Raw genomic sequence first — 226650 nt, 5'->3', positions numbered from 1 at the left:
TGACTGGACGGAGATGGCGAACGTCACCCGTACCTGGCTGGAGCCGCTCGTCCGCTACACGCACCAGTTCACCTTCGAGCCGGTGCTGCTCGAGAGCTGGGACGTCAATGACGACGCCACCGAATACACATTGCATCTGCGCAAGGGCGTCACCTGGAACAACGGCGATGCCTTCAACGCCGATGACGTGGTCTTCAACCTGAACCGCTGGTGCGAGAAGGGGGCTTCCGGCAATTCCATGGCGGCCCGCGTCGGCGCGCTGGTCGACGCCAAGACCGGCAAGGCAAGGGATGGCGCAATCACCAAGGTCGATGACCTGACCGTCAAGCTGAAGCTCAACGAAGCCGATATCGCGATCATACCCGGCTTCACCGACTATCCGGCGCTCGTCGTGCATCGCGACTTCGACAAGGATGGCGCCGATCCGATCAAGAAGCCGATCGGTACCGGAGCTTTCGAGCTGGTATCCTACGACGTCGGCCAGAAGGCGGTCGTCAAGCGCCGCGAGAACGGCAAGTGGTGGGGTGGCGAAGCGCCGCTCGACGGGGTGGAGTTCATCGACTACGGCACCGACTTCAACGCCACGCTGAATGCCTTCGATTCCGGTGAGATCGACCTCGATTTCGAAACGCCGGCCGACTTCATCGACCCCCTCGACAAGATGGATCTGGTGAAATCGGAGGTCGCGACGGCAACCACGCTGGTTGCCCGCACCAACATCACCCACAAGCCCTATGACGATCAGCGGGTGCGCAACGCGCTGCAGATGGCCGTCGACAACAACCAAGTCATGCAGCTCGGCTACGCCGGGCGGGGCACGGTTGGTGAGAACCATCACGTCAGCCCGATCCATCCCGAGTACTACCCGCTGCCCAAGAAGACCCGCGATGCGGCCGGCGCCAAGAAGCTGATGGCGGAGGCAGGCCAAGCCGATTTCGAGCACGAGCTGATCACGGTCGAGGACGAATGGCAGAAGAACACCGGCGACGCGATCGCCGGCCAGCTGCGCGATGCCGGCATCAAGGTGAAGCGCACGGTGCTGCCGGGCTCGACCTTCTGGAACGACTGGACGAAATACCCCTATTCCATGACCATCTGGTACATGCGCCCGCTCGGCGTGCAGGTGCTGGCGCTGGGCTACCGCTCCGGCGAGGCCTGGAACGAGACCGCGTTCTCGAACCCTGACTTCGACGCCAAGCTCAAGGAGGCGCTGTCGCAGATCGACGTCGCCAAGCGCAAGGAGGTGATGAAGGACGTCGAGCAGATCCTGCAGGATTCCGGCGTCATCATCCAGCCGTTCTGGCAGAAGCTCTACTGCCACATGAACAAGAAGGTGAAGAACTACTCAATGCACCAGACCTACGAGATGGACTTCCAGAACGTCTGGCTTGAAGCCTGAGACGGCAGCGCAAGGACTTCATGCGCCGCGAAAAAGCCGATATGCAGGATGCGTGGTGGCGATCTCGCCACCGCGCCGCCGAACATCCGGAGATCCTGCATGAGACCGATAGTGCTGGCCGCCGCCATGTCGATCGCCTTGCCCGCCGCAGCACTTGCCGGGCCGGCCTCCAAAGCTGTGAAGTTCTTCTATGTGCCTGAAGTGAAGTTCGAGGCGGACGCGAAATACCGTGACCGCTTCACCGAGCCGGTGACAAAACTCTTCGAGCTCAACGACAAGGCACAGAAGGAGAAGCCCGACGAGGTATCCTGCATCGATTTCGACCCTGGCCTCGACGCCCAGGATTTCGACCAGAAGACCGTGTCGAAGACGCTGAAGCTTGCCGAGACCGTCAATGGCGATACCGCCGAGGTGACGGCAAGCTTCAATCTTTTCCCGGAAGGCGATGACTCCAAACGCGAAATGGTGTGGTCGCTGAAGAAAGTGGACGGCAAGTGGAAGATCGCCGACATCACCTCCAAGACCAGCGACTGGACGCTCAGCGCGCTGGGATGCGGCTCCTCGACGGAGTGATCCTATGCTTCGCCGCCTCGCTTTCGCGCTGGCAGGTGCATCGATGCTGGCCGCGGGTCTGAACGGCGGCGCTTGCGCGCAGGGGCTCTTCGGCTCGCCGCCGCCGAAAGCCTCTTCAGGCGGCGACACGTCGCCGCCCGCCGCCGCGCCGGAAACCAAGCCGGCCGAACCAGCGCCTGCCGCGCCCGTCCTGCCTGGTTCGCCGACGGCGGTGGTGAAGCCTTTTTACGAGCATCTCGGACTGGAGCTCGATCCGGCCCAGCGCAAGAATTTCATCGATCCGGCCAAGAGCGTCCTCGACAAGAGCGATGCGCTGCGCGCCTCGGGGCAGGGCGAATGCCTCGACCCCAACATGGCGTTCGACAATGCCGACTACGACAAGCTCGCCATCGACAAGAGCCTGCGCACCATCGAAGCCGTCAATGGCGGCGAGGCCAAGGTGGTCGTGGCCTTCGTCGTCGAAGGCCACCAGCATCGGCTCGAATGGAAGTTGAGGAAGGTCGGCGGCGCCTGGAAGATCGCCGACCTGTTGTCGGTCACCGGCGAATGGGCGCTCAGCCAATACCAGTGCGAATGATAGTGATTAAAGATCAGCGTCGGCGATCCTTCGCGCCCCCCTCTGTCCGGCAGGACAGAGGGGGGCGCTGTCCCGCCAGCGTCTCGCTGCGGAACTCAACCACGACCGCGATAGGGCGCCACGCCGGTGTCAGGCAGCCAGGCGTCCTTGGGTGGTGCGCCGGTCTGCCAGAAGACGTCGATCGGGATGCCGCCGCGCGGGAACCAGTAGCCGCCGACGCGCAGCCAGAGCGGCTTGGTCGCCTCCACGATGCGGCGGCCGATCATGACCGTGCATTCCTCGTGGAAGGCGCCGTGGTTGCGGAACGAGGTCATGAACAGCTTCAGCGACTTCGATTCCACCAGCGTCTCGTCGGGCGCGTAGTCGATGACGATGTGGGCGAAGTCCGGCTGGCCGGTGACCGGGCAGAGCGAGGTGAATTCCGGGCAGGTGAAGCGCACGATCGCCGGCGGTCCGTCGCCGCGCTGGAACGGTACGGTCTCCAGGACCGCCTGTTCCGGGCTCTGTGGCGTCTCGACGTGCTTGCCGAGCTGGGTGAGGTTCTTTGCATCAGTCATGGGGCGGAGCCTTCTTGGTTTTTGCCGCTCCTTAGCACCAGACCGAAAAATGTGCAGCGGTTTTTCGGGTGGTCCGATGCGTGAAACGGAAACAGGAGCCGCACGTTGCTCCCGCACAATTTGAAAACGGCAGGAAGACGATGACCAGCAACGACCCGCTTCTCCAACCGTACCAGCTCAAGCACCTGACGCTGAAGAACCGGGTGATGTCGACCAGCCATGAGCCGGCCTATTCCGAGGACGGCATGCCGAAGGAGCGCTACCGGCTCTACCATGCCGAGAAGGCCAAGGGCGGCATGGCGCTGACCATGACGGCGGGCTCCGCGATCGTGTCGCGCGACAGCCCGGCCGCCTTCGGCAATCTGCATGTCTACGACGACCGCATCGTGCCGTGGCTGGCGGAGCTGGCGGAGGCCTGCCATGAGCATGACTGCAAGGTGATGATCCAGATCACCCATCTCGGCCGCCGCACCGGCTGGAACAAGGCCGACTGGCTGCCGGTGCTTTCGGCCTCGCCGGTGCGCGAGCCGGCGCATCGCGCCTTTCCGAAAACCATCGAGGATTGGGACATCGAGCGCATCGTCGCCGACTATGCGGCGGCCGCTCAGCGCTGCCAGGCGGCCGGCCTCGACGGCATCGAGTTCGAAGCTTACGGCCATCTGATGGACGGCTTCTGGTCGCCAGCGACCAATCATCGCGATGACGAATTCGGCGGCTCGCTCGACAACCGGCTGCGCTTCACCGACATGGTCCTGGACGCGGTGCGCGCGGCGGTCGGCGAAAAATTCGTGGTCGGCATCCGCATGGTCGCCGACGAGGATTTCGAGAAGGGCCTGCCCAAGGAGGAGGGCGTCGAGATCGCCAGGCGGCTGGCCAAGTCTGGCAAAGTCGATTTCCTCAACATCATCCGCGGCTCGATCGAGACTGACGCGGCATTGACCAAAGTCATCCCGGTGACCGGCATGCGTTCCTCGCCGCATCTCGACTTCGCCGGCGAGGTGAGGGCGGCGACCAAGTTCCCGACCTTCCATGCGGCGCGCATCTCCGACGTCGCTACCGCGCGCCATGCGATCGCCACCGGCAAGCTCGACATGGTCGGCATGACGCGCGCCCACATTGCCGACCCCTATATCGTCAAGAAGGTGATGGAGGGCCGTGAGCACGAGATACGTCCTTGCGTTGGCGCAACCTACTGCCTCGACCGCATCTATGAAGGCGGCGAGGCGCTTTGCGTCCACAATGCCGCGACCGGCCGCGAAGCGACGATCCCGCATGTCATCGCGAAAAGCGAAGGAGCGAGGAAGCGGGTGGTGGTCGTTGGCGCCGGCGTCGGCGGCCTGGAAGCCGCGCGTGTCGCGGCCGAACGCGGCCATCGGGTGACGGTGCTCGAAGCGTCCAGCCAGGCAGGCGGCCAGGTGCGGCTCGCAACCCAGAACCCGCGCCGCAAGGAACTGATCGGGATCGTCGACTGGCGATTGGCAGAACTGGATCGCCTTGGCGTCGAGATCCGTTATGACACCTGGGCCGAGAAGGACGACGTTCTCGCGCTGTCGCCGGACGTGGTGATCGTCGCGACAGGCGGCCTGCCGCAGAATCCGCCGCTGACGGCGGGCGACAATCTCGTCACCTCGAGCTGGGACATCATGGCAGGTAGCGTCAAGCCGGCCGAGAATGTCCTGCTTTACGATGACAATGGCGGCCATCAGGGCATGGGCGCGGCGGAACTCATCGCCAACAGCGGCGCGAAGCTGGAGCTGGTCTCGCCCGAGCGTTTCTTCGCGCCGGAAATGGGCGGCCTGAACCATGTGCCCTATATCCGGGCCTTCCACGAGAAAGGCGTCACCGTCACCATCAACACCCGCTTGCGCTCCGTGCGCCGCGAGGGCAACCAGCTCATCGCCGAGCTGGCGTCCGACTTCGCCGATGGCTGGCGCGGCGAGCGGCGCGTCGACCAAGTGGTGGTCGAGCATGGCACGGCCCCCCTTGACGACCTCTATCTTTCGTTGAAGCCGCTGTCGAAGAATGGCGGCGCGGTCGACTACGAGCGGCTGGTCGGCGGCGGCGATATTTTTCCGCAGCGCAATCCCGAAGGCGGCTTCGTGTTGTTCCGCATCGGCGACGCGGTCGCCTCGCGCAACATCCACGCCGCCATCTATGACGGCATCAGGTTCGGGATCCGGATCTGAGTCTAAGCAGGCCAAGCGGGTCAGACTGGACTTGGCCACACTGCATTCAGCAAGACTGGACTCGGTTGGTTGTATCTGCAATTTTCTGGCGCCGATCCAGGGGAGGCACAACCTGTGCTGAACGGTCTGCACAGTCGGGGGCTTGCTTGACCGAACTATTCGTTCCGCGCCAGACCAACACGGCGCTTTATATGCAACTTTACGAAGCCGGGCATGCGGTGGACGATATCGTCCGCGTCCAAAAGGCCTACCGCGTGGGGTGTGCAATGTTCAACGGCCGCTACCGCAAGACGGGACGGCCTTTCATCTGCCATGCGGTGGGGGCAGCGTCATCGGTCGCGCATTTCGACAAGGACCTTGATCTTGTCATCGCGGCGATGTTTCACGCCGCCTATGACAGCGGCCAGTATCCGGACGGCAAGTCCAGCCGGCGCAGCGATGCGCACCGCAGGTGGCTGGAGCAAAAGATCGGAGCCACGGTGGAAGATCTCGTCGCGCGGGTCGATGCAATGAAGTTCGACACTGGAGATCCCGAGCGCCTTGTAGAGAAAGGTGTGCCGGCAGGTGACGAGGACGTCCTGTTTCTGCGTCTTGCCCACGAGATCGATGACTTGGCTGACGGAGGGCTGGCATTCGCGCCCAAATATGGCCGGTCGATAGGATCGCGGATCACGGCTTGCGCTATCCTCGCCAGACGCCTGGGTCGTGAGCGCTTGGCCGCGACCATAGAAACCTATGGCAGTCTGTACGAGACGCAGGCGTGGGCGGCCGCGTTGCACGAGCCCAAGCTTGAAGGTTTTCGCATCGCGCCGAACATGCGCGCCTACATAAAGCTGCGTCGGGAAAATCTGCGTGGCGGTTCGGTCGAGGTGATCTAGAGCAATTCCAGGAAAAGTGTGTAACGTTTAGGCTCGGCGACTTCGCCGTAGCCCTCCGCCCGGAATTGGGTAAAAACAAATACTCAAAGCGGTTCAGCGATTCTGTGAAACGCTCAACCGCTCTGACGCGCCGAAGGCCGGGGATTGGAGAAACGCACCGGACCTTCGCAAGGAGAGCCACCTGCCGCGTTGGTCCGGTGCGCCGCGCACGGTCGCTAGCCTGCGCCGGCGCCGTGCGATTTGGCCTTGGTTAGAACATCCTGGCGGTCGCCATGCAAAACACGGTGATGACCAGCAGCCCGCCGGCAATGCGTTCGCCTCTGGTCATCTTTGCGCGCAGCTGGGTTTGCTTTGCCGCATCGGCGCCGGCCAATTGCCGGCTGGCAGAGGCCACAAGGGCGCCTTGCACGCCCGTGGCGATCAGCGCCGCCGCAATGCCCAGCGCGAGCACGACCTCCATCGAGCCGAAAGCACCCTGGTGGAAGAAATACCAGAGTAGTAGGCCGGTCAGAAAAACCAGGCCGGAGGCACCGAGTTGCGGTCGGATGAAGTGCTCTGCCTTGATCTCCGAATCGCGGGCAACCGCGATGGTCGTGCCGGCCCAGAAAACGCCGGCCATAACGTGCAGGCCGATAACGACGATGTAGACATATTGCATACCGCATTCCTCTCGTTCGCCCGCCGCCGGCGTGCCGCTTTCGCTGTCAGTCGCTTTGGCAACACCATCAATAGGACAAAAGTTAGATATCTAATGGTTAGATGTCAATTCCTCATGCGGAGTTCCGCCGATCCGTTGCTTGTTCTAGTGTCCGGCCATGACGCCTTTTGATCGCCCGCCCGTCGGCATGAATCTCGCCCGCACCGCCAAGGTGGTGGCGCAAGCCTTCGACGCCGCCCTGGTGGAGGCCGGTGGCACGCTGCCGGTCTGGCTGACCTTGCTCTCGGTCAAGTCCAAGGAACTTGCCAACCAACGCGAGCTTGCCGGCATGATCGGCATCCAGGGTGCGACGCTGACGCATCATCTCAACGCCATGGAGGCGCAAGGGTTGCTGACGCGCCGCCGCGATCCGGACAACCGCAGGGTCCACCAGGTGGCGCTGACCGAGGCCGGCGAAGCCATGTTCGAGAGATTACGGATGGCAGCGATCGCCTTCGACAAGCGGCTGCGGGCGGGAATTGCCGATGAGAGGCTGGTCGAGTTCGCGGACGTGCTTGCAGCACTACGTGGGAATGTCGGGGACTAAACCGCCTCAATCATAGGTCTGGATGGCGCCGAAGGCGTAGTGGCGCAGCCTGAGCGCCGCAATCAGCGCCGTGAGCTTCGCCTTGCCGTCGAATGCGTCCTGGAACATCTCGTCATGCATCAGCAGGATCAGCTTGCCCGGCTTGACGAAATGGCCGTAGCCGAACAGATGGTCGATTTCGCTGACCAGGTGGTCGACGCTCTGCACCGGCTTGCCGCTGTCCTCATGCACCCACTCATGGTCCCAGCCATAGAGCCAGAAGCCTGACGCGGCGACGAACTCGTAGTCGGGATCCTCGCGTCCGGCCTGCGCCAGCCCGAGCGAGTTGTCGTCCTTCGACATCGACGGCAGCCGGAACACGTCGCGGCCGGGCAGCCGCGCGTGTACGGCGGGCTTTAGGCCAAGCACGGTATTCGCCCTCAGCATGTCGGCGACCACGCCTTCGGTGTCGCCGTAGAAATGCCGGTAGTGATTATAGGCGTGGCTGTAGCTGTGATTGCCGATCGTCACCAGCGGCATCGACTTCGCCCGCTGCACCAGCGCCCGATTGGTCGCGTTGGCCTCGGCATGCATGCCGACCATGAACAAAGTTGCCGGCACCTGCTCTGCCTGCAGCACGTCCAGAATGTTGGCGGTGCCGTTCAGCGGACCGTCGTCGAAGGTGAGATAAACGATGCGGTCGGCGGCCAGAACCGGCGATGCGACGAGCAGCAAGAATAACAGGACGAGACGAAACAGCATCCGCGAAATCCGGTTGCAATCACGGCGAGCCGCTATTTTCGCGCCGATCTTGTCAAGCATGGCTAGGTGCCGAGATGCGTTGAGATTCAGGTCAGGCCGAGTCGAAAATGGCGGATTCCGAGAACCGGCCTTCGCCGGCCGTAGCCTTCATAGAGAGGAGACACTTATGAGGGCTTCGGCCGGCGAAGGCCGGAGCGGAGCGTACTTAACTTACGTGAGCACCGGAAGCGCAGGAAGCCGCCATTTGTAGGCCGGCCTCACCTGAATATCGGCGCATCTCAGGCCAGGCTGCCCTGCAGCACCTTGAGCTTCGTCTTCTTCGGGCTGCGCGCCAGCAGCCATTCGCGCGCCTTGTCCTGCGGCATCGGGAAGGCGATCGAATAGCCCTGCACCTGGTCGCAGCCGATCGCCATCAGGGAATCGAGCTCGGCCTCGGTTTCGGCACCTTCGGCGACGATCGAGATGCCGAGACCCCGGGCAAGCTCGGTAATGGCGCGCACGATCTTGGTGTTGTCGCCGTTCTCGTTGATGTTCTGGACGAAGCGGCGATCGATCTTCAGCCGGTCGATCTCGTTCGGGTTGACGTGGCTTAGCGAAGCATAGCCGGTGCCGAAATCGTCGAGCTCGAGGTGCACGCCGGCGGCGCGGATATGCCTGAGCTTGGCGGCGATGCCGGTCTTTTCGTCGTCGAGGATGACGGATTCGACGATTTCCAGCGACAATTTCTGCGGCGCGAGCCCGGCCCGCTCCAGCGTTCCGAACAGGAACTGGTCGAAGTCCGGCTCGCGCAGCTCGGTGCCCGAGACGTTGACGGCGATGCGTCCGAAGTCGATGCCGGCGCGGTCCCACTCGGCGGCTTCGTTGATCGCCTTGGTGATCACGATGCGGCCGATATCCGGCATGAAGCCGCATTTCTCCGCCACAGGGATGAATTCGCCGGGCGAGATCATGCCCCGCGCGGCATGCTTCCAGCGCACCAGCGCCTCGATGCCGCTGATCTTGCCGCTGGTCAGCGACACCTGCGGCTGGAAATAGACCTCGAAGGTCTTTTCCGCGATCGCCGTGCGGATGTCCTGTTCGAGCTGCTTGCGGTAGTCGAGCTCGCGCCGAAGTTCTTCGGAGAAGAAGGAGAAGCTGCCGCCGCCGAGCTTCTTGGCGGAGTAGAGCGCGAGATCGGCATGGACGAGCAGGTCCTGCGCATTGTCGGCATCGATCGGGTAGACGGCGATGCCGGCGCTGGCGCCGGGCATGATGGTCGTGCCCTGGAAGATGATCGGCTCGTTGATTTCGCCGAGGATGCGCTTGGCCAGGGCATGGATGTCCTCGGTGGAGCCGGCGCCGTTGAGGATCATCACGAATTCGTCGCCGCCGAGCCGGGCGCAAAGATCCGACGCACGGCAGGAATCGCGCATGCGCTGGGCGGTGACGACAAGCACATAGTCGCCCGCTGCGTGCCCCAAAGTGTCGTTGATCTGCTTGAAGCGGTCGAGGTCGAACTGGATCACCGCCAGTCGCTCGCGGCGGCGCTGCGCGCCCTTGATCAGCGTGTCGAAGTGATCGGTGAGGAAGGTGCGGTTGTGCAGGCCGGTCAGCCCGTCATGCACGGCGATGAAGGCCATCGAATTGCGCGCGTCGACCAGCTCATGCGTCTTGCGCAGGATCGCCTTCGACATCGGCCGGAAGATGAACAGCGCCACCAGCACGATGACGCCGATGGTGGCGAAGAACAGCGTGCGGTGCAGGTCGAGCATCTCGTCAGACCGCTCGTTGGCAAAGGCGCTGATGCGCTGGCCGAGCGCGGCATAGCCGGACAGGGTCGCGTTGGCGACGGAGGCGTCGAGGCCAACGCGTTCACCGCCCCCTTTGTAGCCGTCGCTTTTCATGCCGAGCTGCGATTCGAAAGACGATACCAATCGATCGCCATTCGCGATCAGGCCGACCGAGAAATAGTCGAGGTGGAACGGTTTGCTGAACAGCACATACTCGATCGATTTCGGATCGTTGCGTGCCGGCGACAGCGGATCGGCGCCGGTCTCCTTGAGCAGCCGCTCGTAGTTGGTCTCGAATTCGGCCGTCGCCTGCTTGAGCGCGGTGACAAGCGCCGGCTGCTTGTCGCGCGAGGCAGCACCGGTGGCGCTGGCCAGAAAGACGACACGCTGCGACAGCGCCTTCTGCGTCGAGACGATATCGAGCAGCGCATCATTGTGCTGCTGCTGCGCCATCAATTGCTGCAGAAGGACGAAGGACGCCATCACCATGGCGGCGATGATCATGAGCGCCAGCCAGTAGCCGGTCTTGATGAGCAGAATCAGCTTGCGCGAAACGCTCTGCACTGGCTGCTGCGACATAACTTGGTGACCCCTCCGGTCGACGGAATCCTGCCGTGGATTCGTGGCGGGAAGACCCTTGACGTGAAAGGGTTAACAGCTCGGCAAGCAGGTGCGGCGCTCATCCCGACGGCGTGACAAAGCTGATAAGATGGTTATCGCGTCCTTTCGGGCGTAGTTGGCATTTGAGTGCATCGTCATCCCGCCCTGATCGCAAAGCTTTCGCGACGCCACCGAAGCGGTCGTTTTTGCGATGGATTTTTCTTGTCCGTGGCGCGACAGTCCGCGTCAAACGAACAGGGCCAGATCATGAGCGCAGTGTTTCTCTCCCATATCGACAACGAGCTTCAGGGGCTGAAATCGGCCGGACTCTACAAGTCCGAGCGGGTCATCTCCTCGATGCAGTCGGCCGAGATCGAGGTTGCCGGCCAGAAGGTGCTGAATTTCTGCGCCAACAATTATCTCGGCCTCGCCGACAGCCCCGAATTGCGCGAGGCGGCGAAACAGGCGCTCGACCGCTACGGCTACGGCATGGCCTCGGTGCGCTTCATCTGCGGCACGCAGGAGGAACACAAAGAGCTCGAGGCAACGATCTCGTCCTTCCTCGGCATGGAGGACACCATCCTCTACGGCTCCTGCTTCGACGCCAATGGCGGCCTGTTCGAGACGCTGCTCGGCGAGGAGGACGCCGTCATCTCGGACATGTTGAACCACGCCTCCATTATCGATGGCGTCCGGCTCTCCAAGGCAAAGCGCTTCCGCTACGCCAACAACGACATGGCCGATCTCGAAGCGCGGCTGAAGGAGGCGAAGGACTGCCGGTTCCGGCTGATCGCCACCGACGGCGTGTTCTCGATGGACGGCATTATCGCTAACCTCCAGGGGGTATGCGATCTCGCCGAGAAATACGATGCCATGGTCATGGTCGACGACAGCCATGCGGTCGGCTTTGTCGGCAAGAACGGCCGCGGCTCGGCCGAGCATTGCGGCGTCGAGGGCAGGGTGGACATCATCACCGGCACGCTCGGCAAGGCGCTGGGCGGCGCTTCCGGCGGCTATACGTCGGGGAAGAAACAGGTGGTCGACTGGCTGCGTCAGCGCTCGCGGCCCTACCTCTTCTCCAACACGCTGATGCCGGCGATCGCCGGCGCCTCGCTGAAAGTGTTCGAGCTGGTCCGCAATGGCGGCGCGCTGCGCGAGCGCCTATATGCCAATGCGCAACGTTTCCGGTCTGAGATGGGCAAGCTCGGCTTTACGCTTGCCGGCGCGGATCATCCGATCATCCCGGTGATGTTGGGCGACGCGGCCCTTGCGCAGGAGATGGCGCAACGCATGCTGAAGCGCGGCATCTACGTCATCGGCTTCTCCTTCCCGGTGGTGCCGAAAGGCCAGGCGCGCATCCGCACGCAGATGTCGGCGGCCCACTCCAGCGCCGATATCGACCGCGCCGTCGAGGCGTTTGGCGCGATCGGGCGTGAGCTCGGTGTAGTTGGATAATCGGAGTCCAGAATGTCGAACATGATGAAGGCGCTGGTGAAGGCCAAGGCCGAGCCGGGCATCTGGATGGAAGAGGTGCCGGTGCCTGAAATCGGCCCCAACGACGTGCTGATCAAGGTCAAGAAGACCGCGATCTGCGGCACCGACGTCCACATCTACAACTGGGACCAGTGGGCGCAGAAGACCGTGCCGGTGCCGATGGTGACGGGTCACGAATTCGTCGGCACGGTTGCCGACTACGGCGCGGCGGTCACCGAATACAAGGTCGGCCAGCGCGTTTCGGGCGAGGGCCATATCGTCTGCGGTCATTGCCGCAACTGCCGCGCTGGCAGGGGGCATTTGTGCCGCAACACGCTCGGCGTCGGCGTCAACCGTCCGGGCGCTTTTGGCGAATACATGGCGATCCCGCAGCATAATGTCGTGCCCATCCCCGACGACGTGCCCGACGAGATCGCCGCGATCTTCGATCCATTGGGCAATGCCGTCCACACGGCATTGTCCTTCGATCTGGTCGGCGAGGACGTGCTGGTCACCGGAGCCGGACCCATCGGCATTATGGGCGCGCTCGTGGCGCAATGCGTCGGCGCGCGCAAAGTCGTCATCACCGACATCAATCCGGTCAGGCTGGATCTGGCGCGCAAGCTCGGTGTCCAACACGTCGTCGACGCCTCGAAGGAGAAGCTGCGCGATGTGATGCCTTCGATCGGCATGACCGAAGGTTTTGACGTCGGGCTTGAGATGTCGGGCGCAGCCCCCGCCTTCCGCGACATGATCGACACCATGAACAATGGCGGCAAGATCGCCATCCTTGGCATCGCGCCAACCGGTTTCGAGATCGACTGGAACAAGGTCATCTTCAAGATGCTGCACCTGAAAGGCATTTACGGGCGTGAGATGTTCGAGACCTGGTACAAGATGATCGCCCTGGTGCAGGGCCCGCTCGATGTTTCGGGGCTCATTACGCATCGGATCGGCATCGACGATTTTCAGATTGGGTTCGACGCGATGCGGAGCGGGAGCTCGGGCAAGGTGGTGATGGATTGGTAGTTCATTAGAAATGCCGGCGGGACAGCACCCCCCTCTGGCCTGCCGGCCATCTCCCCCGCAAGGGGGGAGATTGTCTGTTTCAACGCCTCGCCATTTCTGCAACGGATGGGATTGGCGAAAGTCTTCGCGAAGTCCGATCTCCCCCCTTGCGGGGGAGATGTCCGGCAGGACAGAGGGGGGTGTGAAGGATCGCTACGCTGCGGATAACGCTCCCTCCAGCGCGGCCACTCCGCTAATAATCGCCGCCCGCTCCTCCACACTCAGCTTCTCCAGCAACTCCCTTTCGAACGCCTTCGCCAGCGGCACCATTTCGCGATAGGCGGCAAGCCCCGCCTTGGTCAGCGTCAGGTGCTCGACGCGGCGGTCCTTCTCGTCCGCCATCCGCGTCAACCATCGCCGCCGTTCGAGCTCGGCCACTGCCCGCGACACCTTGGTCTTGTGCATGGCCGACTGCTCGCCGAGCTCCGTCGCAGTCATCGTGCCGAGTTGGCCGAGGCCCGACAGCGTGCGCCATTCCGGCCGCGTCAGCCCGTGGCGCTCCCTGTAGATCTTCGAGAATTCGCGGCTCACGGTGTCGGCCAGCCGGTAGAGGCGGTAGGGCAGGAAGCTTTCCAACTCCAGGATTTCCGGTTCCATCAGGCCCACCATCGACAATCGTTCGCCGTTGATAGTTACATTTTCAATGGTTACAGATGAAACCAGTTTGGTCAACATCCGCGAAACCGTACGCTCTGGATGATGCGGCTGGCGGACAATCTGCGAGGAGGAAGCGATGGCCTTTTCCTACATGCCGGGCTTCGGCAACGATTTTGAGACCGAGACGCTGCCAGGCTCGCTGCCGCAGGGACGCAACTCGCCGCAGCGGCCGGCCTACGGCCTCTATGCCGAGCAGCTTTCGGGCTCGCCCTTCACCGCGCCGCGCGGTACCAATGAGCGCTCCTGGCTTTATCGCATCCGCCCGAGCGTCCGGCACACCGGCCGCTTCAACGGCGTGAGCTATCCCAGGTGGAAGACCGCCCCCAACATCGGCGATCATGAGCTGGCGCTCGGCCAGTATCGCTGGAATCCGGTGCCGATGCCCACCGAGCCGACCGACTTCATTTCCGGCATGCGCACCATGACCACGGCCGGCGACGCCGTCGGCCAGTCGGGCATGGCGGCGCATGTCTATGTCGCCAACCGCGATATGGTCGACGACCACTTCTTTAATGCCGACGGCGAGCTCATGATCGTGCCGCAGGTCGGCGCGCTGCGCTTCGTCACCGAGATGGGCGTCATCGAGCTCAGGCCCGGCGAGATCGCCGTGCTGCCGCGCGGCCTCGTCTTCAAGGTCGAGCTCGCGGACAAGGAGGCGCGCGGCTATGTCTGCGAGAACTATGGCGCGAAGTTCACCATGCCCGATCGTGGGCCTATCGGCGCCAATTGCCTCGCCAATCCGCGCGACTTCAAGACGCCCTGCGCCTGGTTCGAGGAAAAGGAAACGCCCTGCCGGCTGATCGTCAAATGGTGCGGCACTTTCCATGTCACCGAGCTCGGCCACTCGCCGCTGGACGTGGTCGCGTGGCATGGCAACTACGCGCCCTATAAATATGATCTGTCGACCTTTTCGCCGGTCGGCGCCATCCTCTTCGACCACCCCGACCCGTCGATCTTCACCGTGCTGACGGCGCCGAGCGGCGAGGCGGGCACCGCCAATGTCGACTTCGTCATCTTCCCGCCGCGCTGGCTGGTGGCGGAAAACACTTTCCGACCGCCCTGGTACCACCGCAACATCATGAGCGAGTTCATGGGCCTGATCCACGGCCAGTACGATGCCAAGGAGGAAGGGTTTGTTCCCGGCGGCATCAGCCTGCACAACCAGATGCTGGCGCATGGGCCTGATGCGTCCGGCTTCGAGAAAGCCACCCGCGCGGACCTGAAGCCGGTCAAGCTCGACAACACCATGGCTTTCATGTTCGAGACGCGTTTTCCCCAGATGCTGACGCGCTATGCCGCAGAGCTCGACACGCTGCAGGAAAACTACATCGACTGCTGGGCCGACCTGAAGAAGCGTTTCAACGGCACGCCGGAGGGCGACTGGACCTGACCCGCAGTATCAGTGTCAGGAAAACTTGAACGGGCGGCTTGACGATCGCCCGTAACAGCCTTGTTGTGGGGTCAGCGGCATATACCGCGTCAGGAGAGGAAACCGCATGAAGCTTGCCACATTGAAGAACGGGACGCGCGACGGAAAACTGGTCGTGGTCTCGCGCGATCTGACGCGGTTCACCGATGCTTCCTTCCTGGTGCCGACGCTGCAGGCGGCGCTCGACGACTGGCGGCGGATTGCGCCGCATCTCGCGGCGATGGCGGAGTCGCTGGAGACCAACGCCGTGCCCTCGGCGCGCTTCCACGAGCATGACGCGCATTCGCCGCTGCCGCGCGCCTATCAGTGGGCGGACGGCTCGGCCTACGTGAACCATGTCGAGCTGGTGCGCAAAGCGCGCGGCGCCGAGATGCCGGCAAGTTTCTGGACCGACCCGCTGATCTACCAGGGCGGCTCGGATTCCTTCATTGCGCCGCGCGATCCGATCCGCATGGCGGACGAGGCCTTCGGCATCGACATGGAGGCGGAAGTCGCCGTCGTCGTCGACGACTTGCCGATGGGCGCCGGTCTGGACGAGGCGAGGGAGGCGATCCGCCTCGTCATGCTGGTCAACGACGTGACGCTGCGCGCCATCACCGGCCCGGAACTCGCAAAAGGGTTTGGCTTCTTCCAGTCAAAACCGTCTTCGGCTTTCTCGCCGGTCGCGGTCACGCCCGACGAGCTGGGCGACGCCTGGGACGGCGGCAAGGTCAACCTTGCGCTGCTGGTCGACCTCAACGGCAAGCCGTTCGGACGGGCAAATGCCGGCGTCGACATGACTTTCGACTTCCCGGCGCTGATCGTGCACGCCGCAAAGACCCGGCCGCTCGCCGCCGGCACCATCATCGGTTCCGGCACCGTCTCCAACAAGCTCGACGGCGGGCCGGGCAAGCCGGTAGCCGCGGGCGGCGCCGGCTATTCCTGCATCGCCGAGCTGCGCATGATCGAGACCATCGAGGGCGGCGAGCCGAAGACGTCCTTCCTGCATTTCGGCGACACGGTGCGCATCGAAATGAAGGACAAGGCCGGCCATTCGATCTTCGGCGCCATCGAACAGAAGGTCGAGAAATACGAGGGGGAGAAAGGAACCTGAAAGGGTGACCCTGCGCGAGCATCTGCGCCGTATGGCGCGCAACAATTTATGGTCGAACGATCGGCTCTACCGCGCCGTACTGGCGCTCCAGCCCGGCGAGTTCGAGGCCAAGCGCACCAGCTTCTTCCCGTCGATCAAGGAGACGCTCAACCACATCATCGCGGTCGATCGTCTCTATCTCGATTTCCTGACGGATGGCGGACTAGGCACCGCGGCCTACGGCACCTTCGTGCCGTTCGATGATGTGGCAAGCCTGGCGGCGGCACAGGCCGATTTCGACCGTAAGCTCATGGCCTTTTGCGATGGCCTGTCGGAAGCCGATCTCGACCGGCGCGTCATCACCGACCGGCGCGAGGACGGCATGATCCCGGAAAGGATCGGTGACATCCTCGCCCATGTCTTCCTGCACGACATCCACCATCGCGGCCAGGTGCATGCCATGCTTTCCGGCACTTCCGTTCAGCCGCCGCAGCTCGATGAGTTCCTGCTCGATTACGACATCAAGCTGAGGAAAGCGGAGGTTGAGCGGCTGGGGCTGGATGATCAGATCAGCGGAACGTCGTAGGCTGAGAAATGCCGATCCGCGGTGACCATCGTCAGGCCCTCAATTTGAGCCTGCGCGATGAGCAGACGGTCGAATGGATCACGATGATGAAGCGGTAGATGCTCAAGCCTCGCTGCGTGCAATTCATTTATACCGAGGATCGGAATGCCGTTCGACTGCAAGATTTCGACGATGTTGCCTGTGAGCGAGACTTTGCCGAGCGATTTCTTGATGGCGATCTCTGCCACCGAGATGGCGCTGACGATCACTTCCTCGCCCGCGAGAAAAATGTCGCGATGGTGGTCAGAAAGGCGTGAATCCGCGTTGAGTACCCAGAGTAGAATATGGGTATCGACTAGATATTTGCAGCTCATTTAATGTACTCGTCCCATTCGGGACCGAGTTCATCAAAATCATCCGATATCCAGATTTTACCTTTCAGAGCTCCAAACAGGCCTTTGCTCCCGCCAGGCCGAGCAGGGGCGCTCAAGGTTGCCACAATTTCCCCATGCCGGGTCAGATTGATCTTTTCACCAGCTTGGGCACGCTTTACCAACTCTGAGAGCTGGGCCTTTGCTTTCGCCATTGGTATGTTCATTATCGGACCCTTTATGACCATAATTTAGGTCATAATTGGTCGAGTCGCAAGCAGGCCCGGCTTTACGCCGCCTTGCCGCCCACCTTCAGCACGCCGCGCTTGATCTGGTCCTGCTCGATGGATTCGAAAAGCGCGCGGAAATTGCCCTCGCCAAAACCTTCGTCGCCCTTCCTCTGGATGAATTCGAAGAAGATCGGCCCGATTACGGTCTTGGAGAATATCTGCAGCAGGATCTTGGTCGTGCCGCCATCGACGACGCCTTCGCCGTCGATGAGGATACCGTGCTTCTTCATCCGCTCGATCGGCTCGTCATGGCCGTGCACGCGCTCATGCGACATCTCGTAATAGGTGTCGGGCGGGCCGGGCATGAATTTCAGCCCGTTGGCGGCAAGCTTGTCGGTGGCTTCGTAGATCGCGTCGGTGCCGACCGCGATGTGCTGGATGCCTTCGCCATTGTACTTCTTGAGATATTCGGCGATCTGGCTGGTCTCGTCCTTGGACTCGTTCAGCGGAATGCGGATCTTGCCGCAGGGCGAGGTGATCGCGCGGCTGACGAGGCCGGTGATCTTGCCGTCGATGTCGAAGTAATGGATCTGCTTGAAGCCGAACAGGTCGCGATAGAAGTCCCACCACTTGTCCATGTTGCCGCGATAGACATTGTGGGTGAGGTGGTCGAGATAGTAGAAGCCGACGCCTTCCGGCTTCGGGTCGCGCTCGCCTAGCCACTCGAACTCGGCGTCGTAGGCCGAGCCCTTCTCGCCATAGGCTTCGATGAAATAGAGCAGCGACCCGCCGATGCCGACGATGGCCGGCACGTCGAGCGCCTTGTCGGTGCCTTCATAGGGCGTCGCGCCCTTCGATACGGCATGATCGAAGGCATGCTTGGCATCGACCACGCGCCATGCCATCGAGGCGGCACAGGGGCCGTGCTTTTCGACGAACTTCATCGCATGCGAACCGGGCTCGGCATTGACGACGTAGTTGATGTCGCCCTGGCGCCAGACGGTGATATCCTTGGCTCGGTGCTTCGCTACCGCGACATAGCCCATGCGGGTGAAGAGCTCGGCGAGTTTTGCCGGCTCCGAATGCGCGAACTCGACGAACTCGAAACCGTCGGTGCCGGCGGGATTCGTCTTGCTGATCTTGGCGGGCGGGGCGTCGTGCGGGAAGGGGCCCATGGCAGTTCCTCCAAAAACGGTTGAGGCCAAGCTTGGCCAGTTTTGTCGATGATAGCGCGGAGCGGCCGCACGGTGCTTGCATTCAACCGCTTGAAATGTTCTTGATGTGCGCGGACCGTGCATGATCGGAGGAAAATCCATGGAAGATGCGCGCCTCGATCAATTTGACCGCAAGATAATGGCGCTTTTGCAGGATGACGCGCGGCTCACCAACAACGACCTTTCGGAGCGGGTCAACCTGTCGGCATCGCAATGCTCGCGCCGCCGCCAGCGGCTGGAGGAGGATGGCTATATTAAAGGCTACCGCGCCGTGCTCGATCGCGACCGGCTGGGCTTCTCACTGGTCAATGTGATTTCGGTGACCTTGGCCACCCACAACCGCGACAATGCTCGCCGCTTCGGCGAGCTGGTGGCGCGCCTGCCCGAGGTGCAGGAGGCGCACGCGCTGACCGGCGAGATGGATTACATCCTGAAGGTGGTGACGCCCGACCTCAAATCATTGTCGGAGTTCGTCAACGGCGTGCTGTTGCCGCATGAATCCGTGCAGCATGTGAAAACGGCGATCGTGCTGGAGACGCTGAAGGAAACCGGCGCGCTGCCGATTTAATTCAGCGGACCTCGTCGGATATGTTGGAGGGACAGCACCCCTCTCTGGCCTGCCGGCCATCTCCCCCGCAAGGCAGGGCTGTCCGGGGAAAGTTTTTCGGTTGCGAACAGGGCCATGGAGGACTCGCATCGATTGCATTTTTCGAGCTTTGGACCCCAATCGGTGCTCCTTCTTCCGCACCTGCTGCGGCTGGCCGGCAAAAACAATGGACATCGCGCCCATCGAAGGTTGCGAAAGCGCGAGCAAAGACTCGTCTGCGTTGTGCAAAGATTTTCCCCGGACAGCCCTGCCCGCAAGGGGGGAGATTAGCTGTCGCTCGGCTTTCGCCAACCGCCAGCGTTGAATGTGGGAGCCGGCGGCCGACCGCTGATCTCCCCCCTTGCGGGGGAGATGGCCGGCAGGCCAGAGGGGGGTGTGACGGATCGCTAGACTGCGAGATTGGCTGTCAGTCAGACAGCTTCAACCCCTCTCCTGCTGGATCAGACCATAGAGGTTGGTGCAGCGCGCGCCGGAGCGGCAGTAGGCAAACACCGGCCCTTCAAGCTCGTCCAGCGCCTCTGCCTGGTCCTCGACATTGTCCATGGTGATCTGGCCGCTGATCACTGGAATGTAGCGGAAGGCAAGGCCGGCGGCTTCGGCTGCGGCCTTGACGCTGTCGGCCGGAGGCTGGCCCGGCTGCTCGTTGTCCGGCCGGTTGCAGATCACGCTTCTGAAGCCGGCATCCTTGATGGCGGCGATGTCCTCGGGCTGGATCTGGCCGGAGACCGAATAGTCGTCGCTGATCTGGCGGTATTCCATGATCTTATCCTCGCAATCTTCTTTGGCGGCAGTCATGCCACTCCGGGGCAGGGGCGGCAATGCGTGCCGTAGGATTTCTCTGCCAAATAGCGATGCCGGACCGGAAAATCCAACCGGGCCAATTGGCCCGGTTGGATCACGAACCGCTCAACTGCCGAGGATCGCGCCTTTTATCTGCGTGATGTTGTTGTGCATCATGTCGATATAGGTCGAGGCCGGACCGTCGGGCTGGGACAGCGCGTCCGAGTAGAGCGTGCCGCCAACCTTGATGCCGGTTTCGCCGGCGATCTGCTCGATCAGCCGCGGATTGGTGATGTTCTCGACGAAGATCGCCGCCGCCTTGTCCTGTTTCACCTGCTCGACCAGCTTGGCGACGTCGGCGGCCGAAGGCTCGGAATCCGTCGAGATGCCCTGCGGCGCCAGGAACGTCAGGCCATATTCGTGCTCGAAATAGCCGAAGGCGTCATGCGAGGTGATGACCACGCGCTTGGCCTCGGGGATCGACTGGATCGCCGCCCTCACTTCGCCTTCCAGCGCATCGAGCTTCGTGGTGTAGGCCGCGGCGTTGGCCTTGTAGCTCTCGCAGCCTTCGCTGTCCGCCGTGCAGAATGCGTCGGCAATATTCTTCACATAGATCTTGGCGTTGGCGATCGACTGGAAGGCATGCGGGTCGGTGACGGTCTTGCCGCCGGTGTCGGCGCCTTCGGCGGCGTCCGCATCGGCGAATTCCGGCTTGAAGTCGATCGGCGTGACACCCTTGGTCAAGGTGACGATCGAGGCCTTGGTGGCGCTGGCATCGACCAGACGCTGCAGAAAACCTTCGAAATGCAGGCCGTTGACCAGCACCACGTCGGCGCCAGCCATCGCCACCGCGTCGGCGGGGCTCGGCTCATAGACATGCGCGTCGCCGTCCGGCCCGACGATGGTGGTGATGTTGACGCGGTCGCCGCCGACATTTTTCGCAAAATCGGCAATGACGGTGAAGCTCGCCACCACCTTGAGCGGTGCCGCGAAGGCTGAAGACGTCGCGAAGGCGCTTAATGTTATAACGCTCATCGCCAGGGCGGCACGGATGGATTTCAGCATTGCGAAGGTCTCCTTGCTTGGGGATTGGGGTCAGGCGGTCCGGTGGCGGTGGTGCACGATGCGGGCGCGCAACGCGCCGCGCGAGCCGAACATGATCGAGACGAAATAGACGACGCCGGCCGAAAGGATGATCGCCGGGCCGGACGGCAGCGACGCGTGATAGGACAAAAGCAGCCCGGCGATGCAGGAGGCGAAACCGATCAGCACCGCCAGCACGCACATCGGCTCGACGCGCACCGTCCAGAAGCGGGCGGCGGCCGCGGGCAACATCATCAGCCCGACCGACAGCAGCGTGCCCAGTGCCTGGAAGCCGCCGACGAGATTGAGCACGACCAGCCCGAGAAAGATGAAATGCACCGGGCTGCCCATGCGGCTCACCGAGCGCAGGAAGAGCGGGTCGAGGCATTCGGCGACCAGCGCGCGCCAGAAGATGGCAAGGCTGGCCAAGGTCACCACCACGATGCCGCCGATAAGCGACAACGCCTCGTTGTTGAGCGCAAGCACGGTACCGAAGAGCACGTGCATCAGGTCGACGCTGGAGCCCCGGATCGATACCATCAGCACGCCCACCGCAAGCGAGATGAGATAGAAGGCCGCCATCGAGGCGTCCTCGCGTTGGATGGTGAAGCGCGAGACCGCACCGGCGCCGAGCGCGACAATGATGCCGGCAATCAGCCCGCCAATGGTCATCGGCAGGATTTCGAGCCCATAGAGCAGGAAGCCGGCCGCGGCGCCCGGCAGGATGGCATGCGCCATAGCGTCGCCCGAGAGGCTCATGCGCCTCAGCATCAGGAAGACGCCGACCGGGCAGGCGCCGAGCGACAGCATCAGCGAGCCGAACAGTGCCCGCTGCATGAAGGCGAAATCGGCAAAGGGCGCGATGAGCAGGCCGTAGAGGAAATCCATCATGCAGCCCTCGGCCCGGAGCCATGGTCGTGATGGTGGTCTTGCGTGCGCGCGTGATCATGATGGTCGTGATCATGCCCATCGCCATGGCTGTGGTCGTGCTCGCTGGGCTCGCACCAGGGTGCATTCTCCTCCCAGGCCTCGTGAAAACGCCGGGCCTTGAGCAGGTTTTCCGGCCGCAACGTCTCGCGCGTTTCGCCCCAGGCGACAGGCTGGCGGGCGAGCAGCAGCGTCTCTGGGAAATTCTGCCGCACGAGGTCGAGGTCGTGCACGACGACCATGATCGTGCGGTCCTCGCCATGCCAGCGTTTTATCAACTGGATGAGGTCGCCGACGGTCTTGGCGTCGACGGCGTTGAACGGCTCGTCGAGCAGGATGAGGTCGGCGTCCTGCAGCAGCACGCGAGCAAACAGCGTGCGCTGCAGCTGGCCGCCGGAAAGCGTGTCGATCGGCCGCGTCTCGAAGCCGCCGAGCCCGACCGCCATCAGGGCCTTGCTGACGGATTCGCGATCCTCCTTCGTATAACGGCCGAGCATGCCGCGCTTTGGCCAGAGACCCAGCGATACGAGGTCGACGACGCGCGCGGGGAAGCTGCGATCAAGCTCCGACTGCTGCGGCAAGTAAGCGGTGCGCACGCCCGGAGCGCGGACAACCGTGCCCTCCATCGGCTTCAGCACGCCGACAATGCCCTTCATCAGCGTCGACTTGCCCGAGCCGTTGGCGCCGACCACGGCGGTCAGCGAGCCCTTTCTGACGATGCCGTTGAGGTGATGGATGGCGGGATGGCTGTTGTAGCCGAGCGTCAGGTCGCGGAAGGTCAGGCAGGCATTGGTCATCGGACGATCCTGGCGGGCCGTGAAACTCAAGGGGTCTTGTCGATATGTGATGTTATTACATTAGTCAACATGTCGGTCGGGCGGAATTGGTCTCGGGCGGTCAACTCGCCGTGTATAAGCCGGGCCTGGAAGGGCGGTTGGCTCAAGCGGTTTCGCGTCTATCGACCTTGCCCGAAGCCGGCACGGACTCTAAACAGGCGCGACTCCATAACGAAGGAACCTCCCATGAGCATTCGTCGCATCGATGTCGGCCCGCGCATGAGCCAGATCGTCATCCACGGCAACACCGTCTATCTGGCTGGCCAGGTCGGCGAGCCGGGCGGCAATGTCGCCTCGCAGACCCGCGACATCCTGAAGGCCATCGACGAATTGCTGGCCAAGGCCGGCACCGACAAGACCAAGATCGTGCAGGCGATCATCTGGCTGGCCGACATGAGCACCTTCGCCGAAATGAACTCCGAATGGGACAAGTGGGTGCCGAAGGGCCACACGCCCGCCCGCGCCACCGGCGAAGCCAAGCTTGCCGGCCCGGAATATCTGGTCGAGATTATCATTACGGCGGCGATTTAGCGCCGGCCTCGCCTTCTCCCCTTGTGGGAGAAGGTGGCCGCGAAGCGGCCGGATGAGGGGTGTTGGACGGAGCGCGGCGTGGCAAGAGTAAGCGCTTGCGATTCTACGATTTTTTGATGTCGAGCTCCGTCGCGCACCCCTCATCCGTCTCGGCGCTGCGCGCCGATCCACCTTCTCCCACAAGGGGAGAAGGGATGTTGCGCTACCCCTGCGAGGGCGTGAACCGCGCCACCAGCGTGTGGCTTTCCGCCGGATAGATGAACCGCACATGCGTGACTGGATGCTCCGCGCTCCAGGTGCGACGCTCGACCACCAGGCAGGGCGCGCCGGGGTCGATGTCGAGCGCGTCGGCGATGGTGTCGTCTGCGGCCATGGCTCGGATGCGGTGCTCGGCTTCGCTCCACGGCACGCGGCCGATCAGCCAGGGGCCGGGCGCGATTTCGAGGAATTCTTCCCCGGCTGCCTCGGCTACGGCTGAAAGATTGATCAGCCGCTGCTCGAGCGCGAACGGCCGTTCGCCGGCGAAATGCAGGCTTTCCAGCCACAACACCGGACCCGGGACCGCAAGCCCGAGCAGCGACCGGTCCTCGGCGCTGCTGCGCCGTTTCAGCCGTTCCAGCCGCTCGTAGCGATAGGGCAGGCCTAGCGCCTCGACTTCGATCCTGATGTCGTGGAGTTCCAGCACCGCCGCCTGCGACTGCGGCTGGCGCACGAAGCTGCCCGAGCGGCGCCGGCGCTCGATCAGCCCAGCCTTGGCAAGCTGCGACAGCGCCTTGTTCACCGTCATGCGCGAGCATTTGTATTCGGCCGTCAACTCGTGCTCGAACGGAATGCGGTGGCCCGGCGCCCAGGCGCCGGACAGGATTTTCTCGCGGATGTCGGACAGGATGCGCCGATGCAGCGAAATGCTCTCGCCACCTTCCACGTCATCCGTTTCAACCAGGCTCATCGGGCTTTTCCTGCTCAGCCTTGGGAAAGGGCGGTCATCACCGCGCGGAACCGCTGGGCGATCGCTTCGCGCTTCGCGTGCCTGCCGCCGCTCACATGCTTTTTCCCGTGCACCCAGACGCAATCGACCTTGCTGCCATTGGCGAAGATCCAGGCGTCGAGAATCGCATCGCCGGCCTTGCTGGCAAGCGAGGGATGGCTGGCATCGAGCGAAACCAGGTCGGCCGGATTGCCGACAGTGATAGCTGACGGACCAGCGCCGAGCGCCACACTGCCGCCGTCAAGCGCCGCATCGAACAGCGCGCGGCCGGTCGAGCCGCCGGCGCGCGCCAGCACGTTGCGGGCGCGATGGGCAAGGCGCTGCGAATATTCGAGTTGCCTGAGCTCGTCCGGCAGGCCGATCAACACGTTGGAGTCGGAGCCGACGCCGAAGCGTCCGCCCAGTTCGATGAACTGTGGCGCGGCAAAGGTGCCGTCGCCGAGATTGGCCTCGGTGATCGGGCAGAGCCCGGCGATCGCGCCGCTCTTCGCCATAGCGATCGTCTCGGCCTCGGTCATATGCGTGGCGTGGATCAGGCACCAGCGCTGATCCACCTTGGCGTTGGACAGCAGGAATTCGACAGGCCGCGCGCCCGACCAGGCGACGCAATCCTCCACTTCCTTCACCTGCTCGGCGACATGGATGTGGATCGGACCGTCGGGCGCCATCGCCGCGACCGCATTGATTTCGTCCGGGGTCGCGGCGCGCAGGCTGTGCGGCGCGACGCCGACGACCGCTTGCTCCAGCCCAGAGACGCTTTCGAGGCTTTTCTCAAGCAAACGACCGAACGGCTTGACATCATTGATAAATCGCCGCTGTCCATCATTCGGCTCGGCGCCTCCGAAAGCGGAATGGGCGTAGAAGACCGGCAGCAGCGTCAGCCCGATGCCGGTCTCTCCGGCTGCGGCGGCGATCCGCTCCGCCATCTCGGCGATGTTGGCGTAAGGCTTCCCGTCGCGGTCGTGATGGAGATAGTGGAACTCGCCGACGCGCGAGAAGCCCGCCTCCAGCATCTCGACATAAAGCTGCGCCGCGACCGCCTCTACCTGGTCCGGCGTCATCGACAGCGCGAAACGGTACATCACCTCGCGCCAGCTCCAGAAGCTGTCGGCCGAAGGTCCGCGCAATTCGGCCAGCCCCGCCATGCCGCGCTGGAAGGCGTGGCTGTGGAGGTTGGGCATGCCCGGCAGGAGAATCGCGTGCCGGTCGTCGCCGGCCTGCGGCGAGGCGTCAGGCTCGACCTCAGCGATGCGGCCGGCAGCAAAAGCGATCCTCACATTGCCTTGCCAGCCCTCTGGCAGCAGCGCCTGTTCCGCAAAGATCGCCGTCACGTCCAAACTCCCCGAATCTGAATGCCCGAGCGACATTGCCACTTGCGTCGCGCCTCAATATGTATATACATAATCGTCATCCTTTCAAATGGAAAAGATGATGGGTGGAGATAACGGGAAGAGCGGCCTTCGTTTCTGGCGCAATGCGCGGCTGGCGACCATGACCGAGGGTGCGGCCGGTCTAGGCGTCGTTGAAAAAGGCGCGATCGCCGCGCGCGACGGGCTGATTGTCCATGCCGGTCCCGAGGAGGATTTGCCGGCGGCGCTGAGGCAGGGTGGTGAAGCCATCGATTGCGAGGGCCGCTGGATCACGCCCGGCCTGATCGACTGCCACACGCATCTTGTCTATGCCGGCAACCGGGCCAACGAATTCGAAATGCGGCTGGCCGGCGCCACTTATGAAGAAGTGGCCCGCGCTGGGGGCGGCATCGTCTCCTCCGTCAAGTCGCTGCGCGCCGCCAGCGAAGACGAGCTCGTTGCCCAGACGCTGCCACGCCTCGATGCGCTGATCGCCGAAGGTGTCACCACCGTCGAGGTCAAGTCGGGCTATGGCCTCGATGCCGACAATGAGAAGAAATCGCTGCGCGCCGCCCGCCGGCTTGACGGCGAGCGGCCGGTCACGGTTCGCACGACCTGTCTCGCCGCCCACGCGCTGCCGCCCGAGGCCAAGGGCGACAAGGACGCCTTCATCGATCTCGTCGCCGGCACGATCCTGCCTGCCATTGCCGCCGAAGACCTCGCCGATGCCGTCGACGGTTTTTGCGAGGGCATTGCCTTCTCACCGGAGCAGATCGCGCGCGTCTTCGACAAGGCGAAGGCCCTCGGCCTGCCGGTGAAACTCCACGCCGACCAGTTGTCGAACCTGCATGGCGCGGCACTTGCCGCGCGCTATGGCGCGCTGTCGGCCGACCATCTCGAATATACGGACGAGGAGGGCGCCGCGGCGATGGCCAAGGCCGGCACCGTGGCGACGATCCTGCCCGGCGCCTACTATTTCATCCGCGAGACGAAGAAGCCGCCGGTCGACCTGTTCCGCCGCCACGGCGTGAAAATGGCGGTCGCAACCGACAGCAATCCCGGCACCTCGCCGCTGACGTCGCTGCTGCTCACCATGAACATGGCCGCGACGCTCTTTGGCATGACCGTCGACGAATGCCTCGCCGGCGTCACCCGCGAGGCGGCCCGCGCGCTGGGTCTGCTCGACAAGACCGGCACGCTGGAAGCCGGCAAATCGGCCGACCTTGCCATCTGGGACATCGAGCGTCCGGCCGAACTCGTCTACCGCATGGGCTTCAACCCGCTCCATGCCCGCATCTGGAGAGGACAATGACCGAACTGATCCTGAAGCCCGGCAGCGCGACGCTTGCCGACTGGCGAGCCATCTATCGCGGCGCCGTGCCAAAGCTCGACGATGCCTGCCGGCCGAAGATCAAGGCCAGCGCGGAGGCGGTCGCGCGCATCCTCGCCAGGGGCGAGCCGGTCTATGGCATCAACACAGGCTTCGGCAAATTGGCTAGCGTCCGCATCCCGGCAAACGATCTCGAAACGCTCCAGCGCAACATCGTGCTCTCGCATGCCGCGGGCGTCGGCGAGCCGATGCCCGTCGCGGTGGTGCGGCTGATGATGGCGCTGAAGCTTGCCAGCCTCGCCCAGGGCGCGTCCGGTGTAAAGGCCGAGACCATCGATCTGCTTCAAGGGATGCTCGCCAACGACGTCATCCCGGTGGTGCCGGCGCAAGGCTCGGTCGGCGCTTCCGGCGATCTCGCGCCGCTCTCGCATATGACGGCGGTGATGATCGGCGTCGGCGAATGTTTTACGCCGCATGGCCGCTTCCCCGCCAAGGTCGCCTTCGTCTCGCACGGGCTGGAGCCGGTGACGCTCGGCGCCAAGGAGGGTCTCGCGCTGCTCAACGGCACGCAGTTTTCGGCCGCCTTCGCGCTGGCCGGCCTGTTCGAGGCCGAGACGCTTTACCAGTCGGCCCTGGTCGCCGGCGCGCTGTCGACCGACGCCGCCCGTGGCTCCGACGCCCCCTTCGATCCGCGCATTCATTTGCTGCGTAAGCATCGCGGCCAGATCGAGACGGCGGATGCGCTGCGCAACCTGATGGCCGGCAGCGCCATCCGTGAATCGCACCGGGTCGGCGACGAGCGCGTGCAGGACCCCTACTGCCTGCGCTGCCAGCCGCAGGTGATGGGTGCTGCCCTCGACGTGCTGCGCAAAGCGGCCGACACGCTCGAGACTGAAGCCAACGGCGTCACCGACAATCCGCTGATCTTCGCCGAGGACGACACCGCGCTTTCGGGCGGCAATTTCCACGCCGAACCGGTGGCCTTCGCCGCCGACATGATCGCGCTGGCCGTCTGCGAGATCGGCTCGCTGTCAGAGCGGCGCATCGCCATGCTGGTCGATCCGGCGCTCTCCGGCATGCCGGCCTTTTTGACGCCGAAGCCGGGCCTGAATTCCGGTTTCATGATCCCGCAGGTGACCGCGGCCGCCCTTGTTTCGGAAAACAAGCAGAAGGCCTATCCGGCAAGCGTCGATTCGATCCCGACCTCCGCCAACCAGGAAGACCATGTCTCGATGGCCGCGCATGGCGCGCGCCGGCTGCTCGGCATGATCGAGAACGCGACCGCCGTCATCGGCATCGAACTCCTGGCGGCGGCGCAAGGTTGCGATTTCCACGCGCCGCTTGCTTCGAGCGAGGCGCTCGAGTCGGTGCGCAAGCTGGTTCGGGCCGAGGTGCCGCATCTCGACAACGACCGGCATTTCCACCCGGACATGGAAAAGGCGATCGCCATGGTGCGCAGCGGCGCGGCGGTGAATGCGGCAAGTGGGGTGAAGCTGCCGGGAATTGCGTCGTGACATTGAATGCAGCCGTAGGCCGCGTTCTGTCGCGCCCCCCTCTGTCCTGCCGGACATCTCCCCCACCACCAGGGGGGAGATTGGCGGTTTCGGCGCCCCGCTCATTCCTGCGACGCTGGAGATTGGCGAAAGCCAAGGTGACGGCCAATCTCCCCCCAAGTGGGGGAGATGCCCGGCAGGGCAGAGGGGGGCGCCGTAGAGCTCCAGCGCAGGGAGATCTTTCATGACCTCGCCCAACTGGCTCACCATCACACGTGGCACAGCACCCCTGCTGGTCTCGATCCCGCACACCGGCATCGAGCTCGCCGGCCTCGAAGCCCGGCTGGTCTCGCCCTGGCTCGGCCGCCGCGATTGCGACTGGTGGATCGACAAGCTCTATGATTTCGCCACCGATCTTGGCGCCACGGTCGTCCACACCGCCATCTCGCGCACCGTCATCGACGTCAACCGTGACCCATCCGGCGTTTCGCTCTATCCCGGACAGGCGACGACTAGCCTGTGCCCGACGGATACCTTCGACGGCGATCCGCTCTATCGCATGGGCGAGGAGCCGACACCGTCCGAGATCGACAGGCGCCGCGAGGCCTATTTCAAACCCTACCACGCCGCCCTGCAGGCGGAGATCGACCGGCTGCGCGGCATGCACGAGAAGATTGTTCTCTACGACTGCCACTCGATCCGCTCGGTGCTGCCGCGCCTGTTCGAAGGCACGCTGCCGGTCTTCAACCTCGGCACCAATGACGGCAAGAGCAGCGATCCGGTGCTGCAGGAAAAGGTAGCGGCCATCCTTGCCGCGACCGGCGAGACCTGGGTGGTCAATGGCCGCTTCAAGGGCGGCTGGATCACGCGCCATTTCGGGCAACCCCAGAACGGTGTCCACGCGCTGCAGATGGAGCTTTCCAACCGCGGCTATATGCGCGAGCCCACGGAAAAGGGGGCGCCGGAGAACTGGCCGGTGCCTTACGACGCCACCTACGCCGCGCCGATCCGCGCCAGGCTGAAGAAGATCCTCGAAACCGCGATTGCCTGGGCAGCGCGCTGACGCGCCCGCCGCACCTCATCGAAAGGGAAGCGACCATATGACCGATCCACGCCACAACATCCGCGAAGTACGCGCGCCGCGAGGCGACAAGCTGAACGCCCGCTATTGGACGACCGAAGCGCCACTGCGCATGCTGATGAACAATCTCGATCCCGAAGTCGCCGAGAACCCGAACGAGCTGGTCGTCTATGGCGGCATCGGCCGGGCCGCGCGCACGTGGAATGATTTCGATCGCATCGCCGCTTCACTGAAGACGCTCGGCGAGGACGAGACGCTGCTGGTCCAGTCCGGCAAGCCGGTCGGCGTCTTTCGCACCCACAAAGATGCGCCGCGCGTGCTCATCGCCAACTCCAACATCGTGCCGCATTGGGCAACCTGGGAGAAGTTCAACGAGCTCGATAGGAAGGGCCTGATGATGTACGGCCAGATGACGGCCGGCTCCTGGATCTATATCGGCACGCAGGGCATCGTGCAGGGCACCTACGAGACCTTCGTCGAGGCCGGGCGCCAGCATTATGGCGGCAACCTCAAGGGCAAGTGGATCCTGACCGCTGGCCTTGGCGGCATGGGCGGCGCCCAGCCTCTGGCTGCCGTCATGGCCGGCGCGTGCTGCCTCGCCATCGAATGCAATCCGGACTCGATCGATTTCCGCCTGCGCACCCGCTATGTCGACGAGAAGGCCGAGACGCTCGAAGAGGCGATGGAAATGATCGAGCGCTGGACGAAGGCCGGCGAGGCGAAATCGGTTGGCCTGCTCGGCAATGCGGCCGAGATCGTGCCGGAGATGTTCAAGCGCGGCATCCGCCCCGATATCCTCACCGACCAGACGTCGGCGCACGACCCGATCAACGGCTATCTGCCGAAGGGCTGGACCATGGCCGAATGGCGCGAGAAGCGCGTCTCGGACCCCAAGGCAGTCGAGAAGGCCGCACGCGCCTCGATGCGCGAGCATGTCGAGGCGATGGTGGCGTTCTGGAATGCCGGCGTGCCGACGCTCGACTACGGCAACAACATCCGCCAGGTCGCCAAGGACGAAGGTTTTGAGAACGCCTTTGCCTTCCCCGGCTTCGTGCCGGCCTATATCCGTCCGCTGTTCTGCCGCGGCATCGGCCCGTTCCGCTGGGCAGCCCTATCCGGCGACCCGGAGGATATCTACAAGACCGACGCTAAGGTGCGCGAGCTCACCCCCGGCAACACGCACCTGCACAACTGGCTGGACATGGCCCGCGAGCGCATCTCTTTCCAGGGCCTGCCGGCGCGCATCTGCTGGGTCGGCCTCGGCGACCGCCATCGGCTCGGCCTCGCTTTCAACGAGATGGTGGCCAAGGGCGAGCTCAAGGCGCCGGTCGTCATCGGCCGCGATCATCTCGATTCCGGCTCGGTCGCCTCACCGAACCGCGAGACCGAAGCGATGAAGGATGGCTCCGACGCCATTTCCGACTGGCCGCTGCTCAACGCGCTGCTCAACACCGCCTCCGGAGCCACCTGGGTGTCGCTGCATCACGGCGGTGGCGTCGGCATGGGCTTCTCGCAGCATGCCGGCATGGTGATCGTCGCCGATGGCACGGCCGATGCGGCGAGGCGCCTGGAGCGCGTGCTTTGGAACGACCCGGCGACCGGCGTCATGCGCCATGCCGATGCCGGCTACGACATCGCCATCCAGTGCGCCAAAGAGCATCAGCTCAATCTCCCGGGCATTCTGGGCTGAAGCGATGCGTATCCTTCGTGCCGCCGGCTACCGCGTCATGCCGTGGAAGAATGGTGGCGGCACGACCACCGAGATCGCCGTCTCGCCGCACAGTGCCGGGCTCGACGATTTTGACTGGCGCATCTCGATGGCCCGCGTCGAGACGAGCGGGCCCTTCTCCAGCTTTGCCGGCATCGACCGTACTCTATCGGTGCTGGAAGGCGAGGGCATCGTGCTCGAGATTGCCGGCAGGTCGGCGTCGTGGCTGACCGCAGCCTCGGCGCCGCTGTCCTTTCCTGGCGACGTGCCGACCGGCGCCACCCTGATCGGCGGCGCGATCACCGACCTCAACGTCATGACTCGCCGGAGCCGGATGACCCACACGGTCGAGCGCCTGTCGCTCTCGGACGAAATGCGGGTTGAGCACAGCGTCGGCACGACTCTCGTTCTCCCGGTCGATGGCGGCGTGAAAGTCTTTGCCGACAGCGTATCGAGCCTCGGCCCGCTCGACGCGCTCATCCTCGACCGGGATAGCCCGGAACTGCGGCTGCAGCCCGAAGGGCAGGGGCATCTGTTCGTCGTCAGACTCTTAGATCTCGCCGTCAACGGTTAACGGCTGTTGCCAAACATGATCGCGGCAGGGGCGAATTATCGCCCGGCCCCTTGCATGTATCACGAAAAAGCCTGAATCCTTTCCCTGAACGGACCCGGGGCGGGAAGCGAGGGGCGTTCGCCCTTGAGTTGTCGAAAGGGGACGCCCCTATCGTGGAGCGCAACAAACTTTCGACCGGACCTGCCATGCAACCAATTGCATTTGAACCGGTTTTAGGGCCATTGCCGTGGCGGTCACGCCGCATCGCGCCCGCCTTACGGAATAATCGATGAACATTCAGACGAACCCCACCAAGATCGAACAGACAAGCGCTGGCTTCCCGATTGTCACGGAAGCGCCGGTACGCTCCAATTTCCTGCCAGAAGACCGGCTGCGCGCCCTGGGCGCCGCGCTCGCCGATGGCGAAGTCAGGGAATTGTTCGGGTTCTCGCCATTCGAGTTCCAGGCCCGCATCCGCGACAGCGCCAAGAAGATTCTCGAAGTCTACCGTTCGACCAATGCCGCGCAGGCCAAGGGCGAGACGATCACGCCCGCCGCGCAATGGCTGCTCGACAACAATTATTTGGTCGAGGAGACCATCTTCCAGGTCAAGCGCGACCTGCCGCGCCGCTTCTACCGTCAGTTGCCGACGCTCAAGCTTGCCGACGGCACCGTCCTGCCGCGCGCCTTTGCCGTCGCCTGGAGCTATGTCCAGCATTCCGACAGCGCGGTCTCGGCGACCATGTTCAAGGCCATCGTCGAGGGCTTCCAGTCGGTCGAGCCGCTGAAGATCGGCGAGCTCTGGGCGCTGCCGTCGCTGCTGCGATTCGTGCTGATCGAAAATCTCCGCCGCATCGCGGTGCGCGTCAACCGCACCAGGCAGATGCGTCAGATCGCCAATGAGGTCGCCGACCGCGTGCTCGCGACCGACGACAATGCCGACCGGACCAGGATCCTGTCGCACTATGCAACGCATGCGCAGGACACGACTTTCGCCACCCAGCTCCTCTACCGCCTGCGCGACGGCTCGCAGAATGCCGGCCGGGCGCTGGAATGGCTGGAGGGCGAGCTCGAGAAGACCGGCTCCGACGCCGAGGAGATCATCATCTCCGAGCATCAGACGCTGTCCAGCGGCAACGTCACCACCGGCAACATCATCCGCGGTCTGCGTCTCATCAACGACGTCGACTGGACGGTCTGGTTCGAGGGCGTCAGCCGCATCGACACCTTGCTGCGCCAGAAGACCGACTTCGCCGCGCTCGATTTCTTCTCGCGCGACCAGTACCGCACCGCGATCGAGCAGCTCGCACGCCGTTCCGAACTTTCCGAATACCGCGTCGCCGAAAAGGCGATCGAGCTTGCAGGCCACACGCCCGGGCTCACCGATGCGTCCGGCGTGCCCGAGACTGCCGATCCCTCCGTGCATACCGATGTCGGCTTCTTCCTGGTCGGGCCGCGTCGCCAGGAACTGGAGCAGGCGATCGGCTACCGGGCTCCCTTCTATGTCACCCTCAAGCGCGCCTTTGCCGCCACCGGCTGGCTGGGCATCGTCGTGCCGGTCTTCCTGCTGACGGTGCTGCTGCTTGTGCTGTCCGGCAATGCGCTTGCCCATCTCGGCCTCTCGGCGGAGTCGATCACGCTGATGCTGGCCCTGTTCGCGGTGCCTGCCAGCGAAGGCGCACTGGCCTTCTTCAACACCGTCGTGGCGCTCTTCCTCAAGCCGACGCGACTCGTCGGCTACGACTACAAGCACGGCATCCCTGCGGAGGCGCGCACCCTGGTCGTGGTGCCCTCGCTGATCGGCTCGCGCGACGACGTCGAGGAAAACATCCGCAACATCGAGGTGCATCATCTCGCCAACACGGCGGAAGAAATTCATTTCGCGCTGCTGTCCGACTGGCCGGATTCCAAGACCGAGATCGACGCCGCCGACATCGAGATCCTTCAATATGCCCGCGACGAGATCGCCAGGCTGAACGCCCGTTACCCGTCCGAAGGCGCGCCCCGCTTCTATCTCCTGCACCGCCGCCGGCTCTACAACCAGGCGCAGGGCTGCTGGATGGGCTGGGAGCGCAAGCGCGGCAAGCTGCACGAGCTCAATCTCCTGCTGCGCGGCGACAGCGACACCACCTTCCTGCCGCTCGATGTGCCGCTGCCGGAAAAAGTCACCTACGTCATGACGCTCGATGCCGACACGCGTACCACGCGCGACGCCGTCTCGACGCTGGTCGGCAAGCTCTCGCATCCGCTGAACCGTCCGCATTTCGACGCGGCGAAGCGTGTTGTCAGCGCCGGCTATACCATCCTGCAGCCGCGCATCACGGCATCGCTTACCAGCGGCGACGACGCCTCCTTCTTCCAGCGCGTCTTCTCGGCCAATCGCGGCCTCGACCCTTACGTCTTTGCCGTCTCCGACGTCTATCAGGACGTCTTCGGCGACGGTTCCTTCACCGGCAAGGGCCTCTACCATGTCGATGCCTTCGAAGCGGCGCTGAAGGGCCGCATCGAGGAAAACACCATCCTCAGCCACGATCTGCTCGAAGGCGCCCTGGCGCGCGCGGCGCTCGTCACCGACGTCGAGCTGGTCGAGGACTATCCGACCCGCTACTCCGTCGACGCCTCGCGTCATCATCGCTGGGCGCGCGGCGACTGGCAGTTGCTCGGCTTCATGTTCGACCCCCGCTCCGGCGTGCCGGCGCTGTCGCGCTGGAAGATGGTCGACAATCTGCGTCGCTCGCTGACCCCGATCTTCTGGGTGATGGCCTGTATCGCCGGCTGGACGCTGCTGCCTTTCACGCAGGCCGCGCAGTGGCAGGCGCTGTTGATCCTCAGCCTGTTCATGGCGCCGACCTTCGACATCGTGAATGGCATCTTGCCCAAGAGCGGGGACCAGACCCCGCGCGGCCATTTCTCGGCTTTAGCCCGCGATACCGTGTTCGGCACCGCGCTGGTGGCGTTGAAGGTGCTGTTGATGGCGCATCTCGCCTGGATGATGGGCGACGCTGTCGTCCGTACGCTCTACAGGCTCTTCGTCAGCCGCCAGAACCTTTTGGAGTGGCGCACCGCATCGCAGGCGCACAAGAGCGGCGGCAGCGATCTCGGCTCCTATTACAGCATGATGTACGGCGCCGTGATCATCGGCGTCGTTGGCCTTGCCGTTCCGGTGCTGGCCGATTCCACCGGCGCGTTCGTCGCCTTCTTCTTCGCGATTTTCTGGATCGGCTCGCCCGCCGTCGCCTGCTGGATCAGCCGCTCGGCCGAAACCGAGGACAGGTTGCGCATTTCGGCCTCCGACATCCATGCGCTGCGCACCGTGGCGCGCCGCACCTGGCATTATTTCGAAACCTTCGTGACGGCCGAGCATCACCATCTGCCGCCCGACAATTTCCAGGAAAGCCCGGCGCCGGTGGTGGCGCCGCGCACTTCGCCGACCAATATCGGCGTCTACCTGCTGTCGATCGTGTCGGCGCGCGATTTCGGCTGGGTCAGCCTGTCGGACGCCATCACCCGCATCGACGCCACGATGACCACCATCGAGAGCATGCCGCGCGACCGCGGGCATCTCTACAACTGGTACGACACGACGACGCTGAAGCCGCTCTATCCGCTCTATATTTCGGCGGTGGATAGCGGCAACCTTGCCGGCCACCTGGTCGCGGTCGCCGCCGCCTGCGCCGAATGGGCCGAGGCGCCTTCCGTCCATTTGCAGGGCGATTTCGAGGGCATCCTCGACACCGTCACCATCCTCGACGAAAGCCTGGAAGACCTGCCCGACGACCGCCGGCAGCTGCGGCCGCTGCGCCAGCGGCTTGCCGACCGCCTCGACGGCATGCGCCGCGCGGTGATGACCATCAAGGCGCAGCCCGAGATGGCCTCGATCCGCACCATCAACCTCGCGGTGCTTGCCGGCGAGATCCGCAAGCTCGCCACCGCCATCCACACCGAGGCGGCGTCGCCGAAGAGCGATGTCATCGCCGACTGGGCGGCGAGGCTGGAGGCGACGTGCGAGGCGCATGTGCACGATTCGCACAATGACGAAAGCGCGGTATCGGCGCTCCGCGCCAAGCTGCTCGCGCTGCGCGAGCGTTGCCGCCGCTATGCCTTCGAGATGGATTTCTCCTTCCTGATGCGGCAGGAGCGCAAGCTGCTGTCGATCGGCTACCGTGTCGAGGAGCACCAGCTTGACGAAAGCTGCTACGACCTGCTCGCCTCCGAGGCGCGGCTGACCAGCCTGTTCGCCATCGCCAAGGGCGACCTGCCGACGGAGCACTGGTTCCGGCTTGGCCGCCCGATCGTCGAGATCGGCTTCCGGGGCGCGCTGATGTCCTGGTCGGGCTCGATGTTCGAGTATCTGATGCCGCCGCTGGTGATGAAGGAGGCGCCGGGCTCGATCCTCAACCAGACCAGCAAGCTCATCATCAAGCGCCAGATCCAGTATGCGCGCTCGAAGAACGTGCCCTGGGGCATTTCTGAGGCGGCCTATAATGCCCGCGACCGCGAGCTCACCTATCAGTACACCAATTTCGGCGTGCCCGGCCTCGGCCTGAAGCGCGGCCTTGGCCAGAACACCGTGATCGCGCCTTACGCCACGATCCTAGCGGCGCAGTTCAACCCGCGCGAGGCGGTGCAGAATCTGATGCGGCTGCGCTCGATCGGCGCGCTCGGCCGCCACGGCTTTTACGACGCGGTCGATTTCACGCCGCAGCGCGTGCCGGAAGGCACCGACCACGCCGTGGTGCAGAACTACATGGCCCACCATTCCGGCATGTCGATCGCCGCCGTGGCGGATGCCATATTCGAGGGCCGGCTGCGCGAGCGCTTCCACAGCGATCCGGTGATCGAGTCGGCCGAATTGCTCCTGCAGGAGAAGGCGCCGCGCGACATCCCGGCCGCCACGGTCCGGACCGAGGCCGACGAGCGGTCGAAGGACGAAACCGAGACGGAGAGCCCCGACAGCCGCATCATCCTCGATCCGATAAAGGCGCTGCGCGCGACCAACGTCATGTCCAACGGCCGTTACTCGGTCATGGTCACCGCCACCGGCTCCGGCTACAGCCGCTTCGGCGAGCTGGCCGTCACCCGCTGGCAGCCGGACCCGAGCGTGGACCGCCTGGGCTCCTACATCTTCCTGCGCGACGCCGCGACCGGTGACTGGTGGTCGGCGACGGCCGAGCCGAAGCGCGCCGAGAACGAACGCGTGCAGACGCTGTTCGCCGACGACAAGGCGAGCTTCACCAAGTCGGTCGGCGCGCTGCGTTCGGAAGTCGAATGCATCGTGATTTCGGAAGGCAACGGCGAGGGCCGCCGCATCACGCTCTACAATGACGGCGCCACCGACCGGCATATCGAGGTGACCTCCTTCGCCGAGCTGGTGCTGGGCAACGAGGCCTCGGACAACGCCCATCCGGCGTTCTCGAAGATGTTCGTCGAGACCGAGATCGCCGCGAACAACGGCGCGATCTTCGCCACCAGGCGCAAGCGCGACAAGAACGAACCCGACCTCACCATGGTGCATTTCGTCACCGATCCGTCGGGCCCCTCGCGCGACGCCGAGGCCGAGACCGACCGGCGCGCCTTCATCGGCCGCGGCCGCACCATTGCGGATGCCGTGGCTTTCGATCCCGGCTTCAGGCTTGCCGGCAACCAGGGCTTCACGCTCGACCCGGTGGCGGCGCTCCGCCGCCAGGTGCGCGTGCCGGCGAACAAGAAGATCTCACTGACCTTCTGGACCGTCGTCGGTGCCAACCGCGGCGAACTCGACGAGGCGATCGGCCGCCTCGACCATCAGGAAAGCTTCGCCCGCCAGGCGATGCTCGCCTGGACGCGCAGCCAGGTGCAGACGCGTCATCTCGGCCTCAGCCTGACCGACGCCGCCAATGTGCAGAAGCTGGCGCGCTACCTGATCTATCCCGATCCGTTCCTGCGCCTGCCGGCTGAATCCATCGCGTCCGGTCTCGGCCGCCAGTCGAGCCTCTGGCCGACCAGCATCTCCGGCGATTTCCCGATCTTCCTGGTGCGCATCGGCGACGTCGCCGATCTCGAGATCGTCGCCCAGGCGTTGCGCTTCCAGGAGTATATGCGCGCCCGCGGCATGATGATCGACTTCGTCGTCGTCAACGAGCAGGCCTCCTCCTACGTGCAGGATCTGCAGCGCGCGGTGGAAACGCTGTGCGAGAACAGCCGCCTGCGTGGCCGCGAGCTTGGGCCCCGCCAGCACATCTTCGCCGTGCGCCGCGACCTGATGGACGAGCCGACCTACAAGACCTTGTTGTCGGTCGCGCGCGTCGCGCTCCACACCCGCAACGGCACCATCTTCGACCAGCTCGAGCGAGCGGAGACGGCGGCATTGCAGGCCCGCGACGCCCTGCAACAAGGGGAAGGCATTCCGGCCCGCCAGCCGTCGCCATCATTGCCTGAGCCGACGCCGGCAAGCCAGGGAGCCGATATCGCGGCCGACGGCGCCGGCCTCACCCTCTGGAACGGTTTCGGCGGCTTCGAGGGCGATGGCCGCCACTATGTGACGCGGCTGACCGGACGCCGCACGACGCCGCAGCCCTGGATCAACGTCATCTCCAATGCTTCCTTCGGTTTCCACGTTTCGGCCGAAGGCGCGGGCTTCACCTGGAGTCGCAATAGCCGCGACTATCAGCTGACGCCTTGGTCCAACGACCCGGTGTCGAACCAGCCTGGTGAGGGCTTCTATATTTACGATCAGTTGAGCGGCAAGGCGTTCTCACCCATGGCCGCCGTGGTGCGCGATCCCTCGATGACCTACGAGACCTGGCACGGACAGGGTTTTTCTACCTTCCGCTCGAAGCGCGGGCCGCTGTCGATGGACCTGACGCAGGTGGTCGACCCGGTGGATCCGGTCAAGATCACCCGGCTGCGCATCCAGAATGCCGGCCCGGCGCCGGCAAGGCTGCGCGTCTATGCCTATGCCGAATGGGTGCTCGGCGGCCATCGCTCGCGCACGGCGGCGACCATCGTGCCGTCGCGGGACGCCGCGACCGGCGCCATGCTGGCGCAGAACCCCTATGGGCTCGATTTCGGCGAGCGGGTGGCTTTCCTCGCCGCCACGGCTCCTGTCCATTCGGTGACCGCCGATCGCGCGGAGTTCATCGGCAGGCACGGCACGACCGAATATCCGCAGGCCGTGCTCGGCGGAGTCGCCCTGTCCGGCCGCGTCGAGGCCGGCGACGATCCCTGCGCGGTGATCGCCAGCGACGTCGACATTCCAGCCGGCGGCGACGTGACGCTGTTCTGGCTGCTCGGCGACGCGGCCACCACTGCCGAGGCGAGCGCCTTGGTGCAAGCCCATCGCGGCAAGGATTTCGACCATCGCCTGGCCGACAACGAACGCGTCTGGCGCGGCTTCCTCGACACCATCCAGGTCGAGACGCCGGACAAGGCGCTCAACGCCATGGTCAATCACTGGCTGCCTTACCAGAGCCTTGCCTGCCGCATCCGCGCCCGCTCGGCCTTCTACCAGGCGAGCGGCGCCTTTGGCTTCCGCGATCAGTTGCAGGACACGCTGGCCTTGCTGTCGCACGATCCGAAGCTGGCGCGCGATCAGATCCTCAACGCCGCCCGCCGGCAGTTCCAGGAAGGCGACGTGCAGCACTGGTGGCTGCCGCGCACCGATGCCGGCGTGCGCACCATGATCTCCGACGACGTGGTTTGGCTGGCGCACGCCACCGCCCGCTACGTCGAGGTGACGGGCGATGCCGCGATCCTCAAGGAGCAGATCCCCTTCATCGACGGGCAGGAACTCGGCGAGGGTGAGCACGACGCCTTCTTCACGCCCGAGATCACCAAGACCACTGCTTCGCTCTACGACCACTGCGCGCGGGCGCTCGACCTTGCCATCAAGCGCAGCAGCCCGGCCGGCTTGCCTCTGATCCTGGGCGGCGACTGGAACGACGGCATGAACCGTGTCGGCGAGGGCGGCAAGGGCGAGAGCGTGTGGCTGGGCTGGTTCCTCTTGAAGACGCTGGGCGACTTCGCCCCAGTCGCCAAGGGACAGAGCGATGCCAAGCGGGCGCAGGCCTGGGCGAAGCACGCGGAGGTGTTGAAGCGGGCGCTGGAGAGCACTGCCTGGGATGGTCAGTGGTACCGGCGCGGCAGCTTCGACGACGGCACGCCGCTCGGCTCGCGAAGCTCCGACGAGTGCAAGATCGACTCCATCGCCCAATCCTGGAGCGTGCTCTCTGGCGAGGGCGACCCGGCGCGCTCGACCACGGCCATGGAGCAGGCGACGAAAATGCTCGTCGACGACAAGCTCAAGATCGTCAAGCTGTTCACGCCGCCCTTCTCGAACAGCGAGCAGGACCCCGGCTACATCAAGAGCTACCCGCCCGGCGTGCGCGAGAATGGCGGCCAATACACCCATGCCGCGACCTGGTTTGTGATCGCGCTGGCCGAGATGGGTCGCACCGACGAGGCCTATCGTTGCTTCTCGATGCTGAACCCGGTCAACCACGCCTCGGACGAGGCCGCGGCCGAGCATTACCGCGTCGAGCCTTATGTGGTGGCGGCCGACATCTACGCCGGCGAAGGAAAAGGCGGGCGCGGCGGCTGGACCTGGTACACGGGCTCGGCAGGGTGGCTCTACCGGGCGGCTGTCGAGGGAATCCTGGGCATCGAGCGGCGCGGCAAGCAGATCACGTTTAGGCCGAAGCTGCCTGGACACTGGGACGGCTACGCGGCGACGCTCAAACTGCTCGACGGCGAAATCAAGGTCCGCGTCATCCGCGACAAAAAGACCAAGTCGATCTCGCTCGAAGTCAATGGTTCGAAGACAAAATCGGGATCTTTCGAGCCGAAGCCCGGCGAGAAGACCGAGGTGGTCGTCAAGATACCTGCGTAAAATCAACGATTTGGCTCAAAGGCCGCGCGTCCCCAAAGATGCGCGGCCAAGCTTGGCGTTTTACTTGGGCGCGACCCCGGACAGCGTCCTTCAAGCTCCTTTAGACCCGGCTAAGCAAGCGCCTGATGATTAAAAATGTGGCAGCGCGCGGCAAGTGCCATTATTTTGCCGCAAGGCTGACATTTCACCTTTTATCTCAAACCGTTAGGTGATCACGCCAGATTTCGCACCGTCGTCATCTTTTGTTCGCTAAATGGGAACGGAAGCGATAGACGGGCATTGTTTTGCGACGCGTTAACCGGTACGTGTCAATGAATGCTGCAGTGCACAATGCCGGAATTGAGCACACAAACAAGAGTTTGGCGGAGTAGCTGAAGTGTCACTTCTGCAAATCTACTGGCGAGCACTGGGTTATCTGGCGGCTGACAAGAAGCGCGTTGCGCTGATCTGCGTCGCCAACGTCGCGCTGGCTGCCATCGCAATCCTCGAGCCGATCCTGCTCGGCCGGGTGATCGGTGCCATCTCCGAAAAAGGTCCGGTGTTTTCGACGCTCGCCGTCTGGGCCGCTCTCGGTGCCTTCAATGTCGTCGCCTTCGTGCTGGTGGCACGCGGCGCCGATCGCTTCGCCCATGCCCGCCGCTCGGAGGTGCTGTGCCAGTCCTTCGAGCGCGTCATCACCATGCCGCTTGCCTGGCATCACCAGCGCGGCACCTCCAATTCGCTGCATACGCTGCTGCGCGCCGTCGAAACGCTGTTCAGCCTGTGGCTCGAATTCATGCGCGTGCATCTGTCGACGGCCATCGCGCTGGTGCTGCTGGTGCCGACCGCGCTCGCCATGGACATCCGCATGACCATCGTGCTGCTCGGCCTCGGCGTGCTCTACGTTGCCATCGGCCGTATCGTCATGCGCCGCACCAAGTCGGGGCAGACCGCCGTCGAGCGCCACTACCACACCGTCTTTGCCCATGTGTCCGACAGCGTCAGCAATGTCGCCGTGCTGCAGAGCTACAACCGCATCGGCCATGAGACCGCCACGTTGAGGCGTTACGTCAAAAACCTGCTCGACGCGCAGAACCCTGTGCTCGACTGGTGGGCGATCGCCAATGCGCTGAACCGCCTGTCGTCGACCATCTCGATGATGATCGTGCTGTCGATCGGCGCCTATCTCGTCACGCGTGGCCAGCTCCGCGTCGGCGATGTCGTCGCCTTCACCGGCTTTGCCGGAATGCTGATCGCCCGTCTCGACCAGATGTCGGCCTTCACCACCCAGATCTCCGAGGCGCGCGCCAAGCTCGAGGACTTCTATCGCCTCGAGGACTCGGCCGCCGAAACCGTCGAGCCCGATGGCCTGCGCGAGCTGACCAACGTCACCGGACATGTGCGGTTCGAGGACGTCAGCTTTGAGTTCGCCAACTCCGGCCACGGCATCGAGGACGTGTCATTCGAGGTGCCGGCCGGCAAGACCGTCGCCATCGTCGGCCCGACCGGCGCCGGCAAGACGACGCTCATCAACTTGCTGCAGCGCGTCTTCACGCCGTCCAGTGGCCGCATCCTGATCGACGGCATTGACACCCGCACGGTCACCCGCAAGTCGCTACGCCACTCGATCGCCACCGTCTTCCAGGACGCCGGCCTGCTCAACCGCTCGATCGAGGACAACATCCGCGTAGGTCGCGCCGATGCGAGCAATGACGAGGTTCACGCCGCGGCGGACGCCGCCGCCGCGCAGGACTTCATCCTGGCCAAGAGCAGCGGCTACGATACCGTCGTCGGCGAGCGCGGCGGCCAGCTGTCGGGTGGCGAGCGCCAGCGCATCGCCATTGCCCGCGCCGTGCTGAAGGATGCGCCGATCCTGGTGCTCGACGAGGCGACCAGCGCGCTAGACGTCGAGACCGAGGACCGCGTCAAGGAAGCGATCGACGAGCTGCGTCGCGACCGCACCACCTTCATCATCGCTCACCGCCTGACCACGGTCCGCGACGCCGACCTGGTGGTCTTCATGGACAAGGGCAAGGTGGTCGAATATGGCGGCTTCACCGAGCTGTCGCTGCGCAACGGCCGCTTCGCCGCCCTCTTGCGCGCCGGCGGCCTGCTCAACGACGAGGAAGTCCGCCGCCTCAGCCGCCCGGTCAACGAAGCGGCGTAAGCTCTTCCCTTCTCCCCTTGTGGGAGAAGGTGTCGCCGAAGGCGACGGATGAGGGGTGTTCCAGGGAACGCCAACGTCTCACTCCGCTGGAACACCCCTCATCCGTCTCGGCGCTGCGCGCCGATCCACCTTCTCCCACAAGGGGAGAAGGGAAGGCTGCGACAACCGTCCAATTGCCCCGGGCACATTGCCGGTCTATTTAGGTCGGCATGAGCGACACCACCTCACGCCTCTCAGGCTGGACCGATCTCGCCAACCCGACGCGCTTCGTCGGGCTGGCCGACAAGGTCATTCCGTGGCTGGCGGCGATTGCCGCCATCCTGCTCGGCGTCGGCCTCTATATGAGCTTCACCGCGCCGGAGGATTTCCAGCAGGGCATCACGGTGCGCATCATGTATATCCATGTGCCTTTCGCCTGGCTCGCCATGATGTGCTACACGATCATGGCGATCTCGGCGCTGGGCACGCTGGTCTGGCGCCATCCGCTGGCCGATGTGGCGCTGAAATCGGCCGCCCCGATCGGCGCCACCTTCACCGCGCTGGCGCTGATCACCGGCTCGATCTGGGGCAAGCCGATGTGGGGCACCTGGTGGGTGTGGGACGCGCGGCTGACCTCGGTCTTCGTGCTGTTTTTGATGTATCTCGGCATCATCGCGCTGACGCGCGCGCTGGATGACGCCGGCCGCGCCGCTTGGGCCGCCGCCATCATCACGCTAGTCGGCTTCATCAACATCCCGATCATCAAGTTCTCGGTCGACTGGTGGAACACGCTGCATCAGCCAGCCTCGGTCTTCCGCCTCGGCGGCCCGACCATCGACCCCTCGATGCTGTGGCCGCTTGCGGTGATGGCGCTCGGCTTCACCGTGCTGTTCTTCGCGCTGCACCTGATGGCGATACGTACGGAAATCTTCCGCCGACGCGTGACTGCGATGCGCAGGGTTGCGGCGAGGCAGGCGGAGAGGGCTCCCCCTTCTCCCCTTGTGGGGTGAGAAGCGGTCCGCGTAGCGGACGAAAAGCCAATTGCTTGGCTTTTCGAGCTTCGAACGCCCTGAGCCAGCGAAGGGCCGGGTAGTGTCGCCGAAGGCGACGGATGAGGGGTGTTCCAGGGAACGCCAACGCCTCACTCCGCTGGAACACCCATCGTCCGTCTCGGCGCTGCGCGCCGATCCACCTTCTCCCACAAGGGGAGAAGGGAAAGGCGCTTCTTCGTCACCCCATCCTGCCACGCGCCGCCACCGGCAGCGATTCCAGCACCTTGTCGCCGCCGATCAGATGCACCTGATCGAACAAATTCGTCACCACGCAGCAATGGTCGGGCACCACGCGCACACGCTCGCCGATGCGAAGCCTGGCGCCTTCCGCGAGCGTGACATTTCCATGCTCTTCACTGAGGCCCGTGACGCGGGCGCCGGGCATGCCGAGCAACTCGCCGAAATCGGGCAATCCCAGTGTATCGGAGGACAGCGCCTTGCTGCCGCTGTCTAGGATGGCGCGGGTCGGCGTCGGGTGGCTGACCACGGTTGCGAGCACCGTCAGCGCGCAGTCGTCGAGCGTGCCGACGCCTTTGGCGACCTGGTAGCGGTCAAGATAGATATAGGTGCCGGGCCGGTATTCGGTGACGACGCTGTCCTCGCCCGAGCGCCACATGTCCGGAGTGCCGCCGCTGGAGATGCGCCGGCATTCGAGCCCGGCCGCGGCGAGCGCGTCGCGCGCGCTTCTCAGCCAAGCCTCCGCTTCGGCGGCGCGGCCAGCCGCCGGATAGGTCATCAGCCCGCCGAAGGTCAGGCCCTTGGCCTGGTCGATCACTTTCGCCAACGCCAGCGCTTCGGCCGGGCTCTGCACGCCGCAACGGCCCATGCCGGTGTCGCACTCGACCAGCACCTGTAGCGGATGGCCGGCATCGGTGAAGATGGCGGCAAGCCCTTCCAGCGTCTCGTGGCTGTCCGCCGTCACCGAGAGCGTGACGCGGCCGTGCAGCGCCTTCAGGCGTTCCAGCTTGGCGCGGCCAAGAATGTTGTAGGGTAGAAAAATGTCGGTTAGTCCTGCATCGGCCATTACCTCGGCCTCGCCGATCTTCTGGCAGGTGATGCCGACGGCGCCGGCCGCGACCTGCTTCTTTGCCCAGTAAGGCAGCTTGTGCGTCTTGATGTGCGGCCGGAGCTTCAGCCCGTGGCGGTCGGCATGCGCCTGCGCCTTTTTGATATTGGCTTCGGCGCGGGCCGCATCGATCAAAATCGCCGGCGTGTCGAGGTCGTCTATGCTTGCCATGAAGATCACCGTTCAAAGCATGTCTCCCAAAAGTGGGAACCGGTTTCGGGACAAGGACATGCACAAAAAATCAAAAGACCGGTGGAGGTTATGGGCCTGATCCGGCCGGATGTCACCGGGCCAGAGCCGTCAGTTTGCGTCGACAGCGGAACGGCATTGGGCTATTCGGGTTGGCGGATTTCAGCAGGCAGCGGCCGGAAGGAAACAGGACCATGAAACGCTCCAAAATCAACGACATCATCCGTGACGCCGACGCCTTCATCCGCTCCTTCGGCTACATCATGCCGCCCTTCGCCTATTGGAGCCCGGAAGAGATGAAGGCGCACAAGGGCGACTCCGCGGCGATTTTCACCTCGCGCCTCGGCTGGGACATCACCGACTACGGCCAGGAGAAGTTCGACGAGCTCGGCCTCTTCCTGTTCACCGTCCGCAACGGCCGATACGAGGACATGAAGCTCGGCATGGGCATGCTTTACGCCGAGAAGATCATGATCTCGCGCAAGGACCAGCTGTCGCCGATGCACCGCCACAACATCAAGGCCGAGGACATCATCAACCGCGGCGGCGGCAAGCTGGTGCTGGAACTGTTCATGCACGACCGCGACGGCGGCATCGACCCGAAGGCCGAAGTATCGGTGCCGGTCGACGGCACCATGACCAGATTGCCGGCGGGCGGGCTCCTGAAGCTCGATCCGGGCCAGAGCGTCACGCTTTTGCCCGGCGTCTGGCACGCCTTTTGGGCCGAGGGCAAGGACGTGCTGATTGGCGAGGTCTCGACCGTCAATGACGACCTCACCGACAACGTCTTCCGCGAGCCGATCGGCCGCTTCTCCAACATCGACGAGGACGTCGCGCCGGTTCACCTCCTGGTGTCCGACTATGAGAAGTGGGTGGGATAGGCGAGGGCAGCCGCGTAGTGTCGGCCTTCTTGCGTAAGTAGGCGCCGCCCCTCATCCGCCTGCCGGCACCTTCTCCCCGTATAGTGACGGGGAGAAGGAGATGGGGCGGTCTCGCCGCCCTTCTTGCAGCGCTGGAGATTGGCGAAATCATCCGCGACAGCGTCTTTCTCCCCGTCACTATACGGGGAGAAATGCCCGGCAGGGCAATGAGGGGCGGCGCCGACGTTTTTCAGCTATCGCCAGGCTTCTGGCTCACCGCGCGTGCTTATCCGCCTTCCGGTTCCCGAGCAGCAGCTTGCGTTCCAGATGTGCCCTGAGCTCGCCGTAATAGGCGGTGAGGAAGGCTTTTGAATCGACCGGTTCGACCTTGGCGCCGATCTTGCGGCCGATGGTTTCCGCCACCGCTTTCATGGCGAAATAGTCGTCGCGGCGCAGCACTTCCTCCAGCTTGTGCAGCTCGGCAATGCCATAGGCGTCGAGCTGCGCGGCGCTGAACTGGAAGCGGGCCGCGACCGGATCCTTGCGCAGCGAAAGATCCTCGACCAGCGCCACCTTCGGCGCTTCGACCACCCAGGTTCCCGCAAGCAGGTCGCCGATCCTCAGCCGGTCCCGGTTGAAGAGCGGAAACAGCGAGAAGAGCAGCGCCCAAACCAGGCCGAAGATCGTCGACAGCGTGTCGGCGACGCCGGCGCTGCCGCGCGCGGCAAGGATCGACAGCGGCAGGAAGATCTCGATCTCGCGCATCAAATTGCGCGCGATGACCTGGTCGAGGGTGAGGCCAGCGCCGCTGCGCGAGGCGACCCGCACGCCGACCATCCGCTTGCCGGGCGTCGCCGCCCGCCGTCCGGCCTCGAAGGCGATGAAATAGACGTTGCGCAGCAGGAAGATGAAGATGATCCAGACGATGAAGAGCGGTTCTGCGTCCCTCGCGCCGAGGCCGCCCAGGCCGAAGATCGCGACGAGGCTGACTACGATCGCGGCGACGATGATGATCACCACATCGAGCAGGAATCCCGAAGCCCTTGTGCCGGCATCCGCCAGCTTCACGCGCAGGTCCACGCCCTCCGGCGTGACCAGCGGGCGCACGAGCGCGGCAGGGTTCCTAGCCGTTGCCATGCCGCACCGTCCGGAACAGGTAGAAATAACAGATCCACAGCGCCAGCATGCCGCCGCCGATCGAATAACGGGCAACGTCGCTGGTGATCGTCTGCCGGCCGATGCCTTCGAGCAGGCCGGCAAACAAGAGCATCACCGCTACGCCGACCATGGCGGTCGCCGCCACGCGCCCGGCTCGGGCTGCCGCTGCCATGCGCGTCAACTCGCCGGGAAAGGCGATGCTTGTGCCGATGCGCATGCCGGCAGCACCCGCGATCGCGATCGCGAAGAGCTCGGTGGTACCGTGGATCGACAGCCACCCGCCGAGCTGGAAGCCGAGCCCCTTGGCGGCATAGATCTGGAAGATGGCGCCGAGCATGCAGCCGTTCATCAGGATGATCAGCACGCTGGGCACCGCGAAGGCGAAGCCGAGCGCGAAGGCGAGGATCGACACCTGCGTGTTGTGGGTGAAGAGATAGGCGGCGAAGCCTGAGAGAAAATGGCCGCCGCCATCGCCATAAAGCACGCTGCGCAGCATCTCGGCCGACGAATCCGGATTGCGCCCGCCGGCCAGGCTCGGCGCGATGATGGCGTCGTACCAGCGCTTGTCGGAGGCGACCAGCCAATAGCCGGCGATGGCACCGATCACCGTGAGCGCGACCGACGTCCAGACTTCGCGCCACAGGTCGCGGATCGCCGCCGGCCAGTCGTGCAGGAAGAAGTCGCCGACGCGCGTTCTTATAGATCGCCGCGCGCCATAGAGGTAAAAATAGCCGCGCAGGCAAAGCGCTTCGAGATAGGCGATGAGCGCGCTGTCGAGCGAGGTCGCGCGCGCCACCGAAAGCGAGGACAGCGCCGAGCGGTAGAGCAGGGGCAGCGATAAGAGTTCGTCTTCCGACAGCGTGCGCGGCGCGCGTTTCTCGACGCGCGCAAGCAGCGCCTCGAACGCCTTCCAGTCGGCCTCGCGTTCCAGGCGGAAGCTCGCCAGCGACTGGCGCACCGCATCGGTCCCTGCAGGCAGCGTCATAAGAGGTTCTCCTCCTTGAGCTGGATATAGCGCTCGACCAGCGCAGGGCCGAGCCGCTGATGGTCGGCCTCGATAACATGCGCGCCGAGCAGCCTGAGCCTGCCGATCACCACCTGCCGCTCTCTGAGCAGGTCGCCGGCGGTGACGGCGCGAGCCACGTCTTCGGGCATCGCCGGCGCCATGTCGGCCAGCGTCTCCAGCTCGACGTCCTTCATCAGCATGAACAACACCAGATGCCGCTCGGTCAGCCGGCCGATGGTGCGCAGCATCAGTTCGGCGCTGATCGGATCGACGAAATCGGTGAAGATGATGACCAGCGAGCGCCGGTCGAGCTTTGCCGCAAGCGTGGTCAGCGCCAGCGTGAAATTGGTCTCCTCGGTCGAATAGTCGATCTCGGCGGCGCGCTTCTGGATCATGGTGAAGCTTGGCGAGCCGCGCACCGCGCCGCTGGAGACGCGGGGCCTGGCGTCGAAGGAGAACAGGCTGACGAGGTCGCCGCCTTTCAGCGCAATGAAGGCGGAAAGAAGCGCCGCCGTCACCGCGCGGTCGACCTTCGGCACGCCGTCGACCGGTTCGCACATCAGGCGGCCGCTATCGATGGCTAAAACGATGTTGTTGTTCTCCTCGATGCGGAACTCGCGCGCCAGAAGCTTGCCGTGGCGGGCGCTGCGCTTCCAGTCGATCATGCGCCGGCCCATGCCTGGCTGATAGTCCTTCAGCGCCTCGAACTCGCGGCCCTGGCCGGCGCGCTTTTGCGCATGGCCGTCGGCAAGGGCCGAGCGCTGCAAGAGCGTGATCGCCTCGTCGCGCGCGCGGCTGACATCGGGCAGCACCGCAACCTTGCGGTCCATCGGCAGCACGACCTGGTTCCAGACCAGCCCGAACGGCCCCTGCCAGCGCAGCCACAGCCGATCGAAGCTGGCAATACCGCGCCGGATGGCGTCGAATTCGAGGTCGAGCATGCCGCCATTGGCGGGCAGATCGCCGCCCGTGCCGTTGACCGGCGCCAGCCGCTGGTCATGCCCGACGCGCGCCTGCAGCCGGCGCGCCTTTGCGCCGAGACCGGCCGCGATGTGCAGCGTGAAACGCCCGCCGACACCGACCTGCGGCGGCGCGGTCAGCGTGGCGCTGAGCGAGGCGCGGCCGCGCCCTGCCGCCGCATCCACCGCCAGGAAGGCAAGCAGCACGCAGATCCACAACAGGCCGAGATACCAGACATGCGGTAGCGCGAGCGCGATCAGGAAGGCGGGAATCGCCCCCGCCGCCGCTGCCCACACCGCTCTGCCGCTCGGATAGATCAACGCGGCGCTTCCGTCTGGTCGACGAGGTCGGACACGATCTGCTCGACCAGCCGACCGTCGATCTGCGCTGCCGGCGAAAGGATGACGCGGTGGCGCAGTGCAGGTACCGCGAGCGCCTTGACGTCGTCGGGGATGACGTAGTTGCGGCCGTCGAGCGCGGCTCGGGCTCGCGCCGCCCTGGCCAGCATGGCGCCGGCGCGCGGGCTGGCGCCGACTTCAAGGTCCGGGCTTTCGCGCGTGCCGCGCACAAGCGCCGCGATGTAGCCGACCACGTCGTCGACCAGCGTGACGCCGCCCACCGTCGCCAGCGCCGCCTCGAGTGTCTTGCGATCGGTCCGCGCCGTGATGCCGTATTGCTCGATATTGTGCGAGGCCGAGCCGCCGCCGTGATGGACGATGATGGCGCGTTCTTCCTGCGCATCCGGGTAGCTCACACGGTGCTTGAACAGGAAACGGTCGAGCTGCGCCTCGGGCAGCGGATAGACGCCCTGATGCTCGATCGGGTTCTGTGTCGCCACCACCATGAAGTTCTTGCCGAGCGAGTGCGTCGTGCCGTCGAAGGTGACGGCGTGCTCCTGCATGGCTTCCAGCAGTGCGGCCTGCGTCTTCGGCGGCGTGCGGTTGATCTCGTCGGCGAGCAAGAGGTCGCAGAAGATCGGGCCGCGCGTCAGCGTGAACTGGCCGGTCTGGAAATTGTAAATGTTGGAGCCGACGATGTCGCCGGGCATCAGGTCGGGCGTGAACTGGATGCGCCCATAGGCGACGCCCAGCGCCTGCGCGAAGCAGCGCGCGGTCATCGTCTTGGCGGTGCCCGGCGGACCTTCGAGCAATATATGCCCGCCCGCGAACAGCGCCGTCAGCATCAGATCGACCGTGTCGCGCTGACCGGTGATCGCTTTCGCCACTTCTTCCCTGATCGCGGTCGCCAGGGCCTTCACTTCATCGACGTTCACCGAGCCTCCTTGCCGTCCAGTTATGCAGCTCTTCCGCTGCTTCATGCATTCCGGCCAAACTATTGGAATCGTTCGCAACCTTGAAGCGCGCTGTGAAGCCGTGCGCTTCGCTCTTGTCGCGGGAATCCAGCCAGCGGTCGAGCGCCTCGCCCTGCAGCCCGTGCGGCGCGCCGAGCAACGCGGCGGCGCGTTGGCGCATCAGCGCCGCGTAACGGTCGCCAAGTTCTTGCAGCCGGCCGGCACGCTTCAACAACATCGCCGTGGTGTCGACCAGCGCCCGCTTGCCGAAGGCAATGGCGCGGCCTTCGGTTCGCGGCGGGCCGAACCGGCCAAGCCCATGCAGGAACGCAAGGGCCGCCGCAGTCAGCACCGACAGCGTCAGCGCCAGGAAGGGCGGCTCGACCAAGAGCTTGGCGAGATCGTAATTCTGGCCGATGCCGTGCAGCGTCAGGTCGAACATCACCGCGCCCTTGGCGGGCTCGAGCATGGCGATCATGTCGAGCGCCGCGGCCGCTTTTTGTGGGTCCTTCAGCGCCGCGTTGTTGATGAGATCGGGATCGGTCAGGATGTAGAAGGGCTCGTTGTCGAGCTCGGCCAGAATGGCCTTGCCATCGCCCGCCGAGATCAGCGGATGCTCGTCGGCCACCCACTGCAGCTCATCGGGCACAGCGATCTTGCGGCCTTGAACGTCGATCCGATCGACCGTTGGCTTGCCTTCACCAAGCTTCGCCTTGGCGAGCCGGCCGAGCCAGTCGTTGACCACCGTGCTCGGCAGCCGCTCGACCTTTGTCTCCCAGCCGTCATGGCCCAGCAATGGCATGGTTTGCCATTTGGGCAGCACGAACAGCGTGTCCTTGCCCGAGCGCAGCTTGACGATGCGCTGGAGCGCCGCCGGGTCGCTTTCCGGCGCGATGGTGACGATCAGCAGGAAGGTGGACGCCAAAGCAGATTCCAGGTCCTTCTCGCCGCGCGCCATCGGCGGCGCCTGTCCGTTGGTCAGCTTCAGCCATTCGACAAGCCCGGCATAGCCGGTGCCGCCCTTGGAAAGCGGCGTGCTCCCGCCTTCGGGCTGGCGGAAATCCGGGGCGTAGGTCGAGAGGAGAAAGAATCCGGCGGCCGCCAGCAGGCTGGCGAAGATGCCCCAGAACAGCGTCCTGCGGCTGAACGGCGCCTCGGCTGCGTCTGTCGCCTCCGCGCTCATGCCCAGGCATCCCGGAAGGCGAAGCGCTCATAGGCGCCGCGCGCCTGCTGCCAGCCTTCGGCGCCGACTGGCCGGCGGGCGAACAGCGCGGCCTCGACGATGCGCGCGATCTCGCTGAAGGCCGTGCGGGGGCGGGTGGGGATCGAGCCCGCGGCGGCGATGTCGCGCGCGGTCAGCGATGGGCGCAGGAAATCGGGCAGGCGGGTGGCGATGTCGGCGACACTGCGGCGTAAAAGCAGGTGCACCGCCTCGTCATAGTCGCCGCGCGCGGCGAGCGTATCGGCCTCGGAGAGCAGGATCTGCGCAGCGCCTGCATCCGGGCGCCATTCTTCTTGCGCCTCCGCCTCCTTGCGGGCGCGCCGCCACGGCAGCCGCCAGGCGACACCCTTCGCTTCGAGCATGAGCAGGAACACGATGATCGCGACGCCCGTGATCACCGCGCCCCAGAACAGATAGATCATGTAAGGGCCGATCTTCGCCAAGGCTTCCAGCAAAGGCTTCAGCCATTCCGGCGGTTCCGGCCGCACCAGCCCCGGCAGGTCGAACTGGATCGAATCGTCCGCCAGCAGCTGCTTGTGCATCTTGGCCAGCCATTCGGCGTCGGCCGTGCCCGGCTCTGTCACCCGCGCGTTCCCCCTGCAACCTGCGGTTCGGCTCCGACACTGGCAATATGCCTAGACAATTGCAAGTGCACTGGACGCGGCCCGTCAATCTTGGCAAATTTACTTTGAAGTCGCCGAATTGGATGCGGCGGCTCGGGGGAAACTATCATGACCACTGCGACATTGGGACGACCCGGCAGATTCGAGATCGGCAGGGTATTCAACACTACTTTCGGTGTGATTACGCGCAACATCGGGCTTTGCGTTGGATTGGCCCTGCTCTTTTCGGGGCTGCCGACATTTCTTTTTCAGCTCTGGAATGAAGCTCGGATGAGTAAGTTGGCAGGCGTCGATTCGTCCAACCTCGCGCTGGCCGAGCCGAATGTGGTGATCCGGGATTCACTCTTCACCTTTGCCTTTGGTCTTGTTTATTTCCTTCTATCGCTACTGCTGCAGTCGGCCCTGGTCAGGGCAACGATCGAAGACCTGAACGGCAAGAAGCCCGGCTTCGGCGACAGCATTCAGATTGCCCTTCAGTGCCTTTTGCCCACGATCGGCATCGGAATTTTGGTCGCCCTCGGCACTGGCATCGCCTCCTTGGCGCTGCTGGTGCCCGGCATCATCTTGTGGCTTGGCTGGTCGGTATCCGTACCCGTTCTGGTGCAGGAGCGTCGCGGTGTTTTCGGCTCGATGTCGCGCAGTCGGGCGCTGGCCAAGGGCAACCGTTGGTCTCTCTTCGGCCTGTTCGTCATCCTTTTCATACTGGCAATGGTCATCCAGGCGGTTCTTGGCACCTTCGTTTATCTCTTTGGCGACGGCATTATCGGTTCCGTAGTCGGTGCCGTGGTTTCCGCGGTGATGTCGACGGTTATGTCCACGGCGACAGCCGTCAGCTATGTCGAACTGCGCCAGGTCAAGGAAGGCACCAGCGTCGACGAACTGGCGGAGATTTTCTCGTAGCGAAGCGATCACCGCCGTCCTCCGATGAGGGCGGCGGCCAGCTACGTCAGTGACAGCAGCCGTGCCTTGATCGCACGCTCGTGCGGCATAGGCAGGACGAGGTGATCGGCACATCCACCCTGCCAAGTGCTGTGGCAAGTTTCGCCTCGAGGCCGGGCAGTTCCTCGCTCTCGCCGCGCCGCTTCAGGCATTCGACCAGCCCGTGCAGCGCCCAGACCTTGTCCGGGTGCTCCGCGCAGCGCTGGACCGCGCCGCTGAGGCCAAGGTCGTCGCGACAGGCCTCCGCTGCGTGGCCCTGGTCGAGGAGAAGTGCGGCCAGCGCGCGGCGTGGCGCAAACGCTTCTCAGCTATCGAACCGTGCCGGACGAAACGGCTCGAGCAACAGACTGGGCGTGCCGCTGACGATCTCGCCGGCGAGCAATTCGCCCGCGACGAGGCCAAGCGTTGCGCCGCTGTGGCTGAAGACGACATGGTAGCCGGGAATGCCGGTCAGCTGCCCGATCACCGGCTCGCCGTCCGCCGGAATGGGCTTCGGCCCCATGTGATGACTTTCCAGCGCCAGCGTCGGGTTGCCTTCAAGCACTTTCGAGGCTTCCTCAAGCAGCCCAGCGATCGTTGACGGCTTTGCCTCGTAAGTGCGGTCGTCGTGCACGATGACTTCATCCTCGGACCAGGCCGAGTCGAGCGCGAAGGCGCCGTTCGGCGTCGGCCGGATGGCGACGCGCGGCGTGTTGAGCACGGCCCGCAGCGGATGCCGGACCGGTTTGCTGATGACGAGCAGCGCGCGCGTCGTGCCGTCGCCGATGCGCTTGCCCACCTTGGCCGCCATGCCGGGGACGGCCGGGCCCGTCGCGACGACAACGGCATCGGCATCGAGCATCTGACCCGAAGCCGTCCTCACGCCGCTGACCCGGCCATTGACGAGGGTGACGTCGGCGGCACCGGCGTCGGTGACAAGCTGGCCGCCGCTGTCGCGAAATTCCTTTAGCAACCGGCCGATGAGCGACGGCAGATCGACCCAGCCTTCGCCGGCATTGAAGATCGCACCCTGCGGTGACACGGCGCCGGCGTCGACACCCGGCGTGACGGCGGCGATTTCGCCCGGCGCGAGCAGTCGTGTCTCATAGCCGATCTCCTGTTCGTGACGGAAGATTTCCTTGATCTGGTTGGAAGCGTCGTCGGCGTCCCAGGTGAGCCCGCCATCGAGGCGCAGCCAGGCGCCGCAGTCGTGCTTTGTCGCAAATGCCCTGTGGCGCTCGATACCCTGCATGCGGAGCTTGTGGTAGGCCACCGACCGCTTTCGCGCCGAATTTAGCCAGGCGAGCGAGCGCGACGATGCGCCGTTGGCGACCGGGCCATCATTGACGATGGTCGTCTCCGCGCCCAGCCGGGCGAGATGGACGGCTGTGGAAACGCCGAAGATGCCGCCGCCGATGACGGCGACCTTGAGGGCGGATTTATAAGTCATGAATGCAGCTTTCGATGATCAGACAGTTGGTGTTCGGGATTATGCTCGGGTACGGCCGCGCGACGGCATCGTTCACAGCACCTCGGCGAGGAATTGCTTGAGCCGGGGACTCTTCGGCCTGTCGAAGATTTCCGCCGGCGGGCCGACCTCGACGATGCGGCCCTCGTCCATGAAGGCGACCTGATCCGCCACCTTGCGGGCAAAGGCCATCTCATGGGTGACGACGATCATCGTCATGCCGCGCCGGCCGAGATCGGCCATCAGGTTGAGCACGCCCTTGACGAGTTCGGGGTCGAGCGCGCTCGTCACCTCGTCGAACAGGATGACCTCGGGGTCCATGGCCAGCGCGCGGGCGATCGCCACGCGCTGCTGCTGGCCGCCCGACAGGCGGCTCGGCCGGTACTCCGCGCGCGCGGCAAGGCCCACCTCGGAGAGGCGCGCTTCGGCCAGGCGCCGTGCCTTGCTTCCCGCCATGCCCTTGATCTTGGTCAGCGCCAGCATGACGTTCTCGATCGCCGTATGGTTGGGGAACAGGTTGAAATGCTGGAAGACCATGCCGATGCGCCGGCGCAGCGTTTCCGGCTTCATCGCCAGGATGCTCTCGCCGTCGAGCAGCACGTCGCCGGCCTTGGGTTCGACGAGCCGGTTGAGGCAGCGCAGCAGCGTCGATTTGCCGGAGCCCGAAGGGCCGATGACGCAGGTGACGGTTCCCGGCTCGACCTTGAGCCGGATCTTTCTCAGCACCTGCAACTCGCCATAGGCCATGTCGAGATCGCGCACTTCGAGGCTGCCGGCCTTGACGGCGGGCCGTGCCACCTCGTGACGGGGCTTGCCCGCCGTGTCCTTCAACTCGCCGACCTCGACGAGACCGCTGACGACGCCGCCAGGCTTTTGCTTGCCGAGCCGCAGGCGGTTGTCGAGGTGGTTGACGACGTGGGTCAGCGGCACGGTGATGATGAGGTAGAACATGCCGGCCAGGAGCAGCGGTGACAGATTGCCGGTGACCACCGCCTGGTCCTGGCCGATGCGGAAGATCTCGCGCTCGGAGGCGAGCAGGCCGAGGAAGTAGACGAGACTGGAATCCTTGACGTTGCCGATGAACTGGTTGACCAGGGCAGGAAGCACGCGGCGCACGCCCTGCGGGATCACGATCAGCCGCATGCCCTGGCCGTAGCTCATGCTGAGCGCGCGGCAGGCTTCCATCTGGCCGCTTTCGACGCTCTGGATGCCGGAGCGGAAGATCTCGCCGATATAGGCGCCGGCAATCAGGCTGAGCGCCACGATCCCGAGCGGGTAAGGGGAGGGCCCGAAAATCTCGCGGCCGATGCGGGCGAAGCCTTGCCCGATCAGAAGAATGGTGAGGATCGCCGGCAGCCCGCGAAAAATGTCGGTGTAGATGCGCGCGGGGAGCCGCAGCCAGGCCGAGCGTGAGATGCCCATCACGGCAAGCACCATGCCGATGAAGATGCCGAGCACCGTCGATGCCGCGGCGAGGATCAGGGTGTTCTTCAGCCCGACCGCAAACAGCGCCGGCAGCACCGAGGCCATCGCATCCCAGTCGAAGAAACTGCGCTGAAGATTTTCTAACCAATCCATCCGTCAACCTGCCTTGCGCGGCGGCGCGACCACCGCGCGCGATCTCTCACGGCCTGCCGAAAGGGGCCGCCGGCATTCGCGCCGGCGGCCGAGCGCGGCTCAGTTCTTCTTGGGGAGATATTGCTCCGGCATCGGCGATCCGGGGAACCATTTCTGGTAGAGGTCGCGCCAGGTGCCGTCCTGCATGGCTTCGTGAATGCCCTTGTTGAGCGCTTCGCGGAAGGCGTCGTTGCCCTTGCGCACGACGAAGCCCGCGGGAGCGTCGAAAGACGGGATGTTGATCGCGATCTTCAGGGCCGGATAGCGTTCGCCATATTGTTTTGCCGCCTCATAGTCGAGGAAATGCCCGTCGACCGTGCCGTTGTTGAGCGCGGCTATGGCCGAGTTGTTGTCCGGGAACCTCACCAGGTCTGTGTTCTTGAAGTTCTTGCTGGCGTAGATCTCCTGCAGCGTGCCCTGGACGACGCCGAGGCGCTTGCCGGCCAAACCCTCCGGCGAGGTGATCTTGGGGTCGGACGTCAGCACCGACAGGTAGCCGGCGAGATAGCCGTCGGAGAAATCGACCGTCTTCTTGCGCTGCTCCGTCGTTCCTATTGCCGCGACCGCGACGTCGAAGCGCTGGTTGGCGACCGAGGGCATCAGCGCCGAGAATTCCTGGCCGGTGAAGGTCACCTGATCCGGCTTGAAGCCCATCCGGCCCACCACGTTCTGGAAGAATTCGAGGTCGAAGCCGGTAAACTTGCCGTCGGTGGTGGTGAAGGCATAGGGCTTGGCATCGCCCATCGTGCCGACGCTGATCGTCTTGGCATCGATAAGATTGTACGGGTTGTCCGCCGCCCAAGCCTCGGGCAGCGACAGGGCGGCAAGCGCGACTGCGAAGACGAAAGAGCCGATGCGCTGCCGCCGGCTCGATGTGAAAAGACCTCTGATGTTCATGGCTGTTCTCCACTCTGACGATCAGTTCGTGCGCGGGGCGTAGCGAACAATTTCGATACGGCCTGCGATCCGACGCTTCGGGCGTTCTTTTTCTTGTGAGACCGGTCTCAAGTTACGAGTGAGACCGGTCTCTTGACATTTGTAGGCACGGGAACGACGATCCGTCAAACGAATTTGAAAGCGACTTTTCCACAATGAAGCGCCCACCCAAGGCCCCCTCCGTCACCGTCAGCGACGTCGCACGCGAGGCGAAGGTTTCGAAGGCGACCGCCGCGCGGGTGCTTGGCGGCTATGGCCGGGTGAGCAAGACGGTCCGCGCTGCCGTGCTCGAAGCGGCGAAGGCGCTCGACTACCGGCCGAATGAGCTGGCGCGCAGCATGACCACCGGCCGTTCAGGCAGCATCGGCGTCGTCGTCGGCGACATCGAGAACCCGTTCTTCTCGCTTGCGGTGCGCGGCATAAGCGACGTCGCGCGCCTGTCGGGCATCAACGTCATCCTGGCCAATTCTGGCGAGGAGATCGAAGCCGAGAAGAGCGCGATACGCGTTCTGTTGGCAAAGCAGGTCGACGGCCTGATCGTGACGCCCGCCCAGTCCGGAGATATCGCCCACCTCAGGGAGATTGCTTGCCCGTTGGCACTGCTCGACCGGGCATTGCCGGAGCTCGATGTCGACACCGTCACCGTCGATGACCGCAATGCGGCCCTGCGGGCCACGCGCATGCTGACGCAGGCCGGGCACCGCAGGATCGCCTATGTGACCGCCGCTCTATTGTCCGGGGATTTTCGCGGCGCCGAGTCGAGGATCAACACCTCCACTGTGCGCGAGCGCATCCTGGGCTTCCTCGAAGCCTGCCGCGAAGCCGGCATAGAGGGGGCGGAGCGCAACATTCATTTCGGCAGCGGGCGATCGGACAGCGCGCACGCGGTGCTGCAACGTCTGCTCCGGGATGCCGGACGGCCGACGGCGATCCTTGCGTCCGACAGCGTCGTGGCGCTCGATCTGTTCAAGGCGATCCGCGAATGCGGGCTCAGCATTCCGAGCGACATATCGCTGATCACCTTCCACGACGCCGACTGGACGAGTGTGACGACGCCGCCGATCACCGTCATCGACCAGCCGGTTTATGCATTGGGGAAATCCGTGGCGGAGCTCTTGATCCGCCGCCTGAAGGGCGATGATCGGCCGCCCGAGTGGATCGTCCTGCCGACGACGATCATCGAACGGATGTCGGTAGGCAGTCGCCCGAGCCAATCGGGCGATCGATCCGACTCATGAAAGCAGGTGCAAACCGGCCGGCGCGGCTCTGCTGAGCCACGCCGGCCGAGCCAGTCCCTGGGAGGATCAGGACTCCAGCCAGACCTTTTCGAAATGCTGCTCGAGCGCCTGGTGCTGCTCGCAGCCGTTCACGCCCTTGCGATAGGTGCGGTAGACCGAGCGCCAGTAGGGCTGGATGATGACGCCGGAGTCGCGCAAATTCTGCTCGATCTTGGCCATGATCTCCTTTCGCGCCGCCGCGTCGGGCGTCGCCAGCGCCTTGTCGAGAAGTTCGTCGAACTCCTTGTTCGAATAGGCGCTTTCGTTCCAGGCGGCGCCCGATTTGTAGGCGAGCGCCAGCACTTGGACGCCGAGCGGACGGCCGAGCCATTCTGTGCAGGAATAGGGGAACTTGCTCCAGTCGTTCCAGAAGGTCGCGGCCGGCAGCACGGTGCGCTTGATCTTGAGGCCGGCCTCGCGGATCTGGGCGGCGATGGCGTCAGCGGTGCTCTTCTGCCATTCGACGTCGACCGAGATCAGCTCGTATTCGTGGTCGGCCTTGCCGGATTCGGAGAGCAGCTTCTTGGCTTGATCGACATCGCGCTTGGCCGGTCCGATATCGGCGAATTCCGGATGCATCGGTCCGACGTGGTGGTTGTCGGCCGGTTTGCCCCTGCCGTCGAGGCCGAGCTTCAGCACCGCCGCATTGTCGACGGCAAGCTGGGCGGCGCGGCGCACCTTGACGTCGTCATAGGGCGCATTGCCGACATTGAAGCGCGCGACGATGGTCGAGCCGGTGGCGATCTCGGAGTTCTGCAGGCCCATCTGCTCGGTCTGCGACACGGCGTCCGAAGCGGTCTCGTGGTCAGTGTCGATCTCGCCGGATTCGAAGGCCGACAGCATGGCGTTGGGGTCGGAGCCGTAATCGACCCATTTGATGCCGTCGAGATAGAAGTCGCCCTTCCACCACGGCTTGTCCTTGCGCTTCACCTCGGCGCCCGTCTCGGCGTCCCAACTCACCAACTCGCAGGGGCCCGTGGTGATGGCCAAAGCCTTCTTCGGGTCGGCGTCGCCCTCATAGGAGCGGTGCATGATCAGCGCCGGATAGTCTGCCATGCCGGCGATCAGCGAGATGTCGGGCTTGGGCAGGTTGAGCTTGACGGTGTAGTCGTCGACCTTCTGGATGCCGCCGTCGACCGGCTTCTTGGTGTCGGCGTTGACCAGCGCGCCCATGCGGGCGGCGACCGAATTGCCGGCGACCGAAGCATCGCACCAGCGGTTGAGGTTGTGGATCACGTCGTCGGCATTGAAAGTGTCGCCGTTCGACCAGGTGATGCCCTTGCGCACATTGAGCGTGATCGTCTTGGCGTCGTCGCTGGTCTCCCAGCTTTCGAGCAGCCAGGGCTCGAAGGTGAAGTCGGTTTTCCAGCGCACCAGATATTCGTTGCAGTGGCGCGCGACGTTCGACATCTCGACGCCGTCGAAAGTGCGCGGATCCTTGAATCCCTTGACGTTCATCGCCACGCGCAGTGTGCCGCCGCGCTTCGGCTCCTCGGCGCGGGCGGGCGAGGGGGTAAGTCCGCCCAGCGCCAGGGCGCCGGCGGCGCTGACGCCGAGGCCTGCCATAAGCGCCAGGTATTCGCGCCGACTGATCGCGCCTGTCTTGAAATCGTCGGCGGTCGGCTTCGCCCGCGGGTGCAGTTTTCTGTCGGTCAGCATGAATTTCATCGTCGTTCCCTCTTGGTTGGGCGCGCGGTGTCGCCAGGTACAGGGCGGATGCGACCGCCGGGGCGCCGTTGCCTGCCGAGGAATGATAGGTCCGCTTTCCGCAGCGAAATGTTTGGTTTTCCGCAGTTCTTGTGCGCTGTTCCGCAGCTGATCTCCCCCCTTGAAGGGGAGATGTCGACGAAGGCGACAGAGGGGGTCGCCGCGCGTGAAGCGCCGGCGCCTTTCGCTATGAGAGAGAAGGTCGGCGATTTATGCGAGACGACCCCCTCTGGCCTGCCGGCCATCTCCCCCTCAAGGAGGGAGACCGCAGCCTCATCGTCCGGCGCCAAGCGCCCCAATATTCGCAATAATCCTCATAAACGCTTCTGCCGCGCGCGGCACCGTCGGGCGAGCGCGCAAAAAGCTGTGCACTAGCCGTTTCTCCTCGCGCCACCAGGCGCGGCCGCCGGCGGCCAGAATGCGGTCGCGATACGCCTCGCCGTCGGAGGATAGTGGATCGCATTCGGCGGTGACGATGACCGTCGGCGGCAAGTGGGAGAAGTCGCGGTCGCGGACCGGCGAAAACGTCGGGTCGTCGAGTGACTGCCCGGGCGCCGAGCGGACGCGGCGGTAGAAGTCGATATCGGCGAGCGTCAGCAACGGCGCCTCGGCGTGTTCGATGTAGGATCGCCCGGTCTCGTCGCCGCCCAGACCGGGATAGATCAGCACCTGGCCGATGGCATGCCTTGGATGATGCCGTGTCGCCTGCGCCACGGCGGCGGCGAGGTTGCCGCCGGCGCTTTCGCCGCAAAGCACGATCGGCAGCGTACCTGTCGCGGCGACCCATTCGAACACCGCAAGCGCATCGTCGAAGGAAGCAGGATGCAAATGCTCCGGCGCCAGCCGGTAGTCGGTGGAGACCACCTCGAAGCCGGTGCCGGCGCAGATTTCGGCGCAGATGTCGTCATGGCTGTCGAGATCGCCGAGCACGAAGCCGCCGCCGTGATAGTAGACGACGACTGCCGCTGCCACCTTGTCTGCCATCTGATAGCGACGGATCGGGATCGCATGCGCCGCCGTTGCGACGAGACCGTCACGGGTCGCCACACCTTCCGGACGCCCTTGGTGAAATGCGGCGCACATCCGGTCATAGACCGCGCGCTGCTCCGCGATCGGGGCGGCGACGATCTCCGGCGGGTACCAGCTGTTGACCTTGTCGATATAGTCCCAGAGCTCCGGATCGAGCAGGGCGGCATATTTGCCGCGCCTTACCGGATCGGCTGGGTCGCTGCTCATCGCCGTCAGAGCTCGGCGTATAGCCGCGCCGCGTTCTCGAAGGTGAAGCGCAGTGGCACCGAGCCCTCGACTTGCCACACGCTCACCGTATCGCCGGCCATCAGCCGGCAGGCGTCGAGCGTGTTGGTGACGGCGCCGCCATAGAGCCGGTTGGCGAGGTTGAGGATGGCGGTCTGGTGCATGGCGGCACTCGCGCTGCCGCAGGCGTCCTTGACCAGCAGAACGCGAAAACCGCGCGCCACCGCGTCCTTCACCGTGGCGTCGATGCAGGCTTCGGTCCACACGCCGGCAATGACCAGCCATTCGATGCCGGATGCCTTGAGCTTGTCGGCGAAGTCGTTCTTGCCGAAGGCGCTGGCTTCCTGCTTGAACAGTATCGTTTCATCGTCTTGCGGCGCGACCTCATGGCAGATCGCTGTCAGCGGATCGTCCTTGTCGGAGAAAGCCGACTTGCCGCTCTCGTCAACGGGATGGAACGGCCGCGCTTCGGCCAGGTCGACGATATAGGCCCAATGGTGGAGCGGCACGAAATTGCGCCGCGCCGCGTCTTGCAGCCGCTGGACGTTGGCGAGGATGTCGGCAAACCCCTCGACCAGATAGCGCTTGTCCTTGCGATGCTCCTCCTGGAGATCGATGAACACCGCGGCCACCGTGCCGCGCCGGATGGAAATGGGCGTTTTCATGCGGAATGTGCTGTCGGTGCGTGGGTGCTACTTGTCAAGAAATTCGTCTTCATACGGGAAACGCGAGAGCAGCTCCGTCCCCGTCTCGGTAATGAGAATCTCGTCCTCCAGCTTGACGCCCTCGCGGCCGCCTTTCTCGCCGATATAGCTTTCGACGCTCACCACCATTCCTGGCACGATGATACCGTCGCGGCCGTAGGTCTCGTAATCCATCGAATGCGCGATGAACGGCGTCTCGCCATGCATGCCGACGCCGTGCATGACCGAGGTGTAGCGCTGGTCGACGAAGCGATCCGGGATCTTCCAAGCCTTCTCGGCGATCTCGCGGAACGCCATGCCGGGCTTCACGATCCCGATGTTGTGCTGAACCTGGTCGTGCGCCATGCGGTAGAGCGACTTCTGGTAAGGGGTCGGCTTGCCCGGGCCGCAGCGGAAGGTGCGCGAGAAATCGGAATAATAGCCGTAGCAGCCGATCGTGTCGGTATCGAGCGCGACCAGTTCGCCCGGCCTGATCTTGCGGCCGCTCGCCTCGTTGAACCATGGATTGGTGCGCTGTCCGGAGGTGAGCAGCCGGGTCTCGATGAACTCGCCGCCCTGGCGGATCACCTCGTGATACATGATGGCGAACAGCTCGTTTTCGGAAACGCCGGGCTTGATCGCCTCGCGCACGGCGGCCACCGCGGCTTCAGCGCCCGCCATCGAGGCCTGCAGGCACTTCACCTCCTCCGGCGTCTTCACCGCGCGCACCGCCAGGATCTCGCCCTGGCAGTCCTTCACCTCGCAGCCGCGCTTTTCCAGCGCCAGCGCCTGCAGGTGGCTGCAGCGGTCGAGGCCGAGCTTCATCGAGCCGCCGCCATGCTTCTTCAAAAGCTCGGTGATCTCGTCCGCGAACGGCCCGGCGGTCTCGTCGTCGCGGCCGGAGACGGATGACCAGACGAGCTTCGACGGCCGCGCCTCGTCGATCGTGTCGAGCACCATCGAGACATGATAGCTCTGCGGATATTCGAACAGCACGACCGGCCCTTCGGTCGGGATGAAGAAATAGCGGGTCGAGTTGCGCAGGAAATAGCCGAACATGTTGCGCGAGCCGGTGGCGTAGCGCTGGTTGTAGGGATCGAACAGCACGACCGCGCCATAGCCCGCCTCGCGCATCCATGCGCGTAGCTTGGCCAACCGCCCCTTGCGCAGCGCGTCGGCGTCGATGAAGGACGGCTCGGTATCGGAAAGCCACATGCCGCCGGCGGGATCGGCCGCCGCCGGATGGCGCATGCGGTCCTTGAAGTCCACATCCTCGGTGCTGTCGGGATCGAATACGACGATGCTCATGGGAGGCCTCCTGTTCTCGCGAACATAGCCGGGCCGTGGACGATCGCTATGCGGAATCCCGCAGATGTTGTGCTGAGTGCCGCACCAACTGCTTCGTCACCCAACGCTGGCGGGACAGCACCCCCCTCTGGCCTGCCGGCCATCTCCCCCGCAAGGGGGGAGATCAGCCATCACAGCCGCTTTCGCCAATCTCCAGCGTCGAAAAGGGAAAGCCGGCGCCGAAGCTGCCAATCTCCCCCCAAGTGGGGGAGATGTCCGGCAGGACAGAGGGGGGCGCTGTCCCGCCGACGTCTCACCACGACAGCGCGCACCACCTAATGCCGCCGCATCGCCTTCGGCGCCTGCCCATGCTCCTCGCGAAACGCCCTTGCAAAGCTCGACATCGAAGCAAATCCGCAGGCCAAAGCGACATCGCGCACCATCAGCGTCGAATGCGCCAACAGGTCTGCAGCGCGCTTCAGCCGCAGCCGCCGGTAGTAGCCATTGGGCGAGATATCCAGCTCGGCGCGGAAATTGCGCTCGAGCTTGTCGGACGACACGCCCAGACGCTCGGCGAGGTCGGCCATGCCGAGCCGCTCCTCGACCGCATCCTCCATGATGGCGATGGCCGATAGCACCAGCTCGTTCTGGACGCCTGTGCGCAGGCGAAGCGGCATCAGCTTGCGGTCGATGCTCGACCGCAACGGTGAATGCACGAACCATTCGGCGACGCCCGCCGCGAGCTCGGCGCCGTAGTCGCGGGTGATGATCTCCAGCATCATGTCGAGGCTGCCGACGCCGCCGGCCGAGGTGAAGCGCTTGCGGTCGATCACGAAGAGGTCGCGCCGAAGCTCGATGTCCGGAAAAGCCTCGGTGAAAGCAGCCTGGCTGGTCCAGTGCAAGGTGCAGGCGTGCCCGTCGAGGAGGCCCGCGCGGGCGAGGAAGAACGCCGCATCCGCCACTGCGCCGATATGCGCACCGCCGCGCAGGCTCTTCCTGATCCAGCCCATCGCCTCGTCGGCCACGACGTGGTCGGCGTCGCCGCCGGAACAGACGACGATGCGGTCGACCTTCGGCGCGTCCGCCGCGGAAAAGCCGGGCTGGATGACGACGCCATTGGAGGCTTCGACCGTGCCCGGTTCGGCGCCGACGATCACCCAGCGGTAGCAGTCGCGCCTGGCAAGAATGTTGGCGCAGCGCAGCGGCTCGATGACGGAAGAAAACGCCATCATCGGAAAGCCGGAGAAGACCAGCACGGCGAAGGTGAGAGGCGCTTCGCTCCCCGACGGTTTTGCCTGGTTCGGCGCAGTCATGACTGGCGGCCGTAGCGCGGCAGCACGATGTCGGCGGTGAGCGGCGCGAGCTCCATGCCGCTTGCCAGCTCCGGGCTCAGCCAGATCATTTCCTCGATCTCGGCTGCCGGCATCGGCTTGCCGGCAATTGCCAACTCGAAAAGCTCGGCCTCGACGCGGGCATCCGGTTCGTTGGCGGCGGGCGCCGAGAAGGAACCCAGATGCGAAGCGATCGTTGGGTCGACGACGATGCCCAATTCCTCCCGCAATTCGCGTGCAAGAGCGGCGGCTGGCGCCTCGCCCGGCTCGATCTTGCCGCCGGCCTGCATGAAGGTGCTGGTGCCGCGCTTGCGCACCAGAAGCAGCTTGCCGCTGTCGTCGCGGATCACGGCGGCGGCGATCCGAATCGTCCTGACCCCGACGGTCTTGGCATCGCTGGAAGTCACGATAGGCTGTTTCCTGACGGCGGCTTTGGTGGCAGAGAGGGCGGGACTGTAGCGGGCGCATCCGCGCCCTTGCAACGGAGAACAACCAGGATGTTTGCGGCAACCGCAATCGACACGAGCAACAAGCCGGCCTTCTACAATGAGTTGGCCGTGCAACTGAAAGCGCTGCTGGAAGGCGAGGGCGATTCCATCGCCAACGCCGCCAACACTTCGGCGCTGATCTACCAGATGGTGCCCGACCTCAACTGGGCCGGCTTCTATTTCCTGCAATCCGACGAAGAGCTGGTGCTGGGACCCTTCCAGGGCAAGCCCGCCTGCGTGCGCATCGCGGTCGGCAAGGGCGTCTGCGGCACGGCCGTCGATCTCGGCATGTCGATGCTGATCAAGGACGTGCACGATTTTCCCGGCCACATCGCCTGCGATGCCGATTCGCGCTCGGAACTGGTCGTGCTGCTGCGCGACGCGGACGGCGTGTTCGGCGTGCTCGACCTCGACAGCCCGCTCCCCGGCCGCTTCGACAGGCAAGACCAGGCCGGCATCGAGAAGCTGGCAGCGATCTATGTCGCTGCGAGTTCCCTTGAGGACTAGGCGAGCTTTACCAACGATAGGCTGAAGCCCGCGATGAAGATGAAGGCCGTGAAGGCCAGCATCAGCGGGCGCAGGCCGCGCGAGCGCAGCTCCGAGATGTCGGCCTGAAGGCCCATGGCGGCGAGCCCCATGGTCAGCATGATCTGTGCGGAAAGAGCAACCGCCGAATGAACTTGCGCCGGGATCGCCACCAGGCTGTTCAGCGCCACGACCGCGACGAAGGCCACGACGAACCACGGCATCGGCGGCTTGGCGGCGGAAGCGTCAGTGCTGCCGCGGCGCGCCATCAGGCCAAGCGCGATCACCATCGGCGCCAGCATGGCGACGCGTGTCAGCTTGGCGACGGTCGCGGTCTCGCCAGCTACAGCGCCGTTCTGGAAGCCGGCGCCGATCACCTGGGCCACCTCGTGGATCGAGGCTCCGGCCCACAGGCCGAACGTGTGCTGGCCGAGGCCGAACAGAGGCGCCAGCAGCGGGAAGCCGAGCATGGCGACGGTGCCGAACAGTGTGATCGCGGCGACGGCGTAGGTAACGTCTTCGTCGCGGGCATCGGTGACGATGTTGGTGGCGACGATCGCGGAGGCACCGCAGATCGACGTGCCGGCCGCAATCAGCTGCGCGAGCTTGGCATCGACGCCGATCAGCCGCCCCAGTGTCACGGTGAAGAAGAAGGTCGCGCCGAGCGTCGCCGCAACGATGCCGACGCCGCCGAAGCCGATGCCCGCCACCTGGCCGAGCGTAAGCTGGAAGCCGAGCAGCACGATGGCGAAGCGCAACAGCCGGCGCTGCGCAAAAGCGATCCCGGCCTTGGCGTGCACGGGCGTGCCGAGCACGTTGGAATAGACCATGCCGGCGACGACCGCGAGGATCATCGGGCTGAATAGGGTGAGCCCGGAGAGGTTGCGCGCCGAATAGGCGACGCTGGTGATCATCGCCACGAGCACGATACCGGGGACGATGCCGGCCCAAAGCGAGGCCAGGCTCCTGCCTACGGGTCTGGCCGAATTCAGGCCGTTTGGAAGATCGTTCGCGGTGGCGGGCAGGAAAGACAACTGAATTCTCCAGGCGAGTTCGCCGGGGAAATGGCATTCCAGAACCAATCTTTCCAACGAATTATTCGAGTTATAATGATCGAGTTTCCAGAACGATTTGGTCACGCAGACAGATCGCCAGGATGGAGCGATGCAATCGTCGTCGGCGAGGCTGGCTTGACAGCGCCCCGGCGCCCGGTCCAGCTTCGCGCCATGACCGCCTTTTTCGCAAATCCGCAGCGACGTCGCCGTTCGAAGGAGCGGCAAGCTGATTGCGTGAGGACAAAGGCCGGCTAGCAAGCCATCCGGTTCGTCCATCCCAGCCCCGCCCATCGCAACGATCGGCGGGTTTTTTGCATTTTGGAGTCTCTGAATGAACGTCGTTTCTTCCATCGAATTTCGGCCGGCCGCGCCGGCGGATGCCGCCGCCATCAAGATCATCGTGCGCGCGGCCTATGCCAAATGGGTGCCGGTGATCGGCCGCGAGCCTTTGCCGATGCGCGCCGACTACGACAAGGCGCTGGGCGAGCACCAGTTTGAGCTCGCCGTCGAGAACGGCCGCATCGTCGGCCTGATCGAAACCATGGCGCATGACGATCACATCTGGATCGAGAATGTCGCCGTGGCGCCGGAAGCGCAGGGCAGGGGGATCGGGCGGAAGCTGCTCGACAGCGCCGAGCACAAGGCTATCGAGGCCGGCTGCCGGGAACTCAGGCTACTGACCAATGGCGCCTTCCGAACCAATGTGCGGCTCTACCGCAGCCATGGCTACACGATCGATCGCGAAGAACCGTTCATGAACGGAACGACGGTCTATATGAGCAAGAGGTTGGCGCCTTAAGCCTTGTCCTCATGGATGTCGTTTTCCCGAAATCGCTGCACAGTTTCGGGCGGTATGCATCGGGAATTCAACGTGGCTCAGTCACCTGCGCTTGCGTTTGACAGGGCGGTTGCCGCATCGTTATTTCTGACGATATACGACGATTACCTCGCCACATCGAAGCGCGGCGGCCCACAGGGAGCGAAAGCATGTCACACGATCTGCAGTTCTATATCGACGGCGCCTGGGTCGACCCTGTGGTGCCGAACAATTTCGACGTCATCGACCCATCAACTGAGGACGCTTTCGCGCAGATTTCGCTCGGCACCAAACTCGACGTCGACAAGGCGGTGGCCGCCGCCAAGCGCGCCTTCGCTACGTTCGGCTTCACCGAGGTCGAGGAGCGGCTCGAGATCCTCAACCGCGTCATCGAAATCTATAAGAAGCGCAGCAAGGATCTCGCGCTCGCCGTCTCGCGCGAGATGGGCGCGCCGCGCCAGATGGCGCTGGACAGCCAGGTCGGCGTCGGCCAGGCGCATCTGGAAAAGATGGCTGAGGTGCTGAAGACGTTTCAGTTCCGCCATGTCAGAGGCTCGTCGCTGATCGTCAAGGAGCCGATCGGCGTCGTCGGCCTGATCACGCCGTGGAACTGGCCGCTCAACCAGATCACCTGCAAGGTGGGCCCGGCTCTCGCCGCCGGCTGCACCATGGTGCTGAAGCCGTCCGAGATCGCCCCGCTCGACGCCATCATCTTCGCCGAGATCATGGACGAGGCCGGCGTGCCTAAGGGTGTGTTCAATCTCGTCAACGGCGATGGCCCGACCGTCGGCCAGGCTTTGGCCAGCCACCCGGATGTCGACATGATGTCGTTTACGGGTTCGACCCGCGCGGGCATCCTGGTCGCCAAGGCGGCCGCCGACACGGTCAAGCGCGTGCATCAGGAGCTTGGCGGCAAGTCGGCCAACATCCTGTTCCCCGATGTCGATCTCGAAAGGGCGGTCACCAAGGGCGTCGCCGGCTGCTTCGGCAACAGCGGCCAGTCCTGCAACGCGCCGACCCGCATGTTCGTGCCGCACGACCGGCACGACGAGGCGGCCGGCTATGCCAGGAAGGCGGCGGAAAAATTCACCGTCGGGCCGGCCGATGCGCCGGGCGTGAAGCTCGGCCCGGTGGTCAGCCAACTGCAGTTCGACAAGATTCAAGGACTGATCCAGAGCGGCATCGACGAGGGCGCAACCCTGGTGGCCGGCGGCACCGGCCGCCCGGCAGAACTCAACCGCGGCTATTATGTGCGCCCGACCGTCTTCGCCAACGTCACGCACGACATGCGCATCGCCAAGGAAGAGATTTTTGGACCGGTGCTGTCGATCATGCCTTACGACACGGTCGAGCAGGCGATCGAGCAGGCCAACGACACCGTCTTCGGCCTTGCCTCCTACATCCAGGCCAAGGACATCGAGAAGGCGCGCCAGGCGGCCGCCCGCATGCGCTCCGGCAATGTCTACATCAACTATCCGACCTGGGACGCCGGCCTGCCCTTCGGCGGCTACAAGCAATCCGGCAACGGCCGCGAGTACGCCGAATACGGGCTGGAGGATTTCCTCGAGATCAAGGGCATCGCGGGGTATCAGGCGGCAGAGTAGGTTTGAGGCGGCGGCTCCGATGCGAACCGGAGGGCGCAGCTTGGCCGCGCTCTTCTCGTTTGGACCACCATCGACCCTCTGATTGCACAGGATGTCTGACTGGCGAACAGGAGGCAGAGTGAGATCTGCAAAGCGATCTGCTCACATATCGATCGCTGATGCTCCGCTGCCATGTGCAATGGATGTCATCGCCAAATCCGATTTATGTGGACAAAACTTTTCTCTGTGTAGCTAGCGACGTTCTCCCAAGTTGATTCAGACTATGCTCGTGAGAGTTTGGTTTCAGGGGCAGGGGTGGCAATGGATATTGTTCACGTATATCGGTCAGCACAGACTGCTTTTTCAAAAGTTACAATTGCTATGGCGGCAGGTATAATTCAAGCAGCTCGATCTGATATCGCTACTTTTCAAAAATGGAAGGAGAATTACATAAAGATTTTTGAGAGTATGCAATTCAGCGAGAGGCGTGTACTGTTAGAACTAAAACAGTACAATCTGCTCCTTTACGTATATGATAGGTTAAAGAGTAACATATATGTTTTACTAACGAACGATGATGTGCAAACAATTGCAAATGTTGAACAATTTTTAAACCAGTTTATTCGGTCTATAGGTCCGTATATCGATAACTACATAGCTTCAGCGGCAGAAAAAGTATCTGACGTGAAGCCAAAACTATCGATAGTTTTCCCGCTTGGGGTCAATAGAAGCACCACTGCCGATTTGATCGACGAGCAAGTTTGGTTTTTCAAAGTGTTTAATAGCGCCTACTCGGAGATGGACAAGTCAGCGGAGGGACTCCCGACGATAAGGCGGGTAGAGAATATCGATGTGTCCATAGCTGTTGAGGTCAATTGGCAATTTATGTTGGTCACTGCGGCCTTCTTGTATGCGGCTGTCGTGAAAATAAATAAGAAGAGGAAACACGAGAGCACTGTTGACGCACTTAGAGAGTTGGGGGTCGGCGATGATACTATAAGGCGAGTAGACGAAGAAATATCAAAAGTAGAAGACGAAGGATTTGAACAGGCGATTAATGAAATTTCGTCGGTGTACGAAGGAGTTAAGGACGGAAATATTGAGCCAGCGCTTAGAGCTTATTTTAACAGAATTCGCGAAGCAAAGGCAAAAGGCTACCAAATAGGCGTTGACTTGCCTGAGTCAAAACCGGGAACAAAGAAGCCTCTCCCGGAAGAGATAGCTAAGCACCCTGAATTGGAACACATTAGGCGTTTGATGGCCTATGACAGACAGCAGGATCAGCAAGTGGATTTGACACCAAAGGCGATAGAGGGGAGCTAGGTCGCCACTGTAAGTTGGTCAACTCTCGCGGCGAGCTATGCACCCGAACGCCGAACTCAAGCTCACGAATTCATCCGACGGGCAAAATGCTCATACGTCACACACCAGGGGTCGTTCTCGGCGGCTCTTTCCTCGCCGATCCAATGGAAGCTGTCGGCGGTGATCTCGGTGAACCGCCATCGCGCTTGCAGGCCGCGCGAGTCGTCGCCGATCTGGACAATGTCCTTGCCCTCGGCCCGCCCGATCTGGCGCGAGTAATCCTGATTGAGCGGATCGCTCCAGATGATGTGCCAGCCGTCGATCCCGGGATCGAAGACACGCAAAGTCGTGCCGTACATGGTGGACGGCGCAGGGCGCTTGGGCCTGATCCAGACGTCCTGTATAGCGCGGCCTTCGAGCACCCAGCCAAAATGGCATTCACCATCCGATTTCTCGATCGTGCCGTCGTCGCGGTAGTGGACCGTCTCCATTTCCCAGCTTCCGATTAGCCACCCATAGAGGTCCATGTCTTTCGCCCGGTCTGCAGGCTGACCTTCGGACCCGAGAGCAGCGAGAAAGGGGGAAATCGTCATGATTTTTCTCCAACGGATAGGCGAGCAACGACAAGACGCCGGAAGATCGCCGCCATAACGTCGCAGCGTTGTGGGTTCCGGGTCTTGGGAAAAATTGCTGTAATGCCGCTATGGTGAGGGCTGCTCGCGGGCAGACTCCATCCTTCCGATCCTGCTCTGCGACCTCAGCCCCGCTTGCAGGCGAAGGTGCTGGGAAGCGCGCTTACGGTTGAGCGCCGCCTTACTCGTGCCTTGCCTCGATGATCCCGACCATGGCGCGCGTAAATTCGACCATGCTGTTGGCCGTGATGGCTGCATTGTCGGGGCTCTGGCCGATATGTTCGGCTGCTCCGCAGCATGAACGGCGGATGCGATCGTAGTGCGGGTCTCTTTCATCGTCCGGCAAGCTTGCCAAATTCAGGGCTCGACGGTGAAGCATGCGCAACAGCTGCGCCAGCGCTGTTTCGACACTCATGCGTTTTGCTCCGCATCGGTCGAACGTCTCGGCACATAAGTGCCGGATCGTCGATCAGGGGGCAGTTTTCGTCCCCGATACGGAAAGGCTGCGCCCTAGCCGTTAATATATCGTTGCCTGCTAATATTCGTTGCAAATCCCCAGGCCAGGTAGCCCGCGCCGGTGGGAGACGAAAGCAAATCAAAGCCCGGCGCGAGGCAACCAAAGTCGATGGCGAGTTCGCTGGCATAGCGGCGCTCATTAGTATTTCGAAATTTAGCGATCGGTAAAATACACCAGCAACGATGCTTGGTAAGAGTTGATTCAACCATTGCTGGTAGTATACAAAGTGGCGGCTCCGACTAGGGGTAGGGTGCCTGAGCGCCGGAGCCGCCTGCGCGGGCGATGGGTGTAGAACCGCGCTGTCCCAGAATAGGACAGCGTGGTCTACGATTCGTTAATCGGATAAACGAAAATCGTGGACAGCGGACAGAGGGGCGGGGGCTAGCCCTCACCCCGCGGCGCTGTCGGCGATCCAGTCGGTCAGGCTCTTCGCGAAACTGCGCGGCACGATGAGGTCGCAGGCGGTTTCGGCTGTGCGGAGCAGAAGCACCGGTACGTGGTGAAAGGCGGTCTGCCAGGCGCGGCCGGGCGCCGCGGCGGGCGACGACCAGTCGACAGCGACGCATTTGGAAAGAATTTCGGGGAGGCGCGTCCCGTCCATCCTGAGGCGCAAGCGGCCTTCGCCAAGAGAGACCGAGCAGCCAAGTTCGGGATCGATGGTCAGCGGTTTTGCGCTGGCCTCGAAAATCAACCAGAGACGGCGCGGCGCAACCCGGACGATCAGGATATCGGCATGGCGGGCCGTTTCGCCAACCGCAGCGGGCAGGGGGGCGCCCAATGCCTGCGAGACGCTCGCCTCGAATTTTGCCAGCGTTGCGTCCCAGCCTTCGATCTGGACGATCGGGCAATCGGCCGCCGACAGGCTGAAGTCTTTCAACGACAGAGGCTCAACCATGCAGTCGCTCTCCCTTGGGGTCGAGGAATACAGACGACACGATCCTGGCGCGGACCGTCTCGGCCCGCATCGGATAGGCGGCGACGAGCTCGCTTCCCTCTGTCGCGACATTGCCGGCGAGCAGCGCCAGTCCGACATAGCGGCCGAGCTCGGGGCTGAAGGTGACGGACGTGATCCGGCCACGTCCGTGGCCGGCGACGGCATCGCCGGGCAGGAACAAGATCGCCCCGCCGCGCAGCCGGCTGCCGTCCTCGATGCATTCCAGTCCAACCAGTCGCTGGCGGTCGGGCGAAAGAAATGCCGGGCGATGCCGCAGGACTTCGCCGACGAAGCCGGTGCGCTTGCCGGCCATGCGGCCAAGGCCGAGATCGTCGAGCGTGGTGCGGCCATCGATCTCCGGCCCGGCGACGTGGCCCTTCTCGACGCGCAGCGCGCCCAGCGCCTCGACCCCGTAGGGTTTCAGGCCGAATGGCGCGCCAACTTCGATCAGGCGGCTCCAGAGCCGCTCGCCGCGGCTGGCACCGACATAGATCTCGTAGGCGCGCTCGCCGGAATAGCTGAGGCGGATGACGCGCAGCGCCCGTCCGTCGAACTCGGCCTCGATGAAGCCCATATGCGGCAGCGCCTCGTTCGAGACGTCGAGCCCCGGGAATGCGGCGGCCAGGATATCGCGGCTCTTCGGGCCGGCGACCGACATCGCCGCCCATTCGTCGCTGACCGAGGTGACGGCGACTCGCAGCTCCGGCCATGCGGTGTCGAGCAGGAATTCCAGCCGCGACAGCACATCGGCCGCCTTGGCGGTCGAGGTTGTCATGAAGAACTGGGTTTCCGAAAGCCGCGTGGTCGCGCCGTCGTCGAAGACGATGCCGTCGTCGCGCAGCATGATGCCGTAGCGCGCGCGGCCGACCGGCAGCTTGGCGAAGCCGTTGGCATAGACACGGTCGAGGAAGGCGGCGGCATCCGGCCCCTGCACGTCGATCTTGCCGAGGGTGGAGATGTCCATCAGTCCGGCTGCCTGGCGCACGGTGCGCATCTCGGCGACATAGGCTTCGTTCACGTCGCGTCCGGCGCCGCGGTAGAAATAGGGCCGCATCCAGAGCCCGACCTCGAGCATCTCGGCGCCGTTGCCCAAGTGCCAGTCATGCATCGGCGTGCGGCGGATCGGCTTGAAATGGTGGCCGACGGCACGACCGGCGAGCGCGCCGATGGCGACCGGCGCATAGGGCGGGCGAAAGGTCGTGGTCCCGGTTTGCGCGATCGTCGCCTGGCGCAGTGCCGCCATGGCCGAGAGCGCGGCGAAATTGCTGGTCTTGCCCTGGTCGGTGCCCATGCCGAGTGTGGTGTAGCGCTTCAGGTGCTCGACCGATTCATAGCCTTCGCGGTGGGCGAGCTCGATGTCCTTCGCGGTCACATCCATCTGGAAATCGACAAAGGCCTTGCCGCGCCCGGCGGACGGGATCGCTCGGAACGCATTGGCTGCGGATTCGCCGAGATCGAGCTTCAAAGGCGCCGGCACCGCTGCCGATTTTCCGCAGGACGATGCTGCTTCAATGCCGGCGCGGTGGCCGTCCTCAATGGCGTCGGCGGTCGAGAAGCGGCCCATGATGGCGCCAGCGCCGAACTGGCCCGCCGCAAAGCCGCCAGGAACGAAGCCATCGATCTCGCCGCGATAGACCGGCTTGACGCCGAGATGCGAGGTGAGATGCACGCTCGGCGACCAGCCGCCGGACAGGCAGACCAGGTCGCAGGCAATTTCCAGATTGCCGTCCGGTCCGGCAAGTCCCGCGGCCTTCACCGTATGGCCCCCGCGCAGGTCGGCGATCCGGCTGCCGGTTCGGATCGCTATGTTCAGGCGCCGGGCTTCCACCGCCGGCGCGGCGGCCGGCGCGCCGCGCTGATCAGCGACAATCACCTCGGCGCCGGCGGCGGCGAGGTCGAAAGCGGCGCGGTAGGCGCCGTCATTCGTGGTGGCGATGACGATCTTCTTGCCCGGCAGGACGGCGAAACGGTTGAGGTAGCTCCGGGCGGCGGACGCCAGCATGACGCCCGGCCGGTCATTGTTGGAAAAGATCAGCGGCCGCTCGATGGCCCCTGTAGCAAAGACGATCGAGCGGGCGTGAAGCATGGTGAAGACCTGGCGCGCGGCGCTTTCCGCTGCCGGACCGTCGCGCCGCTCGATCAGCCCCAGCGTATTGCCGTCGAAGGTACCGAACGCCATCGTCCTGCGCATCAGGGTGACGTCGTCGAGGCCCGCCAGTTCTGCCTCGACCGCGCTCAGCCAGGCGGCCGCATCTGCGTCCGGGCGCTCGGACAGCAGCTGGCCGCCGAGCAAAAAGTCCTGCTCGATGAGAGCGACGCTGGCGCCAGCGGCCGCAGCCGCGCGCGCCGCCGAGAGGCCGGCAGGGCCGCCGCCGACGACGGCGACGTCGGCAAAGGCGTGCCGTGCCTCGTAGCGGCCGGGATCCGGCTCGGTGCCGGCTCGACCCAGACCCGCCGCCTTGCGGATGAAATGCTCATAGAACATCCAGGCGCGCCGCGTCGGCCCCATGAACGTCTTGTAGTAGAAGCCGGCGGAGAGGAAGGGCGCAAACAGCCCGTTGATGCTCTGCATGTCGAAGGCGAGCGAGGGCCAGCGGTTCTGGCTTTCGGCAGTCATGCCGTCCGCCAGCTCGAGCGTCGTCGCCGGCAGGTTCGGCTCGCGCCGTCCGCCGGTGCCGAGCGTGACCAGCGCGTTCGGCTCCTCCGGACCGGCCGAAAATATGCCGCGCGGCCGGTGATATTTGAAGCTGCGGCCGGTCAGCGTGATGCCGTTGGCGAGCAGGGCGGAAGCGAGCGTGTCGCCTTGATAGCCGGTGAGCTCGCGGCCATCGAAGACAAAGCCCAGCGGCTGCGCGCGGTCGATGCGGCCGCCGGTGGCGAGGCGATTTCCGATCCTGTTCATGCGGGCATTTTCCTGGCCGTTTTCCGGGCGAAGCCGACCCATGCGATGACGTGGTTTCTGGTGTCGCGCTCGATGATCAGCCATTGCCGGCAGCCGGTCACGTGCTGCCAGAATTCGCGATGCGATCCGGCCGGATTGTCCCGCACATAGACATAGCGGTACCAGGCTTCCGGATCGGGATCGTCATGCGCCGGACGCGCCACCGAAGCGTCGCCGCCATAGCGGAACTCGTCATGGTCGCGCGGGCCGCAGCACGGGCATTCGATGCGAAGCATTTTCTCTTGCTCTCTATTGCAACCAGGCCGAGGGGCCGACACCGGCTTCGTCGAGCGTGCGGCCGGTGCGAAAACGGTCGAGGCGATAGGCGGCGATCAGCGGATGCGGCTTGCCGGTCGCCAGCGTGTGCGCAAAGCACCAACCCGAGGCGGGCGTGGCCTTGAAGCCGCCATAGCACCAGCCGCCATTGAGATAGAGCCCGTCGATCGGCGTCGGGCAGATGATCGGGCTGGCGTCGGGCGTCATGTCCATCACGCCGCCCCAATGGCGCAGCAGCCTCACGCGCGAGATGCAAGGCATCAGCGCGATTGCCGCCTCCGCCACCTCGCGCACGACGCCGAGATTGCCGCGCTGGGCGTAGGAATTGTAGCCGTCGAGATTGCCGCCGAAGACCAGCCCGCCCTTGTCGGACTGGCTGACATAGAAATGATCGGCGCCATAGGCCACGACATGGTCGACCAGCGGTTTCAGCGGCTCGGTGACGAAGGCCTGCAGCACGTGGCTTTCGATCGGCAGTTCCAGCCCGGCCTTCTGGCCGAGCACCGACGTATGGCCGGCGACCGCCAGGCCGACCTTGCCGGCGCCGATGCGGCCCTTGCTCGTCTCCACGCCGACGATCCTGTCGCCGTCGCGGACGAAACCGGTCACCTCGCAGTTCTGGATGATGTCGACGCCATGGCCGTCGGCGCCGCGCGCATAGCCCCAGGCGACGGCATCGTGGCGGGCGGTGCCGGCGCGGCCCTGAAGGATCGCGCCATGGATCGGAAATCGCGCCGTGTCGGAGAAATCGAGATAGGGCACCAGCCGCCGCACCTCCTCGCGGTCGAGGATATCGGCGTCGATGCCGTTCAGCCGCATGATGTTGGCGCGATGGCTGAACGTGTCGAGCTGATCGGCCGAATGGGCGGTGACGATCTGGCCGCGCTGCGAGAACATCACGTTGAAGTTCAGCGCCTGCGACAGTCCTTCCCACAGCTTGACCGAGAATTCGTAGAACTGGGTGTTGCCGTCGAGCAGGTAGTTGGAGCGGATGACGGTGGTGTTGCGGCCGACATTGCCGCCGCCGACATAGCCTTTCTCCAGCACCGCGACATTGCGGATGCCGTGGTTCTCGGCCAGGTAGAACGCCGTGGCGAGGCCATGCCCGCCGCCGCCGACAATGATCACGTCGTAGGCCGGCTTCGGCTCGGCGGCTCGCCAGGCGCGCTGCCAGTTCTTCTGGCCGGACAGGCCGTTGCGGAAAATCGAGAACGCCGAGTAGCGCATGGTCATCGTCTAGCGAACGATCGGGCCTGTCGGAGTGCGCGTCAGCACTTCGGCGCCGGTCTCTGTTAGAAGCACGGTGTTGGAGATGAAATCGTCGCCGCGGCCCGTGCCCATCAGCCAGGACAGGATATGGAAGCTCATGCCGGTCTCGATCTCGAGATCGGAATCGTGCCTCAGGCCCGTCACCGAATTGCCGCCCGTCCAGGACGGCGGCTGGCCGATGCCGACGAGATAGCCGCAATGATGGCGGCGATAGTGCGACAGGCCCGCCTCGTCGGCGACGCCCTGCCAGGCGGCGTAGACCTCGCGCGCCCTGACGCCTGGCCTGAGCGCCTTGACGACGGCATTGAACGCCTTGGCTGTCACCTCGGCCATGGCGGCGTCCTCGTCCTTGATGACGCCGATGCGGATCAGCCGGCCAAGCGGCGCATGGTAGCGCGAGACGCAGCCGGACAGTTCGGCGAAAACCGGCTCGCCGCGGCGATAGATGCCATCGCCCCAGGTCGTGTGCTCTTCGCCGAGCCGAGCGGCCGGGCGGATGAACGGGCCGAAGCCCGGCGCATGGCCGCCTGCGCGCGCCATTGCCGCCACGCATTCCGCGGCGACCTCCTGCTCGGCGGCGCCGTCGTGGATCGCCGCGATCGCGGCGCCCGCGGCGGCATCCGTGACCTTGGCGGCGCGGCGCATCAGCGCCTGTTCCTCGGCGCTCTTCACCAGCCGCATCCTGTCGACCAGGCCGGAGACGTCGCTCCACTTGGCGTCGGCCTGCGCCTCGAGCTTCAGCGCGAGGCCGTGGCTGAGGCCCGAGGTCCAGTGTTCGAGGCCGATGCGCTTACCTGTCAGGCCAAGTTCGGCAAGCACGCGCGCGGCGAGATCGGCGGCCGTCTCGCTGTCGGAATGGCCGCGGAATTGCGCTGCCTTCACCTGGTTCTCGATCGTCACCTTCTCCATCGACCGGGTGACCAGCACCGGCTGCCGGTCGACTGTGACGATCAGCAGATGCGGCGCGAAATAGCCCCAATGGTCGAGGCCGGTGAGATAGAAAATGTTCTCCGGCGAGGCGAAGACGGCGGCATCGAGCCCGCGCTCGGCCAACGCCTTGCGCACCTTCGAAAGGCGGCCGGCGATCTCGGCTTCCGTAAAGGGATTGCGGTCCATTCTAGATCCTCGAAAATGCCTGTTGCAGGGGTGGTCAGTTGATGACGATGAGATCGCGGGCCACGTCGCAGAGCCGCTCGCCGCCATGTTCGGCCACGACGAAGGACTCCGAAATGGCGACGCCGAAATCGTCGAGCCAGACGCCGGCCATGAAGTGGAAGCACATGCCGGGCTCGAGCTCGGTCTTATCGCCGGGCCTCAAGCTCGCGGTGCGTTCGCCCCAATCCGGCGGGTAGGCGAGGCCGACCGGGTAGCCGACCCGGCTTTCCTTCTTCAGTCCGTTCCGGCGCAGCACTGCCTGCCAGGCGGCTTCAACCTGTTCGGCGGTGTTGCCGGGCCGCGCCATTTCGAGCCCTGCATCGACGCCTTCGACGATCACCTTGGCCATGTCGGAGAGGGCGGCCGGCGGCTTGCCGAAATGCACCGTCCGGGTCAGCGCCGCATGGTAGCGCCGCCTAACACCGGCGATCTCGACGATGGCAAGCCCGCTGTCTGGAAGCGGCGCGTCCGACCAGGTCAGGTGCGGGGTGCTCGTGCCTTCGCCGACCGGCATCAACGGACAGATGGCGGCATAGTCGCCGCCGGCGCCAGCCACGCCCATGATCTGCGCGTGATAGATCTCGGCGATGACATGGTTTTGCGGCACGCCGGGCCGCATCTTTTCGAAGGCGCGGTTCATGGCGTTGCTGCAGATCGCGCCCGCCTCGCGGATCAGCGCCAGCTCGCCGTCCGATTTCACCAGGCGCGCCCAGTTGACCAGGTCGTGATTGTTGGCGAAGCGCGCCCCGGGCAGGCCATTAACGAGATGGGCGTGGCAGCGCGCGGTATAGTAATGCGCATCCATCTCGACGCCGATGCGCGCTCGGTCCCAGCCGCGCGCCCTGATCAGCCCGGCGAGCTCGTCATAGGGATGCTCGACCGGGTGCTGCACCAGCCGCTCTGAGAACGGGACGATGTTTTGTTCGGGCAGGCCTGTGGTCATGCGGGCGCTCTTGGCGTCCTGCGCCCTGCCGAACCAGATCGGGCGGTCTTCCTCCAGATGAACGAGCACGCATTGCGGCACGTAGAAGGACCAGCCGTCATAGCCGGTCAGCCAGCACATGTTGGCGGGGTCCTGGCAGATGATGAGATCGAATCCGGCCTTTTCCATGCGGTGCTTCACGTCGGTCAGGCGCCGCGCATATTCCGCCTTGGTGAACCCGCCGGACCCGCTCAAAACCGTCTCCTCCTATTGCCGCCGCCGAACGCGACTCGCAGCCCGCAATTTCAGGGAAATCGCCTGTAATTGTGCACAACTGTTCAATGTTTGGGCCGGTCGACGGTGCGACAGCGGCTATTTTTAGAGATTCGTACAGCGCATCTTGCGATATGTCCAGATGAGTTGTATACGTCTTATGAGCTGAGCGATGGAGGAGAAACGTCGTTCGAGCCAAGCAATCATTGAAAGCAAAGGGGAACGCATGTTCATGTCACAGATATCCCGCCGCGCGGTTGTGAAAGCCGCCGCCTGCCTTGCGCTCGCCGCGACCGCATTCACGTCGCTGCCGGCCAAGGCGGAGACGACCCTCGAGCGCGCCAAGAAGGACGGCTACATCCGCGTCGGCTTTGCCAACGAGGCACCGTTCGGTTTCGCGACGCCCGACGGCAAGCTGACCGGCGAAGCGCCCGAGGTCGCCAAGGCGGTGCTCGCCAAGATGGGCATCCAGCAGGTGGACGGCGTGCTGACCGAGTTCGGCTCGCTCATCCCGGGCCTCAAGGCCGGCCGCTTCGACATCATCGCCGCCGGCATGTTCATCAATCCGAAGCGTTGCGCCGAGATCAATTTCTCGGAGCCGTCCTACGGTATCGGCGAGGCAATGCTGGTGCCGAAGGGCAATCCGAAAGGCTTGAAGGACTATTCGAGCATCAAGGACAATCCTGATCTCAAGCTCGCCGTGATGGCAGGCGCCGTCGAGGGCGGCATTGCCAAGGACGCAGGCGTCGCCGACGCGCAGCTCGTCACCTTGCCCGACCAGTCCAGCCTGGTTGCCGCGGTCCAGTCTGGCCGCGCCGATGCGGCCACGCTGACGGCGCTCTCGATCGCCGAAATGGCCAAGAAGGCCGATGGCGTAGAATCGACAAAGCCGTTCGGCGAGGTTGCCGGCAAGTCGATCAAGGGCCATGGCGGCTTCGGCTTCCGCAAGGAAGACACCGATTTGCAGGAAGCGTTCAACGCCGAGCTGAAGAAGTTCATCGGATCGCCTGAGCATATCGCGCTGGTCGAGCCGCTCGGATTCGGCAAGGACTATCTGCCGAACAAGACCACCGCGCAGCTCTGCAAGGGCGAATAAGTTCCCAACTGCTGGCGGCGCGAAAGCGCCGCCCTCTTTTTTCCTGGAGGGCAGATGGGAATCCGCACGTTAGTTGCCATGCTGGTTGTCGCGCTCGCCGTGATCGGCGTGCTGGCGACGCAAGAATCCTATAGGCTGTTCCTGCCGGGTCTGCTGCAGGGCGCACTCCTGACGATCGAGATTGCCATCCTTGGCAGCCTGCTGGCGATCGTCATGGGCGTGCTTGCAGCGCTCGCGCGCATGTACGGAGCGGCGCCGCTCAGGTGGCTGGCGACCGTTTATGTCGAGATCTTCCGCGGCACCTCGGCGCTGGTGCAGTTGTTCTGGCTGTTTTTCGTGCTGCCGCAATTCGGCGTCACGCTCAACGCCTTCCTTGTCGCCGTGCTGGCGCTCGGCCTGAATGTCGGGGCTTACGGGTCGGAGGTCGTGCGCGGCGCCATCCAGTCGGTCGCGCGCGGCCAATGGGAAGCGGGAACGGCGCTCAACATGAGCCGGTCGCAGATGCTGCGCCGGATCATCCTGCCGCAGGCCTTCGTCGCCATGATCCCGCCCTGGGGCAATCTGTTCATCGAGCTTCTGAAAGCGACGGCGCTGGTCTCGCTGATCACGCTCACCGACCTTGCCTTCAAGGCGCAGCAGATGAACCAGACCACGTTCAAGACCATTCCCATCTTCACGCTGGTGCTGCTGATGTATCTCGCAATGTCGCTGGTCGTCTCCATCGGCATGCGGCTTCTTGAGAGGCGGGCTTCGCTCGGCCTGGCGCGGGGGAGGGCGGCATGATCTGGGATTGGAGTTTTACCTTGCAGATCCTGCCGGTGCTGGCCCACGCGGCAATCATCTCGATCGAGGCAACGCTGCTCGGCTTTGTCATCGCCGCCTCGCTCGGCCTTGTCCTGGCGGTGGTCCGCATCGCCGTGCCGTGGACCGGCTGGACGATCTCGGTGCTGGTCGAGCTGATCCGCTCGACGCCGCTGCTCATCCAGATATTCTTTATCTATTTCGTGTTTCCAAAATTCGGCCTCGTGATCGATGCGTTCACCGCTGGCGTTGTCGCCATCGGCGTCCATTACGCCGCCTATTGCTCGGAGGTCTACCGCGCCGGCTTCGACAATATCCACCGCGGCCAATGGGAAGCATCGATCGCTCTTAATCTCCCGCAATGGATAACTTTCCGCGATATCATCATCCCACAGGTCATCCCGCCGATCGTGCCGGCGCTCGGCAACTATCTGGTCGCGCTGTTCAAGGAAACGCCGCTGCTTTCGGCGATCGCGGTGCTGGAACTCATGCAGACCGCCAAGATCATCGGTTCCGAGACCTTCCGCTACACCGAGCCGATGACGCTGGTCGGCCTGTTCTTTCTGGCGATGAGCCTGGTATCGGCCGCGCTTATCCGTGCGCTTGAGCGCTTTCTCAACCGGAGGACCGTGCGATGACCGAACAACCGATGGTCCGTTTCGACAACGTCTCCAAACGCTACGGCGCGCTGACCGTTCTGGACGGATTGAGCCTGGACATCGCCCGTGGCGAGAAAGTCTCCATCATAGGCCCGTCCGGCTCCGGCAAGACCACCGTGCTGCGCATGCTGATGACGCTGGAAACCATCAATGACGGCGTCATCTGGGTGGAAGGCGAACCTCTCACGCATATGGAGAAGAACGGCAAGCTCGTGCCGGCCGATCTTGCCCATATCCGCCGCGTTCGCGCCAAGATCGGCATGGTCTTCCAGTCGTTCAACCTTTTCCCGCACATGACTGCGTTGCAGAACTGCATCGAGGCGCCGATAACGGTTCTCGGCATGAAGCGGAAGGATGCGGAGGAGCGCGCGGCCGAGTTGCTCAATATGGTCGGCCTGTCGGAGAAGAAGGACCACTATCCCTCGCAGCTCTCCGGAGGCCAGCAGCAGCGCGTAGCGATTGCCCGCGCCTGCGCCATGCGGCCGAAGATCATGCTGTTCGACGAGGTGACCTCGGCGCTCGATCCGGAGCTTGTCGGCGAAGTGCTGCAGGTGATAAGGCAGCTCGGCCGTGAGCATGACCTGACCATGCTGATGGTCACCCACCAGATGGGCTTCGCCAAGGAATTTTCAGACCGGGTCTGTTTCTTCTATCAGGGCAAGATCTGCGAACAGGGATCGCCGAGCCAGTTGTTCGGCGCACCGAAGAATGAGCGGACGCGGCAATTCCTGCACGCCGTCCTGGAGGCTGGATGACGCTCGAGACGGATGCCTCGGCCGCGACCGTGACCGCGTCGCCCCCGCGTCCGCTTTCGGCGCGAGAACGGTTCGAACGCATCTACCTGATCCTGCGCGACCGCATCTGCCTGCTCGACTACCCGCCGGGAAGCCGGCTTTCCGAGGAGGAGCTCGCCCAGGAATTCGAGATCAGCCGCACGCCGGTCCGGCGCGTCCTGGCGCGCCTCGAGTCCGAAGGCCTGGTTCAATCCGTCCATGGCGTCGGCACGATCGTCACCGACGTCGACATCGAGGAATTGCAGCAGGTCTATCACCTGCGCCTGGAACTGGCGCTGCTGGTCGGCAAGCTTTCGCCGATTCCACGCACGGCCGCCGACCTTGATCGGATCCGTGCGCTCATTGCGCGCTGCGATTCCGACATGCTCAATCCGGATCAGCGCGCCTTCCTGCAGCTCAACATGGATTTCTTCACCGAGCTGTCCGGCATGACCGGCAACCAGCCGCTGCGCGACATCAGCGAAAGGCTGTATTTCCAGGTAGCGCGCGTCGTCCTCAAGATGATGCCGCAACTGGGCCTCGTGGAGGAGTTCACCGCGTTCCGGCGCGAAATGGAGGAGGTCCTGGCCGCCGCCGAGATCGGCGACTGGGAATCGATCGGGCATATCAGGCGCGCCCACATCTCCATGAGCTTCCGTCGCATGATGCGCCACGCAGGGGCGGCTGGCGATTTAGAAGGCAACTAACCGCATCTTCGGAACGTCTCGCCTGGAATTTGCTGGCGCAGTTCCTGGCAAGAAAAGCGCAGGAGCAAGTCATTGGAATTGCCCTTCCCCATGGCAGAGCGGCTGAAGTTCATCGCCCGGCTGCTGGACGGCGAGAAGATGCGGTGCTTTGCCGGAGTTCGATATCTCGCGCAAGACGGGCTACAAGGTCCTCACACGCTACAACGACAATGGCTTGGAAGGGTTGACGGACCGGTCGCGCCGGCCATACCGCCACGCCAATCAGCTTCCACGCCTGCGGCATCGATCGGCGATCGGGTCTATGCCGTGCCGAGCCTTCCGTTGCCGCTTTACGTCTAGAGATTTGGACGGCTCTATCCCGCTGCTAGGGCTCTAGATCGCTCACTGGTCGAGCGGGTCGTGGAAGGCAATGGCGGGGGCTCTCCAGCCGCCCGGCATCTGCAAGGACGCAAAGCTGCGCTCGACGTCGGCGGTGTAGGCGTTGTCATTGGCAAAGTGGTCCCAAAGGATCAAACCAACAATCAGCGCGATCACGACCAAAGGCCATCGCATAGGACCCTCCCTCAGGGCTCCTCGCAACGCCATTATCTTCCTACTCTGTTTCGTTTACAAGCAATCGCTAATATAATTAAAAAACTCGCCGGGCGAGGCCCCCAACAACTGCCTCTAAGAGCCCGACGAGCTGCCGGGGATCAAACCGGCAACAGCTTCAGTGCAAGCCCGGTGCCAGCAATTCCCGTCCTGAAATGAGACATGTGAAGCAATCGCCAGCGCTCAGCTTGGTTCGTGCCCTCAGTCGTCAAGCGACACGACCCAGTTTCCGCCTTTGTCCTCGAAGTTGTAGGTGTAGCTGGCGGAAAAGGCGCAACCGGTGGACACCCCGTCCCTAGTCTTGGATCCGCGACGGTCGCTCATTCCTCAAGCGGAACATTAGCGCGCCCATAAGGTTTCTCTGAGGTAAGTCCAGCATACCCTGGTGGAAAATCATGGCCGAGTTGGCATTCGCTTTCGCATACTATTCAGGGCTGACCGGCTCTGACATGTTGGGCGCTGTCGTGTCTCTAATGGCGGGCCTGCTTCTCTACGGCGTTATGCGCCAGGACCGGCCGAACTGATCGTCTTGGCGGAGATTGAGTGCAAGCAGGCGCCAATGTAGCTTGCAGGTGGGAGGGGGCGTCGGGCTTGTCCGTGCTCATATGGGGTTAGTTCGTTGCTTCTAGGAATCCATCATATTGCAATCATCTGCAGTGACTACGAGCTGTCGAAGCAGTTCTACAACAAGCTCGATTTCGTCATCGTCGACGAAAATTGGCGAGCCGAAAAGCAATCTTGGAAGTGCGACTTGCGGCATGGTCCTGTCCAGATCGAATTGTTCAGTTTTCCCATGCCGCCCAGCCGGCCGACCAGGCCTGAGGCATGCGGACTACGACACGTAGCGTTCTCGGTGGACTCAGTAGAGGCGACAGCCCGGTTGCTTCGGGCACGAGGCATCGAAGTTGAGCCTATCCGCATAGACCCTCACACAGGACGTTCGTTTACTTTCGTGGCAGACCCCGACGGTCTCCCCATTGAGTTCTACGAGGATCGAGTTTGACAGTCGGGGCATTGCGACGAGAAGAATGCGGAGCTGCCGGCATCCGGCTGACGGTCGGAAAAGCGAAGTCGCGCCAGTTGTGCGCACTCCGCTAGAGCATGTCTCCCGAAAGTGGGAACCGGTTTCGGGACAAAGACATGCTTAAAGTCAAAAACCTAAAGCAGGTTGCGTGAATGCTTTTTCACGCGACCTGCTTTAGATGGTTTCAAGCCGGCTGAACCGAACCGGGATGAGTTTCCGAGTCTCGAGTTGCCCAGCAGCATCCTTGTCGATGATAGTCAGAAACTGTACTTCTTCAGACGCCAAAGGCAGAACAATGCGTCCCCCTGGCTTGAGCTGATTCAACAAAGCCGGCGGCGTCCGCTCAGCCGCCACGCTAACCAGGATCTTGTCGAATGGGGCGTGCTCGGGCCAGCCGCGAGACCCGTCTCCGACACGAATGGCGACATTCGAGAAGCCAAGGCCCTGCAGCAGAGCCTCGGCATGGCTTGCGAATTCCTCGATGATTTCGACACTCCAAACTTGTCCTGCGAGTTCCGCGAGGATCGCGGATTGATAGCCCAGGCCAGTCCCGATCTCGAGCACCGTTTCGTGCGGTTGGGGAGCTACGAGATCGGTCATCAGAGCGACAATGAAGGGCTGCGACACGGTCTTATCGAAGCCGATCGGCAGCGGCATGTCCTGGTAGGCATAAGGCGCGACCGCAGCTGGCACGAAGAGATGTCGCGGGACCCGCCGCATCGATGCCATCACCCGCTCATCGAGCGTTGCCTTGCCGAGTTCTTCGCTTGCAAGATCGGCATGGATGGCAATCATCTCGACCATGTGCCTGCGTAGAACCGCAAGATGCTTTTCGTTCATCGGTTTCACGACGGTGAGGCTTTCCTCGACCAGCTGCTGCCAAAAGCATTATATCCTGTTCGTCGCGTCACAGTAACCGACAAGGCCGATGCGCTGGCGGCTGCGGCGATCGAAGGGGCTTGTGGAACCAAGTTGTCCGCAGGGCATCCGGTTTGGCTGGGGTTCTTGGAAGCTTTTCGAACTTTCTGCCTAGCACCTCCAGCCGAATTGCCGGTGCTTATGAAAGAGATTGGCTATCGGAACACGCAGTGGGGCAGCATTGATCAATGCACTGGCTCAGGAAACAAAATGGTCCTTGGCAGCGTCATCGCAGTGAAATCCACTTAGGCGTTGCGTTCGTTCGCCTCGCTAGGCAGCTTGATGATGTAGTTAATATCGTCGAAATGTTCGATCGTATAATGCGCGTCGGCATCGTATTTTTCGCCATCCGCGTTGAATTCAACAGCGAAGAATTTGCGACCGCCGTCAAATGAAGCGATCACCGAATCAGCTAGGAAGGATACCGGCGATCTAGATAGCTTGTAGCCTACGGTCTCTCCTTCCATTATCTTTCCATCGGCGTCCTTGTAAGCTATCACCCAAATAAACCTTGGCATGAACTGAAGCTCAGAATAACTGGCGACGTCCGGCTCGATATAGCGCTGCTTGATAAATTCCTCAGCTTCCGGGGTAAGCGTGATGTTCCTTACTAGCTTCATTTCACACAAAGCCCCGTAGTCGAAGGAGTGCCAAACCTTGGACCGGCTGGATGACTTTCTTTCAGCGGCGGCCGCCGCCGCCATAGCTGCCGCCGATTCCTTTTGGCGCCGGCGCAGTCGGATCACAATTCCCGGAGCCACCCGACTTCGAGACTGTGAAGCTTCCCACCGGCGTCGAATAGTGGCAATCGGTCCCTAGTTTCCCATTGTCAACGCCTACAGTCACACCGGATTGCCATCGTCGTCCCTGCGCTCGGGGTCGAGCGCAAACAAGCCGGCGGCTATCTGGAGCGGGTTCCAGATACGATTGATGATGTTCTGGTGGTTGAGTGGCGTTCCTTCAGCCGAAGGAAATACGAGCCCATCAGGACCGTTGGGCGTAGTCAATGAAGTCAGGAGGTAGGCACCGGACGATATCGAGCCAAACATCGGATTCGGCCTGGCTCATGCCCTCCGGCGCTGGCGATATGGCGGAGGTGCCAGCTTATGGCGACTGACATCATCGCCAAGATGGCCGCTGAGGCAACCACCAAGGCTACGGCGAAGCTCGCCGAAATCGAGCTTGCTGCCAAATACGTGGCACACTTGATGGAAGCCCTGCACGGCGAGCGCTGCCGCATCGATATCAGCCATAAGCACGGCCATGTCCTTGTGGTGACGCGGCTCGGCTGATCAATTGTCCTTCGGACACTTGAAGGCCCGGCTGCTTCGGTGGCAGGGCTGTCAGTGACGGATGGCGGTCCAGATTAGAAATCCCGCCAAAATGACAGCCGACGCTACAATGTTGCGCACGACCCCGCGTCGTAGCGAGGCTTCCAGCCCAAATTGCTTTATCGCCCTTCGCGGATCGGAGCGGAAATCCTCTTCCATTTGGCGGCGGATTTTTTGCTGCAAATCGTCTTCTGACATCTAACCCTCACGGCTAAGCGGCTCCGGCGGTCTGGCCTTCATGTGTCTAGTGGCAGAAAAGTCACGCGGCTTTAATATGCGGGGCTTCAACTAGGGCGCGCTTATTATCCATCTTAGCGGGGCGTACCGTCCTGCCGGCGAGGGGTCACTGGAGCGCTCGCTGCGGCAACGTAGCGGGCGCTTCCGTTTCGGGCGATGGCAATCCAGGCTGTCGGGCTTCGGCTTCCGGGCCTTTTTCGTTAGCCCACTCTCCGGCAGGACCGCCAGCGCGCGGTCTCGATGTCGTCACGGGAAATCCCCATGTCGCTGAGCATGTCGTCCGGTGAGTCGCTCAGATCGTCCGGTGCCTTCAACAGCGCCTTCTGATCGGCTCGGCGGCCGAACCAATCGACAACGGGACCAGCTACGACAAGGGGAAGGTTCACAAGCATAGGAAGGTTCACAAGCATCGGGGTACTCCCTTCAACGCTGCACAAGCTAGGCCGATGCTCCGGTGCGTCTGTGACAGAACTCACAGACCCATTAGTGTCCGCTAATTCAAGAACGTGCCGAGAACGTCACGGCGATTCCGTGTTCCATCCGTGTTCCATGGAGTGAGCGGGAAGGTTTTGTAATGCGTGGAAAAACAACGGGTTAGGTGAAAACGTGTTGCAAAGGCGATGTAACACGGTCCGGAGACCATGTTTTCAGATAAAGCATTGTTCCTGCTTGATTATTTTAGTGGCTGGGGAACCTGGATTCGAACCAGGACTAACGGAGTCAGAGTCCGTGGGTCTACCGTTAACCTATTCCCCAGCAGGCGCGGTTTGTGCCGCGCGAAGCGGGCGGCTCAAGCGCCGCGAGCGCTGCCTTGTAGCCGCCGCCGGAAAATAGTCAACCCCGCGCGGCGTTTCAATCGCAGGCTTTTTTCTCGCTTGGTCGCCGAGCGCTTGGGAAGGCTCAGTTTTCGCCGCGGCTGTATTGCGAATGCTCGAAGAACAGCACCACGCAGAGCCCGATGAGCAGCGGGATGATGAGATAGAACAGGCGGAAGACCAGCAGCGCTGCCAGCACGCCGACCGGGTCCATGTCGGACAGCCCGGCGAGGAAGACGACCTCGAACACGCCGAGCCCGCCTGGCGCGTGCGAGAGCTGCGCCACCGAGAACGACATCACGAAGACGCCGAGCACGACGAAATAGCCGGGATTGCCTGCCGCGGGCAGGGCAAAGAAGATGATCGCGGCGGCCGCCAGCAATTCGATCGGGCCGATCAGCAACTGCCGCGCCACGATCGGCAGTGCTGGATAATGCAACTGGAAGCTGCCGATCTTGAGGGGCTTGAGATGCAGCCAGCTGCCGAAGACGTAGGCGCCGACCAGGATCAGCATGGCGAGGCCCGCGGCTATCGCCGGTCCGTGGTGCGGGGCGCCGGAGAAGCGGTCGACGATCTGCGGCTCCAGCACCAGCACGAGGCCGGCGGCGAGCAGGCTGGAGAGCACGAACGTGATCCAGCAGATCGCCACCAGCACGCCGACATCCTGGCCGGTGAGGCCTCTCGTGCCATAGGCGCGGTAGCGGATCACCGCGCCCGACAGCACCGAGCCGCCGATATTGTGCGACAGCGCATAGGTGGTGAAGGAGCACAGCGTGACGAACAGCCACGACACTTTTTTGCCGATATGGAGCAGCGCGATGTGGTCGTAGCCGGCGAGCGAGGCATAGGCGACGACCGAGCTCAGCGCCGCCAGTATCCAGCCGCGCGGCGGAATGGCGATGATACCGGCCCAGACGTCGTCGAGTGAAATGCCGCGCAGTTCGTGGATGAGCAGCCAGAGTGAGAACACCACGGCCGCTATGCCGATGACCGGCCAGAAATAACGCCTCCAGTTCATGGCAAGATCGTCATGCGTTGCTGCTCATGAGTTGCTGTTGCCCGGCCTCTCTATCCCTCGCTTGAGAAATGCCTGATCGAAGCCGGCTATTCAACCGGCATGAGATTGCCCCGGCGTGACGGTGCCAAAAATCGGACCATGCGCTCTTGGTGATTGCAGATAGCGCTGCTAGTCTGTTCTCAACTTGAAACAAATCGAGGTGCCTGCTGCGTCCTTCCCGGTTCGCGCGGCGCCGGAAGGAATTGAAGTGGAAGACCACGATACCGGCGCGGGCGCGTCGGCAGTGGGCATGTCCGGGGCATCGCCGGCGGAGCCGGCGGGCCCGTCCGCGGGACGGTTCAGCCGCCATGCGGGCGCGCATGCAAAACATGCCGACAATCAAGGCGAGAACCAGAAGGGCAAGACGCGCAAGCGCCGCAAGCGCAGGCGCGGCCGCAAGGTTTTCGCGCGCGATGAAAACGGCGCCATACCGCACGCGGCACCCGCCGCCAATTCCGCCAGCCGCATGCCCGAGCCTGCGCCGATCGTGCCGCAGCCGCGGCTGGCGGTTTCAAGCGTGCCGCGTCCGCCGCAGCACGAACTGCCGGTATTTGCCGCGCTCGATCTCGGCACCAACAACTGCCGGCTTCTGGTTGCGGTGCCGGGCCGGCACGGCCAGTTCCGCGTCATTGATGCCTTCTCGCGCATCGTCAGGCTGGGCGAGGGACTCTCCACCAGCGGCCGGCTCGGCCAGGCTGCCATGGACCGCGCCGTCGAGGCGCTCAAAGTCTGCGGCGAGAAGCTGCGCAACCGCAAGATCAGGAAGGCCAGGCTGATCGCCACCGAGGCCTGCCGCTCGGCTGCAAACGGCGTCGAGTTCCTCGAACGCGTCGAACGCGAGGCCGGGCTGAAGCTGGAGATTATCGATCGCCAGACCGAGGCCCGCCTTGCGGTTTCCGGCTGCGGCTCGCTGGTCGAGCGCGACACGCGCGGCGTGGTGCTGTTCGACATCGGCGGCGGCTCCTCCGAGATCGCGCTGATCGACCTCACGCGCGGCCAGCGCTCGCCGCGGCTCGCCAACCACATCGTCTCCTGGACGTCGCTGCCCGTGGGTGTCGTCTCGCTTGCCGAGCGTTTCGGCGGCCGCACGGTGACGCGCGAGACGTTCTCAGCGATGGTCGACGACGTCGCGATGCGGCTCAAGGCCTTCGATGGGCGCGACCGGCTCGCGCATGTGCTCGCCAGCCCCCAATTCCATCTGCTTGGCACGTCCGGCACGGTGACGACGCTGGCCGGCGTCCATCTCGATCTCGAACGCTATGACCGCCGCCGGGTCGACGGGCTCTGGATGGACCGCACAAGCGTCGATCGCATGGTGGAAAAACTGATCGGCTGGGATTTCCAGCAGCGCGTCGCCAATCCCTGCATCGGCGCCGATCGCGCCGACCTCGTGCTTGCCGGCTGCGCCATCCTGGAAGCGATCCGCGGCGTGTGGCCGTCCGAGCGCTTGCGCGTCGCCGACCGCGGCCTGCGCGAGGGCATATTGAGCGAGCTGATGGCCGACGACGGCGTCTGGCGCCATGACGGACGCCGCTAGACCAATTCCAGCAAAAGTGCGCAGCGGTTTTGCGTCCAGAATTGCGTAAACTGGGTGAGTATGATCCCAAAAAGTGGAATCCGGTTTTTGGAAAAGATCATGCGCAAAAGAGAACGTTTATGACAAAGAAGCCGGAAAAACCGGGCTCGGCCGGCATGCGCGTGCTGAAAACCAGGATCAAGAAGAAGAGCGGACTGAAGGAGTCCTCGCGCCGCTGGCTCGAGCGCCATATGAACGATCCCTATGTGCAGCGCTCCAAGGCCGACGGCTATCGCTCCCGCGCCGCCTACAAGCTGACCGAGATCGACGACAAACACCATCTCTTGAAGCCCGGCATGAAGGTGATCGATTTGGGCGCCGCTCCCGGCGGCTGGTGCCAGGTGGCGGCCGCGCGGACGAAGTCAACGGCGGAAAATCCGCATGTCGTCGGCATCGACTATCTCGAGATGGACGCGGTGCCGGGCGCCGTCATCCTGCAATTGGATTTCCTCGATCCGGACGCGCCGCAAAAATTGTCCGAAGCGCTCGGGGGCCAGCCCGACGTCGTGCTGTCGGACATGGCGGCCCCCACCACCGGGCACCGCCGCACCGACCATCTGCGCACCATGCATCTGTGCGAAGTGGCGGCCGATTTCGCGCTGCAGGTTTTGAAGCCCGGCGGACATTTCCTCGCCAAGACCTTTCAGGGCGGGGCAGAGAACGAGCTCTTGTCGCGGCTGAAGCAGAATTTTCGCTCGGTCCACCATGTGAAGCCGCCGGCTTCGCGCGATGAATCGGTGGAGCTGTATTTGCTGGCGAAGGAGTTCAAGGGTCCTGGCACTTCGTCATTCTAGGGCGGAGCAAGGAGCGAAGCGACGCGCGCAGACCCTAGAATCCATTCCGTTACCTTGGCCAAGGAATACCACGGTCCAGAATTCGTATCCGATATTCGCCAGAGCTGCTCCGAGTTCTGCACTGCAGCGGCATGGAAACATCACGGCATGGATTCTAGGGTCTACGCTTCGCTTCGCTGCGCTCCGCCCTAGAATGACGAAGTCACGCAGGGGCGGTACCGTGAGCTACTTCCCCGCAGTCCCCACCGTCTCCAGCGTCTTCGGCGTCGTCAATCTTCCGTGGCCCGAAACCGCGTTGCCGGCATCGGGCGCCAGCCGCATGAAGGTCACCGATGCGATCGCCGACACCGCTGCGACGATGAAGAAGGCGATGTGGAAGTCGCTCAGCGTCAGCGGCCCGCCATGGATCGAGGTCGACACTTCCAGGATGCCGCCGGCCAGCGCCACGCCGAGCGCTATCGACAGCTGCTGGAACACGGCAACGATCGGCGTCGCCTTGCTGGTGTCGCCGGTCGAGACTTCGGCATAGGAGAGCGCATTGACGCCGGTGAAGAACATCGAGCGGATGAAACCGCCGACCAGCAGTATCGCGAGCATCAGCGCATAGGGTGTTTCGGGCGTGAACAGGCCGTAGATCGCGATCGAGCTGGCGGCAATGAGCGAGCCCCAGATCAGCACCCGGCGGAACCCGGCGAGCCGGAACAGCAGCGCGGTGACGAACTTCATGCCGATGGCGCCGATCGCCGAGACGAAGGTGATCATGCCGGACTGGAACGGCGTCAGGCCGAAGCCGATCTGGAACATCAGCGGCAACAGGAAAGGCACCGCGCCGATGCCGATGCGGAACAGCGAGCCGCCGAGCACGGAGGAGCGGAACACCTGGTTGCGGAACAGTGTCAGCGCGAGCAGCGGGTTCTTGGCGCGCCGCGCGTGCAGGAGGTAAAGCGTGCCCGAAACCAGGCCGACGGCAACCGTGATGAAGCCGGCGATCGGCGGCAAAGCGGGCAGGCTGACCACCGAGAGGCCGAAGACAATGCCGGACGCGGCGAGGCCGCTGAGCACGAAGCCGGGGAAATCCAGCGGCGGCGTCTCTGTGGGCTCGGTTTCCGGCAAATAACGGGTGGCGAGCCAGATGCCGGCGAGCCCGATCGGCACGTTGATGAGAAAAATCCAGTGCCAGGTGAAATAGGTGGTGATGAAGCCGCCGATCGGCGGACCGACCAGCGGTCCGACCAGCGCCGGCACCGTCAGCCACGACATCGCCGCGACCAGCTCGTTCTTGGGCGTAGTGCGCACCAGCACCAGGCGCCCGACCGGGGTCATCATGGCGCCGCCCATGCCTTGCAGGAAGCGCGACACCACGAAGGCCGGCAGCGAGTTGGAGAAGGCGCAGGCGATCGAGCCGGCGATGAAGACGGCGATCGCGGCGCGGAACACGTTCTTGGCGCCGAACCGGTCCGCCATCCAGCCGCTGATCGGAATGAAGATCGCCAGTGACACCAGATAGGCCGTCAGCGCCAGCTTCAGCGCGATCGGGCTGGTGTGGATATCGATGGCGATCGCCGGCAGCGAGGTAGCGATCACGGTCGAATCCATGTTCTCCATGAAAAGAGCGACCGCCAGGATGAGCGGGATGATGCGGTTCAAGGGGAAGCGCCCTGATTTGACTTCGCGATTCTAGGCCTGGCTGGGGGCGGGCCGGCACGCCCGGGCGGTATCATGCATTCGCCCGGATGTCGCATTAATTTGCTGTCACTTTTGCGCGACCGCAACCATGGTGGTGGACTGTCATGGCTTGCCAAATGCGGATCCTGCCACTATTGTAGTGAAAATAACTACTACAGATCAGGTGCAGCCATGGACGAAACCGTTTCGGCAGCCGATGCCAATCGCAGATTCTCTCATATCTTACGTGAGGTGCGCGACGGCCACAGCTACGTCGTGACCAGCCACGGGCGCCCTGTGGCCCGGATCGTGTCTGCGGAGAAGCACGAAGGCGTTGCCTCCCGCTCGCACGCGGCATTGCTGTCACGCCTCGAACGGCAGCCGATCCTCAATGCCGGACGCTGGACCCGTGATGAACTTTATGAGGACGATCGGTGAAGGTCGCGATCGACACCAATGTCCTGGCCTATGCTGAGGGCGTTAACAACGCGGAGAAACGCGACGTCGTTCTCGAACTGCTACACAGTATTCCACGAGAGGCCGCAGTTATTCCGGTCCAGGTGCTGGGCGAACTGTTCAATGTTCTCGTCCGCAAGGCCGGAAGGTCCCCCCAGGAAGCTCGGGATAAGCTGCTTAGCTGGAGCGACGCGTTCCCGGTTGCCGGGACGACGTCGGAAGTGATGATGATGGCTGTCGATGTTGCGGCGGACCATCGTTTCGGCATCTGGGATGCCGTCATTCTTTCCACTGCTTCGCAAACGGGTTGCCGGCTACTCCTGTCGGAAGATCTGCAGGAGGGCTTCACGTGGGGCGGTGTAACCGTCGTCAATCCTTTTGCATCGCCGCGGCACGCTTTGCTGGATGCTCTTCTGGGTGCGGAATAGGAACCTGAAGCGTCTCGCAACGATCGGCTTTTCAACCGCGGCAGGACGTGTTACCAGCCAGCGCCAATCCTGAAAGGGAAGATGAGAGTCGGCGCTGGCCATTTCGGTCCAGCGCCTTTTCCGCATTCAAAAGGACTGGCCATGGCAAAAATCATCGAGACGTCCACCGGCGCGCTGGCGCTGACCTTCGACGACGTGCTGTTGCAGCCCGGCCATTCCGAGGTCATGCCCGGCCAGACCGACATCCGCACCCGCATCGCCGGCGACATCGATCTCAACGTGCCGATCCTGTCGGCCGCCATGGACACCGTCACCGAGGCGAGGCTCGCGATCGCCATGGCGCAGGCCGGCGGCATCGGCGTCATCCACCGCAATTTCTCGCCGGCCGAGCAGGCCGAGCAGGTCAGGCAGGTGAAGAAGTTCGAATCCGGCATGGTGGTGAATCCCGTCACCATAGGCCCTGACGCGACGCTCGCCGACGCGCTGGCGCTGATGCGCGCGCATGGCATTTCCGGCATTCCGGTGGTGGAAAACGGCGGCACCGGCGGCCACACGGTGGGCCGGCTGGTCGGCATCCTCACCAACCGCGACGTGCGTTTCGCTTCCGATCCGTCGCAGAAGGTTTACGAATTGATGACCCGTGAGAACCTGATCACGGTCAAAGAAAATGTCGACCAGGACGAGGCCAAGCGCCTCCTGCACAAGCACCGCATCGAGAAACTGGTCGTGGTCGACCGTAAGGGCAATTGTGTCGGCCTGATCACCGTCAAGGACATCGAGAAGTCGCAGCTCAACCCTCATGCCACCAAGGACGCGCAGGGGCGCTTGCGCGCCGCCGCCGCCACCAGCGTCGGCGATGACGGCTTCGAGCGCGCCGAACGCCTGATCGACGCCGGCGTCGATCTTTTGGTCATCGACACCGCGCACGGCCATTCGCAGCGCGTTCTGGATGCCGTGACGCGGGCAAAGAAGCTTTCGAATTCAGTGCGCATCCTGGCCGGCAACGTCGCCACTGCAGAAGGCACGCGGGCGCTGATCGATGCCGGCGCCGACGCCGTCAAGGTCGGCATCGGCCCGGGCTCCATTTGCACCACGCGCATCGTGGCCGGTGTCGGCGTGCCACAGCTCTCGGCGATCATGTCGGCGGTGGAGACGGCCGACAAGGCGGGCGTGACGGTGATTGCCGATGGCGGCATCAAATATTCGGGCGACCTCGCCAAGGCGCTCGCCGCGGGCGCCAGTGCCGCCATGATCGGCTCGCTGCTTGCCGGAACCGACGAGAGCCCGGGCGAGGTCTATCTGCATCAGGGCCGTTCCTTCAAGGCCTATCGCGGCATGGGCTCGGTCGGCGCCATGGCGCGCGGCTCGGCCGATCGCTACTTCCAGGCCGAGGTGCGCGACACCCTGAAACTGGTCCCGGAGGGCATTGAAGGGCAGGTTCCCTATAAAGGACCTGTGGCTGGCGTGCTGCACCAGCTTGCAGGCGGCCTGAAAGCCGCTATGGGTTATGTCGGTGGGCGCGATCTTGCCGAGTTCCGCGAGCGCGCCACCTTTGTGCGCATATCGAACGCCGGACTTCGTGAAAGCCACGCCCATGACGTCACGATCACCCGCGAGAGCCCGAACTATCCGGGCGGACTTTGATCAGGCTGGCGAACAGCCGGACCGTCTAAGCTTGTGGCGTGGCTTGACCGTGGCGGTGCTGCGCCTGTCGCGTCACGCGGCGGCGCTCTCCATCGCGTCCGCGACGGTCTTCATTGCAATGACGGCGCTGGAGTTTTTCTATTTCCGCCGCCTGAGCAGCGGGCTCCCCTCGCTCGACATGCGCGTCACGGGCTTCACGCCCGATCAGGGCATGGCATGGCTGACAGCGCTCGGCCGGCGCGGCGGCGAGATCATCATCGTCTGGCACTATCTGACTTTTGATCTTTTGTTCCCGGCGCTGCTGTCGCTCACCTTGCTTAGCTTGATCCTGGCCTTTGGCCGCCGGCTGAGGAACTTCCGCGCCTTGCCGGCGCAGTTGCAGGCGCTGTCGGCGTTGGTGCTGGTCTTGCCTTACACACTCGCCGATTACGCGCAGAACTTCGCAATCGCGCGGCTGCTGTCCGATTTCCAGTTGGCCAATCCCGATTCACTGTCCTTCGCCTCGTCGCTGACCGTGACCAAGTTCGCGCTTCTGGCCGTTCCCGTCGCGGTCGTCGCGGTATTCGCGCTGGCGGTACGACGGCGCTGAGTGGGCAGGGGATGAATCAGACCGCCATCTTCTGGCCCATGCTGGCGCATGTGCTTCTGGTCTACGTCGTCTATCTGGTGATGTTTAAACGTCGCTACTTCCCCGTGAAGTCCGGCGAGGCCAAGATCAGCCAGTACAAGGTCCGCTCGACCGAGCCGGCGTCGAGCGTCACCGTCGCCAACAATCTGATCAACCAGTTCGAGCTGCCGGTTCTCTTTCATGTGCTGTGCCTGGCGCTCTTCGTCACCAATGGCGTCAACTACCTGACGCTCGCGCTGATGTGGCTCTTCGTCGTCACGCGCTATGTCCACGCCTGGGTGCATCTCAGCAGAAACTACCTGCTGTACCGCAGCCGCGCCTTCTTCGTCGGCGCGGGCGTACTTCTTATCGCCTGGATCTGGTTCGCACTGCACCTGCTTGGCGCGGTGTGAGGCCCTTTCCTTCTCCCCTTGTGGGAGAAGGAGGGGTGCTAAAGATCGAACACCGCGATCCTGCGCTTGTCGAACTTGATGCCGATCTCGCCGCGCACCAGTCTCAGCGCCTGGTCGCCGAACACGGCACGCCGCCAGCCCTGCAGCGCCGGAACGTCGGCGGCGTCGCCCTCGGCGGCGATGCGGTCGATGTCGTCGCTGGAGGCGAGCACCTTGGAGGCGACGCCTTCCTTTTCGGCGACGATCCGGAGCAGCACCTTGAGCAGTTCCGCCGCCGCGCTCGAGCCCTCCGGCGGCTGGAATGTCTTCGGCAGTTTCGGCATCGCTTCCTTCGGCATGGCAAGCGCCGTATTGACCGCGCCGAGCAATGCTGTTGCGGTCGCGGATCGTTCCCAGCCCTTCGGCGTCGTGCGCAGCCGGCCGAGGGCTGTCGCATCGCGCGGCGCCTGTTGCGCGATCTCGTAGATCGCGTCGTCCTTGAGCACGCGGCCGCGCGGCACGTCGCGTTCGCGCGCCTCGCGCTCGCGCCAGGCGGCCACCGCCTGCACGATCGCCAGCTCCTGCGGCTTGCGCAGCCGCATCTTCAACCGCTTCCAGGCGTCCTCCGGATGCGGATCGTAGGTACCGCGCGAGGTGAGAACATCCATCTCCTCGTTCAGCCAATGGGCGCGGTCCTCCCGTTTCAGCTCGGCGCTGAGATGTTGGTAGACCTTGATCAGATGGGTGACGTCGGCGAGCGCGTATTCGAGCTGCTTGTCGGAGAGCGGCCGGTGCCGCCAGTCGGTGAAACGCGAGGATTTGTCGAGCCGGGCGCCGGTGATGCGCTGCACCAGCTGGTCGTAAGAGACGCTGTCGCCGAAGCCGCAGACCATGGCCGCCACCTGCGTGTCGAATACCGGATGCGGCACCAGGTCGCCCAGATGGACGATGATTTCGATGTCCTGGCGGGCGGCATGAAAAACCTTGACCACCGCTTCATTGGCCATCAGCCGGAAGAACGGTTTGAGATCGATGTCAGGCGACAGCGGATCGATCAGCGCCGTCACCCCGGGCGCGGCCATCTGGATCAGGCAGAGGATCGGCCAGAAGGTCGTTTCGCGGATGAATTCGGTGTCGACGGTGACGAATTCCGACTTTTCGAACGCCGCGATAGCGCTCTCGAGTTCTTTCTGGGTGGTGATGACGTGCATCAAATCGCTTTTGACATCATTTTTTAGGCCTCTTTCAATTTCAGTCGCGCGCGCTTTCGTCAAGCCGGCGCCACGTCATCATTCGTCGGCCGTGTCCGAATCGCCGCTTCTCCGCGCGAGCCGCGCGAATAGTGTCGAGGTGCGCAAAAGTGCCGTGAAGCGGCTGCGTTTGCCTGCCGGAACACCCGATCGCACCTGCATCCGGTAGAGGATCACGACAATGAGAATGGCGTAGACGGTGGCGCTGAATACAAACAGGGCGCCCGGTCCGAAATACTGCATCACCGCCGATGCCGCGAACGGGCCGCCAATGGCGCCGAAGGAATAGAACAGCATCAGCGCCGCGTTGATCAGCACGAACTCGCCCTTGTCGGCGCGGTCATTGGAGTGTGCAGCCGACAGCGAGTAGAGCGGCATGGCGAAGCAGCCGAAGATGAAGACGATGACGAAGTTGAGGAACGGATCGCCGTGCGCCACGAAAGCAAGCGTCAGCGCTGCGACCATGGCGCAACAGGTCGTGGTCAGCAGCACCGAGCGCCGGTCCCAGCGGTCGGAAAGGTAGCCCAGCGGATACTGGATCAGCGCCCCGCCGAAGATGCCGACGCTGACGAAGGTAACGACATCGGCCACCGACATGCCGATCTCCTCGGCATAGACCGGCGACAGCGTGCGGAAAGCGCTATTGGTGACGCCGACGGCTATGCAGCCGATCGAGCCAAGCGGCGAGATCCGCCAGACATGCGGCAGGTCGAGCTTGACCTCTTCGGGCGGCGCCGGGTTGGAGCGGTCGCCGAGCGAGACCGGCACAAGCGAGAAGGTGATCATCATCGACATGACGGCGAAAATAGCGAAGCCGCCTGCGCCGAAGACCGGGATCAGGAATTGCGCGCCAGTGACCGAGCCGATGTCGACCATGCGGTAGATTGCGAGCACCCGGGCCCGGTCCTTGTTGGTGACGCCGGAGTTCAGCCAGGCTTCCATCACGGTGAACAGGCCGGCGAAGCAAAAGCCGCCGGCAAAGCGTATCGCACACCACATCACCGGATCGATGACCAGCACCAGAAGCAGCGTGCCGACCGAGGCAATGGCGGCAAGCGCCGAAAAGGTCCTGACATGGCCGACGGCCTTGAGGATGCGGGTGATCGCCAGGCAGCCGAGCAGGAAGCCGGCAAAGTAGAACGTGCCCATCAGGCCGATCACCGTGGCGGAAAAGCCCTCCTGCGCGCCACGCAGCGCGATCAGCGTGCTTTGCAGCCCATTACCGCCAAGCAGGATGCCTGCGGCAATGAGGAGCGGGATCAGCGGACGAATGGAAGACATTCAGGGAAGGCAATCACGTTTCAGTGATCCTTCTTGGACCATCGAACCCGCCAATGCCAGTGGCAAATGCTTACATGAAGACGGGCCACGTTCCTGCATCCGGCCGAGGGACATGGGGCTATCAATCGGGCAGGAGCCCCTAAGCTTTGCCGGCTCGTATTTCCATCTCCTGCACGACCGTAGACGGCGCCTCGCCTGGAATCGCATTGATGGCCTCTGCGGCTGGCCGCCGGCCAAGCGAGCCCGCGGTCAGCAGGCTGAGCGCGATGAACGGGATGCCGATCCCGTAGGCCGAGCGGATGCCCCAATGGTCCGACACGAAGCCGAGCAGCGGCGGACCGAGCAGGAAGGCGATGAAGGAGATCTGCGAAAGCGCCGCGACATTGATCGCCGCGGGCCGGTCCGTCCGTTGCGCTGCGGCGGAGATCGCCAGCGGGAAGAGGGCGCTGCTGCCGATGCCCAACAGGGCAAAACCCAGCATCGAGACGAACGGCAGGGGCGAGAAGAAGACGATGAGCACACCCGCCGCCATCACTGCCAGCAGCACGCGCGCCACCCCGCTTGGCGAGTGGCGGTCGACAAAGGAGTCGGCGAAGAAGCGCGTGGTTGCCTGCGAGAAGGCAAACAGCGCCACCGTGAAGCCGGCGACGAAGGGGCCGGACTCGAACACGGTGCGCATATAGATCGCCGACCAGTCGATGCTGGCGCCTTCCAAGAGCATCGCCGAAAGCGTCACCGCCACGAGGACGAGGATCGGCAGCGTCGGCCGCGCGAACATCGGCGCCTTTTGGTCGGTCCCGGCGTGGCGGGCCGGCGCCGGGTCGAAGCCGCCGAGGAACAACGCCATCGAAGCTGCCACCATCGGCACCACCAGCGCCAGATGGAGCTGCGGCGAAAGACCCAGATGCGCCATCGCGCCGCCGAACAGCCCGGCGCCGAAGAAGCCCGCGCTCCAGAAGGAATGCGCCCGGTTCATGATGCGGCGCTTGAGCTGGAACTCCGTCCTGTCGGCCTCGACATTCAGGATGATCTCGACGCTGCCGATCATCAGGCCGACCGGCAGCAGCATCAGGAACAGGGCGACCGGTCCCGGCGCGTGCACGGCGATGGAATAGACGAGCGCGATCAGCGGCACGAGCCAAAGCAGCGCCCGGCGAAAGCCGACACGCTCCAGCACGGGCGTCGCCAGCGTCAGCGCGGTCAAGGTGCCGATCGGCGTTCCGATCAGGCTGAGCCCCAGCGTGCCGTCCTCGATTTCCATGGCGCGCTTGATATCCGGCAGGCGCGGGAAAATGTTGCCCATGGCGAAAGAGTAGATCGCGAAACCGGCATAGACGCGGTGCTGAGGGGCGAGTTTCAAGCCAAGGGTCATTACGGCACTTCCGATGGGAGGGTGGGACGGCATCGCCAGTCCATCACGCTATTTCTTGCATAAACATGCAGAACATGCAAGAATGTGCACAAAGAAATAGGATCGTGCATGCTGACCGAGGAACGACATCAATTCATTCGCGACCGGCTGGCGGCGGAGGGAAGGGTGCTGGCCGGCGAGCTCGCCAGCCGATTTGGGGTCTCGGAAGATACGGTTCGCCGCGATCTGCGCGAGCTGGCGAAAGCCGGGCAGTTGCGCCGTGTCTATGGCGGCGCGGTCGCGTCGGCGCCCTTTGCGGCGGCAACGATCAGCCAGCGCAGCAGCCATGCGGTCGAGGAGAAAATGCGCCTGGCGAAGGTAGCGGTGGGGGTGGTCGCCTCAGGGCAGACCCTGTTCATCGACGGCGGCACCACCAATGAGGCGATCGCCAGGGCAATCCCGCGCGATGTCGAGCTGACGGTGGCCACCAACTCGCTCGGCGTCGCATCGGCTCTCGCCGATCTGCCCCTGGTCGAGCTGATAATGCTCGGCGGCCGGTATGTCCGCGACCTCGGCACCTGCGTCGGCGGCGACACGCTTGCCGCCGTAGCGCAGCTCGGCGCGGATCTGTTCTTCCTCGGCTCCTGCGGGCTCGATGCCTCGCGCGGCGTCACGGCTTTCGATTCGGCCGAAGCCGAGGTGAAGCGGGCCATGGCCAGGAACAGCGCCGGCATTGTCATTGCCGCCACCAACGACAAGCTTGCCACCGCGGCTCCCTATCGCGTCGCGGCGCCCGATGCGATCTGCTATCTGGTGGTCGAAAGGACAGCCCCCGCCGCCATCCTCGCCGACTTCCAGCGACAGGGCGCTGAAGTCCGCTTCGCGTGAACGGCCGCAACCGCGAGCCTGTGTGACGGCTTGTCCTGTGTGACCGGTTGCCTTGACAAAGCCGGCCTCTCATGCGCTTTTCGCGCCAATTTTCAGGGCCGGGCTTTTGCCCGCAATTCCGGACTCCACCAATGACAATGCATCGTTACCGCAGCCATACCTGTGCCCAGTTGAGAAAGAGCGACGTCGGCAATTCCGTCCGCCTGTCGGGCTGGGTGCATCGCGTGCGCGACCATGGCGGGCTGCTCTTCATCGATCTGCGCGACCATTACGGCCTGACCCAGATCGTCGCCGATCCGGATTCACCGGCCTTCAAGACCGCCGAGACCCTGCGCGGCGAATGGGTGATCCGCGTCGACGGCGAGGTCAAGGCGCGCCTGCCGGAGACCGTCAACATCAATCTCCCGACCGGCGAGATCGAGATTTTCGCACGTGAGATCGAGGTGCTGTCGGCGGCCAAGGAACTGCCGCTGCCGGTGTTCGGCGAGCCGGACTATCCGGAAGACATCCGCCTGAAATACCGCTTCCTCGACCTGCGCCGCGAAACGCTGCACAAGAACATCGTGGCGCGCACCAGGATCATCGCCGAGATGCGCAGGCGCATGGGCGAGGTGGGCTTCACCGAATTCTCGACGCCGATCCTGACGGCATCCTCGCCGGAGGGCGCGCGCGACTTCCTGGTGCCCTCGCGCATCCATCCCGGCACCTTCTACGCGCTGCCGCAGGCGCCGCAGCAGTACAAGCAGCTGATCATGGTCTCCGGCTTCGACCGCTACTTCCAGATCGCGCCCTGCTTCCGCGACGAGGATCCGCGCGCCGACCGTTTGCCCGGCGAATTCTACCAGCTCGACCTCGAGATGAGCTTCGTCGAGCAGGACGACGTGCTCTCGACCATGGAACCGGTGCTTCGCGGCGTCTTCGAAACCTTCGCCGACGGCAAGCCGGTGAACCAGAAATTCCGCCGCATCCCCTATGACGAGGCGATGCGCACCTACGGCACCGACAAGCCGGACCTGCGCAACCCGATCGAGATGCAGGCGATCTCCGATCACTTCCGCGATTCAGGCTTCAAGGTCTTCGCCAACATCCTGGCAAACGATTCGAAGGCCGAGGTCTGGGCGATCCCGGCCAAGACCGGCGGCAGCCGCGCCTTCTGCGACCGCATGAACTCCTGGGCGCAAAGCGAAGGCCAGCCGGGCCTCGGCTACATCTTCTGGCGCAAGGAAGGCGACAAGCTCGAGGGTGCGGGACCGATCGCCAAGAACATCGGCGAGGAACGCACCGAAGCGGTACGCCAGCAACTCGGCCTCGCCGATGGCGACGCCGCCTTCTTCGTTGCCGGCGACCCGAAGAAGTTCGTCGCCTTCGCGGGTGCCGCGCGCACCCGCGCTGGCGAGGAGCTCAATCTTGTCGACCGCGATCGCTTCGAGCTTTGCTGGATCGTCGACTTCCCATTCTTCGAATGGAACGAGGACGAGAAGAAGATCGACTTCGCCCACAACCCGTTCTCGATGCCGCAGGGTGGCATCGATGCGCTCGGCGGCCAGGAGCCGCTCGGCATCAAGGCGTTCCAGTACGACATGGTCTGCAACGGTTTCGAGATCGCCTCCGGCGGCATCCGCAACCACCTGCCGGAAACCATGGTCAAAGCCTTCGAGATGGTTGGCTTCGATCGCGCGACGGTCGAGGAGCGCTTCGGCGGCCTCTACCGCGCCTTCCAGTATGGCGCGCCGCCGCATGGCGGCATGGCGGCGGGCATCGACCGCATCGTCATGCTTCTGGTCGGCGCCAAGAACCTGCGCGAGGTCACCATGTTCCCGATGAACCAGCAGGCCTACGACCTGTTGATGAACGCGCCTTCGGAAGCCACCCCGCAGCAGCTACGCGAGCTGTCGCTGCGCGTCGCGGTGGCGAAGAAGGAAGGTTAGGAACAGCGCCGAAGCGGTTGCTTCTGCTAAATGAATCGGTCTTGAACAAAAGAAGCCCGGCATCGCTGTCGGGCTTCTTTGCTTGAGCGTTCCGCTCGATCAGTCCTCGTTCGCCTTGACCTTGACACCCAGCGTCTTGGGCAGGTCGAGCGGGTTCGACATGGCGCCGGCCATGATCAGGGCGAACGGCACCGATGACGGCGGCTCGGCCGAGATTTCGAGGCTCTTCGGGTCGTCGAGGAACTTGTTGACCGCCGCAGAGACTTCGGCCGTCAGTTCGGGGTTGTTAAGCTGCGCCATGCCGAACGGCACGATCGCCTTGGCCTGGTTGGCGACATCCTTGCCGGACATGCCCTGCTGCTTGCCGACATAGTCGAGCACCTTGCCGGTCAGCGAATCGTCGTCGAAGCGAACCGAGGCGCCGTTGAACGACAATTGCTGCAAGAGGCCGAGCATGGCCATGCCTTGCGCGGAATTGTCGGCGCCCTCCGGCTGCGAGGCGAGCTGCTTCTGCATGGCCTGCATCGACTTGATGAAGTCGACCGTATAGCCGCCGAGGTTGAAGGTCATGCCGAGCGTGCCGGCTTTGTCGACCGATATGTCGTATTTCGACAGCTCCATCTTGCCGTCGCTGGGCTGCCAGGTGCCGGCCATCGAGACGGTGCCGGAGATGTTCTGGTAGCCGAGCGCCTCGATCGCTTCCTTCGACTTCGGGTCGTCGACCAGCGTCAGATCGGCATTGAACTTTTCGGTATTGGCGGTGAAATCCATCGCCTTGCCGTCGGCCGGCGGGGTGATCTGGACAGCGAGCCCGTCCATCGAGAAGGCGGTCTTGTCGCCGACCTTGACCGTCATGTTGGAGAGCTCGGCCGACTTGTACATCATCAGCGAGCCGAGCGGATCGGTGCTGCCTTCGGCCGGCACCTTCATGTCGTGGATGACGAAGGGGCTGAGATTGAGCGTCACGCCGTCCTTGGAGTGCTCCAGGGCGGAGGTCGAGACGGTCGCGATCTCGAAGCCGCCATTGGCTGCGGTGACGCCCTCCAGCTTCACGTCGCCGATCGGCAGCGCTTCCTTCTCGGCAGCCGGCTTGATGGAGACGCCCTGCAAGACGACATTCGAATCGTCACCCGTGGCCCCGGTCCAGGAAATGTCGACGCCCTGGGCGGCAAGCGTTGCCTTGACGCGCTCGGCCACGGCCGGGTCGGCGGCAAACGCGGCGTTGAGCGGCAGGGTCAGCAGAAAGGTTGAAAAAGCCAGTTTCTTGAACATTGAGCGTTGAATTGTCATGGCGAGTTCCCTGTCCTGAAAAGTGTTTTGAATTCCTGCACCGTCACCATTCCGTGACGAACGGGACGGGAAAAAGGCGATCCCCGGCCCATTTGTCGAAAACGGCGACGAAAAGCAAATGCGGGCCGGCACGCTTTGCACGGTGCGGTGAATTTGTCATGAAGACCGCGGCTCTCCTGCGCCCGTTTGCATGCCCAGATCGCATTGCATGCCCGGATAGAGGGCGCATGTAACAGATTGATGTTGGCCGGCGTCCCGCTTGCAGCCGATGCCTGTTGCAGATGGGCGGCAAACTGGAATGTTCGCCTTGCCGCTTCCGTGAAATCCTTCACATCACCCGCTACGGTCTTTGCTGGCGACTGCGCGCGACGAATCCGCCGACTTCCAACCCGGCGCTTGCCGCGAATCACCCGCTCGGCTAGTCCAAATCCATGGGAAAAAGGCATTTGCCGCCTGAAGACAATGACGGCGGCGACAACATCGAACCGGTCGACCTGAAGGAAGCGCTTGAGAAGCGTTACCTCGCCTATGCGCTGTCGACCATCATGCATCGGGCGCTGCCGGATGTGCGCGACGGGCTGAAGCCGGTCCATCGCCGCATCATGCATGCCATGCGGCTCTTGCGGCTCAACCCCGACCAGGGCTTCGCCAAATGCGCCCGCATCGTCGGCGAGGTGATGGGTAAGTTCCACCCGCATGGCGACCAGTCGATCTACGATGCGCTGGTGCGCCTCGCGCAGGAATTCTCGATGCGCTACCCGCTGGTCGACGGGCAGGGCAATTTCGGCAACATCGACGGCGATAACGCCGCCGCCATGCGCTACACCGAAGCGCGCATGACGGAAGTGGCGACCGAGCTGCTTGCCGGCATCACCGAGGACGCCGTCGACTACCGGCCGACCTACAACGAAGAGGACGAGGAGCCGGTCGTTCTGCCCGGCGCCTTCCCGAACCTGCTTGCCAACGGCTCGTCCGGTATCGCGGTCGGCATGGCAACCTCGATCCCGCCGCACAACGCCGCCGAGCTTTGCGACGCCGCGCTGCATCTGATCGAGCATCCGGACGCGCCGGTGGCCAAGCTGATGGATTTCGTCCAGGGGCCGGATTTCCCGACCGGCGGCATCATCGTCGACAGCCGCGCCTCGATCCTCGAAGCCTATGAGACGGGCCGCGGCGGTTTCCGTGTCCGCTCCAAATGGAGCCAGGAGGATCAGGGCAGGGGCACCTGGAGCATCGTCGTCACCGAGATCCCCTACGGCGTGCAGAAGGCCAGGCTGATCGAGAAGATCGCCGAGCTCCTGATGGCGCGCAAGCTGCCGCTGCTCGAAGACATCCGCGACGAGAGCGCCGAGGACATCCGCATCGTGCTGGTGCCGAAAAGCCGGACGGTCGACCCCGGCATCCTGATGGAATCGCTGTTCAAGCTCACCGAGCTCGAAAGCCGCTTCCCGCTCAACATGAATGTCCTGTCGCGCGGCAAGGTGCCGAACGTCCTGTCGCTGAAGGGCGTGCTCAAGGAATGGCTCGACCACCGCCGCGACGTGCTGATCCGCCGCTCGAAATATCGGCTGGGCGAGATCGAGAAGCGCCTGGAAATCCTCGCCGGCTACCTGATCGCCTATCTCAACATCGACGAGGTCATCAGGATCATCCGCGAGGAGGATGAGCCCAAGCAGGTGATGATGGCCCGCTGGTCGCTCACCGACAACCAGGCCGAAGCCATCCTCAACATGCGGCTGCGCGCTCTTCGAAAGCTCGAAGAGATCGAGATCCGCAAGGAATATGACGGCCTCACCGAGGAGAAGAAGCAGATCGAGGCCCTGCTGGCGTCGGACGTCAAGCAATGGGCGACGATCAAGTGGGAAGTCACCAAGATCCGCGACACGTTCGGCCCAGAGACCGAGCTCGGCAAGCGCCGCACCCAGTTCGCCGACGCGCCCGAGCATGACCTGACCGACATCGCCCATGCCATGATCGAGCGCGAGCCGGTCACTGTCGTGGTGTCGGAAAAGGGCTGGCTGCGCGCCATGAAGGGTCATCTGACCGATCATTCGCAGCTTGCCTTCAAGGAGGGCGACAGCCTGAAGCTCGCCTTCCATGCCCAGACCACCGACAAGATCCTGGTCTTCACCACCGGCGGCAAGTTCTACACCATCGGCGCCGACCGGCTGCCGGGCGGGCGCGGCCACGGCGAGCCGATCCGCATCATCGTCGACATGGAGAACGACCAGGACATCGTCACCGCCTTCGTCCACGATCCGAAGCGCAAGCTGCTGCTCGTCTCCTATGATGCCAATGGCTTTGTCGTCTCCGAGGACGAGGTCGTCGCCAACACCCGCAAGGGCAAGCAGGTGATGAACGTCAAGGCGCCGGACGAGGCCAAGCGCTGCATTCCGGTCGCGGGCGACCATCTCGCCATCGTCGGCGAGAACCGCAAGATGCTGGTCTTCCCGCTCGCCGAGATCCCGGAGATGGCGCGCGGCAAGGGCGTGCGCCTGCAAAAATACAAGGACGGCGGCGTGCTGGACCTGAAGACGTTCACGCTGGAAACGGGGCTCACCTGGCAGGATTCGGCCGACCGCACCTTCACCAAGTCGCGTGAGGAACTGGCCGAATGGATCGGCGCCCGCGCCGCCGCCGGCCGCATGGTGCCGAAGGGTTTCCCGAGGACGGGCAAGTTCGGGTAGCGGGGCCTTTCCTTCTCCCCTTGTGGGAGAAGGTGGACGAGCGAAGCTCGGCCGGATGAGGGGTGTTGGAAGGATCGCTACCTCTCGACGTAAGCGCTTCAAATCCTTGAATATCTTGACGTTGCATTCCTTCCAGCACCCCTCATCCGTCTCGGCGCTGCGCGCCGATCCACCTTCTCCCACAAGGGGAGAAGGTCAGGCGCAAACATTTGGACTATCGTCACGATTGCTGCACTATGATGGTGCATAAGCATCCAACGAATTGCCGGGCAGGGGAGAGACGCCGGGTTGAAGCGGGCTGAAATCCAGAAACCGGGGCAGCGCCTGTTCGGTCTGTCAACGCCGCTCAGGGCTGCCGTCATCCCGCCGCTGTCGGCGGCGCGCTGGCTCCTGGTGCTGATCGTCGCCGCCGGCGTCTATTTCTTCCACGGCTTCCTGTTCCCGGTGCTGGCCGCGCTCGTCATCGCCTTCGCCAGCTGGCCGCTCTACCGCAGGCTGCTCGCCGCCGTCGGCGGCAACCGCACCATCGGCGCGACGCTGGCCATCCTGTTCATCCTGACCTTCCTGGTGGTGCCGATAGCGCTTGCCGGGACCTATGCCATCAACGAGCTCCGCGAATGGGTGGTGTGGGCGATCGAGACCAACCGCCACGGTTCCGCCACGCCGCAATGGATCGCCACCATGCCGGTGATCGGCGAGTGGCTGAACCAGCAGTGGACTACCAATCTCGGCCATCCCGGCGGCATCGGCGAGCTGATCCAGATGGTGAGCGGCTCCAACATCGGCACCATCTACCGCGGCGCGCTGGCCGCCGGCGGCAGCGCCTTCGGCCTGCTGCTCACGCTGCTCTTCATGCTGATCGCGCTGTTCTTCGCCTATCGCGACGGCGAAGCTTTCGCGGCACAGGTCGATCGTCTCGGCGAGCGGATCCTGCCGACGCGTTGGGAGCGGATCTCGCGCGTCGTGCCGGCCACCATCTCATCGACCGTCACCGGCATGACCGTCATCGCCATCGGCGAAGGCCTCGTGCTGGGCGTCGCCTACTGGCTGGCCGGCGTGCCGTCGCCGGTGACGCTTGGCGCGCTCACCGGCATCATGGCGCTGATCCCGGGCGGCGCGCCGCTCTCCTTCACGCTTGTGTCGATCTATCTCGCCGCCAGCGGCAAGTTGTTTGCCGGCATGGCGCTGTTCATCTGGGGCGCGGTCGAGCTCTTCATCGTCGACAAGACGTTGCGTCCGAAGCTGGTCGGCGGGCCGATCAAGCTGCCGTTCCTGCCGACCTTTTTCGGCCTGATCGGCGGCGTCAAGACAATGGGCTTCCTTGGCCTCTTCATCGGCCCGGTGCTGATGGCGCTGCTCGTCGCCATCTGGCGCGAATGGCTGCGCGAGGTCGAGATGATGGACGAACAGGCGCCTGCCGGTGCCGACGAGAACGGACCGCCACGGATCGAGGCGGCGCCCGAAGCCAGGAAAATTCAGGCCGGGTAACCGACCGCAAGGGCGGCGCGGCGCTTGCGCCCTTCATGCAATTGCCACAGCGAATGCGCGACCAGCGTCACGATCAGGATCGTGCCGCCGATCAGGCTGTTGCGCGTCGGCGTCTCGGCAAAGATCAGCCACACCCAGACCGGCGCCAGCACCGTCTCCAGCACATAGAACATCGCCACCTCCGGCCCTGAGATGTATTTCGGTCCGTTGGCGAGGCAGAAGAACGAGATCGGCATGATCACGGCGCCGTTGAAGATGATCCACCATGGCTGGTTGACGTGAAAGCCTTCGCCCGAGACCATGAAGACGGCGACCGCCAGCGGCAGGATGACGCCGACGAGCGCGGTAAAGCCCATATCCTTGCCGCTGGCGCGCGAGATGGTGATGGCGATCGCCACGAACAGCGCCGAGCACAGCGCCATGAAATCTCCGAACAGATGCCCGGTGCCGACCGAGCCGCCGACGATGATCAGCACGCCGAAGATCATCGCCAGCATCGCGATCACCGTCCCGAGCCGCGGCTTCTCCCGGAGAAACAGCCATGACAACAGTGCGGCGAACACGGTGTTGAAGGCGAGGATAAAGACGAGGTCGGCGGTCGAGGTGTGATAGACGGCGGTGACGAAGGTGACGCCGGTGAGCCCGTAGCACAGAGCCACGGCAAGTCCCGACCAGCCCGGGATGAGTTGTGGCGCATTGCCGCGCAGCGCGCGCCAGACGGCCCAGATCACCAGCGCGGCGACGAGCGTGGTGCCGGTGCGCAGCATCATGATGGTCCATGGGCTGCCGTCGGCGAGCCGGATCAGCGGAATGTCGACGGTCAGCGTCAACCCGCCGATGGCGGTGATCAGCAGGCCCTTCTGGTGGTCATGGTGGGAAGACATGATAGGTCTCGCAATGGTTTGCAGACGGCTGGCTTGATGGCACACTCGTCCATCGAGTGGCGGAAACGCCAGCTTCCTGCCCCTTGAAACAGCCTAAGGTTGGGCTTTGGAAAAAATGGTCAGCGACTGACCGCTTCGTGGTCGTAGCGTTCCCAGCCTTTCGGGCCGAGATGCTCCTGCGGCATGAACCGCATCTTATAGCTCATCTTGCGCGAGCCGTTGACCCAGTAGCCGAGATAGACGTGGGGCAATCCCATCGCCTTGGCGCGGGCGATGTGGTCGAGGATCATGAAGGTGCCGAGCGAGCGGTCGTCGAAATCGGGATTGAAGTAGGAATAGACCATCGACAGCCCGTCGGCCATCTTGTCGGTCAGCGCCACCGCGATCAATTCTCCGTGGCCCTTGCCGGTGATGAAGGTATCCGGGCCGCGGCGCCGGTATTCGATGATCTTGGTATCGACATGCGTGTCCTCGACCATCATCGCATAGTCCAGCACCGTCATGTCGGACATGCCGCCGCGCCGGTGGCGGGCGTCGAGATAGGCGCGGAACAGCGAATATTGCTCGGTCGATGGCTGCGCGTCATGCATGGCGCCGATCAGGTCGGCATTGCGCTGGATGACGCGGCGCATGTTGCGGCTGGCGGTGAATTCCTGCGCCAGGATGCGCACCGACACGCAGGCCCGGCAGGACTCGCAGGCAGGCCGGTAGGCAATGTTCTGCGAGCGCCGGAAGCCGCCCTGGGTCAACAGGTCGTTCATCTCGGGCGCCTTGTCGCCGACAAGGTGCGTGAACACCTTGCGCTCGAACTGGCCCTCCAGATAGGGGCACGGCGACGGCGCGGTCAGGAAGAACTGCGGCGACTGGGTTGGATGCTGCGTCATCGATCCTTGGAAACGCTCCTGCGAATCGCCCTACCTTTGGCCCGGCCGGCGAAAAATTCAACAGGATTGTGCGGCCACGGCCGGCCCAGGCTGTTCATATTCTAGCACAACCGGCGCGGCGACAGCGCGCCGGCACCGTCAGACATCGGTGCGCGTGACGACCGTGCCGAGAAGCAGGTCGTGCAGCGTGCGCTTGCGATCGGAAAACAGCGTCACCAGCAGCACCAGCGGCGTCAGGATGACGTTGCCGGCCCAGAACAGCACCGAATGCACGACCGCGGTCAGTCCGTCGATGCGGGTACCGTCAAGTTTGTCGAGCCGGATGCCCATGATCTTCATGCCAGTGGTGGCCTGGTCGCGGCTGCCCAGCGTGTTCCAGATGTAGAGAATGGCAACCGCCGGCACCAGGATGGAGAACAGCGCCCAGCCTAGGCCGAAGGTCAAAAGCCCGAGCAGGGCGACCAATATGGCGAAGGGGATGGTGAGCACGGCAACGATGAAATAGTCGAGGATGAAGGCGAAGACGCGCCTCGTGCGCACGCCGCGATAGGCGCGCGTGTCCTCGAACTTCGTGGTGATGATCTCGCCGTCAAGCACGCGCGTGTTCATGTCATGACCTCGTAACAGGCCGGACATAGGTCTCGGCCATTCGCCACTGAAATGGTGAAAGCCGATGGCGGAATCAAGGTCGAAGGCTCGTGATGCATGCTCGGCAAGCCGTGGCGAAGCGCGGTTGCGGCGGTTGAATTCATGGCGCGGATCGCGTTAGCTTGCTGCGGCGCAACAAGACGCCGAGGGGAAGGGGAATATGGACTACGACATGCTTGTCATCGGCAGCGGCCCCTCTGGGCGCCGCGCCGCGGTGCAGTCGGCCAAGCTTGGCAAATCGGTACTGGTGGTCGATAGGGGCCGGCGTCTCGGCGGCGTCTCCGTGCACACCGGCACCATTCCGTCCAAGACGCTGCGCGAAACGGTGCTCAACCTCTCCGGTTGGCGCGAGCGTGGCTTCTACGGGCGCGGCTATCGGGTCAAGCAGGACATTTCCGTCAGCGACCTCGTCGAGCGCTTGCACAAGACGCTCGACCACGAGGTCGAGGTGCTGCAGCATCAATTCATGCGCAATGCGGTCAAAAGCGCGCGCGCCACGGCCAAATTCCTCGGCGCCAACAAGGTCAGTCTGACGACCGACAGTGGCGACTACAGCGAGGTCGGCTTCGCCAACGCGCTTATCGCCGTGGGCACCAGGCCGCACCGGCCGCGCGACGTGCCTTTCGACAAGACGCGCATTTTCGACAGCGACGAGATGCTGGAGCTCGACCGGCTGCCGCGCACGCTGACCGTCATCGGCGCCGGCGTCATCGGCGTCGAATACGCGACCATCTTTTCCGCGCTCGACGTGCCGGTGACGCTGGTCGAGCCGCGCAATACCATCCTCGATTTCGTCGACCGCGAGATCGTCGACGACTTCATCCACCAGATGCGCGACCGCGGCATGACCATTCGGCTCGGCAGCACGGTCAAGGAAATCGCCTCCAAGCCAGACTATGCCGAGGTGACGCTTGCCGACGGCCGCACTATCCGCTCCGAGATCGTGCTTTATGCCGCCGGCCGCAGCGGCAATCTCGGCAGCCTCGGTCTCGACGTGGTCGGCATCGAGGCGGACTCCAGGGGGCGCATAAAGGTCGATCCGAACACGTTCCAGACCAGCGTGTCCAACATCTACGCCACCGGTGACGTCATCGGCTTCCCGAGCCTGGCCTCGACCTCGATGGAGCAGGGCAGGGTGGCCGCCTGCCATGCCTTTGGCGTGGCGCTGCCGCCGCCGCCGGAAACTTTTCCGTATGGCATCTACGCTGTCCCGGAAATCTCCACCGTCGGCCAGTCGGAGGAGCAGGTGCGCGAGAGCGGGATCGCCTATGAGGTCGGCGTCGCGCGCTTCCGCGAAACCTCGCGCGGCCACATCATGGGCGTCAACTCGGGCTTCCTGAAGCTGCTCTTTTCGGTCGAGACGCGCCGACTGCTCGGCGCCCATATCGTCGGCGAGGGCGCGACCGAGCTCATCCATATCGGCCAGGCCGTGATCAATCTCGGCGGCACGGTCGACTTCTTCGTCAACAACACTTTCAACTACCCGACATTGGCCGAGGCCTACAAGATCGCCGGCCTGGATGCTTGGAACCGGATGGGGCAGGGGTAGGACGTGCCCGGCTGAGCTCCCAGCCGCTTCTGAGGGGTCGCGTTCCGATCGCAGCGGCTCCTAAATCGCGTCGCGCTGAAACGGATTCAGGCGACGCGCTTTAAGTCTTTGTTTTTATGCATGTCGTTTTCGCAAAACCGCTGCGCACTTTTGCGCGACATGCATTAAGCCGTCAGGCAGCCCGCGCAGGCCCTGCAAGCCACTGCCGGGCGATCGCGGCGTCCGCGTCGCCGAACTCGTGGCCCGCAGCGACGATGCGCGCATCGACCTCGGCGCCGCGCGCGCTCAGCAGCGTCACCAGCGACGGGGCGAAGGGGCCGTAGGTCTGGTCGGCCGCGCCGGCGATGACCAGCACCCGCGTTCCGGCGAGGTTGGTTGCCGGCGCGTCGTCGAGCACCGGCATCGCCCTGAGCAACGCCGCCTGCCTCACCAGCCCGGGGTGAAGCAGCATCAGCGTGGAAATCAGATTGGCGCCGTTGGAATAGCCGAGGAAGGTCGCGCGCCCGAGGTCGAGCCCGTGGCGTCGCGCGGCTTCGGTTGCGAATTGAGCGATAGCGGCCGTTTCCACGCGGATGCTGGACTGGTCGAAACTGGTCGGCGTGATTCGCTCGAACCAGCGGAAACCGTCCTCTTGGGCGATGCGGCCGCGCGCCGCGACGAGCACCGCGCGCGGCGCGATCTGACTCGCCAGCGGCACCAGCGTCGTTTCGTCCACGCCCGATCCGTGCAGCACGAAAAGGCATTCGCCGCTCGCATCTGCCGGTACGATCAAGCGATAGGGGAAAGGCAGATCATGGCGCAGCACGCTGTTTTTGTTGGCATGTTCGGACATGATCACATCCTTTTGATTTTACGGAGATTTCGCTGATTTGCCGGCTTCAAAACGGAATGTTTTCAAGTTCCGCGAAAGTTGATTGAACCGGGCGCATTTCAGACCGTTTCTGCGCCGATACACTCCCGACGGGAGGAATCGAAGCGGTGCGTCGGGGGTCGCATTGCTGGACATGAAACACCAGCTCTGAGGCCTTTTGTCGATGACCATCCCCGTTTCTCAGCGCGACCCGCGTATCAACGATCGCGACATGCGTATCGATCGCGACCCGCGTATCCATGATCGCGATACGCGTATCGACGTGCTGCGCGCGCTCGCGCTGCTCACCATTTTCGTCGACCATGTGCCGGGCACCGTCTTCGAAAACCTGACCTATAAGAATCTCGGCTTCTCCGATGCGGCCGAGGCCTTTGTGCTGATCTCCGGCATTTCGGTGGCGCTCGCCTATGGCAGCAAGTTCAAGCCGGGCGGCAGGCTGCTGGCGACGCTCAAGATGTGGCGGCGCGCTGGCGTGCTCTATGTCACCCACATCGTCATCACCATGGCGGTGATCGCGATGTTCTGTGCCGCGGCGGTGTTTGCCCACCGGCCGGAACTGTTGAAGATGATCAACATCGAGCCGCTGATGAAGAACACGCCGGAGGTGCTGCTCGGCATCGTCACGCTCGGCCATCAGCTCGGCTACAACAACATCCTGCCGGTTTATGCCGCGCTGCTTCTGGCGGCGCCGGCCTTTGTGCTGTTCGTCAGCTACAGGCCCGCGGCGGCGCTGACGGTGTCCGGCCTGCTGTGGCTGGTTGCCGGCATCTGGCAGATCGCGCCGCCGAACTATCCCGAGCCGGGTCTGTGGTTCTTGAATCCCCTGTCCTGGCAGTTCCTGTTCAACATCGGCCTCGCGACCATGCTGCACGTCAAGCGCGGCGGCGCCATTCCCGTAAACCGGTGGCTGGTGGGTTTCGCCGGCGTCTACGTGGTCGGCGCGGCGGTCTGGGTGCACAGCCCATTGTGGGGTCATATCACCTGGTTCGACCTGCCGGTGGTGATCGGTGGTTTCGACAAGACCTTCCTGTCGCTGCCGCGATTGCTGCATATCCTTTCGGTCAGCTACCTGGTCGTCGCCCTGCCGGCCGTGTCGAACCTCTTCCGTGCCAGGCCCGACAACCCGCTGGCGATCCTCGGCAAGCGCTCGCTGCCGGTGTTCGTCGCCGGAACGGTGATCGCCATGGCGGCCCAGGTGCTGAAGCTGATCAATCCGGGCGGCCTCGCCTATGACACGCTGCTGATCGCAGCCGGCATCGCCATGCAGTTCGCGCTGGCGCTGTATCTCGAATGGCTCGCCGGTCTCGGCCCGGCCCGCGCCAAGCCGGCGCGCGACGAGATTGCGCGCCCCACGTTTGGCGCGCAGCCTGTACCGGCGAGGGTTGGCGGCTACTGAGGGCTTGTCAGGTTCTCGGCGCCGGGCCGGTGGAGGCCCTGACGACCAGCTCGACGCCCATCGTCTCGCGCCGCACCGTGCCGTCGAAGTCGAGGATCATGTGGGCGGCCCGACGGCCGATCTCGGTGATCGGCTGCGCGATCGTGGTCAGCGGTGGGTCGCAGAGCGCGCCGTCCGGCACGCCGTCGAAGCCGACGATGGAAACCTCCTGCGGCACCTTGAGACCTCGCTCGGTCAGCCACTCGATGGCGATGAGGGCCATCCTGTCCGACATCGCCAGGATGGCGGTCGGCCGCTCGCCGCCGGCAAAGATCGCCTCGAGCCCGGCTCTCGTGCTCTTCTCCTCGTTCTCCGTCTCGTAGAACGGGATTTTCGCCGTATCGATGCCGAAACGGGAGAGTTCCTCAAAATAGCCGGCAAGGCGGTCACGCGTTCCGGTGTAGAGCGCGCTCCGCACGATTTCCGGTGTGGCGAAGCCGGTGCGACCGTCGGCAAAGGCCAGCGACAGCACCGCGAAACGGCGATGGCCGAGCTCGGCAAGGTGGCGCGCTGCGAGCCTGGCGCCGGCGACATTGTCGACGCCGATTGCCGAGACTGTTTCGTCCTCGAAGCCGAGCTCCAGCGCGACGAAAGGCAGCCTGCGCTCGCGCGTCAGGTCGACGAGGCGCGAGCCGCCCTCGATGCAAAACAGGATGAAGCCGTCGACGAGCGCGCTCTGGATGTTCCAGGCGAGCTTTTCCTGGTTGGCGGCCGAAACCAGGGCGATGCCGGCGCCGGTGGCGTCGCAGGCCTCGGAGATGCCGGCCATCATGACGCGGGCGAAGGGATCCTCGAAGAAATAGGAGAGCGGCTCGGTCGTGCCGACGCCGATGGCGTTGACCTTGCCGGCGCGCAGCAGGCGCCCCTTGGGGTCGGGGCCGGCATAGCCCATCGCCTCCGCCACCGCCTTGACCCGCTCGCGCACCTCGGCGCGCACGATCTCCGGGCGGCTGAAGACGTTGGAGGCCGTGCCATGCGAGACACCGGCCGCCTTGGCGATGTCCGCCAGCCGGATGGGTCGTGCTTGGCCTTCGATGGGTAATGCCATGTCGTTCCTCCGAATCCGGTCACACAGCGAACATGACCGCGGAATGCTTGCCGGTCATCTAACATTTTTCTTGGATCGATTCAAATTTTTGCTTGACTCCAATGGTGCGAGGCATAAGATTTGAATCGATCCAAGTTGCTTCGACGATTGGGAGCAAAGTTCGAGAAGGAGGGTGCCATGCATCCGGTCAACTATTTGTTTGAAGACGTCTACCGCAACGATTGGGGCATTGCCTCGGTCGCGCGGAGCGAGCGGCGCCGTGGCAGGGCAAGCCCGTGGAAGCGTGAGCCGCGCTTCATCGTGGAGCGCAAGAGCGCCTGAAAAATCAGCCTTTTTCGCATCGATCAATTGGATCGATTCAATTCAAGGAGCCAGTCATGCATCCGATCAGCCATCTTTTCCAGGACATCTATCGCAACTATTGGGGCATCTCGCCGGCGACCGACCGGCCGGAACGGCCGCGCGCGGCCGAGCCGGCGACGCGCAAGCGGAGACTGCGCCCGGGGCGCCGGTAATCCCGGCGCGTCCCCGTGCTCGACGGCCTCACCGATGGAAGAGATAGGTCTAGGACCGTGGACGCAACAGCGCCGAGACCGCGATCGCCAGCCAGCCGGCGATAAGTAGCGTGCCGCCGATCGGCGCCGACATCGGAAACAGCCGCGAACCCAGGAAATCCCGGGCGAGCAGGTCGCCCGAGAACAGCAGCAGGCCGACGAGCAGCGCTAGGCTTGCGATCCGGAGGCACCGGTTGCCGCCGATAAGGCCGATGGCGAGAAAGACCGGCGCATGCATCAACAGGAAGGATGCGGCCGTGCCGGTGAAGGCGCCGCCGCGATGCGCGGCCGCCGCTGACAGCGCCACGCCTGCCGCGCCGACAAGGCCGCCCGCCAGCACGAGGACAGGGCTGCCGCCGTTTGAGGATTGCCCCGCAAGGCTCATTTCGATGCTCCGTGTTCGGTGGCCCGCCAATCAGGATTCGCCGGCCCCGAGCAGCATATGCCGCGCCCGCCGCGACTGGACAATCCAGTTGTAGACCGCCCCGAGCGCCATCAGCACGGATGTGCCCAAAAACACCGCCGGCATCCCGAAATGGCCGCCGACGAAGCCGCCGGCGAGGGGGCCAGCGACCTGGCCGACATATTGCGCCGAGATCGACAATCCAAGCACGTTGCCGCCGACGCCGTCCGGGATGTTGTGGCGGATGACGCTAGTGATGCAGGGCAGCAAGCCGCCGAGCGCCAGGCCCATCAGGAAGCGCAGCCCGATCAGTTGCCAGCCGTTGGTGACGAAAGCCTGTGGAATGAGCAGCAGCGCCGAGACGGCGAGCGCGCCGACGACGACATTCCAATGGCCGACGCGGTCGGCGAGTTTGCCCAGCCACGACGAGGACAGGATGGTGCCGAGTGCTGCCGCCGACATCACCACGCCGGCGACCATTGTCACCTTGCTCTGGTCCTCGACGAGCTGCTGCACATACACGGTGATGATCGGCTCGATCGACATGGTGGCGAAGGCGAGCAGCATGCCGGTTGTTAGCATGGCGACGACCGGGCGCTTGTCGGGGATTTGCGACCAGCCGCTTTTCGGTTTCGCCGGCGAAGCGGCGTTGACCGCGGGTGGGCGCGGGTTTTCCTTGATCAGGAAAGTCGTGGCCAGGAAAGCGAGAAAGATCACGCCGCCGGATAGCAGGAATGTCGCGCGGATGCCGATCACCGGCGGCAGCGCGCCGCCTAGCAGTGGGCCGACCAGCGAGCCCGCCGTGATACCGGCCGAGAGCACGCCGAGCGCCCATCCGGAGCGGTCCTTCGGCGTCTGCATCGCCACCAATATCGTCGAGCCCGAGGAATAGCCGCCGGCAAAGCCGATAAGGAGCCTCAGCAACACCAATTGCCAGACGCTCTCGACCATGCCTGTCAGCGACATGCAGATCGCCATGCCGAACGAGGCGCGCACCAGCATCAGCTTGCGGCCATAGCGGTCGCCGAGCCGGCCCCACAGGGGGGCGACCAGCGCCGCGGCAAAGAAGGTGGCGCCATAGGCGATGCCCGACCATTGCACGATCGCCGCGTGCCCCTCGGCGCCCAGTTGTTCAACGTAGAGCGGCAGGAACGGCAACAGCAGCGTCATGGCAATCAGCGTGCTGAACGAGCCGGCGAAGCAGACCGCAAGATTGCGCTGCCAATGGATGTTGTAGCCGCTCTGTTCAGGAGTGTCGTTCGCCATGTCATGCCTGCAAGATCATCCGGGTTGTTCCGGATACCGTTTTGGGATACCAAGACGGTATCCGTCATGAACCTCAACCCAGCCGCTGTCAATGCGGCGCCGAAAAGCGGAACGACAATGTCGCAGATGCAGAATGTCGAAAGGCAGCTTCGCGAGATGATCCTCGGGCTGGAGATCGGGCCGGGCGAGCGGCTGACCGAGCGTTGGATCGAAAGCCGCTTCGGCGCCTCGCGCACTCCGGTCAGGGCCGCATTGCTGCGCCTCGAGACCGAAGGGCTGATCGGCCGCGACGGCCGCGGCTGGACGGTAGCGCCCATCAACCTCGCCGAGCTTGGTCAGATCGCCGTCTACCGCGAAGCGGTCGAGGTGGCGGCGGTGAGGTTGACGGCGGCGCTCGAGGATCGCGGTGGAGTCGAGGTGATCGCGGCGATGCTCGATTCCTGCGACGCCGATACGCCGCGCGAGGAATGGCACCGCGTCGGCATGGATTTTCACATCGAGCTGGCCAGGCTTTCCGGCAATGAATTTCTGCTCAGAGCCGTGCGCGACGCGATGACCAGGCTGTCGCGCGCCCGCTGGCTGGAAGTGCGCGACGAGGCGGCGCTCGGCCGTGCATGGGCCGAGCACCATGCGGTCCTGGCGGCCGTGCGAAAGGGTGATGCCGACGAGGCGGCGCGACTGCTCTCGGCGCATATCGCCGGCAGCCGCGACCGGCTGGTGACTTCGCTGCATGACGACCGGCGCGGCCTGCGCGCCAGGGGCTTTGCCGTTGTCGCTGCCTGACCCCGCAAACGTGGTCGAATACTGGACTCTCACAATTTCGTCCGGTTGTGCGGGCTTGCAAGATGTTCGGCACAATGCTGTAGGAGACGCGGGGAACAACTCCGCATCTTTGAAACGACGGACGCATGGCTTCGCCCTTACGCACCGCAGCGCGGGTATTTTATTTCGTACGCAACATCACGCGCGATGTGGTGCCGCAGGCTCTCTTTCGCCATTGCCTGGCCAGCCGGCTGCAGCAGGCGAGGCTCTCCGGCAAAACGGTCCGCGACCGCGTCAACTATTACAACAGGCTCGACCATAGCTTCGTGCCGAGCGCGGCGGCCGTGCCGGCCGGTCAAATACCCAAGTTCGGGAGCATGTACTATTACGATCTGAAGGAGTTCGCCCGCTACTTCGATCGCGACCTGCTCATCGATCTCGAGTTCGGCGATGTCGTCGACGTGCCCAAGATGCCGGCGATCGTGAAAGATCGGCCGATCCGTGACGACAACGGCAACGCCGTGATCATGAAGCTCGACAAGTTCCGCCATTTCCGCTTCCCTCGCGATCGGTTGTCTTTCGCCGACAAACGCCCGATGGCGGTCTGGCGTGGCGATCTCAACAATCCGATCCGCAAGCGGTTCGTCGACGCCGTGCGCGATCTGCCGGTTTGCGATGCGGGCTCGCCTAAGCCAAGCGCGCCGGAGAACTACCGCAAGCCTTATCTCACGCTCCCGCAGCATCTGCAGTTCCGCTACATCGTCTCGCTCGAAGGCAACGACGTGGCGACGAACCTGAAATGGATCATGAGCTCGAACTCGCTCTGCCTGATGCCGCCGCCGACCTACGAGACCTGGTTCGCCGAAGCTGAGGTCGAGGCCAATGTCCACTATGTGCCGCTTGCGCCGGATTTTTCGGATGTCGCCGACAAGATCGCCTATTTCGAAAGGCATCCGGCGGAGGCCCAGCGTATCATAACGGCGGCCAACGCCTATTGCCGCCGGTTCAGCAACGAAAAGGACGAGTGGGCCGTTTCCCTGCTGGTCCTCTACAAATATTTCGTGCTGAGCGGCCAGATCAAACCCGACGCGGAAGTCTGGCGCTACATCACAGGCTGACGGTTGTCAGATATCGCTGCGGTCGAGCACCAGGTCGGCCGGGCCGAACCGGTCCTTGGCGGTGAGCTGCTGGTGCCAGTAGGGATAAAGCACCGGCGGCCGGCTGACGGCGTCGAGGCGCAAGCGCTCGTCGAGCGACAGTGTCAGGCTTGCTGCGGCAAGGTTGTCCTTGAGCTGGGCTTCGTTGCGGGCGCCGATCACCAGCGAGCTGACGGCCGGGCGGCCGAGCAGCCAGGCAAGCGCCACCTGCGCCGCCGAAACGCCACGCGCCTTGCCTATCTCGGAGAGTACGTCGACGATCCGCCACAGCCTGTCCTCGTCGCGGATCGGCGGTTCCGACCAGCCGCCAAGTTGCCGCGCCGTCGGGCTGTCGCGGCGGTATTTGCCGGAAAGCAGGCCGCCGGCCAGCGGGCTCCACACCAGCACGCCTAGGCCCTGGTCGACCGAGATCGGCAGCAACTCGTACTCGGCCTCGCGCGCTTCCAGCGTGTAGTGGATCTGCTGCGTGACGAAGCGCGGCTGATGATGGCTGTCGCTGATCGAGAGCGCCTTCATCACCTGCCAGCCCGAGTAGTTGGAGCAGCCGACATAACGGATCTTGCCCTGGCCGACCAAGGTGTCGAGCGCTGCGATCGTCTCCTCCAGCGGCGTGACGCCATCCCATTCGTGCAGGAAGTAAATGTCGATGACATCGGTCTTCAGCCGCTTCAGGCTCATCTCGCATTCGCGGATCAGATGATGGCGCGACAGGCCTTCGTCGTTGGGGCCGTTGCCGATCCGCATGCGCGCCTTCGACGCGATCAGCACATCGTTCTTGCGCTTGCCGCCGAGCGCCTCGCCGACGATCTCCTCGGACAGACCGTTCGAATAGACATTGGCGGTGTCGATGAGGTTGATGCCGGCATCGATGCAGGTGTCGATGATGCGCTTGGCTTCGGAAAGATCGGAATTGCCGACGGCGGCGAACGGGCCCGTGCCGCCGAAGGTCATCGTGCCAAGCGTCAATGTCGAAACCTTCAGGCCGGAACGGCCAAGGGTGCGGTATTCCATGTCAGGTCCTCGCGATTTTTGTTTTTGCAGGGGCGCGCCGTGGCGGGCGCCGGAAAGAAGCGAGGGTATTTGTAGGACAATTCCGGCGGCTTGTCGCCCCGGCATCGATACGGGCCGATCACATAACAGCTAGTTCACTGGTTGCCGGGCGAGCTTGCAATAAAACCGTCATTGCAGGCCTGTATCTCAGTCGGCTTACGGAGTTGCGTTTGCGGCACGCCGGAACGCATCCGAAGACAGGGTGGCTGACAGGCAGGAGCAGCGCGATGAACGAATTCAAACCGAATTCCGGGCCGAATTCCGGAGCCAAGGACTGGCTGGAAGCCGAGCTCGAGGACACGCTCGACGAGGACTATGAGCTGGAGATTTCCGAGCCTGCGCTCTCGCTCGAGATCGCCAAAATCTACAAGAAGTCGCATCCGCCCTCCATCGAGCGGATGACCTATTTCCGCGAGCTGCTGAGGCTGCAGTCGGAATTGATCAAGCTGCAGTCCTGGGTCGCCTATCACAAGAAGAAGCTGGTGGTGATCTTCGAGGGCCGCGACTCCGCCGGCAAGGGCGGCGTCATCAAGCGCATCACGCAGCGCCTCAACCCGCGCATCGCCCGTGTCGTGGCGCTGCCCGCGCCGACCGAGCGCGAGAAGTCGCAATGGTACTTCCAGCGCTACGTGCCGCATCTCCCTGCCGGCGGCGAGATCGTGCTGTTTGATCGCTCCTGGTACAACCGCTCCGGCGTCGAGCGCGTCATGGGCTTTGCCAATGCCGAGCAGGTGGAAGAGTTCTTCCGCGACGTGCCGGAGTTCGAGCGCATGCTGGTGCGCTCCGGCATCACGCTGGTCAAATACTGGTTCTCGATCACCGACGAGGAGCAGCAGATGCGCTTTTTGATGCGCATCCACGACCCGATGAAGCAGTGGAAGCTGTCGCCCATGGATCTGCAGTCGCGCGTGCGCTGGGAGCAGTACACCAAGGCCAAGGAAGAGACCTTCGCCCGCACCAACATCAAGGAAGCGCCCTGGTTCATCGTCGAAGGCAACGACAAGAAGCGGGCGCGGCTGAACTGCATCGACCACCTCTTGCAGCAGATGCCTTACGAAGATGTGCCGCACGAGGAGATCACGCTGCCCGAGCGCGTCTTCAACCCGTCCTACGAGCGCCAGGTGCTGCCGCGCGAGCTCTACGTGCCGGCGAAGTATTGAGGCCCGCTATGCGGCTACGCGTTTCGGCATGACGGCAAATGGGCTGAGGCCGAGCCACGTCTGCATCTTGGCGGCGATGTCGAGGTTTCCGGTCAGCGCTACCTTCTCGCGCTCCTTGTGGACTGTCGTCAGTCCCATCCAGATCGAGGTCATGGTGCAGAGGTCGGTCGAGACATAGAGATCGACCTCAAATCCCGGATCGTACCAGCACAGATCGACATCACCGTACTTCTCGACGATCAGCCACCAGGAGCGTTTTGACGCCGGCAGGTCGTGATACAGGAATTGTATTACCGTGCGGCCGTCGGGCAGCGGGCTTGGGTTCAGGTTGCGTCGCATATCCCACATCAGCAGCGATGGATCGAGGTTCTTGAGCGACAGCCGGGCTTCGACCCATTTCTGGCCCCAGAAACCCATCGCCTCGACCACGGGGCGCAGATCCTTGCCGGCCTCGGTCAGCCTGTATTCGAAAACGCCTTTCTCGGATTTGAGCTCGACGCGCTCGACAATGCCTGCGACCTCCAGCTCTTTCAGTCTTTGCGACAGAAGTGTCGGCGACATTTTCGGAACGCCGCGACGCAGATCGTTGAAGCGGGTCGAGCCCGCCACCAGCTCGCGCAGCAGCACCATGGTCCAGCGTGTGCACAACAGCTCCGCCGCCATCGAGAGCGGGCAGAACTGCTTATATCCGGGTTGCGTCATCTGTTTGGCCTCCCACCGATTGAAGCCGAACCATAATCCTCAGGCGCCCCTTGCGGCCAGTACAGAAGCTGTACCGGCCAGTACAGATGGCAGACTGGAGCGTTTCGGCCTTGCCATGCGAGGCAGCGGTCACGTCACCGGGCGGTCCGGTGCCGACAACAAGAGGAGACTTTTGACCATGACCGTTTACGTGATCGCCGACATCAAGGTGACGGACGACAAGTGGGTGCCGGCCTATGCCGCTTCGGTGCACGAGCTGGTGCACAAGCATGGCGGCAGATATCTGGCGCGCAGCGGCAATGTGAAGACGCTTGAGGGCAACCCGCTGGACACCAGCCTGATCGCGCTGATGGCGTTTCCGACGGCGACGGCGGCGCAGGCCTTCGCCAGCGATCCGCAATACGCGCCGTATCTTGCCGCGCGTCAGGCCGGTAGCGAAAGCCGTTTCCAGCTGATCGACAACACCGATCTGGCGGGGACGATTTCCTATCTACCGAAGGGCTGAGGGCACGACCGGAACGCGGCCAGCTCGCGTTCCGGCATCTTGCGATCAGGAATTGCGTTTGATGACGACATGCGTCGCATCGGCCGTCGCGACCTGGCTGGTGCAGCGATAGCCGAGCTTCAGCATGTCGAGGCCGGCGAAGAGGTGCTCGCCGGAGCCGAGCAGCATCGGCGAGATGGCGAGGTGCATCTCGTCGATGAGCTTCTCCTTGAGATATTGCCGGACTGTCGAAACGCCACCGCCGACCCGAACGTCCTTGCCATTGGCTGCAGCTTTCGCCTGTTCCAATGCTGAATGGATGCCGTCGGTGACGAAATAAAAGGTTGTGCCGCCTTCCATGACGATCGGCGCGCGCTTGTGGTGGGTGAGCACGAAGACCGGCACGTGATAGGGCGGGTTGTCGCCCCACCAGCCTTTCCAGCTCTCGTCCGGCCATTCGCCGCGGACCGGCCCGAACATGTTGCGGCCGAGGATCCAGGCGCCGACATTCTCGAAGCTGCGTACGGTGAAGCGGTCATCGATGTCGGTGGTGCCGCCATCCTTGCCGACCATCTGGTGGAAGGAGCGGGTGCCGATCATCCATTTATGCAGATCTTCGCCGCCGACGCCGAGCGGGTTTTCGAGGGTCTGATCGGGACCGGCGCCGTAGCCGTCGAGCGACAAGGTGAAAGCGTTGACACGCAGCCTGGACATCATTGCCTCCTAAACTGGTTGTAATTTGAAAGCGGTTATGAGGTAGCTTAACTGATTGCGTAATGCAAGCGGTATTTGCTGGGCGCGCAAAATCACCCCACCCGAGTGGGCGCGCCCCGATAAATGCAGCAAGAAGGCGATAGGGAAGGGAGCTCAGCCCTTCAGCATCTCCGCCACCACCGGCGCGAAATAGGTGAGGATGCCGTCGCAGCCAGCGCGCTTGAGGGCGAGAAGCGATTCCAGCATCGCCTTCTCGCCGTCGATCCAGCCATTGGCGCTGGCCGCCTTGATCATCGAATATTCGCCCGACACCTGGTAAGCGAAGGTCGGCATCCGGAGCTCGTCCTTCAACCGGCGGATGATGTCGAGATAGGGCAGCCCCGGCTTCACCATCAGCATGTCGGCGCCTTCGGCGAGATCCTGCTCGGCCTCGCGCACCGCCTCGTCGGAATTGGCGTGGTCGATGTAATAGGTCTTCTTGTCGCCCTTCAGCAGGCCGGCGGTGCCGACGGCCTCGCGATAGGGCCCATAGAAGGCCGAGGCGAATTTCGTCGCATAGGACATGATCGCCACGTCCTGAAAACCGTTGGCGTCGAGCGCGTCGCGGATGGCGCCGATGCGGCCGTCCATCATGTCGGACGGCGCGATGATGTCCGCGCCCGCCGCCGCCTGGATAACCGCTGCTGCGGTAACCTGCTCGACGGTCTCGTCGTTGACGATGATGCCGTCGCGCAAAATGCCGTCATGGCCATGGCTGGTGAACGGATCGAGCGCGGCGTCGGTAATGATGCCGATCTCCGGCACCGCGTCCTTGATGGCGCGGGTAGTGCGGTTGATGATGTTTTCGGGGTCGAGGATGTGCGATCCGGTCTGGTCGCGCAGCGAAAGCTCGACATTGGGGAAGGTTGCGATCGCCGGGATGCCGAGCTTGGCCGCGCGTTCCGCCTCCTTGACCGCGAGGTCGACGGAAAGGCGATAGACGTCCGGCATGGCGGCGATCGGCTCGCGCACATTTTTGCCGTCGACGACGAAGATCGGCCAGATCAGGTCGTTCACCGAGAGCCGGTTCTCCTGCACCAGCCGGCGCGACCAGTCGGCCTTGCGCATGCGCCGCAGCCGCCGGCTGCCGGTGATCTCGTCGACGCTGCGCGCGCCGGCAGGCTTTGCGGGTGTGATTCTGTTCATCGCCAAAACTCTCTTGTCGTCCCGGCTTTTTACCACGCGCCCCGGCCGCTGACCAATGCGACACGATTGTGCCAGGAGCCGAGTGCAAGTTCCTCTCCCCCGCCGCAGGCGGGGGAGAGGTGTCCGCGTAGTGGACGGAGAGGGGGCCTTCGTAGGGCGCTCCCCGCCTTCGCCGAGCCACCTCTCCCCACTTCGTGGGGGCGAGGAACTGTGCCTCACGGCTGCCCATTCCCCGACAATATCTGCGCCGCACCCCGCACAGCCACGCGGAAAGCTTCGTCGAAGCTGACGCCGCGCACCTGCCATTGGTAGGTCTTGCCGCGCGCGGCCAGCCGCCAGTCGGCGATCCAACCAAGTTCCTTGTCGCTCCACACGATGCTGCCGGCGAGCGTTTTGCTGGCGCCCATTCCCTTGGCGAGCCGGTCGAGCTTTGCCATGTCGGCGGTGCGCAGCGTTTTGTCGTTGAGCCCGGCAAGCTGCATGGCCTTTGGGAAGGTGACGCGCATCAGCAGCGGGCCGGTGGCATTGGCGAAGGATTCGCGCATCGTCTCTCCGCGATCCTCGTCGGCCGTCAGCACGAAATGCCTCGCGCCTTGCTCGGTCGTGAGGAAGACGGCGAGCGTCGGTCGCTCGCCATGCCAGGGTCTGCTGCCGAGCTGCGCCAGGAGCTTGTCGACCACGGCGGGCTTGTAGAGGCACGTCAGGTCGTGCGGCCTGTCATGCGTGCCTTGCTCGTCATGGATCGGCACGCCTTCCAGCCGGTCGTGGTAGCGGAAGGATTGGACGAAGTCGGCTGCCTTGTCGCGCAGTGCCAGCATCTCCGATTTCTGCGTCAGCCGCTGGTCGCCGGAAACCCTGATTAGCACCTTCTCCAGGCAATCCTTGAAGCCGATCTCGCGGTTCGGCTCACCGGTGCCGGTGACGATGGTCTGCGCCTGGTAGAGTTCGTCGGTCGTCGCGGCAATGGCCGGCGGAGCTCCCAGCCAAAGGAGCCCTGCCAATCCAGCCACGAGACGAGGAAATCCAGCCATGTCGATTTGCTCGAAATCTGTCGGGCCGCGCGGGCGCAATCGTTTGCCGGTTTCGTAACATCTGGCGCGCCCAGCCGCCAGTGTGATGACCCGCTGGCATTGACGCATCCTTATGCCGCCTTTAGCACTTCAGTCCCCCGAAAGGGCGGAGACAAGGATTCTCTGGTGATGGATTTTGACGGAGGCGACGAGATTCGCTTCGAGCGTTTGGGCAAGGCGGGCGTCGTCACGCTGACGCGGCCGCGGGCGCTCAATGCCGTCACCCATCGCATGATCAAGGCGCTCGGCAAGGCGCTCGACGCCTGGGAGGGCGATGCCGGCGTCAGCGCCGTCGTCGTCAAGGCCGAGGGCAGGGCGTTTTCCGCCGGCGGCGACATCCTGCACATCTACGAGTCCGGCCGCGCCGGCAAGCCGCCGGTCGACTTCTTCGCCGACGAGTACCGGCTCAACGCCCGCATCGCGCGTTTCAGGAAACCCTATGTCGCGCTGATCGACGGCATCGTCATGGGCGGCGGCGTCGGCATTTCCTTCCACGGCTCGCATCGCGTGCTGACCGAGAACGCGCAGTTCGCCATGCCGGAAGTCGGCATCGGCTTCTTCCCCGATGTCGGCGCCAGCCATCTCTTGCCCGATCTCGGCGGCAGCTTCGGCATGTATCTGGGGCTGACGGGAAACCGTATCCGCTACGGCGATGCGCTGTGGTCGGGCCTGGCCACCCACACCATCAAGGCCGAGGACCAGGCGGGGCTGCTCGATGAGATCGCAGTTTCCGGCGATCCGGAGTCGGAGTTGCGCTCTTTCTTTACGCCTGCCAAGCGCGAGACGGAACGACAGGACCTGGAAGCGATCGCCCATCACTTTTCGCAAGCCTCGCTGGCCGACACCATCTCCAGCCTGGAGCGGGCCGCCGCCGAAGATGCTTTCGCAGCCAAGACGCTGGCGACGATCAGGATGCGCTCGCCGACCAGCCTCAACGTCGCCTGGCGCGAGATCAGCGCCGGACTGGCGCTGTCGATGGACGAGTGCATGAAGATGGAGTTCCGCATCCTCAACCGCATGCTGGCCGGCCACGACTTCTACGAAGGCATCCGCGCCGCCATCATCGACAAGGGCTCGAAGCCTGAGTGGCGGCCTACCAGTCTCGATGCGGTGAGCGCCGCCGATGTCGATGCCTATTTCGCGCCGCTCGGAGCCCGGGAGCTCGAGCTGTGAGCGAGGTCACTTCCAGGCGCGTGGTGCTGCAGCCCTCGACCACCGAGGTCATTTTCGCCTGGTTCCAGCGGGTCATTGCCGGCTATTGCCTGCTTTTCGGCGTCCTCTACTGGATCCGGCTGATCGGCATTTATCCCGGCGAGCTTTGGCGCTTCGACCTGATGCCGGTGCACTGGCAGGTGGCCGCGGCCACGCTTGCCGTCTTCTTTCCCTTTGCCGCCGCGGGCCTCTGGATGCTCGCCTCCTGGGGGCCCGTCATCTGGTTCATCTGCGCGGCGACCGAAACCGTCATGTATGCGGGCTTTCCCGGCCTCTTCGGGCACAGGCTGCTGATCGTCGTCTCGCATGCCTGCGCGGCGCTGCTCTATGTCGTCTTCCGGGTGACCATCTGGCTACAGAAGCGTCGGCTCCGGCAGTAGGTTGCCAAGCGGCTCCAGAGGCCTAGATTCGGCTCAGCGATTTGCCCAAAAGCCATTGGCTAAACCTTTAGGTTAATTGTTCTTGCTCGCGTGACCGTTCGTTAAGCCTCTTTCGAAACCTCTTACCGGTAAGCTCTTGTTAGCCTTGGCGTTTAAGTCGAATTTTATGAGTATTCGATAGTGTCGCGATCAAGGTGAAGAACAAAAAATCACCGGGCGACAAACGAGAGGCAAAGACAATGATCAATTCGCGTCCGGCGGCGAAGACCGCTAACGTATCCGACGACCGCCGCGAGGCGATCCGTTCGCTGTACATGGAATCGCTGCAGCTGGTGGAGCGTCTGCATCGCCGTCTGCTTGACGTGATCAAGGACGAGTTCGACCGCAACGGCCGCTCCGACATCAACGCCATCCAGGCGCTGCTGCTCTTCAACATCGGCAATTCGGAACTGACCGCCGGCGAGCTGCGCTCGCGTGGCTATTATCTCGGCTCGAACGTCTCCTATAACCTGAAGAAGCTGGTCGATCTCGGCTTCATCAACCATCAGCGCTCGCGCATCGACCGCCGCTCGGTCCGCGTCTCGCTGACGCCGAAGGGCAACGAGGTGGCCGACGTCGTCGCCGGCCTCTACGAGCGCCATGTCGGTTCGATCGAGGCGGTGGGTGGCATCAACACCGACGAGTTCAAGCAGATGAACCGCGCCCTGCAGCGGCTGGACCGCTTCTGGAACGACACCATCGCTTACCGGATGTAGGCGCTTTCGAAACCTGAGACATCAAAGCCGCGCCGAAGAAGTGCGGCCCGGGGGAAACAATAAGGGGACCGGTGCCGAAAGGTGCCGGTCTTTTTCTTGTTGCGAAGGGAAGGCCCTGGGGAGTTGACCAGGGGGCAGCGCGTGTGGAAGCTCTCCTGCCAACGGGGAGGGGTGTCGTGCGCTATTTCCTGCTTGTACTTTCCGCGTTGGCCCTGGCTTCACCGGCTGACGCCAAGACGCTCTACTATGGCGGCAGGGCGGGCATGGAGGTCACGATCGTCAAAAAGTCCGGCATCGGCACGTCGCATGCCAGCGTGTTGACGAAGCACACCAGGCAAAATGCAATCGGCTTTTGCCGTGACTATGTCGGCAAGGTGACCGAGGATTGCATTGCCAGGGAAATGAGAACGCCCCTGCATCTGGAGATCACCGCGGACTGCAAGACCGGCAAGTTCACCACCTTTTATGGCGCCAACATGCTGTTCCAGGGGCGCAGCCCCGCCGGAAGTGCGACGGACTATATGATTGCCGACACGGACGAGAACGTGGTGCTCGATGGTTCAGGCGCCTCTGGCTACGACTATACGCTGGAGCAATTCAAAGCTCTGTGCCCGAACCGGGTGAAGTAGGACAAGCCGAAAACTTACGAGGCATTCGCCGAACCGTCCGCGACCGGCGATGCCAAAATGCATCGGTCCCTTTCCCTTCATCTTCTCGCCTCAAGCAAATCGCGGACCAAGGCCACGTTGCCGCCATAATCGCGGTGAAAGCGAGAGTGCGGGTGATGCTGCGGGCTATGCCCTGCGCTCATTGGACCTGGCGCTGCGGCCGCGCGTTTCTGGCAGCCGGGCGATGCGGGACATGGTTGGCTAATTGTTAAGATTGCCGACCCTAGAGTGCGGGCAACCCGCCAGTAGAGCGAACTGAGCGAGATTTGATACAGCTAGAATGTCTGGAACGTCCATGAGAACCAGCCGCCGTTTCTTCCTTACCGGAGCCTCCGCGCTCGCCGCCGCCTTGGTCGCCGGCCATGCCAGCGCGCAGGACGTGATCGGGGATATCCTGAAATCCTCGGGCCGCGGCAATTGGGACGACCAGTTCGACGCCCGCGCCAGTCAGACCGGCAAGGTAGCCTCCACGCTGCCGATCTTCAGCCTGCAGACCGTCGCCTTCACCGAGCAGGCGGTGGCGCAGTACCAGAACATCGCCGGCCAGGGCGGCTGGGAGCAGGTTCCGGCGACCAAGAAATTGCAGCTCGGCGTCGACGATCCGGATGTCGTGCCGCTGCGCAAGCGGCTGATGATCTCGGGCGACCTGGCGCAGAGCGCCGGCATTTCGACGGCGTTCGATTCCTATGTCGACTCGGCGGTCAAGCGCTTCCAGCTTCGCCACGGCCTGCCGGCCGATGGCGCGATGGGCAAATACACCTATGCGGCGATGAACGTCTCGGCGCAGATCCGCCTCGGTCAGTTGCAGACCAACCTGCAGCGCCTGAAGGAAAAGGCCGGCACGTTGGGCAGCCGCTACGTATTGGTCGACATCCCAGGGGCGCAGATTGAAGCGGTCGAGAACGATCGCGTCGTGCTTCGCCACACCGCAATCGTCGGCAAGATCGACCGCCAGACGCCGATCGTGAATTCCAAGATCAACGAGATCATCGTCAATCCTTACTGGAACGCGCCGGTTTCGATCGTGCGCAAGGACATCATTCCGCTGATGCGGAAGGACCCGAACTACCTCAAGGACAGTCATATCCGCCTGTTCGCGCCGGACGGCAGCGAGGTCGATCCGATGACCGTCGACTGGTCGACGGACGATGCGGAGAAATACCGGTTCCGCCAGGATCCGGGCGCCGGCAACGCCATGGCTTCGGTCAAGATCAATTTCCCCAGCCCGGACGGCGTCTATATGCACGACACGCCGCAGCAGAGCCTGTTCGGCAAGCTGATGCGCTTCGACTCTTCCGGCTGCGTGCGCGTCCAGAACGTGCGCGACCTCGTCACCTGGATCCTGCGCGACACGCCGGGCTGGGACCGCCAGCATTTCGAGGCGACGATCAAGACCGGCGAGAACACCCCGGTGCAGGTCGTCAATCCGGTGCCGGTGCACTTCCTCTATCTGTCGGCATGGTCGACGGGCCCCGGCGTCGTGCAGTTCCGCGACGACATCTACGGCCTCGACGGCAACGAGCAGCTGCAGATCACTTCTTCGCTGTAAACAGCTGATATTTCAAACAAAAAGGCCGCTCCTGGAGCGGCCTTTTTGTTTGATCAGTGTCCACCAGCGCAGGCATTGGGGTGCACCCATCGTCTAAGTTGAATGTCGTCCCAAGCCGCGGCTGGACGCGAAGCCGGGAATTGCGCATGGTCGGCCTCAGAGCCGGAATCGCATCATGGAAGTCGCCGTCTTCATTCTCGTCGTGCTCGCTTTCGTGGCGCTTTCCGGCGCGCTGGTACGGCTGGTGCGCGTGCCTCTGCCCGTGCTGCAGATCGCGATCGGCGCCGCCCTTGCCTGGCCGGCGGGCGGCCTGCATGTCGAGATCGATCCGGAACTCTTTCTCCTGGTGTTCATTCCGCCGCTTCTGTTCGGTGACGCCTTCGCGGCGCCGAAGCGCGAGCTGATCGAGCTGCGCGGGCCGATCCTCGATCTTGCCATCGGACTGGTTTTCTTCACCATCGTCGGCTTCGGCTACGCCCTGCACTGGCTGGTGCCGAGCATCCCGCTGGTGGTCGCTTTCGCATTAGCCGCCGTGCTGTCGCCGACCGATGCGGTCGCCGTGTCCTCGATCGTCGACCGCAATGTCGTTCCGGCGCGGCTGATGCACATATTGGAAGGCGAATCCCTGCTCAACGACGCCTCCGGCCTGGTCATGTTCCGCTTCGCCGTGGCGGCCGCGCTGACTGGCAGCTTCTCCTTCGCCGCCGCCTCACTCACCTTCGTCTATGCCGTGGCGGCTGGCGTCCTCGCCGGCATCGCGGCGCTGTTCATCGCCGCCAAGGCGCTGCAAATCCTTCGCCGCATCGGCGGCACGCCGGCGGAGGCGCAGGTGCTGGTCATGACCCTGCTGCCCTTCGTGGCCTATCTCATCGCCGAGCATGCCGGCGCCTCCGGCATCCTGGCCGCGGTCACCGCCGGCCTGCTCACCGGAACTTCGGGCATTTTTCGCTTTTTGTCGGTGTCGGCGCGCATCCAGGCGATGTCGCTATGGTCGACGCTGACCTTCGTCTTCAACGGCGCTCTCTTCATCCTGCTCGGGCTGCAGCTACCCGACATCATCCGCAAGGTTCCGCCGGAGCTCACCAGCCGGCACTGGCTGTTCGAGCCGGCGCTGACCGTGCTCATTTTGACGCTCTGCCTGGTCGGCCTGCGCTTCCTCTGGATCTGGATCGGCGACATGGCGTCGGTGGTCGCCGCCCGGCTCGGCAAGCGCAAGGCCGAGCCCTTCGGTTTCCGTGTCAGGCTTGCCGGATCGGTAGCCGGAGTGCGCGGGGCAATCACGCTTGCCGGCATCCTGTCGCTGCCGCTCGCGCTGCAGGATGGCTCGCCCTTTCCGGCGCGGGACGTGGTGATCTTCCTCGCCGCCGGCGTCATTATCTGCTCGCTCATCATCGCCAGCCTCGCTTTGCCGGGAATCGCGCGCGGACTGGTCGAGCCGGGTGAGGACCCGGGTGCGGCCGAGGAGCGGCGGGCGCGTGTCGGCGCCGCCAATGCAGCGATCGCCAGGATCGAGAGCCTCGCCGGTGACGGAGGCGAGGAAGGCGAGGCGGCGGAAGCCCGGCTTGCGGTCGCCGACAGCATCGTCGCAAGCTACCGCCGCCGCATCGCGGCGTCCGACGAGGCCGAAGAGGCGCGCGCCGAGGCGCGCGAGGCCGGGCGGCTGGAGCTCGATCTGAGGCATGCCGGCATCGAGGCAGAGCGCGCCGCCGTGCGCGCCATGTTCCGCAGCCGCGAGATCAACGACCACACGATGCGGGCGCTGCTGTCCGAGATCACGCTGACCGAAGCCCTGTTCAAGAGCCGGCAGGACAGGAAATAACGTTTCAGCCGATCTGCTTGGCGCAATCCGGCCAGCAAATTTCGCGCCGCAAACGTGGCGGGCTCCAAACAACTGTGTTATTGGCGCGGCGACCTCGCAAGACCTCCGGCCCCAAGGGAAAGCAAGCCATGTCAAATGCCGCGGCAGCCTCCAGCAAATTCGAATCCTTCTTCGAGACCACGCTTGCCGATGCCGACCCGGAAATTTTCGGCGCCATCCGCAACGAGCTTGGCCGCCAGCGCCATGAGATCGAGCTGATCGCTTCGGAGAACATCGTTTCCCGCGCCGTGCTCGAGGCTCAAGGGTCGATCATGACCAACAAATATGCCGAGGGCTATCCGGGCAAGCGCTACTATGGCGGCTGCCAGTTCGTCGACGTGGCCGAGGAGCTTGCCATCGAGCGCGCAAAAAAACTGTTCGGCTGCAACTTCGCCAACGTCCAGCCGAATTCCGGCAGCCAGATGAACCAGGCCGTGTTCCTGGCGCTGCTGCAGCCCGGCGACACTTTCATGGGCCTCGACTTGAATTCCGGCGGCCATCTGACCCACGGCTCGCCGGTCAACATGAGCGGCAAGTGGTTCAAGGTCGTCTCCTACGGCGTTCGCAAGGACGATCACCTGCTCGACCTGGATGCGATCGAGAAGACCGCGCATGAGACCAAGCCGAAGCTGATCCTGGCCGGCGGCACCGCCTATTCGCGCGTCTGGGACTGGAAGCGTTTCCGCGAGATCGCCGATTCGATCGGCGCCTATCTGATGGTCGATATGGCGCATATCGCCGGCCTGGTCGCCGGCGGCATGCATCCGTCGCCGCTGCCCTATGCCCATGTCGTGACCACGACCACGCACAAGTCGCTGCGCGGACCGCGCGGCGGCATGATCCTGAGCAACGACGAGGAGATCGCCAAGAAGATGAACTCGGCGGTGTTCCCGGGCCTGCAGGGCGGCCCGCTGATGCATGTCATCGCCGCCAAGGCGGTGGCGCTCGGCGAGGCGCTCAAGCCGAGCTTCAAGGCCTATGCCGAAAGCATCGTCGCCAACGCCAAGGCGCTGGCTTCCAGCCTGCAGGAAACCGGCCTCGATATCGTCTCGGGCGGCACCGACAACCACCTGATGCTGGTCGACCTCAGGCCGAAGAATGCCACCGGCAAGCGTGCCGAAGCGGCCCTCGGCCGCGCCAACATCACCTGCAACAAGAACGGCATCCCCTTCGATCCGGAAAAGCCCTTCGTCACCTCCGGTGTCCGTCTCGGCACCCCCGCCGGCACCACGCGCGGCTTCGGCCAGGCCGAATTCCGCGAAATCGGCAAGCTGATCGCCGAGGTGCTGGACGGGCTGAAGGTGGCCAACTCCGATGAGGGCAATGCTGCTGTCGAGGCCGCGGTCAAGGCCAAGGTCACGGCTTTGACGGATCGGTTCCCGCTTTATCCCTATCTCGGTTGACCTCCTCTTTCGGTTGACCCTCTCTTGGTTGACGGGGCGTTGCGCGTCATCTTTTATCCTGCGCCGTGCGCCGCCTTGAACGGGCGGCGCGGCTTGTTGGAGACTTGATGATGCGCACTTTCCGTCTTGCCGCCCTGGCATTGCTTGGTTCGCTGGCCGGTTTCGCCGCGTCCGGCGCGGTTGCCCAGGAGCAGACGCAGCCGGATCCGAATTTGCCGGCCACCAGTACCTTCGGCAGGTGGACCACAATCATCGACACGCTCGATACCGGGCAGGATTCGCACAAGACCTGCGCAGCCTCCACGGCTTTCGTCGACGGCATCGGCAATGCGGGCACGCTGACACTGTCGATCTCGACAGGCGACGCCCTGCCGCCCGATGCCTATCCCGCCATCATGATCAGCGTCGACAACAAGGATCTGCCGACCGGCAAGAAGATCGCGGCGACCTTCGGCGATCCCGGCATAAAGGTTTCCGCGACGGTCTATTCCAATAATGGCGTCAATGGCCGACCCAGCTGGTTGGTCGACAACCAGGCCAAGACCAGTCTCGCCCTGCTGCGCGCGATGCGCAAAGTCACCTCGCTCGATGTCGTCTTCGGCAAGCAGACCGTCGCGAGCATCCCGATGGACGGCTTCACCAAGGCCTATCGCAATCTCGGCACATCCTGTGGTTTCGCGACCAAGGATGTTGCGCCCTGACACTGACGGCGGCTGGGGCAGGGCGCTGGCAATCTTGCTCGCGTCTCGCTATCTCTGAGGCACAAAAGGCTCTAAGCCTTTCGCCCACAGAATCGCGAACCCAAGGCTCTCCATGCGCTGTCCCTATTGCCAGTCCGAAGATACGCAGGTGAAGGATTCGCGCCCCGCCGAGGACGGCGCGGCGATCCGCAGGCGCCGCGTCTGTCCGGATTGCGGCGGCCGCTTCACCACCTTCGAGCGCGTGCAGTTGCGCGACCTCGTCGTCATCAAGAAGTCCGGCCGCAAGGTGCCGTTCGACCGCGACAAGCTCTTGCGCTCCGTCGAGATCGCGGTGCGCAAGCGCAATGTCGATCCCGAGCGCATCGACCGCGCGGTGACCGGCATCGTGCGCCAGCTCGAAAGCTCCGGCGAGACGGAAGTGGCCTCCGGCGAGGTCGGCCGTCTGGTGATGGAAGCGCTGAAATCGCTGGACGACGTCGCCTATGTCCGCTTCGCCTCCGTCTACCGCAATTTCCGCGAGGCCAAGGATTTCCATGAGCTGCTGGGCGAGCTGAAGGGCGACGAGGAAAAGACCGAAGAGGACGCCGGCTGACCATGGCGAAACCTCAATTGAGCGAGGCCGGGCAGGCGACCCTTGACCGCCGTTACATGGCCGCGGCCATCAGGCTCTCGCGCCGCAATGCCGGCCGCACCTCGACCAACCCCTCGGTCGGCACCATCGTCGTGCGCGACGACGGCGCCGGCCCGATGATCGTCGGCACCGGCGTGACGGCTGTCGGCGGCCGCCCGCACGCCGAGACCGAGGCGCTGGCCGAAGCCGGCGAGCTCGCGCGTGGTGCTACGGCTTACGTTACTCTCGAACCCTGCGCCCATCATGGCCGCACCCCGCCTTGCGCCAACGCGCTGGTCAATGCCGGCATTGCGCGCGTCGTTGGCGCGGCGAGCGATCCCGATCCGCGCGTCTCCGGCAAGGGCTACGCCATTCTGCGTGCCGCCGGCGTCGAGGTGGTGGAGAAGGTGCTTGCTGCCGAAGCCGCCGAGCAGATGGCCGGCTATTTGACTCGATCTTTGAAAAAACGCCCCGAAGTGACCCTGAAGCTTGCGCTTTCGAGCGACGGCAAGATCGGCCGGAAGGGCGCCGGACAGGTCGCGATAACCGGCGAGCTCGCGCGGCGTGAAGTCTATCTGATGCGTGCCGAAGCGGACGCCGTCCTGGTCGGTATCGGTACGGCGCTGGAGGACAACCCGGCGCTGACCGTGCGCCTGCCGGGACTCGAAAATCGTTCGCCGGCCCGCATCATCCTCGATCGCCAGATCCGGCTGCCGGAGACATCGAAGCTGGTGTCCGGCGTCGACCGCGTGCCACTCTATGTCGCCGCCTGCCTCGAAGCCGACCCGCATCGGCGCGCGACCCTCGAACGCGCCGGCGTGCGCTTCATCGGCACGGAAACCTATTCAGGCGAAGTGGCCCTGCCGGAATTGCTGGAGGATCTGGCCGCGCTCGGCATGGCGAGCGTGCTGGTCGAGGGTGGTGCCAAAGTAGCCAAGGCCTTCCTGGAAGAAGACCTGGTCGACCGCATCATCCTGTTCCAGGGGCCGGACGCGATCGGCGAGGACGGCATTGCATCGCCCATCGATGCCGCCCATATCCCGGCGGGATTTCGCGAATTGCGTCAGATGCGCTTCGGCGAGGACAGCTACGCCGAGTGGGTACGACCATGATCCCAAGAAGTGGGAACCGGTTTTTGGATAAGATCATGGTCAAACTGGAAGACACGATCTGATGTTTACTGGAATTGTGACTGATGTGGGTACCGTTGCCTCGCTGAAGCCGCTCAGCGAAGGCATCGGCATACGCATCGATACCGCCTACGATCCTGAAACGATCGCCATCGGCGCTTCGATTTCCTGCGGCGGTGTCTGCCTGACGGTAACCGCGCTGCCCGAACATGGCTCCAACGCCCGCTGGTTCGAGGTCGAGGCTTGGGAGGAAGCGCTCAGACTCACCTCCGCCTCGAGTTGGAAATCCGGCACCAGGGTCAATCTCGAACGCGCGCTGAAGATCGGCGACGAGCTCGGCGGCCACATCGTCTCCGGTCATGTCGACGGCACGGCCGAGATCGTCGAACGCAAGGAGGAGGGTGACGCCGTGCGCTTCACGCTGGAGGCGCCACGGCATCTGGCGAAATTCATCGCGCCGAAAGGCTCGGTCGCGCTCGACGGCACCTCGCTCACCGTGAACAAGGTCGAGGGCACCCGCTTCGACGTGCTTCTGATCCAGCACTCGCTGAGCGTCACCACCTGGGGCGAACGCCAAGCCGGCGACCGCGTCAACATCGAGATCGACACCATGGCCCGATACGCCGCGCGCCTGGCGGAAGCGGCGAAAGAAGGGCTTTGAGCACAGTTACGCGGTCCCGACGAGGCGGCGGCCCGGATTGCTGAAAATTCGGGCGTCGCGCTGGGGGCAATCCGCCTTTCGCCACGGCTTCCCGCTTGGCTTCTGGTCACACCCCACGTAAGCTTTCTCCTGGTCGGAGGGGAAAGCCCGTGAGCAGCCCGTCGCAGCAAGTCGTGAGGCTTGGTTTCGGATTTGCCGTGTCACAGGCGCTGCGCGTCGTTATCGAACTCGGCATTCCCGATCTTCTGGCCTCCGGCGGGCACTCGGTTGAAGACCTGGCAGCCGCCGCGAAGGTGGATGCGGAACCGCTCTACCGCGTGATGCGGCTTCTGGCGCCGGAGGGGGTGTTCACTGAAATTCGCCCTCGCCATTTCGGCTTGACCGAAGTTGGCGCAGCGCTTCGTTCCGATCGGCCTGGACCGCGTGACTTCATCCGGATGATCAACAGCGAGGCCTATCTTGCCTTCGAGCAGCTTCTGCATTCCGTCCGCACGGGAAAGCCGGCCTTCGACAAGGTGTTCGGAAGCCCGAGGTTCGATTGGCTTTCGGCCCACCCGGAACAGGCTGCCCTGTTCCAGCGAGCCATGGTCGCCTTAAGCCAAGGCGGCAACGAGGCGGTAGCCGATGCCTATGATTTCGGCCGATACACGCGGGTCGTCGATGTCGGCGGCGGGCATGGACAGCTTCTCTCGGCCATCCTTGCCCGCAATCCTCATTTGAGCGGCGTCCTGTTCGATCTGCCGTCCGGGGTGGCGGCGGCGCGACAGGGCGCAGGTGGCGATCTGCCGCGCACCGACTTCGTCGCAGGCGACTTCTTCGAGGGCGTCTCGGTCGGCGACATCTATGTGATCAAGAGGGTCATCCACGACTGGGACGATGAACGTGCGGAACTGATCCTGCGACGTTGCCGCGAGGCTATGCCAACGCATGGCAGGGTGCTCGTGGCCGAAACGCTCGTGCCTCCGGGCGACGAACCGGATCAGATCAAGACCCTCGATGTTGTCATGCTCGCGGTCACCGGAGGCCTCGAGCGGACTGAGGCACAGTACGCCAGGCTGTTCGCAGGCGCAGGACTGAAGCTCGAACGGGTAATCGGCACCCGGGCACCGATCTCGATCCTCGAGGCTTCGCCCGCCTAGCCAAAGAACGCTCCGAATGATCGCGCTGCGCGGCTTTTAGCGGGACCCGAATCCGTCGACAGATGCAGGCCGGTGTCGGTTCGGCAATCTTGTGCTTGCGATCAATCCGGCTTCGGCCTAAGTCACCGGCAATCCCCCGGAGACTTTTATGGCAGGCACATCCCAACACGGCAAAGCGTTCATTCGTCCGAAGGCGAAGGCGCATCTGCTTATTGTCGAGGCACGTTTCCACGACGACCTCGCCGACGCGCTGCTCGAAGGCGCGACCGGCGCGCTGGACGAAGCCGGCGCCACCTATGACGTCGTCACCGTTCCCGGCTCGCTCGAAATACCGGCCGTCATCACCTTCGCGCTGGATGGCGCCGCCGAAGGCGGCACGCATTATGACGGCTTCGTCGCGCTCGGCACCATCGTCCGCGGCGACACCTATCATTTTGACATCGTTGCCAATGAATCGAGCCGCGCCCTGATGGACCTCTCGGTGCAGGAAGCGATCGCGATCGGCAATGGCATCCTGACCACCGAGAACGATGCGCAGGCCTGGACGCGCGCCCGGCGCGCGGAAGGCGACAAGGGCGGTTTCGCCGCGCGCGCGGCGCTGACCATGATCGCGCTGAAAGAGAAATTCGGAGCCCAATCGTGAGCGAACCTGCTTCGACCGGCCAGCCACCTGTACGCCACGCCAACAAGCGGGGTGCCGCACGCCTTGCCGCCGTCCAGGCGCTCTACCAGATGGATGTCGCCGGCAGCGGTGTCTTCGAAACAACTGCCGAGTATGAGACTTTCCGCCTCGGCAAGGAAGTTGACGGCGCGCTCTACCGCGAAGCGGACGCGCAATGGTTCCGCGCCATCCTCACCGGCGTCGTCGAGAACCAGAAGATCATCGATCCGGTCATCCGCCAGGCGCTGACCGAGGATTGGCCGCTGTCGCGGCTGGACTCGACGCTGCGCGCCATCCTGCGCGCTGGCGTCTATGAATTGATGAAGCGGGACGACGTGCCGGTGGCGGTGATCGTGTCGGAATATGTCGACATCGCCAAGGCCTTCTACGAGGAAGACGAACCGAAGCTGGTCAACGCCGTTCTCGACCGTGTCTCGCGCCGGGTGCGCGGCGAGGGTCGCGGCAAGGACGCATCGTGACCGCCACGGCAGTTGTCGCTGGCGTTGGCAGGGAAGCGCGCCGCACGGCGGTGCTGCTCGCTGCGGCGCAGGCGATCGTCGGTTCCGCCGCGCCGATCGCCATTTCGCTCGGAGCGCTTGCCGGACAATATTTGCTCGGGCCCGACAAATCGCTGGCGACGGCGCCGGTCACCGGCTTCAATCTCGGCGTGGCGCTCGGCGCGCTGCCTGCGGCCGCCGTCATCCGCCGGCTTGGCCATCGCGGCGGCTTCATGACCGGCACGGTCATCACCGCGCTCGGCGGCCTGATCGCGACGCTGGCGCTCTATCAGGCGAGCTTCTGGCTGTTCGCCGTCGGCCTCGGCGTGATCGGCGTCGGCGGCGCCTTCGTCCAGCAGTTCCGCTTCGCCGCCGCCGACAACGCGCCGCCTGAATTCAAGGCGCGCGCCATTTCCTTCGTGCTGGCGGGCGGTATCGTCACCGCTATCCTCGGACCGCAGATCGTCATCTATACCCGCGAGCTTCTGGCGCCGGTGATGTTTGCCGGGTCTTTTGCTTCGATCCTCGTGCTAGCGGCAGTCGGCGCCGTCGTCCTGTCCTTCCTGCACGCGACTGTGCCGGCGGGCAGGGTCGCGACAACCGAGCAAGGCGATGCCCGTCCGCTGGCCGAGATCGCCACTCAGCCGCGCTTCGTCGCGGCGCTGTTCTGCGCCGTCGGCAGCTACGCGCTGATGAGCTTCGTCATGACCGGTGCGCCGCTCGCCATGGTCGGCTGCGGGCTCTCGACCGACGACGCGACGCTCGGCATTTCCTGGCACGTCATGGCGATGTTCGGGCCGAGCTTCTTCACCGGTTCGCTGATCCACCGCTTTGGGGCCGAGCGCATCGTCGCCGTCGGGCTGGTCCTGCTCATCGGCTGTGCGGTGGTGGCGCTTTCAGGCCTTGCGCTATGGCAATTCTGGACGGCGCTGATCCTGCTCGGCCTCGGCTGGAATTTCAGCTTCATCGGCGCCACCGCCATGGTCGCCGCCGGCTACCATCCATCCGAAAAAGGCAAGGTTCAGGGCTTCCACGACTTCGTCCTGTTCGGCTCCGTCGCCTTCGCTTCGCTGATGTCGGGCGCGGTCTACAACGCCTGGGGCTGGACCATGCTGAATTGGCTGGTGTTTCCGGTTGTCGTGCTCTGCTTCCTGGCACTCGGTGCCTTGAAGCTGCCGGGCTTGCGCGCCGCCAACTGACATCACGCTGTCGGGACCCGGCGCTGCGCGTCATTCGCGTCGGGAACAAAATTATTGCACGCATCCCGCTAGTTATGAAACCGTGTGCCCCGACGGCGCGTTAACGCCATGCTCATATGCCGCCTCCGACCCATCGGTTCACAGCAAGGGATTTTCATAATGTTTTCAATCGGAAAGCTCGCCGTAGCAGCGATCGCGCTCGGCATCACCGCAGCTTCGGCACATGCCCAGGTGGTCGTCTCTTCGAAGATCGACACCGAGGGTGGTGTGCTCGGCAACATCATCCAGCTGGTCTTGAACGCCAACAACATCAAGACCACCGACCGCATCCAGCTGGGCGCCACGCCCGTGGTGCGCAAGGCCATCGCCGCCGGCGAGATCGACATCTATCCCGAATATACCGGCAACGCCGCCTTCTTCTTCCAAAAGGCGGACGATCCGGTGTGGAAGGATGCCGCCAAGGCCTTCGAGACCGCCAAGAAGCTCGACTATGATGCCAACAAAATCGTCTGGCTGTCGCCGTCGCCGGCCAACAACACCTGGGCGATCGCGCTGCGCAAGGAGGTGGCCGACGAGAACAAGCTCACCACCCTGTCGGACTTCGGCAAGTATGTCTCGGGCGGCGGCAAAGTGGTGCTCGCCGCTTCGGCCGAGTTCGTCAATTCGGCGGCGGCCCTGCCGGCTTTCCAGACCACTTACGGCTTCAAGCTGAAGCCGGACCAGTTGATCACGCTCTCGGGTGGCGACACGGCCGCGACCATCGCCGCCGCCGCCAACCAGACCAACGGCGCCAACGCCGCCATGGTCTACGGCACCGACGGCGGCATCCAGCCCTCCGGCCTCGTAGTGCTCCAGGACGACAAGAATGTGCAGCCCGTCTACCAGCCGGCGCCGATCATTCGCGAGCATGTCTTGAAGGAACATCCGGAAATCGAGACGCTGCTGAAGCCCGTCTTCGCCAAGCTCGATCTCGCCACATTGCAGCAGCTCAACGGCCGCGTGCAACTGGGTGGCGAGCCCGCGAAGGCGGTGGCGGAGGACTTTTTGAAGACGAACGGGCTTTTGAAGTAGCAAGCCCGGCTAGCGCGATGCCGGTGCGAGGCACCCCCCTCTGTCCTGCCGGACATCTCCCCCTCAAGGGGAGAGATTGGCAGCTGCTGCGCCGTGCTTCTTTTTCCAGCATCCGGAATTGGCGAAAGCGTTCGCGACATCTGATCTCCCCCCTTGAGGGGGAGATGGCCGGCAGGCCAGAGGGGGGCGCCTCGCGCAACCGCTCTTCATGACCCTCCGCTTCGACAAGCTCGGCGTCGTCATCGCCGTGATCGTCACCTATGCCGCCTTCGCGGCGCCCTTCGCCACGTTCCGCGCCAACCGCATCGTGCCCGGACAGGCGCGCTCGATCCTCGAAGCGTTGCCGCCCACGCTTGGCGCGCTGCTGCTTGCGATTGTCATTGCCGGCGGCATTGTCGCGCTGCTGAGGACGTCGCTGATCCTGAGGCTGGTCGCCAGCATGATTGCGCTGGTTGCGCTCGCGATCCTGATCGGCACCGCCGGCGGTTTCCTGACGCCCGCCGGCAACACTTTCGCCCGCGTCGCGCCGGCCTCGGGCTTCTGGCTGCTGATCTTTGCCTTCACGCTGCTTCTGGCCGATGTGCTGACCAGGCTTAACCTTTCGCCCTTGGCGCGTGTCGGCGTCCTCATCGTCGCCGCGCTGGCGATCGGCGCGCTGCTGGTCTCGGGAAATTGGAACAGCCTTTCCATTCTCAAGGAATATGCCAGCCGCGCCGACAGTTTCTGGGCCGAAGGCTCCAAGCACATCACGCTGGCGCTCGGTTCGCTGGCGGCAGCGGTGGTCGCCGGAGTTCCGCTTGGCATCCTCTGCCACCGCGTCGAGCCGCTGCGGGCAGGGGTGCTGAATGTGCTCAACATCATCCAGACCATTCCGTCGATCGCGCTGTTCGGCCTGCTGATCGCGCCGCTCGGCTGGGTTGCCGCGCATGTGCCGGGCGCCGCGGCCGCCGGCATCAGAGGCATCGGCACCGCGCCGGCCTTCGTGGCGCTCTTTCTCTATTCGCTGCTGCCTGTCGTGGCCAACACGGTGGTCGGGCTTGCCGGCGTGCCGCGCGCCGCCAACGATGCCGCGCGAGGCATGGGCATGACCGATCGCCAGCGCCTGTTCGGTGTCGAGTTCCCGCTCGCCTTTCCGGTGATCCTGACCGGCATCCGCATCGTGCTGGTGCAGAACATCGGGCTGGCCACGATCGCGGCGCTGATCGGTGGCGGCGGTTTCGGCGTGTTCGTCTTTCAGGGCATCGGCCAGACGGCGATGGACCTTGTGCTGCTCGGCGCGGTGCCCACAGTGGCGTTGGCCTTTGCCGCGGCCATCATCCTCGACGCCGTCATCGAAATGACCTCCACCACGCGCAGGGCGGACCCCGCATGATCGAGATCGAAGGCATCACCAAGCGCTATAACGGAACGGCCGTCGTCGACGACGTGTCGATGGTCATCGAACCGCGCACCATCGCCGTCATTGTCGGCACTTCCGGCTCGGGCAAGACGACGCTGCTCCGGATGATCAACCGGCTGGTCGAGCCGACGTCCGGCGTGATCAGGCTCGACGGCGCCGACAACCGCTCGCTGCCCGGCTACCAGCTGCGCCGCAGCATCGGCTACGCCATCCAGGGCCATGGCCTGTTTCCGCATCGCACGGTGGCGCAGAACATCGCCACCGTGCCGCTGCTGCTCGGCTGGGACAAGGATCGCATCAAGGCACGCGTCGAAGAACTGATGATGCTCTACCAGCTCGACCCGCAGGCCTATGGTCCGCGCTATCCGCATGAGCTTTCCGGCGGCCAGCAGCAGCGCGTCGGTGTCGCGCGCGCGCTTGCCGCCGAGCCCAATGTGCTTCTGATGGACGAGCCCTTCGGCGCGCTCGACCCGATCATCCGCACCAAGGCGCAAGAAGATCTGCTGGCGATCCAGAAGCGCTTCGGCACAACCGTCATCCTCGTCACCCACGACATGGAGGAAGCGGTGCACATGGGCGACAAGATCGCCGTCATGGATGCCGGCAAGGTGCTGCAATACGCCAAACCGGCGGAGATCCTGGCGAGGCCCGCTAATGGCTTCGTCGAAACCCTGGTCGGCTCCAGCGAGCGGCCGTTCCGGCTCTTGTCGCTTGGCCGCGCGCGCGATGCCGTGGAGCCCGGCGGCGCCGAAGGCGAGGCGATTCCGGGCGACGCCAGCCAGCGCGACGCATTGGCCGAGCTTTTATGGACGGGCCGTCCGGCGCTGCCGGTGAAGGACGCCGACGGCAAGCCGCTCGGGCGCGTCACCGTGGAAGGGCTGGTGAAGCGCGCGAGGCCGGCATGAAGGCCTGGCTGCCCGCTCTGTTGAGGCTGGCGCTTCTGGTGCTGCTGGTGGTTTTCATCGCCAGTCCGGGCTGGTTCGAGCCGTTGCTCCGGCCGCTGACCGAGAACGGCGCGCCGGTGATCTACAACCAAGGCAGCCTGCTGACGCTGACATTGCTGCATCTGAGAACCGTGCTCGCCGCAACGGTGGGAGCGACGATCGTCGCCGTCGCGCTCGCCATCCTTGTCACCCGGCCGGCCGGCGCCGAATTCCTGCCGCTGTCGCGCAGCCTGGTCAATATCGGCCAGACCTTTCCGCCGGTCGCGGTGCTGGCGCTTGCCGTGCCGGCGGTCGGCTTCGGCGAGAAGCCGACGCTGATCGCGCTTTTCCTCTACGGGTTGCTGCCGATTTTCGAGAATGCGCTGACCGCGCTCACCACGCTGCCCGGCAACGTCATGGAGGCGGCGCGTGGCGCCGGCATGACCGGCTGGCAAACGCTGATGAAGGTCGAACTGCCGCTGAGCGCCCCGGTGATCCTCGGCGGTATAAGGCTTTCCGTGGTCATTAGCCTCGCCACAGCCACCATCGGCTCGACGGTGGCCGCCAAGACGCTGGGCGAAGTGATCATCGCCGGCCTGATCTCGAACAACCTTGCCTTCGTGCTGCAGGGCGGCCTGATCGTCGCGGCGCTTGCGGTGCTGATCTATGACGGCCTGTCGGCGATCGAGCGCTTCGCCGCGCGCCGCATGGGGCGAGAAGCAGAATAACCGGCGGTGGTCGCCGGGCGAGTGCATTCCCCATCGTCATTTCAATCGATCTAATCCGGGTCCCTTGCTGAGGCTAACATCACCGCCTTCGTCTTTTGGGCGAAAGCCGGGCAAAAACCGAACAATATCTTGACGTTCCGAGCCCTGTTTCGCATACACCGCAGCCAAGGGGTGGATTCCGTGCGCGGCGTTCATTCCCGTTCCAACGGCCCAGGGAGGGGTTCTTTTGGGCCATCAATCGAGGAAAATCCGGCAATGACCATCATTACCGCCGTCATCGCCTGCGGCTTGCTGTCAGTTCTATACGCCATCTGGGCGACACGTTCGGTCCTTGCGTCCGATCAGGGCAACCAGCGCATGCAGGAAATCTCCGCCGCCATCCGCGAAGGCGCCCAAGCCTATCTGGCGCGCCAATACACCACCATCGCCGTCGTCGGCATCGTCGTGCTTCTGCTTGCCTGGTGGCTGCTGTCCATCACATCCGCGATCGGCTTCCTGATCGGCGCCGTGCTCTCGGGCACTGCCGGCTTCATCGGCATGCATGTCTCGGTCCGCGCCAATGTGCGCACCGCGCAGGCCGCGTCGAACAGCCTCGCCGCCGGCCTCGACATCGCCTTCAAGTCCGGCGCCATCACCGGCCTGCTGGTCGCGGGCCTGGCGCTGCTCGGCGTCTCGATCTATTACTTCATTCTGACCGGCCCGATGGGCCTGCAGCCCAATGACCGCGTCGTCATCGACTCGCTGGTCTCGCTCGGCTTCGGCGCTTCGCTGATCTCGATCTTCGCCCGTCTCGGCGGCGGCATCTTCACCAAGGGCGCCGACGTCGGCGGCGATCTTGTCGGGAAGGTCGAAGCCGGCATTCCGGAAGACGATCCGCGCAACCCGGCCACCATTGCCGACAATGTCGGCGACAATGTCGGTGACTGCGCCGGCATGGCCGCCGACCTGTTCGAAACCTATGCGGTGACCGTCGTCGCCACCATGGTTTTGGCCTCCATCTTCTTCGGCGGCACTGCCGTTCTAGGTGCGGCGATGCTCTATCCGCTCGCCATCTGCGGTGCCTGCATCCTGACCTCCATCGTCGGCACCTTCTTCGTCAAGCTTGGGTCCAACGGCTCGATCATGGGCGCGCTCTACAAGGGCCTCATCGTCACCGGCCTGCTGTCCATCGTCGGCCTGGCCGCTGCCACTTCGGCGACGCTGGGTTGGGGTGAGATCGGCAATGTCGGCGGCATCGCCATCACCGGCAAGAACCTGTTCATCTGCGGCCTGATCGGCCTCTTGGTGACCGGACTCATTGTGGTGATCACCGAATACTACACCGGCACTAACAAGCGCCCGGTGAATTCGATCGCCCAGGCTTCGGTGACCGGCCACGGCACCAACGTCATCCAGGGCCTCGCGGTCTCGCTGGAATCGACGGCGCTTCCAGCGCTCGTCATCGTCGGCGGCATCATCGCCACCTATCAGCTCGGCGGCCTCTTCGGCACGGCGATCGCCGTCACCACCATGCTCGGCCTGGCCGGCATGATTGTGGCGCTCGACGCCTTCGGTCCGGTCACCGACAATGCCGGCGGCATCGCCGAAATGTCCGGTCTGCCCAAGGAAGTGCGGCATTCGACAGACGCGCTCGACGCCGTCGGCAACACCACCAAGGCGGTGACCAAGGGCTATGCCATCGGCTCCGCCGGCCTGGGCGCGCTGGTGCTGTTCGCGGCCTACTCGAACGATCTGAAGTTCTTTGCCGCAAATGGCGACAAATATCCCTACTTCCAGGGCATGGGCGAGGTCTCCTTCGACCTCTCCAATCCCTATGTCGTCGCTGGCCTGATCTTCGGCGGCCTGATCCCGTATCTGTTCGGCGGCATCGCCATGACCGCCGTCGGCCGCGCCGCCGGCTCGATCGTCGAGGAGGTTCGCAAGCAGTTCCGCGAAGACAAGGGCATCATGGCCGGTACGTCGAAGCCGAACTATGCGCGCGCCGTCGACCTTCTCACCAGGGCCGCGATCCGCGAGATGATCATTCCGTCGCTGCTGCCGGTGCTGGCGCCGCTGGTCGTCTATTTCGGCGTGTTCTTGATCTCGGGATCGAAAGCCTCGGCCTTCGCCGCGCTCGGCGCCTCGCTGCTCGGCGTCATCGTCAACGGCCTCTTCGTCGCTATCTCGATGACTTCCGGCGGCGGCGCTTGGGACAACGCCAAGAAGTCGTTCGAGGACGGCTTTACTGACAAGGGCGGCGTCAAGCATCTGAAGGGCTCCGAGGCGCACAAGGCATCGGTGACCGGCGACACCGTCGGCGATCCCTACAAGGACACCGCCGGCCCGGCCGTCAACCCGGCGATCAAGATCACCAACATCGTCGCTCTGCTGTTGCTTGCCGTGCTCGCGCACGGCTGAACACGGCACGCATCGCTCAAAAGGCAAAAACCCGCGGGATCGCTCCCGCGGGTTTTTCATTGCCTGAGATGTTGAAGCTTCCGAAGAGAACGCCGAAAGAAGATCAGGTGCCGGGCGTGCCGCCGCCCGGGATACCGGGCGCCAGCTTGCTGGCGCCGTTGATGATCTGGCTGAGGAAGTTCTGGTCCTTGCCGCCCGTCGGCGTCGTCCTCGAGATGAAGTCGAAGATCTTGCCGTCCTTCAGACCGTAATTGGCGATCTGGGTGACGCGGCCGTCGGCGCCGAAATAGACCGCCAGCACGTGCTGGTCGACCAGCCGCGGCTTGTCGAAAGCGACATAGCGCTTGCGTGTCTGCGATATGTAGTAAAACGCCTCGTTGTCGAAGGTCGCCGTCGTCGACGGCGTGCCCAGCGCCAGAAGCACCTGCTCGCGGCTTGAGCCGACCGGCACCGAGTCGATCGCCGCCTGGTCGATGACATAGCCCTGCGTCAGCGTCTCGCTCGGGCTGAGATCGCCGATCATCTTGGATGAATTGCAGGCAGAAAGTGCGGACACCGCCACCAGCAGAGAAGCTACGCCCGCCGGCAGGGGCGTAAGAAACGACTTGAATTTCAGCGCACCCAACAACAATTCTCCATCACATCCCCGCAACTTGCGCTGGGCCGCAAAACCGGTAAACCAGCTTGCATGCCGATGCAACAAGGCCAAATCAAACACAAGGTCCCCGGGAGACCACCCTCAATGTTCCAGCGCCTTTTTGGCCGCGAACGTCATGCCAACCGCGCCATCACCGAGGCGCTCTACGCACAAATCGTGGCGGCGGCGCGGCAAACCGTGTTTTATTCCGACTGGAATGTGCCGGATACGCCGCTCGGCCGCTTCGAGATGCTGGCGCTGCATATGTTCCTGTTCCAGCACCGGCTGCGCGGGGAGGGCGGTGCGGCAACTGAGATCGGGCAGGTGCTGATCGACGAGTTCTTCCTCGATGTCGACCATTCGCTGAGGGAACTCGGCATCAGCGACGTCGGCGTGCCGAAGCGCATGAAGAAGCTGGCAAAGATGTTTTATGGCCGCACCGCGGCTTATGACGACGCCTTGCGGGACGACGACCGCGCCGCCCTTAGCATGGCACTTGCCCGTAACGTCAGGCCCGATGCCGGCGAGTGGATCGAGGCGCCGCTGCTGGCGGGCTATGTTTCCTCAGCGTCCCGGCAGCTTGCCGCGCAGCCGACCGAATCGATCGCGGCCGGCACCGTGGCGTTTCCGGTCGCCGGAGCCGTGTGAAGGAGGCGAGAATGAAACACGCCGAACCGCAGAGCCCCGTATCTTTCGTCGCCAACGTCGCCCGCCTGCCGCAAAAGGGCCTGCCGGTTGTGATCGCGGCCGACGAACGCCAGCGCGCGGCCCTTGCCGCCGAATACGACCTGCTGTCGGTCGAGAGCTACCGCGCCGAACTCCTGGTGGCGTCCTGGAAACGCAACGGCGTCAAGGTCAGCGGTCGCGTCGAAGCCGACATCACCCAGGCCTGCATCGTCACCCTCGATCCGGTCGCGGCCCATATCGACGAGCCCGTCGAGGCGCTGTTCTTGCCGGAGCAGTCGAAGCTCGGGCGCGAAGGGTTCGAAAGCGGCGGCGAGATCGTTCTCGATGCCGACGGACCGGACAGTCCCGAAACTTTTTCCGGCGACACCATCGATGTCGGTGCGCTCGCCGAGCAATTTTTCGGCCTGGCGATCGATCCTTATCCGCGCAAGCCCGGAGCCTCGCTCGATGCCGAGGGCGACGATCAGCCTGAGGAAAGCGAATTCCAGAAAAAGCTGCGTTCGCTGCTCGGAAAATCCTGAAGGCGGCTGGGATTTTGGAAAAGTTGGTTGTGCGGCTGCCCAAAACCGCTATTTTCGCCGGACCTTCGCGAGCCCCCTTACCTCGGCAGGCGCACGCCGCCAGCCAGGCAAACCGTGAGAAAAACACCGCGTGATCAGGATTTCCATCGATGCCATGGGCGGCGATCACGGACCAGGCGTCGTCATCCCGGCGCTGATGACGGTCGCCATCCGCCGCCCTGACATCCGCTTCGTCATCTATGGCCGCGAGGACGCTGTGCGTCCCGAACTGGCCAAGTTTCCCAAACTGGCCGAGGTCAGCGAGTTCGTCCATTGCGAGATCGCGGTCCGGATGGACGACAAACCGAGCCAGGCGCTGCGCCACGGCCGCTGGAAGTCGTCGATGTGGAAGGCGGTCGAGGCGGTGAAGAACGGCGCCGCGCAGGCCTGCATCTCGGCCGGCAACACCGGCGCGCTGATGGCGATGTCGAAATTCTGCCTGCGCACCATGGCCACCATCGACCGCCCGGCGATCGCAGCGCTTTGGCCGACGACCCGCGGCGAGAGCGTGGTGCTCGACGTCGGCGCGACCATCGGCGCGGATGCGCATCAGCTCGTCGATTTCGCCATCCTCGGCACCGGCATGGCGCGTTCGGTGTTCGGCATCGAGCGGCCGAGCGTCGGCCTGCTCAATGTCGGCGTCGAGGAGATCAAGGGCCAGGAAGAGGTCAAGGACGCCGGGCGCATGCTGCGCGAGGCCAACATGGCCTCGATGAACTATCGCGGCTTCGTCGAGGGCGACGACATCGGCAAGGGCACGGTCGATGTGGTCGTCACCGAAGGCTTTGCCGGCAACATCGCGCTCAAGACCGCCGAGGGCACGGCAAAGCAGATCGCCGGCTATTTGCGCGCCGCCATGAGCCGCACGCTGATGGCCAAGATCGGTTATGTCTTCGCCAAGGGCGCTTTCGACCGGCTGCGCGAGAAGATGGATGTCGGCCGCTCCAATGGCGGCGTCTTCCTGGGCTTGAACGGCATCGTCGTGAAGAGCCACGGCGGCGCCGATTCGGACGGCTTCGCGGCGGCGATCGAGCTCGGCTACGACATGGTGCGCAACAATCTGCTTGACCGGATCGAGGCCGATCTCGATCTGTTCCATGCGCGCAACCCGAATGCCCAGGCAAACAGGAAATCCGGCGTCGCCGTCGACGCCGAGGAATAGGAACGAACCTTGATCAGATCAATCGTGCGCGGCAACGGTGCCGCGCTGCCCCGCCGCATCATGAAGAATGCCGACTTCGAAGGCATGGTCGAGACCTCCGACGAGTGGATCGTGCAGCGCACCGGCATTCGCCAGCGCCACGTCGCTGCCGATGACGAGACGACGGCCTCGCTGGGCGAGGCCGCGGGGCGCGCCGCGCTCGACAGCGCCGGTCTGACGCCTGCCGACATCGACCTGATCGTGCTGGCGACGTCGACGCCCAACAACACGTTTCCCGCGACCGCGGTGGATATCCAGAACCGGCTCGGCATGCATCATGGCTTTGCCTTCGACATGCAGGCCGTGTGTTCCGGCTTCGTCTACGCGGTTGCGACCGCCGACCTCTATATCCGCGGCGGCCTGGCAAAGCGCGTGCTGGTGATCGGCTCGGAAACCTTCTCGCGCATCCTCGACTGGAGCGACCGCTCGACTTGCGTGCTTTTCGGTGACGGCGCCGGGGCCGTTGTGCTCGAAGCAGCGCAGGGGACGGGCGGCATCGCCGATCGCGGCGTGCTGGCGGCCAGCTTGCGCTCGGATGGCGTCCACAAGGAGAAGCTCTTCGTCGACGGCGGCCCATCGACGACGGGCACGGTCGGCCATCTCAAGATGGAAGGCCGTGAGGTGTTCAAGCACGCGGTCGGCATGATCACCGACGTCATCGAGGCAACCTTTGCGCAGGCTGGCATCACGGCGCAAGACCTCGACTGGTTCGTGCCGCATCAGGCCAATAAACGGATTATTGACGCTTCCGCCAAGAAGCTCGGGATTGCCGAACAGAAAGTGGTGGTCACCGTCGATTTGCACGGTAACACCTCGGCTGCCTCCGTGCCGCTCGCTTTGTCGGTGGCCGTCGCCGATGGCCGCATCAAGAAGGGCGACCTGGTTCTGCTCGAGGCGATGGGCGGAGGTTTCACCTGGGGCGCGGTGTTGCTCCGCTGGTAAGTGCCGAACGCGCGGGTTCGGTCCTTGACCTTGCCGGATCAATTACTTAGGCTCTGCCGCTGGCTGTATCGATTTACGTTTTTTGAGCTGATGGGACGGTTGCATGGGGGGAAAGACACTTACGCGTGCCGACCTTGCCGAAGCCGTTTATCGCAAGGTTGGTTTGTCGCGAACTGAATCGGCCGAGCTCGTCGAGGCCGTGCTGGATGAAATTTGCGAGGCCATCGTTCGCGGTGAAACGGTGAAGCTGTCGTCCTTCGCAACCTTCCATGTCCGCTCCAAGAATGAGCGCATCGGTCGCAATCCGAAGACCGGCGAGGAAGTGCCGATCCTGCCGCGCCGGGTGATGACCTTCAAGTCGTCGAACGTGCTGAAGAACCGCATCCTGCGCTCGCACCAGAACAGCAAGGCCAAGGGCGGCAAATAGCGCACCGGCAAATACGGTTGAAAAACCGCCGTCAGCTTTGACGCCGGGCTTGAATATTGTTTCATAAATCGCTGAAATAAGACCCGATTCGGCATAAATGCCGGGTCGTCGTCCAGCGTGAGGATTCGTCCATGGACAAGAGCCCCGATGCCTTCCGCACCATCAGCGAAGTCGCGGAAGATCTTGACCTGCCGCAGCATGTGCTGCGTTTTTGGGAGACGCGCTTCAACCAGATCAAGCCGATGAAGCGTGGTGGCGGCCGCCGCTATTACCGGCCGCAGGATGTCGAACTGATCAAGGGCATCCGGCACATGCTCTACGATCAGGGCTACACGATCAAGGGCGTGCAGAAGCTGCTGCGCGAGAACGGCAACCATTTCCTGGTCGCCATCGGCAATGGCGACATGGCCGCGGTCGAGGCGATCGCGCAACGCCGGCAGGCCGATCAGGTGCCGCTGACCGCGGCCGCCCAGCCGCGCGGCGACGAGGATGCGCTTGTCGGCCAGCCCAAGGTGAAGCCCAGCCGCCGTTTCTTCGGCCTCGCCAAAAGCGACGACGAAGGTCCCGTGCAGCCGGACTCCTCGAAATTGTCGCGCGACAACCGGGCTTTGCTGCAGGAAGCGCTCTTTGACCTCCTGGAGTGCAAACGGCTGCTCGACCAGGTGCGTTGAGCTTCGGTCGCCGGCCCTGCGACCTGAGCGGTCAGCGTCTCTGAAGGTCGGAACTGCCATCGCGCCCACGCGTTAGGCCTTCTCTGCGAAGGAAGGATACCTGGCATGGCGTTGTTTGCGACCGATCGTGATCTGGACAAGCAGTTTGCGGCGCTCTCACGGCAGTTCGACGATCTCAGGAAAGCCCTCGCCAAACGCGGCGACGCCTATTACGAGGACGGCCGAGAGGCGGCGTCCGACTATTATTCGCGACTCGCCGAACGCCTCCATGAGACGCTGCCGGCAATCAGGCGCAGGGGCAGGGCGATCGAGCGCACCGCGCGCGATCATCCGGCCACCGCGGCAGCGGTAGGGTTGGTTGTGGTCGGGCTGCTTGCCAGCCTTCTCGTCAGCCGGCGCTGACTTTCACCCGACTGCGAAATAGAAATGGCGGCCGTTCGCGACGACCGCCATTTCCGCGCCACGAGAGCGGTTTCCCGTCCGGAATTGCATCTAAGCAAAGAGATACAGCCCATCCGCATTTCATCGAGGTGGAACAGGCTCCAGCCTCGATCAGTTGGCGAGCTTGAGCCGGGTCTTCGGGTCGACCTTCATGACCTGGCTGCACTTGCCGTAGACGGTGCCGTTCTTGTCGGTGGCGTCGGTGTAGGTGCCCTTGCAGTCGAGCTGCAGCACCAGACAGGAGCCCGAGCCCTTGCAGACCGCGCCGCCGTCGCCCGTCGGATGCGTGCCGGCGAAAGCTGGGGCCGAAACCGAGCCGAAAGCCGAGACGACGAGGGCGGCGGCGAGCGCGACACGCTTGAAGTTGGTCATTGAGCATTTCCTTCCATTGGTTGTTGGGATCGCCTTCCTGGCATCCCGGTGGGTTGAGGAGCGCCTTCATGGCGCCCATGACCGCTTGGTGCCGCGTCCAATGGGAAAGGTTCACATCCCATGCGATTTTTTCGCCGGGCAGATGTGCGCGTTGTTTTGGAAGGTGTCAGACGTCGGATTCGCTTGCAGCCCGGGCTGTGCTTCTGGCCAGCAGCGCCTCGGCGTAGAGGCACCCCGATGCCGCGGCGCGGCCGTCTGAGATAGGTGGATTGGTAGAGGCGCCGGTGATGCTCGATCGGCAGCATAAACCGCTGCGGACTCAAAGCCAGCCGGTCGCGCATACCGGTGCGGGCAAGAGGTCGAGATTGCAACGAAGAGGGTCGAACGCGACTGCGCGTTTGATGGGCAGTTGACGCCAAAGCTGGTGGGCTTGGCCTGCAAAGCGGAAATCCGATGGGAAGGCCGCGCCCGGTCAACATAGGCCGGCCTTCCCATCGGAGGAGAAAAGGATCAGGCCTTCTTCGCAACGACCTTGTGGTGGTGGCGATGATGATGGTGGCGGTGGTGGTGCCGGTGATGATGCTTGCGGTGATGATGGTGATGCTTCTTCATCGGAGCCGCGTCGGCGCTGGTCGTGCCGAGGATCGGCATCGTGAACGCCAGGGCCAGAGCCAGCCCGAGCGCGGACAGGAGGGACTTCTTCATGACTTCGTTTCCTTTTTACGCGGGCGTTCGGAGATTCACCGGACCAAATCGGTGACCCAAGCCTCGCGATCGGGACTATCCTCCTGGATTTTTTCGACAATTTTTCCCAACTGTAGATTCTTGTTTCTGGATTGTTTCCGGCTGAACTCCGACGGCGCCGCGCGTCCGAAGGGACGCGCAGCGGGCGTTGCGGCACCATGATCTTTTGAAACCTGCCGGCCGGTACGCCGGCCTCTTCGCTCACATCGGCGGGGCGATGCCATGATTGCCGACCACAACGCGGCGCGAGACGAGCTTGCCGTTGCTGCCGCGCTCGGCGCTGACGAACACCGTCATGCCCGGCTTGAGATCCGCCGGCTTGGCGGTCGCGAATTTCACGATCGGCGTCGATTGCGGGATGGCGATCTCTTTCTTCTGGCCATTGCTATAGGTGAGCGTCACGGTTCGTCCGTTGATCTCGGTCACGTCGGCGACGGTGCCGTTGGTCATCCGGCTGTTGGGCTGCAAATCCCAATCGCGATCGCCTTCTCCGGTGCCCTTCAATGCGGCGGGGAAGATCACGACTTCCAGCGCGCCGCTGCCGCCGTCGGCCTTGGATACCGATGCGATGCCGAGGAAATCGCCCTGCTTGATATCGGCGGCCGACGCCTTGGCGACGCCGGAGATCATCCAGTCGGGAGCAAGGGTGACCGTATCGGTCTTGCCGTCGTGGGCTTTTACCGTCAGCGCCGTTCCGGCGTGGTCGACCACCGTGCCCCGCACGCGCACGCTCTCGGCCTGCGCGGAAACGGCAAAACCTGAAATCGTGCCGAGCACGATCGCGAATAACTTCAGTTTCATGGCATCCGATCCTTCCAAAAGGGTTTGACGCCGCCCGCCGTCGACCAGTGACAGAGACTTAACGAACTGGAGCGGGCAAAATGCCGGCGGGTCCGGCCTTCAGCGCTTCAAAAGAACTTGATTGCGCGTCGCACCATCTTACATGTTGCTAGCCTGAGCCTCGGCCCCCGGGACCGGTTCACGATGGCGTGACGGCCGCAACGGTCCCTCTTGGCAAATCAATCGTTAACGGCCATTCTCCCGCCCGTCTCAGGCAACGCCACATTTCATCTGTCTTGTTTCATCCCAAGGAGTTGCCATGCCCAACACCGCACGAAACGCTGTTTCCAACAACATCATTGCCGCGAACGGCCTCAATCCGCTGAAGGCCGTGCGCGAAACGAGGGGATATACGATCGAGGAGCTTTCCTTGACCTGCGGCTTGGCCGTGGGCGAGATTGTCGACATCGAGGACGGCAAGGACGCCGATCCCGCCAAGCTCAGGCGTATCGCTTCCGCACTCCAGGTGCCGGAAGAGGAATTGATCATGGTGCCGACCGAAGAGAATCGGCCCACACAGCAATAGAGACGCAAGAAGCGTCCGCATGAAGAGCCCGCCACGGCTTCGCCTTGGCGGGCTTTTTTTCGCCTTCGACGCATGGTTCCTGGCTCTTGCCAAAAGCCGTGGCGCCATGTGCCAATCCCGGCCGGTGCCGCGATTCGACGGCACCAGCCAATACGTCTGACGAGGTTTCGCTCATGAGCCTGGAATCGGTCCGCGCCTTCTTTGCCGAATATGCGCCCGACATCGAGGTTCTGGTCACCGACGCGAGCTCTGCGACCGTGGCGCTGGCGGCGGAGGCTCATGGCGTGATGCCCGCGCAGATCGCCAAGACCATCTGCCTGCGCGTCGGCGATGAAACCATGCTGGTCGTGACCAGCGGCACCGCCAGGCTCGACAACCGCAAGTGCAAGGACAGGCTCGGCGGCAAGCCGCGCATGCTCGACGGGGAGCAGGTGCTTGCCGCGACCAGCCATCCGCCCGGCGGCGTCTGCCCCTTCGGCCTGCCGGCGCCGCTGCCGGTCTATTGCGACGTGACGCTGAGAGCGTTCGATGAGGTTGTTCCCGCCGCCGGCGCCACCAACGCCGCCGTGCGCATCGCGCCGCAACGAATGGCCGATCTGGTCGGTGCCGTATGGGTCGATGTCTGCCAGTAGGAGAACTGCGATCTCTCTCCTGGTCGCTCGTCACGGATCCAGAGAGCTTAGCGACTGCCGGTGATCACCCAGGAAGCGCTGCACCAAGAATGTTTCGTTGCAGGGCGGTGCTATATATCCCGTCATTCGCAAATCGATCCCACAGAGCGAAACAACTAGAGAGCGCGGCCATAGCTAGAATCATGCGCATCGAAACCTCCGCCACAAGCGCCTGAAAGCCGCGCAGGCTACGGCCGCCTCAAAATGCAAGCTATTGCTAATATAGTAGGTGAACGCGATTGGACTCCTCTTTGCGCCTACGGCAAATAGATGAGCCCGCGTCATCCAATCGATGATGAAGCCCCGTCACGGCCCGATGCTACTTAAGAGGCGGCAACCCGGTTTTGCGGCCCAAGAAGCCAGTGGCTTTAGGGGTTAGATATGAGCAAGACCACTCTCGTTGCTATCGCTATCCTCGCGATCAGCATCGGCTATGCCGAAGCCAAGGATCGTAAGGTCCCGCCGGTTTGCACCGCGTCAAGTTCACTCATCGAGGTCCTGGATGGCAGGTGTTTTCTCGTCAAAGGTTCGATGATCTATGGCGATATCGCCGATCTTTCGCAGATAATCCACTTGGGCTGGTAGCCAGGGGCACCTTGGCGCTTAGACGCTAATCTTCCTCAGCCTATGCCAGCACCGCCACCATTCTCGGGAATGAATTCCATACCGGCGGCCGAGGCGGGCACGTAGTTTCGGAGCCGCAAATGACCAGTGGATGGTCATATGATCTATTTGTCTGACCTCCCCGCGAGCCCCGGCGTTCTTGTCTCTGTGGCAGAAAAGTCACGCAACTCGAATATGCGGCGCTTCAACTGCTGCGCGCTTATTATCCAGCCAGGCGAGGCGTACCCTCGTCAGATGGGCAAGGGGACGCCCCTGGCCGCGCGCGTTCATTTCCTCCCGAACTAGCGCCCGCTGCGAAAACGTGGCGGGCGTTTTCTTATTCCGCGATGGCGAGCCCGATGCCGCAAATTCCCGGAGGCTTCGGGTTCCGGGTTTTTGTCACCCAGAACCTCCCCAGGGTGGATTTTTCAGCGATTTCGGGACGTCGGACTTTGGGGGTAAGTCCTTGATTTTATGATGGTCGGAGTGGCCGGATTCGAACCGACGACCCCTTGACCCCCAGTCAAGTGCGCTACCGGGCTGCGCTACACTCCGGACCGGGTGGCGATGTATCGTGATAACCCCGTGCCGGTCAACCGAATTCGGCGGCTATCTTGCCGATCATATTGCAGGGACAGCAACGGGCCGCGCCAGCCGCAATTCCTTCTGATGCCGGTACTCCAGCGCGATCGCGCCCCAGATCAGACCGAGCAGCAGGTAGAGATGGCGCCAGTGGTCGATGTCGATGAAGGTGCCAAGCCCGATATTGCCGAGATAGGCGACATAGGCGCAAAGCAGGTAGGGCTGCCAGGGCCGGTCGCGCAGGAGGATGCGGAAGCCGGCACCGATCGTCCATAGGGTCAGCGTCAGGAACGAGACGAAGCCCAGCCAGCCATAGTCCATCAGCGCCTTCAGCCAGATGTCGTGCGTGTCCTCGCCATAGATCGTGCCGAAAACCAGCGGGCCGATGCCGAACGGGTGCTCCAGCGCCAGCTGGAAGCCGATCGTGTAGCGGGCGAAGCGGCCTAACCGCGCCGTGTCGTAGCTCTGCTCGAGCTGCGCGCGCTGCGTGAACATGTCCGACACGCCGGGCAGCTGCAGGATGACGAGGATGGCGATGACCAGTAACGCCAACGCGGCGATCGTCATCACCACGACCCTCAGCCGGAACATGCCGCTGGCGCTCTGCAGGAAGAGGCAAGCGGTGAGCAGCACCGCCGACACCGCGAACATACCCCAGGCGCCGCGCGAGAAGGAGAAGAAGATGCCGGCGGTGATAATCAGCAGCGGCACCGCAAGCAGCGGCATGCGCGACACCGGGCCGGTGAGCAGCAGGTAGAGCAGGTAGGTGCCGGGCAATACCAGGAACGGCCCGAACACGTTCGGATCCTGGAAAGCGCCGGCGGCGCGGTCGTATTTGGTGAACATCTCCGCGCCCGGAAAGGCATGGAAATAGCCGGCGATGCCAAGCAGCGAGGTCGCGACGGCCGAGACCACATAGGCGACGAAGATCAGCCGGTAGAGGTCGGGCTGGACCGATGTCACCGAGGCGAAGAAAACCGCGCTGAAGGCGAGAAACAGCGAGACCGCAAGATAGAGCGGCGTGTTGGCGAGATCCGCCATTTGCGTCATTGCGATCATGCCGCCGATGTTCATCGCCACGAGCAGCAACAGCAGCGGCACTATCGCTCGCGATATTTTCAGTCCGAACAGCGCCCAGACGGCGATCAGCCCGGCCATGTAGAGCTCGTAAGGCGCGGGCTCGCTGATGACGAAGCCGGAAAGCAGGATGCCGACGGCGATCGCTGCCGACGAAATCAGCGCGATCAGCTTGGCGTTGACCGCCGACGCTGGCAGTTCATGTGCGACCGCGCTCAATAGGCGTTTTCCGTGTTGAGCAGGCGGACCGGCGTCAGGAAAAGGATGCGCAGGTCGAACAGCATCGACCAGTTCTCGATGTAATAGAGATCGTATTCGGTGCGCATGCGGATCTTTTCATTGGTGTCCATCTCGCCGCGCCAGCCATTGATCTGCGCCCAGCCGGTAACGCCGGGCTTGACCTTGTGGCGGGCGAAATAGCCGTCGACCACCTCGTTGTAGAGCAAATTGTGCGACTGCGCGGCGATCGCATGCGGGCGAGGCCCGACCAGCGACAGCGAACCGAACAGCGAGTTGAAGAACTGCGGCAGCTCGTCGATCGAGGTCTTGCGGATGAAGCGGCCGACGCGGGTGACGCGCGGATCGTTCTTGGTCACCGTCTGCTTGGCCGTCGGATCCGATTTGTCGGTATACATCGAGCGGAACTTGTAGACCTCGATGATCTCGTTGTTGAAGCCGTGCCGCTTCTGCTTGAACAGCACAGGGCCCTTGCTGTCGAGCTTGATGGCGAACGCGGTGGCGAGCATCACCGGCGAGAAGAGGACGATGCCGACGAGCGAGAAGATGATGTCGAAGCTGCGCTTGGCGACCGAATCCCAGTCGTTGATCGGCTTGTCGAAAATGTCGAGCATCGGCACGGAGCCGATATAGGAATAGGCGCGCGGCCGGAACTGCAGCGCGTTGGAATGCGCCGAGAGCCGGATGTCGACCGGCAGCACCCAGAGCTTCTTCAGAAGCTGCAGCACGCGCGATTCGGCCGTCAGCGGCAGCGACACGATCAGCATGTCGATGCGCGCTATGCGGGCGAATTCGATCAGTTCAGAGATCGTGCCGAGCTTCGGGTAGCCGGCAACGATCGGCGGCGAGCGCTTGTCGCCGCGGTCGTCGAAGATGCCGCAGATACGGATGTCATTGTAGGGCTGTTTTTCGACCGACCGGATCAGCATTTCGGCCGACTTGCCGCCGCCGACAATGACGGCGCGGCGCTCCATCCGGCCGTCGCGCGCCCAGCGCCTGATCAGCCTGGACATCACCAGTCTCAGGCCGAAGATGAGCACGAAGCCGACCACGAACCAGGTGCCGAACAGCAGGCGCGAATAGTCCTCCGAGGCCTTCATGGCGAAGGCCGTGAGCGCCATCAGCGCGAAGGTGCCGGCCCAGACGAGCAGTACGCGGCCGAAATTGGCGAGGGGGCGCATCAGCGCCGCGATCTGGTAGCTGTCGGTGACGTCGAGCAGCACCACCGCCAGGAACGAAGAAGCCGCGATGGTCAGCGGATATTGCCAGACGAGATAGTTGAAGAAGCCGACAAAATAGAAATAGAGGCCGAGTCCCGAAAGGAACAGCACCGCGAATTCGACCATGCGCAGCACGCCGCTGACCATGATCGGCGACATCGTATCGCGCCGATACTGGGAAGCGACCTGGCGCGCGACATCATTGATGCCGCTGGGCGCTTCGCCCTCGGCCGGGCCGTCGAATTTGCGCACCGCATCCATGGAAAAGCGGCGCGCGGGATCGATCTCGTTCATGGGATTGTCCGCAAGCTACGCAAAAGTGGATAGCAAAAGAGAGCTAAGAAAGCCTTGAAACAACCGGCGGTTTTGAATGCGTATTGTTGCCTGTGAGGACTGACGTTCTTCTCATGGCGCAAGAAAATTAGTAAATTCTAAAGTGTCAGCGCCGCGAAATAAGCCTTCTCGATCTCGGCTGCCATCACGTCGGCGCCGAATCGCGCCTTCAGCTCGCCGCCCTGCGGCATCAGCTTCCGGTAAGCGCCGAGATCGTTGAGAGCCGTTCTGAGCCTGTCGGCGAGCCGGCCGGCATCCGGCCATATCAGGGCAGGGGAGCCTTCGCCGAAGATTTCCGGAATGCCGCCGACGGCGGTCGCGATCATCGGCATGCCGGCGGCCAGCGCCTCGAGCACGATGTAAGGCATGGCCTCCGCGCGGGACGGGACGACGATCAGTTCGGCCAGCGCGAAGGCTTCTTTGGCCGGCATCGGTGGGAGGAAACGGACATGGCCGGCAAGCCCGAGCCGTTCCACCTGGGTGTGGTAGCGCGGCAGGTCATCGCCATCGCCGACCATCACCGCGCTCAGCGGGCGGCCAAGCTCGCTGCCGGCCAGCGCCAGCGCATCGATGAAGATGTCCGGACCTTTGAGGTCGCGCATCATGCCGATGTATAAGAGATCGGCGGCATCCGCCGCCGTCGCCACCGGTTCGAACTCGACAGCCCGCAGGCCGTTATAGACCAGCCTGTTGGGGATAGGCGGCTCGCCGACCTTCCGACGATAGGTTTTCCGTTCATAGTCGGAGACGAACAGCAGGCAATCTGTGAAGCGCGCCATAAAGCGCTCCAGCGCGAAGAACAGCTTTCCGGTAGCCGTCGTTTCGTCATAGTGGAGCGAGCCGCCATGCGGCGAATAAAGGCGGGCCACGCGAGACCTTGAAACCCGCAACAGTGAGCCGAACAGACGGGCATAGGCGCCACCCTTGGCGCCGTGCCCGTGCAGCACGTCCGGCCGCAATTCCTTGATGATTCCATAAGTGCGCCAGGCCGCCGCAAGATCGCCCGGCCCGATGTGACGCTGCATCGGCGTGCGATGGATGCCGAGCGCCAGGCTCTCCTTCATAGCCTCGAACAGCCGCTCCTCATAGTCGCCGCCCGTGGTCGAATCGCAGACGATGCCCACGGAATGGCCGGCGGCGACCTGCGCCTCGGCCAGGTCGCGCACGTGCCGGAAAATTCCCCCGACAGGTGAGCGGAAGCAGTGGACGATGCGCAGGTGTGCCGCCACGTCGGTTTTCAGAACAGCCGTTCGCGGACGTAGACGGTGTCGCCGGGCAGGAGCGGGTCGGAGGTCTGCACCCTGCCGGTCATGACCTTGCCGTTGATATCGCGGGTGATGTCGACGCTTTCCTGGTTGGCGCGCGGCGTGAAGCCTCCGGCGATCGCGATCGCCTTTTGCACGGTGAGGCCCGGTACATAGGAATACTGCCCCGCGGCGCCGACCTCGCCCATGACGAAGATCGGCCGGTAGCGATCGATCTCGACCGAGACGTCGGGATCGCGCAGGTAGCCCTGGCGCAATTTGTCGGCGATTTCCTTTTCCAGCTGCTGGGCGGTGTGGCCGCGCGCCGGCACGGCGCCGACGAGCGGGAAGGAGATGTAGCCGGACTGGTCGACGCTGTAGGTGTTGGTCAACCCGTCCTGCTCGAACACGGTGACGCGGATGCGATCGCCGGCGCCGAGTCTGTAAGGCTGGTCGAGCACTTCATGGAAGGCGGCGGGCGTCGGGCGGTAGCTGGAACAGCCGGTAAGCAGCGACAGGGCAAGCATGGCGCGAAAGAGATGAGCAGTGCTTTTCATGATCGGACACGAACCTTCGTCGCTCTCGCCGCCAGTGCTGCGGCCACCCCAGGAAGTGCGCCCGTTATCATCCTGTTAGGGTTAATGGCCGGTAAAGGGCTGCGCCCGAAAGCGATGACGGCCGGTAAAAAAACCAATTGTTCTATTGCTTTCAGCCGATGTTCTTTGAGTGCTGTCTAATAAGTGCGCATTCTGATCTTAACGGCTGAGTTACCATAGTTGTTTACGGTCCATCCTCGACTCAAAGTTCCGGAGCAGGATGCATGTCCGTTCAGTCCGCGGCCGCAGATGTCGATGTCGACCTGAGACAGCTCTTCGCCAGCCTGGCGAGGAACTGGCTGCGCATCGTTCTCGTCACGCTCGTGGTCACCGGGCTGGCGTTTGCATTCGCCTGGCTCGCCACGCCGCAATATAAAGCGGTGGCCAAGTTGGAGATAGGGCCGCGCGAATCGGTGTTCACGCGGCCGGCCGGCTCGACCAGCGACGACAAGCCTGCAACCGACGAGGAGGCGGTGGCCACCGAGGTCCAGATCATATCGTCCCCCGACATCCTCAAGAAGGTTGCGGCGGACCTCAATCTGGAGAAATTGCCCGAATTCGACGAGACGCTGAGGATGTCGGCGCTCAGCCGCGCCCTTGTCCTTGTCGGCCTGAAGAGCGATCCCTTCGACATTCCGCCGGAAGAGCGGGTGCTCAATGCAATGCACGATAAGCTCAACGTCTACGGCGTTGAAAAATCTCGTGTTATTGCCGTCGAGTTCTGTTCGAGGGATCCAAAGCTTGCCGCGCAGGTCGCGGACGCCATCGCCCAGGCCTACCTTGCCTCAAAGGGCAACGCGAAGAAGGAATCGAACACCGCCGCCACCGGCTTTCTCGGCCCGGAAATCACCGATCTGCAGAATCGGGTGAAGGAGGCCGAAGCCAAGGTCGCCGCCTACCGTGCGCAATCCGACCTTTTGATGGGTGGCAACAATTCGGTGCTCGCGACTCAGCAGCTCTCCGAACTGTCGACCGAGCTTTCGCGAGTGCGTGCCAATCGTGCCGCCGCCGAGGCGACCGCCGACAGCGTGCGCAAGGCGCTGCAGAATGGCGGCACGCTCGACAGCGTGCCGGAAGTTCTGTCTTCCGAATTGATCCAGCGCCTGCTCGAGCGACAGGTGGAACTGAGGACCAACATTGCCGACCTGTCGACGACCTTGCTCGACAACCATCCCCGCATCCGGGCGCTGAAGTCGCAGCTTGCCGATCTCGGCGGCCAGATCCGCAACGAGGCACAGAAGATCCTGAAGGGATTGACGACCCAGGCGCAGACGGCCAAGGCTCGCGAGGACCAGCTCGTCGAGGAGGTCAACCAGCTGAAGGCCGCCTCGGCCCGTGCCGGCGAACAGCAGGTGCAACTCGACGCGCTGCAGCGCGACGCCAATGCGCAACGCCAGCAGCTCGAATCCTATATGGCGAGCTACCGCGAGGCGGCCTCGCGCGCCGACCGCAACTATCTGCCGGTGGATGCCCGTCTGCTCTCGAAGGTGCAGGTGCCGACGGAACCCTATTTCCCGAAGATCGGCCCAATCACGGGCGCAGCAGCGGCTGCGTCGCTGCTGCTGATGGCGATCGGCACGCTTCTGAAGGAATTGTTCTCCGGCCGTGCCATGCGGCCGGCCGCAGGCGCCAGATTCGAACCGATCGAGCAGGTGGCGATGCCGGTGGCGCGGACCGAGCCGACAGGCGCCGAAGCCGAGGACGAAGACAGCGACGATTCGGTCGCCGAAGACCGGATCGGGCAGGGCGCCACGATGGTGGCGGCGCCTGGCGAGCCGGCAGAGGCGGAATCGCCTCAGCCGTGGCAGTCCAGGCTGGGCGAGATCGATGTCGACAAGGCGGCGGAAAAGCTGATCGCCTCGGGTGCCGCGCGCGCCATCTTCGTCTCCCCGGAAGGCGATGAGGCTGCCGCCACCGCCGTGCTGGTGGCGCGCGAGGTGTCGGATGCGGGCTTGCGCGTGCTCTTGCTCGATCTCACCGCCTCGGGCGCCGCCTCGCGCCCGATGCTGGAGAGCGGGCTTTTCCCCGGCATCACCAATCTGCTTGCCTCCGAAGCGCAGTTCAGCGACGTCATTCACCCCGATCTCTATTCCGACGCCCACGTCATTCCGGTCGGCACCGCCGATCCGGTCCGCGCGATGCGCGCCGCCGACCGCCTGCCGATCATCATGCAGTCGCTGACCACGGCTTACGACCTCGTCGTCGTCGAATGCGGTCCGGCCGACGCGCAAGGCATCAGCCGCCTCGTCGGCGACGGCACGGAAGTCTTCCTGTCGATGCTCGAAGCCGATGACGAGGTGACGCAGGCGGCGGTGAAGCTGATCGAGAACGGCTACCCGGATGTCACGCTGGTGACCCCGGCCGGTCACGAGCCGGGAAATCCATTGCCCGGACGTCGCTCGGCTGCATAAGGCTGAACGCCGACAGGGCCGTTCTGCATCGCCCTGCTAACGATTGCCCCGAGGTACCGGAGGAAAAGACCGAGACGAATCGAGCACGATTCAGTCGGTATCGGGCGCGACAGTCCTCAATGCATGTCGCGCAAAAGTGCGCAGCGGTTTTGCGAAAACGACATGCATAAAACAAAGACCTAAAACGCGTCGCCTGAATCCGTTTCAGCGCGACGCGCTTTAGGTGCGAGACCGGACCAAGCAGCTCCAGCACTTTACATCGGCGGCAGGGTACCTAGTTTTAACGTTTCGCGCCGCGCGCTTTCGTGCGTGGATGATCGAGAACGGGACTCGTGAGCTCTAGGCCGGTCCCTCAAAAACTCCCAAAAGGATGGCTGCTATGACACAGGCCAAGAATGGCGACACTGTACGCATCAACTATACTGGACGTCTGGTCGACGGCACTCAATTCGATTCCTCCGGCAGTGAACCGCTGCAATTTACACTGGGTGAAGGGCAGGTAATTCCCGGTCTCGAAACCCATGTCGAGGGCATGGAGGTTGGCGCCAAAAGTACCATCACCGTTCCCGCCGACGCCGCCTATGGTCCCCGTCGCCCCGAAGCCGTGGTGACCATCGACCGCGCCAGCGTGCCGGAAAACGTCAACGTCGATATTGGCACCCAATTGCAAGCCCGCACGCAGGAAGGGCGCCCCATGCAAGTAACGGTCGTCGGCGTGGACGACGCCAGCGTCAAGCTCGACGGCAATCATCCGTTGGCCGGAAAGGACCTGGTGTTCGACGTTGAACTGGTCGAGATCGTTCAGGCGGCGTAGTTAGACTTGAACCTTGCCAGCATACAGCGGCGCCCCGCACCACGATGAGCAGCGGCGCTGCGTCTCAAAAAGCACGCCCAAACAGCGCTTTACCAGGCCGCTCTCAACTAGCTGTCGTCTTCGACAACAGCAGGTGCGGCCTGTCCGGCAGTCTTCCGGCGCAGCATCTTGGTGAGCTTCCAGACCGTCGGATTGTTCTTGATGAACGCCTTTGCCCGCGCGCCTTGCCTAAGCCCCGTCGCCAGCGCCCGGCCCTTCAGCGTCAACGGCGCAAGCGCCTCGAAATGCTGGACCTCGATGTCGCACCAGAGCCGCTTGTAAGGCTCGTCGCCGACCGAGAAATCGTAGGCAGCGAAACCGAGCTCGCAAGCTTCCTGGATGTTGTCGAAGAACAGGAAGTCGCCGGGGCTGGTGAATGCGAGATCGTCCTCGGCGATCGCGCCGAACTCGCAGATCAGGCGTTTGCCCGAGCGGCTGGCGCCGGTAACGGCGCGAAGTTTGCCCGCTACATCCAGGCCATGCAGCAGGAAGGATGGCTTTTCCTCGGCAAGCGCATCGGCAAACAGCGCCCGGAAGAAGGCACGCACCTCTTCGTCGCCGAAGACGTTGGCGATTCCCATCTTGGCGAAGCGCACCTCCTTCATGTCGAAGAAGGCGTCGAGAAGCCTGTCGACCTCTTCGCGGCTTCGCGCCTCGATGCGGCGGAAGCTGCCGACGGCCTCGAATTTGCGTGTCTGCGAGCGATGCTTCTTGCGCTTGCGCTTGCCGCTCGCACGGGCGAGCAGCGCATCGAATCCTCCGTCGAGATCGACCGCGAGCGCAAGGTTCGGGCTCGGAAAATTCGGCAGCGCGGCGAGCGGATTGGCGAGGCCGTCGAGATCGGGCAGCAGCCGCTCCAGCGAAACGAGATCGATGCCCGGCCGCGCCTTGGCGATGGCCGAGAACAACGAGCGGATCGCCGGACCGTCGATGGCCGGCAAAAACCGCGGGTCGGCGGCGGGGAAATTGCCGTTGGCATGACGTCCGCCCGCGAACCGGGCGACGCGGAACGGGCCGGTTCGGACGACTTCCAGCGCCAGCGAAAGCGCCGGTCGGCTGTCGGTGTTCAGCGTGGCGATCACCATATCGGCCTTTGTCTCGGCCGCCCAGTTGCGCACCCAGGACGGGCTCTGCGCCGGGGCAAACAGCGCCGAGGCGCAGAACTCCGCATAGTCCGCTAGGCCGTCGCTCACCGATGCCGTCAACCGGCTCTGGCTCGAGGCAGGCGCACGCGCCGGCGCTTCGTTGGCCGCGACCCGATTGCCGTCAAATGAAGCGGCGGCGTCAACCATCCCTCAATCCTTAAGACGTATTGGTTGCAACCTGGGGTTCGCATAGGCGTCGTGCTTGGATGAGCCTAGGCGCAAAAGGTGAAGGAATGATCGACGGGGGCGAGGCGATCCGGAAACTGGCCTTGAACGTTGCCCGCTATACCGGCCTCGCCCCGCTCGCGAAGCCGTTGGTCGGCGGCATCGGCGCCATCTTGATGCTGCATCGTGTCACCGCGACGCCGGAGAAGCCGAACAGTGTCAATCGCCATCTGAACATCGCCCCTGCATTCCTTGACAAGCTGATCGCCGACATGAAGGCAAGGGGCTATGCCTTTGTTACCCTTGATGAAGCGATCGAGCGCATCAAGATTGGCGGCAAGGGCGGTCAGTTCGCCACAATCACCGCCGACGATGCCTATCGCGACAACATGACGGAGGCGCTTCCGGTGCTGGAAAAGCACGGCGCGCCTATCACCATCTATGTCGCGCCCGGCTTGATCGACGGCGCGGCCGACCTGTGGTGGGACCTGGTCGAGGATATCGTCGACACGAGCTCGCGGCTTACGCTGAAGACGGCGAGCGGGTCGACGGTCGTCGATTGCTCGACACCCGGCAGAAAGATTCAGGCCGTTGCCCGGCTGAATGCCTGGCTGACCCTCGAGGTGCGCGAGGAAGCGCAGGGGGCGGCGCTGCGCGAACTGGCGCGCTCCAACGGGATCGAACTGGACACCGGCCGTCCCGGCATCCTGATGAACTGGGACGAGATCCTGAGAATGACCGCGCATCCGCTGGTGACGATCGGCGCGCATACCATCAATCACCGCAACCTCAAGCGGCTTTCCGAGGCCGATGCGCGGCATGAAATCGGCGACGTGAAGCGCATCCTCAAGGAAAGGCTCGGGCAGGAGCCGCGCCATTTCGCCTACCCATACGGCTATGCCAGAGCGGTCGGCTGCCGCGAGGTGGGTTTGGTCCGCGACGCCGGCTATGTCTCGGCGGTGACGACCCGGCACGGGGTGCTCAGAGCCGAGCATGCCGGCTTCCTGCATGCGCTGCCGCGCATCTCGGTCAACGGCCGCTACCAGAGCGTCGCCCATATTCGCACGATGCTGTCGGGCGTGACGACGCCGCTCGCCAATGCCGGCAAGATGGTGGTGACGATCTGAGGCGCCTTAGCCCTTCCGAGGCGGCTCCAGGATCAGCCATTTGATAATGCCCATCGCCGGCAGCACCCACAGAAGGCCGCTGAGCAGGAAGAACAGGAAGTGCGCCATCGAACCATATTCCGCGAGCCTGGTCACCGCGATGGCCGAAGCGATCAGCGCGTAGATGATGACCAGCGCCACCAGCAGGATGGTTCCAATCAGCTTTTTCAGGCGAATGGGCATGTCGCGGTCCCGTTGAGCAGCTTCGCTTAGGCTGATTGGGCGGTGCGCGCAACTCTCGAGCTTCGGCGCGACGGCGTGCCGCGCTGTCCGGTCTTGCCACCGGGCCTGCCTTGGTCCACCAATCCCGCGATTTAAACTGCCGGGAAACGTCCCATGGCTGCCATCACCGCCACGGCTTCATACGCCGCCCGCGACCGCGATCTGCGTAACCGCGCGCTGGTGCGCGGCTGGCTGTATTTCGTGGTCATCGTGCTGTTTGCGCTGGTCCTGGTCGGAGGCTCCACCAGGCTCACCGGTTCCGGCCTCTCGATCACCGAATGGCAGCCGATCCACGGCGTGATCCCGCCGCTCAGCGATGCCGAATGGCAGGAAGAATTCCAGCGTTACCAGCAGATCCCGCAATACACCGAGCTCAACAAGGGCATGAGCATCGAGGCTTTCAAGTCGATCTTCTGGTGGGAGTGGGTGCACCGTATCCTTGCGCGCAGCGTCGGCGTCGTCTTCGCCTTGCCGCTGCTGTTCTTCTGGGCGACGCGCCGCATCGAACGCGGCCTCGGGCCGAAACTGGCCGGCATCCTTCTGCTTGGCGGCCTGCAGGGCGCCATCGGCTGGTGGATGGTGGCGTCGGGCCTGGTCGACCGCGTCTCGGTCAGCCAGTACCGGCTGGCGACGCACCTGACGATCGCCGCGCTGATCTTCACCGCGACCATGGTGGTCGCGCGGGGCCTTGCGCCGCATTCGGAGCCGGCCGCCGACCGCCCGACACAGCGGCTCGCCGGCTTCATCGTGCTTTTGGCGCTGATCCAGATCTATCTGGGCGGGCTGGTTGCCGGCCTCCATGCCGGCATGAGCTACAACACATGGCCGCTTATGGACGGCAAGGTGATCCCATCCGACCTGCTGCTGCTCGAACCGGCATGGCGGAACTTCTTCGAGAATCCGAAGACGGTGCAATTCGTGCACCGGGTCGGCGCCTATACGCTCTTTGTCGTGGCGCTCTGGCACATGATCGCCACATGGCGCCGCCAGCCCGGCACCACGCATGCCCGCCGCGCCACGCTGCTGTTTTTACTGGTGTTGGTCCAGGCCTCGATCGGCATCGGCACACTGCTCATGCAGGTGCCGCTGCACATGGCGTTGACCCATCAGGCGATCGCGCTGGTCTTGCTTGGCTTTGCCGCCGCGCACTGGCGCGGCACCAAGGGCGCTTATCCCTTGCCAACGCGGCCACCTATGAAACGCAGATATGCGCTACTCGTTGGCGTCGGCGTGGCATTAATTGCAAAGGGGCTGAGCCTGTCCTTCCCGCCGATGTAACACGGAGAGGTGGACCGATAGCTCGCTCAGTGCTTGATGCCGAGCATCAGGTCCAGGTTCTGCACGGCCGCACCCGAGGCACCCTTGCCGAGATTGTCATAGACCGCCAAGAGCAGGGCCTGCGCCCGATCGTCATTGGCGAACACATAGACCTTCATCCGGTTGGTTCCGTTATAGACCTCCGGATCGATCTCCGGCATGCGCTCCATATGCGTGTAGGGCGCGACCTCGACGACGCCGCCATCGATGGAGGCAAAGTGGTCGGCGATCGCCGCGTGGAGCTCGACGCCCGTCGGCACGCGGTCGAGGCCGCCGAGCTGCAGCGGCACCACCGTGATCATGCCTTGCGCGAAATTACCGACCGCCGGCTGCATGATCGGATCATGCGACAGCTTCGCATAGGTCCTGAGTTCCGGCACGTGCTTGTGCTGCAGCGTCAGGCCATAAGGCAGGAATTCGGGCGCATCCTCGCCCTTGCCGACATAGTCCTCGATCATCGGGCGGCCGCCGCCGGAATAGCCGGAAATGCCGTTGACGGTGACCGGGAAATCGGCGGGCAGCAGGCCGGCGGAAACCAGCGGGCGGAGCGTCGCGATCGGCCCCTGGGGCCAGCAGCCGGGGTTGGCGATGCGTTTCGCGCTGGCGATCTTCTTCGCCTGGTCTTTGTCCATTTCGGCGAAGCCGTATTCCCAGCCTTCGGCCACGCGGTGCGCGGTCGAAGCGTCGATGACTTTTGTCGTGTCGTTCTCGATCAGCGACACGCTTTCCTTGGCTGCGGCATCCGGCAGGCAAAGGATCGCGACATCGGCGGCGTTGAGGAATTCGGCCCGGGCAGCGGCTTCCTTGCGGCGGTCGGCGGGAATGGAGATGATCTCCAGGTCGTCGCGGTCGGCCAGCAGTGCCCTGATCTGTAGGCCTGTCGTGCCATGCTCGCCGTCAATGAAGATTTTCGGTTTCATCGGTTACCAAATTCCCTGCGATTCCAAAGCTATATGCCTTGAGCGTTATGCATCACGGCATGAGTGCCGTTGTTCAGGTCCTCGAGCCTCGCCTTCCGCTCCGCCACCAGGCCGAGATAGTGCATGGCGATGATCGATCCGGCGATCGCCGTAATATCGGCATGATCATAGGCCGGCGCAACCTCGACGACGTCGGCGCCGACGATATCGACCTGGCCGAGCTGGCGCAGCGTCGAGAGCATCTTGGCCGAGGACGGGCCGCCGGCCACCGGTGTGCCGGTACCGGGCGCGAAAGCCGGGTCGAGGCAATCGATGTCGAAGGTGAGATAGGTCTTCCTGCCGCCGGTGCGGTCGACGATCGCGTAGGCGATGTCGGAGGCCCGCATTTCCTCGACCTCATGGCCGTAGAGGATCTTGATGCCGAAGGTGTCCGGCGCATGCGTACGAATGCCGATCTGGATCGAGCGGTCGGGATCGATGATGCCCTCATTCACCGCCCGGGCGACGAAGGAGCCGTGGTCGATGCGCTTGCCGTCGTCCGGCCATGTGTCCTGATGCGCGTCGAACTGCACCAAGGCCAGCGGCCCGTGGATCGCGGCATGCGCCTTGAGCAGCGGCCAGGTGACGAAATGATCGCCGCCGAGCGTCAAAAGGAAAGCGCCTGACTTCAGGATCTTGACCGCCTCGCGCTCGATCGTGCCGGGGGTCTTCTGGTGGTTGCCGCTGTCGAGCAGGCAATCGCCATAGTCGACTACCGCGAGTTGCTCGAACAGGTCGCGCGAGAACGGGTATTGCGGATCGTTGTCGAGGATCGCCGAGGCGCGGCGGATCGCCTGTGGCCCGAAGCGGGCGCCCGGACGGTTGGTGACGGCGGCGTCGAAAGGAATGCCCCACACAACGGCGTCCGCGCCCTTCACGTCCTTCGTGTATTTGCGCCGCATGAACGACAGCGCGCCGGCATAGGTCGGCTCGAACGACGCGCCCGTCCTTGAACGGGCGGTGAAGGCGTGGTCGATCTCTTTATTCGCCATTACGGGTCCTCGGTTGTCATCGGGCAGCCACAACTACAGAACCGGCACGCAACATGCCAGTCACAGCTTGCGGAGACGGAATGGCGCTCGCCGAGTGCCATGGCAACACAGGATTTGTACCATTATGACCGAGGCTGCCTTGCTCAACCTCGCACCCCCGCCGGCGGCGATCCGCGCCGGCACGGTGGCTGGCGAGCGCTTCCTGGTGCTGGATTCCTGGCGCGGCATCTGTGCCCTTTTGGTGGCGCTGTTCCATTTTCCGACGACGTCGACGATCTCGCAGAGCGCCTTTGTCGGCGGCTCCTATCTGTTCGTCGACTTCTTCTTCGTGCTTTCCGGCTTCGTCATCGCCAGCTCCTACGGCAGCCGGCTGAGCGAGCCGGACGGGCTCGCCCGTTTCGCGCTGGCGCGCTTCGGCCGCATCTACCCGCTGCATCTTTTGATGCTTGCCGCTTTCGCTGGCTTCGAGGCGGTACGGCTTGTGCTCCCGGCCGTGCATGGAACCGGCGCCGCGCCCTTCACCGGCGGCTTCGATCTGAGAAGCCTCATTGCCAATCTCTTTCTGCTGCAGGGCATGGGGGTTGAGGGTCGTCTGAGCTGGAACGCGCCGAGCTGGAGCATCTCTGCCGAGTTCTTCACTTATCTGCTGTTTGCCGGCGCGGTGTTCGCGGCCGGCCGCCACGCCTGGATATGGTTCGTCGCCGCGGCTGTCACGGCGCCTTTCTTCCTGCTGGCCCTCTCGACCCGTCATATGGACGTGTCCTTCGATTTCGGCTTCATCCGCTGCCTGTACGGCTTCTCGCTTGGAGCGCTGCTTGCGTGGTTTCAGCATGATTCCATTGCAGAGGCGCGACAGGCACGTAGCGGCGGGGCAGGGCGCGTCGCCTGGACGCTGGCCGAGCTCGCCATGATCGTGGTGATCGGGCTATTCGTCTCCGCCGCCGGCACGAATGACGCCGGCATTGCAGCACCTGTCGTCTTCGCGCTGGCCCTCTACCTCTTCGCCCATGAGGGCGGCCTGATCAGCGCGCTGCTGCGCAGCCGCCCGATGCTGCTGCTCGGCTCGCTCTCCTACTCGATCTACATGGTCCAAATCTTCGTGCAGGCGCGTTTGATCAATGTCGGCGGCCTGATCGAGCGCAAGCTCGGGCTTGGCATTGTCGGCGACATGACGCTGCGCGGCGATCAGGTGGCCGGCTTCGGTGTCGGCTCGCCGTGGATCGGCCTCGCCGCGATCATAGCCATGTTGATCGCCGTCATCGTCGCATCCTGGTTCACCTGGCGCTTTGTCGAGATGCCGGCGCTGGCCTGGTTCCGTCGCCTTTCCAAGCGGATTTGACCAAACAGCTAGCCGGCTTCGTTCACCGCCCTGTCATGGGCATCGCCTAACCGGGTCACGACCCGGAACGGAGCGATTCCCTGATGCGAACACTCTGGCTGAGCCTTCTTCTGTCCACTACGCTTGCTGTCGCCACAAGCCAAAGTTTAGCCGGCGAGACACGCGCCAGCCAGATCCTCGACCGCTTCGAGCACGCCAACCAGTGGCGCGATCATGTGATGATCGCCGCGCACCGCGCCGGCAGCATGCAGGCCGGCAAGACGCTTTATGCCGAGAACTCGCTGGCCGCGGTCGAGGGCTCGATCGCGATCGGCGCCGAGATCGTCGAGGTTGACGTCAGGCGCTCGAAGGATGGTGCGTTCGTCATCATGCATGACAGCTGGCTGGACCGCACCACCACCTGCAAGGGCGAGGTGGTAAAATATACGCTGGCCGAGCTGAAGAAATGCCGGCTGGTGATCGAGGGCACCGGCACCGTCACCGACGAGCCGGTATCGACGCTGCGCGAAATGCTGGCGGAGACCAAGGACAGAATCCTGATCAACCTCGACAACAAGCTGGAGGTGACGGACCTGCCCGGCATGATCGCGATCGCCCGCGATCTCGGCATGGCCGATCAGGTGATCGTCAAGGAAAACCTGTGGAACCGCCAGCTGCGAAGGTGGCACTCGCCAAGGCCGGCGGCGGTTTCCAGTTCATGCCGATCCTTGCCGACGACGCCGTGCATGATGCTGCGTTTGCCGGTGAGGTCGACAAAGCGTTTGCGCCGCGTGCCATCGAGCTGATCGACTGGCGCAATGGCGCCGAGACGCTGACCGCGACCGGCGGGCCGCTGTTCAGCACCCGCATGCGGGCCTCTGCCGTGCGCGGAGACTGGCATCTTTGGGCCGACACCTACGCCATCGTCAACAAGCCGGGCGGCTTCCTCGCCGGCGGCCGCGGCGACGAACTGGCGGTCGCCGCCAGCCTGCCGCGCGAAGCCTGGGGTTTTTGGGCCGACCGCGGCGCCACCATCATCCAGACCGACGAGCCGAAGGCGGCGATCGAATGGCTCGCGGCTAATGGTTTTCGTGTGCCTTACACGACGGACATAAAGTCGGCTGAGCCTGCGCATACCGCCAGTATTAACTAGGAGTCGGGGCTGGAACTGCGATCTCCCCCCTTGAGGGGGAGATGGCCGGCAGGCCAGAAGGGGTCGCCTCGCGCAAAGCGCCAACCTCTATCTGCGGCGTCGAGTCCAGTCGAACCGACCCCCTCTGTCGCCTTTGGCGACATCTCCCCCTCAAAGCAGGGCTGTCCGGGGAAAATCTTTGCACAACGCAGACGAGTCTTTGCTCGCGCTTTCGCAACCTTCGATGGGCGCGACGTCCATTGTTTTTGCCGGCCAGCCGCAGCAGGTGCGGAAGAAAGAGCACCGATTGGGGTCCAAAGCTCGAAAAATGCAATCGATGCGAGTCCTCCATGGCCCTGTTCGCAACCGAAAAACTTTCCCCGGACAGCCCTGCCCTCAAAGGGGGAGATTAGCTCGCCGCCCTACGCCGCTTGCGCCACGCCATCCAGTTCCGTCAGCACCTCGTCCGACAGCTCCAGTTCCGCCGCCGCCAGATTCTCCCGCAGATGTCCCACCGACGACGTGCCCGGGATCAGCAAGATGTTCGGCGCCCGCTGCAACAGCCACGCCAGCGCAACCTGCATCGGCGTCACGCCGAGCCCTTCCGCGACGCCCGACAGGGTCGATGACTGCAGCGGGCTGAAGCCGCCGAGCGGGAAGAACGGCACATAGGCGATGCCGTCGCGGGCAAGCTCGTCGATCAGCGCGTCGTCTTGCCTGTGCGCCAGATTGTACTGGTTCTGCACGCAGACGATCTCGCAGATGCGGCGGCCTTCCTCGATCTGGGTGCGAGTGACATTGCTCAGGCCGATGTGGCGGACCAGGCCCTTGCGCTGAAGCTCGGCAAGCTTGGTGACTTGCGCCTCGATGGAGCCCTCCGCTGGACCATGCACCCCGAACATGATGCGCAGATTGACGACGTCCATCACCTCGAGGCCAAGATTGCGAAGGTTGTCGTGCACGGCCTGCTCGAGCTCATCGGCTGTGAAGGCCGGCAGCCAGGAGGCGTCTTCGCCGCGACGGGCGCCGATCTTGGTGACGATCGTGAGGTCGTCGGGGTAGGGCGCCAGCGCCTCGCGGATCAGCTTGTTGGTGACGTACGGCCCGTAATAATCGCTGGTGTCGATATGGTCCACGCCTTGCGCTACCGCTTCGCGCAGCACGGCGATGGCCGCGTCATGGTCCTTCGGCGGACCGAACACACCTTTGCCCGCAAGCTGCATGGCGCCGTAGCCGAGGCGGCGAACCGATCGGTCGCCAAGTTTGTAAGTACCGGATTTGTCTAGACTGGACATCGTGGTTCTCCTTCGCCGTCGGCGAGTGAGATAGGGCATAGCCGCTGTCCCGATAACCGGGTATAACCAGCACGACCTGTGCGGAACTAAGAACAATGGCGGCCGATCTCAACGATCTCCGGGCATTTATGGCCGTGGCACGCGCCGGCGGCTTTCGCGAAGCGGCCCGCGTGACGGCAGGCAGCGCGTCCGTGCTCAGTGAAGCCATTCGCCGTCTGGAAACCCAACTTGGTGTGCGGCTCTTCAATCGTACCACGCGCAGTGTCGCGCTGACCGAGGCAGGCGCTGGCCTGCTGGCACGTCTTGGCCCTGCGCTGGGTGAGGTGGAGGCCGCGCTCGACGTCGTGAACGGCTTTCGCGACAGGCCAGCCGGGACCTTGCGCCTCAATGTACCGATCAGCGCCTCGCGGCTAGTCCTGCCAAAAATCGTTCCGGGATTTCTCGCTGCCTATCCGGCTATCCGGCTGGAGGTGATCGCGGAGGAGAACTTTGTCGATCTGCTGGCGGCCAGCTGCGATGCCGGCATCCGCTACGACGAGCGGTTGGAGCAGGATATGATCGCCGTGCCGATCGGGCCACGCGTCCAGCGCTTCACCACCTCCGCCTCTCCGACCTATCTTGATCGGCACGGCCGGCCGCAACACCCGCGTGACCTGCTTGGCCACGCGTGCGTGCGCGGTCGCTTTCCCAGCGGGGTCATGACGCCTTGGGAATTCGAACGCAACGGCGAGGTGGTGCGGGTCGATACCACGGGGCCATTGGTCGTCAGCATCGGTGGAGGCGTCGATCTCGCCATTGATGCGGCGATCGCCGGCGTCGGCATTCTCTGGCTCTTCGAGGACTGGGTGCGCCCGCATTTCGAGAACGGCGTGCTGGAACCTGTGCTGGAGCCGTGGTGGCAGGAATTCTCTGGGCCGTTTCTGTACTATCCCGGCCGCCGTCTGGTGCCGGCGCCGCTGCGGGCCTTCATCGATTACATCAAAACGCCGGCAGGCCGGTGGTGATGAAAACAAAAGGCCGCCCGGAGGCGGCCTTTCGAGAAATCCGTAAGCCGTAAAGCTTAGCGCTTCGAGAACTGGAAGGAGCGGCGGGCCTTCGCCTTGCCGTACTTCTTACGCTCGACGACGCGGCTGTCGCGGGTGAGGAAGCCGCCCTTCTTGAGCACGGAGCGCAGCGCCGGCTCGTAATAGGTCAGCGCCTTGGAGATGCCGTGACGCACGGCGCCCGCCTGGCCGGAGAGGCCGCCGCCGATGACGGTGGCGACGATGTCGTACTGGCCGGCGCGGTTGGCGGCGACGATCGGCTGGTTGAGGATCATCTGCAGGACCGGACGCGCGAAATAGCTCGCGAATTCCTTGTCGTTGACGGTGATCTTGCCGGAGCCGGGCTTGACCCAGACGCGCGCGATGGCGTTCTTGCGCTTGCCGGTGGCGTAGGCGCGGCCCGACTTGTCGAGCTTCTGGACATGGACGGGCGCGGCCGGCTGCGCGGCGGCAGTGGCGGTCCCGAGTTCTGCGAGCGAGGAAAGCTCAGCCATTACGAGGCCCTCTTGTTCTTGGAATTTAGCTTGGCCACGTCGAGTGTGACGGGCTGCTGGGCGGCGTGCGGATGCTCAGTGCCTGCGTAGACGCGGAGATTCTTCATCTGGCGGCGGCCGAGCGGGCCGCGCGGGATCATGCGCTCGACGGCTTTTTCGACGACGCGCTCGGGGAAACGGCCCTCGAGCAGCTGGCGCGCGGTGCGCTCCTTGATGCCGCCGGGGTGACCGGTGTGCCAGTAGTAAACCTTGTCGGTGTACTTCTTGCCGGTGAACACCACCTTGTCGGCATTGATGACGATGACGTTGTCGCCGTCATCGACATGCGGGGTGAAGGTGGGCTTGTGCTTGCCGCGCAGATGGTTGGCGATGACAGTGGCGAGGCGGCCGACGACGAGACCTTCGGCGTCGATCAGCACCCACTTCTTCACCACATCCGCAGGCTTCTGCGAAAAGGTAGCCATGGTTTTGCTCTCAGGTTGACCTCCCTCATCCGCGAAAGACAAGGAAAGGCGTTTTTTGTTGCTTGAATTGACGCTAGGCCGGTAGGCCCGTCGCCAATAACAAAACGGCGGCCGCTGCGGGCCGCTGCTTCGCGAGGGCTTATAGGCGAGGGCGCCAAACGCGTCAAGGCGAACTAAAAGCCATCTGGCGCTGAAAATTAAGCAAAAACAATTGGATAGGAAAGCGGTATTATTTTACCGCATCACTGGTTCGCTTCGGGGTATCGAATAGGTGCCTGTCGCATGCGCCACAGTGTGCCTATCTGGACCCGCAACGATGTCGATGTCGAACACCATCAGGCTCTTTCCGAGCTTCAGGATCCGGCAATGGCCGTCGATCGGTCCGGCCTCTGCCTTGCGGACAAAATTGATGTTGAGGTTGACCGTTACCGAAAGCGCGTCCGGCCCGGCGTGGCTCAGCACGCAGACATAGCCGCCGATATCGGCCAGCGTGAACAGCGAGGGGCCGGACACGGTGCCTCCCGGGCGCAAATGCCGCTCGTCGGCGTTGAGCCGAACTGTGCAACCGCCCGGAAACACTTCTGTTGCTTCGTAGAAAGAGAACTGGTCGTTGAGCTGCGGATAGACGCTTGCCATCAGCGCGTTGACCTCCGCCGCGGTGAGCACCGGCTTCAGATTGCTTTGAGCGGCCATGCGCGACTCCTATATACGGGAAAGTTCCAGGCGCGGGCGCCTGGACCAAACGGTGCGACGGAGAAAACACGTCTCGCGGCTGTTCTTCAACCGGCAGCGTGCTAGTTCTGTTGCTCCATGAGCCGCGGACGCCGATCGAGAAAGGTTTTAGAAGTGGCTGAAGTTGTCGCCATCAAGCCCGCCGCCGCCGACGGCCCCGTTCTCGTCAGCCAGGAGAAGGCCGTGCTGCGCTTGACGCTCGCCAGCCCGCCGGCCAACGCGCTCTCCCTGGGAACGATGGCGGCGTTGCAGGCGGAATTCGACCGCGTAAAGGCCGACAAGTCCGTTCGCGTGATCATTCTGGCGGCGTCCGGAAAAGTGTTTTGCGCTGGCCACGACCTCAAGGAAATGACCGCGCACCGCGCCGATGCCGATCGCGGCAGAGCTTTCTTCGAAAAGACCTTTGCTGCTTGCGCTAGCCTGATGCAGACGATCGTGCGCCATCCGAAGCCGGTGATCGCCGAGGTCGATGGCCTGGCGACCGCCGCCGGCCTGCAACTGGTCGCGAGCTGCGATCTGGCAATAGCTTCGCATGAGGCGACCTTCTGCACGCCGGGCGTGAACATCGGCTTGTTCTGCTCGACGCCGATGGTGGCGCTGTCGCGCAACGTCTCACGCAAGCAGGCGATGGAAATGCTGCTTACCGGCGAGACGATCGATGCGGCGACGGCCAAGGAATTCGGTCTCGTCAACCGGATCGTGCCGCGCGAATATCTGAATCAGGTTGTCAACAAATACGCCCAAACCATTGCTTCCAAATCATCTTTGGTCGTCAAGACCGGCAAGGAAGCGTTTTATGCGCAGGCCGAGATGGGGCTGGCCGACGCCTATGCCTATGCCGGCCGCGTGATGGTGGAAAACATGCTGGCACGCGACGCCGAGGAAGGCATCGGCGCCTTTATCGGCAAGCGCAAGCCGGAATGGACAGACGAATAGCTGGTCCGGGATGCAGCTGCGCTTTTCCATCGTTGAAGGTCCGACGTGGCTGCCCGCAAGCAACTGACGCGGCTGAAGGCGCCCTATCTCAAGCGCATCCTGCTTGAGCCGTCGCGGGTCGCGGACTGGGAAAAATATCCCTGGAACCTGCCGATCTTCCAGGACCGCGAGTTCGAATTCGAATTCGCGTCGGCCATCACCATCATCGTCGGCGAAAACGGCACCGGCAAATCGACGCTGCTGGAGGCGATTGGTGCGCTGGCCGGTTATGACGAGGCCGGCGGCGGCAAAGGCTACCGGCCGGTTGATCATTCCATCGCCATCGACAAGAGCGGCGCGTCACTCGCCGGTACATTTCGGGCTCATTGGCTGCCGAAGGTGACGGCAGGTTGGTTCTTCCGCGCTGAATCCTTTTACTCCGTAGCCCGCTATCTCGATCGCTCGGCGCTGGATGTTGGCGCTGCACCACCGGATTTCCTGTCATGGTCGCATGGCGAAGGCTTCATCCGCTTCTTCGAGGAGCGCTGCCGCCGCCAGGGTATCTACATTCTCGACGAGCCCGAAAGTGCGCTGTCTCCGACGCGCCAGATCGAATTGTTGAAGCTGCTTCAGCGGATGGAGCGATCCGGCACCGCGCAGGTGATCATGGCGACGCATTCGCCGCTGCTGATGGCCTGTCCGAACGCGCGGCTATTCCGCATCAGCCGCTTCGGCCTCGACCCGGTCGACTTTCAGGACACCGATCATTTTCGCATGATGCGCGACTTCTGCAGCGACCCGGCTGCCTTTCTCGCCGAAGCGCTGTATGAGGACGAGCCATGATTCACGACGCCTACGACAACACCTACATCGCCGGCATCCTCAACTCGGTGAAGACGATCGCCATGGTCGGCGCTTCGCCCAACGACGTGCGGCCGAGCTATTTCGTGCTGAAATATCTGCTTGCCAAGGGCTTTTCGGTGTTTCCGATCAACCCGGGTCATGCCGGCAAGGAGATCCTGGGCCGCACCGTCTATGCCAGCCTTGCCGACCTGCCGCAGGCAGTCGACATGGTCGACATTTTTCGCGGTTCGGCAGCCATACCGGGCATCGTCGACCAGGTGCTGAAGCTCGATCCGCTGCCGAAGGTGGTCTGGATGCAGCTTGGCGTGCGCCATGATGAGGCGGCCGCGCGTGCCGAGGCAGCCGGCATCAAGGTCGTGATGAACCGCTGCCCGAAGATCGAATACGGCAAGCTGTCGGGCGAGATCGGCTGGACCGGCGTCAATTCCGGCGTGCTGTCGTCGAAGAAGCCTTTGATGCGGCAGGGCTTCCAGAGTTTCGGCGTGCGGCAGAAATAAGCCAGCCTTCGGCTGCGCAAATTTATTCCGGGAAGAATTGGATTTTCCCCGGCGTTCGTCGCAGATCGCAGGCCGAAAGGTATTTTCTTCTTTGCATTCATGGCCGCGCTTCGCCAAGAATGCCCGGCGATTTTCGAAAGATTTGGAGGGAGGTCTCGATGACCCGTATGCCCGGTTTCAACACGCTCGCCGTCCATGCCGGCGCCAAGCCCGATCCGGCGACGGGCGCACGCGCCACGCCGATCTACCAGACCACCTCCTACGTCTTCGACGACGCCGACCATGCCGCCTCGCTGTTCGGGCTGAAGGCATTCGGCAACATATACACCCGCATCATGAACCCGACGCAGGCGGTTCTCGAGGAGCGCATCGCCGCGCTCGAAGGCGGCACCGCAGCGCTTGCCGTCGCCTCGGGCCACGCCGCCCAGGTGCTCGTCTTCCACAATCTGATGCGGCCAGGCGACAATTTCGTATCCGCTACAAAGCTTTATGGCGGCTCGATCAACCAGTTCGGCCACGCCTTCAAGAATTTCGACTGGCAGGTGCGCTGGGCCGACACCAACGACATCTCGACTTTCGAGAGCCAGATCGACGACAGGACCAAGGCGATCTTCATCGAGAGCCTCGCCAATCCCGGCGGCATCTTCGTCGACATCGAGAAGATCGGCGACATCGCCCGCAGGCACGGCCTGCCGCTGATCGTCGACAACACCCTGGCCTCGCCCTATCTGGTGCGGCCGATCGAGCACGGTGCCGACATCGTGGTGCATTCGCTGACCAAGTTCATCGGCGGCCACGGCAATTCGATCGGCGGCGCCATCGTCGACGGCGGCACTTTCGACTGGTCCAAGTCCGGCAAATATCCGATGCTGTCGGAACCGCGCCCCGAATATGGCGGCCTCGTCCTGCACGAGACTTTTGGGAACTTCGCCTTTGCGATCGCCGCGCGCGTGCTCGGCCTGCGCGACATCGGCCCGGCGATCTCGCCTTTCAACGCGTTCCTGATCCTGACCGGCCTGGAAACCTTGCCGCTGCGCATGCAGCGCCATTGCGACAACGCGGTGAGCGTCGCGGCCTGGCTTTCGAACCATCCGAAAGTCGCGTGGGTGAACTATCCCGGACTGCCGAGCGACAAGAACAACGCGCTGCAGAAGAAATACTCGCCGCAGGGCGCGGGCGCGGTGTTCACCTTCGGCCTGAAGGGCGGCTACGAGGCCGGCGTCAAATTCGTCGAGGCGCTGGAACTGTTCTCGCACCTCGCCAATGTCGGCGACACCAAGTCGCTGGTCATCCACCCCGCCTCGACAACGCACCGCCAGCTTTCCGACGAGCAGAAGATCAAGGCCGGCGCCGGGCCGGACACGGTCCGCCTGTCGATCGGCATCGAGGACGTCAACGACATCGTCGCCGATCTGGAACAGGCGCTGAGCAAGGTCTGAGCGCGATGTCCGCCTTTCTCGCGGTCAATACCGAAGCCGTCGAGCCGGAGGCCGGCGCGCCGGCCCCGGATCGCGTGATCTCCGGCGATCCGAAATTCCGCACCTGGAATGTCGAGGAGCGCGATGGCGGCCTCTATGCCGGCATCTGGGAAGCGACGCCGGGCAAGTGGCGCATCGTCTATGACGAGTGGGAGTTTTGCCACATCCTGTCCGGCGTTTCGGTGATTGCCGAAGACGGCGGCGAGGCGCGCACCGTTAGGGCCGGCGACAGTTTCGTGCTCAGGCCCGGATTCAAGGGCACTTGGGAAGTGGTCGAGACGACGCGGAAGGAATACGTGATCCGGCTTTGAGGACACTTGAAAGCCGTCTCGCTCATCCCACGGGTGCACCGGAGTGTGACTTAGTCACACTAGGGTGTTAAGATATGGCCAGAAGGGTTGTGACCATGCGAACTACTCAACCACTGACCATCACCCTGCCGCGCGATCTCGCACAGATGGTGAAAGACAAGGTCTCTTCAGGCAAATATGCCAGTGAGAGCGAGGTCATCCGCGATGGCCTGCGCACCTTGGCGGCTCGCGATGCGGCCCTGGAGCGCTGGTTGTTGGAGGATGTGGTGCCAACTCTTGAGGATGCTCGCGCCCGTCCCGAACGCCTCTTGACTGCCGACGAGGTGCGCAAAAACCTCTCTGATCACGTCCGCGCCATAACCGCCAAACCCCGCTCTGGTGCATGAAATACCGAGTAAGGTTTCACGTAGCGGCGCAACAAGACATAGCGGAGCTGCTGACCGAACTCGCGCCAAAGGCTGGCGTTGATACCGCGCTGAAATTTTGTGGGGCGTATCATCGACTACTGCATGAGCTTTGAGACGTTCCCGGAACGAGGCACACGCCATGACGAGATTGCCCATGGCTTGCGGACAGTCGGCTGGCGACGCCGGGCAACTATTGCATTTGAGGTTGCCGGAGACACGGTGATCATACTGCGGGTGCTTTACGCCGGGCGCACGCTCAAGCTGCCCGACGAGGAGTGAGGCTCCCACTCATAAGGTCGCAGCCAGCCTCTCCAGCCCGTGGAAGTGATAGCTGTCACGGAAGCACGGCTCCACAGCCAACCGCAGTTCTGGCAGCCGTTCGAACAGCGTTTTCAGCGACACCTGCAGCTCGAGCCTTGCCAGCGGCGCGCCGATGCAGAAATGGATGCCGGCGCCGAAGGAGACGTTCTTCTGGTCCGTGCGCGCCGGGTTGAACATGGCGGGCGCGGCAAACACCAACGGGTCGTGATTGGCCATGCCGAGCAACAGCGCGATCATCTGGCCGGGTTTGACCGAAATACCCGGCGAGACTTCGATCTCCTCATAGGCATAGCGCAGGAACATATGCAGCGGCGCGTCATAGCGCAGGCATTCTTCGACCGTCGCGGCGTTTCTCTCCGGCGTTTCGAAGAAGCGGCGCGGATCACCGCCCTGCGCCAGGATCGAGCGCACCGCATTGCCAGTCTGGTGCACGGTCGCCTCGTGCCCGGCATTGAGCAAAAGGATCGCCGAGGAAACCAGCTCGTCCTCGGAAAGTTTTTGGCCGTTGTCCTGCGCCTCGATCAGCAGCGAAAGGAGATCGTCTCCAGGTTTCCTGCGCCGCTCCGCGACGTAGCCGCGCAGGAAGGCCGCGAAATCGCGCGCCGCACGGTTCGCCGTCTCCTCGGCCTCGCGGGTGCGGCCGTGCATGTACATGGCGACCATCCGGTGTGACCAGTCGAGCAGTTGCGGCCCCATCTCGACCGGAACACCGAGCATCTCGGCGATGATGGTGATCGGCAAAGGCGAGGCGTAGGCGGGCAGAAGATCGACGCTGCCCGGCTCGAAACGATCGATCAGCTCATTGGCCAGCACCTCGATGCGAGGCCGCAGCCGTTCGACCTGGCGCGAGACGAAAGCGCGATTGACCAGCGTCCTCAATCTGGTGTGTACGGGCGGCTCGAGTTCCAGCATCGAATTGGCTTCGATGCCGTCGAAAGCGGTGAGATGCGAGCGATCGTCGCCGACGCCGCGGCTGTCGGGAACGCCGGCTGGATTCTGGCGGCCGAAGCGGCGGTCGCGCAACAGGCGGTTGACGTCGTCGAAGCCGCCAAAACACCAGAAGCCGTAGTCTTCCCAGAAGAAGGCGTTCGAGACGCCGTGCAGGAAGGCATAGGCCTCATAGGGGTTTTGCACGAAGGCTGGCGTGTGCGGGCCGAGCCGCAGGCGGCGGCTGGCGGAATCGAAAGCGAGATAGTCTGGCATCATGCTAAACCATTAGCGCGCCTTGTCAGTCCGATGCCAGATCGTATGTTGGCGTCGATCAGCCGCAGCGATTGGTGACGGTGATATCGCAAGGGTTGAAGCGTTAGCGGAGGTGGCCCAGATGGGCGTTCCATGCCGAACATTTCAGCAGAAACCGTGCTGGTTGAGCTAAAACGGTCGTTCCCGTCCTCTTATGTTGATTTCCTCAATCGGCATGATGGAGGTGAATGGGAACACGGTGGCGACCTCGTCGTCACCTGGAGTGCCGACCAGTTGGTGCAGTTCAACAGCGAATATCGCGTTCAACGGCTAGCGCCCGGATTGTTTCTGTTCGGCTCGGACGGCAGTGCCGAAGCTTATGGATTTGACCTGCGCTCGCCCACCAAGCCTTTGGTGCGTGTCCCCTTCGTCGGCATGGGATGGGAATCCGCTATCCCCATCGCGGAAGATTTTGGTGATTGGTGCACGATGTTGACGCCGTGGCTGACGGTAGGCAGCGACCGCGTTGGAATGCAGCTCGCCGAAATCAAACCCGTCTTGCTCGGCGGAGACCCCGTGGATCCCGCCAACAGAACATGGCTGACGCGCAACCAGCATTTTGAGTATGTGCGATTCTGGAACGATGTGGTTACGCTCGCTAGGTCGAAGTCCACGCCGCAATAGCGCTAGTGTCCGGCCTTCAAGATGCCCGCCACCTTGGCAGCAATTGCCGCATCGAGCGCCTGCCAATTCCCGAGCAGCTCGCGCGGAAAACGGTAGGTGAGGCTGAGATCGTCGCCGACCTGGATGTCGCGCTCGCACGGCGCCAGCGATTCCTCGGCGCTCGGTCCGCTCAGGCAGCGGGCGACGAACGGGTCTTTGCCCGGCCGGTCGGCAACCGCCAGCACTTCGTTGAGATAGCCGGATTTCTCCGTGAAGCCGTAGAGCGTCGTCCCGCTCGGGCCGAGCGTGCCCGGCTTGACGATCAGGGCGCTGTAGATCGGCGCGAAGCGGCCGCTCATGTCGCGCGACATCATCCGCGGCTCGAACGACAGGAAGATGATCTTCTTGGTCGTGGCGTGGTTGAAGTCGTCGCGCGCGGCGGTGCTGTAGCCGTCCATCTCGGGATAGCGCAGATACAGGTCGAGGCGCGATGCGATACCATCGCGCCTGGCCTGGTCGAAGCGGATGAAGTTGGCCGGCACGCTGATCACATTGTTGCCCATGACGACCTGGCGGCCGGTGGTGTCGTCGGTATAGCCGGCCATGGCGATCGACCGGCCAAGCCATTTGCCGCCGGCGCTGATGGCCACCGAAAGCAGGGCCAGCGCCGCGAAGGCGTAAAAGACCCGCTTCATGAAGGTCGAGTCGACGACCTCGAAGTCCGGGCTGTCGGCGGCTGCCTCTCTCATCGCGATCCCCGATCCGCTCACCTGTCCTCAGGTGGCACAGCGCGCACGGCATGGCTCTTGCAGCGCGTCGGCACGACTGTGCGATTTCATGGTAAATGGTTGGTAAAGATGGATCCGATGTTGCTCCCTCTCTACGCTTTTGCGGTCGGCCTCACGGCCTGCGGCCTGGCTGGCTCGGCCATGGAAATCGTCTGCGGCCGCCGGCTGGCCTTTGCTGAGCCCTATGTGTCGCCCGCCCATATTGCGCGCTCGCTCGCGGCGACTGCTTGCGCCGGCCCGTTCATGCTCACCAATGATGCGCTGGCTGCCCGGCGCGAGGGGCGCATCGGCACGCTGGCGCTGCTTTCCTGCGGCTGCACGGCCGTGGCCTGGGCGCTGGCGCTCGGCATTGTGCTGATCACCGTTGCCTCCTGGGCGACCGGTCGTTAGGTCTTTGATTTTAAGCATGTCTTTGTCCCGAAACCGCTGCACACTTCCGGGAGACATGCTTTAGGTTCGGCTGATTTCCCGGCTTGAAACGAATCGGAGACGAAAATGCCAATCTACGCGATCGACGGGAAAGCGCCGAGATTCGACGATGTCGAGACGAATTGGATCGCGCCGGACGCCACGCTGATCGGCAATATCAGGATAGGCCGCAATGCCGGCTTCTGGTTCGGTGTCGTCATCCGCGGCGACGGGGAGCCGATTGCGATCGGCGCCGATACCAATGTCCAGGAACATACGATCATGCACACCGATCCGGGCTACCCGCTCACCATTGGGCAGGGCTGCACCATCGGTCATCGAGCGCTGCTGCATGGCTGCACGATCGGCGACAACAGCCTGATCGGCATGGGCGCCATCGTGCTCAACGGCGCCAGGATCGGCAACAATTCGCTGGTCGGCGCCGGCGCCCTGGTGACGGAAAACAAGGTTTTTCCGGACAATTCCCTGATCGTCGGTTCGCCCGCCAAGGTGATACGGGCGCTGGACGAGGCGGCGATCGAGAGGCTGCGCGTCTCGGCTGCGCATTATGTCGCCAACGGCAAACGCTTCAAGGCTGGATTGAAGCAGGCCTGAGAGCGAGACGGCCGGGGTTTCGCGTCACGGCTTGCCGTCGGTTAAACCGCGGCTTTGCCGTCGGCTAAACCGCGGCTTTGCCGTCGGCTCAGCCGCGCCGGGATATCGCATCGCGCAGGAGCGACGCGCCCGGTTCGAAACCGGCCTTGTCGGCGCCTTCCAGCGCGGTCTCATAGTCATCGATGCGGGTTCTGAGTGACGGGTCCGCGCCCGATGCCAAGAGCAGTCGGATCGCCTCGGCGTCGCGCAGCGACACCGCATAGTGCAGTGGCGTCCAATCGTTGACGCCGCGCATGTTCGGGTCGGCGCCATGTTCCAGCAGGAACCGGACGACTTCCAGCCTGTCCGGCCGTTCGGTCGATAGCGCCGCAATGATCGAAGGAAAGCCGGCCTGATCGTCGTAGTTCGGATTCGAGCCGGCATCGAGCAGCGTCGAGATGAAAGCCGTCGGACTCCAATAGATCGCGTATTCCAGTGGATGGCCAAGGCCGAGCTCGAACGGCATCCGCTCATCGAACCAGCGCGCCGAGCCGCCGAGCGCCTTGGCAAGGGCCTCGAAGTCGCCCGCCTTGAAGGCGTCGTCTATGGCCTTGAACAGTCGGTGGCGCTCGCAGCGATCCTCAGGGATTTCCAGCATCGCCTTCCATCCGAAATGAATGGCCATATTGCGCCTAACCACCGCAATCAGGAAGGCCTGTCGGCTGGTTCCCTCGATAGGCATCGCCAGAAATGGCGGAGCCGGCCCGGGGACAGGGCCGGCTCCTAAAACCCGGTCGTTGGGGACGGGGAGGGTGGGGACTCGACCGGGCTTTTTGGTTGCCCCTTAGCGGACGCTGGCGACGGCGTCCTCGCGGCCGTCGTTGATCGTTACCCAAACGCCGGAATTCTCGGTCGATTGACGTTTGAGGTAGGTGTAGACCGTGTCGTTCCAGGCGAGCACTTTCGGCTCGAGGTTGTCGAGGATGAATTCGCCAAGGCTGGTGCGCACCGTCAGCACCGCATGACCGTCGCCGTTCGGTTGGCGCACGACCGTCATCAACAGGTCGCCGGCGGGAACGCCTACGGCCATCAGTTCGCGGCGCTTCTCCAGCGCATAGTCCTCGCAGTCGCCAAGGCCGTTGCCGGGATAGGCCCAGTATTCCTCGACCCCGTAGATCTCCATATCGGTGCGCGGCTTGACGCGGGTGTTCACCGAATTGTTGACGTTGATGATCGTCGCCCACAGCTTGCGGGTCAGATCGACCGGAGACCCTTTCGGCGTCCGCTCGTTGCATTCGGCCGGAATACGCTGGCAGAATTCGTAGTGGCCGACCGGCTGGGTGGTGCGGCCCCCCGTATGCATGAATACCGGCCCTGCGCTTGCCGTGCCCCACGCGGAAAGCTGCATCGCCATTGCCAAGAGCAACAGCTTGCCCCTCTTCATTTTCATTATGGTAGTCTCCCCGTTTGAGAGAGACTGTGCCACGTTGGGATTTATTTGACGCAAAAACCCGAAGTAGATATTGAGTAAAACGCCCGTAGAATAAATATAAAATTTGAACTATCTCGATTTCGGATTGTTGAGGTTTCGCCGGGCGCGCGCCCTCTCGCTTCTCGGCGTTTCGACATGCCGCCCGCCTGTGAAAAGGAGCCGGTCTGGTCAACAAAAAACCGGCCGCGGCGGGCCGGTTTGGGGCTTGCGTGATTTGGTACCGGTCAGGACCGCGGCGCGTTGAATTCCGAATCCAAAGTTTCCGGCCGCTGAATGACGGCGAATTCGATGGCGACGCCATCCTCGAAATGACGCACCACCTGGCCGCGCATCGTCCCCAGCATGACCTGCACGCCGATCGCCGGCTTGACGTCGATCTCGATCGCCGCGCCCGAAAGCGACAGGTCGATGATGCGGCACTGATATTGGCGCCCGTCGGTAAGCTGCAGCACGCTCATCGGATTGCGCGGCGCGACGCGCTCATGGCGGCGGTCTTCCGGCAGGTCCAGCTCATGTTTGTTGGCGAGCCAGGTGAGCTGCGCGGCAAGCTTGTCCTTCTTGCGGTCGGAAGCGATGACGGTCATGGCGAAACCGTCCTGCGAGGTCCGTGTCACGATGCCTTCGATGCGACCGATATGGTCGATATAGGCAATGACCTTTTCGCCGGGCATGCCGACGCGATCGGTGCGCAAGGCGACATTGCCGGGCGACATGTCGATCACCTGGCACGCATGCTCTGTGCGGTCCTCCAGCATGAAGCGTCCGTATATCTTCACCCGGACGCGCTGGAAATTGCGCCGCTCTGCTCGGGACGGCGCGTATTCTACCGCCGCTGACCTCATGACTGCCTACACCCCGTTGGCATCCCACGCGACGTTGCGCGGAACTTCGCCGGAAAAAGTTACAGCAAGGCAGGTTAACAAAGGGGAAAAAGCCGGTCCTAAATGGCTTGGGATCGCACGTTCGCGAAAGGCAAAAAGCGAAGTCCGATCAGGGGCGAACAAGCTTCGAGATCCGCCTTACTCGTTGCGCCCGCCGTCGAAGACGACAAGGTGCCGGATCCGGCGCGCGCGGCCGAGCGCCGAGATGGTCTCGGGCGCGTCGAACTCAGTCGGAACGAGCGACGGAACGTCGATCGCGGGCCGGTTTTTCAGGAACATCGGCTCCTTGTCGGGATCGATGACCCTGATCGCGTCGATCAGCGCATCGGCGAGCGGGTCGGCACCCAGCCAGAACGGTCTTTCCGCGGCGCTGACGATGCCGAGACAGCGCGGGCTTTCGACGCCGCCGTCCAGCGGCAGCGCAAGCAGTTCGAACTTGTTGGAACGGCCGTTTCGGCTGAAACCTTCATAGGTCAAAAGCAGGACCGATTTCTGATCGAAAACGCCGTGAATGAGCCGCGACATCAGCCGCTGGTCTTTCTCGCGCCAAAGCGAGGGGAAGGAGAAGCCCTTGAGCTCGCGGCCGTAACAGGCGCAGAGCCTGGTGCCGGCCAGCCGGAACACGGCTTCGCCGCGTGTGTCGCGCTCCAGGATGAACGTGTCCGCCAAAAGCGACTTGATGTCCGCCGGCTCGACTTCCGAGCGCTTCGGGGCAGGGCGGCCATCACGGAGCTGGTTCCAATATTGGAACAGCGTGATTGATCCGTTCTGATTCATTCCATTCCGCTCCGAGCAATCTGTCTTTTTTGTTGTCCCATCGGCGAACAGACAGGGCGCCCTCCGATGACCTTCATGCGGTGCGGAGCAGGATGCGTGCCAGCATCGTTAACGTTTGTTCACGGGTCGAGGCCGTTAAGGTTAAGAAGTGGTTTACATTGCGCGGCGTCGGGGCCTGTGGCACACCAAAAATCACTCCAAAACGGTCGTTTCAGCAGCGATCGGCAGCACTTCAGTCAAAGGGTTTACGGGGAGCAGGGGACTCGACCGGCCGTTCAAGGGAAACCCTGGACGGCTTTCTTTTGATTCGCCCTCCTTCTGATTCGAGCCCATCTGATTCTGCTTGGGGCGATTCGCGGTTTGTGATTCGATCGGGCGTGAACTACATGCTCGCCCGACAATCGAGTCTCCAGCCAATTGCAAGGGGCGCATGAGCGAACCGGTAAACCCGACAGAACCCGAACCACAGCAGGACGAAGAGGCGCCGGAGCCGCGTCGCGAGCCGGTGTTCAACCTGCCGCCGATCGTGCTGGCGGTGATCGGGATCTGCGCGATCGTCTTCCTGCTGCAGCAATATGTGCTGAACGACACGCAGCAAATGACGCTGCTCTACGATGGAGCCTTCATTCCGGTGCTCTACACCGGCCAGTACGGCTTCGACTGGTTCCTGTTCACGCGCCCTTTCACCTATGCCTTCATGCACGGGGGTTTTGCCCATATTGCCATCAACATGATCTGGCTCGCCGCTTTCGGCTCGCCGCTTGCCAATCGTCTGGGCGCAACCCGCTTTGCAGTGTTCTACGCCGCGACCGGGCTGGCTTCGGTTGCGCTGTTCTGGGCAATGCACCCGTATGGCGAGATGCCGCTCGTCGGCGCCTCGGGTGCGATCTCGGGTATGATGGGGGCGGCGGCGCGCTATGGCTTCCGCATCGACCGCTCGTCCGGCCGGGCTGCCTTCGCCGGCCAGCCGCTGCCGATCGCAATCGTTTTGCGCTTGCGCGGCGTCATGACCTTCCTCGGCGTCTGGATGGCGATCAACCTCGCCACCGGCTTGCTCGGCTTCGCGCCGGGTATCGACGGCCAGATCGCCTGGGAGGCCCATATCGGTGGCTTTGTCGCCGGCTTCTTCGGCCTGCGCTTTTTCGACCGGCGCGAGCAGGTGGCGTGAGCCCCGCCGCACTTGAAATGCAACGAATCACGGCGCACGATGTTCACCGGAACGTGAATGCCGGTCAGGGCAGGAGCCGGCAGGCAAGGCATAGGAGGACGCCATGACTGTGAAGGCAATTCTCGAGCAAAAAGGCCATGATGTGTTCACGCTCGGGCCTAACGAAAAGCTGAGCGAAGCCATCCGGATGCTGACCGCAAACAGGATCGGCGCGCTTGTCATCACCAACGGCGACCGCAAGATCGTTGGTATTCTTTCCGAGCGCGACATCGTGCGGGTATTGGCCAGGGAGGGCGCGGCTGCGCTCGATATTCCGGTGCGTTCGGCCATGACGCCTAAGGTCAAGATCTGCAACGAGAACCACACGGTCAACGAGCTCATGGAGATCATGACGAAAGGTCGCTTCCGCCATCTGCCGGTGGAAAAGGACGGCATGCTCGACGGGATTGTGTCGATCGGCGACGTGGTCAAGCGTCGGATCGAGGATGTCGAGCGCGAGGCCGAGGAGATCAGGGCCTATATTGCGACGGCATAAAGTAACCAGGAGGTCCCGCCGACCGTCGCATTGGTCGGAGGGACTTGCTGTTTATCGGTCGTCGATTTCAGATGTGGCGAATTCAAGTGCGATGCATGTGATTGCTGGAAGCACGGCGCTTCTCACGGGTGGTTAACGGTCGCTAGCCAGGGGTGGGAAGCGAGTGGTCCGCCGGCGGGTTAAAGTGACGCAACCAACTCGGCAATAGCTGTTCGCTTCCAGACAATGCCGAGGTCAGACTGATCGTTGATACGTCCGCTGTAGATGCCGAGAAATGCTGATACAGGGCCACCAAACACTGCTTTGTTTCCGTTCGTAAGCGGCACCATCCCTCCGCTTCTGCTTGCAACGACCGGCGAGCCCGATTGTCCTGGGCGAGATCTGCAGTCAATCAAGAAAACGGGCCGGTTGTCGTAGTCGATGTCGAGTTCAGTGGCCAGAAAGCCTGTAGCCCAAATCGCAAATCGACCGCCGCCAGTTAGGCCGAAGGGGAAGCCAATCACGCTTACCGTATCGCCAGGGGTGACCAATATATCTACGTCCGGTGTTCCTGAGCTGTACGGGTATACCCTCGCCAAGGGATTCACGGTTAGCGGAAGTGCTACGATATCCGCCTGAGCACCAAGCTGAGGATGCTCCTGCCATGCAGGGTCGCCGTTAGGTCGATATATCGGATACGTCTCTCTGTGCCAATGTCCGAGCCCGTTTTGTGAATTTTGCCAAATAGAGATGCTGTCTGGGACTCCACCGTGCGCAGATAAAGGCTGGTCAGTCTGTTGATGGCGGCCAGTTAAGTTGTGGCGGTTGGTTATCAGTGCGGTGCCGTCCTTATAATTCATCAGAAATGCAGTTCCTGTACTTAGCATTATTCCTTGGAAGGTCATCTCAATTAGTAACGATTGCACCGATTGCTGCATTATCGGCATTGCGCTGTCCCCAAATATAAATAGATGAAAGACTAAATCACGTTGGGCATCAGACGGCAAGAAGACTGATGGTTGCGGGAACGGACGCTGGCAAGATCAAAGCCCGCCATGAGCGAGAGAGCGCCGACGGCGCAGGACGCCGTTCGTGGGAGTAGGGCCAAAAGGGAGTCACTCCCCATTGGGATGGACGTCCAACAGACGAAAGCGGGCGGAAAAGGCCAGCACGCGGCTTTGCGCTTGTCTCGCCGGGCGGTTTGCACTAGCGAAGTTGCACACCAAAATATGCGTCTCATGCATATACGAGAATTCTAAGTCTGTAGGCCTTTATGAGCATCATCGATACCCGCACGCCCGACCCGAAACGCCTGATCTCCGGCGCCACCGGCGACTGGGAGATCATCATCGGGCTAGAAGTGCATGCGCAAGTGACGTCCGAGGCAAAGCTCTTCTCCGGCGCTTCGACCTCCTTCGGCGCCGCGCCCAACGCCAATGTCAGCCTGGTCGACGCGGCGATGCCCGGCATGCTGCCGGTGATCAACGAGGAATGCGTCAAGCAGGCGATCCGCACAGGGCTGGGCTTGAAGGCCGAGATCAATCACAAGTCCGTCTTCGACCGGAAGAACTACTTTTATCCGGATCTGCCGCAGGGCTATCAGATCTCGCAGTACAAGCAGCCGATCGTCGGCGAGGGCAAGGTGATCGTCTCCGTCGGGCCCGATCGGCAGGGTGAGTTCGAGGATATCGAAGTCGGGATCGAGCGGCTGCATCTGGAGCAGGATGCGGGCAAGTCGATGCACGACCAGCATCCGACCATGTCCTATGTCGATCTCAACCGCTCCGGCGTGGCACTGATGGAGATCGTCTCCAAGCCCGATATGCGCTCCGCCGACGAGGCCAAGGCCTATGTCAGCAAGCTGCGCACCATCATGCGCTATCTCGGCACTTGCGACGGCAACATGGACGAAGGTTCGCTGCGCGCCGACGTCAACGTCTCGGTGCGCCGTCCCGGCGGCGCCTTCGGCACGCGTTGCGAGATCAAGAACGTCAATTCGATCCGCTTCATCGGCCAGGCCATCGAGTCCGAAGCCCGCCGGCAGGTCGCCATCCTGGAGGACGGCGGCGCGATCGAGCAGGAGACAAGGCTGTTCGATGCCAACAAGGGCGAGACGCGCTCGATGCGCTCCAAGGAGGAGGCGCATGACTACCGCTATTTCCCGGATCCCGACCTTCTGCCGCTGGAGTTCGACCAGGCCTATGTCGAGGCCTTGGCGCAGCATCTGCCGGAACTGCCCGACGACAAAAAGGCGCGCCTGATCGGGTCGCTCGGCCTCTCGACCTACGACGCATCGGTGCTGGTGTCGGAGAAGCCGGTCGCCGACTATTTTGAGAAGGTGGCGGCCGGGCGCGATGGCAAGCTTGCCGCCAACTGGGTTATCAACGACCTGTTGGGTGCTCTCAACAAGGCCGGAAAAGATATTGAAAACGCCCCGGTTTCGCCTGAGCAGCTTGGTGCCGTCATCGACCTGATCAAGGAAGGCACGATCTCCGGCAAGATCGCCAAGGACCTGTTCGAAATCGTCTGGAACGAAGGCGGCGATCCGCGTCAGCTGGTCGAAAGCCGCGGCATGAAGCAGGTGACCGATACCGGCGCCATCGAGAAGGCGGTCGACGAGGTCGTCGCCGCCAATCCGGACAAGGCCGAGCAGGCGCGCGCCAAGCCGACCATGGCGGGCTGGTTCGTCGGCCAGGTTATGAAGGCGACCGGAGGCAAGGCGAACCCGCAGGCGGTCAACGAATTGGTCAAGGCCAAGCTCGGCATCGCCGACCAGTAAACCCCCGATCAGGCGGGGGAAATCTCGATATTGTCGATCAGCCTGGTCGTCCCGAGCCAGACCGCGGCGAGCAGGCGTCCGCCGCGATCCTGCCGCCGGGGGCCGAGCGTCACGGCTTCGCGTGCGGCGACGTAATCGACCTTTCGAAAGCCCGCCCGGACGAGCGCTTCCGCGGCCTCGCCCACAGCACTTGCCTCATCCCCGCCGGAGGCCAGTTTCGCAGCGGTTTGACGCAAGACCAAGTTGAGATTGCGCGCGACGCCAAGTTCGACCTCGCTGAGATAGGCGTTGCGCGACGACATGGCGAGACCGTGCGGGTCGCGCACGGTCGGCGCGCCGATGATCTCGACCGGCAGATCGAGATCTCGGCAAAGCTGCCTGACGACGCAAAGCTGCTGATAATCCTTCTCGCCGAACACGGCGCAATCGGGTGCCGCCTGCAGGAAAAGCTTGGTCACCACCGTGGCGACGCCGTCGAAGAAGGTCGGCCTGAAATCCGTTTCCAGGCCGGAAGAGGGGCCGCCCACCGAGATTTTGGTGGCAAAGCCCGCCGGATACATTTCCGTCACGCCTGGTGTGAAGGCGAGATGCGCGCCCGCTTCCCGCAACCGGTCGAGATCGCGGACGAGCTGGCGTGGATACTTGTCCAGGTCCTCTGTCGGCGCGAACTGGGTCGGATTGACGAAGATCGAGACGACGCAGCGCTCGGCCTTTTCGAGCGCGATCCTGATCAAAGAGATGTGGCCGTCATGCAGGGCGCCCATGGTTGGCACCATGGCGATCGTCTGACCGTCTTGGCGCCAGTCCCGGATTTGCGCGCGAAGTGCTGCGACGCTGTCGACAACGATTGGCCCACTCATACCTTGTCCTTGCCCGATGTCGCCGAAAAGACGTGGTCCGGTCCCGGAAATGCGCGGCCGCGCACTTCGGCGGCGTAACGCGCCGCCGCATCCGAAATTGTATCGCGCAGGTTTGCGTATTCCTTGACGAATTTCGGCACGCGGTCGACGGTCATGCCGATCATGTCGTCGATGACCAGGATCTGGCCGTCGCAGTCGCCGCTGGCGCCTATGCCGATGGTCGGGATGGCGATATGGCGGGTGATGTCCGAGGCCACTGCCTCCACCGTGCCTTCGATGACGACCGAGAAGGCGCCGGCCTTTTCGACCGCTTCGGCGTCACGAAACAGAGCGGCGATGTTTTCCTCGGTCCGGCCCTTGATCTTGTAGCCTCCGTCTTTTTCCACGGATTGCGGCTGCAGGCCGATATGGCCCATGACCGGGATGCCTCCGGCGACGATGGCCGCGATCTGTTCGGCCATGTCGACGCCGCCCTCGAGTTTCACCGCCTGGCAGCCGGTTTCCTCGACAATTCGTCGAGCCGAGGCAACGGCCTCCGCCGCCGAGCTCTCGTAGCTGCCCGCCGGCATATCGACTACGACACAGGCTTTTGTCGAGCCGCGCATTACCGCTTGTCCGTGCGCGATCATCATCTCCAGCGAGGCGCCGAGCGTCGTGGGATGGCCATGCAGCACCATGGCGACGCTGTCGCCGACCAAAAGCAGGTCGACATGCGCATCGAGCATGCGGGCTACCGGATAGGTATAGGCCGTGAGACAGACGATCGGCACGCCACCCTTGCGGCGACGAATGTCTTCGGCGCCGATCCGGTTGCCGGTGGATCGTTCTGGGGCCAATCGTCACCTCCTCGACCGGCGCGGGCCGGATGCCCGCTTAATGGGCGCGTGCGAGCTTTAGAAACCCAGGCAACGCTTGGCAAGCCGAGGTGGCGACATCTCCGCGCGTGTATCGATTTAATGCATGTCGCGCAAAAGTGTGCAGCGGTTTTGCGAAACGACATGCATAAGAACAAAACTAAAGCGCGCCGCCTGAATCGATTTCAGCGCGACGCGCTTTAGCGCACGAAGCATTTACATCGTGCGGCGCGGCAAAACTCTTGCCTTCGCGATGGCCTGACGCCATAAGCAGGAAACAGCGCGGCCGCTGCCGCCACGAGGATCTGGATGAAGACTTTCCTGCTGCAATTTTTCACCTGGTGGAACAGCCAGACGCTGGGCACGCGCTTCCACACCTGGCGATTCGGCAAGAAGGTCGGCGAGGACGAGACCGGCAACGTCTACTATGAAGGCGGCGTCGATTCGGAAGGCCGCACCCGCCGCTGGGTCATCTATCGCGACTATTCCGAAGCTTCGAAGATCCCTCCGGGTTGGCATGGTTGGATCCATCATCGGGTCGACACGCCTCCGCCGAGCGAGAGCTATAAGGCCCGTGAGTGGCAGAAGCCGCATCGGCCGAACCTGACCGGAACGCCCGGCGCCTATCGCCCGCAGGGTTCCATCCTGACCAACCAGCACCGCCCGCAGGTGACTGGCGACTACGACGCTTGGACGCCCGGTTCGTAAACGCGTTTCTCGGTCCTTTGTCGCCACAATTGGCGTTTAGCTGCTTGCTGATATCGCAGCCATGACTAGCCTTGGGCGATTGACAGAATCACCCGGGCGCAACCACCGGTATCCTTGCATGAGCATTTTCGAGCAATTCCAGGAAAAGTGCGTAGCGGTTTTCCGTCCGGAATTGCGGGCAAAGATTGCAAGCCGTATCTCGACGGGATTGTTCGCGGCAGCTTCGGTTCTGATAGCCTCGACTGCCGTGTTCGCCGCCGCGCAAGCGCCTGCGCCGCCGCCGGCCTCCGACCGCGTCACCAATCCGGTGGCCGAATTCGCCGGCATCGATAAGATCACCGGTCGCATCATCACCTTCGACGTCTATATCGACGAGACGGTGCAGTTCGGTGCCCTGCAGGTGACGCCGCGCGTCTGCTACTCGCGGCCGGAGACGGAGCAGCCGAAGACCGATTCCTTCGTCGAGGTCGACGAGATCACGCTCGACCGCAAGATCCGCCGCATCTTCACCGGCTGGATGTTCGCCGAAAGCCCCGGCCTCAACGCCGTCGAGCATGCCGTCTATGACGTCTGGCTGAAGGCCTGCAAGCAGAAGTCTGACGTGCCGCCGCCAACCGCCGCCAAGGCCGATACGGGCAAGCCGAGCGAAGCCGCAAATCCCAAGGCTCCGGCGCAAGAGCAGCCCGCCGGGGCAGCACCTGAGCCGACGGATGCCGCGCCCGCGCTGGACGGCACCGACTCCACCGACGCGAACTGACCTCGGAACCCTCTTTTTCGCAATCCGTTGGATAAACGGCGATAGCGACGGGAGGTTTCCATGGCAAAGATCAGGCCGATCACTGCCAGCAAGAAAGAGCTTCTCGATATCGAGAAAGGGTTCTGGACCGGCAGTTCCACCTACTTCGCGGCCCATGCCGATGTGGAGTGCCTTGTCGCCTTTCCAGAGATGGCGAAAGCGATGACCAACGCCGATCTGGCCAAGACTGCCGCGAAGCCCAATCGCTGGCGCGATCTCGACATTCGGCTGAAAGGCATGGTCGAGCCGGGTAGTGATATCGTGATGCTCACCTACGAGGCACGCGCGACACGGGAAAACGGCGAGCCCTATGCCGCTCTTGTCAGCACCGGCTATGTCCATCGCGCCGACGGCTGGAAGATGATGTTCCATGCGCAGACACCGATCGATGCAGGAGCTGAGGCTCAGGGATAAAACGTCGCCTCGCCCTTCAAGGCCTCGGCCAGCATCTTCTCATAGCGGCTGCGCGGCACGTCGATGGCGCCGAAGCGCTTGAGGTGCTCGGTGGTGAACTGCGTGTCCAAGAGCGCGAAGCGGCGCTCGTTCAACCGCTCGACGAGATAATAGAGGCAGGTCTTCGAGGCGTCGGTTTCCCGGGCGAACATGCTCTCGCCGAAGAATACGCGCCCGAGCGACACTCCATAGAGGCCGCCGACCAGCCGGCCCGCGCGCCACGCCTCGACAGAATGGCAATGGCCCAACCGGTAGAGATCGATATAGGCTTCGCGGATCGGGGCATTGATCCAGGTCGAGCGCCGCTCGTCGCGCTTTTCGGCGCAGCCGTCGATCGTCGCCTCGAAGTCGAAATCGTAGCGGATGTCGAAAGGGTGCCTGCGGATCGTCTTCTTCAGGCTGCGCGGCGTGTGGAAGCCGTCTAGCGGGATGATGCCGCGCGTTTCCGGCCGCACCCAGAACACTTCCGGGTCGTTCGCGCTCTCAGCCATCGGGAATACGCCCGAAGCATAGGCTTTCAGCAGCAGGTCGGTCGGGATGCGGTAGCCGGGCGCGTAGGGACGAGTCATTGCGCCATTATAACCGCAACACCACAACGCATGTCGCTCAAAAGTGCGCAGCGGTTTTGGGAGAACGACACGCATCAAAACAACATTTGAAGCGCGTCGCCTGAATCTGTTTCAGAGCGATGCGCTTTTAACGCACGTGAGTACCGGCCTACGCCGGCCGTAGCCTTAATTAACTGCTACGCTACTCATGAGCGCTTCGGCCGGCGAAGGCCGGAAGCGCAGGAAGCCGCTATTTGCAGGCCGGCATCACCTGAATATCGATAGACTCTAATCGGCCTTGGCCAAATATTCCTCCAGCCAGTGGATGTCGTAGTCGCCATTGGCGATGTCCGGATTGCCGACCAGGTCGCGGAACAGCGGCAGCGTCGTCTTGATGCCGTCGACGACGAACTCGTCGAGCGCGCGTCGCAGCCGCATCATGCATTCGACCCGGTTGCGCCCATGCACGATCAGCTTGCCGATCAGGCTGTCGTAATAGGGCGGGATCCTGTAGCCGGAATAGACTCCCGAATCGACACGGATGCCGAGGCCGCCCGGCGTGTGGAAATGCGTGATCGTGCCGGGTGAAGGCGTGAAGGTGCGCGGGTCCTCGGCATTGATGCGGCACTCGATGGCGTGGCCGTTGAACTTGATGTCTTCCTGCCTGACCGACAGCCCGCCGCCGGAGGCGACGCGGATCTGCTCGTGCACTAGATCGATGCCGGTGATCGCTTCCGTCACCGGATGCTCGACCTGCAGGCGGGTGTTCATCTCGATGAAATAGAACTCGCCGTTCTCGTAGAGGAATTCGATGGTGCCGGCGCCGGAATAGCCGAGATCGGCGATCGCCTTGGCGCAGATGCCGCCGATTCGGGCTCGCTCCTCGGCATTGAGAGCGGGGGAGTTGGCTTCTTCCCAGACCTTCTGGTGGCGGCGCTGCAGCGAACAGTCGCGCTCGCCGAAATGCACGCCGCGGCCGGCGCCGTCGCCGAACACCTGCAATTCGATATGGCGCGGCTTTTCCAGATATTTCTCGATGTAGACGGCGTCGTCGCCGAAGGCGGCGCCGGCTTCCGACTTTGCCGTCTGCAGCGCCACCTCGAGATCGGCCTCCGTGCGCGCCACCTTCATGCCGCGGCCGCCGCCGCCGGCCGAAGCCTTGATGATCACCGGATAGCCGATCTCGGCGGCGACGCGCTTTGCTTCCTTCTCGTCGCTGATCGCGCCATCGGAACCAGGCACGACCGGGATGCCGAGGCGCTTTGCCGTGCGCTTGGCCTCGATCTTGTCGCCCATGATGCGGATATGATCGCCCGAGGGGCCGATGAAGGTGATGTTGTGGGCGGCGAGGATGTCGGCGAACTTGGCGTTTTCCGACAGGAAGCCGTAACCTGGATGCACGGCGTCGGCGCCGGTGATCTCGCAGGCGGCGACGATCTGGTGGATGTTGAGGTAGCTTTCGCGCGAGGGGGGCGGGCCGATGCAGACGCTCTCGTCGGCAAGCCGCACATGCATGGCGTCGGAATCGGCCGTCGAATGGACCACCACCGTCTGGATGCCGAGCTCCTTGCAGGCGCGCAACACCCGAAGGGCGATTTCGCCGCGATTGGCGATGAGGATCTTCTGGAACATCTGCCGCTGTTCCCGGCTCTACTCGATGACCACGAGCGGCATGCCGTATTCGACCGGTTGGGCGTCCTCGATCAGGATCGCCGTTACCGTTCCGCCACGCGGCGACGGGATCTGGTTCATCGTCTTCATCGCTTCGATGATGAGCAGCGTCTGGCCTTCCTTCACCTTCTGGCCGATCTCGACGAACGGCTTGGCGTCGGGCGAGGGCGCCAGATAGGCAGTGCCGACCATCGGCGAGGGCACCGCGTTCTTGGAAGGGTCTGCTACCGCCCCAGCCACTGCCGATTGGGCCGGCGCGGCAACCGCCGTCGCGGCCGGGATAGGAAGCGGCGCGGCAACCGCATGGACGGCCTGCGACTGGCGCGACACGCGCACCTTCAGGTCGCCGAGCTCGACCTCGATCTCGGTCAGGTTGGTGTCGTTCAGTATGCCCGCCAGATCTCGGATCAGCTGCTGGTCAACACCGTTCTTCTTTATCGACATGTTCGAGCCTTCTGTTTGGGAGCCGGTCACAGGCGTGCCGCCAGTGCCTGCAGCGCAAGCGTATAGCCGAGCGGCCCGAACCCGCAGATCATGCCGACGGCGACCGGCGCGACCATGGAGACGTGGCGGAAAGGCTCCCGCGCGTGGATGTTGGAAAGATGGACTTCAGCGACAGGCAGCGGCGCGATCGCCCGGATGGCGTCGTGGATCGCAATCGAGGTGTGGCTGTAGGCGCCGGGATTGATGACGATGCCAGCGGCCTTGTCGCCGGCTTCCTGGATCCAGTCGACGAGATCGCCCTCGTGATTGGACTGGCGAAAATCGATCGCGAGCCCAAGCGCCTTGCCTGCGGCCTTGCAGTCCTCGGCTATGGCGGCAAGCGTCTTGCCGCCATAGATGCCCGGCTCGCGCTTGCCGAGTGCATTGAGATTGGGACCGTTCAGGACGAAAATCGTTTTCAAATATGCCGACCTCTTCGGCGCCGGCCTCAAGCCGGCGCGCCGGACCTCTATAATGGGCATAGCCGCCCGCGAAAAGAGCGCAAGTGCGTTCTTTCGCTGTCCACAACAGGCGGAAAACCGCCTGCCGGCGCGGCCTGCAGCTACTTAGAGCGCGCTCTTTGCCTGCTCGATCTTTTCCGCCAGAACCTGTTGTCCGAGCGCGCCGAACACCACCTCGTTGCCGACCACATAGGACGGCGTGCCGGTGATCGACAGCTTGGTGGCGAGGTCGTAGGTCCGGGAGAGCGCTTCGTTGATGCTCGGATCCTTCATCTTCTCACGCAGCTTCGCCTCGTCGGCGCCGAGCGAAAGCGCGACCTTCATGGCGGTCGCTTCGGTGGCGCGGCCCTGGCCGCCGAGGAGGGCGGTGTGGAATTCGCCGTACTTCTCCGGCATCATCAGGTGGAAGGCCATCGACACCACGCTCGCTTTTTGCGAATCCGGGCTGAGGATTGGGAATTCCTTGAGCACGAAGCGCAGGTCCGGATCGGCCTTGGTCAGCGCCTTCATATCCTCGATGGCGCGTTTGCAGAAGCCGCAATTGTAGTCGTAGAACTCGACGATGGTGACCTTGCCCTGCGGGTTGCCGACGACGCCGTCGAAGGTGGAGTTGAAGATCTCGTCCTTCGCATCCTTGATGACGCCGAGCGCCGCGAGCCGCTGCTCTTCCTTCTGCTTGGCCTCGAGCGCGTCCTGGACCTCGAGCAGGACCTCCGGGTTCTTCAACAGATAGTCGCGGATGATGCCTTCGACCTCCTTGCGGTCGACCTTGGTGTCGGCGGAAGCCACCTGGATTGCTTGCGTCGTATCGGCCTTCGCCGCCTGCGGGCTTCCTGCCACGAAGCCGAATGCCAGCATGCCGAGCGCTACCGCCACGCCGGCGCTGCCGAGCAGGATTGCCTTGTTCATGATCATTTCCTTCTGCCTGTCCCGGTCCATTTTAGTCGCCGCGCACGGCCGGGACGTTCATTTGAGTTTGTTGGATGGCGTGTAGTTTATGATATCCTGCGCACGAAGCCAGCCGGGCTCGCCGCGCTTCAGCTTCTGTTGAGCGCGCATGGCGAAGATTTTCGCGTTCTTGTAGTCGGCCGAATAGAAATGGCCTTCGGCGGTGGCGAGATCGGCGGCTGGGATTTGTCCCAATTCGCCATAGGCCTGCGCCAGATAGCGATAGGCTTCCGCATTTTCCTTGTCGCGCCCGACCGCGTTGTTGAGTTGGGTCACCGCCTTCTTCGCTGAATCGGGCGTGCCGACCGCCATCAGCGCCTGGCCGAGCGAAACCAAGAGCAATCCGGACCGCGCCGGATCCAGGCTCACGGCCTTGGCATAGGCATCCGCGGCGTCCTTGGGCTTGTTGACCTTCATCAGGATGTCGCCGCGCAGTTCCTGGAAATAGGGGTTCTTCGGCTGTTCCTTGATCAGCGCCGCCGTCTTGGTCAGCGCAGCGCCCGGATTGCCGTAGAGATAGGTCTGCTGCGCGTCGCCGTAGCGCGAGGCGAGGCTGGTAGGGTTCTTGCGCATCAGCCGAGCCACGGCCGCCTGGCCCTGCATATAGGCGGCGATCTTGATGCGCATCATGTCGTGCCGCTGCTGCAGCGCCGGCGAGTCGACATTGTTGACGTATGGGCTCGCCTTGACCAGAACCTCGAGATTGGCGATGCGCTCCTGCGGCATCGGATGGCTGATCCGGTAGGGGTCGAGCTGGGTGCCCGACAGCGACAGCGCGCTCTGGAAGCGGCCGAAGGTCTTCAGCATGCCCATGCCGGACTGGCCGGTGGCGTTGAGATAGGTGATCGCCGAGCGGTCGGCGGTGATTTCCTCGCCGCGCTGATAGGCTAGGATGCTGCGTTGCGCCATCTCGCCGCCGCCGGCGGCGACGCCCATGCCGGCGCCGGCAAGGCCGCGGCTGTTGGTCGTGGCGCCCGCGACCATCGCGCCCGCGCCGAGCAGCGTGGCGATGATGGCCATGGTCTTGGCGCGGTCGAGCTGGTCGCGCAATTTCTGCTGGTGCCCGCCGGCAATATGGCCGGCCTCGTGCGCGATGACGCCGATGATCTCGTTCGGCGTTTCGGCCGTCACCAGCGCACCGGTGTTGATGAACAGGCGGCGGCCGGTGACGAAGGCGTTGAAGCTTTGATCGTTGACGAGAACGATGTCGATGCCGTCATTGGCGAGGCCCGCCGCCTTGAAGATCGGCCGGGCATAGTCGCGCACCAGCGCCTCGATCTCGGCGTCACGCACCACCGGCACGCCCTGCGCGAAAGCGTTCACCGAAGTCGATACCGCGACGGCGGCGGCAAGCAGGAATGTTGCGAAGCCGCGCGCGGTTCGCCCTATTTTCGATCTGGCAATCATAGTTCGGGTCGGCTCAACATGACTGGTCCACTGGTAGACGAGCGGGCGAAGGATGAAAAGTCGGCGCCGATAACTTCCTGCGCGCTTGTGATCCCCACATCAATCGGGCATTTGTGCGGCGCTGCCGTCGAACCGCGGCAGCTCGCGGGCAGGCCTGAGATGGTTTCCGTCCGGAATTTCGCCGGATAAAGGCAGTTGGAAGAGGTCAAATGGTCGTTTCGCTTTCGCGCCGGGGGGAAGTCGAGCCATTCCACGCCATGGACATCCTGGCCGAAGCCAACCGGCTGAAGGCTGCCGGCGTTCCCGTGATTTCGATGGCGGTCGGCCAGCCGTCGGATCCGGCGCCGGCCGGTGTCCGGGAAGCCGCGGCTCTGGCGCTCAAGCACGGCCGCATCGGCTACACCGACGCTTTGGGGCTGGCTGAGCTGCGCAAGGCGATCGCCGCGCACTATGGCGAGCATTACGGGATCGATGTCGCGCCGGCCCGAATCGCCGTCACCACCGGCTCGTCCGCCGCCTTCAATCTCGCTTTCCTGGCTATGTTCGACCCGGGCGACCGCGTCGCCATCGCCGCGCCCGGCTATCCGGCCTACCGCAACATCATGGCCGCGCTCGGCATCGAGATCGTCGAGATCGAGCTCGGTTCGGATGCCTATCTGCATGCCGATCACTTGAAGAGCGCGCATCGCGAGAAGCCGTTGAAAGGAGTGCTGTTCGCGAGCCCCGCCAACCCGACCGGCGCGGTCATTCCAGCGGATGAGCTTGCCGCGCTGGTGAAAACGGCGGAGGAACTTGGCATCGCGGTGATATCGGACGAAATCTACCACCGGCTGGCCTATGCCGCGCCGGACGTCAGCGCGCTGACCTATGGCGCCGGCGTGACGGTGATCAACTCCTTCTCCAAATACTACTGCATGACCGGCTGGCGCATCGGCTGGATGGTGCTGCCGGAGGAATCGGTGCGGCCGGTCGAGCGCATTGCCCAGAGCCTTTACATCTCGCCGCCGGAACTGTCTCAGATCGCCGCGATCGAGGCCTTCAAGGCCACGCAAGAACTTGAAGCGGTGAAGGCACGCTATGCCTGGAACCGCGACCTTTTGATGAAGCGCCTGCCGGAACTCGGCTTCGCGCTCGCCGCACCCATGGACGGCGCCTTCTATGCCTTCTGCGACGTCACCAGGCACACCAACGACAGCATGGCCTTCGCGCGCAAGATGCTGGCCGAGGCGCATGTGGCCGCGACGCCCGGCCGTGACTTCGATCCGCTCCAGGGCCACCGCACCATGCGGTTTTCCTATGCCGGCAGCCATGACGACATGGTCGAGGCGCTGGCGCGCATCGAACGCTGGCTGAAATAGACGCCATGCCGGAACTCGAGCAAGCGCTGACCGAAGTGGCCGCCGAAATGGCGGAGCGCACCGATCGCGGCGATGTCGCCACCTATATCCCGCAGCTCGGCAAAGTCGATCCGAAGAGATTCGGCATTGCCGCCGTGACCAATGACGGCCGCGTCATCCTCGCCGGCGACGCCGATCAGCCGTTTTCGATCCAGAGCGTCTCGAAAGTGTTCACCTTGACACTGGCGTTGGGCAAGGTCGGCGATGCGCTTTGGCACCGTGTCGGCCGTGAGCCCTCCGGCAATCCGTTCAACTCGATCGTCCAGCTCGAGCATGAGAACGGCATTCCGCGCAACCCATTCATCAATGCCGGCGCCATCGTCATCTCCGACATCCTGCTTGCCGGCCATCAGCCGCGCGAGGCGATCGGCGAGATTCTGCGCTTCGTCCAGTTTCTCGCCGACGACGATACGATCATCATCGACCGCGAGGTCGCAGCCTCCGAACGCGCGACGGGCTACCGCAATTTCGCGCTGGCCAACTACATGAAATCCTTCGGCAACCTCCATCACGAGCCGGAGCTGGCGCTGGGCGTCTACTTCCATCATTGCGCCATTGCCATGAGCTGCCGGCAACTGGCCATGGCCGGCCGCTTCCTCGCCAATGGCGGCCGGAATCCGGCGACCGGGCATTCGGTGGTGTCGACCGAGCGGGCGCGCCGCATCGGCGCGCTGATGCTGACCTGCGGCCACTACGACGGCTCCGGCGATTTCGCCTTCCATGTCGGCATTCCGGGAAAAAGCGGCGTCGGCGGCGGCATTCTTGGCATCGTGCCGGGCGTGGCCTCGCTCGCCGTCTGGTCGCCCGGCCTCAACGAGAACGGCAATTCCAAGCTCGGCTCGATCGCGCTGGAGAAGCTCGCCAGGATGATGAACTGGTCGATCTTCGCGCCTTGAGCGGCGGGTTCGGAAAAGAAAAGTCCCGCGCTGGGCAGCGCGGGACTTTTTGCTAACAGATCGTCTTAACAGGCTGAAATGGCTTAGAAAAAGCCCTTTCTCTGCCACCAGCCGGCGCGCTTCGGCTTTTCTTCGGCCTTGGCTTCATCGGTGACGTTGGATGAAACGACGGGGACGGCCGGCGCGTCGCTCGACTGGGGCCTGCGCCGCGTCGGGTGCGCATTGACCGACGCCTCGGCCTCGGCTGACGGCGCCGGTTCGGCGACCGCAGGCGCGGCGGCAAGCTCCGCGACCGGCTCGGGCGCGGTCTCGGTCACTGTTTGCTCGGCAGTCTTCTTGGCCCGCGATGCACGACGCGGCTTCTTCGGCTTCTCCGCGGCTGTAGCATCGTCATTGGCGGGCGAGGGCGCCGCCTGCCCTTCGGCTGCTGCTACCGGCGGCGCGCCTTCGGGAGCTTCTTTTTCCGCTTCCTCGCCTTCGATGCCATCGGCCGCCTCGCTGGCGGCATCGGCGGCGATTTCGCCGTCTTCGCGGCGATTGCGCTTGCCGCCACGCTTGCCGCGACGACGCTTCTTGCCGGGACCGTCCTCCGACGACTCCACGGTGTCTTCCGTGTCGGCCGGCGCGTCGGCCTTCAACTCGGCTGTCGCTTCGCCTTCCTGTGCGGCGGCATCCGCCTGCACGGGGGCCGAAACGGCTTCACCATGGGCCTGATGCTCGCGATCGCGATCCTTGCCGCCGCGCCGCCGCCGGCGCTTGCGGCGCTTGCGGCCTTCGCCCTCCTCGGACCGCTGCTGGTGTTGGCCCTGCTGCGGGTGACGCGACTGCTCGGCCTCGACCGAAACCTCTTCCTCCTCCTCGACGACGATCTCGTCCTCGGGCTCTTCCGGCTCGGCATAGGTCGGCAGGCTGCGCACCTCGACGAAGCCTTCCGGCTTCTCGGCGACGGCGCCGCGGAAGATCGCGTAGTGCTGTGCACCCAGCGTCTCGTCGGCTTCGAGCGTGATCGTCAGGCCGAACCGGGCCTCGAGCTCGACCAGATTGGCGCGCTTGTGGTTGAGCACATAGAGCGCGGTCGCCGCCGGCGTGCGCACGGTGATGTGGCTGCGCGAATCCTTGAGCAGGAATTCCTCGATTGCCCGCACCACCATCAGCGCCACCGAAGAGTCGGAGCGCACATGGCCGGTGCCGCCGCAATGCGGGCACGGCTTCATCGTCGATTCCAGCACGCTGGCGCGGATGCGCTGGCGCGACATCTCCATCAGGCCGAAATGCGAGATGCGGCCGACCTGGATGCGGGCACGGTCGTTCTTGAGGTGATCCTTCAGCCGCTTCTCGACGGAGCGGTTGTTGCGGTTCTCCTCCATGTCGATGAAGTCGATGACGATCAGGCCGGCAAGGTCGCGCAGTCTTAGCTGCCGCGCGACTTCCTCCGCGGCCTCCAGATTGGTGTGGAGCGCGGTGTCTTCGATCGAATGCTCCTTGGTGGAGCGGCCGGAGTTGACGTCGATCGAAACCAGCGCCTCGGTCTGGTTGATGATGATGTAGCCGCCGCTCTTCAGCGTCACCTGCGGCTGCAGCATGCGGTCGAGCTGCGCCTCGATGCCGTTGCGCACGAAGATGGGCGTCGTGTCGCGATAAGGCTGAACCACTTTGGCATGGCTCGGCATCAGCATGCGCATGAAGTCCTTGGCCTCGCGATAGCCGTCCTCGCCGGAAACCAGGATCTCGTCGATATCCTTGTTGTAGAGGTCGCGTACCGAGCGCTTGATCAGGCTGCCTTCCTCATAGACCAGGGCAGGGGCCGAGGATTGCAGCGTCAGATTGCGGACGTTTTCCCAAAGCCGCATCAGATATTCGTAGTCGCGCTTTATCTCCGCCTTGGTGCGGCTTTCGCCGGCGGTGCGCAGGATGACGCCCATGCCTTGCGGCACCTCGAGGTCGGCCACGACCTCCTTCAGCCGCTTGCGGTCCTGGGCGTTGGTGATCTTGCGCGAGATGCCGCCGCCGCGCGCGGTGTTGGGCATCAGCACCGAATAGCGGCCGGCGAGCGAGAGATAGGTGGTCAGCGCCGCACCCTTGTTGCCGCGCTCTTCCTTGACGACCTGGACCAGCAGAATCTGGCGGCGCTTGATGACTTCCTGGATCTTGTACTGGCGGCGGACCGGCTTGCGGCGGTTGCGGACCTCTTCCAGCGCGTCCTCGGCGCCGACCGATTCAATCTCGTGCTCGTCCGAATGCGCGGATGAGATCTCTTCGAGCATGCCGCGATCGCTGTCGCTGGGAGCGGCTTCGTCGGCGGGGGCGGCCTCGCTGATGGATTCAGCCTGCGGCATCGCTTCGGAAATCACATCCGCATCGACGCTCGCAGCCATCGAGGTGGGGCCACTTTCGGAAGGCTGTTCGTCCTCATGCTCGGCGGATTCGCCTTCGGCAGCGTCGCTGCTGGCGTCGGGCGCCTTGCTTTCCTGTTCGCCGGCTGCCGCGGCTACGGCCTCGATGGTTTCGGCGGCCGCTTCGGCGTTCTCCGCCGGGGCATCGGTTGCTTCGCCGGCCTCATTGCCAGCTTCTCCCGATGCCGCGACGTGCTCGGCGTTTTCGTTGGTTTCCTCGGAACCGGCAGCGTCGGCGCCGCGCTTCTGCTCGGCTCGGTCGCGGTTCTTGCCGCCGCGCCGGCGGCCGCGGCGGTTGCCGCGATCGCGCGCCTGCTGCTCCTCGCCGGCCTCGGCCTCCTCGTCGTCTTCGTCCTCGGCCTCCTGCGCTTCGGCGCGCAGCAGGGCCTGACGGTCGGCGACCGGGATCTGGTAATAGTCGGGGTGAATTTCACTGAAGGCGAGAAAACCGTGACGGTTGCCGCCATATTCGACAAAGGCCGCCTGAAGGGAAGGCTCGACGCGGGTTACGCGGGCGAGATAGATGTTTCCTTTGAGCTGCTTCTTGTCCTGGGATTCAAAGTCGAATTCTTCGATGCGGTTACCGCGAACGACAACAACGCGTGTTTCCTCCGGGTGGGAGGCGTCTATCAGCATCTTGTTGGGCATTATTTCGTTTCCTCCCGGCAGCCATCAGCCGCAGCTGGCGAGGCAGACCCCGCCGCTGTGTGCCTGGATTTATGAGGATGCCGGATAATTGAATGTCCGCCGGCCGCTGCTTCAACGCGATGGCGGTACCGCCCGCAGCCACAATGGCGCGGTTCGATGCGGACCTTTCCATGATTGCGCTTGAAGCCATCGGCACCCAGCAGAACCTTTTGAACCAAAGCCCGGGCTGAGCCGGACCAGCTTGTTTGCTCACACAGAGCCGGCGCGGGACATCCCGGCCGTTTTCATCGCGCAAGCGATTCCCCCGCCACGGGAGCACGCCTGCGAAAATCGTCGCGATCGCCTGAAACCCGGAAGCGCCTCTTATCCCTGGCGGGAAACTGCGGAGGCGGACGGTTCCAGGATTGCAGTGATCCAATGTCGCTTTTATGATTTGGCGTGGTGGAAGGCAACCCCGATTCCGGATGCCGGCAAAAAGCGCTTCCGTTGGGGAAGATCGCGCTCCACCTGCTGCATGAAAAGGCTTGGTTAACCTTCTCTGGATACCAATCGTTAATCGAGTTGGCTGCCAGACAGGCCCTTCTGCGAAACGACCCGGCGCAAGGCGCCAAACCGGGAGCGACGGACAAGAGATGGGACTGGCAGGCACTGCAGACAAGGGGCGTGGCGCCGCTGGGCTTCTCCGGCTTATGGCCAGGGCGCTTTTCCTGCTGGCGGTCCTGTTTGGCCTGACCGCCGCAGCGTGGGCCGATGGGCTGCTTGGCGCAACCGGCTACAAGATGGCCGGCGACGCCACCAGGACGCGCATCGTCATGACCTTCGACCGTGAGCTGGACGTGAAGTGGTTCCTGCTGCGCGGCCCCGACCGCCTTGTCGTCGATCTGCCGCGCACGCGATTCGCCCTCGACGCCAAGGACGTGAAACCGCGCGGGCTGGTGCGCGCCGTTCGCTTTGGCGACCAGGGCCAGGGCTCGCGGCTGATCCTCACCGGCAAGGGGCCGTTCGCCGTCGACAAGCTCGACGTGCTGAAAAACGACGACGGCAGCGGCTATCGCATTGCCATCGACATGTCGGCCGCGTCGGAACGCGAATTCGACGAAGCCCTCGCCAACCAGTCGCTGACGACCGGCTCGACCGTTTCCGCCGACAAGGGCGGCCGCGTCGGCACCGGGCCGATCTCGGCGCCCGGCCATCGCTTTACGGTGGTCATCGACCCCGGCCATGGCGGTGTCGACGGCGGCGCGGAGAGCGCCGGCGGCACGGTCGAGAAGAACGTCACGCTGGCCTTTGCCACCGAATTGCGCGGCAAGCTGGCCGCGGTAGGCAAATATGATGTGTACATGACGCGGGAAAACGACGTCTACCTCACGCTCGACGACCGCGTGCGCATCGCCCGCCAGCACGAAGCCGATCTTTTGATTTCCATCCATGCCGATACGATCGCCGTCAAGGGCCTCCGGGGCGCCACGGTCTACACACTCTCGGACAAGGCCTCCGACCCCGAGGCCCAGGCGCTCGCCGATCGCGAAAACCTGTCCGACCAGTTCGCCGGCATGAAGATCGAGGACGACAACAAGGAGGTCACCGACATCCTGATCGACCTGATCCGCCGCGAGACGCACGGCTTTTCGATGAGCTTTGCCCACACGCTGGTCGGCCAGCTGTCGACCAGCGTCGGCCTGATCAACAACCCGCAGCGCTCGGCGGGCTTCAAGGTGCTGAAGGCGCCTGACGTTCCCTCGGTGCTGGTCGAGCTTGGCTATCTCTCCAACAGCAAGGACGAGGCGCAGCTGCTCAGCGCCGACTGGCGCGGCAAGGCGGCCCAGAGCATAACCAATGCCGTTGCCCTGTTCGCCGCGGCGAAAGCAGGAGCCAGGGCTGGCGGCTGACGGGCTGCACCCGCCCACAACCATGAGCCGTCCTGCAACCACAAGCGGCGTTGCATGACGACAACACGTGGCGTTATTATTTGACGGACCGAGTCCTGAAATTTCGCGCTGCCGTATTTTGTCCACATGGTGGCGACATGGGTTTTTCATTGCGGATTGGGACCGCCCCGTGAAGCTTGCGCGACTGTCGGCTTCGTTTAGGAAAATCCCGAACCTCGGACTGGAGCGGGCATGATTCGTCTCATCGGCTATTTCTTCGGCATCGGCACGACGCTGGCGCTGCTGGTCGCCGCCGGCCTGGCCATCTACATCGGCCACCTGACGAAGGATCTGCCCGACTACGAAGTCCTGGCCAAATACGAACCGCCGGTGACGACGCGCATCCATGCCTCGGACGGCTCGCTGATGGCTGAATACGCCCGCGAGCGGCGCCTCTATCTGCCGATCCAGGCGATCCCGGATCGCGTCAAGGCCGCCTTCATGTCGGCCGAGGACAAGAACTTCTACAACCACCCCGGCATCGACATCACCGGCCTTGGCCGCGCCATCATCGTCAACCTGCAGAATTTCGGCTCCGGCAGGCGCCAGGTCGGCGCCTCGACGATCACGCAGCAGGTGGCGAAGAACTTCCTGCTTTCCTCGGACCAGACCTACGAGCGCAAGATCAAGGAGATGATCCTGGCCTTCCGCATCGAGCAGGCCTATTCGAAGGATCGCATCCTCGAGCTCTATCTCAACGAGATCTTCTTCGGCTTCGGCGCTTACGGCGTCGCCGGTGCTGCGCTCACCTATTTCGACAAGTCGGTCAACGAACTGACCGTCGCCGAGGCCGCCTATCTCGCTTCGCTGCCCAAGGGCCCCAACAACTATCATCCCTTCAAGCATGCCGATCGCGCGCTGGAGCGCCGGAACTGGGTCATCGACCAGATGGTCGAGAACGGCTACGTCACGCGCGAGGAGGGCGACAAGGCCAAGGCGGAGCCGCTCGGCGTAAAGCCGCGCCGCAACGGGTCCTATCTGTTCGCGGGCGAGTTTTTCACCGAGGAGGTGCGCCGCCAGATCATCGCCCGTTATGGCGAGAACGCGCTCTATGAGGGCGGCCTGTCGGTGCGTACGACGCTCGATCCGAAGATCCAGTTGATCGCCCGCAGGTCGATGCAGAACGGGCTGCTGAAATACGACATGCTGCGCGGCTATCGCGGACCGGCGACCCATATCGACGTTTCCGGCGACTGGGGCGTTCCGCTGGGCAACGTCAAGGGTCTCGAGGACGTGCCGGAATGGACGCTGGCCGTGGTGCTCGACAGTTCGGCCGATGGTCTGACGATCGGCATTGAGCCGGCGCGCCAGGTTTCGGGCGATCTCGTCAAGGACCGCGTCGAGGGAACCGTCAGCAAGGACGACATGGGCTTTGCCATGCGCCACTTCGTCAACGGCAAGTCGGTCAGGGCGAAATCTCCGGCGGAGGTGCTGGAGCCGGGCGACGTCATCTTCGTGCAGAAGAACGACGGTTCCGACAACGCCTACAGCCTGCGCCAGGTGCCCGAAGTCGAAGGCGGCCTGGTTGCCATGGATCCCCATACCGGACGTGTGCTGGCCATGGTCGGCGGCTTCTCCTATGCGCAGTCGGAGTTCAACCGCGCCACGCAGGCGATGCGCCAGCCGGGCTCCTCGTTCAAGCCGATCGTCTATTCGGCGGCGCTCGACAACGGCTACACGCCGGCCTCGGTGATCATGGACGGCCCGATCACCATCCAGAGCGGCAACACCACCTGGACGCCGAAGAACTATGACGGCACGGTCGCCGGCCCTGCCACCTTGCGCTCCGGCATCGAGAAGTCGCGCAACCTGATGACGGTGCGGCTCGCCAACGACATGGGCATGAAGCTGGTCGTTGAATATGCCGAGCGCTTCGGCGTCTACGATCATCTCGCGCCCTACCTGCCGATGGCGCTGGGCTCCGGCGAGACGACCGTCATGCGCATGGTCTCGGCCTATTCGATCATGGCCAATGGCGGCAAGTCGATCAAACCGTCGCTGATCGACCGCATCCAGGATCGCTATGGCAAGACCGTGTTCAAGCAGGACGAACGCGGCTGCGAGGGTTGCAACGCCACCGAATGGAAGAACCAGCCCGAGCCCGAACTGGTCGACAATTCCGAGCAGGTGCTCGACCCGATGACCGCCTACCAGATCACCTCGATGATGGAGGGCGTGGTGCAACGCGGCACCGGCGCCACCATCGCCGAGCTCGGCCGCCACATCGCCGGCAAAACCGGCACGACCAACGATGAGAAGGACGCCTGGTTCATCGGCTTCACGCCGAACCTGGTCGTCGGTCTCTACATGGGCTACGACACGCCGCGCGGCCTCGGCAAGGGCGCCACCGGTGGTGGTCTCGCCGCGCCGATCTTCAAGGATTTCATGCGCGTCGCGCTCGACGGCACGCCCAATGTCGACTTCCAGGTTCCGGAAAGCATGAAGCTGATCGCCATCAACCGCAAGACCGGCATGCGCGCGGCCGAGGGCGATCCCAACACCATCATCGAAGCGTTCAAGCCCGGCACCGGCCCGGCCGACAGCTATTGGGTCATCGGCATGGGCGCGGACGGCTCCAACGGCGCCGGCGGCGCGCTGTCGCCGCAGGCCACTCAGGCCATCCAGGACGGCGGCGGCGGCCTCTACTAAATTTCCAAATTTCGGAATGGGCCGGCAGGTTAATGCCGGCCCATTTCGCTTTACAGGCGGTGGTGGCATGCCTATGTATCGCGCCGATTCCGAAAAGAACGAGAAGAACAGGACAGCACGAGACCCATGCGCGCGGAAACGCTCAACATTGTCGACGAGATCAGGCAGGCGATAACCCTGCTGAGGAGGCATCTTTGACTGGGATCAGGCCATCAAGCGGCTTGAATACCTGAACTCGCGCGCCGAGGATTCCAGCCTCTGGAACGACCCTGTGGAAGCGCAGAAGCTGATGCGGGAGCGCCAGAGCCTCGAGGAAGGCATCGGGGCGGTCAAAGGGCTGACCCAGGCGCTCGAGGACAATATCGGCCTGATCGAGCTTGGCGAGGAAGAGGGCGACGAGGCTGTCGTCGCCGAAGCCGAAGCCGCGCTTCGTTCCATGCAGGGCGAGGCCAAGGCCCGCCAGGTCGAGACGCTGCTCTCGGGCGAGGCCGACGCCAACGACACCTATCTCGAAATCCATGCCGGCGCCGGCGGCACCGAGAGCCAGGACTGGGCCTCGATGCTTTTGCGCATGTACACGCGCTGGGCCGAGCGGCGCCGCTTCAAGGTCGAGGTGCTGGAAGTTCATGACGGCGAAGAAGCCGGCATCAAGTCCGCCACGGTGCTGATCAAGGGCCACAACGCCTATGGCTGGCTCAAGACCGAGTCCGGCGTCCACCGCCTGGTGCGCATCTCGCCTTACGACAGCAATGCGCGTCGCCACACGTCTTTCGCCAGCGTCTGGGTCTATCCGGTGATCGATGACTCGATCGAGATCAACGTTTCCGAATCCGACGTCCGCATCGACACCTATCGTTCCTCGGGCTCGGGCGGGCAGCACGTCAACACCACCGACTCGGCGGTCCGCATCACCCATCTCGCGACCGGCATCGCGGTCGCCTGCCAGGCGGAGCGCTCGCAGCACAAGAACCGCGCCAAGGCGTGGGAAATGCTGCGCTCTCGGCTCTACGAGGAAGAGCTGAAGAAGCGCGAGGCGGTGGCCAACGCCACCGAGGCGTCGAAGAGCGATATCGGCTGGGGCCACCAGATCCGCTCCTATGTCCTGCAGCCCTATCAGTTGGTGAAGGACCTGCGCACCGGCGTCGAAAGCACCAGCCCGTCAAGCGTGCTCGACGGCGATCTCGATGAGTTCATGGAGGCTTCGCTGTCACACCGTATCGAGGGCGGCGCCGGGGAGGCGGTGGCGGACCTGGATTAGAGCGATCCGAGAAAAGCAGATGGCGGCTGGCAGGGAGGATATCTTGGCAAATCCGGACAAGGCAGGCGCTCGTACGCTTGCCGGAAAATGTTTCTGCGGCGCAGTTTGCTACGAGGTGGCCGACGAATTCGTCTACGCGGCCAATTGCCATTGCTCCAACTGCCGCCGCACCACGGGCTCCGCCTTCAAGTCCTTCGCCGGCATCGAGCGCGACAAGTTTCGTCTCACCGCGGGCGACGGCAAGTTGCTGATGTACGGCGATGCCAGCGGCCATGACGCGCATTGCGGGCAATGCGGCTCTCTGCTCTATTCATTGGTGCGGGAGGGCGCCTACGTCCATGTCGCCATGGGGACGCTGATGGACGATCCAAGCGTTCGCCCGAATGCACACATCTTCGTCGGTTCCAAGGCGTCATGGTTCACGATTACGGACGACCTGCCGCAATATCGTGAACATGTCACCGGCTGAGGGCCGGAACCTCCGTCAGCAGAATTTCGTTCTTAGGCACCCTGGTCGCAGGCTTGTCGTTTAATTCTCGTTAACCAAGTCGGCGCACCCTTTTCTGCGGCCGATGCTGAAGCCCCGGTGCGATCCGAAGGGCGCGCCCACTTCTTGCGCCGGCCAAGGAATCAGCTCAGCATTTGGGCTGGGGGATAGAAGCATTTATGGCCGGACGCGGCATATCTGCGACTGACGATCCGGCCACTGGGAAGACACGTTCCGGGAACGGGCAAGCGAAAACGCTTGATGCTCGAAAGGAACGCTTCGATGTCTGCTGCCAAGTCAAGATCGGCCCAAGCCGTTCATCCGGCCGGCCGACTCCTGTTTTCCCTGTTCGTCACCGGCGTGGTCGCGGTTCTGACTGCGCCTGCTTTCGCGCACGACGCCAAGCCTACGGCCGCCATGCCACAGGGCTGGAGCTATCCCTTTGCCTGCTGCGCCAACTACGATTGCCGCACTGCCCACACGGGTGAGGTCCTTGAGAAACCCGAAGGGTATGTGATTGCCGGAACCGGTGAAGTTGTTCCCATGACCGACAAGCGGGTAAAGGATAGCCCGGACGGTGAATTCCATTGGTGCGCGCATCAGGCTGGTTTAGATGCCGGCAAGACAATCTGCCTATTCGTGCCGCCGCGTTCCTACTAAAGCATGTCTCCCGAAAGTCGGAACCGGTTTCGGGACAAAGACTTGCGCAAAATCAAAAACCTAAAGCGCAAGGAGCGAATCTGAAATATCGCGACGCGCTTTAGGGCCGACCGCCGAACGGCCAAACCTGCTGGCAGACAGTTGTCAGGACCGCTTCTTTATGTTGCCTTGCCGCTAAAGCAATTCCGCGGCGGTTTCCGCCTGGAATTGCGTGATCCAAGGGGCGGCGGATGACGGAGAGGTGACGCTCATGACCATCAAGGGAAGCTGCCACTGCAAGGCGACGACATTCGAAGTGTCCGAAGCGCCGCGGACAGTCACGCAATGCACATGTTCCTTTTGCTCCAAGCGCGGAGCGCTCTGGGCCTACTACGTCCCATCGCAATTCAAGCTCACCAGCCCGCCTGAGAACGTCTCCTTCTACCGCTGGGGTTCGAAAACCATCAAACACGGTTTCTGCGCCACCTGCGGCTGCGGCACCTTTACCGAAACGCCCGATTGGTCGACTGGTCAGCCCGACTTCGATAACCCGAAGATCAGCGTCAATTCCCGCCTGTTCGACGATTTCGACCTGGACAAGGTCGAAGTGGTGGTGATCGACGGCAAGAACCTCTGGTAGCACGCTTTGCCGTTCCGCTTTTTGCCGCAATTCATGTTACAAGGCATGCGGAAGGGCTGATTTGGCGCGGCTGCAATGGCCGCGATTTGGAGAGGGACCATCTTATGAAGAAGACCGTGCTCGTCGTCGTGGCGACGGCTGTGCTCGTGAGCGCCTGCACCACCACCGACCCGTATACCGGCGACCAGAAGATCTCCAACACGGCGGCCGGCGCCGGCCTTGGCGCCCTGGCAGGTGCCAGCCTCGGTCTGCTGGCCGGCGGCAATGATCGCCGCAACGCACTGATCGGCGCGGGCATCGGCGCGCTTGCCGGCGGCGCGATCGGCGCGACGATGGATCAGAACGAGGCGGAACTGCGCCGTCAGTTGCAGGGCACCGGTGTCAGCGTCACCCGCAGCGGCGATCAGATCATCCTCAACATGCCGTCCGACATCACCTTCAACGTCGACCAGGACGCGGTGAAGCCGGGCTTCTACCCGGTGCTGAACTCGGTGGCGCTGGTGCTGAACAAATTCCGCCAGACCACCGTCGATGTGTTCGGCCACACCGACTCCACCGGCGGCGACGAACACAATTTCGACTTGTCGCAGCGGCGCGCGCTGGCAGTCGCCAACTACCTCTCCGGCCAGGGCGTCGATTCCCGCCGCTTCGCCGTCACCGGCTTCGGCAAGACGCGCCCTGTCGCCTCCAACGCGACGGCCGCCGGCCGCGCGCAGAACCGTCGCGTCGAGATTCAGCTGTCGCCGCTCACCTGAGAAAACCGCTTCCGGCGGATCAACTCCACCAAGCAAAACGGCCTCGGAAGAGGCCGTTTGTGTTTGGCGCGACCGCAAATTAGGTCAAAAGTCTTAGGCCATTAGCTTGTTCTAATTGATACTTTTCCAACACCAGGGAAAAGAATAGCATTGGTGCTATTCCAGAGGGGATGGGGCGAGCGCAACGGGCCGCGCAATTGCATTCTCCGCCTCGGTCTTGCACGGCCAGATCATATCTGGGAGGAATGCATGACAAGAACAGCTCGCCTTGGGCGCTGCGGCGTCCTCGTTTTAACCGGTCTTCTGGGGGCATGGCTTGGCGCCGCTACGGCGCGGGCCGAGGACGCCAACAAGGCCGACCTCGAAGCCCTGAAAAAATCGCTGGCCAAATATGAGGACTACACGGCCGCCCTGCGCGATCTCTATCTGTCGACCGAAGGCTGCGTCTACTACAGCGGCGAAAAGATACCGGGCACGATGGACTATCCGAAAGGCGCGATGGGCGTCCATTTCGTCAACGTCCCGAGCATTGGCAAGCCACTAGACCCGATGAAACCCAACGTCCTGATCTACGAGCCGACGAAGAAGGGGTTGAAACTGGTCGGCGTGGAATGGCTGGTGCCGCTGACGCCGGACGTCAAGGAAGCCCCCAGCCTGTTCGGCCAGAAATTCATGGGGCCGATGGAGGGGCACTACCCGCTGATCCCGAAGGAATTCGTGCACTACGATCTTCACGCCTGGCTGTTCAGCGACAATCCGAACGGCATGTTCAGCCCAACGAACCCGAAAGTGAAATGCAACAAGGCCGAGTTTCCGATGCTGGAGAAACCGACCAAGATGATGCCTGGGCCTATGTAAGGGCAGCAGGGCAGAAAAGCGTTTGGCTGAAGCCTTCAGGCGAAGCAACGGTAGAAGAAACGGCCCTGCTCGGGGCCGTTTTCGTTTCCGCCGACGCTGTGTGTCGAAGGTCAGACCTTGGCGACGATCCGCATGAAGGCCGGCACGTCGTCGCCGAAGCCGACGGTCGCGTCGTCTTCCTCCTGGCGATGGCGGGCAGGGCGGTTGTGATCGCGCTGGGAACGGCCATCGCCGCGTTGCTCGTTGCGGTTGGCGGAACCCTTGCGGTCGTTCTCGGAACGGATCGCGTCCTTGCGGGCGCGGCGCTCCGCGATATCGGCGACCTCGGCGACCGGCTGTTCTTCGCGCGCCGTCTCCGGCGTCTCGTCCTCGCCATGCCTGGCGTGGCGCTCCTTCTTGCGCTCGCCCCGCCCCTTGCGGTCCTCATCCTTGCGGCCAGCGCGGCGCGGGGCGCCGCGGCCACGGCGGGGCGCGTCCTCTCCTTCGCTCTCGGTCACCGTCGACAGGTCGCCGTCATGCCACTCGATCTTGGTGCCGATCAGCTTCTCGATCGCGTCGACATATTTGGTGTCTGAGCGGGTCGCGATGGTGAAGGACTTGCCCGAGCGGCCGGCACGGCCGGTGCGGCCGATGCGATGGACATAGTCCTCGGCATGGATCGGCACGTCATAGTTGAAGACATGGCTGACGTCGGGAATGTCGAGGCCGCGGGCGGCCACGTCCGAGGCAACGAGATAACGCAGCTTGCCGTCGCGGAAATTGGCGAGCATCTGCATGCGCGCGCGCTGGTCCATGTCGCCATGCAGCGCGCCGGCGTCGAAATCATGCTTCAGCAGCGAGCGGAAAAGCTCCGACACCTCGACCTTGCGGTTGCAGAAGATGATGGCGTTCTTCAGCCCGTCGCTCTCAGCCTTCATCAGGTTGCGCAGCGTCTCGCGCTTCTCCCACGGCTTGGAGCCTGACTTCACCAGGCGCTGCGTGATGCTTGTCGCGGTGGAGGCGGCCCTTGAGACCTCGACGCGCACCGGCGCGTGCAGGAATTTTTCGGTGAGCTTGGTGATCTCCGGCGGCATGGTCGCCGAGAAGAACAGCGTCTGGCGCGTGAACGGGATCATCTCGCAGATGCGCTCGATGTCGGGGATGAACCCCATGTCGAGCATGCGGTCGGCTTCGTCGATGACGAGGATCTCGACGCCGTTGAGCAAGAGCTTGCCGCGCTCGCGATGGTCGAGCAGCCGGCCGGGCGTCGCGATCAAGACGTCTGCGCCGCGCTCCAGCTTCTTGTCCTGCTCATCGAATGAGACACCGCCGATCAGGAGCGCGATGTTGAGCTTGTGGTTCTTGCCGTATTTGATGAAGTTCTCTTCGACCTGCGCCGCCAGTTCGCGCGTCGGCTCGAGGATCAGCGTGCGCGGCATGCGGGCCCGCGCCCGGCCCTTTTCCAGCCTGGTCAGCATCGGCAGCACGAAGGAAGCGGTCTTGCCGGTGCCGGTCTGGGCAATGCCCAGCACATCCTTGCCGAGCAGCGCATGCGGGATGGCGCCGGCCTGGATCGGGGTCGGCTTGGTGTAGCCGGCATCGGTGACTGCGGAGAGGACCTTCGGCGACAGGCCGAGGTCTGTGAACGTCAACGCTTCTTGAGCGGTCTGGGCGTCTGAGGACAAGTGATGGCTGTCTTTGGCTGGTTCGGGAAAATCGCAACACGCGTTGCGGCAGGCGCCGCGCGCCTGCAAGATCGCGGTTGCAGATAGGCGCAAGTCCGCGATTTGTCAACAGAAACGGCCGGGAAATCCAGCGATTGTGAAGACGTAACCTTAATCGCGATGCTTAATCGTGGTCTTGTCCCTGCGCCGGCTCAATAGCGGAATTGCTCGGCAAGAATACGCTCGTTCCACGAATGATTGGGGTCGAACAGCAACGTCGCCGTCGCGGTCGGCGATTCCCGGACCGTGACCGAGGCAATCGCCTTGACCTCGGTGTGGTCGGCGGCGGCGTTCACCGGGCGCTTGTCCGACTCCAATATGTCGAAGCGCACGGTCGCCTTGTTGGAGAGAAGCGCGCCGCGCCAGCGCCGGGGCCGGAAGGGACTCACCGGCGTCAGCGCCAGAAGCGGCGCATCGAGCGGCAGGATCGGCCCGTGCGCCGACAGATTGTAGGCGGTGGAGCCTGCCGGCGTCGCTATCATCACGCCATCGCAGTTCAGTTCCTCGATCCGCACCTGCTCGTCGACGGTGATGCGGATTTTCGCCGTCTGATAGGACTGGCGCCAAAGCGCCACTTCGTTGATCGCCAAAGCCGAAACGGATTCTCCGTCATGCGTGACCGCGACCATCTCCAGCGGGCGGATCGTTTCGGACACCGCCCTGGCGATGCGCTCCTCAAGACCGCCGGCGCGATATTCGTTCATCAGGAAGCCGATGGTGCCACGGTTCATGCCGTAGACTTTCTTGCCGGTGCTCATCGTGTCGCGCAGCGTCTGCAGCAGGAATCCGTCGCCGCCGAGCGCAATGACGATCTCGGCATCCGCGACAGGCATCTGCCCATAGCGCGCCGACAAGGTATCCAGCGCCGCGCGGGCGTCGTCGGTGTCGGAAGAGACGAAGGCGAAGCGGCTGGTTTCTTTGCTCATGGCTCCCAGGGGGCGACCGCTTGCATGGCCGCGCCGGCGACGGCGTAGCATGGGCGCAGGCCTCTGCAAAGGGCGGCTGCCGTGCCTCGAAGGGAAGGCGCAATCGCGCTTCGTGACAGGCGTGCAACGAATGTGATGACCGGAATGGTTAAGACGAAGCTTAAACACTCGTAAAGCCGGATCGATCATGTTAGCCGGCAGTGGATGGGTTGGCGGGGGCTAGCCAGTCGAGAGACCTGTCTATTGCCGGTGACGCGTCTGATCATAGTCTTCCTGATGATGGGAAGTTTCGCCCTCATGTTCGCCGAACTGGTGCGGCATTCGGAAGAGATGAGTTTGCGGCCGCAGCAGCCCACGGTCTCCCGTTGCGGCGACGCCGCCGGAACGCCCTGTCCGCAAAGGGCGCTTTAAGTCAGCATCGCAATAGCGTCGTTCAGCTGCTCCGCTGCAGGTGGCAGCCGGCCTTGCGCTTGTGCGCCAGATACTCATCGATCAATTGGCGATAGCGCACTTTGCCGAAGCTCGGGAAATGGCCGCCATGCACGACCGAGACGTCGATGTCGCGCATGGCAAGCAGCGTCTCCACATAGTCCTCGATGTCTGAGTGGTAGACGTCGTCGATCAGCGGCCCGTCATAGACGATGTCGCCGGACAAAAGGATGCCCGTCTTCTTCTCAAAGAGCGCGATGCCGCCCGGCGAGTGTCCGGGCGTGTGGATGACCTCGAAGGCACGGTCGCCAAGGTCGACGACGTCTCCATGCTCGAGCAGGTGGCCGGCAGGCGCGGGTAGGATGCGGTAGCGCGCCGTGTCCCAGCCCTCCGGCAAACGATCGAACATCTCCTCATTGGCGTAGCGGTCGGCGACCGTCCATTCGTTGCGCGGGTCGGCAAGGATGTCCGCCTCAGCCGAATGCACGCAGCGGTCCGGGAATTCGTGATGACAGCCGATATGGTCGAAATGCGTGTGGCTGGCGACGCAGACGAGCTTGCGCTCGGCGACCAGCGGTACATGGCGCCTGAGGCTGAAATGGCCAAGCCCGGTATCGAACAGCAGATCACGGTCTCGGCCGCGCACATGCCAGATATTGCAGCGGAAGAACGGTTTTATCCATGGCTCGTGGATCAGCGTGACGTCGTCGCTCATGCGGATGGTCTCGTACCAGTCCGGAGCCTCGATGACCGGAAGCATGCTCATGGCTCAGTCCGCCAGCAGGATGATGTCTTGAGCGTTGCACGAAACGGCGATCGTGTCGCCTGCCTGGACGGTGGCCGATGCCGGAGCCTTGGCGATGAACTGCAGCGCCGGGTCCTGGATCGATGCGGCCAGCACGCGCTTGAAACTGCCCTGGAAGACGACATCGCCGATCTTGGCCATGCCCAGCATGACATCGCCTTTCACTTCGCCAAGGATGAGGTGCTCGGGCCGGATGGCGAGCGCGACGCCTGCGCCGGCGGGTGACCTGCCGGGCAGCGCGATCGGGCCGAGCTCCGTGGTGACCGTGACACGCCCATCCCGGCAATCGCTGGCCTTGCCGGCAAGGATCGTGCTTTCGCCCATGAAGGTGGCGGAGAAGCGCGTCTTCGGCCGCGCATAGACGCGCTCGGGCGAACCTTCGTCCTCGATGCGTCCGTCATTCATCACCACGCAATGGTCTGCCAGCGCCATCGCTTCTTCCTGATCGTGCGTGACATGGACGAAGGCGGTGCCGACGCGCTTCTGGATCGCCTTCAATTCATCCTGCATCTGCCGGCGCAGTTTCAGGTCGAGCGCGCCGAGCGGCTCGTCGAGCAGCAGCACCACCGGCTCGATGACCAGCGCGCGGGCCAGCGCCACGCGCTGTCGCTGGCCGCCGGAGAGCTGATGCGGCTTCTTGTCGAAGGCCGCCGCCAGGCCCACAAGGGCAAGCGCCTCGCGCGATTTCGCCGCGCGCATCGTGCCGTCGACGCCCTGCATGCGCAACCCGAAGCCGACATTGCCGCCGACGCTCATATGCGGGAACAGCGCGTAGTCCTGAAAGACGGTGGTCGTCGGACGCTTGGCCGGCGGCACGGACGTGCAGTCCTCGCCGCGAATAAAGACCTTGCCTTCGCTGGGCGTGACGAAGCCGCCAAGGATCGACAGCAGCGTCGTCTTGCCGGAGCCTGACGGTCCGAGCAGGATCGTGTAGCTGCCGGGCTCGATCGTCAGCGAGACGTTCTTCAGCACCGGGAGCTGGCCGAAGCGATGCGAGACGTTGCGGATGTCGACAAGGGGCGCGCTCATGCCGGCTTTCTCCGCAACAGCGTCAGTTCGAAAAATACCACCAGGACGATAGAGACGGCAAAGACCAGCGAGCCGACGGCATTGGTCTTGGGATTGAGGCCGGAGCGCAAGAGATTCCAGATTTCCACTGGGAGCGTCGTCTCGAAGCGTGTGAGCAGGAAGGAGATGACGAACTCGTCCCACGAAAAGGTCATCGACAGGAAGAAACCGGCGAAGATCGCCGGCGCCATCACCGGCACGGTAATCATCAGCAGCACCTTCCATTCGGCGGCGCCGAGGTCGCGGGCGGCGCGCTCGATGTTGATCTGATGGTCGCCCATCTGGCTGTAGATGATGGCAAAGCAAAGCGGCAGGTTGATCACGACATGGCCGATACCGGCGGCAAGCAGCGACTTCGGCACACCGGCCCAGTTGAACAGCACCAGCAAGCCCATGCCGATGATGAGATAGCTGACCGTGAGCGGCAGCGTGATCAGGCCGCGCAGCAGCGCCGAGCCCGGCAGCACGAAGCGCGCGAACCCCCAGGCGGAGAGGAAGCCGAGCGTGACCGAAGCGAACGAGGAGAGCACCGCCACCAGCAGCGAATTGACCAGCGCCGAGGTGAGCCGCGTGTCGGACAGAACAGCTTGGTACCAGCGCAGCGACGGGCCGGTGAAGGGCGGGATCGGAAAGGAGGTCGCCTGCAGCGAGAACAGCACCAGCACGACCACTGGCAGGAAGATGAAGCCGTAGATCAAGATGGCGTAGAGCCGGGCGGCGAAGCGGACGATGGTGCGCATGGTCAGGCTCGCTCGATCTTCAGCCAGCGCGCGCAGGCGAGGTAAGCGACGGTGACCACCGCCATCAGGATGATCGACAGCGCCGAAGCCAGCGGGAAATCGCCGCGGCGGCCGATCTGCATCATGACGAGCTGCGGCATGACCAGCTCGTTGTTGCCGCCCAGGATCTGCGGCGTGATGTAGTCGCCGATGCAAAGCACGAAGGTGAGGAAGGCGCCGACCATGATGCCGGGCAGGGTGAGCGGCAGCACGACATGCACGAAGGTGCGCACCGGTCCGGCACCGAGGTCGGCGGCGGCCTTGCGGTAGCTCGGGCTGAGCTGCTTGAGGTTGGCGAAGATGGTCAGCGTCAGCAGCATGACGAAGAAGTGCACGAAGCCGGTGACGGTGGCGAAACGCGTGTTGGCGAGCTGCAGCGGCTCGTTAATGAGGCCGGTGCCAGTCAGCGCCCGGTTGACGACGCCGTTTTGTGCCAGCACCAGCAGCCAGGAATAGGAACGCACGACATAAGAGGTCCAGAACGGCAGCACGGCCAGCATCAGCGCCAGCCGCTGCCAGCGCTCCGGCACTTGTTCGGCGAGGATCCAGGCGAAGGGGTAGGCGAGCAGGATGGAGATCACGGTGACGATCGCCGTCACCTCCAGCGAATTCACCATCGCCCGCCAATAGGACGGGTCGGTGAAGAACTGGCTGTAATTGGCGAGCGTCCAGCCGCCGCCTTCATGCGCCGTCAGGCTCGAAAACCCCATGGCGATGAAGGGCAGCACGAAGAAGAGAAGCGTCCATGCCAGCGCCGGCGTGACCAGCGCCCAGGGCAGGGCACGCCCTTTATTTCCCGAAGTGCCCACAGCGAACCCGTTACTGCGCCTGCAGCATTTCGGTCCACATGTCCTGCATCTTCTTGTCGAGATCAGTGTTCGGCGCCGGATAGGCCTGGGCGCGAGCGAGGAAGCCGGGCTGCTCGTCGAAGCGCAGGATCTTCTTCTGCTCGTCGCTCAGCGCCGCCTTGCTGTTCGCGGGCATGCCCCAGTAGCAGGAGGAGGTAGCTAGCCGCGCCTGGCCTTCCGGGCTCATGATGTACTGGATGAACTTCAGCGCCATGTCCTTGTTCTTGGAATCCTTGAACATGGCGAGCGACTGCGACCACAGCACCGCGCCTTCCTTCGGGATCGAGAAGTCGAGCGCCGGGTTTTCCTTGGCGAGCCCCGCTGTGACCCACTCGCCGCCGCCGACCAGGATGTCGACCTCGCCGGTGGCCAAAGCGGTCTGGCTGGCGGTGACTTCGCCGACCAGCTTGGCGTTGGCCTTCATCTTGAGGAGTTCCACCTTGAGGGCGGGCAGGTCGGCCTCGGTGAGATCGGCGGTCTTCTTGCCGATGGCCAAAGCCGCCATGCCGATCACCGGCAGGTAATAGTCGTATATCGCGACCTTACCCTTGTATTTTTCGCTGGCGAGCGATGCCAGCGACTGCATGTCGGCCGGATCGACCTTGGTCTTGTTGAAGCCGATGGTGTTGTAGCCGAACTTTTCGGTGATGCCGTAGCGCTTGCCGTCGACGATGGTGGACTTGTCTATCTTCACTTCCGGGAAGAGGTCGCCGACAGGCAGCTTGTCCTCCGGCAGCGGCTCGAACAGGCCCTTTTCGACGCCGCGCGGCACGTCGATGGAATCGATCACCATCACGTCCCAGTCGCCGGGCTGCGATTGCTCGACGATTGCCAGGCCGGCGCCGGTGCCCTCGAACTCCTTGACGTTGACCTTGACGTTGTTGGCCTCCTCGAAGGGCTGCAGCAGCGCCGGATCGGCATGGTCGCACCAGATCAGCGCGTTGAGGTCGGCAGCCTGAGCGCTGCCGGCGGCCACGAGCAGCGCCGCGGCCGCGCATGCTGCGGCGAGGCGGGACTTCAGGGTGGAAAGCGGATTCCGGGCGTTGACGGTCATCGAGTGTTCTCCCTGCCTTGCTGGCTTGTTGGAGAAAACTTGAACCAATTCTAAAATTGAGTCAATTATGATTTTCTGGCAAAGAGGCGGATATGAGCGGATTGCGCGAAAGACAGAAGGCGGACCGGCACCGCCGCATCATCGATGCGGCGACGGCGCTGTTCCGCGACGCCGGCTATGAGGGCGCCAAGATCGAGGCCATCGCCGCACAGGCTGAGGTCTCGATCGGCACGATCTACAATTACTACCAGAACAAGGGCGACATCCTCGGCGCCATCGTTTCCATGGAAGTCAACGAGGTGCTGAATGCCGGGCGAGGGGTGGTCGCCGATCCGCCGGCCAATGTCGGCGATGCGCTGGATACGCTGATCGGCATCTATATCGAGCATTCGCTCAATTATCTGAGCAAGGAAATGTGGCGCCAGGCGATGGCGATCTCGACGCAGTTGCCCGACAGCCCGTTCGGCCAGGCCTACACGGCGCTCGACCGCGCGCTGACCGAACAGATCCGCGCCCTCATCGCCCGCCTGCAGGAGATCGACCTTGTGCGCGCCGACATCGACGGCCCGGCGGTGGGCGAGCTGATCTTCAACAACATGAACATGATGTTCATCGAGTTCGTGAAGCGCGACGAGGCGAAGATACCGGACCTGCGCGCCGCGATAAGACGGCAGAACCGGGTGCTGGTGGCGGCGATCGGGGTGTGACGACGCCAGGAGCGAGCACAAGAGCCGGCTTTCGGGAAAGCGCTGCCGGCCGCGCCTCTAACGGTTGATCAGCCATAGGATGGTCGAGACCACGACGCTGATCAGTATTCCCGTGGTGATCGGAACGTAGAGCCTGAAATTCTCGCGCTCGATCACGATATCACCAGGCAACCTGCCGAGGCCGATGCGGCTCACCCAGGGCCACAGCAGGCCTATGGCTACTATGCAGAGACCAACGACGATCAGTGTGCGCGACATGGCGGCATCCTGCCGGGAAGAGC

Annotated in this window: 222 protein-coding genes, 2 tRNA genes and 2 pseudogenes (1 of these 226 running past the window's edge); 121 read left to right on the top strand and 105 right to left on the bottom strand. The window is 63.6% G+C overall.

Annotation, left to right across the window (positions count from 1 at the left end):
- The 3 genes from ABID26_RS12205 to ABID26_RS12195 all read left to right on the top strand — a co-directional run.
- Positions 1-1399 carry the 3' portion of an ABC transporter substrate-binding protein gene (locus ABID26_RS12205; protein ID WP_292303196.1) on the top strand. It extends 251 nt beyond the left edge of the window, so the window shows 1399 of its 1650 coding nt (coding positions 252-1650); the start codon falls outside the window, past its left edge; its stop codon occupies positions 1397-1399.
- A gap of 99 nt (positions 1400-1498) precedes the next feature.
- Positions 1499-1972: a DUF3828 domain-containing protein gene (locus tag ABID26_RS12200; RefSeq protein WP_292303195.1), complete on the top strand. Its 474-nt coding sequence runs from the start codon at positions 1499-1501 to the stop codon at positions 1970-1972.
- A gap of 4 nt (positions 1973-1976) precedes the next feature.
- Positions 1977-2549 (top strand): YqhG/Tai3 family protein, encoded by a 573-nt coding sequence (locus ABID26_RS12195; RefSeq protein ID WP_354415531.1) that lies wholly within the window; start codon positions 1977-1979, stop codon positions 2547-2549.
- A gap of 95 nt (positions 2550-2644) precedes the next feature.
- Here the strand turns inward: ABID26_RS12195 and queF are convergent, their stop codons facing one another.
- Positions 2645-3106, bottom strand: a complete 462-nt coding sequence (gene queF / locus ABID26_RS12190; protein ID WP_126100019.1) for a preQ(1) synthase — start codon at positions 3104-3106, stop codon at positions 2645-2647.
- 140 nt (positions 3107-3246) lie between these two features.
- Here queF and ABID26_RS12185 point away from each other — a divergent pair, with 140 nt between their 5' ends.
- A complete protein-coding gene (locus ABID26_RS12185; RefSeq protein ID WP_292303193.1) occupies positions 3247-5292 on the top strand; it encodes an NADH:flavin oxidoreductase in 2046 nt (681 codons plus the stop codon).
- Positions 5293-5438: 146 nt separating this feature from the next.
- Positions 5439-6170 carry an HD domain-containing protein gene (locus ABID26_RS12180; protein WP_292303192.1) on the top strand — a complete coding sequence of 244 codons (732 nt, stop codon included), beginning with the start codon at positions 5439-5441 and terminating at the stop codon, positions 6168-6170.
- A 250-nt stretch (positions 6171-6420) separates the two neighbouring features.
- On the opposite strand, the gene ABID26_RS12175 is transcribed toward ABID26_RS12180, so the two are convergent.
- Positions 6421-6828, bottom strand: a complete 408-nt coding sequence (locus ABID26_RS12175) for a hypothetical protein (RefSeq protein ID WP_292303191.1) — start codon at positions 6826-6828, stop codon at positions 6421-6423.
- Between the two features lie 157 nt (positions 6829-6985).
- On the opposite strand from ABID26_RS12175, the gene ABID26_RS12170 reads away from it, so the two are divergent.
- Complete coding sequence (locus ABID26_RS12170) at positions 6986-7414, top strand: MarR family winged helix-turn-helix transcriptional regulator (RefSeq protein WP_292303190.1); 429 nt, start codon at positions 6986-6988, stop codon at positions 7412-7414.
- Positions 7415-7420: 6 nt separating this feature from the next.
- Here ABID26_RS12170 and ABID26_RS12165 read toward each other — a convergent pair whose 3' ends face one another.
- Together ABID26_RS12165 and ABID26_RS12160 are read right to left on the bottom strand one after the other, a co-directional pair.
- The gene (locus ABID26_RS12165; RefSeq protein ID WP_292303189.1) at positions 7421-8155 is read right to left on the bottom strand and encodes a polysaccharide deacetylase family protein; all 735 of its coding nucleotides are present in this window, start codon (positions 8153-8155) and stop codon (positions 7421-7423) included.
- A 278-nt stretch (positions 8156-8433) separates the two neighbouring features.
- The gene (locus ABID26_RS12160) at positions 8434-10503 is read right to left on the bottom strand and encodes a putative bifunctional diguanylate cyclase/phosphodiesterase (RefSeq protein ID WP_292303188.1); all 2070 of its coding nucleotides are present in this window, start codon (positions 10501-10503) and stop codon (positions 8434-8436) included.
- A gap of 288 nt (positions 10504-10791) precedes the next feature.
- Here ABID26_RS12160 and ABID26_RS12155 point away from each other — a divergent pair, with 288 nt between their 5' ends.
- The gene (locus ABID26_RS12155) at positions 10792-11979 is read left to right on the top strand and encodes a glycine C-acetyltransferase (RefSeq protein WP_354415524.1); all 1188 of its coding nucleotides are present in this window, start codon (positions 10792-10794) and stop codon (positions 11977-11979) included.
- A gap of 12 nt (positions 11980-11991) precedes the next feature.
- On the top strand, positions 11992-13026 hold the full coding sequence (tdh, locus tag ABID26_RS12150) for an L-threonine 3-dehydrogenase (protein WP_059187497.1): 1035 nt from the start codon (positions 11992-11994) through the stop codon (positions 13024-13026).
- A gap of 192 nt (positions 13027-13218) precedes the next feature.
- Here the strand turns inward: tdh and ABID26_RS12145 are convergent, their stop codons facing one another.
- Positions 13219-13662, bottom strand: a complete 444-nt coding sequence (locus tag ABID26_RS12145) for a MarR family winged helix-turn-helix transcriptional regulator (RefSeq protein WP_292343700.1) — start codon at positions 13660-13662, stop codon at positions 13219-13221.
- A gap of 136 nt (positions 13663-13798) precedes the next feature.
- Between ABID26_RS12145 and hmgA the strand changes: the two genes are divergently transcribed.
- The 3 genes from hmgA to ABID26_RS12130 all read left to right on the top strand — a co-directional run bounded on the left by hmgA (position 13799) and on the right by ABID26_RS12130 (position 16809).
- Positions 13799-15112 (top strand): homogentisate 1,2-dioxygenase, encoded by a 1314-nt coding sequence (gene hmgA / locus ABID26_RS12140; RefSeq protein WP_126100027.1) that lies wholly within the window; start codon positions 13799-13801, stop codon positions 15110-15112.
- A gap of 106 nt (positions 15113-15218) precedes the next feature.
- On the top strand, positions 15219-16244 hold the full coding sequence (locus ABID26_RS12135; protein ID WP_354415520.1) for a fumarylacetoacetate hydrolase family protein: 1026 nt from the start codon (positions 15219-15221) through the stop codon (positions 16242-16244).
- A gap of 4 nt (positions 16245-16248) precedes the next feature.
- Positions 16249-16809 carry a DinB family protein gene (locus ABID26_RS12130; protein WP_354415517.1) on the top strand — a complete coding sequence of 187 codons (561 nt, stop codon included), beginning with the start codon at positions 16249-16251 and terminating at the stop codon, positions 16807-16809.
- Here the strand turns inward: ABID26_RS12130 and ABID26_RS12125 are convergent.
- The 3 genes from ABID26_RS12125 to hppD form a co-directional block, all read right to left on the bottom strand.
- Positions 16788-17162, bottom strand: coding sequence for a type II toxin-antitoxin system VapC family toxin (locus ABID26_RS12125; RefSeq protein WP_292373218.1), 375 nt, complete (start codon positions 17160-17162; stop codon positions 16788-16790). The two genes, ABID26_RS12130 and ABID26_RS12125, sit on opposite strands and share 22 nt — an antisense overlap.
- The gene (locus tag ABID26_RS12120; protein WP_292373216.1) at positions 17159-17374 is read right to left on the bottom strand and encodes a type II toxin-antitoxin system Phd/YefM family antitoxin; all 216 of its coding nucleotides are present in this window, start codon (positions 17372-17374) and stop codon (positions 17159-17161) included. Before ABID26_RS12120 ends, ABID26_RS12125 begins: the two co-directional genes overlap by 4 nt.
- A gap of 74 nt (positions 17375-17448) precedes the next feature.
- Positions 17449-18564: a 4-hydroxyphenylpyruvate dioxygenase gene (hppD, locus tag ABID26_RS12115; RefSeq protein WP_354415512.1), complete on the bottom strand. Its 1116-nt coding sequence runs from the start codon at positions 18562-18564 to the stop codon at positions 17449-17451.
- Between the two features lie 139 nt (positions 18565-18703).
- Here hppD and ABID26_RS12110 point away from each other — a divergent pair, with 139 nt between their 5' ends.
- Positions 18704-19171: an Lrp/AsnC family transcriptional regulator gene (locus ABID26_RS12110; RefSeq protein WP_126100033.1), complete on the top strand. Its 468-nt coding sequence runs from the start codon at positions 18704-18706 to the stop codon at positions 19169-19171.
- Positions 19172-19630: 459 nt separating this feature from the next.
- Here ABID26_RS12110 and ABID26_RS12105 read toward each other — a convergent pair whose 3' ends face one another.
- The 4 genes from ABID26_RS12105 to aztA form a co-directional block, all read right to left on the bottom strand.
- Positions 19631-19969, bottom strand: a complete 339-nt coding sequence (locus tag ABID26_RS12105; protein WP_126100034.1) for a protein tyrosine phosphatase family protein — start codon at positions 19967-19969, stop codon at positions 19631-19633.
- A gap of 147 nt (positions 19970-20116) precedes the next feature.
- The gene (gene aztC / locus ABID26_RS12100; protein ID WP_126100035.1) at positions 20117-21055 is read right to left on the bottom strand and encodes a zinc ABC transporter substrate-binding protein AztC; all 939 of its coding nucleotides are present in this window, start codon (positions 21053-21055) and stop codon (positions 20117-20119) included.
- A 30-nt stretch (positions 21056-21085) separates the two neighbouring features.
- Entirely contained in the window at positions 21086-21961 is an 876-nt protein-coding gene (gene aztB, locus ABID26_RS12095; RefSeq protein ID WP_126102699.1) for a zinc ABC transporter permease AztB, read from the bottom strand.
- Entirely contained in the window at positions 21961-22797 is an 837-nt protein-coding gene (gene aztA / locus ABID26_RS12090) for a zinc ABC transporter ATP-binding protein AztA (protein WP_126100036.1), read from the bottom strand. Before aztA ends, aztB begins: the two co-directional genes overlap by 1 nt.
- Positions 22798-23022: 225 nt before the next feature.
- Between aztA and ABID26_RS12085 the strand changes: the two genes are divergently transcribed.
- Complete coding sequence (locus ABID26_RS12085; RefSeq protein WP_126100037.1) at positions 23023-23367, top strand: RidA family protein; 345 nt, start codon at positions 23023-23025, stop codon at positions 23365-23367.
- A 202-nt stretch (positions 23368-23569) separates the two neighbouring features.
- On the opposite strand, the gene hutC is transcribed toward ABID26_RS12085, so the two are convergent.
- Both hutC and ABID26_RS12075 read right to left on the bottom strand, forming a co-directional pair.
- The gene (gene hutC, locus ABID26_RS12080) at positions 23570-24316 is read right to left on the bottom strand and encodes a histidine utilization repressor (RefSeq protein WP_126100039.1); all 747 of its coding nucleotides are present in this window, start codon (positions 24314-24316) and stop codon (positions 23570-23572) included.
- A gap of 14 nt (positions 24317-24330) precedes the next feature.
- On the bottom strand, positions 24331-25686 hold the full coding sequence (locus ABID26_RS12075) for a formimidoylglutamate deiminase (RefSeq protein ID WP_354415506.1): 1356 nt from the start codon (positions 25684-25686) through the stop codon (positions 24331-24333).
- Positions 25687-25786: 100 nt separating this feature from the next.
- On the opposite strand from ABID26_RS12075, the gene hutI reads away from it, so the two are divergent.
- The 8 genes from hutI to ABID26_RS12035 all read left to right on the top strand — a co-directional run bounded on the left by hutI (position 25787) and on the right by ABID26_RS12035 (position 43870).
- The gene (gene hutI, locus ABID26_RS12070; RefSeq protein WP_354415503.1) at positions 25787-27016 is read left to right on the top strand and encodes an imidazolonepropionase; all 1230 of its coding nucleotides are present in this window, start codon (positions 25787-25789) and stop codon (positions 27014-27016) included.
- Positions 27013-28548 carry a histidine ammonia-lyase gene (hutH, locus tag ABID26_RS12065; RefSeq protein WP_354415500.1) on the top strand — a complete coding sequence of 512 codons (1536 nt, stop codon included), beginning with the start codon at positions 27013-27015 and terminating at the stop codon, positions 28546-28548. The genes hutI and hutH overlap by 4 nt, the downstream gene beginning before the upstream one ends.
- A 223-nt stretch (positions 28549-28771) precedes the next feature.
- Positions 28772-29590, top strand: coding sequence for an N-formylglutamate deformylase (gene hutG / locus ABID26_RS12060; protein WP_126100043.1), 819 nt, complete (start codon positions 28772-28774; stop codon positions 29588-29590).
- Positions 29591-29627: 37 nt separating this feature from the next.
- Complete coding sequence (hutU, locus tag ABID26_RS12055) at positions 29628-31298, top strand: urocanate hydratase (protein ID WP_126100044.1); 1671 nt, start codon at positions 29628-29630, stop codon at positions 31296-31298.
- Between the two features lie 4 nt (positions 31299-31302).
- Entirely contained in the window at positions 31303-31890 is a 588-nt protein-coding gene (locus tag ABID26_RS12050) for a HutD/Ves family protein (RefSeq protein ID WP_126100045.1), read from the top strand.
- A 268-nt stretch (positions 31891-32158) separates the two neighbouring features.
- Positions 32159-40735, top strand: a complete 8577-nt coding sequence (locus tag ABID26_RS12045) for a GH36-type glycosyl hydrolase domain-containing protein (protein ID WP_354415496.1) — start codon at positions 32159-32161, stop codon at positions 40733-40735.
- Positions 40736-41111: 376 nt separating this feature from the next.
- On the top strand, positions 41112-42881 hold the full coding sequence (locus ABID26_RS12040) for a glucan ABC transporter ATP-binding protein/ permease (protein ID WP_126100047.1): 1770 nt from the start codon (positions 41112-41114) through the stop codon (positions 42879-42881).
- 209 nt (positions 42882-43090) lie between these two features.
- Positions 43091-43870, top strand: a complete 780-nt coding sequence (locus ABID26_RS12035) for a heme ABC transporter permease (protein ID WP_354415492.1) — start codon at positions 43091-43093, stop codon at positions 43868-43870.
- Positions 43871-44090: 220 nt separating this feature from the next.
- Here ABID26_RS12035 and ABID26_RS12030 read toward each other — a convergent pair whose 3' ends face one another.
- Positions 44091-45149 (bottom strand): D-TA family PLP-dependent enzyme, encoded by a 1059-nt coding sequence (locus ABID26_RS12030; protein WP_354415490.1) that lies wholly within the window; start codon positions 45147-45149, stop codon positions 44091-44093.
- A 212-nt stretch (positions 45150-45361) separates the two neighbouring features.
- Here ABID26_RS12030 and ABID26_RS12025 point away from each other — a divergent pair, with 212 nt between their 5' ends.
- A complete protein-coding gene (locus ABID26_RS12025) occupies positions 45362-46048 on the top strand; it encodes a D-lyxose/D-mannose family sugar isomerase (protein ID WP_126100050.1) in 687 nt (228 codons plus the stop codon).
- 252 nt (positions 46049-46300) lie between these two features.
- Here ABID26_RS12025 and ABID26_RS12020 read toward each other — a convergent pair whose 3' ends face one another.
- The 6 genes from ABID26_RS12020 to ABID26_RS11995 are packed head-to-tail and all read right to left on the bottom strand — an operon-like array spanning position 46301 to position 52248.
- Positions 46301-47164 carry an RDD family protein gene (locus ABID26_RS12020; RefSeq protein ID WP_354415487.1) on the bottom strand — a complete coding sequence of 288 codons (864 nt, stop codon included), beginning with the start codon at positions 47162-47164 and terminating at the stop codon, positions 46301-46303.
- Complete coding sequence (locus tag ABID26_RS12015; protein ID WP_354415485.1) at positions 47151-48170, bottom strand: stage II sporulation protein M; 1020 nt, start codon at positions 48168-48170, stop codon at positions 47151-47153. Before ABID26_RS12015 ends, ABID26_RS12020 begins: the two co-directional genes overlap by 14 nt.
- On the bottom strand, positions 48167-49471 hold the full coding sequence (locus ABID26_RS12010; protein WP_292302693.1) for a DUF58 domain-containing protein: 1305 nt from the start codon (positions 49469-49471) through the stop codon (positions 48167-48169). Before ABID26_RS12010 ends, ABID26_RS12015 begins: the two co-directional genes overlap by 4 nt.
- Entirely contained in the window at positions 49468-50424 is a 957-nt protein-coding gene (locus ABID26_RS12005) for an AAA family ATPase (RefSeq protein ID WP_292302692.1), read from the bottom strand. Before ABID26_RS12005 ends, ABID26_RS12010 begins: the two co-directional genes overlap by 4 nt.
- Positions 50411-51625: a DUF4350 domain-containing protein gene (locus tag ABID26_RS12000; protein ID WP_292302691.1), complete on the bottom strand. Its 1215-nt coding sequence runs from the start codon at positions 51623-51625 to the stop codon at positions 50411-50413. The genes ABID26_RS12005 and ABID26_RS12000 overlap by 14 nt, the downstream gene beginning before the upstream one ends.
- Positions 51622-52248, bottom strand: coding sequence for a DUF4129 domain-containing protein (locus ABID26_RS11995; RefSeq protein WP_292302690.1), 627 nt, complete (start codon positions 52246-52248; stop codon positions 51622-51624). Before ABID26_RS11995 ends, ABID26_RS12000 begins: the two co-directional genes overlap by 4 nt.
- A gap of 147 nt (positions 52249-52395) precedes the next feature.
- Here ABID26_RS11995 and ABID26_RS11990 point away from each other — a divergent pair, with 147 nt between their 5' ends.
- Complete coding sequence (locus ABID26_RS11990) at positions 52396-53187, top strand: hypothetical protein (RefSeq protein ID WP_292302689.1); 792 nt, start codon at positions 52396-52398, stop codon at positions 53185-53187.
- Positions 53188-53530: 343 nt separating this feature from the next.
- Here ABID26_RS11990 and ABID26_RS11980 read toward each other — a convergent pair whose 3' ends face one another.
- The 3 genes from ABID26_RS11980 to ABID26_RS11970 form a co-directional block, all read right to left on the bottom strand.
- Positions 53531-54655 carry an NAD(P)/FAD-dependent oxidoreductase gene (locus ABID26_RS11980; RefSeq protein ID WP_292302688.1) on the bottom strand — a complete coding sequence of 375 codons (1125 nt, stop codon included), beginning with the start codon at positions 54653-54655 and terminating at the stop codon, positions 53531-53533.
- Between the two features lie 72 nt (positions 54656-54727).
- Complete coding sequence (locus ABID26_RS11975) at positions 54728-56251, bottom strand: amino acid ABC transporter permease/ATP-binding protein (protein WP_354415481.1); 1524 nt, start codon at positions 56249-56251, stop codon at positions 54728-54730.
- A gap of 99 nt (positions 56252-56350) precedes the next feature.
- Positions 56351-57187, bottom strand: a complete 837-nt coding sequence (locus ABID26_RS11970; RefSeq protein WP_292302686.1) for an ABC transporter substrate-binding protein — start codon at positions 57185-57187, stop codon at positions 56351-56353.
- Between the two features lie 194 nt (positions 57188-57381).
- Between ABID26_RS11970 and ABID26_RS11965 the strand changes: the two genes are divergently transcribed.
- A complete protein-coding gene (locus ABID26_RS11965) occupies positions 57382-58464 on the top strand; it encodes a LacI family DNA-binding transcriptional regulator (protein WP_292302685.1) in 1083 nt (360 codons plus the stop codon).
- Between the two features lie 66 nt (positions 58465-58530).
- On the opposite strand, the gene ABID26_RS11960 is transcribed toward ABID26_RS11965, so the two are convergent.
- From ABID26_RS11960 to ABID26_RS11935, 6 genes are all read right to left on the bottom strand, one after another.
- On the bottom strand, positions 58531-60171 hold the full coding sequence (locus tag ABID26_RS11960) for an ABC transporter substrate-binding protein (RefSeq protein WP_292302684.1): 1641 nt from the start codon (positions 60169-60171) through the stop codon (positions 58531-58533).
- A 312-nt stretch (positions 60172-60483) separates the two neighbouring features.
- Positions 60484-61446 (bottom strand): alpha/beta hydrolase, encoded by a 963-nt coding sequence (locus ABID26_RS11955; protein ID WP_292345032.1) that lies wholly within the window; start codon positions 61444-61446, stop codon positions 60484-60486.
- 5 nt (positions 61447-61451) lie between these two features.
- Positions 61452-62129, bottom strand: coding sequence for an isochorismatase family protein (locus ABID26_RS11950; RefSeq protein ID WP_292302682.1), 678 nt, complete (start codon positions 62127-62129; stop codon positions 61452-61454).
- A gap of 27 nt (positions 62130-62156) precedes the next feature.
- A complete protein-coding gene (locus tag ABID26_RS11945) occupies positions 62157-63455 on the bottom strand; it encodes a M24 family metallopeptidase (protein WP_292302681.1) in 1299 nt (432 codons plus the stop codon).
- Positions 63456-63769: 314 nt separating this feature from the next.
- Complete coding sequence (locus tag ABID26_RS11940) at positions 63770-64747, bottom strand: GlxA family transcriptional regulator (RefSeq protein WP_354415478.1); 978 nt, start codon at positions 64745-64747, stop codon at positions 63770-63772.
- The gene (locus tag ABID26_RS11935; protein WP_292345033.1) at positions 64744-65172 is read right to left on the bottom strand and encodes an NUDIX hydrolase; all 429 of its coding nucleotides are present in this window, start codon (positions 65170-65172) and stop codon (positions 64744-64746) included. The genes ABID26_RS11940 and ABID26_RS11935 overlap by 4 nt, the downstream gene beginning before the upstream one ends.
- A 90-nt stretch (positions 65173-65262) precedes the next feature.
- On the opposite strand from ABID26_RS11935, the gene ABID26_RS11930 reads away from it, so the two are divergent.
- Positions 65263-65760, top strand: coding sequence for a GAF domain-containing protein (locus ABID26_RS11930; RefSeq protein ID WP_292345034.1), 498 nt, complete (start codon positions 65263-65265; stop codon positions 65758-65760).
- Here the strand turns inward: ABID26_RS11930 and ABID26_RS11925 are convergent.
- The gene (locus ABID26_RS11925) at positions 65757-66812 is read right to left on the bottom strand and encodes a YeiH family protein (protein ID WP_354415475.1); all 1056 of its coding nucleotides are present in this window, start codon (positions 66810-66812) and stop codon (positions 65757-65759) included. The genes ABID26_RS11930 and ABID26_RS11925 overlap by 4 nt on opposite strands.
- Before the next feature lie 352 nt (positions 66813-67164).
- On the opposite strand from ABID26_RS11925, the gene ABID26_RS11920 reads away from it, so the two are divergent.
- The 3 genes from ABID26_RS11920 to ABID26_RS11910 all read left to right on the top strand — a co-directional run bounded on the left by ABID26_RS11920 (position 67165) and on the right by ABID26_RS11910 (position 70556).
- Positions 67165-67632, top strand: a complete 468-nt coding sequence (locus ABID26_RS11920) for a GNAT family N-acetyltransferase (RefSeq protein ID WP_292345036.1) — start codon at positions 67165-67167, stop codon at positions 67630-67632.
- A 188-nt stretch (positions 67633-67820) separates the two neighbouring features.
- Positions 67821-69254, top strand: coding sequence for an aldehyde dehydrogenase family protein (locus ABID26_RS11915; RefSeq protein WP_292345037.1), 1434 nt, complete (start codon positions 67821-67823; stop codon positions 69252-69254).
- A gap of 300 nt (positions 69255-69554) precedes the next feature.
- Complete coding sequence (locus ABID26_RS11910; RefSeq protein ID WP_292345038.1) at positions 69555-70556, top strand: hypothetical protein; 1002 nt, start codon at positions 69555-69557, stop codon at positions 70554-70556.
- 62 nt (positions 70557-70618) lie between these two features.
- Here the strand turns inward: ABID26_RS11910 and ABID26_RS11905 are convergent, their stop codons facing one another.
- The 8 genes from ABID26_RS11905 to ABID26_RS11870 all read right to left on the bottom strand — a co-directional run bounded on the left by ABID26_RS11905 (position 70619) and on the right by ABID26_RS11870 (position 79436).
- Positions 70619-71128: a hypothetical protein gene (locus tag ABID26_RS11905; protein ID WP_292345039.1), complete on the bottom strand. Its 510-nt coding sequence runs from the start codon at positions 71126-71128 to the stop codon at positions 70619-70621.
- A gap of 220 nt (positions 71129-71348) precedes the next feature.
- Positions 71349-71582 (bottom strand): hypothetical protein, encoded by a 234-nt coding sequence (locus ABID26_RS11900; protein ID WP_292345040.1) that lies wholly within the window; start codon positions 71580-71582, stop codon positions 71349-71351.
- Between the two features lie 490 nt (positions 71583-72072).
- A complete protein-coding gene (locus tag ABID26_RS11895; RefSeq protein WP_292302675.1) occupies positions 72073-72579 on the bottom strand; it encodes a sarcosine oxidase subunit gamma family protein in 507 nt (168 codons plus the stop codon).
- Positions 72572-75520 carry a sarcosine oxidase subunit alpha family protein gene (locus tag ABID26_RS11890; RefSeq protein WP_292345041.1) on the bottom strand — a complete coding sequence of 983 codons (2949 nt, stop codon included), beginning with the start codon at positions 75518-75520 and terminating at the stop codon, positions 72572-72574. The genes ABID26_RS11895 and ABID26_RS11890 overlap by 8 nt, the downstream gene beginning before the upstream one ends.
- Entirely contained in the window at positions 75517-75795 is a 279-nt protein-coding gene (locus ABID26_RS11885; protein WP_126100072.1) for a sarcosine oxidase subunit delta, read from the bottom strand. Before ABID26_RS11885 ends, ABID26_RS11890 begins: the two co-directional genes overlap by 4 nt.
- Before the next feature lie 13 nt (positions 75796-75808).
- Positions 75809-77062 (bottom strand): sarcosine oxidase subunit beta family protein, encoded by a 1254-nt coding sequence (locus tag ABID26_RS11880; RefSeq protein ID WP_292345042.1) that lies wholly within the window; start codon positions 77060-77062, stop codon positions 75809-75811.
- Positions 77063-77071: 9 nt separating this feature from the next.
- The gene (locus tag ABID26_RS11875; RefSeq protein WP_292345043.1) at positions 77072-78220 is read right to left on the bottom strand and encodes a M24 family metallopeptidase; all 1149 of its coding nucleotides are present in this window, start codon (positions 78218-78220) and stop codon (positions 77072-77074) included.
- A 34-nt stretch (positions 78221-78254) separates the two neighbouring features.
- Complete coding sequence (locus tag ABID26_RS11870) at positions 78255-79436, bottom strand: M24 family metallopeptidase (protein ID WP_292345044.1); 1182 nt, start codon at positions 79434-79436, stop codon at positions 78255-78257.
- 250 nt (positions 79437-79686) lie between these two features.
- Here ABID26_RS11870 and ehuB point away from each other — a divergent pair, with 250 nt between their 5' ends.
- The 6 genes and pseudogenes from ehuB to ABID26_RS11840 form a co-directional block, all read left to right on the top strand.
- Positions 79687-80550: an ectoine/hydroxyectoine ABC transporter substrate-binding protein EhuB gene (ehuB, locus tag ABID26_RS11865; protein ID WP_292345045.1), complete on the top strand. Its 864-nt coding sequence runs from the start codon at positions 79687-79689 to the stop codon at positions 80548-80550.
- Between the two features lie 54 nt (positions 80551-80604).
- On the top strand, positions 80605-81333 hold the full coding sequence (gene ehuC, locus ABID26_RS11860; RefSeq protein WP_354415468.1) for an ectoine/hydroxyectoine ABC transporter permease subunit EhuC: 729 nt from the start codon (positions 80605-80607) through the stop codon (positions 81331-81333).
- Positions 81330-81989: an ectoine/hydroxyectoine ABC transporter permease subunit EhuD gene (gene ehuD / locus ABID26_RS11855; RefSeq protein WP_292302668.1), complete on the top strand. Its 660-nt coding sequence runs from the start codon at positions 81330-81332 to the stop codon at positions 81987-81989. The genes ehuC and ehuD overlap by 4 nt, the downstream gene beginning before the upstream one ends.
- Positions 81986-82765 (top strand): ectoine/hydroxyectoine ABC transporter ATP-binding protein EhuA, encoded by a 780-nt coding sequence (ehuA, locus tag ABID26_RS11850; protein ID WP_292302667.1) that lies wholly within the window; start codon positions 81986-81988, stop codon positions 82763-82765. Before ehuD ends, ehuA begins: the two co-directional genes overlap by 4 nt.
- Complete coding sequence (locus tag ABID26_RS11845; RefSeq protein WP_354415464.1) at positions 82762-83490, top strand: GntR family transcriptional regulator; 729 nt, start codon at positions 82762-82764, stop codon at positions 83488-83490. Before ehuA ends, ABID26_RS11845 begins: the two co-directional genes overlap by 4 nt.
- A 90-nt stretch (positions 83491-83580) precedes the next feature.
- A pseudogene (locus tag ABID26_RS11840) lies at positions 83581-83761 on the top strand (helix-turn-helix domain-containing protein); the annotation flags it as partial.
- A 110-nt stretch (positions 83762-83871) separates the two neighbouring features.
- Here ABID26_RS11840 and ABID26_RS11835 read toward each other — a convergent pair.
- Positions 83872-84042 (bottom strand): hypothetical protein, encoded by a 171-nt coding sequence (locus ABID26_RS11835; RefSeq protein WP_189521195.1) that lies wholly within the window; start codon positions 84040-84042, stop codon positions 83872-83874.
- 658 nt (positions 84043-84700) lie between these two features.
- Here ABID26_RS11835 and gloA2 point away from each other — a divergent pair.
- On the top strand, positions 84701-85084 hold the full coding sequence (gene gloA2 / locus ABID26_RS11830) for an SMU1112c/YaeR family gloxylase I-like metalloprotein (protein ID WP_126100080.1): 384 nt from the start codon (positions 84701-84703) through the stop codon (positions 85082-85084).
- 195 nt (positions 85085-85279) lie between these two features.
- Here gloA2 and ABID26_RS11825 read toward each other — a convergent pair whose 3' ends face one another.
- A complete protein-coding gene (locus tag ABID26_RS11825; protein ID WP_354415461.1) occupies positions 85280-85954 on the bottom strand; it encodes a protein-L-isoaspartate(D-aspartate) O-methyltransferase in 675 nt (224 codons plus the stop codon).
- Here ABID26_RS11825 and ABID26_RS11820 point away from each other — a divergent pair.
- Positions 85931-86272, top strand: coding sequence for a hypothetical protein (locus tag ABID26_RS11820; RefSeq protein ID WP_354415459.1), 342 nt, complete (start codon positions 85931-85933; stop codon positions 86270-86272). The genes ABID26_RS11825 and ABID26_RS11820 overlap by 24 nt on opposite strands.
- Here ABID26_RS11820 and ABID26_RS11815 read toward each other — a convergent pair.
- Positions 86269-86727 carry a hypothetical protein gene (locus ABID26_RS11815; protein WP_126100083.1) on the bottom strand — a complete coding sequence of 153 codons (459 nt, stop codon included), beginning with the start codon at positions 86725-86727 and terminating at the stop codon, positions 86269-86271. The genes ABID26_RS11820 and ABID26_RS11815 overlap by 4 nt on opposite strands.
- A 138-nt stretch (positions 86728-86865) precedes the next feature.
- Positions 86866-87072: a hypothetical protein gene (locus tag ABID26_RS11810; RefSeq protein ID WP_292302661.1), complete on the bottom strand. Its 207-nt coding sequence runs from the start codon at positions 87070-87072 to the stop codon at positions 86866-86868.
- A gap of 57 nt (positions 87073-87129) precedes the next feature.
- Between ABID26_RS11810 and ABID26_RS11805 the strand changes: the two genes are divergently transcribed.
- On the top strand, positions 87130-87315 hold the full coding sequence (locus ABID26_RS11805; protein WP_292302660.1) for a hypothetical protein: 186 nt from the start codon (positions 87130-87132) through the stop codon (positions 87313-87315).
- A 51-nt stretch (positions 87316-87366) separates the two neighbouring features.
- Here the strand turns inward: ABID26_RS11805 and ABID26_RS11800 are convergent, their stop codons facing one another.
- From ABID26_RS11800 to ABID26_RS11785, 4 genes are all read right to left on the bottom strand, one after another.
- Positions 87367-87552 (bottom strand): hypothetical protein, encoded by a 186-nt coding sequence (locus ABID26_RS11800; RefSeq protein WP_292302659.1) that lies wholly within the window; start codon positions 87550-87552, stop codon positions 87367-87369.
- Between the two features lie 239 nt (positions 87553-87791).
- Positions 87792-88001, bottom strand: coding sequence for a hypothetical protein (locus ABID26_RS11795; RefSeq protein ID WP_354415455.1), 210 nt, complete (start codon positions 87999-88001; stop codon positions 87792-87794).
- A gap of 272 nt (positions 88002-88273) precedes the next feature.
- Positions 88274-88347: transfer RNA gene (locus ABID26_RS11790), tRNA-Gln, on the bottom strand.
- A 144-nt stretch (positions 88348-88491) separates the two neighbouring features.
- Positions 88492-89424 (bottom strand): lysylphosphatidylglycerol synthase domain-containing protein, encoded by a 933-nt coding sequence (locus ABID26_RS11785; protein WP_292373140.1) that lies wholly within the window; start codon positions 89422-89424, stop codon positions 88492-88494.
- Positions 89425-89671: 247 nt separating this feature from the next.
- Here ABID26_RS11785 and ABID26_RS11780 point away from each other — a divergent pair, with 247 nt between their 5' ends.
- A complete protein-coding gene (locus tag ABID26_RS11780) occupies positions 89672-91000 on the top strand; it encodes a Ppx/GppA phosphatase family protein (RefSeq protein ID WP_354415453.1) in 1329 nt (442 codons plus the stop codon).
- Between the two features lie 119 nt (positions 91001-91119).
- Complete coding sequence (locus ABID26_RS11775) at positions 91120-91833, top strand: RlmE family RNA methyltransferase (RefSeq protein ID WP_292301815.1); 714 nt, start codon at positions 91120-91122, stop codon at positions 91831-91833.
- 225 nt (positions 91834-92058) lie between these two features.
- Here the strand turns inward: ABID26_RS11775 and ABID26_RS11770 are convergent, their stop codons facing one another.
- A complete protein-coding gene (locus ABID26_RS11770) occupies positions 92059-93480 on the bottom strand; it encodes an MFS transporter (protein ID WP_292301816.1) in 1422 nt (473 codons plus the stop codon).
- A 210-nt stretch (positions 93481-93690) separates the two neighbouring features.
- Here ABID26_RS11770 and ABID26_RS11765 point away from each other — a divergent pair, with 210 nt between their 5' ends.
- From ABID26_RS11765 to ABID26_RS11745, 5 genes are all read left to right on the top strand, one after another.
- Entirely contained in the window at positions 93691-93936 is a 246-nt protein-coding gene (locus ABID26_RS11765) for a type II toxin-antitoxin system Phd/YefM family antitoxin (RefSeq protein ID WP_126100091.1), read from the top strand.
- Positions 93933-94382 carry a PIN domain-containing protein gene (locus tag ABID26_RS11760; protein ID WP_126100092.1) on the top strand — a complete coding sequence of 150 codons (450 nt, stop codon included), beginning with the start codon at positions 93933-93935 and terminating at the stop codon, positions 94380-94382. The genes ABID26_RS11765 and ABID26_RS11760 overlap by 4 nt, the downstream gene beginning before the upstream one ends.
- A 141-nt stretch (positions 94383-94523) precedes the next feature.
- A complete protein-coding gene (guaB, locus tag ABID26_RS11755) occupies positions 94524-96026 on the top strand; it encodes an IMP dehydrogenase (RefSeq protein ID WP_278202857.1) in 1503 nt (500 codons plus the stop codon).
- Entirely contained in the window at positions 95977-96615 is a 639-nt protein-coding gene (locus ABID26_RS11750) for a hypothetical protein (RefSeq protein WP_435528565.1), read from the top strand. Before guaB ends, ABID26_RS11750 begins: the two co-directional genes overlap by 50 nt.
- 11 nt (positions 96616-96626) lie before the next feature.
- Positions 96627-97046, top strand: a complete 420-nt coding sequence (locus ABID26_RS11745; RefSeq protein ID WP_292345055.1) for an MAPEG family protein — start codon at positions 96627-96629, stop codon at positions 97044-97046.
- A gap of 38 nt (positions 97047-97084) precedes the next feature.
- Here ABID26_RS11745 and rnd read toward each other — a convergent pair whose 3' ends face one another.
- The 3 genes from rnd to ABID26_RS11730 form a co-directional block, all read right to left on the bottom strand.
- Positions 97085-98236, bottom strand: a complete 1152-nt coding sequence (rnd, locus tag ABID26_RS11740) for a ribonuclease D (protein WP_126100094.1) — start codon at positions 98234-98236, stop codon at positions 97085-97087.
- Positions 98237-98314: 78 nt separating this feature from the next.
- Complete coding sequence (locus ABID26_RS11735; protein WP_354415447.1) at positions 98315-99556, bottom strand: MFS transporter; 1242 nt, start codon at positions 99554-99556, stop codon at positions 98315-98317.
- Between the two features lie 139 nt (positions 99557-99695).
- On the bottom strand, positions 99696-100928 hold the full coding sequence (locus tag ABID26_RS11730; protein WP_354415444.1) for an MFS transporter: 1233 nt from the start codon (positions 100926-100928) through the stop codon (positions 99696-99698).
- A gap of 108 nt (positions 100929-101036) precedes the next feature.
- Between ABID26_RS11730 and ABID26_RS11725 the strand changes: the two genes are divergently transcribed.
- On the top strand, positions 101037-101795 hold the full coding sequence (locus tag ABID26_RS11725; protein WP_354415442.1) for a DeoR/GlpR family DNA-binding transcription regulator: 759 nt from the start codon (positions 101037-101039) through the stop codon (positions 101793-101795).
- Positions 101796-101932: 137 nt separating this feature from the next.
- The gene (gene aspS / locus ABID26_RS11720; RefSeq protein WP_354415588.1) at positions 101933-103723 is read left to right on the top strand and encodes an aspartate--tRNA ligase; all 1791 of its coding nucleotides are present in this window, start codon (positions 101933-101935) and stop codon (positions 103721-103723) included.
- A 99-nt stretch (positions 103724-103822) separates the two neighbouring features.
- Here the strand turns inward: aspS and ABID26_RS11715 are convergent, their stop codons facing one another.
- The gene (locus tag ABID26_RS11715; protein ID WP_292340326.1) at positions 103823-105013 is read right to left on the bottom strand and encodes a hypothetical protein; all 1191 of its coding nucleotides are present in this window, start codon (positions 105011-105013) and stop codon (positions 103823-103825) included.
- A gap of 431 nt (positions 105014-105444) precedes the next feature.
- On the opposite strand from ABID26_RS11715, the gene parC reads away from it, so the two are divergent.
- The gene (gene parC / locus ABID26_RS11710) at positions 105445-107700 is read left to right on the top strand and encodes a DNA topoisomerase IV subunit A (protein ID WP_354415440.1); all 2256 of its coding nucleotides are present in this window, start codon (positions 105445-105447) and stop codon (positions 107698-107700) included.
- Between the two features lie 288 nt (positions 107701-107988).
- On the top strand, positions 107989-109188 hold the full coding sequence (locus ABID26_RS11705; protein WP_354415437.1) for an AI-2E family transporter: 1200 nt from the start codon (positions 107989-107991) through the stop codon (positions 109186-109188).
- On the opposite strand, the gene ABID26_RS11700 is transcribed toward ABID26_RS11705, so the two are convergent.
- The 3 genes from ABID26_RS11700 to ABID26_RS11690 all read right to left on the bottom strand — a co-directional run bounded on the left by ABID26_RS11700 (position 109176) and on the right by ABID26_RS11690 (position 111565).
- The gene (locus ABID26_RS11700) at positions 109176-110072 is read right to left on the bottom strand and encodes a DMT family transporter (RefSeq protein ID WP_354415434.1); all 897 of its coding nucleotides are present in this window, start codon (positions 110070-110072) and stop codon (positions 109176-109178) included. The two genes, ABID26_RS11705 and ABID26_RS11700, sit on opposite strands and share 13 nt — an antisense overlap.
- A 119-nt stretch (positions 110073-110191) precedes the next feature.
- Positions 110192-110956 carry an arginyltransferase gene (locus tag ABID26_RS11695; protein WP_126100102.1) on the bottom strand — a complete coding sequence of 255 codons (765 nt, stop codon included), beginning with the start codon at positions 110954-110956 and terminating at the stop codon, positions 110192-110194.
- A gap of 138 nt (positions 110957-111094) precedes the next feature.
- Positions 111095-111565 (bottom strand): RDD family protein, encoded by a 471-nt coding sequence (locus ABID26_RS11690; RefSeq protein WP_292301835.1) that lies wholly within the window; start codon positions 111563-111565, stop codon positions 111095-111097.
- Positions 111566-111764: 199 nt separating this feature from the next.
- Here ABID26_RS11690 and sthA point away from each other — a divergent pair, with 199 nt between their 5' ends.
- Positions 111765-113153 (top strand): Si-specific NAD(P)(+) transhydrogenase, encoded by a 1389-nt coding sequence (gene sthA / locus ABID26_RS11685; protein WP_126100104.1) that lies wholly within the window; start codon positions 111765-111767, stop codon positions 113151-113153.
- A gap of 172 nt (positions 113154-113325) precedes the next feature.
- Here sthA and ABID26_RS11680 read toward each other — a convergent pair whose 3' ends face one another.
- On the bottom strand, positions 113326-113985 hold the full coding sequence (locus ABID26_RS11680) for an alpha/beta hydrolase (RefSeq protein ID WP_292301838.1): 660 nt from the start codon (positions 113983-113985) through the stop codon (positions 113326-113328).
- Between the two features lie 250 nt (positions 113986-114235).
- On the opposite strand from ABID26_RS11680, the gene ABID26_RS11675 reads away from it, so the two are divergent.
- The gene (locus ABID26_RS11675) at positions 114236-115420 is read left to right on the top strand and encodes an OpgC family protein (protein WP_292301882.1); all 1185 of its coding nucleotides are present in this window, start codon (positions 114236-114238) and stop codon (positions 115418-115420) included.
- A gap of 7 nt (positions 115421-115427) precedes the next feature.
- On the opposite strand, the gene ABID26_RS11670 is transcribed toward ABID26_RS11675, so the two are convergent.
- Positions 115428-116507 (bottom strand): LacI family DNA-binding transcriptional regulator, encoded by a 1080-nt coding sequence (locus ABID26_RS11670; protein WP_292301840.1) that lies wholly within the window; start codon positions 116505-116507, stop codon positions 115428-115430.
- Positions 116508-116684: 177 nt separating this feature from the next.
- Between ABID26_RS11670 and ABID26_RS11665 the strand changes: the two genes are divergently transcribed.
- Both ABID26_RS11665 and ABID26_RS11660 read left to right on the top strand, forming a co-directional pair.
- On the top strand, positions 116685-116828 hold the full coding sequence (locus ABID26_RS11665) for a hypothetical protein (RefSeq protein WP_189521197.1): 144 nt from the start codon (positions 116685-116687) through the stop codon (positions 116826-116828).
- Positions 116829-116884: 56 nt separating this feature from the next.
- The gene (locus ABID26_RS11660) at positions 116885-117022 is read left to right on the top strand and encodes a hypothetical protein (RefSeq protein WP_189521199.1); all 138 of its coding nucleotides are present in this window, start codon (positions 116885-116887) and stop codon (positions 117020-117022) included.
- A gap of 49 nt (positions 117023-117071) precedes the next feature.
- On the opposite strand, the gene ABID26_RS11655 is transcribed toward ABID26_RS11660, so the two are convergent.
- Together ABID26_RS11655 and ABID26_RS11650 are read right to left on the bottom strand one after the other, a co-directional pair.
- The gene (locus ABID26_RS11655; protein ID WP_126100108.1) at positions 117072-117446 is read right to left on the bottom strand and encodes a DUF423 domain-containing protein; all 375 of its coding nucleotides are present in this window, start codon (positions 117444-117446) and stop codon (positions 117072-117074) included.
- A gap of 30 nt (positions 117447-117476) precedes the next feature.
- Complete coding sequence (locus ABID26_RS11650; protein ID WP_292301842.1) at positions 117477-118730, bottom strand: multidrug efflux MFS transporter; 1254 nt, start codon at positions 118728-118730, stop codon at positions 117477-117479.
- A gap of 117 nt (positions 118731-118847) precedes the next feature.
- Here ABID26_RS11650 and ABID26_RS11645 point away from each other — a divergent pair, with 117 nt between their 5' ends.
- A complete protein-coding gene (locus ABID26_RS11645) occupies positions 118848-119513 on the top strand; it encodes a GntR family transcriptional regulator (RefSeq protein ID WP_292301843.1) in 666 nt (221 codons plus the stop codon).
- A 125-nt stretch (positions 119514-119638) separates the two neighbouring features.
- Positions 119639-120610, top strand: coding sequence for a glycosyl transferase family 90 (locus tag ABID26_RS11640; protein ID WP_354415429.1), 972 nt, complete (start codon positions 119639-119641; stop codon positions 120608-120610).
- Between the two features lie 6 nt (positions 120611-120616).
- Here the strand turns inward: ABID26_RS11640 and ABID26_RS11635 are convergent, their stop codons facing one another.
- Positions 120617-121660 carry an aldo/keto reductase gene (locus ABID26_RS11635; protein WP_292301847.1) on the bottom strand — a complete coding sequence of 348 codons (1044 nt, stop codon included), beginning with the start codon at positions 121658-121660 and terminating at the stop codon, positions 120617-120619.
- 266 nt (positions 121661-121926) lie between these two features.
- Between ABID26_RS11635 and ppk2 the strand changes: the two genes are divergently transcribed.
- Complete coding sequence (ppk2, locus tag ABID26_RS11630) at positions 121927-122859, top strand: polyphosphate kinase 2 (RefSeq protein WP_292301849.1); 933 nt, start codon at positions 121927-121929, stop codon at positions 122857-122859.
- Positions 122860-122865: 6 nt separating this feature from the next.
- Here ppk2 and ABID26_RS11625 read toward each other — a convergent pair whose 3' ends face one another.
- Positions 122866-123561, bottom strand: coding sequence for a winged helix-turn-helix transcriptional regulator (locus ABID26_RS11625; RefSeq protein ID WP_292301851.1), 696 nt, complete (start codon positions 123559-123561; stop codon positions 122866-122868).
- Between the two features lie 178 nt (positions 123562-123739).
- Between ABID26_RS11625 and ABID26_RS11620 the strand changes: the two genes are divergently transcribed.
- Positions 123740-124066: a DUF1330 domain-containing protein gene (locus tag ABID26_RS11620; protein WP_126100114.1), complete on the top strand. Its 327-nt coding sequence runs from the start codon at positions 123740-123742 to the stop codon at positions 124064-124066.
- A 45-nt stretch (positions 124067-124111) separates the two neighbouring features.
- Here ABID26_RS11620 and ABID26_RS11615 read toward each other — a convergent pair whose 3' ends face one another.
- From ABID26_RS11615 to ABID26_RS11605, 3 genes are all read right to left on the bottom strand, one after another.
- The gene (locus tag ABID26_RS11615) at positions 124112-124759 is read right to left on the bottom strand and encodes a dihydrofolate reductase family protein (RefSeq protein ID WP_292301853.1); all 648 of its coding nucleotides are present in this window, start codon (positions 124757-124759) and stop codon (positions 124112-124114) included.
- Between the two features lie 153 nt (positions 124760-124912).
- Positions 124913-125944, bottom strand: coding sequence for a porphobilinogen synthase (gene hemB, locus ABID26_RS11610; protein ID WP_292340341.1), 1032 nt, complete (start codon positions 125942-125944; stop codon positions 124913-124915).
- Positions 125945-126159: 215 nt separating this feature from the next.
- On the bottom strand, positions 126160-126975 hold the full coding sequence (locus tag ABID26_RS11605) for a DUF2066 domain-containing protein (RefSeq protein ID WP_292340342.1): 816 nt from the start codon (positions 126973-126975) through the stop codon (positions 126160-126162).
- A 168-nt stretch (positions 126976-127143) separates the two neighbouring features.
- Between ABID26_RS11605 and ABID26_RS11600 the strand changes: the two genes are divergently transcribed.
- From ABID26_RS11600 to ABID26_RS11505, 20 genes are all read left to right on the top strand, one after another.
- The gene (locus tag ABID26_RS11600; protein ID WP_292340343.1) at positions 127144-128187 is read left to right on the top strand and encodes an enoyl-CoA hydratase/isomerase family protein; all 1044 of its coding nucleotides are present in this window, start codon (positions 127144-127146) and stop codon (positions 128185-128187) included.
- Positions 128184-128606, top strand: coding sequence for a DUF6163 family protein (locus ABID26_RS11595; protein ID WP_126100119.1), 423 nt, complete (start codon positions 128184-128186; stop codon positions 128604-128606). Before ABID26_RS11600 ends, ABID26_RS11595 begins: the two co-directional genes overlap by 4 nt.
- Positions 128607-128845: 239 nt before the next feature.
- The gene (gene ldtR / locus ABID26_RS11590) at positions 128846-129361 is read left to right on the top strand and encodes a transcriptional regulator LdtR (protein WP_040983294.1); all 516 of its coding nucleotides are present in this window, start codon (positions 128846-128848) and stop codon (positions 129359-129361) included.
- A 176-nt stretch (positions 129362-129537) separates the two neighbouring features.
- A complete protein-coding gene (locus tag ABID26_RS11585) occupies positions 129538-129990 on the top strand; it encodes a hypothetical protein (protein WP_354415420.1) in 453 nt (150 codons plus the stop codon).
- Between the two features lie 334 nt (positions 129991-130324).
- Complete coding sequence (locus ABID26_RS11580; RefSeq protein WP_292373092.1) at positions 130325-131578, top strand: L,D-transpeptidase family protein; 1254 nt, start codon at positions 130325-130327, stop codon at positions 131576-131578.
- A 175-nt stretch (positions 131579-131753) separates the two neighbouring features.
- The gene (locus tag ABID26_RS11575) at positions 131754-133397 is read left to right on the top strand and encodes a Na+/H+ antiporter (protein ID WP_354415417.1); all 1644 of its coding nucleotides are present in this window, start codon (positions 131754-131756) and stop codon (positions 133395-133397) included.
- Positions 133398-133525: 128 nt separating this feature from the next.
- A complete protein-coding gene (gene glyA, locus ABID26_RS11570; protein WP_126100123.1) occupies positions 133526-134839 on the top strand; it encodes a serine hydroxymethyltransferase in 1314 nt (437 codons plus the stop codon).
- A 110-nt stretch (positions 134840-134949) separates the two neighbouring features.
- The gene (locus ABID26_RS11565) at positions 134950-135540 is read left to right on the top strand and encodes a hypothetical protein (protein ID WP_435528567.1); all 591 of its coding nucleotides are present in this window, start codon (positions 134950-134952) and stop codon (positions 135538-135540) included.
- Positions 135541-135652: 112 nt separating this feature from the next.
- Positions 135653-136132 (top strand): transcriptional regulator NrdR, encoded by a 480-nt coding sequence (nrdR, locus tag ABID26_RS11560; RefSeq protein ID WP_059184872.1) that lies wholly within the window; start codon positions 135653-135655, stop codon positions 136130-136132.
- Positions 136133-136134: 2 nt separating this feature from the next.
- Positions 136135-137262, top strand: coding sequence for a bifunctional diaminohydroxyphosphoribosylaminopyrimidine deaminase/5-amino-6-(5-phosphoribosylamino)uracil reductase RibD (gene ribD / locus ABID26_RS11555; protein ID WP_292301864.1), 1128 nt, complete (start codon positions 136135-136137; stop codon positions 137260-137262).
- Positions 137263-137323: 61 nt separating this feature from the next.
- Complete coding sequence (locus ABID26_RS11550) at positions 137324-137941, top strand: riboflavin synthase (protein WP_292301866.1); 618 nt, start codon at positions 137324-137326, stop codon at positions 137939-137941.
- A 95-nt stretch (positions 137942-138036) separates the two neighbouring features.
- Positions 138037-139080: a methyltransferase gene (locus tag ABID26_RS11545; RefSeq protein ID WP_292301868.1), complete on the top strand. Its 1044-nt coding sequence runs from the start codon at positions 138037-138039 to the stop codon at positions 139078-139080.
- Between the two features lie 148 nt (positions 139081-139228).
- Positions 139229-139723 (top strand): 6,7-dimethyl-8-ribityllumazine synthase, encoded by a 495-nt coding sequence (ribH, locus tag ABID26_RS11540; protein WP_292301870.1) that lies wholly within the window; start codon positions 139229-139231, stop codon positions 139721-139723.
- Positions 139720-140220 (top strand): transcription antitermination factor NusB, encoded by a 501-nt coding sequence (gene nusB / locus ABID26_RS11535; protein ID WP_292301872.1) that lies wholly within the window; start codon positions 139720-139722, stop codon positions 140218-140220. Before ribH ends, nusB begins: the two co-directional genes overlap by 4 nt.
- The gene (locus ABID26_RS11530; protein ID WP_292345780.1) at positions 140217-141437 is read left to right on the top strand and encodes an MFS transporter; all 1221 of its coding nucleotides are present in this window, start codon (positions 140217-140219) and stop codon (positions 141435-141437) included. Before nusB ends, ABID26_RS11530 begins: the two co-directional genes overlap by 4 nt.
- A 159-nt stretch (positions 141438-141596) precedes the next feature.
- Positions 141597-142508 (top strand): glycine betaine ABC transporter substrate-binding protein OsmF, encoded by a 912-nt coding sequence (osmF, locus tag ABID26_RS11525; protein WP_354415407.1) that lies wholly within the window; start codon positions 141597-141599, stop codon positions 142506-142508.
- A 208-nt stretch (positions 142509-142716) separates the two neighbouring features.
- Positions 142717-143880, top strand: a complete 1164-nt coding sequence (locus ABID26_RS11520) for an ABC transporter permease (RefSeq protein WP_292301876.1) — start codon at positions 142717-142719, stop codon at positions 143878-143880.
- A complete protein-coding gene (locus ABID26_RS11515; RefSeq protein ID WP_292345777.1) occupies positions 143877-144812 on the top strand; it encodes an ABC transporter ATP-binding protein in 936 nt (311 codons plus the stop codon). The genes ABID26_RS11520 and ABID26_RS11515 overlap by 4 nt, the downstream gene beginning before the upstream one ends.
- Complete coding sequence (locus ABID26_RS11510) at positions 144809-145558, top strand: ABC transporter permease (protein ID WP_354415402.1); 750 nt, start codon at positions 144809-144811, stop codon at positions 145556-145558. Before ABID26_RS11515 ends, ABID26_RS11510 begins: the two co-directional genes overlap by 4 nt.
- Positions 145559-145813: 255 nt before the next feature.
- A complete protein-coding gene (locus ABID26_RS11505; RefSeq protein ID WP_126100135.1) occupies positions 145814-147955 on the top strand; it encodes a sodium-translocating pyrophosphatase in 2142 nt (713 codons plus the stop codon).
- 103 nt (positions 147956-148058) lie between these two features.
- Here ABID26_RS11505 and ABID26_RS11500 read toward each other — a convergent pair whose 3' ends face one another.
- Positions 148059-148580, bottom strand: a complete 522-nt coding sequence (locus ABID26_RS11500) for an outer membrane protein assembly factor BamE (protein WP_126100136.1) — start codon at positions 148578-148580, stop codon at positions 148059-148061.
- Between the two features lie 117 nt (positions 148581-148697).
- Between ABID26_RS11500 and ABID26_RS11495 the strand changes: the two genes are divergently transcribed.
- The 7 genes from ABID26_RS11495 (at position 148698) to ABID26_RS11465 (ending at position 153482) form a co-directional block, all read left to right on the top strand.
- A complete protein-coding gene (locus tag ABID26_RS11495) occupies positions 148698-149240 on the top strand; it encodes a ubiquinol-cytochrome C chaperone family protein (protein ID WP_126100137.1) in 543 nt (180 codons plus the stop codon).
- A gap of 11 nt (positions 149241-149251) precedes the next feature.
- Complete coding sequence (locus ABID26_RS11490) at positions 149252-149800, top strand: YceD family protein (protein WP_126100138.1); 549 nt, start codon at positions 149252-149254, stop codon at positions 149798-149800.
- Between the two features lie 130 nt (positions 149801-149930).
- Positions 149931-151001 (top strand): phosphate acyltransferase PlsX, encoded by a 1071-nt coding sequence (plsX, locus tag ABID26_RS11485; protein WP_126100139.1) that lies wholly within the window; start codon positions 149931-149933, stop codon positions 150999-151001.
- A 9-nt stretch (positions 151002-151010) separates the two neighbouring features.
- Positions 151011-151982 carry a beta-ketoacyl-ACP synthase III gene (locus tag ABID26_RS11480; protein ID WP_126100140.1) on the top strand — a complete coding sequence of 324 codons (972 nt, stop codon included), beginning with the start codon at positions 151011-151013 and terminating at the stop codon, positions 151980-151982.
- A gap of 103 nt (positions 151983-152085) precedes the next feature.
- A complete protein-coding gene (locus ABID26_RS11475) occupies positions 152086-152409 on the top strand; it encodes an integration host factor subunit alpha (protein ID WP_010915609.1) in 324 nt (107 codons plus the stop codon).
- A gap of 131 nt (positions 152410-152540) precedes the next feature.
- A complete protein-coding gene (locus ABID26_RS11470; RefSeq protein WP_126100141.1) occupies positions 152541-153080 on the top strand; it encodes a MerR family transcriptional regulator in 540 nt (179 codons plus the stop codon).
- 105 nt (positions 153081-153185) lie between these two features.
- Positions 153186-153482, top strand: coding sequence for a DUF883 family protein (locus ABID26_RS11465; protein WP_126100142.1), 297 nt, complete (start codon positions 153186-153188; stop codon positions 153480-153482).
- A 150-nt stretch (positions 153483-153632) separates the two neighbouring features.
- On the opposite strand, the gene ABID26_RS11460 is transcribed toward ABID26_RS11465, so the two are convergent.
- The 3 genes from ABID26_RS11460 to ABID26_RS11450 all read right to left on the bottom strand — a co-directional run bounded on the left by ABID26_RS11460 (position 153633) and on the right by ABID26_RS11450 (position 155438).
- Complete coding sequence (locus ABID26_RS11460; RefSeq protein ID WP_126100143.1) at positions 153633-153893, bottom strand: hypothetical protein; 261 nt, start codon at positions 153891-153893, stop codon at positions 153633-153635.
- A 510-nt stretch (positions 153894-154403) separates the two neighbouring features.
- Positions 154404-154598 carry a hypothetical protein gene (locus tag ABID26_RS11455; protein ID WP_126100144.1) on the bottom strand — a complete coding sequence of 65 codons (195 nt, stop codon included), beginning with the start codon at positions 154596-154598 and terminating at the stop codon, positions 154404-154406.
- A 240-nt stretch (positions 154599-154838) separates the two neighbouring features.
- Positions 154839-155438, bottom strand: coding sequence for a hypothetical protein (locus tag ABID26_RS11450; RefSeq protein ID WP_126100145.1), 600 nt, complete (start codon positions 155436-155438; stop codon positions 154839-154841).
- Positions 155439-155736: 298 nt separating this feature from the next.
- Here ABID26_RS11450 and ABID26_RS11445 point away from each other — a divergent pair, with 298 nt between their 5' ends.
- The 3 genes from ABID26_RS11445 (at position 155737) to ABID26_RS11435 (ending at position 157259) form a co-directional block, all read left to right on the top strand.
- Positions 155737-156003 (top strand): helix-turn-helix domain-containing protein, encoded by a 267-nt coding sequence (locus ABID26_RS11445; protein ID WP_126100146.1) that lies wholly within the window; start codon positions 155737-155739, stop codon positions 156001-156003.
- 173 nt (positions 156004-156176) lie between these two features.
- On the top strand, positions 156177-156635 hold the full coding sequence (locus tag ABID26_RS11440) for a YbaK/EbsC family protein (RefSeq protein WP_126100147.1): 459 nt from the start codon (positions 156177-156179) through the stop codon (positions 156633-156635).
- Between the two features lie 420 nt (positions 156636-157055).
- On the top strand, positions 157056-157259 hold the full coding sequence (locus ABID26_RS11435) for a hypothetical protein (protein ID WP_126100148.1): 204 nt from the start codon (positions 157056-157058) through the stop codon (positions 157257-157259).
- A 496-nt stretch (positions 157260-157755) separates the two neighbouring features.
- Here ABID26_RS11435 and ABID26_RS11430 read toward each other — a convergent pair.
- The 5 genes from ABID26_RS11430 to ABID26_RS11410 all read right to left on the bottom strand — a co-directional run bounded on the left by ABID26_RS11430 (position 157756) and on the right by ABID26_RS11410 (position 162527).
- A tRNA-Pro gene (locus ABID26_RS11430) sits at positions 157756-157832 on the bottom strand.
- Between the two features lie 66 nt (positions 157833-157898).
- Positions 157899-159155: an O-antigen ligase family protein gene (locus ABID26_RS11425; protein ID WP_292303604.1), complete on the bottom strand. Its 1257-nt coding sequence runs from the start codon at positions 159153-159155 to the stop codon at positions 157899-157901.
- Entirely contained in the window at positions 159152-160687 is a 1536-nt protein-coding gene (locus tag ABID26_RS11420; protein WP_126100150.1) for an undecaprenyl-phosphate glucose phosphotransferase, read from the bottom strand. The genes ABID26_RS11425 and ABID26_RS11420 overlap by 4 nt, the downstream gene beginning before the upstream one ends.
- 137 nt (positions 160688-160824) lie before the next feature.
- Positions 160825-161955 (bottom strand): glycosyltransferase, encoded by a 1131-nt coding sequence (locus tag ABID26_RS11415; protein WP_292303607.1) that lies wholly within the window; start codon positions 161953-161955, stop codon positions 160825-160827.
- Positions 161956-161963: 8 nt separating this feature from the next.
- The gene (locus tag ABID26_RS11410; RefSeq protein WP_059184846.1) at positions 161964-162527 is read right to left on the bottom strand and encodes a polysaccharide biosynthesis/export family protein; all 564 of its coding nucleotides are present in this window, start codon (positions 162525-162527) and stop codon (positions 161964-161966) included.
- Between the two features lie 263 nt (positions 162528-162790).
- Here ABID26_RS11410 and ABID26_RS11405 point away from each other — a divergent pair, with 263 nt between their 5' ends.
- Both ABID26_RS11405 and ABID26_RS11400 read left to right on the top strand, forming a co-directional pair.
- Positions 162791-164977 (top strand): GumC family protein, encoded by a 2187-nt coding sequence (locus ABID26_RS11405; RefSeq protein ID WP_292303609.1) that lies wholly within the window; start codon positions 162791-162793, stop codon positions 164975-164977.
- A gap of 379 nt (positions 164978-165356) precedes the next feature.
- Complete coding sequence (locus ABID26_RS11400) at positions 165357-165791, top strand: FKBP-type peptidyl-prolyl cis-trans isomerase (protein WP_292303611.1); 435 nt, start codon at positions 165357-165359, stop codon at positions 165789-165791.
- Positions 165792-165898: 107 nt separating this feature from the next.
- Here the strand turns inward: ABID26_RS11400 and ABID26_RS11395 are convergent, their stop codons facing one another.
- Positions 165899-167122 (bottom strand): GNAT family N-acetyltransferase, encoded by a 1224-nt coding sequence (locus ABID26_RS11395; RefSeq protein ID WP_354415391.1) that lies wholly within the window; start codon positions 167120-167122, stop codon positions 165899-165901.
- 86 nt (positions 167123-167208) lie between these two features.
- On the opposite strand from ABID26_RS11395, the gene ABID26_RS11390 reads away from it, so the two are divergent.
- Positions 167209-168267, top strand: a complete 1059-nt coding sequence (locus ABID26_RS11390) for a polysaccharide deacetylase family protein (RefSeq protein WP_292304750.1) — start codon at positions 167209-167211, stop codon at positions 168265-168267.
- A gap of 6 nt (positions 168268-168273) precedes the next feature.
- On the opposite strand, the gene ABID26_RS11385 is transcribed toward ABID26_RS11390, so the two are convergent.
- Entirely contained in the window at positions 168274-168489 is a 216-nt protein-coding gene (locus tag ABID26_RS11385) for a DUF2842 domain-containing protein (RefSeq protein ID WP_126100156.1), read from the bottom strand.
- A gap of 153 nt (positions 168490-168642) precedes the next feature.
- Here ABID26_RS11385 and ABID26_RS11380 point away from each other — a divergent pair, with 153 nt between their 5' ends.
- On the top strand, positions 168643-169806 hold the full coding sequence (locus ABID26_RS11380; protein WP_292304751.1) for a COX15/CtaA family protein: 1164 nt from the start codon (positions 168643-168645) through the stop codon (positions 169804-169806).
- Between the two features lie 26 nt (positions 169807-169832).
- On the opposite strand, the gene argC is transcribed toward ABID26_RS11380, so the two are convergent.
- Together argC and speB are read right to left on the bottom strand one after the other, a co-directional pair.
- On the bottom strand, positions 169833-170765 hold the full coding sequence (gene argC, locus ABID26_RS11375; protein ID WP_292304752.1) for an N-acetyl-gamma-glutamyl-phosphate reductase: 933 nt from the start codon (positions 170763-170765) through the stop codon (positions 169833-169835).
- A 29-nt stretch (positions 170766-170794) separates the two neighbouring features.
- The gene (gene speB, locus ABID26_RS11370) at positions 170795-171796 is read right to left on the bottom strand and encodes an agmatinase (RefSeq protein WP_126100158.1); all 1002 of its coding nucleotides are present in this window, start codon (positions 171794-171796) and stop codon (positions 170795-170797) included.
- A gap of 124 nt (positions 171797-171920) precedes the next feature.
- Between speB and ABID26_RS11365 the strand changes: the two genes are divergently transcribed.
- On the top strand, positions 171921-173135 hold the full coding sequence (locus ABID26_RS11365) for an acyltransferase family protein (RefSeq protein WP_354415386.1): 1215 nt from the start codon (positions 171921-171923) through the stop codon (positions 173133-173135).
- 83 nt (positions 173136-173218) lie between these two features.
- Positions 173219-174267: pseudogene (locus tag ABID26_RS11360) on the top strand (glycerophosphodiester phosphodiesterase family protein).
- Positions 174268-174668: 401 nt separating this feature from the next.
- Here the strand turns inward: ABID26_RS11360 and ABID26_RS11355 are convergent.
- Positions 174669-175541 (bottom strand): aldo/keto reductase family oxidoreductase, encoded by an 873-nt coding sequence (locus tag ABID26_RS11355; protein WP_354415384.1) that lies wholly within the window; start codon positions 175539-175541, stop codon positions 174669-174671.
- A gap of 95 nt (positions 175542-175636) precedes the next feature.
- On the opposite strand from ABID26_RS11355, the gene ABID26_RS11350 reads away from it, so the two are divergent.
- Positions 175637-176545: a LysR family transcriptional regulator gene (locus tag ABID26_RS11350; RefSeq protein ID WP_126100162.1), complete on the top strand. Its 909-nt coding sequence runs from the start codon at positions 175637-175639 to the stop codon at positions 176543-176545.
- Between the two features lie 56 nt (positions 176546-176601).
- On the opposite strand, the gene rpsI is transcribed toward ABID26_RS11350, so the two are convergent.
- From rpsI to ABID26_RS11335, 3 genes are all read right to left on the bottom strand, one after another.
- Positions 176602-177078 carry a 30S ribosomal protein S9 gene (rpsI, locus tag ABID26_RS11345; protein ID WP_059184835.1) on the bottom strand — a complete coding sequence of 159 codons (477 nt, stop codon included), beginning with the start codon at positions 177076-177078 and terminating at the stop codon, positions 176602-176604.
- A complete protein-coding gene (gene rplM / locus ABID26_RS11340; protein ID WP_066989450.1) occupies positions 177078-177542 on the bottom strand; it encodes a 50S ribosomal protein L13 in 465 nt (154 codons plus the stop codon). Before rplM ends, rpsI begins: the two co-directional genes overlap by 1 nt.
- 234 nt (positions 177543-177776) lie before the next feature.
- Complete coding sequence (locus tag ABID26_RS11335; RefSeq protein ID WP_354415380.1) at positions 177777-178235, bottom strand: PaaI family thioesterase; 459 nt, start codon at positions 178233-178235, stop codon at positions 177777-177779.
- Positions 178236-178388: 153 nt separating this feature from the next.
- On the opposite strand from ABID26_RS11335, the gene ABID26_RS11330 reads away from it, so the two are divergent.
- The 7 genes from ABID26_RS11330 (at position 178389) to ABID26_RS11300 (ending at position 183025) form a co-directional block, all read left to right on the top strand.
- Positions 178389-179210, top strand: coding sequence for an enoyl-CoA hydratase (locus ABID26_RS11330; RefSeq protein ID WP_292345854.1), 822 nt, complete (start codon positions 178389-178391; stop codon positions 179208-179210).
- Positions 179211-179255: 45 nt separating this feature from the next.
- On the top strand, positions 179256-180032 hold the full coding sequence (locus ABID26_RS11325; RefSeq protein ID WP_292345853.1) for an AAA family ATPase: 777 nt from the start codon (positions 179256-179258) through the stop codon (positions 180030-180032).
- Positions 180029-180550, top strand: coding sequence for a CoA-binding protein (locus ABID26_RS11320; RefSeq protein WP_292345851.1), 522 nt, complete (start codon positions 180029-180031; stop codon positions 180548-180550). The genes ABID26_RS11325 and ABID26_RS11320 overlap by 4 nt, the downstream gene beginning before the upstream one ends.
- A 158-nt stretch (positions 180551-180708) precedes the next feature.
- Positions 180709-181989, top strand: coding sequence for an O-acetylhomoserine aminocarboxypropyltransferase (locus tag ABID26_RS11315; RefSeq protein WP_292345849.1), 1281 nt, complete (start codon positions 180709-180711; stop codon positions 181987-181989).
- 5 nt (positions 181990-181994) lie between these two features.
- A complete protein-coding gene (locus tag ABID26_RS11310) occupies positions 181995-182339 on the top strand; it encodes a cupin domain-containing protein (protein ID WP_292345847.1) in 345 nt (114 codons plus the stop codon).
- Between the two features lie 95 nt (positions 182340-182434).
- Entirely contained in the window at positions 182435-182725 is a 291-nt protein-coding gene (locus ABID26_RS11305) for a ribbon-helix-helix domain-containing protein (RefSeq protein WP_292345868.1), read from the top strand.
- 123 nt (positions 182726-182848) lie between these two features.
- A complete protein-coding gene (locus tag ABID26_RS11300; RefSeq protein ID WP_354415376.1) occupies positions 182849-183025 on the top strand; it encodes a hypothetical protein in 177 nt (58 codons plus the stop codon).
- A gap of 9 nt (positions 183026-183034) precedes the next feature.
- On the opposite strand, the gene ABID26_RS11295 is transcribed toward ABID26_RS11300, so the two are convergent.
- Positions 183035-184273: a cytochrome P450 gene (locus tag ABID26_RS11295; protein ID WP_292345845.1), complete on the bottom strand. Its 1239-nt coding sequence runs from the start codon at positions 184271-184273 to the stop codon at positions 183035-183037.
- A 129-nt stretch (positions 184274-184402) separates the two neighbouring features.
- On the opposite strand from ABID26_RS11295, the gene ABID26_RS11290 reads away from it, so the two are divergent.
- Positions 184403-184933: an SMI1/KNR4 family protein gene (locus ABID26_RS11290; RefSeq protein ID WP_292345842.1), complete on the top strand. Its 531-nt coding sequence runs from the start codon at positions 184403-184405 to the stop codon at positions 184931-184933.
- Positions 184934-184935: 2 nt separating this feature from the next.
- Here ABID26_RS11290 and ABID26_RS11285 read toward each other — a convergent pair whose 3' ends face one another.
- Positions 184936-185661 carry a hypothetical protein gene (locus tag ABID26_RS11285; RefSeq protein ID WP_292345840.1) on the bottom strand — a complete coding sequence of 242 codons (726 nt, stop codon included), beginning with the start codon at positions 185659-185661 and terminating at the stop codon, positions 184936-184938.
- A 117-nt stretch (positions 185662-185778) separates the two neighbouring features.
- Between ABID26_RS11285 and ABID26_RS11280 the strand changes: the two genes are divergently transcribed.
- Both ABID26_RS11280 and ABID26_RS11275 read left to right on the top strand, forming a co-directional pair.
- Positions 185779-186090: a DUF6949 family protein gene (locus ABID26_RS11280; protein ID WP_435528564.1), complete on the top strand. Its 312-nt coding sequence runs from the start codon at positions 185779-185781 to the stop codon at positions 186088-186090.
- A gap of 105 nt (positions 186091-186195) precedes the next feature.
- Entirely contained in the window at positions 186196-186723 is a 528-nt protein-coding gene (locus ABID26_RS11275) for a gamma carbonic anhydrase family protein (RefSeq protein WP_292345838.1), read from the top strand.
- 88 nt (positions 186724-186811) lie between these two features.
- Here ABID26_RS11275 and ABID26_RS11270 read toward each other — a convergent pair whose 3' ends face one another.
- The 4 genes from ABID26_RS11270 to ABID26_RS11255 all read right to left on the bottom strand — a co-directional run bounded on the left by ABID26_RS11270 (position 186812) and on the right by ABID26_RS11255 (position 189852).
- Positions 186812-187360, bottom strand: coding sequence for an ankyrin repeat domain-containing protein (locus ABID26_RS11270; protein WP_354415371.1), 549 nt, complete (start codon positions 187358-187360; stop codon positions 186812-186814).
- A gap of 186 nt (positions 187361-187546) precedes the next feature.
- Positions 187547-188152, bottom strand: coding sequence for a transglutaminase-like cysteine peptidase (locus ABID26_RS11265; RefSeq protein ID WP_292303886.1), 606 nt, complete (start codon positions 188150-188152; stop codon positions 187547-187549).
- A gap of 266 nt (positions 188153-188418) precedes the next feature.
- On the bottom strand, positions 188419-189036 hold the full coding sequence (locus ABID26_RS11260; protein ID WP_126100174.1) for a PilZ domain-containing protein: 618 nt from the start codon (positions 189034-189036) through the stop codon (positions 188419-188421).
- A 177-nt stretch (positions 189037-189213) separates the two neighbouring features.
- Positions 189214-189852 carry a PAS domain-containing protein gene (locus ABID26_RS11255; protein ID WP_292303883.1) on the bottom strand — a complete coding sequence of 213 codons (639 nt, stop codon included), beginning with the start codon at positions 189850-189852 and terminating at the stop codon, positions 189214-189216.
- A gap of 430 nt (positions 189853-190282) precedes the next feature.
- On the opposite strand from ABID26_RS11255, the gene ABID26_RS11250 reads away from it, so the two are divergent.
- Entirely contained in the window at positions 190283-191020 is a 738-nt protein-coding gene (locus ABID26_RS11250; RefSeq protein ID WP_292303881.1) for a rhomboid family intramembrane serine protease, read from the top strand.
- 103 nt (positions 191021-191123) lie between these two features.
- The gene (locus tag ABID26_RS11245; protein WP_292303879.1) at positions 191124-191555 is read left to right on the top strand and encodes a CBS domain-containing protein; all 432 of its coding nucleotides are present in this window, start codon (positions 191124-191126) and stop codon (positions 191553-191555) included.
- A gap of 179 nt (positions 191556-191734) precedes the next feature.
- Here the strand turns inward: ABID26_RS11245 and ABID26_RS11240 are convergent, their stop codons facing one another.
- Positions 191735-192481, bottom strand: coding sequence for a trypsin-like peptidase domain-containing protein (locus ABID26_RS11240; protein ID WP_354415367.1), 747 nt, complete (start codon positions 192479-192481; stop codon positions 191735-191737).
- 326 nt (positions 192482-192807) lie between these two features.
- On the opposite strand from ABID26_RS11240, the gene gatB reads away from it, so the two are divergent.
- On the top strand, positions 192808-194313 hold the full coding sequence (gene gatB, locus ABID26_RS11235; RefSeq protein WP_292303876.1) for an Asp-tRNA(Asn)/Glu-tRNA(Gln) amidotransferase subunit GatB: 1506 nt from the start codon (positions 192808-192810) through the stop codon (positions 194311-194313).
- A gap of 8 nt (positions 194314-194321) precedes the next feature.
- On the opposite strand, the gene panC is transcribed toward gatB, so the two are convergent.
- Together panC and panB are read right to left on the bottom strand one after the other, a co-directional pair.
- Entirely contained in the window at positions 194322-195173 is an 852-nt protein-coding gene (gene panC, locus ABID26_RS11230; protein ID WP_292303874.1) for a pantoate--beta-alanine ligase, read from the bottom strand.
- On the bottom strand, positions 195170-196009 hold the full coding sequence (gene panB, locus ABID26_RS11225; protein ID WP_292303872.1) for a 3-methyl-2-oxobutanoate hydroxymethyltransferase: 840 nt from the start codon (positions 196007-196009) through the stop codon (positions 195170-195172). The genes panC and panB overlap by 4 nt, the downstream gene beginning before the upstream one ends.
- Before the next feature lie 327 nt (positions 196010-196336).
- On the opposite strand from panB, the gene ABID26_RS11220 reads away from it, so the two are divergent.
- From ABID26_RS11220 to ABID26_RS11210, 3 genes are all read left to right on the top strand, one after another.
- Positions 196337-196735 (top strand): NADH:ubiquinone oxidoreductase subunit NDUFA12, encoded by a 399-nt coding sequence (locus tag ABID26_RS11220; RefSeq protein WP_126100182.1) that lies wholly within the window; start codon positions 196337-196339, stop codon positions 196733-196735.
- Between the two features lie 118 nt (positions 196736-196853).
- Positions 196854-197492, top strand: coding sequence for a DUF2155 domain-containing protein (locus ABID26_RS11215; RefSeq protein WP_292303870.1), 639 nt, complete (start codon positions 196854-196856; stop codon positions 197490-197492).
- A 60-nt stretch (positions 197493-197552) separates the two neighbouring features.
- Entirely contained in the window at positions 197553-197945 is a 393-nt protein-coding gene (locus ABID26_RS11210) for a hypothetical protein (RefSeq protein WP_292303868.1), read from the top strand.
- Here the strand turns inward: ABID26_RS11210 and aat are convergent.
- From aat to ABID26_RS11180, 6 genes are all read right to left on the bottom strand, one after another.
- Positions 197936-198553, bottom strand: coding sequence for a leucyl/phenylalanyl-tRNA--protein transferase (aat, locus tag ABID26_RS11205; protein WP_126100184.1), 618 nt, complete (start codon positions 198551-198553; stop codon positions 197936-197938). The genes ABID26_RS11210 and aat overlap by 10 nt on opposite strands.
- 267 nt (positions 198554-198820) lie before the next feature.
- Positions 198821-200164, bottom strand: coding sequence for an acetyl-CoA carboxylase biotin carboxylase subunit (gene accC, locus ABID26_RS11200; protein WP_126100185.1), 1344 nt, complete (start codon positions 200162-200164; stop codon positions 198821-198823).
- Between the two features lie 18 nt (positions 200165-200182).
- The gene (gene accB, locus ABID26_RS11195; protein ID WP_126100186.1) at positions 200183-200647 is read right to left on the bottom strand and encodes an acetyl-CoA carboxylase biotin carboxyl carrier protein; all 465 of its coding nucleotides are present in this window, start codon (positions 200645-200647) and stop codon (positions 200183-200185) included.
- Between the two features lie 26 nt (positions 200648-200673).
- On the bottom strand, positions 200674-201108 hold the full coding sequence (gene aroQ, locus ABID26_RS11190; RefSeq protein WP_126100187.1) for a type II 3-dehydroquinate dehydratase: 435 nt from the start codon (positions 201106-201108) through the stop codon (positions 200674-200676).
- 144 nt (positions 201109-201252) lie between these two features.
- Positions 201253-202056, bottom strand: coding sequence for a DsbA family protein (locus ABID26_RS11185; RefSeq protein WP_292303866.1), 804 nt, complete (start codon positions 202054-202056; stop codon positions 201253-201255).
- Between the two features lie 57 nt (positions 202057-202113).
- Entirely contained in the window at positions 202114-203502 is a 1389-nt protein-coding gene (locus ABID26_RS11180) for a M48 family metalloprotease (RefSeq protein WP_292303863.1), read from the bottom strand.
- Between the two features lie 209 nt (positions 203503-203711).
- On the opposite strand from ABID26_RS11180, the gene ABID26_RS11175 reads away from it, so the two are divergent.
- Positions 203712-204860, top strand: coding sequence for a pyridoxal phosphate-dependent aminotransferase (locus ABID26_RS11175; RefSeq protein WP_292303861.1), 1149 nt, complete (start codon positions 203712-203714; stop codon positions 204858-204860).
- 5 nt (positions 204861-204865) lie between these two features.
- Complete coding sequence (locus ABID26_RS11170; RefSeq protein ID WP_292344933.1) at positions 204866-205795, top strand: glutaminase; 930 nt, start codon at positions 204866-204868, stop codon at positions 205793-205795.
- A gap of 83 nt (positions 205796-205878) precedes the next feature.
- Here ABID26_RS11170 and ABID26_RS11165 read toward each other — a convergent pair whose 3' ends face one another.
- Positions 205879-208836, bottom strand: coding sequence for an Rne/Rng family ribonuclease (locus ABID26_RS11165; RefSeq protein ID WP_354415361.1), 2958 nt, complete (start codon positions 208834-208836; stop codon positions 205879-205881).
- Positions 208837-208928: 92 nt separating this feature from the next.
- Between ABID26_RS11165 and ABID26_RS11160 the strand changes: the two genes are divergently transcribed.
- From ABID26_RS11160 to ABID26_RS11120, 9 genes are all read left to right on the top strand, one after another.
- Entirely contained in the window at positions 208929-209066 is a 138-nt protein-coding gene (locus ABID26_RS11160) for a hypothetical protein (RefSeq protein WP_157895961.1), read from the top strand.
- Positions 209067-209468: 402 nt separating this feature from the next.
- Entirely contained in the window at positions 209469-210725 is a 1257-nt protein-coding gene (locus ABID26_RS11155; RefSeq protein WP_292303063.1) for an N-acetylmuramoyl-L-alanine amidase, read from the top strand.
- A gap of 231 nt (positions 210726-210956) precedes the next feature.
- Positions 210957-213413 carry a penicillin-binding protein 1A gene (locus tag ABID26_RS11150; protein ID WP_354415358.1) on the top strand — a complete coding sequence of 819 codons (2457 nt, stop codon included), beginning with the start codon at positions 210957-210959 and terminating at the stop codon, positions 213411-213413.
- Between the two features lie 126 nt (positions 213414-213539).
- Positions 213540-214671 (top strand): peptide chain release factor 2 gene (gene prfB / locus ABID26_RS11145; protein WP_292344928.1). Its coding sequence is split into 2 segments (ribosomal slippage): positions 213540-213605 and positions 213607-214671, totalling 1131 coding nucleotides; the frame shifts between segments, so codons are not numbered across the junction.
- 19 nt (positions 214672-214690) lie between these two features.
- Entirely contained in the window at positions 214691-215140 is a 450-nt protein-coding gene (locus ABID26_RS11140; protein WP_435528563.1) for a GFA family protein, read from the top strand.
- Positions 215141-215440: 300 nt separating this feature from the next.
- On the top strand, positions 215441-215818 hold the full coding sequence (locus ABID26_RS11135) for a hypothetical protein (protein WP_126100198.1): 378 nt from the start codon (positions 215441-215443) through the stop codon (positions 215816-215818).
- 250 nt (positions 215819-216068) lie between these two features.
- On the top strand, positions 216069-216437 hold the full coding sequence (locus ABID26_RS11130) for a GFA family protein (RefSeq protein ID WP_126100199.1): 369 nt from the start codon (positions 216069-216071) through the stop codon (positions 216435-216437).
- Between the two features lie 104 nt (positions 216438-216541).
- Positions 216542-217192 (top strand): OmpA family protein, encoded by a 651-nt coding sequence (locus tag ABID26_RS11125; protein ID WP_059184805.1) that lies wholly within the window; start codon positions 216542-216544, stop codon positions 217190-217192.
- Between the two features lie 249 nt (positions 217193-217441).
- A complete protein-coding gene (locus ABID26_RS11120) occupies positions 217442-218050 on the top strand; it encodes a hypothetical protein (protein WP_292344926.1) in 609 nt (202 codons plus the stop codon).
- Between the two features lie 110 nt (positions 218051-218160).
- Here ABID26_RS11120 and ABID26_RS11115 read toward each other — a convergent pair whose 3' ends face one another.
- From ABID26_RS11115 to ABID26_RS11085, 7 genes are all read right to left on the bottom strand, one after another.
- Positions 218161-219714 carry a DEAD/DEAH box helicase gene (locus ABID26_RS11115; RefSeq protein WP_292344925.1) on the bottom strand — a complete coding sequence of 518 codons (1554 nt, stop codon included), beginning with the start codon at positions 219712-219714 and terminating at the stop codon, positions 218161-218163.
- A gap of 191 nt (positions 219715-219905) precedes the next feature.
- Positions 219906-220679: an NAD kinase gene (locus tag ABID26_RS11110; RefSeq protein WP_292344924.1), complete on the bottom strand. Its 774-nt coding sequence runs from the start codon at positions 220677-220679 to the stop codon at positions 219906-219908.
- A gap of 433 nt (positions 220680-221112) precedes the next feature.
- Positions 221113-221874 carry an MBL fold metallo-hydrolase gene (locus ABID26_RS11105; RefSeq protein ID WP_292344923.1) on the bottom strand — a complete coding sequence of 254 codons (762 nt, stop codon included), beginning with the start codon at positions 221872-221874 and terminating at the stop codon, positions 221113-221115.
- 3 nt (positions 221875-221877) lie between these two features.
- A complete protein-coding gene (locus ABID26_RS11100; protein WP_292344922.1) occupies positions 221878-222942 on the bottom strand; it encodes an ABC transporter ATP-binding protein in 1065 nt (354 codons plus the stop codon).
- Positions 222939-223721, bottom strand: a complete 783-nt coding sequence (locus ABID26_RS11095; protein WP_126100206.1) for an ABC transporter permease — start codon at positions 223719-223721, stop codon at positions 222939-222941. The genes ABID26_RS11100 and ABID26_RS11095 overlap by 4 nt, the downstream gene beginning before the upstream one ends.
- A gap of 2 nt (positions 223722-223723) precedes the next feature.
- Complete coding sequence (locus ABID26_RS11090; RefSeq protein ID WP_354415351.1) at positions 223724-224569, bottom strand: ABC transporter permease; 846 nt, start codon at positions 224567-224569, stop codon at positions 223724-223726.
- A 10-nt stretch (positions 224570-224579) separates the two neighbouring features.
- Entirely contained in the window at positions 224580-225662 is a 1083-nt protein-coding gene (locus ABID26_RS11085; RefSeq protein WP_354415348.1) for a polyamine ABC transporter substrate-binding protein, read from the bottom strand.
- 92 nt (positions 225663-225754) lie between these two features.
- Here ABID26_RS11085 and ABID26_RS11080 point away from each other — a divergent pair, with 92 nt between their 5' ends.
- A complete protein-coding gene (locus ABID26_RS11080; protein WP_126100209.1) occupies positions 225755-226369 on the top strand; it encodes a TetR/AcrR family transcriptional regulator in 615 nt (204 codons plus the stop codon).
- Positions 226370-226426: 57 nt separating this feature from the next.
- Here the strand turns inward: ABID26_RS11080 and ABID26_RS11075 are convergent, their stop codons facing one another.
- The gene (locus ABID26_RS11075) at positions 226427-226627 is read right to left on the bottom strand and encodes a DUF2905 domain-containing protein (RefSeq protein WP_126100210.1); all 201 of its coding nucleotides are present in this window, start codon (positions 226625-226627) and stop codon (positions 226427-226429) included.
- Between the last annotated feature and the right edge of the window lie 23 nt (positions 226628-226650).

This window comes from Mesorhizobium shonense, from assembly GCF_040545255.1.
In the GTDB taxonomy this organism is placed as follows: domain Bacteria; phylum Pseudomonadota; class Alphaproteobacteria; order Rhizobiales; family Rhizobiaceae; genus Mesorhizobium; species Mesorhizobium shonense.
This window is presented reverse-complemented; position numbering and strand designations above follow the sequence as displayed.

Excerpts from the sequence above, each read along its gene's own strand:
- ABID26_RS12200 (WP_292303195.1), top strand. The coding sequence starts at position 1,499 with ATGAGACCGATAGTGCTGGCCGCCGCCATGTCGATCGCCTTGCCCGCC.
- ABID26_RS12195 (WP_354415531.1), top strand. The coding sequence starts at position 1,977 with ATGCTTCGCCGCCTCGCTTTCGCGCTGGCAGGTGCATCGATGCTGGCC.
- queF (WP_126100019.1), bottom strand. The coding sequence starts at position 3,106 with ATGACTGATGCAAAGAACCTCACCCAGCTCGGCAAGCACGTCGAGACG.
- ABID26_RS12185 (WP_292303193.1), top strand. The coding sequence starts at position 3,247 with ATGACCAGCAACGACCCGCTTCTCCAACCGTACCAGCTCAAGCACCTG.
- ABID26_RS12175 (WP_292303191.1), bottom strand. The coding sequence starts at position 6,828 with ATGCAATATGTCTACATCGTCGTTATCGGCCTGCACGTTATGGCCGGC.
- ABID26_RS12170 (WP_292303190.1), top strand. The coding sequence starts at position 6,986 with ATGACGCCTTTTGATCGCCCGCCCGTCGGCATGAATCTCGCCCGCACC.
- ABID26_RS12165 (WP_292303189.1), bottom strand. The coding sequence starts at position 8,155 with ATGCTGTTTCGTCTCGTCCTGTTATTCTTGCTGCTCGTCGCATCGCCG.
- ABID26_RS12160 (WP_292303188.1), bottom strand. The coding sequence starts at position 10,503 with ATGTCGCAGCAGCCAGTGCAGAGCGTTTCGCGCAAGCTGATTCTGCTC.
- ABID26_RS12155 (WP_354415524.1), top strand. The coding sequence starts at position 10,792 with ATGAGCGCAGTGTTTCTCTCCCATATCGACAACGAGCTTCAGGGGCTG.
- tdh (WP_059187497.1), top strand. The coding sequence starts at position 11,992 with ATGTCGAACATGATGAAGGCGCTGGTGAAGGCCAAGGCCGAGCCGGGC.
- ABID26_RS12145 (WP_292343700.1), bottom strand. The coding sequence starts at position 13,662 with ATGGAACCGGAAATCCTGGAGTTGGAAAGCTTCCTGCCCTACCGCCTC.
- hmgA (WP_126100027.1), top strand. The coding sequence starts at position 13,799 with ATGGCCTTTTCCTACATGCCGGGCTTCGGCAACGATTTTGAGACCGAG.
- ABID26_RS12135 (WP_354415520.1), top strand. The coding sequence starts at position 15,219 with ATGAAGCTTGCCACATTGAAGAACGGGACGCGCGACGGAAAACTGGTC.
- ABID26_RS12125 (WP_292373218.1), bottom strand. The coding sequence starts at position 17,162 with ATGAGCTGCAAATATCTAGTCGATACCCATATTCTACTCTGGGTACTC.
- ABID26_RS12120 (WP_292373216.1), bottom strand. The coding sequence starts at position 17,374 with ATGGCGAAAGCAAAGGCCCAGCTCTCAGAGTTGGTAAAGCGTGCCCAA.
- hppD (WP_354415512.1), bottom strand. The coding sequence starts at position 18,564 with ATGGGCCCCTTCCCGCACGACGCCCCGCCCGCCAAGATCAGCAAGACG.
- ABID26_RS12110 (WP_126100033.1), top strand. The coding sequence starts at position 18,704 with ATGGAAGATGCGCGCCTCGATCAATTTGACCGCAAGATAATGGCGCTT.
- ABID26_RS12105 (WP_126100034.1), bottom strand. The coding sequence starts at position 19,969 with ATGGAATACCGCCAGATCAGCGACGACTATTCGGTCTCCGGCCAGATC.
- aztC (WP_126100035.1), bottom strand. The coding sequence starts at position 21,055 with ATGCTGAAATCCATCCGTGCCGCCCTGGCGATGAGCGTTATAACATTA.
- aztB (WP_126102699.1), bottom strand. The coding sequence starts at position 21,961 with ATGGATTTCCTCTACGGCCTGCTCATCGCGCCCTTTGCCGATTTCGCC.
- aztA (WP_126100036.1), bottom strand. The coding sequence starts at position 22,797 with ATGACCAATGCCTGCCTGACCTTCCGCGACCTGACGCTCGGCTACAAC.
- ABID26_RS12085 (WP_126100037.1), top strand. The coding sequence starts at position 23,023 with ATGAGCATTCGTCGCATCGATGTCGGCCCGCGCATGAGCCAGATCGTC.
- hutC (WP_126100039.1), bottom strand. The coding sequence starts at position 24,316 with ATGAGCCTGGTTGAAACGGATGACGTGGAAGGTGGCGAGAGCATTTCG.
- hutI (WP_354415503.1), top strand. The coding sequence starts at position 25,787 with ATGGGTGGAGATAACGGGAAGAGCGGCCTTCGTTTCTGGCGCAATGCG.
- hutH (WP_354415500.1), top strand. The coding sequence starts at position 27,013 with ATGACCGAACTGATCCTGAAGCCCGGCAGCGCGACGCTTGCCGACTGG.
- hutG (WP_126100043.1), top strand. The coding sequence starts at position 28,772 with ATGACCTCGCCCAACTGGCTCACCATCACACGTGGCACAGCACCCCTG.
- hutU (WP_126100044.1), top strand. The coding sequence starts at position 29,628 with ATGACCGATCCACGCCACAACATCCGCGAAGTACGCGCGCCGCGAGGC.
- ABID26_RS12050 (WP_126100045.1), top strand. The coding sequence starts at position 31,303 with ATGCGTATCCTTCGTGCCGCCGGCTACCGCGTCATGCCGTGGAAGAAT.
- ABID26_RS12045 (WP_354415496.1), top strand. The coding sequence starts at position 32,159 with ATGAACATTCAGACGAACCCCACCAAGATCGAACAGACAAGCGCTGGC.
- ABID26_RS12035 (WP_354415492.1), top strand. The coding sequence starts at position 43,091 with ATGAGCGACACCACCTCACGCCTCTCAGGCTGGACCGATCTCGCCAAC.
- ABID26_RS12030 (WP_354415490.1), bottom strand. The coding sequence starts at position 45,149 with ATGGCAAGCATAGACGACCTCGACACGCCGGCGATTTTGATCGATGCG.
- ABID26_RS12025 (WP_126100050.1), top strand. The coding sequence starts at position 45,362 with ATGAAACGCTCCAAAATCAACGACATCATCCGTGACGCCGACGCCTTC.
- ABID26_RS12020 (WP_354415487.1), bottom strand. The coding sequence starts at position 47,164 with ATGGCAACGGCTAGGAACCCTGCCGCGCTCGTGCGCCCGCTGGTCACG.
- ABID26_RS12015 (WP_354415485.1), bottom strand. The coding sequence starts at position 48,170 with ATGACGCTGCCTGCAGGGACCGATGCGGTGCGCCAGTCGCTGGCGAGC.
- ABID26_RS12000 (WP_292302691.1), bottom strand. The coding sequence starts at position 51,625 with ATGAGCGCGGAGGCGACAGACGCAGCCGAGGCGCCGTTCAGCCGCAGG.
- ABID26_RS11990 (WP_292302689.1), top strand. The coding sequence starts at position 52,396 with ATGACCACTGCGACATTGGGACGACCCGGCAGATTCGAGATCGGCAGG.
- ABID26_RS11980 (WP_292302688.1), bottom strand. The coding sequence starts at position 54,655 with ATGACTTATAAATCCGCCCTCAAGGTCGCCGTCATCGGCGGCGGCATC.
- ABID26_RS11975 (WP_354415481.1), bottom strand. The coding sequence starts at position 56,251 with ATGGATTGGTTAGAAAATCTTCAGCGCAGTTTCTTCGACTGGGATGCG.
- ABID26_RS11970 (WP_292302686.1), bottom strand. The coding sequence starts at position 57,187 with ATGAACATCAGAGGTCTTTTCACATCGAGCCGGCGGCAGCGCATCGGC.
- ABID26_RS11965 (WP_292302685.1), top strand. The coding sequence starts at position 57,382 with ATGAAGCGCCCACCCAAGGCCCCCTCCGTCACCGTCAGCGACGTCGCA.
- ABID26_RS11960 (WP_292302684.1), bottom strand. The coding sequence starts at position 60,171 with ATGAAATTCATGCTGACCGACAGAAAACTGCACCCGCGGGCGAAGCCG.
- ABID26_RS11955 (WP_292345032.1), bottom strand. The coding sequence starts at position 61,446 with ATGAGCAGCGACCCAGCCGATCCGGTAAGGCGCGGCAAATATGCCGCC.
- ABID26_RS11950 (WP_292302682.1), bottom strand. The coding sequence starts at position 62,129 with ATGAAAACGCCCATTTCCATCCGGCGCGGCACGGTGGCCGCGGTGTTC.
- ABID26_RS11945 (WP_292302681.1), bottom strand. The coding sequence starts at position 63,455 with ATGAGCATCGTCGTATTCGATCCCGACAGCACCGAGGATGTGGACTTC.
- ABID26_RS11940 (WP_354415478.1), bottom strand. The coding sequence starts at position 64,747 with ATGACTGCGCCGAACCAGGCAAAACCGTCGGGGAGCGAAGCGCCTCTC.
- ABID26_RS11930 (WP_292345034.1), top strand. The coding sequence starts at position 65,263 with ATGTTTGCGGCAACCGCAATCGACACGAGCAACAAGCCGGCCTTCTAC.
- ABID26_RS11920 (WP_292345036.1), top strand. The coding sequence starts at position 67,165 with ATGAACGTCGTTTCTTCCATCGAATTTCGGCCGGCCGCGCCGGCGGAT.
- ABID26_RS11915 (WP_292345037.1), top strand. The coding sequence starts at position 67,821 with ATGTCACACGATCTGCAGTTCTATATCGACGGCGCCTGGGTCGACCCT.
- ABID26_RS11910 (WP_292345038.1), top strand. The coding sequence starts at position 69,555 with ATGGATATTGTTCACGTATATCGGTCAGCACAGACTGCTTTTTCAAAA.
- ABID26_RS11905 (WP_292345039.1), bottom strand. The coding sequence starts at position 71,128 with ATGACGATTTCCCCCTTTCTCGCTGCTCTCGGGTCCGAAGGTCAGCCT.
- ABID26_RS11900 (WP_292345040.1), bottom strand. The coding sequence starts at position 71,582 with ATGAGTGTCGAAACAGCGCTGGCGCAGCTGTTGCGCATGCTTCACCGT.
- ABID26_RS11895 (WP_292302675.1), bottom strand. The coding sequence starts at position 72,579 with ATGGTTGAGCCTCTGTCGTTGAAAGACTTCAGCCTGTCGGCGGCCGAT.
- ABID26_RS11890 (WP_292345041.1), bottom strand. The coding sequence starts at position 75,520 with ATGAACAGGATCGGAAATCGCCTCGCCACCGGCGGCCGCATCGACCGC.
- ABID26_RS11885 (WP_126100072.1), bottom strand. The coding sequence starts at position 75,795 with ATGCTTCGCATCGAATGCCCGTGCTGCGGCCCGCGCGACCATGACGAG.
- ABID26_RS11880 (WP_292345042.1), bottom strand. The coding sequence starts at position 77,062 with ATGCGCTACTCGGCGTTCTCGATTTTCCGCAACGGCCTGTCCGGCCAG.
- ABID26_RS11875 (WP_292345043.1), bottom strand. The coding sequence starts at position 78,220 with ATGGACCGCAATCCCTTTACGGAAGCCGAGATCGCCGGCCGCCTTTCG.
- ehuB (WP_292345045.1), top strand. The coding sequence starts at position 79,687 with ATGTCACAGATATCCCGCCGCGCGGTTGTGAAAGCCGCCGCCTGCCTT.
- ehuC (WP_354415468.1), top strand. The coding sequence starts at position 80,605 with ATGGGAATCCGCACGTTAGTTGCCATGCTGGTTGTCGCGCTCGCCGTG.
- ehuD (WP_292302668.1), top strand. The coding sequence starts at position 81,330 with ATGATCTGGGATTGGAGTTTTACCTTGCAGATCCTGCCGGTGCTGGCC.
- ehuA (WP_292302667.1), top strand. The coding sequence starts at position 81,986 with ATGACCGAACAACCGATGGTCCGTTTCGACAACGTCTCCAAACGCTAC.
- ABID26_RS11845 (WP_354415464.1), top strand. The coding sequence starts at position 82,762 with ATGACGCTCGAGACGGATGCCTCGGCCGCGACCGTGACCGCGTCGCCC.
- ABID26_RS11835 (WP_189521195.1), bottom strand. The coding sequence starts at position 84,042 with ATGCGATGGCCTTTGGTCGTGATCGCGCTGATTGTTGGTTTGATCCTT.
- ABID26_RS11820 (WP_354415459.1), top strand. The coding sequence starts at position 85,931 with ATGCTTTTCGTTCATCGGTTTCACGACGGTGAGGCTTTCCTCGACCAG.
- ABID26_RS11815 (WP_126100083.1), bottom strand. The coding sequence starts at position 86,727 with ATGGCGGCGGCGGCCGCCGCTGAAAGAAAGTCATCCAGCCGGTCCAAG.
- ABID26_RS11810 (WP_292302661.1), bottom strand. The coding sequence starts at position 87,072 with ATGTTTGGCTCGATATCGTCCGGTGCCTACCTCCTGACTTCATTGACT.
- ABID26_RS11805 (WP_292302660.1), top strand. The coding sequence starts at position 87,130 with ATGGCGACTGACATCATCGCCAAGATGGCCGCTGAGGCAACCACCAAG.
- ABID26_RS11800 (WP_292302659.1), bottom strand. The coding sequence starts at position 87,552 with ATGTCAGAAGACGATTTGCAGCAAAAAATCCGCCGCCAAATGGAAGAG.
- ABID26_RS11795 (WP_354415455.1), bottom strand. The coding sequence starts at position 88,001 with ATGCTTGTGAACCTTCCTATGCTTGTGAACCTTCCCCTTGTCGTAGCT.
- ABID26_RS11785 (WP_292373140.1), bottom strand. The coding sequence starts at position 89,424 with ATGAACTGGAGGCGTTATTTCTGGCCGGTCATCGGCATAGCGGCCGTG.
- ABID26_RS11775 (WP_292301815.1), top strand. The coding sequence starts at position 91,120 with ATGACAAAGAAGCCGGAAAAACCGGGCTCGGCCGGCATGCGCGTGCTG.
- ABID26_RS11765 (WP_126100091.1), top strand. The coding sequence starts at position 93,691 with ATGGACGAAACCGTTTCGGCAGCCGATGCCAATCGCAGATTCTCTCAT.
- guaB (WP_278202857.1), top strand. The coding sequence starts at position 94,524 with ATGGCAAAAATCATCGAGACGTCCACCGGCGCGCTGGCGCTGACCTTC.
- ABID26_RS11750 (WP_435528565.1), top strand. The coding sequence starts at position 95,977 with ATGACGTCACGATCACCCGCGAGAGCCCGAACTATCCGGGCGGACTTT.
- ABID26_RS11745 (WP_292345055.1), top strand. The coding sequence starts at position 96,627 with ATGAATCAGACCGCCATCTTCTGGCCCATGCTGGCGCATGTGCTTCTG.
- rnd (WP_126100094.1), bottom strand. The coding sequence starts at position 98,236 with ATGCACGTCATCACCACCCAGAAAGAACTCGAGAGCGCTATCGCGGCG.
- ABID26_RS11735 (WP_354415447.1), bottom strand. The coding sequence starts at position 99,556 with ATGTCTTCCATTCGTCCGCTGATCCCGCTCCTCATTGCCGCAGGCATC.
- ABID26_RS11730 (WP_354415444.1), bottom strand. The coding sequence starts at position 100,928 with ATGACCCTTGGCTTGAAACTCGCCCCTCAGCACCGCGTCTATGCCGGT.
- ABID26_RS11725 (WP_354415442.1), top strand. The coding sequence starts at position 101,037 with ATGCTGACCGAGGAACGACATCAATTCATTCGCGACCGGCTGGCGGCG.
- aspS (WP_354415588.1), top strand. The coding sequence starts at position 101,933 with ATGCATCGTTACCGCAGCCATACCTGTGCCCAGTTGAGAAAGAGCGAC.
- ABID26_RS11715 (WP_292340326.1), bottom strand. The coding sequence starts at position 105,013 with ATGACAATTCAACGCTCAATGTTCAAGAAACTGGCTTTTTCAACCTTT.
- parC (WP_354415440.1), top strand. The coding sequence starts at position 105,445 with ATGGGAAAAAGGCATTTGCCGCCTGAAGACAATGACGGCGGCGACAAC.
- ABID26_RS11700 (WP_354415434.1), bottom strand. The coding sequence starts at position 110,072 with ATGTCTTCCCACCATGACCACCAGAAGGGCCTGCTGATCACCGCCATC.
- ABID26_RS11695 (WP_126100102.1), bottom strand. The coding sequence starts at position 110,956 with ATGACGCAGCATCCAACCCAGTCGCCGCAGTTCTTCCTGACCGCGCCG.
- ABID26_RS11690 (WP_292301835.1), bottom strand. The coding sequence starts at position 111,565 with ATGAACACGCGCGTGCTTGACGGCGAGATCATCACCACGAAGTTCGAG.
- sthA (WP_126100104.1), top strand. The coding sequence starts at position 111,765 with ATGGACTACGACATGCTTGTCATCGGCAGCGGCCCCTCTGGGCGCCGC.
- ABID26_RS11680 (WP_292301838.1), bottom strand. The coding sequence starts at position 113,985 with ATGTCCGAACATGCCAACAAAAACAGCGTGCTGCGCCATGATCTGCCT.
- ABID26_RS11675 (WP_292301882.1), top strand. The coding sequence starts at position 114,236 with ATGCGTATCGATCGCGACCCGCGTATCCATGATCGCGATACGCGTATC.
- ABID26_RS11670 (WP_292301840.1), bottom strand. The coding sequence starts at position 116,507 with ATGGCATTACCCATCGAAGGCCAAGCACGACCCATCCGGCTGGCGGAC.
- ABID26_RS11665 (WP_189521197.1), top strand. The coding sequence starts at position 116,685 with ATGCATCCGGTCAACTATTTGTTTGAAGACGTCTACCGCAACGATTGG.
- ABID26_RS11660 (WP_189521199.1), top strand. The coding sequence starts at position 116,885 with ATGCATCCGATCAGCCATCTTTTCCAGGACATCTATCGCAACTATTGG.
- ABID26_RS11655 (WP_126100108.1), bottom strand. The coding sequence starts at position 117,446 with ATGAGCCTTGCGGGGCAATCCTCAAACGGCGGCAGCCCTGTCCTCGTG.
- ABID26_RS11650 (WP_292301842.1), bottom strand. The coding sequence starts at position 118,730 with ATGGCGAACGACACTCCTGAACAGAGCGGCTACAACATCCATTGGCAG.
- ABID26_RS11645 (WP_292301843.1), top strand. The coding sequence starts at position 118,848 with ATGTCGCAGATGCAGAATGTCGAAAGGCAGCTTCGCGAGATGATCCTC.
- ABID26_RS11640 (WP_354415429.1), top strand. The coding sequence starts at position 119,639 with ATGGCTTCGCCCTTACGCACCGCAGCGCGGGTATTTTATTTCGTACGC.
- ABID26_RS11635 (WP_292301847.1), bottom strand. The coding sequence starts at position 121,660 with ATGGAATACCGCACCCTTGGCCGTTCCGGCCTGAAGGTTTCGACATTG.
- ppk2 (WP_292301849.1), top strand. The coding sequence starts at position 121,927 with ATGAACGAATTCAAACCGAATTCCGGGCCGAATTCCGGAGCCAAGGAC.
- ABID26_RS11625 (WP_292301851.1), bottom strand. The coding sequence starts at position 123,561 with ATGACGCAACCCGGATATAAGCAGTTCTGCCCGCTCTCGATGGCGGCG.
- ABID26_RS11620 (WP_126100114.1), top strand. The coding sequence starts at position 123,740 with ATGACCGTTTACGTGATCGCCGACATCAAGGTGACGGACGACAAGTGG.
- ABID26_RS11615 (WP_292301853.1), bottom strand. The coding sequence starts at position 124,759 with ATGTCCAGGCTGCGTGTCAACGCTTTCACCTTGTCGCTCGACGGCTAC.
- hemB (WP_292340341.1), bottom strand. The coding sequence starts at position 125,944 with ATGAACAGAATCACACCCGCAAAGCCTGCCGGCGCGCGCAGCGTCGAC.
- ABID26_RS11605 (WP_292340342.1), bottom strand. The coding sequence starts at position 126,975 with ATGGCTGGATTTCCTCGTCTCGTGGCTGGATTGGCAGGGCTCCTTTGG.
- ABID26_RS11600 (WP_292340343.1), top strand. The coding sequence starts at position 127,144 with ATGGATTTTGACGGAGGCGACGAGATTCGCTTCGAGCGTTTGGGCAAG.
- ldtR (WP_040983294.1), top strand. The coding sequence starts at position 128,846 with ATGATCAATTCGCGTCCGGCGGCGAAGACCGCTAACGTATCCGACGAC.
- ABID26_RS11580 (WP_292373092.1), top strand. The coding sequence starts at position 130,325 with ATGAGAACCAGCCGCCGTTTCTTCCTTACCGGAGCCTCCGCGCTCGCC.
- ABID26_RS11575 (WP_354415417.1), top strand. The coding sequence starts at position 131,754 with ATGGAAGTCGCCGTCTTCATTCTCGTCGTGCTCGCTTTCGTGGCGCTT.
- glyA (WP_126100123.1), top strand. The coding sequence starts at position 133,526 with ATGTCAAATGCCGCGGCAGCCTCCAGCAAATTCGAATCCTTCTTCGAG.
- ABID26_RS11565 (WP_435528567.1), top strand. The coding sequence starts at position 134,950 with ATGCGCACTTTCCGTCTTGCCGCCCTGGCATTGCTTGGTTCGCTGGCC.
- nrdR (WP_059184872.1), top strand. The coding sequence starts at position 135,653 with ATGCGCTGTCCCTATTGCCAGTCCGAAGATACGCAGGTGAAGGATTCG.
- ribD (WP_292301864.1), top strand. The coding sequence starts at position 136,135 with ATGGCGAAACCTCAATTGAGCGAGGCCGGGCAGGCGACCCTTGACCGC.
- ABID26_RS11550 (WP_292301866.1), top strand. The coding sequence starts at position 137,324 with ATGTTTACTGGAATTGTGACTGATGTGGGTACCGTTGCCTCGCTGAAG.
- ribH (WP_292301870.1), top strand. The coding sequence starts at position 139,229 with ATGGCAGGCACATCCCAACACGGCAAAGCGTTCATTCGTCCGAAGGCG.
- osmF (WP_354415407.1), top strand. The coding sequence starts at position 141,597 with ATGTTTTCAATCGGAAAGCTCGCCGTAGCAGCGATCGCGCTCGGCATC.
- ABID26_RS11520 (WP_292301876.1), top strand. The coding sequence starts at position 142,717 with ATGACCCTCCGCTTCGACAAGCTCGGCGTCGTCATCGCCGTGATCGTC.
- ABID26_RS11515 (WP_292345777.1), top strand. The coding sequence starts at position 143,877 with ATGATCGAGATCGAAGGCATCACCAAGCGCTATAACGGAACGGCCGTC.
- ABID26_RS11510 (WP_354415402.1), top strand. The coding sequence starts at position 144,809 with ATGAAGGCCTGGCTGCCCGCTCTGTTGAGGCTGGCGCTTCTGGTGCTG.
- ABID26_RS11505 (WP_126100135.1), top strand. The coding sequence starts at position 145,814 with ATGACCATCATTACCGCCGTCATCGCCTGCGGCTTGCTGTCAGTTCTA.
- ABID26_RS11495 (WP_126100137.1), top strand. The coding sequence starts at position 148,698 with ATGTTCCAGCGCCTTTTTGGCCGCGAACGTCATGCCAACCGCGCCATC.
- ABID26_RS11490 (WP_126100138.1), top strand. The coding sequence starts at position 149,252 with ATGAAACACGCCGAACCGCAGAGCCCCGTATCTTTCGTCGCCAACGTC.
- ABID26_RS11475 (WP_010915609.1), top strand. The coding sequence starts at position 152,086 with ATGGGGGGAAAGACACTTACGCGTGCCGACCTTGCCGAAGCCGTTTAT.
- ABID26_RS11470 (WP_126100141.1), top strand. The coding sequence starts at position 152,541 with ATGGACAAGAGCCCCGATGCCTTCCGCACCATCAGCGAAGTCGCGGAA.
- ABID26_RS11465 (WP_126100142.1), top strand. The coding sequence starts at position 153,186 with ATGGCGTTGTTTGCGACCGATCGTGATCTGGACAAGCAGTTTGCGGCG.
- ABID26_RS11460 (WP_126100143.1), bottom strand. The coding sequence starts at position 153,893 with ATGACCAACTTCAAGCGTGTCGCGCTCGCCGCCGCCCTCGTCGTCTCG.
- ABID26_RS11455 (WP_126100144.1), bottom strand. The coding sequence starts at position 154,598 with ATGAAGAAGTCCCTCCTGTCCGCGCTCGGGCTGGCTCTGGCCCTGGCG.
- ABID26_RS11450 (WP_126100145.1), bottom strand. The coding sequence starts at position 155,438 with ATGAAACTGAAGTTATTCGCGATCGTGCTCGGCACGATTTCAGGTTTT.
- ABID26_RS11445 (WP_126100146.1), top strand. The coding sequence starts at position 155,737 with ATGCCCAACACCGCACGAAACGCTGTTTCCAACAACATCATTGCCGCG.
- ABID26_RS11440 (WP_126100147.1), top strand. The coding sequence starts at position 156,177 with ATGAGCCTGGAATCGGTCCGCGCCTTCTTTGCCGAATATGCGCCCGAC.
- ABID26_RS11435 (WP_126100148.1), top strand. The coding sequence starts at position 157,056 with ATGAGCAAGACCACTCTCGTTGCTATCGCTATCCTCGCGATCAGCATC.
- ABID26_RS11420 (WP_126100150.1), bottom strand. The coding sequence starts at position 160,687 with ATGAACGAGATCGATCCCGCGCGCCGCTTTTCCATGGATGCGGTGCGC.
- ABID26_RS11410 (WP_059184846.1), bottom strand. The coding sequence starts at position 162,527 with ATGAAAAGCACTGCTCATCTCTTTCGCGCCATGCTTGCCCTGTCGCTG.
- ABID26_RS11405 (WP_292303609.1), top strand. The coding sequence starts at position 162,791 with ATGTCCGTTCAGTCCGCGGCCGCAGATGTCGATGTCGACCTGAGACAG.
- ABID26_RS11400 (WP_292303611.1), top strand. The coding sequence starts at position 165,357 with ATGACACAGGCCAAGAATGGCGACACTGTACGCATCAACTATACTGGA.
- ABID26_RS11395 (WP_354415391.1), bottom strand. The coding sequence starts at position 167,122 with ATGGTTGACGCCGCCGCTTCATTTGACGGCAATCGGGTCGCGGCCAAC.
- ABID26_RS11390 (WP_292304750.1), top strand. The coding sequence starts at position 167,209 with ATGATCGACGGGGGCGAGGCGATCCGGAAACTGGCCTTGAACGTTGCC.
- ABID26_RS11385 (WP_126100156.1), bottom strand. The coding sequence starts at position 168,489 with ATGCCCATTCGCCTGAAAAAGCTGATTGGAACCATCCTGCTGGTGGCG.
- ABID26_RS11380 (WP_292304751.1), top strand. The coding sequence starts at position 168,643 with ATGGCTGCCATCACCGCCACGGCTTCATACGCCGCCCGCGACCGCGAT.
- argC (WP_292304752.1), bottom strand. The coding sequence starts at position 170,765 with ATGAAACCGAAAATCTTCATTGACGGCGAGCATGGCACGACAGGCCTA.
- speB (WP_126100158.1), bottom strand. The coding sequence starts at position 171,796 with ATGGCGAATAAAGAGATCGACCACGCCTTCACCGCCCGTTCAAGGACG.
- ABID26_RS11365 (WP_354415386.1), top strand. The coding sequence starts at position 171,921 with ATGACCGAGGCTGCCTTGCTCAACCTCGCACCCCCGCCGGCGGCGATC.
- ABID26_RS11355 (WP_354415384.1), bottom strand. The coding sequence starts at position 175,541 with ATGTCCAGTCTAGACAAATCCGGTACTTACAAACTTGGCGACCGATCG.
- ABID26_RS11350 (WP_126100162.1), top strand. The coding sequence starts at position 175,637 with ATGGCGGCCGATCTCAACGATCTCCGGGCATTTATGGCCGTGGCACGC.
- rpsI (WP_059184835.1), bottom strand. The coding sequence starts at position 177,078 with ATGGCTGAGCTTTCCTCGCTCGCAGAACTCGGGACCGCCACTGCCGCC.
- rplM (WP_066989450.1), bottom strand. The coding sequence starts at position 177,542 with ATGGCTACCTTTTCGCAGAAGCCTGCGGATGTGGTGAAGAAGTGGGTG.
- ABID26_RS11335 (WP_354415380.1), bottom strand. The coding sequence starts at position 178,235 with ATGGCCGCTCAAAGCAATCTGAAGCCGGTGCTCACCGCGGCGGAGGTC.
- ABID26_RS11320 (WP_292345851.1), top strand. The coding sequence starts at position 180,029 with ATGATTCACGACGCCTACGACAACACCTACATCGCCGGCATCCTCAAC.
- ABID26_RS11315 (WP_292345849.1), top strand. The coding sequence starts at position 180,709 with ATGACCCGTATGCCCGGTTTCAACACGCTCGCCGTCCATGCCGGCGCC.
- ABID26_RS11310 (WP_292345847.1), top strand. The coding sequence starts at position 181,995 with ATGTCCGCCTTTCTCGCGGTCAATACCGAAGCCGTCGAGCCGGAGGCC.
- ABID26_RS11305 (WP_292345868.1), top strand. The coding sequence starts at position 182,435 with ATGCGAACTACTCAACCACTGACCATCACCCTGCCGCGCGATCTCGCA.
- ABID26_RS11300 (WP_354415376.1), top strand. The coding sequence starts at position 182,849 with ATGAGCTTTGAGACGTTCCCGGAACGAGGCACACGCCATGACGAGATT.
- ABID26_RS11295 (WP_292345845.1), bottom strand. The coding sequence starts at position 184,273 with ATGATGCCAGACTATCTCGCTTTCGATTCCGCCAGCCGCCGCCTGCGG.
- ABID26_RS11290 (WP_292345842.1), top strand. The coding sequence starts at position 184,403 with ATGCCGAACATTTCAGCAGAAACCGTGCTGGTTGAGCTAAAACGGTCG.
- ABID26_RS11285 (WP_292345840.1), bottom strand. The coding sequence starts at position 185,661 with ATGAGAGAGGCAGCCGCCGACAGCCCGGACTTCGAGGTCGTCGACTCG.
- ABID26_RS11280 (WP_435528564.1), top strand. The coding sequence starts at position 185,779 with ATGTTGCTCCCTCTCTACGCTTTTGCGGTCGGCCTCACGGCCTGCGGC.
- ABID26_RS11275 (WP_292345838.1), top strand. The coding sequence starts at position 186,196 with ATGCCAATCTACGCGATCGACGGGAAAGCGCCGAGATTCGACGATGTC.
- ABID26_RS11270 (WP_354415371.1), bottom strand. The coding sequence starts at position 187,360 with ATGCTGGAAATCCCTGAGGATCGCTGCGAGCGCCACCGACTGTTCAAG.
- ABID26_RS11265 (WP_292303886.1), bottom strand. The coding sequence starts at position 188,152 with ATGAAAATGAAGAGGGGCAAGCTGTTGCTCTTGGCAATGGCGATGCAG.
- ABID26_RS11260 (WP_126100174.1), bottom strand. The coding sequence starts at position 189,036 with ATGAGGTCAGCGGCGGTAGAATACGCGCCGTCCCGAGCAGAGCGGCGC.
- ABID26_RS11255 (WP_292303883.1), bottom strand. The coding sequence starts at position 189,852 with ATGAATCAGAACGGATCAATCACGCTGTTCCAATATTGGAACCAGCTC.
- ABID26_RS11250 (WP_292303881.1), top strand. The coding sequence starts at position 190,283 with ATGAGCGAACCGGTAAACCCGACAGAACCCGAACCACAGCAGGACGAA.
- ABID26_RS11245 (WP_292303879.1), top strand. The coding sequence starts at position 191,124 with ATGACTGTGAAGGCAATTCTCGAGCAAAAAGGCCATGATGTGTTCACG.
- ABID26_RS11240 (WP_354415367.1), bottom strand. The coding sequence starts at position 192,481 with ATGCCGATAATGCAGCAATCGGTGCAATCGTTACTAATTGAGATGACC.
- gatB (WP_292303876.1), top strand. The coding sequence starts at position 192,808 with ATGAGCATCATCGATACCCGCACGCCCGACCCGAAACGCCTGATCTCC.
- panC (WP_292303874.1), bottom strand. The coding sequence starts at position 195,173 with ATGAGTGGGCCAATCGTTGTCGACAGCGTCGCAGCACTTCGCGCGCAA.
- ABID26_RS11220 (WP_126100182.1), top strand. The coding sequence starts at position 196,337 with ATGAAGACTTTCCTGCTGCAATTTTTCACCTGGTGGAACAGCCAGACG.
- ABID26_RS11215 (WP_292303870.1), top strand. The coding sequence starts at position 196,854 with ATGAGCATTTTCGAGCAATTCCAGGAAAAGTGCGTAGCGGTTTTCCGT.
- ABID26_RS11210 (WP_292303868.1), top strand. The coding sequence starts at position 197,553 with ATGGCAAAGATCAGGCCGATCACTGCCAGCAAGAAAGAGCTTCTCGAT.
- aat (WP_126100184.1), bottom strand. The coding sequence starts at position 198,553 with ATGACTCGTCCCTACGCGCCCGGCTACCGCATCCCGACCGACCTGCTG.
- accC (WP_126100185.1), bottom strand. The coding sequence starts at position 200,164 with ATGTTCCAGAAGATCCTCATCGCCAATCGCGGCGAAATCGCCCTTCGG.
- accB (WP_126100186.1), bottom strand. The coding sequence starts at position 200,647 with ATGTCGATAAAGAAGAACGGTGTTGACCAGCAGCTGATCCGAGATCTG.
- ABID26_RS11185 (WP_292303866.1), bottom strand. The coding sequence starts at position 202,056 with ATGAACAAGGCAATCCTGCTCGGCAGCGCCGGCGTGGCGGTAGCGCTC.
- ABID26_RS11180 (WP_292303863.1), bottom strand. The coding sequence starts at position 203,502 with ATGATTGCCAGATCGAAAATAGGGCGAACCGCGCGCGGCTTCGCAACA.
- ABID26_RS11175 (WP_292303861.1), top strand. The coding sequence starts at position 203,712 with ATGGTCGTTTCGCTTTCGCGCCGGGGGGAAGTCGAGCCATTCCACGCC.
- ABID26_RS11170 (WP_292344933.1), top strand. The coding sequence starts at position 204,866 with ATGCCGGAACTCGAGCAAGCGCTGACCGAAGTGGCCGCCGAAATGGCG.
- ABID26_RS11165 (WP_354415361.1), bottom strand. The coding sequence starts at position 208,836 with ATGCCCAACAAGATGCTGATAGACGCCTCCCACCCGGAGGAAACACGC.
- ABID26_RS11160 (WP_157895961.1), top strand. The coding sequence starts at position 208,929 with ATGTCCGCCGGCCGCTGCTTCAACGCGATGGCGGTACCGCCCGCAGCC.
- ABID26_RS11155 (WP_292303063.1), top strand. The coding sequence starts at position 209,469 with ATGGGACTGGCAGGCACTGCAGACAAGGGGCGTGGCGCCGCTGGGCTT.
- ABID26_RS11150 (WP_354415358.1), top strand. The coding sequence starts at position 210,957 with ATGATTCGTCTCATCGGCTATTTCTTCGGCATCGGCACGACGCTGGCG.
- ABID26_RS11140 (WP_435528563.1), top strand. The coding sequence starts at position 214,691 with ATGGCGGCTGGCAGGGAGGATATCTTGGCAAATCCGGACAAGGCAGGC.
- ABID26_RS11135 (WP_126100198.1), top strand. The coding sequence starts at position 215,441 with ATGTCTGCTGCCAAGTCAAGATCGGCCCAAGCCGTTCATCCGGCCGGC.
- ABID26_RS11130 (WP_126100199.1), top strand. The coding sequence starts at position 216,069 with ATGACCATCAAGGGAAGCTGCCACTGCAAGGCGACGACATTCGAAGTG.
- ABID26_RS11125 (WP_059184805.1), top strand. The coding sequence starts at position 216,542 with ATGAAGAAGACCGTGCTCGTCGTCGTGGCGACGGCTGTGCTCGTGAGC.
- ABID26_RS11120 (WP_292344926.1), top strand. The coding sequence starts at position 217,442 with ATGACAAGAACAGCTCGCCTTGGGCGCTGCGGCGTCCTCGTTTTAACC.
- ABID26_RS11110 (WP_292344924.1), bottom strand. The coding sequence starts at position 220,679 with ATGAGCAAAGAAACCAGCCGCTTCGCCTTCGTCTCTTCCGACACCGAC.
- ABID26_RS11105 (WP_292344923.1), bottom strand. The coding sequence starts at position 221,874 with ATGAGCATGCTTCCGGTCATCGAGGCTCCGGACTGGTACGAGACCATC.
- ABID26_RS11100 (WP_292344922.1), bottom strand. The coding sequence starts at position 222,942 with ATGAGCGCGCCCCTTGTCGACATCCGCAACGTCTCGCATCGCTTCGGC.
- ABID26_RS11095 (WP_126100206.1), bottom strand. The coding sequence starts at position 223,721 with ATGCGCACCATCGTCCGCTTCGCCGCCCGGCTCTACGCCATCTTGATC.
- ABID26_RS11085 (WP_354415348.1), bottom strand. The coding sequence starts at position 225,662 with ATGACCGTCAACGCCCGGAATCCGCTTTCCACCCTGAAGTCCCGCCTC.
- ABID26_RS11080 (WP_126100209.1), top strand. The coding sequence starts at position 225,755 with ATGAGCGGATTGCGCGAAAGACAGAAGGCGGACCGGCACCGCCGCATC.
- ABID26_RS11075 (WP_126100210.1), bottom strand. The coding sequence starts at position 226,627 with ATGTCGCGCACACTGATCGTCGTTGGTCTCTGCATAGTAGCCATAGGC.